At 59.6% G+C, this 222919-nt stretch carries 232 protein-coding genes, 3 tRNA genes and 4 pseudogenes (2 of these 239 only partly in view); 113 read left to right on the plus strand and 126 right to left on the minus strand.

Going from position 1 to position 222919, the window contains the following annotated elements; genetic code table 11:
• The 5 genes from F8N96_RS03580 to F8N96_RS03600 all read right to left on the minus strand — a co-directional run.
• Positions 1-627 carry the start of a 4Fe-4S binding protein gene (locus F8N96_RS03580; RefSeq protein ID WP_150796595.1) on the minus strand. The gene continues 753 nt to the left of window position 1, outside the view, so only the first 627 of its 1380 coding nucleotides appear in the window; it begins with the start codon at positions 625-627; its stop codon lies beyond the left edge, outside the window.
• On the minus strand, positions 615-1469 hold the full coding sequence (locus tag F8N96_RS03585; RefSeq protein ID WP_150796596.1) for an FTR1 family iron permease: 855 nt from the start codon (positions 1467-1469) through the stop codon (positions 615-617). Before F8N96_RS03585 ends, F8N96_RS03580 begins: the two co-directional genes overlap by 13 nt.
• A 22-nt stretch (positions 1470-1491) precedes the next feature.
• A complete protein-coding gene (locus F8N96_RS03590) occupies positions 1492-1824 on the minus strand; it encodes a cupredoxin domain-containing protein (RefSeq protein ID WP_150796597.1) in 333 nt (110 codons plus the stop codon).
• Positions 1825-2355 carry an iron transporter gene (locus F8N96_RS03595; RefSeq protein WP_150796598.1) on the minus strand — a complete coding sequence of 177 codons (531 nt, stop codon included), beginning with the start codon at positions 2353-2355 and terminating at the stop codon, positions 1825-1827.
• 93 nt (positions 2356-2448) lie between these two features.
• Positions 2449-2796: a hypothetical protein gene (locus tag F8N96_RS03600; protein ID WP_150796599.1), complete on the minus strand. Its 348-nt coding sequence runs from the start codon at positions 2794-2796 to the stop codon at positions 2449-2451.
• Between the two features lie 161 nt (positions 2797-2957).
• Between F8N96_RS03600 and F8N96_RS03605 the strand changes: the two genes are divergently transcribed.
• Both F8N96_RS03605 and F8N96_RS03610 read left to right on the plus strand, forming a co-directional pair.
• Complete coding sequence (locus tag F8N96_RS03605; protein ID WP_150796600.1) at positions 2958-3179, plus strand: DUF3079 domain-containing protein; 222 nt, start codon at positions 2958-2960, stop codon at positions 3177-3179.
• A gap of 204 nt (positions 3180-3383) precedes the next feature.
• Positions 3384-3457, plus strand: a tRNA-Cys gene (locus F8N96_RS03610).
• Between the two features lie 250 nt (positions 3458-3707).
• Here the strand turns inward: F8N96_RS03610 and F8N96_RS03615 are convergent.
• Together F8N96_RS03615 and F8N96_RS03620 are read right to left on the minus strand one after the other, a co-directional pair.
• Complete coding sequence (locus F8N96_RS03615; protein WP_150796601.1) at positions 3708-3998, minus strand: type II toxin-antitoxin system RelE/ParE family toxin; 291 nt, start codon at positions 3996-3998, stop codon at positions 3708-3710.
• Positions 3991-4236 (minus strand): type II toxin-antitoxin system ParD family antitoxin, encoded by a 246-nt coding sequence (locus F8N96_RS03620; RefSeq protein WP_150796602.1) that lies wholly within the window; start codon positions 4234-4236, stop codon positions 3991-3993. The genes F8N96_RS03615 and F8N96_RS03620 overlap by 8 nt, the downstream gene beginning before the upstream one ends.
• Positions 4237-4901: 665 nt before the next feature.
• Here F8N96_RS03620 and F8N96_RS03625 point away from each other — a divergent pair.
• Positions 4902-4988, plus strand: a tRNA-Leu gene (locus F8N96_RS03625).
• An 81-nt stretch (positions 4989-5069) separates the two neighbouring features.
• Here the strand turns inward: F8N96_RS03625 and xerC are convergent.
• From xerC to F8N96_RS03645, 5 genes are read right to left on the minus strand one after another with little or no spacing between them, the layout of a single operon-like run.
• Positions 5070-6101 carry a tyrosine recombinase XerC gene (xerC, locus tag F8N96_RS03630; protein ID WP_150796603.1) on the minus strand — a complete coding sequence of 344 codons (1032 nt, stop codon included), beginning with the start codon at positions 6099-6101 and terminating at the stop codon, positions 5070-5072.
• 1 nt (position 6102) lies between these two features.
• Positions 6103-6309 (minus strand): DUF4224 domain-containing protein, encoded by a 207-nt coding sequence (locus tag F8N96_RS03635; RefSeq protein WP_150796604.1) that lies wholly within the window; start codon positions 6307-6309, stop codon positions 6103-6105.
• 36 nt (positions 6310-6345) lie between these two features.
• Complete coding sequence (locus tag F8N96_RS03640; RefSeq protein WP_150796605.1) at positions 6346-6840, minus strand: hypothetical protein; 495 nt, start codon at positions 6838-6840, stop codon at positions 6346-6348.
• A 51-nt stretch (positions 6841-6891) separates the two neighbouring features.
• Positions 6892-7017 (minus strand): DHHA1 domain-containing protein, encoded by a 126-nt coding sequence (locus tag F8N96_RS35265; protein WP_224794071.1) that lies wholly within the window; start codon positions 7015-7017, stop codon positions 6892-6894.
• A gap of 3 nt (positions 7018-7020) precedes the next feature.
• On the minus strand, positions 7021-7818 hold the full coding sequence (locus F8N96_RS03645; RefSeq protein ID WP_224794072.1) for a phosphohydrolase: 798 nt from the start codon (positions 7816-7818) through the stop codon (positions 7021-7023).
• A 102-nt stretch (positions 7819-7920) separates the two neighbouring features.
• On the opposite strand from F8N96_RS03645, the gene F8N96_RS03650 reads away from it, so the two are divergent.
• Entirely contained in the window at positions 7921-8400 is a 480-nt protein-coding gene (locus F8N96_RS03650) for a hypothetical protein (protein ID WP_150796606.1), read from the plus strand.
• A gap of 61 nt (positions 8401-8461) precedes the next feature.
• Here F8N96_RS03650 and F8N96_RS03655 read toward each other — a convergent pair whose 3' ends face one another.
• Both F8N96_RS03655 and F8N96_RS03660 read right to left on the minus strand, forming a co-directional pair.
• Positions 8462-8911, minus strand: coding sequence for a hypothetical protein (locus F8N96_RS03655; RefSeq protein ID WP_150796607.1), 450 nt, complete (start codon positions 8909-8911; stop codon positions 8462-8464).
• Positions 8911-9237 carry a DUF4406 domain-containing protein gene (locus F8N96_RS03660; protein ID WP_150796608.1) on the minus strand — a complete coding sequence of 109 codons (327 nt, stop codon included), beginning with the start codon at positions 9235-9237 and terminating at the stop codon, positions 8911-8913. The genes F8N96_RS03655 and F8N96_RS03660 overlap by 1 nt, the downstream gene beginning before the upstream one ends.
• Positions 9238-9292: 55 nt before the next feature.
• On the opposite strand from F8N96_RS03660, the gene F8N96_RS03665 reads away from it, so the two are divergent.
• Entirely contained in the window at positions 9293-9532 is a 240-nt protein-coding gene (locus tag F8N96_RS03665; protein WP_150796609.1) for a hypothetical protein, read from the plus strand.
• Between the two features lie 52 nt (positions 9533-9584).
• Here F8N96_RS03665 and F8N96_RS03670 read toward each other — a convergent pair whose 3' ends face one another.
• Entirely contained in the window at positions 9585-9863 is a 279-nt protein-coding gene (locus F8N96_RS03670; protein WP_150796610.1) for a hypothetical protein, read from the minus strand.
• 268 nt (positions 9864-10131) lie between these two features.
• A complete protein-coding gene (locus tag F8N96_RS35270) occupies positions 10132-10308 on the minus strand; it encodes a hypothetical protein (RefSeq protein WP_224794073.1) in 177 nt (58 codons plus the stop codon).
• Positions 10309-10592: 284 nt separating this feature from the next.
• On the opposite strand from F8N96_RS35270, the gene F8N96_RS03685 reads away from it, so the two are divergent.
• Positions 10593-11084, plus strand: coding sequence for an SLATT domain-containing protein (locus F8N96_RS03685; RefSeq protein ID WP_150796612.1), 492 nt, complete (start codon positions 10593-10595; stop codon positions 11082-11084).
• 33 nt (positions 11085-11117) lie between these two features.
• Here the strand turns inward: F8N96_RS03685 and F8N96_RS03690 are convergent, their stop codons facing one another.
• Together F8N96_RS03690 and F8N96_RS03695 are read right to left on the minus strand one after the other, a co-directional pair.
• The gene (locus F8N96_RS03690; protein WP_150796613.1) at positions 11118-11933 is read right to left on the minus strand and encodes a YfdQ family protein; all 816 of its coding nucleotides are present in this window, start codon (positions 11931-11933) and stop codon (positions 11118-11120) included.
• Positions 11934-11970: 37 nt separating this feature from the next.
• A complete protein-coding gene (locus F8N96_RS03695; protein ID WP_150748789.1) occupies positions 11971-12318 on the minus strand; it encodes a hypothetical protein in 348 nt (115 codons plus the stop codon).
• A 120-nt stretch (positions 12319-12438) separates the two neighbouring features.
• On the opposite strand from F8N96_RS03695, the gene F8N96_RS03700 reads away from it, so the two are divergent.
• Entirely contained in the window at positions 12439-13287 is an 849-nt protein-coding gene (locus F8N96_RS03700) for a hypothetical protein (RefSeq protein ID WP_150796614.1), read from the plus strand.
• A 102-nt stretch (positions 13288-13389) separates the two neighbouring features.
• Here F8N96_RS03700 and F8N96_RS35750 read toward each other — a convergent pair whose 3' ends face one another.
• The 6 genes from F8N96_RS35750 to csrA all read right to left on the minus strand — a co-directional run bounded on the left by F8N96_RS35750 (position 13390) and on the right by csrA (position 16041).
• Positions 13390-13584, minus strand: a complete 195-nt coding sequence (locus F8N96_RS35750) for a hypothetical protein (protein WP_318187363.1) — start codon at positions 13582-13584, stop codon at positions 13390-13392.
• A 157-nt stretch (positions 13585-13741) separates the two neighbouring features.
• Positions 13742-14203, minus strand: a complete 462-nt coding sequence (locus F8N96_RS03710) for a hypothetical protein (protein ID WP_150796615.1) — start codon at positions 14201-14203, stop codon at positions 13742-13744.
• Positions 14200-14433 carry a hypothetical protein gene (locus tag F8N96_RS03715; RefSeq protein ID WP_150796616.1) on the minus strand — a complete coding sequence of 78 codons (234 nt, stop codon included), beginning with the start codon at positions 14431-14433 and terminating at the stop codon, positions 14200-14202. Before F8N96_RS03715 ends, F8N96_RS03710 begins: the two co-directional genes overlap by 4 nt.
• Positions 14430-14792 carry a hypothetical protein gene (locus F8N96_RS03720; protein ID WP_150796617.1) on the minus strand — a complete coding sequence of 121 codons (363 nt, stop codon included), beginning with the start codon at positions 14790-14792 and terminating at the stop codon, positions 14430-14432. Before F8N96_RS03720 ends, F8N96_RS03715 begins: the two co-directional genes overlap by 4 nt.
• Before the next feature lie 699 nt (positions 14793-15491).
• Positions 15492-15686: a hypothetical protein gene (locus F8N96_RS03725; RefSeq protein ID WP_150796618.1), complete on the minus strand. Its 195-nt coding sequence runs from the start codon at positions 15684-15686 to the stop codon at positions 15492-15494.
• Between the two features lie 169 nt (positions 15687-15855).
• A complete protein-coding gene (csrA, locus tag F8N96_RS03730; RefSeq protein WP_150796619.1) occupies positions 15856-16041 on the minus strand; it encodes a carbon storage regulator CsrA in 186 nt (61 codons plus the stop codon).
• A gap of 134 nt (positions 16042-16175) precedes the next feature.
• Between csrA and F8N96_RS03735 the strand changes: the two genes are divergently transcribed.
• On the plus strand, positions 16176-16964 hold the full coding sequence (locus tag F8N96_RS03735; protein WP_150796620.1) for a hypothetical protein: 789 nt from the start codon (positions 16176-16178) through the stop codon (positions 16962-16964).
• 459 nt (positions 16965-17423) lie between these two features.
• On the opposite strand, the gene F8N96_RS03740 is transcribed toward F8N96_RS03735, so the two are convergent.
• The 8 genes from F8N96_RS03740 to F8N96_RS03770 all read right to left on the minus strand — a co-directional run bounded on the left by F8N96_RS03740 (position 17424) and on the right by F8N96_RS03770 (position 22158).
• Complete coding sequence (locus F8N96_RS03740; protein WP_150796621.1) at positions 17424-17909, minus strand: hypothetical protein; 486 nt, start codon at positions 17907-17909, stop codon at positions 17424-17426.
• 78 nt (positions 17910-17987) lie between these two features.
• Positions 17988-18245, minus strand: coding sequence for a DUF1654 domain-containing protein (locus F8N96_RS03745; RefSeq protein WP_150796622.1), 258 nt, complete (start codon positions 18243-18245; stop codon positions 17988-17990).
• Between the two features lie 422 nt (positions 18246-18667).
• Positions 18668-19798, minus strand: coding sequence for a helix-turn-helix domain-containing protein (locus F8N96_RS03750; RefSeq protein ID WP_150796623.1), 1131 nt, complete (start codon positions 19796-19798; stop codon positions 18668-18670).
• 2 nt (positions 19799-19800) lie between these two features.
• Positions 19801-20424 (minus strand): hypothetical protein, encoded by a 624-nt coding sequence (locus tag F8N96_RS03755; RefSeq protein WP_150796624.1) that lies wholly within the window; start codon positions 20422-20424, stop codon positions 19801-19803.
• Positions 20425-20581: 157 nt separating this feature from the next.
• Positions 20582-20737, minus strand: coding sequence for a hypothetical protein (locus tag F8N96_RS35000; RefSeq protein ID WP_191635328.1), 156 nt, complete (start codon positions 20735-20737; stop codon positions 20582-20584).
• A gap of 72 nt (positions 20738-20809) precedes the next feature.
• Entirely contained in the window at positions 20810-21061 is a 252-nt protein-coding gene (locus tag F8N96_RS03760) for a hypothetical protein (RefSeq protein ID WP_150796625.1), read from the minus strand.
• A gap of 38 nt (positions 21062-21099) precedes the next feature.
• Entirely contained in the window at positions 21100-21288 is a 189-nt protein-coding gene (locus F8N96_RS03765; protein WP_150796626.1) for a hypothetical protein, read from the minus strand.
• A 132-nt stretch (positions 21289-21420) separates the two neighbouring features.
• Positions 21421-22158, minus strand: coding sequence for a helix-turn-helix transcriptional regulator (locus F8N96_RS03770; protein ID WP_150796627.1), 738 nt, complete (start codon positions 22156-22158; stop codon positions 21421-21423).
• A gap of 107 nt (positions 22159-22265) precedes the next feature.
• On the opposite strand from F8N96_RS03770, the gene F8N96_RS03775 reads away from it, so the two are divergent.
• From F8N96_RS03775 to F8N96_RS03995, 45 genes are all read left to right on the plus strand, one after another.
• A complete protein-coding gene (locus F8N96_RS03775; RefSeq protein ID WP_150796628.1) occupies positions 22266-22472 on the plus strand; it encodes a Cro/CI family transcriptional regulator in 207 nt (68 codons plus the stop codon).
• A gap of 36 nt (positions 22473-22508) precedes the next feature.
• A complete protein-coding gene (locus F8N96_RS03780) occupies positions 22509-22853 on the plus strand; it encodes a hypothetical protein (RefSeq protein WP_150796629.1) in 345 nt (114 codons plus the stop codon).
• Positions 22854-23301: 448 nt separating this feature from the next.
• Positions 23302-23724, plus strand: a complete 423-nt coding sequence (locus tag F8N96_RS03790) for a phage regulatory CII family protein (RefSeq protein ID WP_150796631.1) — start codon at positions 23302-23304, stop codon at positions 23722-23724.
• Between the two features lie 20 nt (positions 23725-23744).
• Complete coding sequence (locus F8N96_RS03795) at positions 23745-24170, plus strand: hypothetical protein (RefSeq protein WP_150796632.1); 426 nt, start codon at positions 23745-23747, stop codon at positions 24168-24170.
• Positions 24157-24477, plus strand: a complete 321-nt coding sequence (locus F8N96_RS03800; RefSeq protein ID WP_150796633.1) for a hypothetical protein — start codon at positions 24157-24159, stop codon at positions 24475-24477. Before F8N96_RS03795 ends, F8N96_RS03800 begins: the two co-directional genes overlap by 14 nt.
• Before the next feature lie 68 nt (positions 24478-24545).
• Positions 24546-25250: a phage antirepressor KilAC domain-containing protein gene (locus F8N96_RS03805; RefSeq protein ID WP_150796634.1), complete on the plus strand. Its 705-nt coding sequence runs from the start codon at positions 24546-24548 to the stop codon at positions 25248-25250.
• The gene (locus tag F8N96_RS03810; RefSeq protein WP_150796635.1) at positions 25250-25999 is read left to right on the plus strand and encodes a DnaT-like ssDNA-binding domain-containing protein; all 750 of its coding nucleotides are present in this window, start codon (positions 25250-25252) and stop codon (positions 25997-25999) included. The genes F8N96_RS03805 and F8N96_RS03810 overlap by 1 nt, the downstream gene beginning before the upstream one ends.
• On the plus strand, positions 25996-26676 hold the full coding sequence (locus tag F8N96_RS03815) for a replication protein P (RefSeq protein ID WP_150796636.1): 681 nt from the start codon (positions 25996-25998) through the stop codon (positions 26674-26676). Before F8N96_RS03810 ends, F8N96_RS03815 begins: the two co-directional genes overlap by 4 nt.
• Before the next feature lie 192 nt (positions 26677-26868).
• Entirely contained in the window at positions 26869-27171 is a 303-nt protein-coding gene (locus F8N96_RS03825) for a nuclease domain-containing protein (protein ID WP_150796638.1), read from the plus strand.
• 112 nt (positions 27172-27283) lie between these two features.
• The gene (locus F8N96_RS03830) at positions 27284-27712 is read left to right on the plus strand and encodes a VRR-NUC domain-containing protein (RefSeq protein ID WP_150796639.1); all 429 of its coding nucleotides are present in this window, start codon (positions 27284-27286) and stop codon (positions 27710-27712) included.
• On the plus strand, positions 27709-28989 hold the full coding sequence (locus tag F8N96_RS03835; protein ID WP_150796640.1) for a tyrosine-type recombinase/integrase: 1281 nt from the start codon (positions 27709-27711) through the stop codon (positions 28987-28989). The genes F8N96_RS03830 and F8N96_RS03835 overlap by 4 nt, the downstream gene beginning before the upstream one ends.
• 19 nt (positions 28990-29008) lie before the next feature.
• Complete coding sequence (locus F8N96_RS03840; protein WP_191635329.1) at positions 29009-29209, plus strand: hypothetical protein; 201 nt, start codon at positions 29009-29011, stop codon at positions 29207-29209.
• Positions 29206-29526: a hypothetical protein gene (locus tag F8N96_RS03845; RefSeq protein WP_150796642.1), complete on the plus strand. Its 321-nt coding sequence runs from the start codon at positions 29206-29208 to the stop codon at positions 29524-29526. Before F8N96_RS03840 ends, F8N96_RS03845 begins: the two co-directional genes overlap by 4 nt.
• A gap of 3 nt (positions 29527-29529) precedes the next feature.
• The gene (locus F8N96_RS03850) at positions 29530-30216 is read left to right on the plus strand and encodes a hypothetical protein (RefSeq protein WP_150796643.1); all 687 of its coding nucleotides are present in this window, start codon (positions 29530-29532) and stop codon (positions 30214-30216) included.
• A gap of 485 nt (positions 30217-30701) precedes the next feature.
• Positions 30702-31034 (plus strand): phage holin, lambda family, encoded by a 333-nt coding sequence (locus tag F8N96_RS03855; protein ID WP_150796644.1) that lies wholly within the window; start codon positions 30702-30704, stop codon positions 31032-31034.
• Positions 31035-31037: 3 nt separating this feature from the next.
• Positions 31038-31232 carry a hypothetical protein gene (locus tag F8N96_RS03860; protein ID WP_150796645.1) on the plus strand — a complete coding sequence of 65 codons (195 nt, stop codon included), beginning with the start codon at positions 31038-31040 and terminating at the stop codon, positions 31230-31232.
• Positions 31233-32088: 856 nt separating this feature from the next.
• The gene (locus F8N96_RS03865) at positions 32089-32412 is read left to right on the plus strand and encodes an HNH endonuclease (protein ID WP_150796646.1); all 324 of its coding nucleotides are present in this window, start codon (positions 32089-32091) and stop codon (positions 32410-32412) included.
• 168 nt (positions 32413-32580) lie between these two features.
• Complete coding sequence (locus F8N96_RS03870; protein ID WP_150796647.1) at positions 32581-33075, plus strand: terminase small subunit; 495 nt, start codon at positions 32581-32583, stop codon at positions 33073-33075.
• Positions 33076-34764 (plus strand): terminase large subunit, encoded by a 1689-nt coding sequence (locus F8N96_RS03875; protein ID WP_150796648.1) that lies wholly within the window; start codon positions 33076-33078, stop codon positions 34762-34764.
• Complete coding sequence (locus F8N96_RS35005; RefSeq protein ID WP_191625229.1) at positions 34761-34922, plus strand: hypothetical protein; 162 nt, start codon at positions 34761-34763, stop codon at positions 34920-34922. Before F8N96_RS03875 ends, F8N96_RS35005 begins: the two co-directional genes overlap by 4 nt.
• Positions 34915-36216: a phage portal protein gene (locus tag F8N96_RS03880; RefSeq protein WP_150796649.1), complete on the plus strand. Its 1302-nt coding sequence runs from the start codon at positions 34915-34917 to the stop codon at positions 36214-36216. The genes F8N96_RS35005 and F8N96_RS03880 overlap by 8 nt, the downstream gene beginning before the upstream one ends.
• A gap of 2 nt (positions 36217-36218) precedes the next feature.
• Positions 36219-37082 carry a head maturation protease, ClpP-related gene (locus F8N96_RS03885; protein ID WP_150796650.1) on the plus strand — a complete coding sequence of 288 codons (864 nt, stop codon included), beginning with the start codon at positions 36219-36221 and terminating at the stop codon, positions 37080-37082.
• 69 nt (positions 37083-37151) lie between these two features.
• Positions 37152-38345 (plus strand): phage major capsid protein, encoded by a 1194-nt coding sequence (locus F8N96_RS03890; RefSeq protein ID WP_150796651.1) that lies wholly within the window; start codon positions 37152-37154, stop codon positions 38343-38345.
• A 60-nt stretch (positions 38346-38405) separates the two neighbouring features.
• Positions 38406-38729 (plus strand): hypothetical protein, encoded by a 324-nt coding sequence (locus tag F8N96_RS03895; RefSeq protein ID WP_150796652.1) that lies wholly within the window; start codon positions 38406-38408, stop codon positions 38727-38729.
• A 1-nt stretch (position 38730) separates the two neighbouring features.
• Positions 38731-39072 (plus strand): head-tail connector protein, encoded by a 342-nt coding sequence (locus tag F8N96_RS03900; protein WP_150796653.1) that lies wholly within the window; start codon positions 38731-38733, stop codon positions 39070-39072.
• Positions 39073-39450: a phage head closure protein gene (locus tag F8N96_RS03905; protein WP_150796654.1), complete on the plus strand. Its 378-nt coding sequence runs from the start codon at positions 39073-39075 to the stop codon at positions 39448-39450.
• Positions 39443-39964 (plus strand): hypothetical protein, encoded by a 522-nt coding sequence (locus F8N96_RS03910; protein WP_150796655.1) that lies wholly within the window; start codon positions 39443-39445, stop codon positions 39962-39964. Before F8N96_RS03905 ends, F8N96_RS03910 begins: the two co-directional genes overlap by 8 nt.
• A gap of 24 nt (positions 39965-39988) precedes the next feature.
• Positions 39989-40597 (plus strand): hypothetical protein, encoded by a 609-nt coding sequence (locus tag F8N96_RS03915; protein ID WP_150796656.1) that lies wholly within the window; start codon positions 39989-39991, stop codon positions 40595-40597.
• Positions 40594-40830, plus strand: coding sequence for a DUF2635 domain-containing protein (locus F8N96_RS03920; RefSeq protein ID WP_150796657.1), 237 nt, complete (start codon positions 40594-40596; stop codon positions 40828-40830). The genes F8N96_RS03915 and F8N96_RS03920 overlap by 4 nt, the downstream gene beginning before the upstream one ends.
• Entirely contained in the window at positions 40830-42314 is a 1485-nt protein-coding gene (locus F8N96_RS03925; RefSeq protein WP_150796658.1) for a phage tail sheath subtilisin-like domain-containing protein, read from the plus strand. Before F8N96_RS03920 ends, F8N96_RS03925 begins: the two co-directional genes overlap by 1 nt.
• Before the next feature lie 54 nt (positions 42315-42368).
• Positions 42369-42716, plus strand: a complete 348-nt coding sequence (locus tag F8N96_RS03930) for a phage tail tube protein (RefSeq protein ID WP_150796659.1) — start codon at positions 42369-42371, stop codon at positions 42714-42716.
• Positions 42713-43024, plus strand: coding sequence for a phage tail assembly protein (locus F8N96_RS03935; protein WP_150796660.1), 312 nt, complete (start codon positions 42713-42715; stop codon positions 43022-43024). The genes F8N96_RS03930 and F8N96_RS03935 overlap by 4 nt, the downstream gene beginning before the upstream one ends.
• A gap of 5 nt (positions 43025-43029) precedes the next feature.
• The gene (locus tag F8N96_RS35675) at positions 43030-43152 is read left to right on the plus strand and encodes a hypothetical protein (RefSeq protein ID WP_263596448.1); all 123 of its coding nucleotides are present in this window, start codon (positions 43030-43032) and stop codon (positions 43150-43152) included.
• A gap of 5 nt (positions 43153-43157) precedes the next feature.
• On the plus strand, positions 43158-45077 hold the full coding sequence (locus F8N96_RS03940; protein WP_150796661.1) for a phage tail tape measure protein: 1920 nt from the start codon (positions 43158-43160) through the stop codon (positions 45075-45077).
• The gene (locus F8N96_RS03945; protein WP_150796662.1) at positions 45077-46333 is read left to right on the plus strand and encodes a DNA circularization protein; all 1257 of its coding nucleotides are present in this window, start codon (positions 45077-45079) and stop codon (positions 46331-46333) included. Before F8N96_RS03940 ends, F8N96_RS03945 begins: the two co-directional genes overlap by 1 nt.
• A gap of 2 nt (positions 46334-46335) precedes the next feature.
• The gene (locus F8N96_RS03950) at positions 46336-47445 is read left to right on the plus strand and encodes a phage baseplate assembly protein (RefSeq protein WP_150796663.1); all 1110 of its coding nucleotides are present in this window, start codon (positions 46336-46338) and stop codon (positions 47443-47445) included.
• Entirely contained in the window at positions 47442-47945 is a 504-nt protein-coding gene (locus tag F8N96_RS03955; RefSeq protein ID WP_150796664.1) for a phage baseplate assembly protein V, read from the plus strand. Before F8N96_RS03950 ends, F8N96_RS03955 begins: the two co-directional genes overlap by 4 nt.
• Positions 47942-48328, plus strand: a complete 387-nt coding sequence (locus F8N96_RS03960; RefSeq protein WP_150796665.1) for a phage GP46 family protein — start codon at positions 47942-47944, stop codon at positions 48326-48328. The genes F8N96_RS03955 and F8N96_RS03960 overlap by 4 nt, the downstream gene beginning before the upstream one ends.
• Positions 48318-49361 carry a baseplate J/gp47 family protein gene (locus tag F8N96_RS03965; protein WP_150796666.1) on the plus strand — a complete coding sequence of 348 codons (1044 nt, stop codon included), beginning with the start codon at positions 48318-48320 and terminating at the stop codon, positions 49359-49361. The genes F8N96_RS03960 and F8N96_RS03965 overlap by 11 nt, the downstream gene beginning before the upstream one ends.
• Positions 49352-49996, plus strand: coding sequence for a putative phage tail protein (locus F8N96_RS03970; protein WP_150796667.1), 645 nt, complete (start codon positions 49352-49354; stop codon positions 49994-49996). The genes F8N96_RS03965 and F8N96_RS03970 overlap by 10 nt, the downstream gene beginning before the upstream one ends.
• A gap of 2 nt (positions 49997-49998) precedes the next feature.
• Positions 49999-50754, plus strand: a complete 756-nt coding sequence (locus tag F8N96_RS35280) for a hypothetical protein (RefSeq protein WP_224794074.1) — start codon at positions 49999-50001, stop codon at positions 50752-50754.
• Positions 50754-51236, plus strand: a complete 483-nt coding sequence (locus F8N96_RS03980; RefSeq protein ID WP_150796668.1) for a phage tail assembly chaperone — start codon at positions 50754-50756, stop codon at positions 51234-51236. The genes F8N96_RS35280 and F8N96_RS03980 overlap by 1 nt, the downstream gene beginning before the upstream one ends.
• 75 nt (positions 51237-51311) lie before the next feature.
• Positions 51312-52886, plus strand: coding sequence for a glycerophosphodiester phosphodiesterase (locus F8N96_RS03985; RefSeq protein ID WP_150796669.1), 1575 nt, complete (start codon positions 51312-51314; stop codon positions 52884-52886).
• Complete coding sequence (locus F8N96_RS03990; RefSeq protein WP_150796670.1) at positions 52883-53659, plus strand: hypothetical protein; 777 nt, start codon at positions 52883-52885, stop codon at positions 53657-53659. Before F8N96_RS03985 ends, F8N96_RS03990 begins: the two co-directional genes overlap by 4 nt.
• Before the next feature lie 2 nt (positions 53660-53661).
• The gene (locus tag F8N96_RS03995) at positions 53662-54441 is read left to right on the plus strand and encodes a hypothetical protein (RefSeq protein WP_150796671.1); all 780 of its coding nucleotides are present in this window, start codon (positions 53662-53664) and stop codon (positions 54439-54441) included.
• A 412-nt stretch (positions 54442-54853) separates the two neighbouring features.
• Here the strand turns inward: F8N96_RS03995 and F8N96_RS04000 are convergent, their stop codons facing one another.
• A complete protein-coding gene (locus F8N96_RS04000; protein WP_150796672.1) occupies positions 54854-55237 on the minus strand; it encodes a hypothetical protein in 384 nt (127 codons plus the stop codon).
• Positions 55238-55455: 218 nt separating this feature from the next.
• Here F8N96_RS04000 and F8N96_RS04005 point away from each other — a divergent pair, with 218 nt between their 5' ends.
• On the plus strand, positions 55456-56076 hold the full coding sequence (locus F8N96_RS04005) for a glycoside hydrolase family 19 protein (protein ID WP_150796673.1): 621 nt from the start codon (positions 55456-55458) through the stop codon (positions 56074-56076).
• Positions 56073-56579 (plus strand): DUF2514 domain-containing protein, encoded by a 507-nt coding sequence (locus tag F8N96_RS04010; RefSeq protein ID WP_150796674.1) that lies wholly within the window; start codon positions 56073-56075, stop codon positions 56577-56579. Before F8N96_RS04005 ends, F8N96_RS04010 begins: the two co-directional genes overlap by 4 nt.
• Here the strand turns inward: F8N96_RS04010 and F8N96_RS04015 are convergent, their stop codons facing one another.
• Positions 56580-57179 carry a hypothetical protein gene (locus F8N96_RS04015; protein ID WP_150796675.1) on the minus strand — a complete coding sequence of 200 codons (600 nt, stop codon included), beginning with the start codon at positions 57177-57179 and terminating at the stop codon, positions 56580-56582.
• Positions 57180-57605: 426 nt separating this feature from the next.
• Here F8N96_RS04015 and F8N96_RS04020 point away from each other — a divergent pair.
• Positions 57606-57755, plus strand: a pseudogene (locus F8N96_RS04020) (cell wall hydrolase); the annotation flags it as partial.
• 62 nt (positions 57756-57817) lie between these two features.
• Here F8N96_RS04020 and F8N96_RS04025 read toward each other — a convergent pair.
• From F8N96_RS04025 to F8N96_RS04045, 5 genes are all read right to left on the minus strand, one after another.
• Entirely contained in the window at positions 57818-58144 is a 327-nt protein-coding gene (locus tag F8N96_RS04025; RefSeq protein ID WP_150796676.1) for a hypothetical protein, read from the minus strand.
• A 9-nt stretch (positions 58145-58153) separates the two neighbouring features.
• Positions 58154-58849, minus strand: coding sequence for an SOS response-associated peptidase (locus F8N96_RS04030; RefSeq protein ID WP_150796677.1), 696 nt, complete (start codon positions 58847-58849; stop codon positions 58154-58156).
• A gap of 23 nt (positions 58850-58872) precedes the next feature.
• Entirely contained in the window at positions 58873-59247 is a 375-nt protein-coding gene (locus tag F8N96_RS04035) for a hypothetical protein (RefSeq protein ID WP_150796678.1), read from the minus strand.
• Positions 59248-59513: 266 nt separating this feature from the next.
• Complete coding sequence (locus F8N96_RS04040; protein WP_150796679.1) at positions 59514-59723, minus strand: hypothetical protein; 210 nt, start codon at positions 59721-59723, stop codon at positions 59514-59516.
• Between the two features lie 368 nt (positions 59724-60091).
• The gene (locus F8N96_RS04045) at positions 60092-60847 is read right to left on the minus strand and encodes a DUF2971 domain-containing protein (RefSeq protein WP_150796680.1); all 756 of its coding nucleotides are present in this window, start codon (positions 60845-60847) and stop codon (positions 60092-60094) included.
• Between the two features lie 515 nt (positions 60848-61362).
• Between F8N96_RS04045 and F8N96_RS04050 the strand changes: the two genes are divergently transcribed.
• Positions 61363-61498 (plus strand) — tRNA-Leu (locus F8N96_RS04050).
• 646 nt (positions 61499-62144) lie between these two features.
• Here F8N96_RS04050 and F8N96_RS04055 read toward each other — a convergent pair.
• From F8N96_RS04055 to F8N96_RS04065, 3 genes are all read right to left on the minus strand, one after another.
• Positions 62145-62612, minus strand: a complete 468-nt coding sequence (locus tag F8N96_RS04055) for an NUDIX hydrolase (protein WP_150796681.1) — start codon at positions 62610-62612, stop codon at positions 62145-62147.
• Positions 62613-63032: 420 nt separating this feature from the next.
• Positions 63033-63701: a glutathione S-transferase family protein gene (locus F8N96_RS04060; RefSeq protein WP_150796682.1), complete on the minus strand. Its 669-nt coding sequence runs from the start codon at positions 63699-63701 to the stop codon at positions 63033-63035.
• Positions 63702-63825: 124 nt separating this feature from the next.
• Positions 63826-65604, minus strand: a complete 1779-nt coding sequence (locus F8N96_RS04065) for an acyl-CoA dehydrogenase C-terminal domain-containing protein (RefSeq protein ID WP_150796683.1) — start codon at positions 65602-65604, stop codon at positions 63826-63828.
• A 357-nt stretch (positions 65605-65961) separates the two neighbouring features.
• Between F8N96_RS04065 and F8N96_RS04070 the strand changes: the two genes are divergently transcribed.
• From F8N96_RS04070 to F8N96_RS04100, 7 genes are all read left to right on the plus strand, one after another.
• Entirely contained in the window at positions 65962-67617 is a 1656-nt protein-coding gene (locus F8N96_RS04070; protein ID WP_150796684.1) for a 3-(methylthio)propionyl-CoA ligase, read from the plus strand.
• A gap of 160 nt (positions 67618-67777) precedes the next feature.
• Positions 67778-70447: a helix-turn-helix transcriptional regulator gene (locus tag F8N96_RS04075; protein ID WP_150796685.1), complete on the plus strand. Its 2670-nt coding sequence runs from the start codon at positions 67778-67780 to the stop codon at positions 70445-70447.
• A 226-nt stretch (positions 70448-70673) separates the two neighbouring features.
• Positions 70674-71837: a thiolase C-terminal domain-containing protein gene (locus F8N96_RS04080; RefSeq protein WP_150796686.1), complete on the plus strand. Its 1164-nt coding sequence runs from the start codon at positions 70674-70676 to the stop codon at positions 71835-71837.
• A 64-nt stretch (positions 71838-71901) separates the two neighbouring features.
• A complete protein-coding gene (locus F8N96_RS04085; RefSeq protein WP_150796687.1) occupies positions 71902-73731 on the plus strand; it encodes a DUF1302 domain-containing protein in 1830 nt (609 codons plus the stop codon).
• A 32-nt stretch (positions 73732-73763) separates the two neighbouring features.
• Positions 73764-75125 carry a DUF1329 domain-containing protein gene (locus F8N96_RS04090; RefSeq protein ID WP_150796688.1) on the plus strand — a complete coding sequence of 454 codons (1362 nt, stop codon included), beginning with the start codon at positions 73764-73766 and terminating at the stop codon, positions 75123-75125.
• A 75-nt stretch (positions 75126-75200) separates the two neighbouring features.
• On the plus strand, positions 75201-76277 hold the full coding sequence (locus tag F8N96_RS04095) for a WD40/YVTN/BNR-like repeat-containing protein (RefSeq protein WP_150796689.1): 1077 nt from the start codon (positions 75201-75203) through the stop codon (positions 76275-76277).
• Between the two features lie 36 nt (positions 76278-76313).
• On the plus strand, positions 76314-78749 hold the full coding sequence (locus tag F8N96_RS04100) for an efflux RND transporter permease subunit (protein ID WP_150796690.1): 2436 nt from the start codon (positions 76314-76316) through the stop codon (positions 78747-78749).
• Between the two features lie 94 nt (positions 78750-78843).
• Here F8N96_RS04100 and F8N96_RS04105 read toward each other — a convergent pair whose 3' ends face one another.
• The 20 genes and pseudogenes from F8N96_RS04105 to F8N96_RS04200 form a co-directional block, all read right to left on the minus strand.
• A complete protein-coding gene (locus F8N96_RS04105; RefSeq protein WP_150796691.1) occupies positions 78844-80112 on the minus strand; it encodes an anaerobic sulfatase maturase in 1269 nt (422 codons plus the stop codon).
• 101 nt (positions 80113-80213) lie between these two features.
• The gene (locus F8N96_RS04110; RefSeq protein ID WP_150796692.1) at positions 80214-81047 is read right to left on the minus strand and encodes an SDR family NAD(P)-dependent oxidoreductase; all 834 of its coding nucleotides are present in this window, start codon (positions 81045-81047) and stop codon (positions 80214-80216) included.
• Positions 81048-81092: 45 nt separating this feature from the next.
• Complete coding sequence (locus F8N96_RS04115) at positions 81093-82499, minus strand: SRPBCC family protein (RefSeq protein ID WP_150796693.1); 1407 nt, start codon at positions 82497-82499, stop codon at positions 81093-81095.
• Between the two features lie 84 nt (positions 82500-82583).
• Positions 82584-84947 carry an arylsulfatase gene (locus F8N96_RS04120; protein WP_150796694.1) on the minus strand — a complete coding sequence of 788 codons (2364 nt, stop codon included), beginning with the start codon at positions 84945-84947 and terminating at the stop codon, positions 82584-82586.
• 160 nt (positions 84948-85107) lie between these two features.
• The gene (locus tag F8N96_RS04125) at positions 85108-85584 is read right to left on the minus strand and encodes a 2,4'-dihydroxyacetophenone dioxygenase family protein (RefSeq protein WP_150796695.1); all 477 of its coding nucleotides are present in this window, start codon (positions 85582-85584) and stop codon (positions 85108-85110) included.
• A gap of 768 nt (positions 85585-86352) precedes the next feature.
• Entirely contained in the window at positions 86353-86796 is a 444-nt protein-coding gene (locus F8N96_RS04130) for a hypothetical protein (RefSeq protein ID WP_224789632.1), read from the minus strand.
• A gap of 14 nt (positions 86797-86810) precedes the next feature.
• Complete coding sequence (locus F8N96_RS04135; protein ID WP_150796696.1) at positions 86811-87002, minus strand: hypothetical protein; 192 nt, start codon at positions 87000-87002, stop codon at positions 86811-86813.
• 269 nt (positions 87003-87271) lie between these two features.
• Complete coding sequence (locus F8N96_RS04140; RefSeq protein ID WP_150796697.1) at positions 87272-87700, minus strand: hypothetical protein; 429 nt, start codon at positions 87698-87700, stop codon at positions 87272-87274.
• A gap of 156 nt (positions 87701-87856) precedes the next feature.
• The gene (locus F8N96_RS04145) at positions 87857-88141 is read right to left on the minus strand and encodes a hypothetical protein (RefSeq protein ID WP_150796698.1); all 285 of its coding nucleotides are present in this window, start codon (positions 88139-88141) and stop codon (positions 87857-87859) included.
• 309 nt (positions 88142-88450) lie between these two features.
• On the minus strand, positions 88451-88681 hold the full coding sequence (locus F8N96_RS04150; RefSeq protein ID WP_007946177.1) for a hypothetical protein: 231 nt from the start codon (positions 88679-88681) through the stop codon (positions 88451-88453).
• A 199-nt stretch (positions 88682-88880) separates the two neighbouring features.
• Positions 88881-89918 carry a DNA topoisomerase IB gene (locus F8N96_RS04155; RefSeq protein WP_150796699.1) on the minus strand — a complete coding sequence of 346 codons (1038 nt, stop codon included), beginning with the start codon at positions 89916-89918 and terminating at the stop codon, positions 88881-88883.
• A gap of 84 nt (positions 89919-90002) precedes the next feature.
• A complete protein-coding gene (modC, locus tag F8N96_RS04160; protein ID WP_150796700.1) occupies positions 90003-91082 on the minus strand; it encodes a molybdenum ABC transporter ATP-binding protein in 1080 nt (359 codons plus the stop codon).
• Positions 91083-91085: 3 nt separating this feature from the next.
• Positions 91086-91766, minus strand: coding sequence for a molybdate ABC transporter permease subunit (gene modB, locus F8N96_RS04165; protein ID WP_150796701.1), 681 nt, complete (start codon positions 91764-91766; stop codon positions 91086-91088).
• Positions 91767-92534 (minus strand): molybdate ABC transporter substrate-binding protein, encoded by a 768-nt coding sequence (gene modA / locus F8N96_RS04170; RefSeq protein ID WP_150796702.1) that lies wholly within the window; start codon positions 92532-92534, stop codon positions 91767-91769.
• Positions 92535-93777: 1243 nt separating this feature from the next.
• Positions 93778-94842, minus strand: a complete 1065-nt coding sequence (locus tag F8N96_RS04180) for an NAD(P)H-dependent flavin oxidoreductase (protein ID WP_150796704.1) — start codon at positions 94840-94842, stop codon at positions 93778-93780.
• 114 nt (positions 94843-94956) lie between these two features.
• Positions 94957-96021, minus strand: a complete 1065-nt coding sequence (ada, locus tag F8N96_RS04185; protein WP_150796705.1) for a bifunctional DNA-binding transcriptional regulator/O6-methylguanine-DNA methyltransferase Ada — start codon at positions 96019-96021, stop codon at positions 94957-94959.
• Positions 96022-96108: 87 nt separating this feature from the next.
• Positions 96109-96789: a DNA oxidative demethylase AlkB gene (alkB, locus tag F8N96_RS04190; RefSeq protein ID WP_150796706.1), complete on the minus strand. Its 681-nt coding sequence runs from the start codon at positions 96787-96789 to the stop codon at positions 96109-96111.
• A 44-nt stretch (positions 96790-96833) separates the two neighbouring features.
• Positions 96834-96953 (minus strand): annotated as a pseudogene (locus F8N96_RS04195) (2OG-Fe(II) oxygenase); the annotation flags it as partial.
• A 90-nt stretch (positions 96954-97043) separates the two neighbouring features.
• Complete coding sequence (locus F8N96_RS35010; protein WP_191630773.1) at positions 97044-97220, minus strand: hypothetical protein; 177 nt, start codon at positions 97218-97220, stop codon at positions 97044-97046.
• Positions 97221-97249: 29 nt separating this feature from the next.
• On the minus strand, positions 97250-97552 hold the full coding sequence (locus tag F8N96_RS04200; protein WP_008065357.1) for a DUF1883 domain-containing protein: 303 nt from the start codon (positions 97550-97552) through the stop codon (positions 97250-97252).
• 210 nt (positions 97553-97762) lie between these two features.
• Between F8N96_RS04200 and F8N96_RS04205 the strand changes: the two genes are divergently transcribed.
• Positions 97763-98119, plus strand: coding sequence for a hypothetical protein (locus F8N96_RS04205; protein WP_150766251.1), 357 nt, complete (start codon positions 97763-97765; stop codon positions 98117-98119).
• Between the two features lie 160 nt (positions 98120-98279).
• A complete protein-coding gene (locus F8N96_RS04210) occupies positions 98280-98510 on the plus strand; it encodes a hypothetical protein (protein WP_150796873.1) in 231 nt (76 codons plus the stop codon).
• An 11-nt stretch (positions 98511-98521) separates the two neighbouring features.
• Here F8N96_RS04210 and F8N96_RS04215 read toward each other — a convergent pair whose 3' ends face one another.
• Both F8N96_RS04215 and F8N96_RS04220 read right to left on the minus strand, forming a co-directional pair.
• Positions 98522-98803, minus strand: a complete 282-nt coding sequence (locus tag F8N96_RS04215; RefSeq protein ID WP_150796707.1) for a hypothetical protein — start codon at positions 98801-98803, stop codon at positions 98522-98524.
• 138 nt (positions 98804-98941) lie between these two features.
• Positions 98942-99130: a hypothetical protein gene (locus F8N96_RS04220; protein WP_150766254.1), complete on the minus strand. Its 189-nt coding sequence runs from the start codon at positions 99128-99130 to the stop codon at positions 98942-98944.
• Positions 99131-99421: 291 nt separating this feature from the next.
• Between F8N96_RS04220 and galU the strand changes: the two genes are divergently transcribed.
• Both galU and gorA read left to right on the plus strand, forming a co-directional pair.
• Entirely contained in the window at positions 99422-100261 is an 840-nt protein-coding gene (gene galU / locus F8N96_RS04225) for a UTP--glucose-1-phosphate uridylyltransferase GalU (protein WP_064678069.1), read from the plus strand.
• A 129-nt stretch (positions 100262-100390) separates the two neighbouring features.
• Entirely contained in the window at positions 100391-101749 is a 1359-nt protein-coding gene (gorA, locus tag F8N96_RS04230; RefSeq protein WP_150796708.1) for a glutathione-disulfide reductase, read from the plus strand.
• Here the strand turns inward: gorA and F8N96_RS04235 are convergent.
• Positions 101746-102762 (minus strand): DNA-binding protein, encoded by a 1017-nt coding sequence (locus F8N96_RS04235; protein ID WP_150796709.1) that lies wholly within the window; start codon positions 102760-102762, stop codon positions 101746-101748. The two genes, gorA and F8N96_RS04235, sit on opposite strands and share 4 nt — an antisense overlap.
• Positions 102763-103152: 390 nt before the next feature.
• Between F8N96_RS04235 and F8N96_RS04240 the strand changes: the two genes are divergently transcribed.
• From F8N96_RS04240 to ahpF, 3 genes are all read left to right on the plus strand, one after another.
• Positions 103153-104091: a site-specific integrase gene (locus F8N96_RS04240; RefSeq protein ID WP_150796710.1), complete on the plus strand. Its 939-nt coding sequence runs from the start codon at positions 103153-103155 to the stop codon at positions 104089-104091.
• 197 nt (positions 104092-104288) lie between these two features.
• Positions 104289-104852, plus strand: coding sequence for an alkyl hydroperoxide reductase subunit C (ahpC, locus tag F8N96_RS04245; protein WP_007975937.1), 564 nt, complete (start codon positions 104289-104291; stop codon positions 104850-104852).
• Between the two features lie 126 nt (positions 104853-104978).
• On the plus strand, positions 104979-106541 hold the full coding sequence (gene ahpF, locus F8N96_RS04250) for an alkyl hydroperoxide reductase subunit F (RefSeq protein ID WP_150796711.1): 1563 nt from the start codon (positions 104979-104981) through the stop codon (positions 106539-106541).
• A gap of 199 nt (positions 106542-106740) precedes the next feature.
• Here ahpF and gloA read toward each other — a convergent pair whose 3' ends face one another.
• Positions 106741-107262, minus strand: a complete 522-nt coding sequence (gene gloA, locus F8N96_RS04255; protein ID WP_150796712.1) for a lactoylglutathione lyase — start codon at positions 107260-107262, stop codon at positions 106741-106743.
• Between the two features lie 138 nt (positions 107263-107400).
• On the opposite strand from gloA, the gene F8N96_RS04260 reads away from it, so the two are divergent.
• The gene (locus F8N96_RS04260) at positions 107401-107925 is read left to right on the plus strand and encodes a DUF4946 domain-containing protein (protein ID WP_150796713.1); all 525 of its coding nucleotides are present in this window, start codon (positions 107401-107403) and stop codon (positions 107923-107925) included.
• Between the two features lie 232 nt (positions 107926-108157).
• Here the strand turns inward: F8N96_RS04260 and F8N96_RS04265 are convergent, their stop codons facing one another.
• Entirely contained in the window at positions 108158-108523 is a 366-nt protein-coding gene (locus F8N96_RS04265; protein ID WP_064678062.1) for a histone-like nucleoid-structuring protein, MvaT/MvaU family, read from the minus strand.
• Between the two features lie 234 nt (positions 108524-108757).
• On the minus strand, positions 108758-110293 hold the full coding sequence (locus tag F8N96_RS04270) for an EAL domain-containing protein (RefSeq protein ID WP_150796714.1): 1536 nt from the start codon (positions 110291-110293) through the stop codon (positions 108758-108760).
• Between the two features lie 485 nt (positions 110294-110778).
• On the opposite strand from F8N96_RS04270, the gene hppD reads away from it, so the two are divergent.
• Positions 110779-111855 carry a 4-hydroxyphenylpyruvate dioxygenase gene (gene hppD / locus F8N96_RS04275; protein WP_150796715.1) on the plus strand — a complete coding sequence of 359 codons (1077 nt, stop codon included), beginning with the start codon at positions 110779-110781 and terminating at the stop codon, positions 111853-111855.
• 97 nt (positions 111856-111952) lie between these two features.
• On the opposite strand, the gene rarD is transcribed toward hppD, so the two are convergent.
• Together rarD and F8N96_RS04285 are read right to left on the minus strand one after the other, a co-directional pair.
• The gene (gene rarD, locus F8N96_RS04280) at positions 111953-112840 is read right to left on the minus strand and encodes an EamA family transporter RarD (protein ID WP_150796716.1); all 888 of its coding nucleotides are present in this window, start codon (positions 112838-112840) and stop codon (positions 111953-111955) included.
• 179 nt (positions 112841-113019) lie between these two features.
• Positions 113020-114033 (minus strand): aldo/keto reductase, encoded by a 1014-nt coding sequence (locus tag F8N96_RS04285; RefSeq protein ID WP_150796717.1) that lies wholly within the window; start codon positions 114031-114033, stop codon positions 113020-113022.
• A gap of 304 nt (positions 114034-114337) precedes the next feature.
• Here F8N96_RS04285 and F8N96_RS04290 point away from each other — a divergent pair, with 304 nt between their 5' ends.
• The 3 genes from F8N96_RS04290 (at position 114338) to F8N96_RS35015 (ending at position 118002) form a co-directional block, all read left to right on the plus strand.
• Positions 114338-115459 carry a sugar diacid recognition domain-containing protein gene (locus F8N96_RS04290; RefSeq protein WP_150796718.1) on the plus strand — a complete coding sequence of 374 codons (1122 nt, stop codon included), beginning with the start codon at positions 114338-114340 and terminating at the stop codon, positions 115457-115459.
• Between the two features lie 374 nt (positions 115460-115833).
• Positions 115834-116976: a glycerate kinase gene (locus F8N96_RS04295; protein WP_150796719.1), complete on the plus strand. Its 1143-nt coding sequence runs from the start codon at positions 115834-115836 to the stop codon at positions 116974-116976.
• Between the two features lie 279 nt (positions 116977-117255).
• Positions 117256-118002, plus strand: a complete 747-nt coding sequence (locus F8N96_RS35015; protein WP_191635336.1) for a hypothetical protein — start codon at positions 117256-117258, stop codon at positions 118000-118002.
• Positions 118003-118047: 45 nt separating this feature from the next.
• Here F8N96_RS35015 and F8N96_RS04300 read toward each other — a convergent pair.
• The 3 genes and pseudogenes from F8N96_RS04300 to F8N96_RS04310 all read right to left on the minus strand — a co-directional run.
• A pseudogene (locus F8N96_RS04300) lies at positions 118048-118335 on the minus strand (RHS repeat-associated core domain-containing protein); the annotation flags it as partial.
• Between the two features lie 750 nt (positions 118336-119085).
• A complete protein-coding gene (locus F8N96_RS04305; protein WP_150796720.1) occupies positions 119086-119814 on the minus strand; it encodes a response regulator transcription factor in 729 nt (242 codons plus the stop codon).
• A gap of 51 nt (positions 119815-119865) precedes the next feature.
• On the minus strand, positions 119866-120150 hold the full coding sequence (locus F8N96_RS04310; RefSeq protein ID WP_150796721.1) for a LuxR family transcriptional regulator: 285 nt from the start codon (positions 120148-120150) through the stop codon (positions 119866-119868).
• Positions 120151-120627: 477 nt separating this feature from the next.
• On the opposite strand from F8N96_RS04310, the gene F8N96_RS04315 reads away from it, so the two are divergent.
• Positions 120628-121815 carry a pyridoxal phosphate-dependent aminotransferase gene (locus tag F8N96_RS04315; RefSeq protein WP_150796722.1) on the plus strand — a complete coding sequence of 396 codons (1188 nt, stop codon included), beginning with the start codon at positions 120628-120630 and terminating at the stop codon, positions 121813-121815.
• Positions 121816-121959: 144 nt separating this feature from the next.
• On the opposite strand, the gene F8N96_RS04320 is transcribed toward F8N96_RS04315, so the two are convergent.
• From F8N96_RS04320 to F8N96_RS04355, 8 genes are all read right to left on the minus strand, one after another.
• On the minus strand, positions 121960-122937 hold the full coding sequence (locus F8N96_RS04320) for an NAD(P)-dependent oxidoreductase (RefSeq protein ID WP_150796723.1): 978 nt from the start codon (positions 122935-122937) through the stop codon (positions 121960-121962).
• 21 nt (positions 122938-122958) lie between these two features.
• Positions 122959-124257 (minus strand): MFS transporter, encoded by a 1299-nt coding sequence (locus tag F8N96_RS04325; protein ID WP_150796724.1) that lies wholly within the window; start codon positions 124255-124257, stop codon positions 122959-122961.
• A 45-nt stretch (positions 124258-124302) separates the two neighbouring features.
• Complete coding sequence (locus F8N96_RS04330) at positions 124303-125385, minus strand: sugar kinase (protein ID WP_150796725.1); 1083 nt, start codon at positions 125383-125385, stop codon at positions 124303-124305.
• On the minus strand, positions 125378-126160 hold the full coding sequence (locus tag F8N96_RS04335; RefSeq protein WP_150796726.1) for a sugar phosphate isomerase/epimerase family protein: 783 nt from the start codon (positions 126158-126160) through the stop codon (positions 125378-125380). The genes F8N96_RS04330 and F8N96_RS04335 overlap by 8 nt, the downstream gene beginning before the upstream one ends.
• A gap of 156 nt (positions 126161-126316) precedes the next feature.
• On the minus strand, positions 126317-127339 hold the full coding sequence (locus tag F8N96_RS04340) for a LacI family DNA-binding transcriptional regulator (protein WP_150796727.1): 1023 nt from the start codon (positions 127337-127339) through the stop codon (positions 126317-126319).
• A 239-nt stretch (positions 127340-127578) separates the two neighbouring features.
• On the minus strand, positions 127579-128187 hold the full coding sequence (locus tag F8N96_RS04345) for a LysE family translocator (protein WP_150796728.1): 609 nt from the start codon (positions 128185-128187) through the stop codon (positions 127579-127581).
• A gap of 21 nt (positions 128188-128208) precedes the next feature.
• Positions 128209-129078, minus strand: coding sequence for an AraC family transcriptional regulator (locus F8N96_RS04350; RefSeq protein ID WP_150796729.1), 870 nt, complete (start codon positions 129076-129078; stop codon positions 128209-128211).
• A 76-nt stretch (positions 129079-129154) separates the two neighbouring features.
• Positions 129155-129796, minus strand: coding sequence for a DUF1345 domain-containing protein (locus F8N96_RS04355; protein WP_150796730.1), 642 nt, complete (start codon positions 129794-129796; stop codon positions 129155-129157).
• Positions 129797-130044: 248 nt separating this feature from the next.
• Between F8N96_RS04355 and F8N96_RS04360 the strand changes: the two genes are divergently transcribed.
• Complete coding sequence (locus tag F8N96_RS04360) at positions 130045-131697, plus strand: fibronectin type III domain-containing protein (protein WP_150796731.1); 1653 nt, start codon at positions 130045-130047, stop codon at positions 131695-131697.
• Here the strand turns inward: F8N96_RS04360 and F8N96_RS04365 are convergent.
• The gene (locus F8N96_RS04365) at positions 131692-134805 is read right to left on the minus strand and encodes an efflux RND transporter permease subunit (RefSeq protein WP_150796732.1); all 3114 of its coding nucleotides are present in this window, start codon (positions 134803-134805) and stop codon (positions 131692-131694) included. The genes F8N96_RS04360 and F8N96_RS04365 overlap by 6 nt on opposite strands.
• A 15-nt stretch (positions 134806-134820) precedes the next feature.
• Positions 134821-135978 carry an efflux RND transporter periplasmic adaptor subunit gene (locus F8N96_RS04370; RefSeq protein ID WP_150796733.1) on the minus strand — a complete coding sequence of 386 codons (1158 nt, stop codon included), beginning with the start codon at positions 135976-135978 and terminating at the stop codon, positions 134821-134823.
• Between the two features lie 293 nt (positions 135979-136271).
• Here F8N96_RS04370 and F8N96_RS04375 point away from each other — a divergent pair, with 293 nt between their 5' ends.
• From F8N96_RS04375 to F8N96_RS04390, 4 genes are all read left to right on the plus strand, one after another.
• Positions 136272-136973, plus strand: coding sequence for a response regulator transcription factor (locus F8N96_RS04375; protein ID WP_150796734.1), 702 nt, complete (start codon positions 136272-136274; stop codon positions 136971-136973).
• 4 nt (positions 136974-136977) lie between these two features.
• The gene (locus F8N96_RS04380) at positions 136978-138279 is read left to right on the plus strand and encodes an ATP-binding protein (protein WP_150796735.1); all 1302 of its coding nucleotides are present in this window, start codon (positions 136978-136980) and stop codon (positions 138277-138279) included.
• Between the two features lie 339 nt (positions 138280-138618).
• A complete protein-coding gene (locus tag F8N96_RS04385) occupies positions 138619-139839 on the plus strand; it encodes a putative DNA modification/repair radical SAM protein (protein ID WP_150796736.1) in 1221 nt (406 codons plus the stop codon).
• Positions 139836-140678, plus strand: a complete 843-nt coding sequence (locus tag F8N96_RS04390) for a TIGR03915 family putative DNA repair protein (protein ID WP_150796737.1) — start codon at positions 139836-139838, stop codon at positions 140676-140678. Before F8N96_RS04385 ends, F8N96_RS04390 begins: the two co-directional genes overlap by 4 nt.
• A gap of 54 nt (positions 140679-140732) precedes the next feature.
• Here the strand turns inward: F8N96_RS04390 and F8N96_RS04395 are convergent, their stop codons facing one another.
• From F8N96_RS04395 to F8N96_RS04415, 5 genes are all read right to left on the minus strand, one after another.
• Positions 140733-141752, minus strand: a complete 1020-nt coding sequence (locus F8N96_RS04395; protein ID WP_150796738.1) for a branched-chain amino acid aminotransferase — start codon at positions 141750-141752, stop codon at positions 140733-140735.
• Positions 141753-141995: 243 nt separating this feature from the next.
• A complete protein-coding gene (lpdA, locus tag F8N96_RS04400; RefSeq protein WP_150796739.1) occupies positions 141996-143378 on the minus strand; it encodes a dihydrolipoyl dehydrogenase in 1383 nt (460 codons plus the stop codon).
• 3 nt (positions 143379-143381) lie between these two features.
• Positions 143382-144656 carry a dihydrolipoamide acetyltransferase family protein gene (locus tag F8N96_RS04405; RefSeq protein ID WP_150796740.1) on the minus strand — a complete coding sequence of 425 codons (1275 nt, stop codon included), beginning with the start codon at positions 144654-144656 and terminating at the stop codon, positions 143382-143384.
• Complete coding sequence (locus F8N96_RS04410; protein ID WP_150796741.1) at positions 144657-145715, minus strand: alpha-ketoacid dehydrogenase subunit beta; 1059 nt, start codon at positions 145713-145715, stop codon at positions 144657-144659.
• 1 nt (position 145716) lies between these two features.
• A complete protein-coding gene (locus F8N96_RS04415; RefSeq protein ID WP_150796742.1) occupies positions 145717-146952 on the minus strand; it encodes a 3-methyl-2-oxobutanoate dehydrogenase (2-methylpropanoyl-transferring) subunit alpha in 1236 nt (411 codons plus the stop codon).
• Between the two features lie 186 nt (positions 146953-147138).
• On the opposite strand from F8N96_RS04415, the gene bkdR reads away from it, so the two are divergent.
• Positions 147139-147627, plus strand: a complete 489-nt coding sequence (bkdR, locus tag F8N96_RS04420; RefSeq protein ID WP_007915088.1) for a Bkd operon transcriptional regulator BkdR — start codon at positions 147139-147141, stop codon at positions 147625-147627.
• Between the two features lie 268 nt (positions 147628-147895).
• Here the strand turns inward: bkdR and F8N96_RS04425 are convergent, their stop codons facing one another.
• Positions 147896-148759, minus strand: coding sequence for an MBL fold metallo-hydrolase (locus F8N96_RS04425; protein ID WP_150796743.1), 864 nt, complete (start codon positions 148757-148759; stop codon positions 147896-147898).
• Between the two features lie 164 nt (positions 148760-148923).
• On the opposite strand from F8N96_RS04425, the gene F8N96_RS04430 reads away from it, so the two are divergent.
• The 4 genes from F8N96_RS04430 to nahK all read left to right on the plus strand — a co-directional run bounded on the left by F8N96_RS04430 (position 148924) and on the right by nahK (position 155101).
• Positions 148924-149730, plus strand: a complete 807-nt coding sequence (locus F8N96_RS04430) for a sulfite exporter TauE/SafE family protein (RefSeq protein ID WP_150796744.1) — start codon at positions 148924-148926, stop codon at positions 149728-149730.
• Between the two features lie 209 nt (positions 149731-149939).
• Positions 149940-151124: a porin gene (locus F8N96_RS04435; protein WP_150796745.1), complete on the plus strand. Its 1185-nt coding sequence runs from the start codon at positions 149940-149942 to the stop codon at positions 151122-151124.
• A 250-nt stretch (positions 151125-151374) separates the two neighbouring features.
• Positions 151375-152538 (plus strand): nitric oxide-sensing protein NosP, encoded by a 1164-nt coding sequence (gene nosP / locus F8N96_RS04445; protein WP_150796746.1) that lies wholly within the window; start codon positions 151375-151377, stop codon positions 152536-152538.
• Positions 152507-155101: a hybrid sensor histidine kinase/response regulator NahK/ErcS' gene (gene nahK / locus F8N96_RS04450; protein ID WP_150796874.1), complete on the plus strand. Its 2595-nt coding sequence runs from the start codon at positions 152507-152509 to the stop codon at positions 155099-155101. The genes nosP and nahK overlap by 32 nt, the downstream gene beginning before the upstream one ends.
• Positions 155102-155260: 159 nt before the next feature.
• Here nahK and F8N96_RS04455 read toward each other — a convergent pair whose 3' ends face one another.
• The 6 genes from F8N96_RS04455 to F8N96_RS04485 all read right to left on the minus strand — a co-directional run bounded on the left by F8N96_RS04455 (position 155261) and on the right by F8N96_RS04485 (position 160491).
• A complete protein-coding gene (locus F8N96_RS04455) occupies positions 155261-155926 on the minus strand; it encodes a response regulator transcription factor (protein ID WP_150764813.1) in 666 nt (221 codons plus the stop codon).
• Between the two features lie 56 nt (positions 155927-155982).
• The gene (locus tag F8N96_RS04460) at positions 155983-156540 is read right to left on the minus strand and encodes a PQQ-dependent catabolism-associated CXXCW motif protein (RefSeq protein ID WP_150796747.1); all 558 of its coding nucleotides are present in this window, start codon (positions 156538-156540) and stop codon (positions 155983-155985) included.
• Between the two features lie 242 nt (positions 156541-156782).
• Complete coding sequence (locus F8N96_RS04470; RefSeq protein ID WP_150796749.1) at positions 156783-157574, minus strand: ABC transporter permease; 792 nt, start codon at positions 157572-157574, stop codon at positions 156783-156785.
• On the minus strand, positions 157571-158302 hold the full coding sequence (locus tag F8N96_RS04475; RefSeq protein ID WP_150796750.1) for an ABC transporter ATP-binding protein: 732 nt from the start codon (positions 158300-158302) through the stop codon (positions 157571-157573). Before F8N96_RS04475 ends, F8N96_RS04470 begins: the two co-directional genes overlap by 4 nt.
• Positions 158299-159273 (minus strand): YVTN family beta-propeller repeat protein, encoded by a 975-nt coding sequence (locus F8N96_RS04480; protein ID WP_150796751.1) that lies wholly within the window; start codon positions 159271-159273, stop codon positions 158299-158301. Before F8N96_RS04480 ends, F8N96_RS04475 begins: the two co-directional genes overlap by 4 nt.
• Before the next feature lie 33 nt (positions 159274-159306).
• Positions 159307-160491 carry an ABC transporter substrate-binding protein gene (locus tag F8N96_RS04485; protein WP_150796752.1) on the minus strand — a complete coding sequence of 395 codons (1185 nt, stop codon included), beginning with the start codon at positions 160489-160491 and terminating at the stop codon, positions 159307-159309.
• 156 nt (positions 160492-160647) lie between these two features.
• On the opposite strand from F8N96_RS04485, the gene F8N96_RS35680 reads away from it, so the two are divergent.
• The 3 genes from F8N96_RS35680 to F8N96_RS04495 are packed head-to-tail and all read left to right on the plus strand — an operon-like array spanning position 160648 to position 162670.
• On the plus strand, positions 160648-160770 hold the full coding sequence (locus F8N96_RS35680) for a hypothetical protein (RefSeq protein WP_263596449.1): 123 nt from the start codon (positions 160648-160650) through the stop codon (positions 160768-160770).
• A gap of 2 nt (positions 160771-160772) precedes the next feature.
• A complete protein-coding gene (locus F8N96_RS04490; RefSeq protein WP_150796753.1) occupies positions 160773-162035 on the plus strand; it encodes a sensor histidine kinase in 1263 nt (420 codons plus the stop codon).
• Entirely contained in the window at positions 162032-162670 is a 639-nt protein-coding gene (locus F8N96_RS04495; protein WP_150796754.1) for a response regulator transcription factor, read from the plus strand. The genes F8N96_RS04490 and F8N96_RS04495 overlap by 4 nt, the downstream gene beginning before the upstream one ends.
• Before the next feature lie 140 nt (positions 162671-162810).
• On the opposite strand, the gene F8N96_RS04500 is transcribed toward F8N96_RS04495, so the two are convergent.
• Positions 162811-163461, minus strand: coding sequence for a pentapeptide repeat-containing protein (locus tag F8N96_RS04500; protein ID WP_150796755.1), 651 nt, complete (start codon positions 163459-163461; stop codon positions 162811-162813).
• A gap of 136 nt (positions 163462-163597) precedes the next feature.
• On the minus strand, positions 163598-165490 hold the full coding sequence (exaA, locus tag F8N96_RS04505; RefSeq protein ID WP_150796756.1) for a quinoprotein ethanol dehydrogenase: 1893 nt from the start codon (positions 165488-165490) through the stop codon (positions 163598-163600).
• A gap of 253 nt (positions 165491-165743) precedes the next feature.
• Here exaA and pedF point away from each other — a divergent pair, with 253 nt between their 5' ends.
• From pedF to F8N96_RS04565, 12 genes are all read left to right on the plus strand, one after another.
• Positions 165744-166205, plus strand: a complete 462-nt coding sequence (gene pedF, locus F8N96_RS04510; protein ID WP_150796757.1) for a cytochrome c-550 PedF — start codon at positions 165744-165746, stop codon at positions 166203-166205.
• Positions 166206-166208: 3 nt separating this feature from the next.
• Positions 166209-167087: a substrate-binding periplasmic protein gene (locus F8N96_RS04515; RefSeq protein ID WP_150796758.1), complete on the plus strand. Its 879-nt coding sequence runs from the start codon at positions 166209-166211 to the stop codon at positions 167085-167087.
• Positions 167084-167845, plus strand: a complete 762-nt coding sequence (locus tag F8N96_RS04520; RefSeq protein WP_150796759.1) for a quinoprotein dehydrogenase-associated SoxYZ-like carrier — start codon at positions 167084-167086, stop codon at positions 167843-167845. The genes F8N96_RS04515 and F8N96_RS04520 overlap by 4 nt, the downstream gene beginning before the upstream one ends.
• A 16-nt stretch (positions 167846-167861) precedes the next feature.
• Positions 167862-168800 (plus strand): quinoprotein relay system zinc metallohydrolase 1, encoded by a 939-nt coding sequence (locus F8N96_RS04525; protein WP_150796760.1) that lies wholly within the window; start codon positions 167862-167864, stop codon positions 168798-168800.
• 295 nt (positions 168801-169095) lie between these two features.
• Positions 169096-170874: a PQQ-dependent methanol/ethanol family dehydrogenase gene (locus F8N96_RS04530; RefSeq protein WP_150796761.1), complete on the plus strand. Its 1779-nt coding sequence runs from the start codon at positions 169096-169098 to the stop codon at positions 170872-170874.
• Between the two features lie 214 nt (positions 170875-171088).
• Positions 171089-172609: an aldehyde dehydrogenase family protein gene (locus tag F8N96_RS04535; protein WP_150796762.1), complete on the plus strand. Its 1521-nt coding sequence runs from the start codon at positions 171089-171091 to the stop codon at positions 172607-172609.
• 224 nt (positions 172610-172833) lie between these two features.
• Positions 172834-172905 (plus strand): pyrroloquinoline quinone precursor peptide PqqA, encoded by a 72-nt coding sequence (pqqA, locus tag F8N96_RS04540; protein ID WP_003253598.1) that lies wholly within the window; start codon positions 172834-172836, stop codon positions 172903-172905.
• 114 nt (positions 172906-173019) lie between these two features.
• On the plus strand, positions 173020-173772 hold the full coding sequence (gene pqqC, locus F8N96_RS04545) for a pyrroloquinoline-quinone synthase PqqC (protein WP_150796763.1): 753 nt from the start codon (positions 173020-173022) through the stop codon (positions 173770-173772).
• Entirely contained in the window at positions 173769-174041 is a 273-nt protein-coding gene (gene pqqD, locus F8N96_RS04550; RefSeq protein WP_150796764.1) for a pyrroloquinoline quinone biosynthesis peptide chaperone PqqD, read from the plus strand. The genes pqqC and pqqD overlap by 4 nt, the downstream gene beginning before the upstream one ends.
• Complete coding sequence (gene pqqE, locus F8N96_RS04555) at positions 174019-175161, plus strand: pyrroloquinoline quinone biosynthesis protein PqqE (RefSeq protein ID WP_150796765.1); 1143 nt, start codon at positions 174019-174021, stop codon at positions 175159-175161. Before pqqD ends, pqqE begins: the two co-directional genes overlap by 23 nt.
• Before the next feature lie 382 nt (positions 175162-175543).
• Complete coding sequence (ercA, locus tag F8N96_RS04560; protein WP_150796766.1) at positions 175544-176707, plus strand: alcohol dehydrogenase-like regulatory protein ErcA; 1164 nt, start codon at positions 175544-175546, stop codon at positions 176705-176707.
• Positions 176691-178418 carry a NahK/ErcS family hybrid sensor histidine kinase/response regulator gene (locus tag F8N96_RS04565; protein ID WP_150796767.1) on the plus strand — a complete coding sequence of 576 codons (1728 nt, stop codon included), beginning with the start codon at positions 176691-176693 and terminating at the stop codon, positions 178416-178418. Before ercA ends, F8N96_RS04565 begins: the two co-directional genes overlap by 17 nt.
• Here the strand turns inward: F8N96_RS04565 and F8N96_RS04570 are convergent.
• The 9 genes from F8N96_RS04570 to copC all read right to left on the minus strand — a co-directional run bounded on the left by F8N96_RS04570 (position 178415) and on the right by copC (position 187354).
• Positions 178415-179287, minus strand: coding sequence for an aldose 1-epimerase (locus tag F8N96_RS04570; RefSeq protein WP_150796768.1), 873 nt, complete (start codon positions 179285-179287; stop codon positions 178415-178417). The two genes, F8N96_RS04565 and F8N96_RS04570, sit on opposite strands and share 4 nt — an antisense overlap.
• A 340-nt stretch (positions 179288-179627) precedes the next feature.
• On the minus strand, positions 179628-180908 hold the full coding sequence (locus tag F8N96_RS04575; RefSeq protein ID WP_150764836.1) for a TRAP transporter large permease: 1281 nt from the start codon (positions 180906-180908) through the stop codon (positions 179628-179630).
• A complete protein-coding gene (locus tag F8N96_RS04580) occupies positions 180909-181436 on the minus strand; it encodes a TRAP transporter small permease (RefSeq protein ID WP_150796769.1) in 528 nt (175 codons plus the stop codon).
• Between the two features lie 78 nt (positions 181437-181514).
• A complete protein-coding gene (locus tag F8N96_RS04585) occupies positions 181515-182486 on the minus strand; it encodes a TRAP transporter substrate-binding protein (protein ID WP_150796770.1) in 972 nt (323 codons plus the stop codon).
• Positions 182487-182546: 60 nt separating this feature from the next.
• Positions 182547-183440: an SMP-30/gluconolactonase/LRE family protein gene (locus F8N96_RS04590; RefSeq protein ID WP_150796771.1), complete on the minus strand. Its 894-nt coding sequence runs from the start codon at positions 183438-183440 to the stop codon at positions 182547-182549.
• A 46-nt stretch (positions 183441-183486) separates the two neighbouring features.
• The gene (locus tag F8N96_RS04595) at positions 183487-184305 is read right to left on the minus strand and encodes an NAD-dependent epimerase/dehydratase family protein (protein ID WP_150796772.1); all 819 of its coding nucleotides are present in this window, start codon (positions 184303-184305) and stop codon (positions 183487-183489) included.
• A gap of 289 nt (positions 184306-184594) precedes the next feature.
• Positions 184595-185890, minus strand: a complete 1296-nt coding sequence (locus tag F8N96_RS04600; RefSeq protein WP_150796773.1) for an OprD family porin — start codon at positions 185888-185890, stop codon at positions 184595-184597.
• A 246-nt stretch (positions 185891-186136) separates the two neighbouring features.
• Entirely contained in the window at positions 186137-186985 is an 849-nt protein-coding gene (copD, locus tag F8N96_RS04605; RefSeq protein ID WP_150796774.1) for a copper homeostasis membrane protein CopD, read from the minus strand.
• 3 nt (positions 186986-186988) lie between these two features.
• The gene (gene copC, locus F8N96_RS04610) at positions 186989-187354 is read right to left on the minus strand and encodes a copper homeostasis periplasmic binding protein CopC (protein WP_150796775.1); all 366 of its coding nucleotides are present in this window, start codon (positions 187352-187354) and stop codon (positions 186989-186991) included.
• Positions 187355-187499: 145 nt separating this feature from the next.
• Between copC and F8N96_RS04615 the strand changes: the two genes are divergently transcribed.
• Positions 187500-188120 (plus strand): TetR/AcrR family transcriptional regulator, encoded by a 621-nt coding sequence (locus F8N96_RS04615; protein ID WP_150796776.1) that lies wholly within the window; start codon positions 187500-187502, stop codon positions 188118-188120.
• 57 nt (positions 188121-188177) lie between these two features.
• On the opposite strand, the gene F8N96_RS04620 is transcribed toward F8N96_RS04615, so the two are convergent.
• From F8N96_RS04620 to hydA, 4 genes are all read right to left on the minus strand, one after another.
• Positions 188178-189230 carry an RHS repeat-associated core domain-containing protein gene (locus F8N96_RS04620; RefSeq protein ID WP_150796777.1) on the minus strand — a complete coding sequence of 351 codons (1053 nt, stop codon included), beginning with the start codon at positions 189228-189230 and terminating at the stop codon, positions 188178-188180.
• A 261-nt stretch (positions 189231-189491) separates the two neighbouring features.
• Positions 189492-190766 (minus strand): NAD-dependent dihydropyrimidine dehydrogenase subunit PreA, encoded by a 1275-nt coding sequence (preA, locus tag F8N96_RS04625; RefSeq protein WP_150796778.1) that lies wholly within the window; start codon positions 190764-190766, stop codon positions 189492-189494.
• Positions 190767-192134, minus strand: a complete 1368-nt coding sequence (locus F8N96_RS04630; protein WP_150796779.1) for an NAD(P)-dependent oxidoreductase — start codon at positions 192132-192134, stop codon at positions 190767-190769.
• Between the two features lie 169 nt (positions 192135-192303).
• Positions 192304-193743 carry a dihydropyrimidinase gene (hydA, locus tag F8N96_RS04635; RefSeq protein ID WP_150796780.1) on the minus strand — a complete coding sequence of 480 codons (1440 nt, stop codon included), beginning with the start codon at positions 193741-193743 and terminating at the stop codon, positions 192304-192306.
• Between the two features lie 538 nt (positions 193744-194281).
• On the opposite strand from hydA, the gene F8N96_RS04640 reads away from it, so the two are divergent.
• The 4 genes from F8N96_RS04640 to F8N96_RS04655 all read left to right on the plus strand — a co-directional run bounded on the left by F8N96_RS04640 (position 194282) and on the right by F8N96_RS04655 (position 199308).
• Positions 194282-195766, plus strand: a complete 1485-nt coding sequence (locus F8N96_RS04640; protein WP_150796781.1) for an NCS1 family nucleobase:cation symporter-1 — start codon at positions 194282-194284, stop codon at positions 195764-195766.
• A gap of 183 nt (positions 195767-195949) precedes the next feature.
• Positions 195950-197233, plus strand: coding sequence for a Zn-dependent hydrolase (locus F8N96_RS04645; protein ID WP_150796782.1), 1284 nt, complete (start codon positions 195950-195952; stop codon positions 197231-197233).
• 134 nt (positions 197234-197367) lie between these two features.
• Complete coding sequence (locus F8N96_RS04650; RefSeq protein WP_150796783.1) at positions 197368-198864, plus strand: helix-turn-helix transcriptional regulator; 1497 nt, start codon at positions 197368-197370, stop codon at positions 198862-198864.
• Between the two features lie 192 nt (positions 198865-199056).
• Positions 199057-199308, plus strand: coding sequence for a DUF1652 domain-containing protein (locus tag F8N96_RS04655; protein WP_150796784.1), 252 nt, complete (start codon positions 199057-199059; stop codon positions 199306-199308).
• Between the two features lie 439 nt (positions 199309-199747).
• Here the strand turns inward: F8N96_RS04655 and F8N96_RS04660 are convergent, their stop codons facing one another.
• The 7 genes from F8N96_RS04660 to F8N96_RS04690 form a co-directional block, all read right to left on the minus strand.
• Positions 199748-200863 (minus strand): Gfo/Idh/MocA family protein, encoded by a 1116-nt coding sequence (locus tag F8N96_RS04660; RefSeq protein ID WP_150796785.1) that lies wholly within the window; start codon positions 200861-200863, stop codon positions 199748-199750.
• Between the two features lie 200 nt (positions 200864-201063).
• On the minus strand, positions 201064-201831 hold the full coding sequence (locus tag F8N96_RS04665) for an SDR family oxidoreductase (protein WP_150796786.1): 768 nt from the start codon (positions 201829-201831) through the stop codon (positions 201064-201066).
• 112 nt (positions 201832-201943) lie between these two features.
• Positions 201944-203011: a phosphotransferase family protein gene (locus F8N96_RS04670; protein WP_150796787.1), complete on the minus strand. Its 1068-nt coding sequence runs from the start codon at positions 203009-203011 to the stop codon at positions 201944-201946.
• A 145-nt stretch (positions 203012-203156) separates the two neighbouring features.
• Positions 203157-204122, minus strand: coding sequence for a 2-hydroxyacid dehydrogenase (locus tag F8N96_RS04675; RefSeq protein ID WP_150796788.1), 966 nt, complete (start codon positions 204120-204122; stop codon positions 203157-203159).
• A gap of 211 nt (positions 204123-204333) precedes the next feature.
• Positions 204334-204771, minus strand: coding sequence for a hypothetical protein (locus F8N96_RS04680; RefSeq protein ID WP_150796789.1), 438 nt, complete (start codon positions 204769-204771; stop codon positions 204334-204336).
• Between the two features lie 101 nt (positions 204772-204872).
• On the minus strand, positions 204873-205394 hold the full coding sequence (locus F8N96_RS04685; protein ID WP_150796790.1) for a DUF4822 domain-containing protein: 522 nt from the start codon (positions 205392-205394) through the stop codon (positions 204873-204875).
• Positions 205395-205655: 261 nt separating this feature from the next.
• Entirely contained in the window at positions 205656-206039 is a 384-nt protein-coding gene (locus F8N96_RS04690; RefSeq protein ID WP_150796791.1) for a tautomerase family protein, read from the minus strand.
• A gap of 302 nt (positions 206040-206341) precedes the next feature.
• On the opposite strand from F8N96_RS04690, the gene F8N96_RS04695 reads away from it, so the two are divergent.
• On the plus strand, positions 206342-207622 hold the full coding sequence (locus F8N96_RS04695) for a serine/threonine transporter (protein WP_150796792.1): 1281 nt from the start codon (positions 206342-206344) through the stop codon (positions 207620-207622).
• Between the two features lie 230 nt (positions 207623-207852).
• Here the strand turns inward: F8N96_RS04695 and acnB are convergent, their stop codons facing one another.
• Positions 207853-210453, minus strand: a complete 2601-nt coding sequence (acnB, locus tag F8N96_RS04700) for a bifunctional aconitate hydratase 2/2-methylisocitrate dehydratase (protein WP_150796875.1) — start codon at positions 210451-210453, stop codon at positions 207853-207855.
• 564 nt (positions 210454-211017) lie between these two features.
• Between acnB and F8N96_RS04705 the strand changes: the two genes are divergently transcribed.
• Positions 211018-211488, plus strand: coding sequence for a DUF1289 domain-containing protein (locus F8N96_RS04705; RefSeq protein WP_128871074.1), 471 nt, complete (start codon positions 211018-211020; stop codon positions 211486-211488).
• A gap of 124 nt (positions 211489-211612) precedes the next feature.
• Here F8N96_RS04705 and F8N96_RS04710 read toward each other — a convergent pair whose 3' ends face one another.
• Positions 211613-212476 carry a universal stress protein gene (locus F8N96_RS04710; RefSeq protein WP_150796793.1) on the minus strand — a complete coding sequence of 288 codons (864 nt, stop codon included), beginning with the start codon at positions 212474-212476 and terminating at the stop codon, positions 211613-211615.
• A 159-nt stretch (positions 212477-212635) separates the two neighbouring features.
• Here F8N96_RS04710 and F8N96_RS04715 point away from each other — a divergent pair, with 159 nt between their 5' ends.
• Positions 212636-213253, plus strand: coding sequence for a tRNA-(ms[2]io[6]A)-hydroxylase (locus F8N96_RS04715; RefSeq protein WP_150796794.1), 618 nt, complete (start codon positions 212636-212638; stop codon positions 213251-213253).
• Positions 213254-213346: 93 nt separating this feature from the next.
• Here the strand turns inward: F8N96_RS04715 and F8N96_RS04720 are convergent, their stop codons facing one another.
• From F8N96_RS04720 to F8N96_RS04740, 5 genes are all read right to left on the minus strand, one after another.
• A complete protein-coding gene (locus F8N96_RS04720) occupies positions 213347-214840 on the minus strand; it encodes a trypsin-like serine peptidase (RefSeq protein ID WP_191635332.1) in 1494 nt (497 codons plus the stop codon).
• A 184-nt stretch (positions 214841-215024) separates the two neighbouring features.
• Positions 215025-215513, minus strand: coding sequence for a GFA family protein (locus tag F8N96_RS04725; protein ID WP_150796796.1), 489 nt, complete (start codon positions 215511-215513; stop codon positions 215025-215027).
• A gap of 83 nt (positions 215514-215596) precedes the next feature.
• The gene (locus F8N96_RS04730; RefSeq protein WP_150796876.1) at positions 215597-216214 is read right to left on the minus strand and encodes a DNA-3-methyladenine glycosylase family protein; all 618 of its coding nucleotides are present in this window, start codon (positions 216212-216214) and stop codon (positions 215597-215599) included.
• 45 nt (positions 216215-216259) lie between these two features.
• Complete coding sequence (locus F8N96_RS04735; protein ID WP_150796797.1) at positions 216260-217342, minus strand: bifunctional transcriptional activator/DNA repair enzyme AdaA; 1083 nt, start codon at positions 217340-217342, stop codon at positions 216260-216262.
• A gap of 104 nt (positions 217343-217446) precedes the next feature.
• A complete protein-coding gene (locus F8N96_RS04740; RefSeq protein ID WP_150796798.1) occupies positions 217447-218067 on the minus strand; it encodes a LysE family translocator in 621 nt (206 codons plus the stop codon).
• Between the two features lie 168 nt (positions 218068-218235).
• On the opposite strand from F8N96_RS04740, the gene F8N96_RS04745 reads away from it, so the two are divergent.
• Positions 218236-218823, plus strand: coding sequence for a LysE family translocator (locus F8N96_RS04745; RefSeq protein WP_150796799.1), 588 nt, complete (start codon positions 218236-218238; stop codon positions 218821-218823).
• A gap of 26 nt (positions 218824-218849) precedes the next feature.
• Here the strand turns inward: F8N96_RS04745 and F8N96_RS04750 are convergent, their stop codons facing one another.
• Positions 218850-219683: an AraC family transcriptional regulator gene (locus F8N96_RS04750; RefSeq protein WP_150796800.1), complete on the minus strand. Its 834-nt coding sequence runs from the start codon at positions 219681-219683 to the stop codon at positions 218850-218852.
• A gap of 34 nt (positions 219684-219717) precedes the next feature.
• Positions 219718-219854 (minus strand): annotated as a pseudogene (locus F8N96_RS04755) (VOC family protein); the annotation flags it as partial.
• Between the two features lie 1326 nt (positions 219855-221180).
• Between F8N96_RS04755 and F8N96_RS04765 the strand changes: the two are divergent.
• Both F8N96_RS04765 and F8N96_RS04770 read left to right on the plus strand, forming a co-directional pair.
• The gene (locus tag F8N96_RS04765; RefSeq protein ID WP_150767677.1) at positions 221181-221636 is read left to right on the plus strand and encodes a (2Fe-2S)-binding protein; all 456 of its coding nucleotides are present in this window, start codon (positions 221181-221183) and stop codon (positions 221634-221636) included.
• 25 nt (positions 221637-221661) lie between these two features.
• A protein-coding gene (locus F8N96_RS04770; RefSeq protein ID WP_150796801.1) for a xanthine dehydrogenase family protein molybdopterin-binding subunit crosses the window boundary here: on the plus strand, positions 221662-222919 show its 5' portion. 911 nt of this gene lie beyond the right edge of the window; 1258 of the gene's 2169 nt are visible here — the first part of the coding sequence; it begins with the start codon at positions 221662-221664; the stop codon falls past the right edge of the window.

The following is a 222919-nucleotide window of genomic DNA, read 5'->3' on the forward strand; positions in this document are numbered from 1 at the left end:
GCAGTTGGGTGGCGGAAGGCGCGGCGCGGCATTTGCCAGCCAGCGTTGCTCATCGACCTGAAAGTGCACGGGTGCCAGCCGGGCGAGCAGGGCGAAGACGCCGCTGACCGGGCACAGGTAGCGACACCAGACCCGCTTGCCCCGGACGAACAACAACCCGACGACGATGGCCGCGACGGTCGAACCGCCAAGAATCAGCAACGCCGCCTGGGCATAGTCATAGACGCTGATCAACTGGCCGTAGACAGTCGTCAGGCAGAAGCCCAGGGTTGGCCAGCCGCCCCAGCGCAACCAGCGTGGCACGCCCAAACCTGTGCCGTATCGGCTGGCCCATTCGCTGAGTGAACCTTCCGGGCACAGAACGCCACACCAGAGTCGGCCGAACAGCACCATCGACAGCAGTACGAACGGCCACCAGATGCCCCAGAACAAAAACTGCGCGAACAAGGTCAGGTTGTCGAGCAGTCGTGCCTGGCTGTCCGGCAGCGGCAGCAGCGTCGGGATCACCAACAGCATGGCGTAAAACACTACGACGACCCACTGCACGGCACGAATGGCCGACGCATGGCGCCGCATCCCGTCACCCAGGCGCTGCAGCCATCGATTAAGGCTGTTCAGTTCAGGCATGGGACTTTTCCCGCAGGCCGTAGGCGTAGCCAGCCGCCGATCGCCAGCCAATAACCTGTCCAGACCAGCAAGGTCATGCCACTGGGTGTCGCTCTATAACCGGTAAAACCGGCGAGAAAACCACCGATGCCACGGCTGTCGCCGAGCCATGCGCTGCTGTCCCAAAGAGCCTCGCCAATGCTGCGGTACATCCACTCCGGCAGGTCCAGGGCTTGCAGTTGGCCGCCGATGCGCTCGGTGCCGCTGACCAGCAATGCCGCACCGAGCATCAGCAGGATGACTTCGCTGATGGCAAAGAAGCGTTGCCATGAAATGAACCGGCGACTGCCGTGCAGCAGGGCAATGGTCAGTGCCGACAGCACCAGGCCCGAGACGCCGCCAACGGCAAACCAACCCAGTTGCAAACCTTGCAACCGGGCACCGGCGCCATAGAGAAATACCACGGTCTCGCTGCCTTCGCGACTGACTGCAAGCATTGCCAGCAGCAACAGCCCCCAACCGCCTCCCCGGGCCAGATGGCGATCGGCATGCCGTTGCAAGTCGTGCCTGAGACTGCGCCCATGACGATGCATCCAGCCCACCATCTGCACAATCAGAAAGCTGGCCACCAGCGCCAATGAAGCCTGAAACCATTCATTGGCGGGACCGCTCATGGCCTCGCCGGCCAATAGAATCAGGAGCGCCAGCAGGCCCGAGAGCAGCAACCCCAGCACCACCCCGGCCCACAGGTATTTGCCCAGCCGATTGCCCTGGCCCTGCTGACTGGCCCAGGCCTGGAGAATGCCGATCACCAGCAACGCCTCGACGCTTTCGCGCCAGACGATGAACATTGATTGATTCATGACAACTCCGAGTGCTGACAGGTTACTTTGCGAGGATGCCGCCCTCGGGCAACTGCGGGTTGAACTCGTCGAAGAAGGGGTAATGTCCAGGTCTGAGGGGATGAATGACGACAAAGGTCGTTACCCCCGGCGACAGGACTTTTTCAACCCGTAACGGCGTACTCTCAAACTCCGCGGGGCCCTGGCCGATGTTCTTCAGGAGGATCTTGAAGCGCTGTCCGGCCGGCACCTCCAGCAGGGCGGGGGTGAAGTGGCCGTCGCGCAGGCTCAGTTCATAGCTGGGCAGTTCAGCCTGGACGCCCAATGGCACCATGGCCACGGCAAGCAGCAGCCAGCTGATTCGCCGGCGCTTCATTCAATAGCCGCCTTTCTTGCCGATACCGGCATAGATGAACTCGTAGTGCAGTTCGCAGCGCTCGAACCAGGGGGCAACTCCGGTTTCCTTATCCGTGTGACGGCCGAGCGACCCATGGCCACCAGGTGGCAGGACGGTAAAGGTCAGCTGATATTTGCCGGGGCCCTGCAGCTTTACATTGTCGCCATAGTGCGGGCCGTCATTGGCGACCATGGCGTGGAAATCGCCTTTGAGTTCCGGCGCGCCGCCTTGTTTTTTCAGGTTGAAAGAGACGTTGAGGTAGGGCACGAAACTGCCTTCCTGAAAGCCCTGGCGATTGTCGGCAGTGGCCCGGATATCGGCTTCCAGATGCACATCGGAATCCGCAGTGGCGCGCATCATGCCAGCGGGCGCCATCTCGATCGGTTGCAAATACACCGCACCCACTTCCAGCCCCGGACACAGCTGTGGTTCCCCGATCGGGTATTCCTTGGCCTGAGCCAGTGGTGCAAGCAAGAGTAAGGCGAGTGACAGTGAAAAAGTGCTGCGCATGATGTTTTCCCGGGCAATGGCGATCAGGAACCCGAGTCTAGGAAGGTTTCTTGCGAACAATAATGATTATTATCAAGTTTGCAGCGATTTGGCTTATGGCGCGTTACGTTTGCGAAATCGCTCGGCACGATCGACGCTGTCATTCATCTGTGCAGCCGCGTGAATCGTCAGCGGATGCTGGGTGAAGCCGGGGCGGGGTGAAATGTAGGCGGCCATTTCCCGGGCGATAGCCAGTTGCCGATCCGAACTGTGTGTCAGCAGGGCAATGACCAGGTTTTCCAGGGCAATCACCCGGACACGCAGGTGAACCAATTCGGCATTGGTCAATTCCGGTGGAGTGGTAAAGGCCTCGGCATCGAGTGATTGCTCTGCGCCTTTATCTTCCCAGGTCGACAATTGGATTGGGGGTTGTTCTTTAGGGGAAGGGTTTTTATCCGGCATGAAGGCATCTCCAGGTCATTTTATGTGGCTACCGAAAGTCTAGCCTCAAGACTGCCATCGGGTGCGCGCGCTCAATGTCGGCTCTTGATCCTTATCAAGGTCACCGTTGCGCGAACGATGTACGTTGGCGGAACACCCTGGATGTAAACCGAGGGATCGACATGGCCAAGCCTTTTCCCATCAGCCCCAAGCACCCCCAGCGCATTTGCTGGGGCTGCGACCGGTATTGCCCAGCCAGTTCACTGGCTTGCGGCAATGGCTCCGACCGCACGATGCATCCAGCCGAAATGATCGGAGACGACTGGTATCTGCACGGCGACTGGGGCATAGACCCGTTGATTGCCGTAGTGCAAATAGCGGAAGATCCCAAACCGCAGGGCTGAACGGGCGTCTGAAAAACACCCAATCCGCTCGCCAGAATTTTTTTTGAAATCAAGGGGTTGCCAGCCTCGGGAAATCAGTACATAATTCACGCCATCGAAAGCACTGACCGCTCAAAAAGCTCAATGTTTTCAAGGAGTTAGATCGAGATCTTGCTCCAAGTTTGTACGCGTTTGGTGTTGTGCCACATGACATCAGATGTTTGAGGCCGAGTAGCAAAATGGTTATGCAGTGGATTGCAAATCCACCTACGCCGGTTCGATTCCGACCTCGGCCTCCACTATTGAAAGCCCCGTAGATCAACGATCTACGGGGTTTTTTTATGTCTGCAGGATAGTGAAGTGTTCCGCAATTTTCGTGGAGTTCCGCATCTATCCACTATCCCCTCATGAGTTAAAAGGGGTGAAAATTGCCTAAGAAGTAGCTGCTTTTGAAGCAGATGCGGCAACGGGAAGACGTCAAGGTCGGTCGCTTCGTATTGTCAGGGGTATGTGCAGGAGCTGATAGGTGCGGCTCCTGGGTAGTGAACATCAAAAACTCCGCTGTGCATCCATTCGATCGTGCAAAACCCGGATGATTGCAATTCCGTAAGCCGTCACTCGAAAGTAAATCATGTGCCGCTCAACACTGCAGCGGCGATAACCAGGTCGTATAGCGTCGCAAGCCGGGGCAGTTTTGGGGTGCTGGGCCAGTTCCGCAAACCCCGCGGTCAAAATGTCGATGTAGCGGTTGGCCTGATCAACACTCCACTGTCGGGCGGTATAACTCCAGATAGCCTCGAGGTCACCCTCGGCGGCGGGTGTAAGACGGTACTCAGCCATGCGCGGTCAACATTCGTTGCTTGAATGCAGAAGGATCGAATGGTCGAGGTTTCCCGCTGGTCTCACCTTCCCGAAGCGCAGCACGGACAGTCTCAAGCTCAGCGCTGCGCTCTTGTTCACGACGGATCAGATCGCGAATGTACTCACTGTCGTTGGTGTAATGGCCAGCTTCAATCTGTGCCTTGATCCAGCCGTCTTGCTGGTCGGTCACAGTGATGGTTTTTCGCACAGTTCCCATGATTGAACCCTTTAAAAAATGGTGGACAGAATAAAAGTTATCATACTATTGGTGCTGTTTGGCGTCATTGCTTGTCTTCGTCGTCCTTTTTTTCTCTGATTGCAAGCAAGACTTCGCAGCGATTGATAAGCAGCGAGTATGCCAACCATGCAGGCAGGAAACTCAATGTTCCCGTTGACTCAGAACAGCGACCTCAATCCCCTCCGCCTGGCTGCTCATCGCAAAAGATCTGGTCGCTAATGCAGCTGAGCTTGGGTGTTGAGATCGTGCTCAACACAAGGATTTTCCACCCGCTGGGTGGGTGAATACAGTTCAGCAACCTGAATCGAGGGCTATGAATTACGCGGTCTGCAGGTCGTTGAAAATCAGTAGCTTGCGGAACATTTGTTATGCTAAGCTGTTGATCTACTTAGCTTTGTAGCGTGGATCGCAAATCCACCTACGCCGGTTCGATTCCGACCTCGGCCTCCACTTTAAACAAGCTCCGTAGATCTATGATTTACTGAGCTTTTTTATTTGCAGTGTCCGGCAAGATTTAGTCTTGAAATGGGCATCTGCGAACTTGCTTCACCGGGGCGGGATGTATATATTTCCACCTCTGCTGCACAAGCGTCAGAGCTGCCAGCTTGTTATTGGCACTGTTCAGACCGCTTCACCGCGCTACCGCCCGAATGGCGAAACTGGTAGACGCATGGGACTTAAAATCCCCCGCTCGTAAGGGCGTGCCGGTTCGATTCCGGCTTCGGGCACCATTTAAAATCAAGGGTTTGCGGGCGAAAGCTGATGCAAACCCTTGTTCATTTCTGGTCCGCAATTCTAGAGTTGGTCCGCAATCACTTAGTTGGCGAGACTTTTTTCCCCTTCCGGTTGCGGATGTACTGCTCGGTCATTACGACGGTCGTATGCCCAAGTTGATCTCTGGCCTGCAAAATGTCGCCGCTTGATTCGGCCTTGTCCGTACCAGCTTTAGCTCGTAAGTCACGCATTTGAAACTCGGACTTAGCAACCCCGGCTGCTTCCCTGGCCAAGTCAAATCTCCCCCGCAACATTGCCACCGACATTGGTGTGCCATCCTCAGTGACGATCAGCCGCGTCGAGCGGACCTTGTGTTCTGACTTTTGGGACATGATTCGATCAATCAAAACCTTCAACTCTCCCGTGATTTCAATCCGCCGCTTGGCGTTTGTCTTGCCCTGCAGCACCCATATTTGTCCTTCTCGGACGTCCCGCTCATCCAGCAATCGAGTGTCAGTCACACGCTGTCCAGTCAAGTAGGCAAGGTCCATAGCGTCCCGGAGACCAGCATCGGCCTTTTCGTACACGCGCCTGAACAGTGCGTCCTCGATGTAAATATCTCGTCCCGTTTCCTTGTTTCCCTTGATGCCGGCGCATGGATTGGCAAGCGCCGTGTAGCCTACATCCCGAGCGAAGTTCCAGATTGCACTGAGCAGTGCCTTCTCGCGGTTGGCCCGAACGGGTGCAGCCTTGCGCCAGGTGAGGTACTGACGGACGTGCAGCGGCTGTATTGTCTCCAGCGGCGCCGGTGGGTCGTCAAAAAATGCCATCAGGTTTTTCAATTCCCTGACGTTGTCCTTCTGCGTGGCTGGTTTCTTCGTGGGTACGACGTCGACAAGGTACTTCTCGGCCACGTAACGGAAGGTGATGACCTTGGCCACTAGGTCGGTGGCGGTACGATCGCGTTCTAGTTTCGCGTACTCCATGATCGCCAGGCCGTAGTCGCTGCCTAGCGGGATCTCTTTGCGGTCCTTGCCGCCGGTATCGTAGTAGTAGAAAACCCGGCCGCTGGCTTTCTTGCGCTCTCGCAACCGGGCTATTGAGCCCGGTTTACTTGGTCGTCGTCCCATATCATCCAGCCTTGCGTGGTGTCCATACGGTTTTTTCTACTTCAAAGATACCGACTGCGGTCACGGCCATGGTCGTCACGCTTGGCCAACCATTCACCTTAATGGTGTGTCTGACGCCATTCTTCTTCAGATTTAGGATCTGACCTGCCTTGGTCCGCGCGCCGGTTAACTCGCAAACCTCATCGTGAGATAGAAACTGGATGCTCAAGAGCTACTCCGTGCCGCGCGTGGCGGCATAAGGTGGTTATAGGGCGAACTTGGCGAGCGCGGTATCTGCGATCTTCATCGCCGCCAGGGCTTCGTTCACATAGGCTGGGTCGAACCCACCAGCGAGGTGGATGGTTCCTTGGCAGGCCCGAAGGTTTTCGCGGGTGAGTTTCAGAGCGGCAATCAGGTCTTCGCGTGCAGCGGCTTCGCCCTTGGCGATATTCCAGAAGCGTTGAAGCCAATAATCGGGCGGTGGCTGGTTCCGGTTTTGAGCGCCGAACACCATGGCCCCGACGATCGAATCGCACAGGTCGCGTTTGTAGGCGTTGTCGCCGTCGATGCTCAGGCCGCGTCGACGCAGCGTGGAAAGCACCTCATTGAGGTCCAGGTCCTTATCCTTGAGGACAATGTCGAGCTCCGGCTTTTCGGGGGTGTAAATGGCCAGGCAGAGTTTGGCACCGGGCGGCAAGCTGGCACTGATACTCTCCAGTGCAGCGCTTGCGGTTTCGTGGAATCGGTTTAGTGCGGACATGCTTATTCCTCGCCCGCCGGTTTGCCGGTAGGCTGTCTAGGTAAGATGTGCTTACAAGGTCAATTCGTGGCCGAATGGCACACGAAATCCGGATGCATTGCGGTGTCCACCGCCGCCGTACTGGCTGGCGACTTCCGAAACATCCATACCTTCGTCGGTGCTGCGCAGACTGAACACTCGTCAGGTTGGCGTATCCCAATAGCAGGCAGCGAAGGGTTCGCCTTGCGCCATGAGGGCGCCTGCATCACTGGTCAAGGTGTAGGGCAGGCTGGCGACAGGTACGTCATACCCGCCGATCACTAGGCGCCGCTTAGTCACGCTGACCAGCTCTGCAATGTCTTTGTGATGCTTGCGCTCAATTGCTGCGCCATCGGACCGGAGCGATTCGACATCATCCGCCATCAGCTTGTCCCAAACGTCGAAGTCATAGGGATAGCTGAACAGGTTCGCCTGGATCTCGCGAGTGCCCTCAAGCTTAAACAGCCATAGGTCACGGTCCTCAATGTGCCGCAGCAACTGAGGCGGCTCTTGGTCAGGGAAGTAGTGGTCCCACGCGAGCATCGCACCGCTTCGGTTCATATCGAAGCAGCAGGCTATGGCTGGGCCGTTTTGCGAGTGAGCCATGGTGTGCGCCGTTTTCCAGCCAAGCAACGGGGACCCGTCATCGTGCCGGGTGTCTTCTTCGATGCCGGTGTGGAATGGCTCAAAGCGGGCCAGGTCTTCAGCAGCGCTTTTATGGTGGTCGAGCACGATGATACTGTTCGCCTTGTTCGCGAGCGCAGCCAGAACATCGTACTTGTAGCTGAAGTCCACCAGGATTACATCCTTTCCGGTAACGTCTGGCGGCTCCTGTCCATACACGCCGGCCACGAACTCTACGTCATGGCCAAGGGCTTTACGGACGACCCAGGCAGCACCAAATCCGTCAGCGCAGTTGCCGTGATAGATGCACATCGTTTTATGTTGAGCTACAGACATGTGAATTCCTCGCCCGCCGTTCACCGGCAGAATGGTAGATAGAAGAGGGATTTTGCTGAGGGGTGTGCTATTTTTTAGTAAATGGAATGAGGAAGTAAGCGAATGTCGGGAATTCGATATAGGGATGTTTCTGATGACTATAAAGTCAGGTATGCCGAGTACGTTGAATTAGACGGTGTCCTAGTGCAGGAGATCCTTGATGTTCCATACGACCCAGCTAAGCGCGAGAGTTTGGTTTCTCGTCATCGAACGGGTCAGATAAGTGCGCTAGTTATCAAACGTGGATTTTGCTGGGCAGAAGATTACTCTGGGGGGTTCACAACCCACATAATTTTGCAGCCAAGCAATCTGCTGGAATCTCCTTTCCTGATTCGCGGAGGTGATTATTCGAGAGGACTTTGCTCTGAGTTTGACAAAGTTTTAGCGAGGATTGCGTACGCTTTTGACGTCACAGGATCAAAACGAGAAGCGTCTTTGAATGTTTTTTTTGGTTCGCGCGTGCCAGTCGATTATTACGGCACTTACGACTACAGCAAGTATCCAAGAGGATACTCGCCCAGCGTTGCATTCTACGGTGAATAGCCAATCCCCAGACATATGCTTCCTTTGCCGCTATAGCGGCTGACTTTGAAGGGGGAGGGAGTTAAAGCTGGTGGGTGATACTTGCGTGGGTGCGGGCGGCGTGCATCTCGACTTCAGTTGCTTTGCGACCTGACACCCACATGCCATCGGGATGGCGCTGGAAGGTCCAGCCGTAGTGGACGTTCGCCTCGTCGATCATGATGGCGAACTTGACTTCGCCCGTGCCAGACACCGTCGAGATTTGTTCAGCGAGACAGCGAGTGCACTTGCCACAAGCAGTGCCTAAAGCAATTGCCCCCTTGCAAACTGAGTCGCCGAGGTGGTTGGCGGTCAGATTATCGAGCCTCTGGTCCGCTTCGTTCAGGCGCAGCTGCAGGGCGTCACGCTCGGCGGTAACGCGGTCGAAGTCCGAGGCCGGCGCATAGACCTTCATGGCCGGGTACAGCTGCAAAATCTGCGGGGTGGCTTTCACCGGGTAGCTGATGTGCCCGTAACGCTTCACTTCGCTCATCATGCAATCTCCATCGATACCAGATCATGGGCATTCACAACCGTCATACCGAGGCGTTCAGCGATCAGCACTTCGAGGCGGGCGCCCTTTGAATGCTCCCAGCCCGGGAGCGTGGCCACCGTGTCGCAGTACATCAGGGCGGCGATGTCGCGGCGCATACAGTCGTTCCAGGAACCGCCATCAAGGTTTAGCTCGGCGGGGTTGGTTACGGTGTGGCCGTCGGCGCGCAGGTTGGCGGTCGTTGCGGCGAAGGCGGGGAAGTTGAGGCCCGGTAGTCCGGTCATCGGACCGCTGAGGTAAATCGACTTGCGGTTTAGTGTTGGCATGGGGCACCTCACTGAGATCGGCTACATTTGAGCGATCAGCAAATAGGAGAAGTTTATGACTTGCTTGATTTGCAATGAGCCTGCTTTGGCAATTGATGCTGATGACGATTACCTGGAAAGAGCCTGCTCGAAATGCGGATACTATCGAATCACCGGTGCGGCGCTTGTGCTGATGAAAGCCCATAGTTGGCGCTTCGACGTGGAACTGGCTCGGAAGTGGATCGGAGAACACCAGGGCTCCGGAGTAATTCCGACAATGGATTCTCACCAGGCAGCTCGTCTGGTCGACGTCTAACGCGTGGCAACACGGGGCAGTCCAGTTATTGGCCCGCGGAGGTAGATGCGCTTCATGCGGTCACCGCGTCATGCCCTGGGCAGCCATTGCCGGTGAAGTCGAAACCTTTGCAGGGCGGACCGAATGGAAGAACCTCTTTGCCCTGGGCCAGCACCTCGATCAGATGATCTTTCGCTTCATCGGCGGTGCACTCACGGCCCCCTTCGAAGCGGAACATACCTTTAAGCTGGCGTTTGCTGAAGTCCCGTAGCGCGCCGCGCACGCTCAGATGAATGTGGAAGGTTCGACCGTTAGGACCGAATGGATCTTCCGGCCTGTTTTCTGTGGGCACGGGGCGTCCTTCGCCGGGTCATGCCCGGGCGGTGGTGGGTGGAGAGGGATCAGCTACAGTTGAGAAATTAACTAAAATTGGAGAGCGGTATGGAGTGCTTGGTCTGCGGGGTCGATGCTTTAAAAGTTGAGTCAGATCTTGATGGAAAAGAACTGAGCTGCCCGGATTGTGGCCACTTCGGCGTTTCGGGGAGTCTGCTTTCAGTTCAGTACGACCGTCGATTCGATGTTTCGCAGACGAGGTGGTGGTTTGAGCGCCAGCGGCGTGCTCATCCCCAGCGGATTCCGGTCATCACAAGTGCTTTTGTTTTCTGGGCTGTCTGATCAGGCTGCAAGCGCTGGTAAAGCTCGATGATGTCGGCGGCGCGGGCACCAAACACTTCATCGTCGGTCTTCACCAAGCCCACCTGTGTGACGATGAGGCCGGTCCGGATTTCGTGTTCCATGCGCGCCAGTGCTCCATCCGCCGAGGCCGGCGAACGGGTCGATTGCTGTGGTCATTGTGATACCTCGCCGGAGCGGTGCGGCTGTTTTAAAGTCGACTATTCAATACGGAGGTAACAGCTATCGATTGGCGTGCCGTCTTTGTTTATAGCGGTGCGACTTCGTACATCGCGTCGGGGTGGAAATTGTTCCCCAATCCTTATAAGGATTGGACAGGACAATGGCTTGGGACTAGCGTTCAATTGCCGGCGTTAAAACGGCTCTTATCTGTGGGTATGGAGGGGGCATGACGAATATCGATCTGTTGAATAAATGGCGCAGGCGTATTCGCTGCCTAAAAGCTGCACATTTTGAAGCCTCCAATCATTTTGGAACACTCAATGCTTGGGTGGGAGGTCTTTTGATCTGCTTCTCAGCCTCCGCCACCATGGTTGCTTATATTGGAGCTAAGCTCCATCCAGATAAAACTCCAGATCTGTTCTATGTCGGACTTGCCATCATTGGAATGGTGACTACCGTGCTGGCGGGGATGCAGACATATTTTCGATTCTCTGAACGGGTTGAGCGCCATCGCACAGTTGGAGTAAATTTAGCTCGACTTGAGCTTTTTTCCGAAAAGATAGAGCTCGGCGCTGTAGACGGGGTGGTGGCTGTAGAAGAACTTGAGAAAATAATGGGTGAATGGATAAAAATAACAATTGGTGCTCCGCTCCTTTCGAAACGCATCTATGCGAAACACTGTGGCACCTTGGAGGTATGTAGCAGCGATGAGAAATGAAAGAAAGGTGACCGGTTACCCGGCCTTGCGTGATTAATTCGGATCGAAAGCGCCCAGAGCCAGGGCGGCGGCGTCACCGATCTTGTCCTGAAGCACCGACTTGAATTCCTGCGCGATCTCTTCGCGCTGGACCTCTTCACCAACCCAGCGCAGTTTCAGTGCCGGCTGTGCACCGCTGGTGATGACCGAAATGCGCAGGATGATCTCGCGCAGCTGCAGCCCTTCGAACGGTACTACCGAGAAGATCAGCGAAGTCGGCAGCGTTTCTTTGCTGGTCGCCTCGATGGAGTCCATGGCGCTGCGGCTGGCCCGTGTTTCGCTGACGGCGTGATCGCTTTCGGAAGATGCCTTCACCGTGATGGTGCGCACCGCTGCAACGGCTTTTACCAGAATGATGTTCTGGTTGTCTTCGCCTACGGCCGACAGCGTGCTGTGCCAGTCCTCGATCCAATCGCTCATGTCTTTCTGCGACATGGCCCGGCCACTGATTGCCTGCACCGCCTGGTAACCGGCTGTTGCCTTCAGCTTGAGCAGGGCCCGATCATCAGCATGTCCAGGGGCCGCTTCGGTGCCGATGTTGAACAGTACCGAGCAGCTCATCTCGTCTTGATTGATGAAGCCCTTAGCATCCACGACCGCCCGGTCGGTGACGTACTTGCCGAAGTCCAGCAGGGAGTTGGTAGAGAAGGTGCCACGGAAGCGGCTGCGGAATGCTCCGTAGGTTTCCAGATTGACCACCTTTGCGCCTTCAGGAATCACGACAGTAGGCATGTCGGTATCGAGCGCTTTGGCCGTGGCAACCAGCGCAGTATCGGTGATCAGTTGAATTGCTTCTTTAGTCAGGGACATTCGTCAGGTCTCTATGGGGAAGGGGGGCTGCGGGGGATCAAGTGCGGCGCGGGATGGGCGCCTCGTCCCGGGTGAACATTTGGTCGTGCTTCTCAGCAAACAGCGAGATCTTGCCGCCGCTGCCGACATGCATCGGCGTGTCCAGGCTGGTGTTCTCGCTGCGGGTGCCGCGTTTGGTCGGCACCTTGTAGTCGAGCTTGTGTTTGATCTTCACCTGGCTGGATTCGCCGATCTGGCTGAAGTCTAGGGTGATCACCAGCTTGCCTACCTTGCCGTGATCCACAACGCCGGCGGCGACTTCGGAAAGGGCGTGGCCGATCTGGCTGGCGAATGCGCCGCCGTTCAGCTCTTCAAGGAACTCTGCGGTGTCTGTTGCTATTGGCATAGTGTTTACCTCGGGTAGGCGCCGGCCTCCGTGACCGGATGCGACATAGTGGCAATTTGGGATTGGAAAATGCTTGTACGGTGACTATCATTCGCTCGCCATTTTCAAGAGTTGACTCGAATGTATATGCTGGTAATCATAGCCTTGGTCGCCGCCTTGGTTTTTGTAAGTGCTTTTGCTATCTATTTCTTTTTTCTAACTAAAAAGAAAATTGCTAGCGAAGAGCATGGGGTGGAACCATTCAGTCCATACTTGATTGGGATGTCGGCAGTCACGTTTGCAATGGTGATACTGTTTTTGTTTTATTTTTTTGTCGATGATGAATTTTCAATAAGAAATAACCTTGGTCAGGTAGGTGATTTTGTTGGTGGATTAACGAATCCAGTTTTAAGCTTTGTAGGTTTGATTGTGCTGTTGAGAACTACCTTGATTCAAACAAGTGAGGCTCGCAAAACCACTAAGTTTATGTCTCACCAGCAGTTTGAGAGTACATTTTTCCAGCTGCTTGATAGGCTGGATACATACTGCGAGGTTCATCTTCGCATTCCTAGCGATGAAAAGGATCTTACCGTTGCTAAAAAGTTGGGGGTGTCGCTGTACGCAAAAAAAAATGAATTCGATGATTTGACAACTCGACTCCAGATAGAGAAAGTTGCTGATCATGTGAGTAAAATTTATGCTCGTGATATTCATATAGCTTTTGTAAGTCGAGCTATAAGGGTTTTGAGATTTATTAATAATTCAACGTTGCCGCTGAAATGGCAAACATCTTATGCAGGGCTTTTTATAGATACTCTCTATCCGCATGAACGGATTATGTTGGCAAATTTTTGTTTCCATAATCAAAAATTTCCACGAAAACTAATAAGGAAGTGGAAGATTGTCGACTCATTAAAAACGCACTGCTTTGCTGCTGATGTGGTTGAGCGATACTATAAACGGTTACCTGCTCCAAGTGCTAGGAAGTAACATTGGGTATTATGCAAGAGTTTTCCCGGTAACGATTTCGTCACCACGGTTCGTGCCAGCTCGGCCATACTCTGATCATGAAACGCTCGCGACACCTCTTCATCAATTAGAAAAGGTGTCGTGACACTTGAGCATCTGCGCCGCCGATTCGAAGTCCGCGGCGATCACATTGCGCAGAAGATTTTGATACACGTCCTGCTGGTTGTTGAAGCCGTGTTCTTTCATCAGGCGCTTGAGGTCCGGCAGGAACACGCCGGCGACCTTCAACAGTGAACCGGCCGAATTCTTTCTTGGCATCTTCCTCTGCCTTCTTGGCCCGCTTTTTCTTCTGCGTCACCGACTCTGCCATCGGCTCCTGCTGTTCCTCGGCCATGGCCTGCCTCTTCAACTCCGTGGGCCGGTAGATCCAGCCATGTCTGTCGTCGGCGCTGCCGCACCTGGTTGCTGAGGCGCTTCATGCTGCGATCTTAACCTGATGCCAGGCGCCCGCGGCATAGAACAGCTTCGCGGCGACCGCCTCTTCAAGCGATACCTCCGCAGGAACAGCGATCCATCCAGACGCAACCAGGTGGTTTGTGTTGCAGCTGTTTCGCAGCTCCAGGTAGTAATGCTCGATGGCATCCGTCAGGCGCTCGACTTTGTAGATGCCCCCCGGCGATATCTCGACCGACTTGACGTACTCAACGCCGCGCTCGTCTCGACACATGGCGCTGAGATAGATCGTCCAGCGGTAGGAGAAGTCGAACAGCGCGTTGGCAATCGCCAGGCTCCGGATCTGCCGGCAGCTCTTCCAGTTCGCCATGATCTGGGCGCCGCTTGGGTCGATGTTCACGACCGCGACATGATTGGTCCGGAGCAATGACCGGCAGCTTCGTTCGGCGCGGGCGAAACCGTTGTTTGCTTTGCGCTTGCTCATAGCTCCTCCGTGATCCGCCGCAGCGCGATGCGTTCTGCCCGGGTAGGCGAAGGCCGGCGCCGCTTGAGGACGGTGTCGGGGTCGATCTTGTCGGAGCGCACCGGCGGGATAGCGCGCTCGTAGCCAGGCGCTATCGACGCTTGACCGCCGGCCTTAAAGAAGTTGGCTTTCTTTCGTTCGATGTCAGCCGTTGCAGCAGCGCGCGGATCTGGAAGTGGGCCACCGATCATGGCCGTGCTCCGCAGTAGGCGAGCACGACGAGCGCCACAGCGCAGACAGCTGTCCAGCGGAAGAGGGATCGACCGAAGCGACTGGTAGTCACCCGGACCCCTTCGAAGAAGTCAGCGTTCTTCTCCAGCTGCTTCGCGTAATCGCATGCCATGCTGTGACCGTCACGGTCACCGCGGGAGATGCCGGTGGCGCGTTCGATCACGTCGAACTTGTTATTGCCCAGCGGAACAACGTTAAAGCGTGGTGCTCGCACCGGCTCTTCGCGTCCGATCATCTGGAACATCTCCGAGGTGGACATTGAAACGCGAGCCCGCAACAACTGCAGGACCGCTTGTTTTTGGCGAATGGTCTGGTTCATGACGATTCCTTATGGTGGGTTGCGGTTATTCGTCAGCACTCGAGCCTTCTGCTGGTTACCGTTGGGCGCAGGGAAGAGTGCTGACGAATAAAGGCAGGCGTAAAAAAGCCCGATCGAAACCGGGCTTTTATTTGCGTCACGAAGGCCACCCTACGTGACGTGGTCTGCGGAGCCATGAGGGCCGCGCAGGTAGCTGAAGTTCACATGGCCGTATCCTCTGCTTGTTGGGGTTGGTTCAATTCCATGATTCCGTTCCACTCCATCAACTCAAGCCGCTTCTGGCGTGTGCCCACGCGTACCCGGTGAGAGGGATGCCCTGGCTGTCGGTGATGTTTGCGTGTTCTTGCCGGCCTCCGCTCCATTCAGGGTACGGTTATCCTGAAGGTCCGCCGTGTTCAGGTGCGTGATTCAGTTGGTGAGATGACCGGAGCAGGCGCTTGCCAGCTTTCAGGCAGTGAAGAGCAGAAAAGCGATGGCTCAGCCGCGCGCCTTGGTAGGAGGTCATTTCGGCATTTCGGATATTGGCGGCCAGTGAGTGATCCTGGTGTGGCAGGTATCGCCGTCCACATACTCCCACTTGTCGCGCTCACGACTCTTTCGAATGGCCATGAACGGGTGAATAGCTGGACTTTCCTGCGCGACAGACGAGTACCTATTTGTTCGGCTTTGGCAGGCCGTCTTCGACCCTGATCCAGCCACTCATGACCGAACCCTCACTGCAATTCGCTTGCCCTTCATGGTCGTCGCCAACTGGGCGGGGAGATTGGCGACCAAGAACTCGCGATCCCGGCCGATGAGCTCGTTGAACGGTAAACCGAAACCGACGATGGCCACCTTGCGGTTTATGTCTTTGACTTGCTCATCGAGCAGGGATTTAAACGGAGCGGTGCTCATGCTGCCTCCTTGCGCCCGGAGATTTTATTGTTCAGGCACTTGCAATAGTAGTTGAACTATTTGATGGCGATATGCCATTTGTGCATCATGCTTGATCTGGCGCTGGACCATTGCTGATTGGGCCGCTTTACGTCCGGCAGAGACGTGGCGCTAGTTGTTCTTGGTGGAATCAGGCGGCTTCAGTTCCGCGTTTTTCTGCCTGAATGCGCTGGTAGATCTCTTCGCGGTGCACTACGACCTGCTCTGGGGCAGCGATTCCCAGCTTTACTTGCCGGCCCTGGATGCTCAGCACGGTCACGCTGATGTTGTCGTTGATGCGGATGGATTCGCCTGGCTTACGGGTAAGTATCAACATGGTCCTGCTCCTTGTTTGGTTTCCCGATACGCCTTGCTTCCAGGGCGCATTGGTGAAGCTGTCTATGCGAGAGGGTGGTAGTGGCGTTATGCCGCTGCTAATCTCGGCTCTAGTCGAAATCAGAGGCGAATGCCATGGATGCGAAGAACCTTGCCGTACTGATGCAACTCAAGGAGCTGATGAGTAGTAAGGATGTCGATGAGTTGAGAAGTACCGAAAAATCAGTGTCGACGGTCGAAAGCAGGGTCCCGCCTCAGGCGCCAAACGACAGAAAAATAAACCGAACTGGCTCACCCGGTCGACTTGATGAGCGTGCGATCTACAGAGGGGTTTATGTAGGTCGTACTCATTACAAAGCTTTGGTTGAGGCTGTCTCTTCAACCGGCACAGCGAACATCCTGCAAAAGCTAGAGGCGCTAGCCTTCTATCTGGAAAAAGCTCCTGACGATATGGGCGCACTCAAGGCATTTGACCGGCTTTCCGTGGCAAGCACGGAACCTGCAAGATCAGAACCAAGGAAGAGGCCAACAGCAAAGCCATCGAAGTTATGCTCTGATATTCAAATCAGAGCCGAGTGCTGTAAGTGCCACAATGTGTATGCAGTAAGCTTCAACAGCGTTCCGCCGAGCTGGGAGTGCAAAAGCTGCATAAGACTTGAAAAGCTTTCCAGGCAAAACGAGGCTCAGGCTCTGGTCGATCGCCAGTACGCTAGCGGCACAGACAACAAGGTCAGGAAAATCGAGATGAGAATCAAGTCTCTAAAAGCAATCCTAGATTCAGGAAATATTGAAAATCCTAGAGGCTTGATGATTCAGATTAGCCAACTCGAAAAACTACTAAAACTCGAGAAGGCTCACGCCATATCAGGATTTCGAAAAATCCGCGCCCATCAGGTCCACGGCAGCTACGGCTCATCTAAGTAAAACGCTTTCCATAAAGACCTGCCTAGGGCGTTATGGAGAGCGTCCGGCCCACGCTTGGCGGGCCGGTAATCTCTTTCTCGGGGGATCTGAGATCCCAACAGCGGACCGCGGTGTAGTCCATAGAATGGCATCGCACCCGTCATCACTCTTTAATCAAGGACCATCTACGCTGCTGGTCACGGGGTGAGGCGCCCCTGTACCGAACTTAAAGGCGTTCGGCTCGCTGCCTTGACTCTGAGGCCGGTGTTTATCCGGCGAAGGTGAAGCTGTGTGACTAAAGAACGGCAGGCCTCTCGACCCTTCCCCACCTGGCCCCTGATTGGGTGCCGGTTGCGATGGGTGAACAATACCAATGGCATTATTTGTAGTCAATACCAATGGTAATATTATTTCGCTCTGTCGTAAAAAAGCCCGCGCTTGGCGGGCCTCAGGATTGGAGGGGGAAAGTGGGGGAAACAGCTATAAGGCATCGATTTCCGCAATTAATCGATTTAGAGAGGCTTCATAAGCAGTTTTCTCCGCGCTTTCCTCAAGGCCGTCATGTGGGCTGCTGAGCCAGTCTATATAGCCTGACCAAGATCCGTAAAAAGCTGCGAGGGCAGGCTTGAGCTCGGGACGCTTGGATATCTCTTCCTTGTAGTAGTCTCGACCCTTTGGCTTGTTTTCATCGACGCAAGCCTGCGTGGATCGATAAGCAGCCTTCAAAGCTCTTTCGTATTTCGAGCTGGTCGGGCCGTTGTTTCGGCCAACCAAAAAAGCCTCGTTATAGGTGCTGGTGCTGTCAATTCTGCAAGCAGCCTTCAAGCCCTCCATTCGATCCAAAAAACTGAGCTCGACCTTTGCTGTCCCTGCTTCAGCAATGCCGCCAAGAAGCACATAGGCAAGGTAGCGGCTATACGGTATTTCATGGTTTCCATCCGTTGAGGAGAGCCCGAACTTTACCATTCGTGGCGTACCGCCACCATTGGCGCGGGGAGCGGTAAAAAAGCCCGCACATCAGCGGGGCTTCATTCCTCGCCATGATCAATCTTCGTCAGGCGTCACCCACGATATCTCGACGCTGCCGTCATCCAAGAAGTCGAGGGTGACGTTATCCGCCTCGCCAAACTCCTCCAATACGCCTTCCCAGTATTCCGGCGCCTCTTCAGGAAGCCGAGTCAGGATTGCGGACTTTGCCTTTTGGGCGCTGGGCGAGTTGATGATCTTCAGTACCCGCAGCCCCACAAGCTCATAAGGGGAGGGCGGTTTAGGAAGGGTGGGTGCTTTCTTTGCCTTCGCCATGATCATTCTCGAATTAACTGTATAAATGAACAGTATTTTATCCGAGGGTAAAAGGCAAGGCGGGGAGAGTACTTTGTACTCCACTGGGCCGCGGACGGAACAAAACCCCCACGGAGGGGGCTTAAGTACCTATGAAAGGAGCAATGCAGCGCAACGCACCAAGCGTGGGCGTAGAAACGAGAAAGCCCGCACGGGCGGGCTCTCTGTAACAGCTTGCACTTACACAGGGGCGCTGATCCGTCAGCTGAACCCAGTGTAGACGGGGTCTGCGGCGGCGCAAGGCAGATACGAAAAACCCGGCGCTGGGCCGGGCTTTCTGTAAACGTAGCCAAATCCCTTTGGCTGGACTGCATTGTGCCGAGTAGGTGTGACGAAGGTGTGACAGGGTAGATACGATCAACCCAGCGCTGGTTCGGACTTTTCTATTTGCGCAGCTGAAACGAAATGACGTTATTAGGTGCTTCTTCGGTAGGCAGGAAATACGATTCCGGCTTCGCTGACATTTCGGCAAGACGACCGGCGGGTAGCGGTATTAGTCTGGCAATGTCATCTTTGGAAAACTTTCCCTTAGCTTCCAAAAAATCGATCATGTCGCTGATGAGTTTGCTAGTTTCCTTGGGCGTTTCTTTATCAAGCGGCTCGCTTTTTCTACCACCTGGAAGGACTGCAAGCTGTTTAAATACGTATATGCTTTGATTTTCAGTTATAAGCCCTAACGATCTTGCTCTCACCGCCAGAGCAGCTATGGAAATGCCCCATCGTCTTTTAAGGTGAATCAATGCTTCAAGAGAACACGAAGTGAACTCCTGCAATATTGACTGCCGAGGGCAGAGAAAAGCGCCAGCAAAAAAATTTGCCTGATCTTCTTTCAGTTGAACGAGTTCATCGTCTTCATGGTCTTCATCGGAGACAGCTGTATGCATTATTAGATGACCTAGCTCATGTGCCAGATTGAATCTATGGCGTGCGTTGCTGTTTTGCTTTTCAGTAATGATATAAGCCAAATTTCCACGCCAATTAGAAAATGCTTGAGTTTGGCGATCCATGGACAACTGAGCTACAAAAATTCCGTTGCTTTCCAGCAGCCTGGTCATGTTGCTAATTGGACCCGCCCCTAGCTTCCAGAATTTCCTAGCCTCGAGTGCGATTTTCTCAATATCGTCCCAAGAAAGCTCTGTGAAGTCTTCCGCTGGTGATTTGTAGATATTTGCGCCTGGGTAATTTATGTCAGCTAGCAACGCTTGAGAAAACTCAGCAAACCATGACTCTTGCACTACTGCCTTAGTACGTGATTTTTTTGCAGTTGTCTTAAAGCTTCTGAAGTGTGATGGGGTAGTGATTTCTTGGATGGGCTTCGATATAGAGTAAAAAAAATCTATACTGACCTCTAGCACCTTAGAAATTTTAGAAACATTTTCATACGTGGGTGTCTTGGTTCCTTTCTCGAAAATCGATACAGCCTGCCTAGTAACTCCAATACGATCAGAGAGTGCGGCCATTGTAAATCCGGCTGCCTGTCGGGCTTCAGTTAGTCGTGTAGGGTTGAATTTCATAGTTAACGAGCTTTTTTACTTTGTTCAAATTCTTTCGTAAGTTGTTCGAAAAGATTGTCGAGGTTGTCTTCAATTTTTTCTTCGCGAACTTCTTCAAACTTGGGTAGGGGGATCTGACGTGTATAGAGTGATACTTTGCAGTTGGCGTCGGGAATAACCAAGCTCATAAACTCTAGATTCGATTTAGAACCATGCAGCAATTGCCCGCAAACAATATCACTTTCATTGTCATCATAAGACTCAGAAAACAAATCCATATTTGGACTGGATAGGACTCTGTTGTACAACGAGCTTTTCAACATCTTTGTTCTTGAGCTATTGACGTTGTGAGCTGTCAGTACGAGACGCCCAGAGCGCAGCACAATATGTTTAGAGGAGCCATTTCTGTTGCTTTCCATTCTTGCGGATATGCCTGATTCGGGTGCAGACCCGGGCACAGCAGAAAGAAAATGATCCACGCAAGCCCTTTTGATATGGCCGGAGGCCGCCATCGCGTTCGTTCCAAGGACAGCATTACCGCGAATAATTTCCGACGAAGCTCTGTAGCCAAGAGCTATGGCTTTTGAAATCGCTGCCATCTTATCGAAGGAAAGGTCGGTATCAATAACTTGCGGTAGGCTCGGCATGGTTAGGCACCTGGTTGACATAGGTCGTGTCAACCATTTTGCCTAAAACATCAAAAATGTCAACCGTTATGTTGGCAATGCAGTCTATTGAAGTGCCTTGGGTTTGCCTCTCACAACTATTCCCGCCTTCACCTTAGCCCTGCCAGCATTGCCCAAGCTACCCATAGAGCCCGTTCAACACCACTAACTCGATGGTGGCAATCGCCACGCAAAGTGCAATAAAGCCAGGCGAGAACACCCGCTTGCGGTTAGATGCGTTTGAGCCCATCCATAACGCATCAACTAGGTCGTTGAGGGCCGAGAGAAAATCCATCAGTCATCCACCTTCGCGCGGACGTCGCGCTTAAGGTTTTGCTTCAGATTGTTGAGCTCCATGATCGCCCTCCTAAATATCCCCGCCTGGCCATCTATTCATCTCTTTATCGTGAACAATCCTCCCGGCCTTCACCTCATCCGCAAGCGCCGCCAGCCGATCTGCATTCTCATAGAGCTTCGCAATCAGCTTCAGGACAGCTGCCACCTCGACATCCCGGCAGTCCTTGGTGATTCTCAGTACTTCGTCTGCGGCCTGCTCAAGGCTGAATCCAAGCGCCTTAAGTTCGCGGCGTAGGTCTTGGTTGGGTTTGGTGAGGGGCATGGTGATCTCCTACAATTCCCGCCGTGCCAGTCCGGCATTTAGCCTGCCGCAGCGATTCTCAGCTCTATCGAGACCTGAAGAAGCTTATGCGCCTGGATCGAGACATCCACTGCCAAGCTCTCACTTCCGGCGTCTGCAAGCATTGAGGCCAAATCAAACAGCTTGCCCACCTCGATCTCGATGGTGCTGACGGTCTCCGCTATCTGGTATTTAAGTGAGTGCGCCATGCATAAGTCCTCGTTCCAGATCGGCTGGGACTCCCGTGTGCCAGGCAGGCAGTTCGCCGTAGCTCTAATGGTTCTCCGGAGAACAGTTACGGCGTTAACCATTACCTTGGCGGGAAAATCCCCGCTGCGGGACTACCCAACACCGCCGCCACGCCAGATCACGCGCCCAAGGATCGGCATGGTGTGAATTGAGCTGTCTGACACTGGTTCGTCCGGGTTCGCGGCCTTGTCGGGGCTGTCGCTCCTAATCACCCATGTCCCGGAGAGCTGCTGAATGAGTCGCTTAATGCTGTTCCCGCCATCCGGGCGTCGGATCACATATACCTGCTTGTCCCTTGGCTCTGTCTCTGACGTGTCAAACAGCACGACATCACCCTCAAAGATGTACGGCTCCATGCTGTCGCCATGTGCATACATGACGAATAGATTCTCAGGCTTCGCATTCATGCGCTTCAGCCAATCCCGCTTGAATACCAGGCCTTCAGTCAGTTGGACGTGTTCGTTTAGGTAGCCGTCGCCACAGGAGCCTTTGGCTCTGAACTGGGGAATGAGAGCGTAATCTTTTTCGCTAGGAGAGCCGAGGTCGCGAGGCTCTCTGTCTACGGCCTGGGCAATTTTTTCCATTTCTTCTGCCAGGCGCTCACTGAATTCAGAGACATCGACCTGAAGAATTTTGGCAAAAGAGGCGGCCACAGATGCATTCAATGGGTTTACTCCATTGAGGTAGTGGCTGACCGAGCTTTGGTTCATATCCAGCGCGTGCGCCAGTTTTTCCTGAGTCAATCCGAGATCGGATTTCTTTGAGTTAAAGATTGCCTTCAATCGGAGGCATTCGTCTTTTTTGTCTTGCGGTAGGGGCTTCTTGCTCATGCCGCGATCTTATTCCCATCGGTAATATTCAAACAAATGCCATTGGCATTGCACAAGAGAAATGCCAAAGGTAATATTCTGCTTATGAGCAACCATGGAGAAGAGCCATGAGCAGAGTCCACATCAAAGAATTCGCGAGAAAGCGCGGCCAAACCAAAGCAGCAGAGCTGCTCGGGCTAACTCAGGGCGCCCTCAACAAAGCGCTGCGTGTAGGTCGTGACATTTATGTCACCGAGACCTCTGACGGTTCTTTCTTTGCCGAAGAGGTCCGCCCCTTTCCCAGCCAGGCCCAATTTAAAAAAGCTGCCGCCTAACCCAGCCCCGTCACCACCGACCCCGGAAGTGAACCAATGGCCTACGACAACAAGACGCATCGCAACACTCACCAGCTGAAGTCGCGCCTGAATGACGACGCCTACGCCGCTATCAAGGCGGAAGCGCTGGCGCGTGAGATTCAGCCGGGCGCCTTGGTTCGCGATCTCACTTTGGCGGCTTTGCGATTCAAAGAGGATTACGGCTACTTCCCTTTGATCGATGACAACGAGCTAGACGGCTTTCCGGCGCTGGGTGAACTGGCCCGCGAAATGAAAATTCAGCCAAACGCATTAGTTCGCGACCTCATTCGTGCGGCCTTGAAAGCCAAGCGAGAGCAGGGCGCTATTCCCCAGGTCAACGACAAGAAACTCAGCGCCTGATTAGGCCATGGAGGAGGCACCAATGCCTGCAATACCGGAAGTAGGGCAGTACACGCAGGACGAGAAGGACGAGCTTGAGCGGTGGGCTGACGAGGTTGGGATCGGCATGGACCAGCTGGCCGACCGGATCTTGCAGATAACAGAGCAGCGCGTAGTCGAGCGGCGAAGTGCTGCTCGCCTTGCAGCAGACAAAGCAACCTCGCGAAGCCGCCTAGCTGCTCATTGCGCACAAGGGGCGCAGACAGAAAACGTGGTTTCCATTTTTCCCGTGAGGTAACGGTCCGGCCCCTAATAAGGGGCCACACAAGGGATTGGGCCAAGCGGGGTTGGCACCTAATTAGGGGCCAAGAAGAAAAGAAGGTCATGGGTTCATCCCTGATCAGTTGATGAACGAATGATCGCCTTGTTGGCATAACGCCACCACGGAAACAGAGACGAGGTTTTACGAATGGACAAGTTCTTGCGGGCCTGCCACGACGCGGTCAAGGACAACGAGGCGAAGTCGCTGAGCGCCAAGATGGGTGTTCCGCATGTGAGCCTGCTCCAGCGCGCAAACCCGGACAACGACGCTCACCACCTGACTATTGAGCATCTGTACGGAATCTTGCTGCACACCGGCGACAAAGGTCCGCTGGCGGCCTTGGCTAACGAATTCGGTTTTGACTTGGTGGCGCGTGAGCGTCCTGCTCCGAAACCGCTGCTGACTGCGCTGGGTCACCTGTCAGCAGAGTGCGGCGACGTGGGTCGATTGATCTTCGACGCCACTGCGGACAATCACATCAGTCAGCACGAAAAAGCCCAGGGCGATAAAGCCATCCAAGAAGCCATCGACGCGCTGCACGTGCTGCGCGAATCGCTGAAGGCTGCCTGAGTTTCAACAGGAGAAATACCATGCTTGAACCGAGTATTCGTCAAATCGCAATCCAAGCCATTGCATCGCAAGTGTCCGGCACGCCGGCTGAGGCTGCCATACAAATCCTGGAAGGGATTGCAGTTATCGACTTCCCTGGCAAGCCATTCGTGATCTGGCCAGCCGGCCTTCCTCCCGCAGAGCAGATCGTGGCGCTTGAGCTTGAGCTAAAGCGAATCCGCCACGCCAATCAGAGTGCGGCGGATTATTGGGCTATGCGCGAGTCGCATCCTCGGGTGGATTCAGGCGCACGCCTCGAACATCAAGATACTCAAAGTCGTCCAGAAGCTTCTGGTACGCCTGCTGCGGAAGTCGAAGATCAGTCAACTCCCGATGAAGCAACAGAAGAAGCTGCTCTTCATCCAGCGCAAAAGCCTGCTCAGGGAGCCAGTGATGCTTCTCAATGAGGTGGAGCTGGGCGGGGATAAACCCATCAAGGGCTTGCCAGTGAGTGGCGTACTGCTGCCGGTACTTCTCGCAAAAACAGAAGAGCAAGTATCCGGGGTAGGCCTTGTAAGCAGCCTCTCTGTAGTCCCGGTCGGTGACGCTGGTTCCCTCTGGAAGTGCTTTGTGAACCACGGCGTCAATGCGATCTCGCCATTCGCTCTCGTAGTTAATTTTCTTCGTCGTGAAGCTCATATGTCCGGCCTCCGAGGCCTTTTCGTGTGGAAGCCAGAAGCTACCACGGATGCGCCGGACTCTTACACCGCCTGAATCGCAGGCACAAAAAAGCCGGTGGCTAGACCGGCTTCTTTAAAACGTACAACAGTTGAGGGGTCATTATGAACACGATTGCCGCTCCAAGCAATACGGTCACCATGTCGAGCCGAGAGATCTCCGATCTCACTGGCAAGCAGCACAAGGACGTCATCCGTGACATCCGCGTGATGCGCAAGGCGCTGGCAGATGATGGCGCAGATCTGCGCCATCTCCAGGAGTTCAAGGATGGGCGGGGGTACACCGCCGAATTCCATCTTGATCGCGTCCTGACTGAAACCCTGCTGACCGGCTACAGCATCCCGCTCCGCCATCGTGTCGTGACACGTTTGGGCGAGTTGGAAAACGTGTCACGACAGGCTGTCACGATTCCTCAATCCCTTCCCGAAGCACTCCGCTTTGCCGCCGATCTGGCCGACAAGAACGGTGAGCTCCAGCGCCTGATTTCAGACCAGGCTCCAAAGGTCGCTGCCATCAAGCGACTCGCCGCCGCAGGTGGAGCGATCTGCATCACCGATGCCGCCAAGCAGCTTGGTATGGCCCCGGCGCGCTTGTTTGCGTGGCTTGAGCAGCACCGCTGGATATTCCGACGCCACGGGGGGAAACGCTGGGTTGCCTATCAGCCACGCATCACCACCGGTCACATGACTCACAAGGTCACCGCTTTAAAGCCAGACCCGGAAACAGGGATTGAACGGGCAGCATTCGACCCGATGGTTACCCCGAAGGGCCTTACACGTCTCGCTGAACTACTGCAGGAGGCCGCGTAATGGCCGGCGACTGGATCAAATTTGAACTCACCACCCTGGACAAGCCTGAGGTCTGCCAGATTGCGGACTTGGCCGATATCGACCCCGACGCAGTCGTCGGCAAGCTGATGCGTGTGTGGGGTTGGTTCGACCAGCAAACCGAAAGCGGTAACGCTCCGAGCGTTAGTAAAAAGTTACTAGATCGTCTCGTCGGCGTTGTCGGTTTCTGCGAACACATGAAGTCGGTCGCTTGGATGATCGAACTTGACGGCGTGATCAGTCTTCCGCATTTCGAGCGCCATAACGGGAAGACCGCTAAAAACAGGCTCCTCACGGCAAAACGGGTGGCAAATCACAAGGCGAGTAACGGCAAAAGTAACGCTGCGAGCGTTAGCAGTGCGTTACCTAAAGAAGATGTAGAGAAGAATAAAAGACCTCTCTCTGCGCAGGCGCCCGTCGATCCTCGCATGCCCAGCGAAATGACCCTCGACTGGGTGCCGGATGAAACGCTTTTGAAAACCTACGCCTTGCACCGCGGGTTGTCGCTTGACCTGTTCACCGAGGAAGTCCGCGTCGCTTTCACCGGTCACTACGAACCACAGCACCAGGTGAACACCCAGTCTGAATGGGTGGGCATGTTGGTGAAGTGGGTCGCCAACGACAAAGCCCGGGCAGCAGCTTCGAATGTGAAGCCGTTCAAGCCGAAACCAGCCCCGGCATCCGACTTCGATGATGACGACACCGAATGGCAGAACGGGGTGAAGCCATGAAGAACGTCTCCGTGATTTCCCAGGGGCTCTGGAACAAAGCCCAGGCCGGCGAGTTCTTCGCCGCCGATGCGGCCCCGGTCGCGAGTGAAGCCAACAGCACGCTGGTGTCGGCCATCAATGATCTGTTCAAGGAACTGCGGTCCATACGCTCCGCGTGGCGCCAAGCCTGGCCAGACAAAGAAACCTACCAAGCATCGAAGCGGCAGTGGTTTCAGGCGTTCCTCGAGGAAGGCATCTGCACTCAAGGCCAGATCAATTTCGGCATGACCCAGGTTCGAAAGCAGCCTGGTGATTTCATCCCAAGTCCGGGCAAATTCATCGAGTGGTGCAAGCCGACGCCTGAAATGTTGGGCTTGCCGTCACTTGCAGTCGCTCATCGGGAAGCATGCCGTAACGCACATCCGGGGATGGCAGGGCAGGGCAAGTGGTCGCACGACGCGGTCTGGCACACCGCCAAGGAGTGTGGATTCGAAAGCCTGAACAAGCTGGACACAGTGCTCAGCCTCAAACTGTTCGAGCGGAACTACACCATCACGATACGTCGTTTGCTGGCGGGTCTGCCGCTCCAGGCGATGCCCAAGGCCCTGCCAGCTCGCGCCGAAGCCAAGGTTACGCCAGAGGTTGGAAGGGGCGCACTGGCCCAAATGCGCGCCAAGTTGGGAGGTGCACGTGCCTAATCCACATCTCGCCCCAGCTGATCCAGCCGAGTACCGCTTTGCCGTGCACTGCTGCGGTTACAAGTGGGACCTGACCGACAAGCCCGATCGGGCAGTGGCGCTTTTCGAACACTCATCTGCCGCCCTGAAATTCGGACAGATGATGTGGCCGAGTACCTACGAAGTTATCGATCGCACGACTGGAGAGCGGGTATGCGCGTGACCTCGAAGAAGCTTCGTGCCTCGGCCAACGGCCAGGAATGCACCGTGCGCATGCCGGGCACCTGCAATCACAACCCAGCTACGACTGTGCTCGCGCACCTGCCGTGCGGCCAGAAGGGCATGGGCATGAAGGGCTTCGACACTGTCGCCGTTTACGCCTGCAGCGCCTGCCATGACGCCATTGACGGCCGCGGCGCTGGCGACGTGGATTGGCAGGACATGCTTCGCGCAGTCGCTGAAACACATGAGGCCTTGATTCGGGCCGGGATACTTACCGTTAAGGGGGCTGCATGAACGACATTTTGATCCACCTATGGCTTGGCTTCATGCTGATTGTGGCCGCCGGCGTTTGGTGCGGCATTCGCCGCTACGGGCGCCGGATCAAGATTGCTCAAGGTGACCGCAAATGAAGGCGGCCGAGATGAAGCTGTTCAAGCAGAAGCCGGCGCGCGCCAAGTCAGTCGACCGAGAAGGCCAAGAGCAGGCCGCGTTGCTGTCCGAGATCGAGCTGCGTTATCCGCAAGTGTTCGAACTGATCTACCACGTTCCCAATGGCGGTCACCGTCACAAGCTGGTAGCTATGAAGCTGAAGCAGCAGGGTGTGAAGGCGGGCATTCCTGACCTGGTCCTGCCAATGGCTCGCGGGGGCTACTTCGGCCTCTACATCGAATTCAAAGCCACCATCGATCCTGCGGCTGTATCGGCCAGCCAGGCGGCCTGTATTCGGCGCCTGAATGAGCAGGGCTATCTCGCGGTCGTCTGTCGAGGGCACTTCGACGCGATGGAGCAGATCCGCGCCTACCTTCGTCTCGTTCCCACCGTGGTGGCCGCATGAGCCAGACACTGCTGACCACCTTCACCGACACCGAGATCCGGCGCCAGGCCGGAAACGCGGATGTCCGCGACATGCGTGATGCGCGCTACCCCGGCGTGTATTTCCGGTTTCACCAGAACCGGGACCGCGGGACGTGGCACCTGGTGGTGGGCAAGAAGTGGGAAAAGATCGCCGGCTTCCCGGAGCTGCCGGTGAAAGGGCTGATCAACGCTTTGCCGAAGATCCGCGAGCGCCTGGCCGCTGATCCGAAGGCGTCGGTCGCTGCCGGCACCTTGCAGACTGTTGGCCAGCTGCTGGACTGGTTCATGGTCCGTCAATCAACGGAGCGAAGCCTGTCGTCGAAACGCCGAGCCACCACCACCTCCATCATCACCTGCCACCTCAAGCCACGCCTGTGTGATCTGCTGGTGGACGAGGTCGACCGGTCCGCCTTGGACAAGATGGTGATGTGGCCGATGCAGGCTGAAATGTCGCTGTCCTACGTCCGGCTGATGTGGGGTGTGCTGGTGGTCGCCTTCCGCCAGGCCGAGAAACTGCGCCTGATCGCCAAGAACCCAATCGCCGGGTTCAAGTTCACCGACTTCACCAAGGCCCGCATTCTGCCGAAGCCTTCCCGGCTGCGTGCCGTCCAGCTGGAAGAGGTGATCGGGCAACTGGCTGACAACTTCGACCAGCACCCGCAGGACTGCATGCTGGCCCTGATGATGCTCTGCCACGGTACCCGCGCCGGAGAAACGCGCCAGGCTCGCTGGGTGCATCTGACCCTGGGTGAGCACGGCGAGTGGTTCATCCCCGCCGAGAACACCAAGACCCGCTGCGAGCATCGCCTGCCACTCACCCATCAAGTGTGCGCGCTGCTGGAGCGGTACCGGGATTGGCAATCGGCCAAGGGCTACAAGGGCGCCTACATGTTCCCGGCGCGCAACCGTGGGCCGATCAGCGACAGCCAGGCCTGTGCCGTGTTCACCCGGCTGGGCAAGGGCGAGTGGACCAGTCACGACCTGCGCAAAGTGGCCCGGACCGGCTGGACTGACCTGGGCGTCGACTTCCTTATTGGCGAGATGCTGGTGAACCACACGCTGACCCGCAACGTGCAGACCTACATCCACACCTCGGCTGAGCTGCTCAAGCGCGAGGCCCTGAACAAGTGGCACGAGTGGTTAGACGGGAAAGGCTTCGGCCTTGTTCACCGCTCGACCATGGCTAGAAACGAAAATTCGCAGAATGCCGCCGAGGCCTTGAACGGCACGGCCTCTAGCCAAATCACGAATCCATAAAAGGCGAGGTTTAAAAATGATGATTCTGCTCGAAAAGCACACAGGCCTCGCCGTGAATCCTGACGATGTCACGTCGATGTGCTACAGCCCGAGTCTGAATGGTGGCAAGTGGTTGATCATCACCACCCGCAATGGCCAGGACCTATCGGTGAAGCACAGTCCGTTTAATGGCGGCACCAATGTGTACGAACTGCATGCTCAACTGCTGGAGGCTCTATGAAGAAGAGTCACGGCCCGGCCTTCCGCGCCGCCCAGCTCGATTTAGCTAGGTGCTCTGTTTGCAAGGGAAAAGCGGTGGTCAAGCAGGTCTTCCACGAGATGGCTTGCATTCAATGCAACGCCTCTGGCTGGGTTACTGCCGAAACCGGCGAGGCGTTGCCGCTTGAAGTGCTGGTGACGCAGTTGAGCATCCGTCTGCAGGCCGCCGAGCAGCAGATCGAACAATTGAAGCGTGGCCCGTTGATGTCGGGCCCGGCCGCTCAATACGAACAGAACAACCGCCGCGGTACCGGCGGATCGAACTTCACAGGGGATTGAGCGATGGGCATCTATAAAGACGTGATGGGCACCCTGGTGCGCGTACTGGCCGCCGACAACATCGACAACAGCACCAAGCAGTCATGGCAGAAGCTGATCGATGCCGACCGTCGTCAGGGCGGTACCGGCAGTACCATCTCCGTGCGGGATAAGTTCGATTACGACTGCTGCTTGCACGCGCTGCTGCACAGTCATCTGGCCCCAGCTCAGTGGGATGTTTTAGTCGCAAAGTACTCGACCCATAAAGCCAACAAAGTCGATTCAATCGGCCGGCTGATCAGTCGGATTCAATCGCCAGCGCCTCAGCTGTTCATTTATAAGGCGGTGACTGCCTGGGCAATCCCTAAGTTGAAGGGCGTGCAGGTTGCCCCGCGCGGCGGCCATGAAGTGGTGTGCCGCAGCCTTCGGGACGACCTGGAGCACGCTGCTGTCGGCAAGATGATTGCTTCTGGCTGGAAGACCGAAGTGAAGGTCGAGCGCGGACAATACGTGAAGAGATCCACCGACATGATCGTGCTGCCGGCCGAGTTCTATGACATGAACACCTGGGATCTCGAGGGCAAGCCTGAGTCGACTCGTCGCCGCTGGAAGACTGGGATTGCGCGCTGCCTTGAGCGGCTTGAGGAGCAGGCAGTGGTGCATGCGACCGAAATATTCGACCGGGAAGAAATCTTCATAGATGCCGCTTGACCGTAGTGGCGCTTTGATCGTAAATTAACCCCATCATGTCAATCTTGCGCGTTATGAGAGGCGACAAACAAAGCCCAGCCACCGAGTTGGGCTTTGTTTTGTGACGAGATAACTCATTTCAGAAAGGCAGCTATGAACCTTTGGTATTTATTTGGTGGATTGTTTGTTCTCATTTTAGTGGGACCTCATTTGGTGAGAGCTGGTGAGGCATTACCCCAAATCGCTCAGAACGCAATTGCTTTAGTCTTATTTCTCCCGGTTCTTCTCCTCATGGGGTGGGCCGTTTGGTTTCTGTTTACCGGACAAGTTGATCCTTCATTTAATAACGACTACATCAAGCGTTAAATCTGACAGCAATGATTCATTTTATAAGCCTCGCCACTGTGCGGGGCTTTTTCGTTTTCGGCTTCACCACACCCATTGCTCCGAGCTGGGAGTGCTGTTGGAGCCGAACCTATATCGCTCCCCGCAAGGGAGGACGCCGGATGCCACATATGCCAGATAAGAACCCGGAAACCTGGCTCCTGATCACCGCCTGGCTCAGTCAGCACGCCCCGATGTTCTACGCTGCGGCGCTGTCGTGTTGGATCGCTTTCTTGCGCGTCATCTATGGCGGCGGCGGACGGCGACAGGCCCTGCTCGAGTCCTGCCTGTGTGGTGCGATCACGGCCGGCGCATTCCCGCTGCTCGAATACTTCAACCTCCCATCGAGCCTTGCAGCTGCCGTTGGCGCTGTTATCGGCACCATGGGCGTGAAGAAGGTTGCCGCACTGGCCGACCGATTCACTGACATCAAATTGCCCAAGCGGCAGGAGTGACCCATGCAACTGATCGACAACTGGAAACAAGCACTGAGCATGACCAGCGTTCAGGCTGGTGGCGCCATTGCAGCATTGAGTCTGGCTGAGCAGTTGATGCCCCAGCTACAGGCCGTACTGCCACCAATCGCTTATGGCGTGCTGGGCTTGGTAGTGATGATTGCTCGCCTGATCGTCCAGAAGAAACTGACCAGGTAACCGAATCCGCGACACGTTTCTCGAACCAGCCTGGGTAAGCAGAAGCTGATCAAATCATCTTGGAAGTTGCTGAAGGGTAGGTATGCCGCATTTGAGTGCGGCACGGGAAGGCGGTTACTTTGGTGGATAGGTAATCTTGGCGCTGACTAGCAACTGGTTATTGATCGTGACCTTGCAGTCGCGTGCCGCCTCCACCTTACTATCTGTTGACGCTAGTGGTATGCATTGTAAGAAGACGGTTTTATTTTCGTAAGGGACAGTGACCCCTGTTGTGGCTTGGCTTATCGGCACTTGCAAGAATCGCCGATTCCATGGACTGAAATATACTTCCGGTTCGCCGTCACTCAAAAATCCAGATGCTGCAGATGCACATAGGGAGCCTTCCATTCGCTCGCCATCGATTATGTTTGCGTCGGTGTAACAAGCGACTCTTCCACGTTCTGCAGCAATCTCTACGGGGCCCTTGTTGGTCCACGTTGCCTTGGGCGTTGCAGCGCAACCAAATAGAGTTACTGCTGCGAACGTGCAGGCTACGAGAGATCGGATATGTGTGCGAGGCATGAAATTCAGCTTCCTTACTATTCAAAAGACGCGCATCAATACCGGCAATTCGTAATTATTTCAAGTATCAGAGTGAACCTACGACAGCCACGCAACCCGACTGGGATGCAATCGAACGTGCCTACCGGAAAGGTTGGTTTCAGTTCGCGCTTTAGGCGAGTCGCACGGCGTAAACCACGCGACCATCCTCATCAAGCTGCTAGATACGTGTGCCGACCAGGTATACGCCCAGATCAAGCGCAGTCAGAACAAGTAGTCCGCGCCACGTTGCTCGAATGGACAAGGGGGTTCAAATATGTCGCGACTCAAAACTCTGCCGCCTCGCATCAAACAACTCGAAGGCAGGTCTTTCGCTTTGCCAGTTGGAGCGGAAGGTGAAGCAGGCTGGGGGGCGGGGCGAGGTGGTCGCCCTTGGCGGCGTAAGCGCGCCGGTATCCTCTTGCGTGATGAGTACACATGTCAGGCTTGTGGCTTGGTAACGCTTCAGCTGGAGGTGGATCACATCGTGAACCGCGCTCGTGGCGGGCTGGACGATGAAGCGAACCTTCAATCTCTCTGCGTTCCCTGCCACAAACTCAAGACCGTCGCCGAGGCTGCCGCTGGAGCGGGGAGAGCGTGAAGTTCCGAGGCCCTGTCCGCCATTGAGAATCATTTTCGATTGCGCGTGTGGCACGCCAGTGCCCCGTCCCCGAGGGGAGGGGGCGGGTCAAAACCGTGGCAGGTCTAGCCTCGGCCACCACTCGCCCCCGCACGGACAGATTTTTTCCCCCACACAGGTTTTTTGTTAATGGCGTTAACAACCAAGCAGCGTGCTTTCGTCGACGCTGTGAGGGGAGGTGCGTCCAACAAAGACGCAGCTATCGCCGCCGGATACGCGGCCTCCAGCGCATCGGTCGCCGGTTCACGTTTGGCCAAACACCCGAACGTCCTCGCTGCATTGGCGTCTTCGCCCATTAACAAAAATGCTAACGCGGTCGCCAAGCCAGCGAAGGCGAAATCGCCGACCCAGGATCTCGATGAGAGCGGTGAAGAATCCACTTTCGACTTTTCCAAGGCGATGACATTCACCGATCCCAAAGCATTTCTAATCGCGACCATGAACGACTACGACGCGGACGCGAAGCTTCGGGTCGACGCTGCGAAAGCGCTTATGCCGTTCATCCATCCGCGCAAAGGCGAGGGCGGCAAAAAGGAAGAAAAGGAAAACGCAGCGAAGACAGCATCCAAAGGCAAGTTTGGCGCGGCACGACCACCCCCTACTCATTTGCGATCGGTGAAATAATTGAACGAACCCACCTGGGACACTGCGTGCCCAGATTGGGAATCGCGGATCATCAACCGACAATCGTTAGTACCGTTCCCGCCGCTGTTTCCGGATGAGGCGGCTGCGTGCATGCAGGTTCTGAACGACCTGCGGATTGTCGACGCACCAGGTAGCCCCTTAATTGGGGAATCTTGCGCGCCGTGGATCAGTGACTTGGCGGGTGCGATTTTCGGTGCGTACAACTCCAATACTGGTGAGCGGCTGATCCAGGAGTTCTTTCTGCTCATCAGCAAGAAGAACGCAAAAAGCACCATCGCGGCCGCGATTATGCTCACCGTGCTGATCCGGAACTGGCGCCAGTCAGCCGAGTTCATCATCCTGGCGCCGACGATCGAGGTTGCGAACAACGCGTACGCTCCCGCGCGTGACATGGTCAAACACGACGAAGAGCTTTCGGCGCTGTTGCATGTGCAAGACCACGTTCGGACGATCACACACCGCGAATCCGGCGCCACGCTAAAAGTGGTCGCTGCCGATCAAAACACGGTCGGCGGTAAGAAGGCCGCCGTCGTCCTGGTCGACGAGCTGCACCTGTTTGGCAAGAACCCGCATGCGGCGAATATGCTTCGCGAAGCAACCGGTGGTCTCGCGTCACGACCCGAAGGTTTCGTGATCTACCTCACGACCCAGTCTGATCAGCCCCCGGCCGGCGTGTTTCGCGAGAAGCTGCAGTACGCCCGAGGTGTTCGTGACGGCACGATTATCGATCCAAACTTCTTGCCCGTGATTTATGAGTTCCCGCAGAAAATCCTCGACGCGGATGACCATCGCAAACCCGAGAATTTCTACATTACAAACCCAAACATGGGGTACTCGGTCAGCGAAAAATTTCTGATCCGTGAAATGAAAAAGGCTCAAGAGGCCGGAGAGTCAGAGGTTCTGGGCTTCATGTCCAAACATCTCAATGTCGAGATCGGTCTCGCATTGCGCTCAGACCGCTGGGCTGGAGCCGATTACTGGGCTGGCGCATCAGAAAAGAAGCTCACCCTCAATGATCTGATAACTAGGTGCGACGTCATTGACGTCGGTATTGATGGCGGGGGGCTGGATGACTTGCTCGGCTTTGCCGCTGTTGGCCGGGATAAACAAACGCGCGACTGGTTGATATGGACACACGCATGGGCTCACCCCTCGGTGTTGGAGCGAAGAAAAGCTGAAGCCCCTCGCTTCCATGACTTTGAAAAAGACGGTGACCTGACCCTGTCGAAGCGAATCGGCGATGATGTTCTCGAGGTTGCTGACCTGGTTGAGCAGTTAGAAGAGTCGGGCCTACTGGACAAGGTGGGAGTCGACCCGGTCGGGATCGGCGCGATTTACGACGCGATGATCGAGCGCGAAATTCCACCGGAAAAAATCGTTGCCATCAGTCAAGGCTGGAAGCTGGGAGGGGCGATCAAGACTGCGGAACGCAAATTGGCTGAAGGCGGCATGAAGCACGGCGGACAACCCATGATGGCTTGGTGCGTCAGCAACGCAAAGGTCGAGCCGCGCGCGAACTCCATCCTGATCACCAAGCAAGCCAGTGGCTCGGCCAAGATCGATCCCTTGATGGCCCTATTCAACGCGGTGACCTTGATTTCTCTGAACCCTGAAGGACGGGGCAACGACGACTTCATGGCAGCCATTCGGAATCCGATCATCGTATGAACCCATTACACGTTTTCATTTTGACCGCCCTGTGCGGGTTCGGCCTGGCAGTTGCGGCTGTCTACATTCTGGCGGGTCTTGGCTGGTCTTTGCTGGCGGGCGCCGTCGCTCTGTTTCTCATCGCGGGCTTTGTGCGCAAGGGGCTGACAGGTGACTAAATCCTTATCGGCCGTAATCGGTCGCGCCGCCCGAAAACCCAGCGCTTCTATGGGGGATTGGTTCGGAAAATCGATCAAGTTGAGCGACGGCGGCTTCTGGGGGCAGTTCCTCGGCGGCCAGTCAAGCTCCGGTAAAACGGTGACCGTTGATAACGCCATGCAGTTGTCAGCGGTCTGGTCATGCGTGCGGATCATTTCCACCTCAGTTGCTGGGCTGCCTTTAGGGGTTTACCGCCGGGAGCTGGACGGCGGCAGAAGTGACGCGCGCGACTTTCCGATTTACGACGTCATCCACACCAGCCCGAATGAGGACATGACTGCATTTCAGTTCTGGCAAGCGATGGTTGCTGCCATGTTGCTGCGCGGCAATGCCTTCGCAGAAATCATGCGGATTGGCGGACGAATCATTGCGCTGGATTTTCTGTTGCCGTCACGGGTCGACCTTGAGCTCGATAGCGATGGCCGGGTCGAGTACTGGTACCGACCGAAAAAAGGTGCGCGGCGAAAGATCGAACGTCAAGACATGCTGCACATTCCGGCCTTCAGCTTGGACGGCCGGGTCGGGCTGTCAGCCATTCGCTACGGCGCGGACGTGTTCGGCGCAGCGATGTCCGCGGACGATGCCGCCAATGGGACTTTTAAGAATGGTCTGTTGCCCGCGGTGGCCTTCAAGGTCGACCGAGTACTGAAGCCCGAACAGCGTGAAGAATTCCGTGACTATGTGAAGCAGGTATCGGGCGCGTTGAACGCCGGCCGCTCGCCTGTGCTCGAGCAGGGCATCACGCCAGAGTCGATCGGCATCAATCCAGTCGACGCTCAGTTATTGGAATCTAGGGCTTACAGCATCGAAGAGGTTTGTCGTTGGTTTGGCGTCCCGCCTTGGATGGTCGGAAAGACAGACGCCGGTAGCAATTGGGGGACTGGTCTTGAACAGCAGATGATTGCGTTCCTCACATTCAGCATCAGTTCGATCACCAGCCAGATCCAGCAGTGCGTAAACAAGCGCCTTCTGACAGCGGTTGAGCGCCGAACCTTTTACGCTGAGTTCGCCCTTGAAGCCTTTCTCAAAGCCGACAGCGCCGCGCGGGCTTCGCTTTACAGCACGATGGTGCAGAACGGCATCTATACCCGGGACGACTGCCGGGTTAAAGAGAACCTGCCCCGCAAAGGCGGCAATGCCGCGGTACTCACCGTACAAACCAACCTCACCCCAATTGATCAATTGGGGAAAACCACCGATGGGCAGGCCGCGCAGGCTGCTTTGAAAAACTGGCTTGGCCAAAATCAGGAGTAACCATGGCGCTGAATATTAAAGCCAGCGGCTTCCGCTGCGAGCTGAGCCCTCGTGCGCTCGAAATGTGGAATCCGGACATACGTGCCGCCATGGAAGCCGGAACCGACACCATTACCATGTACGGGATCATCGGCGAGGACTGGTGGGGAGAGGGCGTCACAGTGAAGCGGGTGGACGCCGCTTTGCGTGCCATCGGCGACAAACCCGTCACCGTGTACATCAACTCGCCCGGCGGCGACATGTTTGAAGGCATCGCAATCTACAACCGGCTGCGCGAGCATTCCCAGGAGGTCACGACTAAGGTGTTGGGCTTGGCTGCCTCGGCGGCGTCCGTGATCGCCATGGCCGGCGAAAAGCGCGAAGTTGCCAAAACTGCCTTTTTGATGATCCACAATTGCTGGACCTACTTTGCTGGGAATCGACACGCGATCCGTGAGCTGGCCGACACCATGGAAGAGTTCGACCGCGCCATGATCGGGCTGTATGCCGACACCAGCGGACAGGCCGAGAAGACCGTCGAAGCGATGCTGGATGCGGAAACCTACATGGGCGGCGCGACCGCCATGGAGAAAGGTTTCGCCACCGGCCTCATTTCCGCCGATGAGGTGAAGGAAGCTACGGATCAGGAGCAGAGCCAGGCGCACGCCGCGCGCCGCCTGGACGCCGCCCTCGCCAAGTCCGGCATGCCCCGTACCGAAAGACGCAAACTGCTTTCCGAAATCAAGACCGGTACGCCTAGCGCTGCCGGTGGCGACAAGCCTCGCGCTGTCGTGCCGGGTACGCTTCGCGCTGCCCTTGATATATCCGCGTTTGAAGAAACCGCAACCCAGGCGTCAGCGTTACGGGGTCTCATCCCTGTTCGATAAACGACTGTCTCAGCAGCCCGATTACTAACCGCCCGCGTGGCGGTTTTTTCATTTCTGAAGGAACACAAAATGCCAGATCTTTCCCAAATCGAAGCATCCCAGAAACAAACCCAGGCGGATCTGAAAGCTGTTGGTGATCAGATCAAAACCTATGCCGAGCGCACCGAGAAGGAAATCAAAGCCTCCGGTGAGATGCAGGCGGAAACCCGCGGCAAGGTGGACGAGCTCCTGCTTAAGCAAGGCGAGCTGCAAGCCCGTGTGCAAGAGGCCGAACAGAAGCTGGTCAATGCTGGCAAACAACATGATCCGGAAGTTCAGCAATCCGCTGGTCAGCTGGTGTCAGCCAAGATGCAAGAGGAGGGAGTCAGCAGCTCGTTCCGTGGTTCCCGCCGGGTCGAGGTGCCTCGGGCTGCGCTGACCTCGGGCCCGGCCTCGGGTGGCGCTCTGGTACCGGCTGAGCGCATCGGCGTCATTCTCGCGCCGCAGCGTCGACTGACTATTCGCGATCTGGTCGCCCCAGGTACCACGGGCTCCAACGCCGTCGAGTACGTGCGTGAGACGGGCTTCACCAACAACGCCGCGATTGTCGGCGAGGGGTTGGCTAAGCCTTACAGCGAACTGACCTTCGGCCTGGAAAACGCGAACGTTCGTACGATTGCGCACTTGTTCAAAGGTAGCCGCCAGATCCTCGATGACGCAGCCGCGTTGCAAAGCTACATCGACGCCCGGGCACGTTACGGCTTGCTGCTTGCTGAAGAAGCTCAGCTGCTTTATGGCAACGGAACTGGGAACAATCTGCACGGCATTATTCCGCAGGCTCAAGCATATCTTTCGCCAGCTGGCATTACCGTTGAAGCCGAGCAACGCATTGATCGCATCCGTCTGGCGCTGCTCCAGGCAACACTGGCCGAGTTCCCATCTACCGGCATCGTGCTCAACCCGATCGACTGGGCCGCGATCGAACTACTCAAGGACGGCGAGAACCGCTACATCATTGGCAAGCCGCAAGAAGGCACGTCGCCGCGACTGTGGAATCTGCCTGTGGTTGAAACGCAGGCCATTGTCCAGAACCAGTTTCTGACAGGCGCGTTTAGCCTGGCTGCACAGATTTTCGATCGTATGGGCATCGAAGTGTTGATCTCTACTGAGAACGACAAAGACTTCGAAAACAACATGGTCACCATCCGTGCTGAGGAACGTCTGGCGTTTGCGGTGTATCGACCTGAAGCGTTCGTGACCGGTCCCTTGATCGCCACGCCTTAAATTTCACCACTTTAAGAAGAGTCGCCATTAGGCGGCTCTTTCTCTTTTGGAGGCATAAAAATGGCTCGCGTGAACCAGGAAAAGTCGGAAAAAACCCCTATTGGCGGAGACGGAAACTCTGGTGTTACCTCGGTGGATCAGAACGTCACTCCTATCAATACGGACGCTGAGGCTGTAACGATTTTTTCCCCAGTTGTTGATTCTTCGCCGCTAAGCCTCGCAGCAGTTGACGCTGACAATCAGTTAGTGATTTACCCGATCCGCAGCTACCTAGACGGGAAAGAAATCCGACAAGCCGGCGGCGCGGGATATGCCTCCCCCAAACATGAGGCATTGCTGCTGATTGCCAAGGGGCTTGCGACTGACCAAAAACCGGGCGCCTAACATGACGGTAATTTCTCTCGATACCGCCATACAGCACCTTCGGGCGGAAGACGATGACGCCGAGTATGTGTCGACCTTGCTCGAGGCAGCCGAAGACGTTGCGGTCCAGTTTTTGAATCGTAGGTTTTACGCTGACACCTCTAGCTTGGACGCAGCTATATCAGCCGGGGACGCTGGTCTTTCACCAATTTTAATCACTGGTTCAATCCGATCGGCATGTTTGCTGATTCTCGGAAATCTCTATAGCAACCGTGAAGATTCTTTGGTGGGTGATGATTTTAGCAGTATGCCAGCAGGGTCTCGGACCCTACTGACTCCGTACCGAATCGGGTGGGGCATCTAAATGGCTGGCTCTGCAAACAAGCTTCGTGAGCCGCATAGCGGTGAGTTGAATCGGCGAATCACAATTCGAATCAGGGCAGATGTTCCTGCTCAGGATATGGGCTTGGTTCCGGTATTCACTGAATCAAAAAATCGCTGGGCAAAGATCGAGCCTGTTGGGACAGCGATTTATGCCAATAGCGTTCAGACAGAAAACAAGCTCACTCATCGCATCACTCTGCGCTACCACCCTGGAATCACAGACGCTCATGAAGTCGTTCATGGTCAGACATTGTACCGAGTGAAACGCAGCGCTGATCTGAATGGCGCGCACAGATTTACAGTTCTTGAAGTCGAGGATTTGGGTCAACTTAAGAACGGAGTGGGAATCTATGTCTAACTCTGCTTCGATTGACGGTTATCTACACGTCGAGGGCTTCGACAGTTTCGAGCGCGACGCCTTCGACAAGCGCAAGATCCGTGCGGGTATGCGCAAAGTTGGTCTGCTGATCACGCAGCGCGCACAGATGAACCTGGTGCTGGGTAAAGGCCAGGATGGCTATCCGGTTAACCGAACGGGCGTCACGGTTGAATCGGTAAGTTTTAAGGTTTCCCGCTCGGGTTTCTTGGTCCGTATCTCCCCGACCAAAACCGCAGCAATGGAAGAGTTTTACCCGGCCTACCTGCACTATGGGGTGAAGAAGGGTAGAAAGCTTGGAAAGCTCGCACCTGGAAAGGGGAAGGGCAAATCTAACCGCCGAGCCATTGGCGCGAGGGCTGCCGCGCTCGCTGAGCGTGCCGCCGGAGAATGGCGAATCAAACCTCGCGACAACTACATGGCCGACGCTCTGCAGGACTCCTCATCGCAAGTTCAATCGATTCTCTCTGCCGCGTTCGCTGCTGCCCTGAGCTGATCGCTGACCCCTCCGGACACCTCTATGAAACTGAAACCGATCGTTGCTCACTTGCGAGCGACGTGCCCGTCGTTTACCGGCCGAGTTTCCGGCGGCATCGACTGGGATGCAGTCGTCGAAAGTGCACAGCTGGCTCTACCTGCTGCTTACGTCATTGCAACTGCCGACGCCGCAAGCCCGAGCAAAGCGCAGAACGCGGTGATCCAGGACATCACTGATCAATTCAATGTAGTAATTGTTCTGGATGCCTCCGACGAGCGAGGGCAGGCGGACAACGACATTTTGCACGACCTGCGCGCCGAGCTCTGGCGGGCGTTGGTCGGCTGGACACCTTCCGCTGAGTACGACCCCATTGAATATGGCAAGGGCGCGCTGCTGCATATCAGTCGTGCCCGAGTGGTTTACCAGTTCACCTTCTTTTCCGAATTCCAGCTTGGTCGCAATCGCAGCGATGAGCCTGCCGAAACTTGGCAAGAGTTCGAACTCGACGGTTTGCCCGGTTTCACCGGTGTCGATTTCAGCATGGACTGTATAGATCCGGCTGACCCCAACCTGCAGCGTCCTGGCCCCGATGGTCGGGTCGAGGCGACTTTCTCCGTTGAACTACCGCAACCCACTGAGGACTCTCCATGAGCCGCATGACTGTGTACCCGGCCGCGGGCCGAGTGGTGCCCGACCCTGAAGCCGGCGGCGACTTGCCCGTCGAGGGACGTGAAGTCCCGCGAGACGCGTACTGGCTGCGCCGCCTGCGTGACCGGGACGTCACTACCGACGCGCCTGAGCAGGAGGTCACCCCTGAGGCGCCAAAGCAGGTGAAGGCCGCCACTAAAAACCCAGCTTCGGCCACCCTTGGGAGCGCTGAATAATGCCTATCAGCTTTAACAACATCCCGTCGGATCTGCGCGTGCCGTTGTTCTACGCCGAGGTCGACAATTCGCAGGCCAACAGCGCCGGTTCGAGCATGCCACGACTCATCGTGGCGCAGGTCAACGATGACGCCACGGCGCCGGAGATTGGCCAGCTGACCCTGGTATCGAGCCTGGGCCTGGCCAAGAGCATCGGTGGCGTCGGCTCAATGCTGGCTCAGATGTACGAGACCTGGCGCCGCAGCGATCCGGCCGGCGAAGTCTGGTGCCTGCCGATCCTGGGCGACGGCGAAAAGGCAACTGGTACCGTCACCATTACCGGCGCAGCCACCGAGGGGGGCGAGCTGAACCTGTACCTGGGTGGCCGCCGTGTGCGGGCTACCGTGACCAAGGGTGCGACCCCGACGGCGGTGGCCACCGCGTTGGCGGCGGCGGTGAATGCCGCCGGGCTGTCGGTGACGGCCGCGGCCGTGGCCGGCGTGGTGACGCTGACCTGCAAATGGTCCGGCGTGAGCGGTAACGACCTGATGCTGCAGCTCAATCGCCTGGGTCGTAACAACGGCGAGGACACTCCGGCCGGCCTGACCGTGGTACTGGCGGCGATGAGTGGCGGCGTAGGTGCGCCAGATGTGGCCGTGGCGTTGGCCAGCCTGGGCGACGAGCCGTTCGAGTTCATCTGCGCGCCGTGGGCTGATGCCACTTCGCTGGATGCCTGGAAAGCCTTTATGGACGACTCTAGCGGGCGCTGGAGTTGGGCCAAGCAACTTTACGGACATGTCTACACCGCCAAGCGTGGCACCCTCGGTGAACTGGTGGCGTTGGGCGCGGCGCGTAACGACCAACACGCGACGATTCATGGCTTTGAAACGAGCTGTCCCGATCCAGTGTGGAACGTGGCAGCGGCCTATGCGGCGCGCACCGCAGTATTCATCTCGGCGGATCCGGCGCGGCCCACCCAAAGCGGCGATCTGAGCGGAGTGATTCCGGCTCCGGCCGGCGAGCGCTTCACCTTGACCGAGCGTCAGTCGTTGCTGAACCGCGGCATTGCCACGGCCTACTTCGGAGGCGGTGCGCAGCGCATTGAGCGGGCGATCACCAGCTACCAGTTGAACGCCTATGACCAGCCGGATGACTCCTATCTGGACAGCGAGCCGCTGCACCAGTCGGCCTATGTCATCGGCTACCTCAAGTCGCGGGTGACCAGCAAGTACGGCCGCCACAAGCTGGCCAATGACGGCACGCGCTTTGGTGCGGGTCAGGCCATCGTCACGCCGAACGTGATACGCGCCGAGCTGATCGCCGGCTATTACGCGCTGGAGCTGCTGGGCATTGTGGAAAACGCCGAAGCCTTTGCGGCCAACCTGGTCGTGGAACGCTCCAGCACCAACCCGAACCGGATCAACGTGCTGTATCCGCCGGACCTGGTCAATCAGCTGCGGATCTTCGCTCTGCAGTATCAGTTCCGCCTGCAATACGCCATCTGACTTCACCACCGTCCATAGCCCGCCGCGTGCGGGCTTTTTTGTAGGAGAGAGGCCATGGGCCAGAAAGTTGCGGGCACCGTCTACATCAAGGCAGACGGCGTTCAGTTCACTGTCACCGGCGGCGTGGAAGTGCCGCTGAGTGACGTCAAGCGCGAGTCGGTGGCGCCGGGTTTTTTCAAGGAAGAAGACCTGGTGGCGTATGTGAAGGCCACCGTGGTCGATTCGCCGGACCTGCCGATCAAGCAAATCATGGCGGCCACTGATCAGACGGTCACCGTCGAGTTCAAGAACGGCCGGGTCTACGTGCTGGCGGGCGGCTTCGTGGTTGGCGAGCCGAGTTCCAAGGGTGATGACGGCACCATCGACATCCAGTGGGATGGCAGCAAAGGGGGTTACCAATGAGCGAAGTGAAGCCCTACATTCTGTCCGCGCCGATTCAAGCGCATGACCAGGAAGTGTTGGAAGTGACCCTGCGCCGGCCGACGGTGGCCGAGGTGCGCGCGATCAAAGCGCTGCCGTACAAGATCGACAAAAACGAGGACGTCACCCTCGACATGGAGGCGTCGGCCAAATACATCGCTGTCTGTGCCGGGATTCCGGCGCCGTCGGTGAACCAGCTGGACCTCCACGATCTGAACAATTTGGCCTGGGCGGTTTCGGGTTTTTTCATGACTGCGGCCTCGGCGAAGACGGCGAAGTCGCCGACCTGATTGCCGTGGCCTATGACCTGGCTTTCTTCTGGAAGGTCGGGCCCGAGCAGATGATGGCGCTGCCGCTGGATACGTTCGCCGAGTCGCTGGCGAACGCCCAGCGCATTAATCAAGTTCAGCAGGGGTAGGTGCTATGGCTGATAAGTTTCAACTCAAGGCGCTGATCACCGGCGTCGACAAGCTGTCACCGACCCTGGCGGGTATCCGCAAAAACGTCGCCAGCTTTCGCAAGGGGCTGGAGCGCACCGGTCTGGGCAAGATCGGCTTTAGCGACGTGGTCACCGGCGGGGCCTTGGCGGCACCGTTTGTTGCCGGGGCCGCAGCGGCGATTCAATACGAGTCGGCCATGGCCGATGTGAAGAAGGTGGTCAACTTCGACACCCCTGCGCAGTTCAAGCAGATGGGTGAGGACATCGGCCGCATGTCTGACCGGCTGCCGATGGCGGCGAATGACATTGCCAAAATCGTCGCCGCCGGTGGCCAGTCGGGCATTGCACGCGAGGAGTTGCTGGGCTTTGCCGAGGCCGCGGTAAAAATGGGCATTGCCTTCGATCAGACCGCCGATCAGTCGGGTGACATGATGGCGAAGTGGCGGACCTCGTTCAAACTGACCCAGGGCGGTGTGGAGACCCTGGCCGACAAGATCAACTACCTGGGCAACACCGGCCCGGCCAACACCAAGCAGATTTCCGACATCGTCACGCGGATCGGTCCGCTGGGTGAAATTGCCGGCTTGGCGTCCGGGCAGATCGCCGCGCTTGGCGCGACCATGGCCGGCGTTGGCGTTGAGCAGGATGTGGCCGCGACCGGTATTAAAAACTTCATGTTAGCCATGACCAAGGGTTCGGCGGCTACCAAGGGCCAGGCGCTGGCTTTCAAAGCCTTGCGCCTGGATTCGAAGGCGGTCGCCAAGTCGATGCAGACCGATGCGCAGGGGGCGGTGCTTGGCATTCTCGACCGGATCAAGATGGTCGACAAGGACAAGCAGGCGGGGCTGCTCTCCGAGTTGTTTGGGACCGAGTCGATCACCGCCATTGCGCCGCTGTTGACCAACCTCGATCTGCTCAAAGGCAACCTGCAAAAGGTCGGGGACGCGCAGAAATACGCCGGCTCGATGGATAAGGAGTACGCCTCGCGGGCGGCCACCACGGCCAACAACTTGCAGCTCTTGCGCAACGCCGCGGCCAGTGTGGCGCGGGCGGTCGGCACGGCGCTCCTGCCGGGGATCAACGGGGTGGTGGACAGCCTGCGCCCGATGATTTCGCAAGCGGCCGAGTTGATCCAGGCCAACCCGCAATTGGTCAAGGGCTTGGCCATTGCTGGCGGCGCCTTCACCGCGTTGCGGGTGGCGGTGTACGCCGCGACCGTGGCCACCCGGTTGCTCGGGGTGGCGTTTGCCGCCACGCCGGTTGGCATCATTGCCGTGGCGATTGCAGCCGCGGCCGGGTTGATCGTCGCCAATTGGGAAACGGTCGGGCCATTCTTCACCGAGCTGTGGGAGCTGATCAAGGCGCTAGCGACCCCATTCATGGAGTTCATGAAAACCGTGTTTGATTGGTCGCCGCTGGGAATGCTGATCAAGCACTGGTCGCCGATCACCACCTTTTTCAAAGGATTGTGGGAGGGCGTCAAACCATACCTTGAGCCGATCATGAGTTTCTTCGGGATGGAGGAGGGCGGCGCGGGGATCACCGCCAAGGTGGCGGGCTATGCCGAGGAGCAACGCCAGCGCAATGCCGGCCCTGGTGGCGGTACCGGCGCGTTCCTGCAGGCCAATGCGGTGAGCATTGCCAAGGGCCAGCAGACCCAACGCAACCTGACCCAGACCGGCCTAGACCCGGGCCAGCTGCTGCGTCAGCCGTCCCTTCCGGCCCCGGGCGCGCTGCTCCAGCAAGGCGCGGCGAATAACCGGACGCAGTTGGAAGGCGGACTGGTGGTGCGTTTTGAGAATGCCCCGCCCGGCATGCGCGCCGATCCGGGGACCAGCAATCAGTCGAGTCTGTCGATCATGCCGAAGGTGGGCTACCGCTCGCTGGCAGGGAGTAATCCGTAATGAGTGAATGGCGCGACCGCAAACAAGCCGCTTCCTTTCGAGGGGTGCCGTTCTTGGTGGACAGCGACAGCGTGCCTGTCGGGCGGCGGACCCAGCTGCATGAATTCCCGCGGCGCAATCAACCCTTTGTCGAAGACCTCGGGCGGCGCACCCGGCAGTACAAGTTCAGCGGTTTTGTCGCCGGCGATGACTTCCTGGCGCAACGTGACCGGCTGCTGACGGCGCTGGACACGCTCGGCGCGGGTGAGTTGGTGCACCCGTGGTTCGGTCGCCTGACCGTCACCGCCGGCGAATGCGAGCTGTCGCATGCGCGCAATGAGCTGGGCATGGCGCGGTTTGACCTGGTGTTTATCGACGGCATGCTGGAGTTTCCGGTGCAGTCGCCGAACACCCGCCGGGCGCTGGCGGCCCAGGCCCCAAGCCTGCTGGGTTCGATCAAGGACCGCTTCAACACCGCCATGGCGCCGGTGGATCTGGCGCGGCAACGTGTCAGTGCCGTGCGTTCGGCGGTGTCGGGGGCGCTGGGCTTTGCCCTGAAGTTCCTCAGTCCGGGTAGCGCCCTGGGCAGCGATATCGGCGGCCTGGTGTCCTCGCTGATGAATGGCCCGGGGGCGTTCGCCGACAGCCTGCTGTCCGGGATCAGCGGCCTGGAGCGTTCGTTCGGCGGCTACGGCTCCAGCGGGGCGTTTAACGCGAGCCGCAGCAAGGCCGTGGAGTTGTCCGCGCTGCAGGCGGCGCCGGTACCGGCGGACCCGGAGGTGGCGACGATTCAGAGCGCGGTGATTGGCCTGGTGCAGGATGCGGCGCTGCTGGATGTGCTGCTGGACATGGCCGAGGTGCCGGTCGCGGTCAGTCAGGGGGTCAGTGCGCCGGCGGCGGTGGACGTGCAACTGGCGCAGCAAGGGGCCACGGTCGTGGCCGGTACCGAGGTCGAGACGGCGGTGCCGGTAGCCGATGACGTGCTGGCGGTGCGTGACGCGATCAGCGAGGCGATGTGGTCGGTGGCGGGGGAAAGCCCGCCGGACCACTTCGGCGCGCTGAGCGAGGCGCGGGTGGCCTTGGATCGGCACTTGACCGAGGTAGCCCGCAGCGGGGTCGGGCTGCGCGGGTATGCCCCGGCTGAAACCGTGTCGGCCCTGGTGCTGGCGCATGCGCTGTATGGCGATGCGCGGCGCAGTGACGAGATCGTTGCGCGCAACCGTGTACGCCACCCGGGCTTTGTGCCCGCCACCCAACTTCAAGTCGCGAAAACCTAACCATGGATGAGCTGAACAACGTCACCCTGAGCGTGGGTGGGCACGACTACGCCGGCTGGAAAAGCGTCAGCATCGGCGCCGGCCTGGAACGCCAGGCGCGGGACTTCACCCTGGGCGTGACCTGGCGCTGGCCGGGCAGCGCCGAGGTGCCGGTGCGGATCGCCCAGGGCGAAGCGGTGGAGGTGCGCATTGGCCCGGATCTGCTGTTGACCGGGTATGTGTTCAGCACGCCGATTCGTTACGACAGCGAGTCGGTGACCCTGAGCATTGTCGGGCGCTCGCGCACCGCGGACCTGGTCGACTGCGCCGCGGTCAATCAGCCCGGGCAATGGCGCGGGCAAAGCGTGCAAACGATCATCGCGGCGATTGCCGGCGAGTACGGGATCAAGGTGGTCAATGAGGCCGCGGTGACCCTGGGCCTGGAGGACCACACGCTGGAGCCGGGCGAGACCGCGTTTGACAGCATCGACCGGCTGTTGACCCTGTCGCGGCTGTTCAGCACCGACGACGGCCATGGCCGCCTGGTGATTGCCCGCCCCGGCAGTGCCGGCCGGGCGGTCGATCCCCTGGAGTTGGGGAAAAATGTGCTGTCGGGGGATACCGCGCTGGACTTCTCCGGGGTGTTTTCCGAATACGTCAGCAAGGGCCAGCGCAGCGGCAGCGACGCCAGTTTTGGCGCCGCGGCCAGCGAGGTCGAAGCGCGCCTGAGCGACCCCCGCCTGGCCCGGCGGCGGGTCAAGATCATTCAGCAATCCGGGCAACTCACCCCGGCGTTGGCCCGCGAGCGGGTCGAGTGGGAGCGGGCCACGGCGGTCGGCAAGGCCTTGACCGTGAACTACGTGGTGCAGGGCTGGCGGCAAAGCAACGGCGCGCTGTGGCGGCACAACATGCTGGTGCGGGTGATCGATCCGTTGATCGGCCTGGACCGCGACATGCTGATCAGTGAAATCAGTTACGAACTGGGCGAGCAGGGCACCACGGCGAAAATCAGCGTGGCGCCGCCGGAGGCCTTCCTGCCGGAGCCGAACGACGCGCAGGCCAAACGCAAGCTGAAGAAAGGCAAAAAGAGCGACAACTTCGAATACCTCATTCCGGCGGACTACCAACCATGAGAAATATTTTGGCGCGCGGCCTGGTGGCCCTGGGCAACTCGGCGAACAAGTTGCAAAGCCTGCAGCTGCGGCTGCTGGCCGGTGAGGTCAAAGACAACGTGGAGCACCTGGAGCCGTATGGCTTCACGGCCTGCCCCCTGGAAGGGGCCGAGGCGTTGGCGGGCTTCATCGGCGGCGACCGCAGCCACGCGGTGGTGATCGTGGTGGCGGATCGGCGCTTTCGCCTGCAGGGGCTGCAGTCGGGCGAGGTGGCGCTGTACACCGACGAAGGCGACCGCCTGCACTTCAAGCGCGGGCGGATCATCGACATCGAAACCGTGACCTTGAACGTCAAGGCGTCGGCCTCGGTGAACTTCGATACGCCACTGATCACCAGCACCGGGCGCATCGAGTCGGCCGGCGATCAGGTCGCGGCCGGGGTCAGTCAGATCAATCACCCGCATGACGGGGTGAAACAGGGCACCGAGCAAAGCGGGCCGCCGGTCGGGGGTGAGGCATGAGCCGTGAAGCGCTGCTGCGCCGGGCGGTGACCATCAGCCTGTTCACCTGGCGCCGGGCCGGGCCGGATGACCCGGTGGACGACAGCGACCGCAAGGGCTGGTGGGGCGACTGCGCGCCGTCGGTGGCGGGTGACCAGATCGGTTCGCGGCTGTGGCTGCTGGCGCGGCGCACGTTAGTCGCGGACACGTTCAAGGACGCCCAGGCCTATGCCGAAGAGGCCTTGGCCTGGCTGCTCGATGACCAGATGGTCACGGCCGTGACGGTCACCGTTGAGCGCCAAGGCAACGACCGGATGAACCTGCGGGTGACGCTGACCGAGCCGAGCGGCGAAACGCTGAAACTGAATTTTGCAGACACCTGGGAGCTGATCAATGGCGTATGACATTCCGACGCTACCGGCGCTGATCCAGCGCACCGAAGCCGATTTTGAGCGCAATGCCCCGGACGCCTTGCGCCGCGCCGATGCCAAGGTGGCGGCGCGGGCGCTGAGCGGCACCGCCTACGAGCTGTACGGCTATCAAGCCTGGATCGCCCGCCAGTCCAACCCGGCTCAGTGCGATGAAGCCATGTTGCTGAACTGGGCCGACTGGCGCCTGGAGGGCGGGCGCAACCCGGCCGTGGCGGCCACGGGTCCGGCGGTGGTCAGCGGCTCCAGCGGCGCCCTGGTCGATGCCGGCCAGGTCTATCGCTCCGACGATGGTCGGCGTTACGTGGTGGCGCAGGCCGTTACCCTAGTGGCGGGGGCCGCCACGCTGCTGGTGATCGCCGAAGACGTCGGCACTCTGGGCAACCTCGAGGCCGGCAACCTGACCGCGGTGACGCCGGTGTTGGGCGTGAATGCCACCGCCGTCATCGGCCCCGATGGCATCGTTGGCGGCACGGAACAGGAGGAGGTGGAAGCGCTGCGGGCCCGGGTGCAGGCGGCGTTTAAAAACCCGAGCAAGGTCGGCAACGGCGCCGACTTTGTCGAGTGGGCCTTGGAAGTGCCGGGCGTCACTCGGGCGTGGGCGCTGCCGCGCTGGATGGGCCCGGGCACCTTTGGCCTGGCGTTCGTGCGCGATGGCGATCCCGACCTGATTCCGACCCCGGCCCAGGTGGCCGAGGTGCAAGCCCACCTGGAGCAAAAACGCCCGGTCACCGTCGAGGTGTATGCCCTGGCGCCCGAGCCGCGGCCGATTGATTTCAGTCTGCACCTGGTGCCCGATGGCACGCCGTTGCGCACGGCGGTCACGCAAGCGTTGCGTGGGCTGATCCTGGACGCCGGCGGCCCAAGCCAAACCCTGAAAATCTCCCATGTGCGGGCGACCATCAGCAACACCCCGGGCGAAACCGATCACGTCTTGAGTGTGCCGGCGGCGGATGTCGTGCTGGGTGCGAATCAAGTGGCGGTACCGGGGGTGATGACATGGCTTTGACCGAGACGGACTACGCGCAGCAACTGCGCCAACTGTTACCGCCGGGCCCGGCGTTTGACCTGGAGCTGCAGCCGAACTGGGCGCAGATCGTCGCGGCGCTGGCCCCGGAGCTGGCCCGGGTCGATGGCAACGGCGAGGCGCTGTTGCTGGAGGTGAATCCGGCCACGGCCACGCTGTTGCTGCCGTATTGGGAGGGCTATCTGGGCCTGCCCGATGTGTGCACGGTGCCCGGTTCGCAAACCCTGGAGGAGCGCCGCCAGGCGGTGATCGACAAGCTGACCGCCACCGGCGCGCCGCAACTGAGTTATTACCGCAAGCTCGGCAGCCAGCTGGATCTGCCGCTGCAGATTGAGGAGTTTCGCCCGGCCCGGGTCGGCTCGACCAGTGTCGGCGATTTCCTCTACGGCGCTGGCTGGCCCTGGAGCTGGATCGCCTCGGTGCCGGCTGACGCCTTTGGCACCGAGGCCGCCGCCAGCCTGGATTGTCGGCTGCAGCGCGACGCGCCGGAATATACCGACGTGGTGCTGGGCTTTGGCCAGGACGTGGTGGCCGGGATTGCCGCCCAGGTGGACCAACTGTTTAACGCCATTCACTACGTGATTCCCGCGTCAGTGGCCGGCCTCGAGGAGCTATAGCAATGCAACGAATTTCCAGCTGGACCGATCTGGTCGCGGCCCTGGGCCTGTTTCGTTACGGCAGCGTGACGGGCGGGGTCGCCCCCACCCCGCTCAAGGCGGAATGGCTGAACATGGTCCAAGAAGAGTTGGCCAACGCCATCCTGGCTTACCTGCCGGCGCTGGATGCCAACGACCCGACGCAACTGCTGCAGGCGATTCAGGCCTCGGGCGGCGACTATGCGTTGAAGGCCACCACCTTGGCCGGCTACAACATTGGCGATGCCTACACCAAAAACCAGACCGACTTTTTGCTCTCGAGCAAGGCCAACAACGCCATCACCCTGGCCGGCTACGGCATTGGCGATGCCTATACCCAAACGGCCACCAACACGCTGCTGGCGGGCAAAGCCAATAACGCCACCACGCTGGGCGGCTATGGCATCAGCGATGCCTATACCAAGGCCACCATCGACGCGGCGTTGGCCGGGCTGTGGAACGATGCCAACGCCACCCCCAAGGCGATTGTCGCGCAGGCCTCGGCCGAGGCCGGTGGGGTCGGCACCTATGCGCTGCTGATGGTCGGCGGCAGCGCCTCGTCCAGTTACGAGCCGTTGTATCAAGGCACCTTGGTGGCCGGCAGTCAGTGTTTGTTCACCAACGCGGGCGGGGCCAGCAGCAGTGGGACGCCGGCGGGGACCTGGAAGTTAATGGGCACGCTGTACAACCACGACGCGATTAACCCGGACTCGGCCACGCTCTGCTTGAGGGTTTCCTAATGTTGACGGTAAAAAGCGCGCGCGCGCCGCAGTGGAATAACGCCGAGCACACCTCGTTAAACCTTTGGGTGACGTTCGCCGAGACCGCCGAAACCTTGGGTGAAATGCTGTTCACCGCCTCGCCGGCGGATAATGAAGGCTATGGCCGCGAGCTGTTTGCGCGGGCCGTGGCGCTGGATTTCGGGCCGGTGTTAGCGCCCGCGACCGAGGCGTTGGCGGGGGCGGCGTTGCGTACGCGTTCTGGGCTGAATGCCACAGCAACCGCCACCATTAGCGCGCTGCAAGTCACGCTCGCCACGTTGCAGGATGCGCAGCGGTTGAACCTGGCCACTGAGGCGGAAGCGGCGGCGCTGCCGCTCAAGCAGGCCGAGTTAGATGCCTGGTGCGCCTATCGGATCTACCTGTCGCGGATCGACACCCAGCCCGGCTTTCCGGCCGCCGTGGAGTGGCCGACGGCGCCGGCGGAACCTGCCCTGGATTAAGTCGGCGCCCTGGTCCCCTGAGTCGTATTTCCCTGACCTGCTGCGGCGGGTTTTTTGTTGTCTGGAGAACCATGCATGACTGATATTTCCGCGTTGGAGGCCTATGCCGGCCAACTGTCGGAGGCGGCCACGCTGGCCAATGCCTCGGCGCAAACGCAGCGACAGATTGTTAACGGGGATGCGCTGACCGATGTGCTGACCGAGTCCGGTCCGGTCCCGACCCTGGCCAAACAGGCGGTGCTGGCTCAGGCCAAAGTCACCGCGTCGCTGACGGAAGTGGCGTCGCAGATGGCGGGTGCGATGACCTATGCAACCACGGCCGCCGGTTTGGCCGGTACCGGCAATGACGGCTATTTCAGTACGCCGTCAGCGGATGATGGCGAGTACCTGGTGCTGTACAAAAACGAAAACGGGACTGCCGGGTACGTTAACACCTATCCCAGCGCGGCGTTGGTGCGGGCGCGCTTTCGCGATGGCCGAGGCCCGGCGTACGCCAAGCATGGCGATAACTATGGGTATAACCGCTGGCTGGCCTATGACGATGGTTCTTTTGGCACCCATGAGGCGTACTTGGGGCCTGACGGTGTAAGGCTCTCGACCTTTGACCTTGAGAGTGATGAATCAAACGCTCTGGCGGTCCGCGACGCCTATGGCTACTACTCGGTCCGGGTGAAAGCCGGCAGCGATGCGCTGCCACAATTCCCCGGCTTCCAGGTGCTTGAAGACGTCGCCAAGGGCATGGAAGGGGTGGCTATCGAGAAAGCCAGCAAAGTCCTGGCGGTCCGCGATGCCAACGGCTACTACGCCATGAGCCTGACGCCCGAAAGCTTCGCGGCCAAGGGTGCGGGTGTGAACGAAGCCGGTGCCGGCGAGGAACAGGTCAAGACGGCCATGAACCTCATTCGGGATACGCGCAGTCGCAGCGGGCTTCGCAAAATGCAGGTCGCCGCTCACCGTGGGTTCATTAGTCAGGCCCCGCAAAATACGCTGATGGCGTTCAGCACGGCCCTGCAGCGCGGTGCTGACGTGCTGGAACTGGACGTCAAGTTCAGCAGCGACGATGTGGCCTACGTGTTTCACGACCTGACGGTCGATGCGTTGACCAGCGGCACAGGCAGCTTTCGTTCATTAACCGCGGCGCAGATCGATGCGCTGACCTTCAAGCAATTGAGCGGCACGATTTTCGAGCAGGGCGTGAGAATTCCGCGCTTTAGCGAGTATCTGCAATGGGCGCGTGAAGAGTCCGCCTACAGCCTGGTCGAACTCAAGGATTTGCCCACGATCGCGCACGCCGACACGCTCCTACAGCTGATCGATGACGCTCAGATGCTTGAGCTGACGACCATTGCGAGCATCAATTTCAGTGAGCTGGCCTATGTGCGCAGCCGCTATACCGATGTGCCTCTGAGCTGGCTGGTCAGCGCGACGGATTACGTCAGCAAGGTGTTGACGGCCGCGCCGCTGGCGCCGGCGGAGCTGTCCGCCGATGCACCGTCACTTCAGGCGAACCCGGGCATCGTGCGCAGCGCGAAAGCGGCTGGTCTGGGCATAAGCGCGTGGGGGGTTAACACCCTGGCGGCGGCCAAGCGCCTGGAGCGCTTGGGTGTCAATTCAATTATTTCCGATGTCAGTTTGAGGGTTGATTCATGAGCGTAAGCCTGGGCCATGCGTGGCAGGGATGGACGAAGACTTCGGGCGTGACGATTACCGATGAGTCGGCGCGCTGTTCGGCGGGGTTGGGCGGCACGGCCAGCCTGACCAGGCGCGTGCCGGTGCGTGCCGGCGAGTCCCTGGTGTTCAGCCTGTTGTGCCGGCGGATCTCGGTGGTCCTGGCGGAGACGGCGACCGCCTGGCAAGGGCCGGTGATTGTGTACTACCCCTATGAGGGTTGTCCGGAGGGTCAGGTGATGCGCGCGCACACCACCGTCATTCGACCGAGCCTGCAAGAGTATCGGCTGCCCTTTACGGTGCCGGAAACCGCTGGGGCGGAAGCCTTCGTCGAGCTGGTGGTCGGAAGCTTTGAGTCCTCAGCGGCCGAGTTGGAGTTTCTGCGGCCGCTGCTGGAGATCAAGTCTGCGGTGCTGGGTAGCGCTCGGCAGGTGGCGGCGGGGCGCCTGAAATGGTCGGCCGCCGACAGCAGCTTTCATCTGGATGCGCTCTCGCCCTCGGCCGGCCTGGTGGTGGAGAGTTATGCGGCCGGGGTGATCACCCTAGTGGCCGAGAAGCTGGCCACCGCCCCCCTTATTTTCGTCCAGCCTGAGGCGTCGGCGACATCCCGCCATGTCCTGGCCAAGGCTGGCCAATTTGATCGCAGCACCGGCCGGTTCGTTATCGAGCTGGTTTCGCTCTTGGATGCCTCGCTTGTGAATGTTCAAGCGATTTCCGGGATCGAGTTAATTATCAATGTAAGTATCGAGGTGTAACTGTGACGACTTTTATCAGCAAAAATGCAGACTTCAGTGGCGGCCGCCTGGTGGACTATGATTGCCCTATTCTCGACGCGGGCGTGTGCGCTTGGCTGGGGGGCGGCCTGAGCGACGCGGTTCGCAACTTCGGTACGGGGCCTGCTCTGACCGTGGTGGGTTCGCCAACGCCGATCGACGACCTGTTCTTGCGGGTCAGTGGCGCCGCCTATCTGCAAACCGGGCAGCTGCGCACGGCGGAAAGCACGGTGGTGGTGGTGTATCGAAACGTTGACGCTGCCGCGACTGGCGTGAATCGTCCATCGATCGTGAGTAACGATACGGGGACTGCCGCCCTGCGCAATGGTCTGTCGTTGTACTCGGGGCCGAGCGAAGGTTATGCCGGTGCGGCTTCAATCAGCCATGTGAGTCAGCCGGCAAACACGCTTGCGACGCTGGCCCAGACATTGACAGTCGGCGCTCGAAACGTCTTGGCACCTCAGTTCTTTGTGGCTGAAGAAGCGCGCCAGGTATCCGGACTGTCCAAGCTGACGATCAGTACCCTGACCAGTCCTACGGAAACCAAGACGCTCTCCTTGGGCGGTTCTTCGACGCCGCCTATGGACATTAGCCAGGGCGCTTACCGTATCGGCGCATCCTACCGAACTGACGGTACTGCATTAATCGGCGCCGTCGATGTGGCATTTGTGGCCATCATTCCGCGGCTGTTGTCGGCTGCTGAGAAACAGACGCTGTACAATTCGGTGAAGCGTCGCTTCGGTGCTTTTGGAATAACGATTTAGTATTTCAAATAATATTATCCACTGCTCCACGTTAAGACATTAAGAGTCATCCGGGGTGTATCAATTTTGTTCTCATTTCCGATCGTTCAGTTCGCTTGAAATTATAAGTGGGGTTGTTTGGGGAAAATGGTGATTGATGCAGCTATATTTGCTCTGTCGAAATCAAGTGTCCCGTTTTTTGGGGGTGGTCCCGCTCTCAGTATCGAAGAGGCGAAGCCGGCCTCTTTTACTGCGCTTTCAATTAATAGGTTTCCAGGGCCCTCGAATAAAACTACATGTACGCCGGTGTTACTTCCGCTGCTGAAAAACATCGCCTTGTCTACTTCTACATCAATTCCTGCTAGTAGGAATGGGTGCATAATTTGAGAGGAATAATCAACTACTTCTGGGTCTTGTCGAGCGACTTTTATAACTATGGAGGCTCGATCTCGCAGAGGTTCAAGTTTTTAACTAGCTCTCTGGAGATTGTGCTATCGAGTTTTCTAGGTCCTAAGGCTGCCTCTGTTTTTAGTCGTTCATTTTTCTCCGCTTCAAGTTTGATCGAAAGCTCAATATTTTGTTTTATGAGCGATTCTGCTTTTAAATTCGCATGGGCTGCTGCTCGATTAGCCTCTGCACTCATTTGATTCGCATTGGCTATGGCTTGATCAGCGAATCTGTCTTGAACGGAGGATGCCATGTATGTCAGTACGCCGGCGCATGCAGATAGTAGGGCGGCTGTAATGGCTACGACTGAGGCACAGGTGTAAATAGCGTTCGCCATTTCAAGAGTGATGTTTGTCATGGATTTATTCATTATGTATTCGATGTTTATCGTATTATGCTTTTTTGGGCTTTCTGGTTTTGTTCTATGGTTTGGATTTTCAAAAAATGGTTTTGCTCGTAAGGCATTGCAAAAACTCAAGGAGGTTAAGAAAAATCATTAGGATGGCAAAATACTATCAAGGCGGACTTGAGAGGAATAGCTTGTCGGGTTTGTCACAGAAATCAGAGTAAAGTTAGCTGGAGAAAATAATGCCAATCACCAAGCAGCAGCTTCTGCAAATCCTCCCGAACGCCCGCCCAGTCGCGGGCGTTTTTGTTCCTGCCCTAAACAGGGCTATGGCCCGTTTTAAAATCGATAGCCGAGTGCGTCAGGCAGCCTTCATTGCTCAGATCGGTCACGAATCTGGCGAGTTGCGCCGACTGATGGAAAACCTGAACTACAGCGCCGAGGCCCTGATGAAAACATGGCCTTCGCGATTCGATGCGAGTCTGGCTGGGATGTATGCACGTAAGCCGGAGCGGATCGCCTCGGTGGTCTACGGTTCGCAGCTGGGCAACACCCAAGTCGGTGACGGCTGGCGGTATCGAGGCCGGGGTCTGATTCAGTTGACCGGACGGAGCAACTACCGCGCCGCCGGCGAAGCGCTGGGGCTGCCACTTGTGGTTGAGCCCGAGCTGCTTGAGCAGCCGGAATATGCCGCGCTGTCGGCCGCCTGGTACTGGTCCGCCAACAAACTAAATGATCTGGCCGATGCTGGCCGCTTTCAGGATATTGGCAGTCTGATAAACACGGGAAAGCTCGGTCGAGTGCCGCATGGATCTGCTGGGCGCAGGGCTTTCTATGATCTTGGCCTGAAGGTGCTGTCGTGAGTGGAGCTCGAGCAACGGTTATAGCCATCGCTTTTGTCTTGGTGCTCGCTGCTATTTATAGCAGTTACCGTCACGGTAAGAGCGTGGCTGATGCAGTCTGGCGGGCGCAATGGGCAGAGCAGCGCGAGTTTCATGCAATGATGCGTCAGCGGGCTGAATCGGGAGCCCGGTGTGAAGAGCAGCGCCGGCAAATAGCGATAGACGAGGTAAGGGCACATGCCAAAGAACAGAACCAGATTGCGGCCACTGATGCTGCTGGTTCCGATGCTGCTGCTATGCGCGTGCGGGATGCAGCCGACAGACTTGCAGCCACTCCCAGTAACTGCCCCGGTGATTCCGGGGTTGCCCGACGAGGCGAAGCAGCCGCCCGCGCCGCAATGGTGCTTTCCGACATGTTCAAACGGGCTGATGCACGAGCGGGAGAATTGGCTAAGGCCTATGACCGTGCCCGAATAGCTGGACTGGCATGCGAGTTTGCCTACCAGTCCGTTAGAATTGAATAATTACTTGGCTGTGTTGAAAAATTTTTGTTCGACTGACTCTAGAAAAGTCCTGTAAAAATCCCATCCTATTTCGGCTAGGTTGGTAGGATGTTGATTATCTATTAGTTGATCTAAATGGGTCGACGGCGGTTCATACATCACTCCCCTGTTTTTTACTGGAACAGCTACTGGGTGAGGGGGGATTTCAACAACCAAAACAGGGTCTCCCTCGTAAATCATCTCTCCATTTGGTCCCCAGCTAATGCTCTTGATAAAATGCGTTTGCCCTGGTTTTGGATCTATCGTTCTAAGCTGAGTCGTGTGGGGTTTGATGTCAGTAAAATCTTGAATGGAGTGATTGTCTGCATTTCTTGCTTGCTGTAAGTAACTAAGAAGCAAGTCATCAGATCTTAATCTGTTATACTTTGCTTGCCAGGGTTCAAATTTATTTCGGACTAAAGCACAAGCGGCTTCTGTTTTTTTCCACAATTTTTCAATGCAAAATAAATAAGTTCTCCAGCTGGAATCAAATTCTGCAAAAGTCTTAGCTGATTTCATAGAATCAATGGCACGGCGTGCAGCGGCTAGCTCAGCTTTGGGATGCTTTAATGGATCGCTCATTCACAACTCTCCTTGGATGAATGTAGTCCTTGAGCGTAGCTTGGCGATCGCCTAAAGGAAACTTATTTATTGAGGTTCCTCTTCGCACAAGGAAGGGTATTCCTACCAGAGGACTACTACCACGTCCGCTACACTGACCGATCAGTTGAGTACGGGACGAAAATGAGCGTGGTTGATGCGAAGCACGCGTTCTACTGCCTGCGGAAATTCGGTAATGGCCCACTGTGGAGGGCCTTGACCTCCAACGACAAATTATCCTTGGGGCAATGACGGGCATCTTCACGCCAAAATATGCCTCTAAATGCCATCCACACGTGTTAGCCAAATCCATTTTCCAGCCCTAGAGCCCAAGAGTCAGGTGGCTTGAGGGCTTTTTTCATTTATGCTAGAGCACAATCGTGGTGTGGTGTTGGAGTCTGCGGGTATGACCAGGTGATGGCCGGCAAGGTGTCAGATCCTACCGGTGGCGCGACCCATTACTACGCGACTACCATGTCGAAGCCGCCTGTCTGGGCGAAGGGCGCCAAGCAGACGTTGAAACTCGGCCATCACGTCCTCTTCAAGGAAGTGCAATAAGTGCCACGGCATGGAGAGTGGTGGACGTTACACTGGCGAATCTGTTCAAAGATCGGTGCGGATTAGTTCTGTCCAGTATCATATTCGGCATCCGGCAGATCCTTGTTGCGCTCAAGTAATCCCCAAATCTCTTCACCCGATGAGTCCTGGAATCGCACGGCACCCGTTCTGATCAGTATTTTTCTCAGCTCATTTTCTTCAAACCCAGCAACGTGATACTGGATAGTTTTAAAAGTTCGAAGTCTCCACTTGCTGCCATTGAGCAAACGCTTGAGGGCTGTTTCAGTCCTGTACTCAAGTAGGAACTGGCGACGGTGTGCCCATAGTGTGACAGCCGTTCCTATTGCACCTCCTATAGCTGATGCAATCAGTGTGGCGGGAATATCCATGTAATCACCTTATATGGTTTTGTTTTTTAACAACGGTTCAATCAATTCGGCCCCTTGGTTCCGCACGTTTCCTATGGCGCAATCGACTTTAAACCACTCGAAAGCTTCGGTTGACTCACCTTGGAGCAACACCATTTGCTCGGCACGTTCCTTGGGTGTAGCCGGGTCCAGCCATTCCCGGGCCAGTTCCGGCGATAACACCACCGGCCTCCGGTCGTGGATGTCCACCATGCCGCCGGCGCTATCGGCGGTGATGATCACAAAACCATCGTGCTCACTTGGCTCATGTTCGGCATTTGGGTACTGACCGATGGCCGCGCAGAGGATTGGTGACCGGTCACGCCGACGGATCAGGTAGGGCTGCTTCTTCGGCCCGCCTTCATCGACCCATTCAAACCAGTTGTTGATGGCGATGATTGCCCGGTGCGGCCAGATCGCCCGAAAGAATGGACCGTGGGCGACTTTCTCTACCCGGGCGTTGATCGGCGCGGCGCGGTCCTTGGCCCAATGCGGCCGCCATCCCCAGCGCACCATATCGGCATGCAGGTATTCGCCTTCCTGATGAAAGATGGCGAGCTGAGTCGTGGGCGCGGTGTTGTAGCGCTCGAACCGGTGGTCGCCGGTGTTATTGATCAGCGGGTTGGCCATGCTCAGCGCCGCGACAAAGTCGTGGATGCCATCGTATTGGGAAAGTCGTCCGCACATGGTAGGAGCCTTCTATTCTGTAATCAGCGTGGCGGCAATTGGGTGAATGGATCGGCGCCGGTCAGAGCGTGGATCTTTGCGCAGAGCTCGCTGATCACCTTGTCTTTCGACATCAGCTCCCAGCTTGTTTTTGTCTGGATATCCGTCGCCCGCCAATGAGCATTTGATGCATCCGTTCGGGCGTGGTTCAATTCGGCGCGCAAGTGGTCCCGCTCCCTGGATACATCCGCATGCATTTCCACCAGGCCAAAGATGTCTTCTCGGGCTTTACGTAGCTGCAGGGTCAGCTCCTGCACTTCGTTTTCGAGCATTCGTAAATAGTGGCGACAGGTTTCCAGCTCCGTCGGGCAGCCAAGCCAGTCGGAGGTGTCTTCGATTTCGAGCGGGTCCACGGTCATGCCTTATCGATACTGTAGGGATATACAGTAATCGAGGCAAAAGGTTTGGGCGATGGTGAAGCGACGAGTTGTATGGTTTTGGAGTGACGAACGGTAGGCAGGACGCCTAAGGAAGGAACAAAGCCTGTACCAATTTTTGTACCATTGACCGTGTAAAGCAGGTGAAAACCGGGTACGCCTGAGTAGGCAAGTGCCCGGATTCATTGACTATCGTTACTTTGCCTTACCCCTTTAGAATCGCGGTGTAATTCTGCTCCAGTGCAAAATCACTCCGGAGCCATAAGTACCGCGAGTGTCAGCTTGATGAACTCTTCGTTCTTATCGATCGTGTCCAGGGCGCCGCGCACGTTGTCAGCGACGTCGGCAGCGCCGCGCTGCTCGACCCAAAGGGTGAGTTCCATGATGGCGGCTTCCAGGGCGAGCTGGTTTTCGTTGATCTTGAACAGAAGTGAGGGGAGCAGGTCCGAATTTGGCATCACGATTCCTATCGAAAAGGTCAGCTTAGCATCTTGGAAGCATGGTGCTGGCGGAGTGGGATTGAGTTCGGCAGGACGCCGGGTGATCGCCGCACACCCCGCGTATGGTGCGGTTGGATCCGGGCTTCCAGCTCTAGGATTTTCTGCTGTTCCGGCATAAGCGCTTTGCTCTGCTGGCTCGCCTAAATGGGTGTCCGGTTTCAATAGGTCACTGCACACACGAGCTGAAAGCCACGCCTAGCAAAGTTTTGAGCTGGTTTTTCACACTTCTGCTGTATAACTTTGGTAAGCAATAGCGCCTGACACTCCCGTGAAAGGCGCGCGCATTGAATTTAATTGAGCAGAGCAGCGACTGAATCGCTTTTTGCTCAGAATATAGGTTTCTCATCGAGATCAGACTGCTTTATTTCTGCATGAAGCCCATATTTCTGGGCGACCGACCTCACTAAATCTGCGTACCAATGTTGTACGAGCGGGCTAATGTGAACTCGCTCAACCAGCTGATTCAGGTCGACTCTAAAGCTCTTACCTGCCTCTGAGTTACGGACGTCGTGAGCAGAAAAGCGTTCTTCTTGTCCGGTGCTTGGATTGACTCTCTTGTGAGAGGGGGGGCTACTGTGAATTGCGCGGAGTTCCCGTTCGTGACTGAACGACTCTCGCTTGCTCATGAATGGGGAAAACGAATTACTAAGGTCCAGATTGTCGTTTTTGTAGCAGATGTACTTAACCTCGCCGATGTAGACGTCGTCGGGCAATGCTTCCCTGAGCCTCTGATACGTGCTTTGGATCGCGACACCATTCCCAGATGAGGCATAAAGCTGCCACATTGCGGCCGACTCGACTTCGTTCATATGCCAGCAGCTGATTGACATCCATTCAGAAGTCCAGCGCTGCATATATGTATCGGCATCTAGCGAGTCCCAAAGGCGGTCTCCAAATCCTGCAAGCGTTACGACCGCAGTATCGATCCCTTGAAACTCGCGGCCGATCCGCCTGGCTTCCGCCTTCCGCAATTCGTGCGCTTTGACTGAGATGGAGCCTTCGAAGGGGTCTCCCAGGAGGTCGGCGCGCGAGAAAAATAGGTTGCGCGACTCAAGAAGTGCGACAAACTTGGTGAAGTCCATGAACCTCCAGATCTTCACTTGGCGGTTCTGGGGTAGTTGGAACAGTGGGTGCTTTTCTGGCTCTCTCATCTAATGCGCCTAATTCTAAAATTTGCGTAAAGATATCCTATTGAAACTCGGAATTTTTCCCTATGGCTCGGAATACGCATAGTAGCTGCGTGAAGCCGCTGATACTGCGTTGGTCAGAATGGCACGACGGGTTCGGTAGGCAGAGCGTCGGAGGAGAGCTGTGCGCAAAACCTCAGCTGCAGGCCACGGTTTACCGTTTGCATAAGCACTAAAAAGCGGATGTTTTGCCACCCTTGAAATGGGCTGTATCCGTTTTAAATCAATAGGTTAGGTCGATACAGTCCCCAGCATGGGGTGCTAGGAGTCGAGAGGGCGTATAAGATCCGTTTGAGTATGCAAAATCGGCATAACCTCCATCATAAGAACCAGTTAGATAAATTCCATTTTTCAGCATGGATGAAGGGTTTTTCCGGGCCGCAATCATTTGCAGGTATGCGGAAACATTGGCTCGGATGGCAGTCTTCCGGTCACGATTGCGGACCGGAAAAACTATCAGAAGGTGCGGCCTGATTGATTTCCCCTCGGGACTTAAAATCCCCCGCTCGTAAGGGCGTGCCGGTTCGATTCCGGCTTCGGGCACCATGAATATCAAAGGCTTACGCTTAGCGGCGTAGGCCTTTTTTGTTGGGTGGATGGTTTTCGTGTCTATACGGTGTCTGTTAGACGGACACGCGGAGAAACATGCACCAAGGGTTCCACTTTGGGACACGGCGAGGCACGGAACCGATCCAATTGCAAGCCCACTGGTGATTCCGATTGCAACCCGCCACCTGTCAAGGCGTGATTGACATTGACACCTAGCGCCTTCGCGGGGGGGGTGGATAGCATTCCCTGTTCTCTCGCTTGCGTTCAGATCAGGCAGGATGTTGTAACGGCGTGGTGACCGCTGAAGGCGGTTACACGCCATTGATGGAAAGCCCAATCTGCTCAATAAGCCCGACAGTAGAAGGAAGCTTAGCTCTCATTTTCCATTGCTCCATCCACTGGCTGCTTTTGGCCCAGGCTGTGTGAAAACGTCAGCGCCTAATCGAACAGGGCGTTTCTATGTGAAATCCGTAAATGTTTGGTTGGTTGGCAGAACTGGATTTTGCGAACTGGCGTAATTTTCGCCTCATTTCCGAACGTCGCAAAGGCTCAGCTACGTTTTCACACAGCCTGGGCCGATTTTAGCCTGTGACGGAAGGCAGAAATCGGCCAGAAGCAGCCGCTCGAAAGCCGCCTGAGAACATCAAGTCGGAGCTTCGGATGATGTGTTTCTGCTTTGATCATGAGCCAATACATAACCTTGCGCTGTTAGCCTGGCAGTCAGGAACCGTAAAGCTCGACGGAAGACCGGATGACAGTCGGCATACGGCAAATTATCGAGAGGTGCCCACAAAAAGCTGAAGGAATGGCCATGGTCATCAAGCGTGAGATGAGTCCATCGCTCCGGCAAGGGTGCCTGCGTGAAACACAGTTGAAATGACCATATCTGGTCGAGATGCCCGGCGTCCCAGCAGCCCATATCGCTGACAACCGAGGCGGCTGCAATGCCTGATTCTTCGCTTAATTCACGCAGAGCGGTCTGAGCTGGAGTTTCACCTTTCTCGATTGTCCCTTTGACCAGTTGTACGCCTGCTATTGGATGGCGGAACAGAAGGATGTGTGCACCAGGAATACTGGAGAGGATGACGGGGCAAGCCTTGTTCGGTGACATGGCGACTTCCTTATCGGCAATGAAACACACATCTTACGACCTTATCCTTTGCGTGAGCGGCCAGATGTTCAGATGTTCGTATGGCTGTGGATTCAACCGGTCGCCGATAGCTGCTGTTCTATCAGCATATCCTATGACTTCTCATGCGTTTACGATTGGACGATCACATGGAGCGAGATACTCAAGTTGAATTGCCGGCTTTGCCTCGCAACAAGCAAGAGTGCAGAAGCGACAGGCCAGGGGTGGCAGCCAGTAATAAAATCACGGAGAACGTTATTATTGTTTTCATTCCTTCTACCTGCTTGCGAGTAGTGTTGTAGTTTTGGTCGCCCAGCGCGCTGACCGTTGCAATGCGAACATAACAGGGGTTGGGCATTTAGAACCTACCCACGGTGGGGGGAGTGGTTCCTGACGAGTGCATCATGTACCTACCAACGGGGAGTGAGTATCAGGCACACCCTGATCTTTTGCTGCTTGGTACTGCGCAGCCAAGGCCTTCTCATAACCGGTTCGCTGTTGTAATCGAGTCCAGTACTGTTGAACCCGTTCCGGAAACTGCTCACCCAGACCAATGAACTCTGCCAGCATCAGTGCATAGCCCACTGAAATGTCTGCACCGGTAAATCGCTCCTGGCAGAGGTAGGAGCGCCCAGCAAGGGCCCTGTCTATCGCCTTGAGCCTGCCAAGGAACCAGCGCGTATAGTCTTGAGCTACCTGTGGGATACGGCGCGACGGTGTTTCAAAACTGGCGTACCGCAGAATAAGCGATTGCGGAAAGGTGAGCGTCGATTCGCCAAAGTGCAACCAGTTCAGATAAAGCCCGAAGTCTGGTTCTTCAACTGAAACCTGCAGCCCATCGGTGTTGTGACGCACGGCAAGGTATTCACAAATGGCGGACGACTCCGTCATGAGCAACTGACCATCAAACATCGCCGGGACCGTTCCCAGTGGATTGATCACCAAAAACTCCCGCGCATGAACGCGCGGCGGGAAAGGCAGCATTCTCAGTTCATAAGCAACCTGCAACTCTTCAAGCATCCACAAGGGTCGAAACGAACGTGCACTCATGCAGTGATATAGGACGATCATCTTTACGCAGCCTCCGGTTAGTCGGTGACTCTGAATTGCTGATACTTTGTTGGCGTGGACTATGGCGGTGTTGCTCAAAAGGGCGTGTCTTCAATTTGATGACACGCCTTATTTTTTAAGCCACTTAGAATTGCCCGGCCTTCAGCAGATACAGGCTTTCGCTGCCGGTCTTTACCGACGCGCTCAACGAATAAATACGCGGCAGCAGGCGGGCGAAATAGAACCGCGCCGTGCCCAACTTGCTGGCGTAGAAATCGTCCTGCGTTTCTTTGCCCAAAGCTGCCTTGGCCATCAGGGCCCACATGTAGGCGTAGGCCACGTAACCGAAGGTTTGCAGGTACTCGACCGAGGCGGCGCCGATTTCGTTCGGGTTGTTTTTCGCCCGGTCCAGCAGCCATGCGGTCAACTCGTCGAGGGTGGTCACCGCGTCGTTCAGCGGCTGGGTGAACTCGGCGAGGTCTGGGCTGGCGGTCGCGGTGAAATGGCGGATTTCGTCGGCGAACAGGGTGTAGAACGCCCCGCCCGTGCCGACGATCTTGCGGCCGACCAGGTCCAGCGCCTGAATGCCGTTGGTGCCTTCGTAGATCTGGGTGATGCGCACGTCGCGAATCAGTTGTTCCTGACCCCACTCACGGATGTAGCCGTGGCCGCCGAACACCTGCTGGCCGTGCACCGTGGTTTCCAGGCCGAGGTCGGTGAGGAACGCCTTGGCCACCGGGGTCAGCAAGGCCACCAGGTCTTCCGCGCGCTTTCGGGTGGTGGGGTCTTCGCTGAACTTGGCGGTGTCCAGTTGCATCGCCACGTAGGTCGAGAAGGCTCGGCCGCCTTCGTTGGAGGCTTTCATGGTCAGCAGCATGCGCCGCACGTCCGGGTGGACGATGATCGGGTCGGCGACCTTGTCCTGATTCTGCGCGCCGTTCGGCGACCGGCTTTGCAGACGGTCGCGGGCGTACTCCACGGCGTTCTGGTAGGAGCGTTCGCCGCTGGCCAGGCCCTGGATGCCGACGCCCAGGCGCTCGTAATTCATCATGGTGAACATCGCCGCCAAACCCTTGTTCGGCTCGCCGACCAGGTAACCCACGGCCTCGTCGAAGTTCATCACGCAGGTCGCGGACGCCTGGATGCCCATTTTGTGTTCGATCGAACCGCAGTTGGCCGGGTTACGCGTGCCGAGGCTGCCATCGGCATTGACCATGAACTTGGGCACCAGGAACAGCGAAATGCCTTTCGGCCCGGCCGGTGCATCCGGCAGCTTGGCCAGCACCAGGTGGATGATGTTCTCGGTCAGGTCGTGTTCGCCGCCGGTAATGAAGATCTTGGTGCCGCTGACCTTGTAGGAACCGTCGGCCTGAGGCTCGGCCTTGGTGCGGATGATCCCCAGGTCGGTCCCGGCGTGCGGCTCGGTCAGGCACATCGAACCGGCCCAGACCCCGGCGTACATGTTCGGCAGGTAGGCGGCTTTCAGCTCGTCACTGGCGTGGGCGTTGATCGACAGGCAAGCGCCGGCGGTCAGCATCGGGTACAGGCCGAACGACAGGCTGGCGGAGTTGACCATTTCCTCGACCTGGGCCGAGACCGCCTTGGGCATGCCCATGCCGCCGTAGGCCGGATCGCCACCGACACCGACCCAGCCGCCTTCGGCGTAAGTCTGATAGGCCTGGGGGAAACCGGCCGGCGTGCTGACGGCACCGTCCGCCCAATGGCAACCTTCTTCGTCAGCCGCACGGCTCAGCGGCGCGATGCTTTTGCTGGTGACCTTGCCGGCTTCTTCAAGAATGGCTTCGACGGTTTCGGCATCGACGGTCTCGGCCAGCGCCGGCAGTATGGCCCAGAGCCTGGCGATCTCGAATACTTCATTGAGGACGAAGCGCATATCGCGCAGGGGGGCTTGGTATTCGGCCATGTGCATACCTCGTTGTTATACAAATGGCACAGCATTCGGCGTTCGTCCGGTGCTACCTCTCAAGGGAAATACCTTTTGTGATTTTTCCACAAGCAGACCATGACCGCCGACCATATCTGCGCCGTAGGGTGGTGATTGAGTGCTGGCCCCATAGTGGACGACCTTGCAATAAATACCCCCCTCTTGGAGAGGGGGCTGATTCCAGCCATGACCGATTGCGTCTCCCCCCTCGTCACTGGGGGTAAATGCAAACCTGCAAGTGCCTATGCTTGCCCGGTCCACAAACGGTGCGGTTTCGGCGGACACTTCACGCCGTCCGGCTGCGCTCAAACAATAATATGAAAGGAGCACGAAGCCATGCTGGGCTTGATGCAAGATCAACCACTGCTGATTTCATCGGTTCTTGAGCATGCGCTCAGGTCGCATCCACAGAGCGAAATTGCCTCACGCACGGTCGAAGGGCCGATGCACCACTGTTCCTATGCGGATATTGGCCGGCGTGCCAAGCAATTGGCCAATGCCCTGACGACGCTTGGCGTACAACCAGGCGAGCGGATCGGTACCCTGGCCTGGAACGGATACCGGCACATGGAGATGTATTTCGGCGTGTCGGGCATGGGCGCCGTTCTGCATACCATCAACCCGCGCCTGTTCCCCGAACAGGTCGAATTCATCGCCAACCACGCCGCAGACCAGTATTTGTTTTTCGACCTGTCGTTCGCCTCGCTGGTCGAGCAGATTGCGCCACGAATGAAGACTGTCAAGGCGTTCATCGCCATGACCGATCGCACAGGGATGCCGGCTATCGACGTGCCAAACCTGCTGTGCTACGAGGACCTGATCGAAAGCCAGAGTAGTGAGTTCTGCTGGCCAATCCTTGATGAAAAGACCGCCTCGGCACTGTGCTACACCTCAGGCACCACGGGTAATCCAAAGGGCGTGCTGTATTCGCATCGGTCCTCAATTTTGCACTCGCTGGCACTGTGTACACAGGACGGCTTTGGTCTCTCGATAGCGGACTCGGCACTGTTGGTCGTGCCGATGTTCCACGTCAACGCTTGGGGCATGCCTTATGCCGGGGCCATGAGCGGCGCCAAGATGGTTCTGCCAGGGCCAGCTCTGGATGGCGAGAGTATCTATGAAATGATGCGTACCGAGCAGGTGACTCTGGCACTGGGCGTGCCAACGGTGTGGATGATGTTACAGCAGCACGTCGAGGCCCGTGGTTTGGACCCCGCGACCGACCTCTGCCTGAACCGCGTCGTAATCGGCGGGTCGGCGGTACCAAGAACCCAGATCGAGACCTTCGAACTCCGTTTCGGCGCGCGGGTGATGCAAGCCTGGGGTATGACTGAGATGTCGCCGCTCGGTACCGTCTGCAACCTGCTACCCAAACATCGCGTTGCGAAGCTCGACGAGTTGTTGGATCTACAGGTGAAGCAGGGTCGGGCGATGTTCGGTGTCTCCATGAAGATCGTCAATGAAGAGGGCGTCGAGTTACCCCGTGACGGCAAGGCCTCCGGTCATCTGCTGGTCAAGGGACCCTGGATCGCCAGCGAGTATTTCCGGGGCGAGGGCGGGCCAATCCTCGATGACGCCGGTTGGCTCGATACCGGTGATATTGCCACTATCGATCCGGATGGCTACATGCAGATCACCGATCGTGCCAAGGATGTCATCAAGTCCGGCGGCGAGTGGATCTCCTCGATTGACCTGGAAAATGCCGCCGTTGGTCATCCGGCAGTGGCGGAGGCGGCTGTTATAGGTATCCCTCACGCCAAGTGGCAGGAGCGACCGCTACTGGTCGTGGTGCTGAAACCCGGCAAGGCCGCCAGCAAGGAAGAGCTGCTGGGCTTCCTTGAAACACGGGTGGCAAAATGGTGGTTGCCCGAAGATGTAGCTTACGTAACCGAGCTGCCGCACACGGCAACCGGAAAACTGCAAAAAATGAAATTGCGCGAGCAGTTCCGGGACTATCGTTTAGCAGAGGAGCGTTCAGCAGGAGCGACGTAGTCGTCGTGCTTGCGACCGACTACATTGGATAAAGCGGAAAATGCTTATGCTTCTTTGCATGACCTGTGCAAGAACACTATGAGTAGGCATTGATGCCAGTAGCCATCGCTTCCCCGTCTCTGTCGCGCAGTGGATTGGGCTGCAGAGAGGAATTGCCATTATGGATCGCATAGAGCCCGAGCTAGTCCTCAAGACCACCCCGCCTCGAAGCCCGAAAACAGCCCAGGTGCGTGAGCGACTGAGCATTGGCAGCCCAGAGCTTTCGGAGAAGGTGGCGATCGCGGTCCATGCCCCGGCCGGATTCGGCAAGACGTTCCTGCTGACCCAGTGGCGCAAGGAGTTCCTCTCGCGGGGGGCGGTGGTGGCCTGGTTGATGCTGGATAGCCATGACGATGGCACCCGTTTTGTCCAGGGGTTGGCGGCGGCCATGGCCATCGGCAGCGGCCGGCAGTCTTTCGCTGGCTCTCTTGAGCGCATGCCCGGCCGTGGCCGTGATGAGCTGGAAGGACTGACGGAATGGTTGGCCGAAGTGGCCGATCTTGGCAGCGAAACCGTGTTGATGCTCGACGAAGCGGATGCACTGCCCGAGGTAACCATTCGTCATTCTCTGGCCTACCTGCTGCACAATGCCCCGGCCAATTTACGCATCGTCATGGCGTCGCGCAAACGCCTTGGCCTGCAGGTGGCTGATCTTCTTGCACGAGGTTTGTACGTCGCGATATCGGCCGATGTGCTGCGTTTTCGTACTGAGGAAACTGTGACGATACTCAGCAAACGTTTTGGTGCACGCATCGACTCCGACCATTGCGTACGCTTGCATGAAGTCACGGAAGGCTGGCCGCTTGGCTTGCAGTTGGCAATTGCTGCGATCGAAAAGAGTCCCAACCTGATCGCTGCCGTCGAGCAACTGTCGGCCTGCTCGGGCGACATTCAGCGTTATTTCGTTGATAGTCTGGTTGCCCGTCTGTCTGGCGAACAGGTCGACTTTCTGACTTGCATTGCCATGTTGGAGATGGTTCATCCTTCACTCTGCGTTGCGCTCACTGGCAATGAGCTAGCGGGTGAAATGTTGTACTGGCTTTGCGGCTCAACGCCAATATTCGTCGAAAGTGTCGACAGCGAGTGGGTGCGTATTCATCCCCTGGCCAGGCAGTTCCTCCTCGGACGTTTTTCCGATTTGTCCTTGGTACAGCGCCAGGCCTTTCATGAGCGTGCCGCGAGTTGGCTGGAGGAACACGCGTTGTTCGAAGAAGCGGCGCGGCAATACCTGTTGGCGGGGCGTACCAGCCAGGCTTACGAGATGATCGAACAATGCCTGTACGAGATCATGCTGCGTGGCCAGTTCAGCCGTGTGCTGGAGTGGATCGAGCAGATTCCACCGCAGGAAGTGGAGTCCCGCCCGCGCATGTGTCTGGCGGCTGCATGGTCGCTGGCGATGAGCGAACGGCATATCGAGGCAGCCAGGCTTATTGCCCGTATCCAGCAGGACCCGACCGCCGATGAGGAAACGCACTGCGAAGCTGCAGCGATAGCGGCCGCTGCGGCCTATTTTGCCGACCGACCTGACGACACGCTGGCCATCATCGGTCCTTGGCTGGACGCACCGCCAGCCGGTTCGATCAAGCTGCAAGCCATTGTCGCCAACCAGGCTGCCCGGTTGACGCTGCTTCAGGGACAGCCGGAGAAAGCCCGGCGCATCTTGCAGCGGGCGCCCTATTACGCATGGACCCCCGGCCTCGATGGGATTCGCGGGTTCGGCGAGTGGGTCGCGGGCATGAGCTACTTATGCGAGGGGCGTATCTTGCAGGCGGTAACAACGCTGCGAAACAGCCTGCTGCGTGCCGAGCAGGACATGGGTCGGCGCAGCCCGATGGCAGTGGGCCTGGCGACTGGCCTGGCCACTGCGCTGCTTGAACACGGCGAAATTGGAGAAGCCGCGACAGTATTGGCTAACCGGCTGGATGTACTCGAGCGACTGGCTTCACCGGATGCAATCGTGATGGGTTTTCTGACCGCGGCCCGCCTGGCCGTATTACAGGGCCAGGCGCACCGTGGCGATGACCTGCTGGACGCCTTGTTCGCCCTCGGCGAAGACCGTGGCATTGTCCGTTTCTGCCTGGTGGCGCTGGGTGAGCAGATTCGAATGCACGCTCTGCAAGGCCGGGTCGATACCTGTCAGGCACTGTGGCGACGTTTGGACGAGTCAGTCCCCGACATTGCCCGTGAACAACGCGGTTTGCTCGGGCCGGAGCTTGGTTTGGTGGTCGGACTGGCCAGTGCCTACGTCGCTCTCGTGCAGCGCGACTGGCAGGCCTTGCTCGATGCACTGGCCACCGTTAACAAGACTGCCGAGCGCCTGCGGCGTGGTCGTGAGATCGTTCAGATCAAACTGCTCAAGGCACTGGCACTCAGAGAGTCAGGAGGGGACGGACTTTCCTGCTTGTTGGAGGCCATCAGTCTGGCCGAGGAATATGGCCTGCAGCGCATTGTTCAAGACACCCATCCCGAACTGGTCAAGTGGTCGCAAAAGATCACAAGCGAAACGACCAGGCCGGCCGTGGAGGTCCCGCTTCACGCCGCTCCGATAGTGCGCCCGCAGGCCCCACCAAGCTCTGTTTCACCCAGCCGCCTGCTCACACCCAAGGAGCGAGAAGTCTTGCAGCTGCTCGCACGCAACCTGTCGAACAAGCAGATTGCCCAGGCGTTGAATGTTGGTGAAGAAACCGTGAAGTGGCACTTGAAAAACCTCTTCGGAAAATTCCAGGCAGGCACTCGCAAGCATGTCGTGGATCGCGCCTACATGTTGGGTATTCTCGAGTTGACTGGCTAACGCCAGGCCTTTGGCCTTTCTGCCAACCCCCCCCTCTAACAGCCCCCCTGTCTCAATCCACGCTCCCCCCCTGACGATGGGGGTGGCTAGCGGTCATTGACGCAATAGTCTGAGCTCCAGGTTGAGGTTTCGCTCCTGAGTCGGGTTAGCCCGGTGGGTGTAGCGATGCGTCCAGACATTGAACAAAAAGACTTGCCGGCGCGTGCCGGCTATGAGGAGCAGGCTTATGAGTCAAAGAGTGCTGATTGCGGGGGTGGGCATGGCCCCGTTCGTCCCGTTGAGCGCTCGCGATAGCGCCGCTTCTCTCGCCGGCCGGGCGATCCGCTCGGCGCTTGAGGATGCGCGCATCGACTTCGATCTGGTCGACCAGGTGTTCTCTTCTTGCGTGTACAGCGAGGCTGGCAGCGCAGAGCAAGTACTGGCGCAAATGGGCCTGACCGGTATTCCGATCTTCTCCATTAGCGATGGCTGTGTATCGGCCACCAGTGCATTCCAACTGGCCTGCAATAGCGTGCAGTCCGGTGAGGTCGAATGCGCACTCGCGCTGGGTTTTGAGCGCATGCCTGCAGGTATCTCCAATCGAGCCTTCTTCGGCCTGGACGAAAGCCCGGCGCAGGAGTGGGACCGTCTCGGTTACAGAAACAATCCACTGGCCTTTCTTGAGCGCCGCCAGCATCCGGCCGCGTTGTTCGCCGCCCAGACAAGCTGGTTGTTGACCCGAATGGGTGTAGCCGAAAGTAGCTTCGAGCGGGTGATGAGTCAGGCCAGGGTTCAGGCACGCTGCAATCCCTTTGCCGTAATGAATCGTTCGTCAGACAGCGATGGATGGCTCGCGCCCTATCTCTGCCCACCGGCATGCGGGGCGGCGGCGGTCCTGCTGTGTACCCCGGCGTTCATCGCGCGTTATGGCGCCCGTGGTGGAGTCGCGGTTCTGGCCAGTGTACGTGGCAGTGACACCGCCTCCGAACTGGAGTCCGGCCATGTGCTTGATGTGCTGGGGCGCGCCGCGACTCGCCGCGTTGCCCAGCAAGCCTACGAGCACTCCGGACTGGGTGCCGACGAAATCGAAGTGGTCGAGTTGCACGATCAGAGTGTCGGCGACTTCATGGTGAACAGCGCCGCTTTGGGTTTGTGCGAGGAAGACCAGATCGACACATTCGTGCGCGAACGTCGCAACGCCCGAGGTGCACAGGTTGCCGTCTGCCCCTCGGGCGGTCTGTTGGGGCGTGGACATGCGCCCGGTGCAACAGGGCTGGCACAGATTGCCGAGCTGGTCTGGCAACTGCGTGGTACGGCCCCGGCCGGCCAAGTCATGGGTGCCCGGACGGCACTGGCACACAGTGCGGCGCTAGGCCGCTCGGTATCGGTAACCATTCTGCAGCGCACCTGAAGACAGAGCCCTGTCAATGCAATGCATGACTTTTCGTGAACCCTAGAGAAGGTGAGCCCGTTCGATGATCAACAACAATAAAATCTGCCATGCAAACCTCCGTCGAGGGCTTCTGGCTTCAGCGATCCTGGCCGGGTTGGGCATCGCACCCGTGCAAGCCCTGGAAATCGCTACCGGGAATGAAGACCTGTCGGTGCGTTTCGACAACACCTTCAAGTTCAATTATGCCCAGCGGGTCGAAAGCCCTAACAGCAAGTTGGCCAATTCGTGGAACAACAACGACGGAGACCGTAACTTCTCCTCGGGCAGTGCGGTGTCTCAGCGCCTGGATGTGCTCTCGGAGCTGGACGTGGTTTACAAGGAAAAGGCCGGCTTTCGCGTCAGCGCCAACACGTGGTACGACCACGCCTACGACGATGTCGGCAGCGACAATGCAGCAACCAACCAGCTCAACCACGGGGTACCGGACTCGCGCCACGTGAGCGGCTACGTCGATCGCTACTACAACGGCCCATCGGCCGAGATTCTCGATGCCTTTGTCTTCGGCAGCACCGAAGTCGGCGAAGAGTCGATGCTCAGCGCCAAGCTCGGCAAGCACACCCAGTATTGGGGCGAAAGCATCCTGGCCTTTGCCCACGGCAACAGTTACGGCCAGTCCGGCCTGGACATTACCAAGGCGCTGACGGTACCGGGCACCGAAGCCAAGGAGTTGTTCATTCCGCGCAATCAGCTGTCTACCAGCTTCACGTTTAACCCGGAACTCACGCTCGCTGCACAGTACTTTCTCGACTGGGATGCCTCGCGCCTGCCGGAGTCGGGCACGTATCTGGGCTTCAACGACGGCATCCAGAGCGGCGGGCATAACCTGTCGCTGATTGGCGGAGTCAACCCGTTTTTTGGTGCGCCCGGGCCGATCGGTGCCAACCAGTTTTTGCGCCTGAGCAATGGCCATACCTTCACTCCGGACAAGCACGGCGACTTCGGCTTGATGGCCAAGTGGAGCCCGGAATGGCTGGACGGCACCCTCGGTCTCTACTACCGCAACACCTCCGATATTTTGCCGAACCTGGCGCTGCAGCCGACGGCCGTCGGCCCTGCGCAACTGATCTCCGGCAACATCGGCAGCTACAACCAGTTCTATGTGGATGACATCGATATCTACGGGATCAGCCTGTCCAAGAGCATCGCCGGGGTCAGCGTCGGGTTCGACCTGAACTACCGCGAGAACATGCCGCTGGCCAGCGTGGCGGGGACCGTCAGCCCGGTCGCTGCAGCCGCTGGGTTACCCGGTTTCATCGGCAGCTTCAACGGCGACAACGGGGTGGCTCGCGGCAACACCGTGCACGCGGTGCTCAATGGCCTGACCACTTTCGCCGATACGCCGGTCTGGGACAGCGCCTCGCTGCTGGTCGAACTTGGTTACAGCCGCTGGCTGGACGTGACTGACAACAAACAGCTGTTCAAGGGCGAGGACTGGTACCACGGCACCGACAAGGTCACCAAGGACAACTACATCGTTGGCGTCAACTTCAACCCGACCTGGTACCAGGTGTTCCCTGGCATCGATATGTACATGCCGATGACCTACAACGTCGGCCTCAATGGCAACTCCGCCGTCCAGTTGGGCGGTAACGAGGACGCCGGCAGCTACTCGGTCGGCATCGGCATGGATGTGCGCAGCCAGTACCGCTTCGACCTGAAGTACGTGGACAACTTCGGTCCGTTCGATACCTGTGACTCCGCCGGCAGCGCTGGCAATCCGGGAGACGGCGCAGCACCGGGCGCCAACGGGCAGTACAACTGCGCCGTTGGTCAAACCACCGCCTTCGGCGGAACCCCATCGCAGCTCAAGGATCGCGGCATGGTCACTTTCACCTTCAAAACGACTATCTGATCGAACCGTTGCTTAGCAACAGGAGATATTCCATGAAATTCGTCAAATCAGTACTGGCCACCACCCTGGCGCTGGCCATCGCCGGCGGCGCCCATGCCGCCGTATCCCCGGACCAGGCCGCCAGGCTCGGTACCACGCTGACCGGTGTCGGTGCCGAAAAGGCCGGCAACGCCGACGGCAGTATTCCAGCCTACAGCGGAGGCCTGACCAGTGCGCCAGCCAGCTTTCAGAAGGGCAGCTCCTTCCGTCCCGACCCATTCGAGGCTGAAAAGCCGAAGATGGTCATCAATGGCAAGAATGCCGCTGAATTCACCGGCAAGTTGACGGCAACGACCCAGGAATTGCTCAAGCGTTACCCGTCCTTTCGCGTTGATGTTTTCCCAACCCATCGTACTGTGGGTTTGCCGCAACGACTGCTGGACAACACTGCCAAAAACGCCGTGGGGACCAAAGCGCTCGAGGGCGGCGTAGCCCTGGAGAACGCACTGCCGGGCGTGCCTTTCCCGATTCCCAACGATGGCAATGAAGCCATGTGGAATCACTTGTTGCGCTACCAGGGTTTTGCCCTCAACTCCAAGTACGATTCGTGGAACGTCGACGGTTCCGGTCACGCCACCCTGGCCACCACCGGCAACGCCTATCTCGAATACCCGCTCTACGATCCGGCCCGTACGGAGCCTGCGAAAGAGAGTGATCTGTTCTTCAAGACCAAGCTCTATTACCAGGGCCCGGCCCGTCGCGCCGGTGAGGCGATTTTGCTCAACGACGCGGTCAACCCGCTGAAGCAACCGCGCCGCGGCTGGCAATACTTGCCAGGGCAACGGCGCGTGAAACTGGCACCGGATATTGCCTATGACACGCCAAACCCGGGTTCGGCCGGAGCCTCGACCTATGACGATGCGTGGGTGTTCAACGGTGCACTGGACCGCTACGACTTCAAGCTGGTTGGCAAGAAGGAAATGGTCGTTCCTTACAACACCTACAAGTTGAACTATCACAAGGAAGCCGCCGACATCACCACGCCGAACCACGTCAACCCGGATCTGGTGCGTTGGGAGCTGCACCGTGTGTGGGTGGTCGAAGCGACCTTGAAACCGGGCAAGCGCCACATCTACAGCAAACGCACCTTCTACCTCGACGAAGACAGCTGGATTGCCCTGGCCTCCGATGAATATGACGCCAGCGGAAAACTCTACCGCGGCTCCTTCGCGCATATGGCTTACAGCTATGACGTGCAGGCACCGAACTCGGATAACCACATGATCTACGACTTCGTCTCGGGTGGTTACAACATCACAGGCATCTATGGTCCATACGGTGGCATCAAGTACATCGAAGCGCTCTCCAAGGCCCAATGGGCACCGGAGTCGCTGGCCGGCGCGGGTATCCGTTAACCGAACGCCATAGCGGCACTTTCCATCGGGAAGCGGTAGAGCTTCCCGATGGCTTTTTTTCTCCGGGAAACAGCTATGAATATCTCCAATTGGATAAAGCTCATTGCACTGGGTTCGGTGCTGGTACTGCCCTGTGCCGGAGCTGTCGTAGCGGCGGATTTTACCGATACGCTCGACAAACCGGCGATCCAGACGGAAAAAGCCCTGCAAGGCAATTTCACGGGGCTGACGGCTGCCGGCGAACGCCTGGTTGCGGTAGGCCAACGGGGCCATATTTTTTACTCTGACGATGTCGGTATGCGCTGGCAGCAGGCACAAGTACCGGTCAGCTCCGACCTGGTTGCCGTGCATTTTCCAACGCCGCTCCAAGGCTGGGCCGTCGGCCACGACGGGGTAGTGTTGCATAGCCGGGACGCTGGCCAAACCTGGAGCCGCCAGTTTGATGGACGTCAAGTCGGCCCGGTCATGCTCGCGTATTACCAGCAGCTGGCCGCCGCGCAGCCCGAGGACAGCGAATTGCCAATGCGGGTCGCCGAGGCCCGACGCATGATCGAGGAGGGCGCCGATAAACCGTTCCTCGATGTGTGGTTCGAGAGCGACCGCGTCGGTTACATCGTCGGTGCCTTCAACCTGATCTTCCGCACCGACGACGGGGGGCAAACCTGGACTCCCTGGCTCGATCGTACGGATAACCCGAGTGCGCTGAACCTCTATGCATTGCGTCCGGTCGGCAATGAGTTATTCATCGTCGGTGAACAAGGACTGATGCTCAAGCTCGACCCGGCAGCGGGGCGTTTCAAGGCTATTGCCACACCGTACAACGGCACTTTCTTCGGTATCACCGGCAAGCCCGGTGCCGTGCTGGTCTTCGGCCTGCGTGGTAATGCGTATCGCAGCGTCGATGGCGGTACTAGTTGGAGCAGAGTCGAGCTCGGCCTGCCTTTGAGCATCACCGCCAGTTCCGTCACAGCCGACGGGCGAATGGTTCTGCTCAGCCAGTCCGGCCATGTGCTGCTCAGCGATGACGACGGCGCCAGTTTCAAACTGCAGCCACAAAACGGCCTGGCGCCGGTGGCCGCGGCCACTGTATCGAGTTCCGGTTCGCTGGTGCTCGTAGGCGCGCGCGGCCTGCGTCAGCTGCCCCTCGAATAAGCCCACTTGCGTATAACAAAAGAGACAAGAACAGATATGGGTACCTACGAACTCGATACGATGCCGGTGGTCAAGGAGCTCAAGGGCTTTGATGCGCGCTCCGGCAACCTGCTCGAACGCCTGATCTTCAATAACCGCCTGCTGGTCGTGCTGACCTGCCTGGTCGTGACCGTCCTGCTGGGATATTTTGCGGCCACCCGGCTGACGCTGACGGCGAGCTTCGAAAAGATGCTGCCGCAGAGCCAGCCATTCATCAAAAACTACCTGGACAATCGCCAGTCCCTGCGCGGGTTGGGTAATGCCGTGCGGGTGGTGGTGGAGAGCAGCGAAGGCGACATCTACGACCCGCAGTACCTTGAGGTGCTCAAGCAGGTCAACGACACCTTGTTTATTACCCCTGGCGTGGACCGGGCCTGGATGAAGTCGCTGTGGACTCCGGCGGTGCGCTGGACCGAAGTGACCGAGGAGGGTTTCCAGGGCGGGCCGGTGATGCCGGACGCCTATGACGGCTCGGCCAAGGGTGTCGAACAACTGCGGCAAAACATTACCCGCTCGGGCATCGTCGGCAGCCTGGTGGGTAACAACTTCAAGTCGAGCATGATCTTCGTGCCGTTGCTGGAGAAGGACCCGGTCTCTGGCGAAGCCATCGACTACCATGCCTTCTCGCGCATGCTCGAAGAGCAGCTGCGCAATAAGTTTGAGTTCAAGGGAGATAGCGCCGCACACAGTGCCGGCGAAGAGGGCAAAGGGCCAATCAAGATCCGCGTAATCGGTTTCGCCAAGCTGGTCGGTGACCTGATCGACGGCCTGGTGCAGGTGATGATGTTCTTCGGCGCGGCAGCGCTGATTGCCACCGCCATCATCTTCTTCTTCACTCGCTGCGTGCGCAGCACGACATTGGTAATCCTCTGTTCGGTGATCGCCGTGGCCTGGCAGCTGGGCCTGGTCACGTTGCTGGGCTATGCACTCGATCCGTTCTCGATCCTGGTGCCGTTTCTGGTCTTTGCCATTGGCGTGTCCCATGGCGCACAGAAGATGAACGGCATCATGCAGGACGTCGGGCGTGGCACCCATCAACTGGTGGCTGCGCGCTACACCTTCCGCCGTTTGTTTTTGGCCGGGCTGACGGCACTGCTGGCCGATGCGGTTGGTTTCGCCGTGCTGATGCTGATCGACATCCCGGTGATCCAGGACCTCGCGGTTACCGCCAGCATTGGCGTCGCGGTGTTGATCTTCACCAACCTGGTGTTGTTGCCGGTGCTGCTGTCCTATTGCGGCGTCAGCCGCAAGGCGGCCGCACGCACGCTGCGCCAGGAAAACAAGGAACTGCAAGGCAAGGGCCTGGGCAATCTCTGGAGTTTCCTCGATCGCTTCACCGAACGCCGCTGGGCAACCGGGGCGGTGGTGGTGGCGGGCCTGCTGGCAGCGGGCGGTTTTATGGTCAGCACCCAGTTGAAGATTGGTGACCTCGACCCTGGCGCGCCCGAGCTGCGTTCGGACTCACGCTATAACCGCGACAATGCCTACATCACCGCCAATTACTCGCTCTCCAGCGATCAGTTCGCCGTGATGATCAAAACCGCCAGCGAAGGCTGTCTGAAATACGAAACCCTGGTCGAGGCCGATCGTCTCGGTTGGTTGTTGCAGCAGCAACCGGGCGTGCAAACCACAGTGTCGCTGGTTAATGCGGTGCGGCAAATCACGGCGGGCTCTTACGAGGGCAACCCGAAGATGCTGACCATCGCGCGCAATCAAGACGTCTTGAACTACGGCGCGCAACAGGCCTCGGTCAATAACCCTGAGCTGTTCAACAACGATTGCTCGATGATGCCAGTGGTGGCCTATCTGGCCGATCACAAGGCCGAAACCCTCGACCATGTAGTCAAGGTCGCCGAGGCCTTCGCTCGTGAGCACAGCAACGATGAGCGTCAATTCATGCTGGCTGCCGGCAGCGCGGGGATTGAGGCGGCGACCAACATCGTCGTGCGCGAAGCCAATCGCACTATGTTGTTCTACGTCTATGGTGCAGTGATCGTGCTCTGTTTCATCACCTTCCGCAGCTGGCGCGCCGTGGTGGTGGCCGTGGTGCCGTTGATGCTGACGTCCATACTCTGCGAGGCTTTGATGGTCTGGCTGGGCATGGGCGTGAAGGTCGCGACCCTGCCAGTGATCGCCTTGGGCGTGGGCATCGGTGTCGACTACGCGCTGTACCTGCTCAGTGTGCAGCTGGCTCAACAGCGTGCCGGTCTGTCCTTGACCGAGGCCTACAAGAACTCGGTCGCTTTTACCGGCAAAGTCGTGGCCCTGGTGGGCATTACCCTGGCGGCGGGCGTCATCACCTGGGCCTGGTCGCCGATCAAGTTCCAGGCCGATATGGGCATCCTGCTGACCTTCATGTTCATCTGGAACATGATCGGTGCACTGGTACTGATACCGGCGCTGTCGCACTTCCTGCTCAGAAAAGCCAACTGATCCAACGCAAAAAAAAGCCCGGCATGCATTGCGCTGCCGGGCTTTTTTTTGCGACTGTTGTTTCGTCCTGAATAAGGTTTACACCTGCGGCGTTTTAGCGATCAAGCGGGACGATGAGCGGGCCGTTGAAGGCCTGCATGATCAGCGATGCCGGCTGGCCGTGGCTGATCAACTGGGCCATGGCATTCATGTATGGGGTCAAATGGCGGAAGTATTTCTTGTAGCTTGGGCACAGGTAGTTCAACCCGGGCTCGCCATTGGGCGCGGTCACGAATCGGTTCTTCGGGCACTCGCCATGGCAGGCGAAACGATAGTCGCATTGCAGGCACATGGCCGGGAGTGTTGCTTCCTTGGCCGCACCGAACGCTTGCTGGGCCGGGGAGGCGAGCAGGGTGGCGGGATCGTCAGTCTGGACATTGCCCAGGCGATATTCCGGATACATGAAGTGATCGCATGAATACACGCTGCCGTCATGTTCGACGATCGCGGCTTTGCCGCAGCGCGGGCTGAACAGGCACACCGACGGCGCCAACTGACACCAGGAGGCCAGCGCCCACTCGAAGTTCATCACATGGATCTCACCCACGTCCTGGCGGACCCACTCGTTGAAAATGGTGATGAGGAAATCGCCATAGCTGTCGGGCTCGACACTTTGCGAGGTCACAACAGACACTTCGGGCACGGCATGCAAACGCAGTTCCGGTGGTGTAGCGAAGCTCAGGCCCTGTTTGATTTCAGGAGCGCCGGGCTGGCGTTCCACCACCGGGTTGAACTGAATGTGCTGGACCCCCTCGGCCTTGAGAAAGTGATAAATCTCTAAGGGATACTTCGCCACGTCGCGGGCTACGGTAACCAGTACATTGAATTCCACGCCATGCTGTTTGAGCAAGCCGAGGCCGCGCATGACATCGTCAAAACTGGAGCGGCCGCGTTTGTCTGGCCGATAGAGGTCATGGACCTGACGCGGGCCGTCGAGGCTGAGGCCGACCATGAAGTGTTCGCGGGCGAGGAAGGCGCACCAGTCGTGATCGAGCAGGGTGCCATTGGTCTGCAGGGTATTGCGAATGATCTTGCCATTGGCGAACTGACGCTGGTAAGCGACTGCCCGCTGGAAAAACTCAAGCCCCAACAGCGTCGGCTCACCACCTTGCCAGGTAAATTCCACTTCGGGGCTGGTCTGCGCCTCGATGTAACGCTGCACGTAAGCGCGCAGCACCTCATCGGGCATGCTGAAGCGTTCGCGGGGTGGGAATAGCTGTTCTTTTTCCAGATAGAAGCAATAAGTGCAATCGAGGTTGCAGATCGGCCCGACCGGCTTGGCCATGAGGTGCAAGCCTTGAATTGGGGCGTCGATAGTCAACATAAAGGGGTCCTCGGGCGGTACCGACCGGTTTCGGTCAGGCTCACAGTCTAGAGGACGCTCGATAATGCGGTGCCCCCCGTGGTCGGGGGGGCAGCCAAGGGTCACAAATAGCCGATTTTGCGCGCATCGTTTAGAACGATCCGGCGCATCAGTCCAAGGGAAATACGCTTGATGTTGAAAATCAGTTTGGCGAATGGCCCGATCAGCAACAGGTCCTGACCTTTTTGTACGGCGCGCACCATACCCTCCGCTACCAGTTCGGGGGCGCAGCCCTTGGCCAGGTAGTAGGCTTGCAGGCGATCGAGCTGGGCATCGCTGACCGATGGCGAGATGTTGCTTCGCGACTGGGTGATGGGCGTGTTGATGATGCCGGGGCAAACAGTCGTGACGCCGACCTGAGTCCCGGCCAGCTCCATCTTCAGTACTTCGTTGAAGCCGAACACCGCATGTTTCGACGCTGCATAGGCCGCCATGGTCGGTGACGGATAAATACCGGCCGCCGACGCCACGTTGAGTACATGACGTGCACCACCGGCCTGGATCATCGGCGGGATGAAGTGATAGCAACCGTGCACCACGCCCATCAGGTTGATATCCATGACGCGTTGCCAGTGGGTCAGATCGCTCTTGAGGAACTGGCCGAGATAGCCGATGCCAGCGTTATTGATCAGCACATCAAGGGTGCCCAGTGTGAAATGCACATGTTCGGCAAACGCCTGCATCGCACTCTCGTTCGAAACATCCAGAACCTGGGTCATGCAGGATGCGCCGAGGGCCGAAATCTCCTGCTCGACGATTTTCAGCGCCTGAGGATTGATATCAGTGGCGATGATGTAAGCGCCACGCCGTGCAAACGCCAGCACCGTTGCCCGACCAATGCCTGAGCCGGCACCGGTGATGAGGACTTTCTTGTTTTTCAGTTCGGGTATGGCCATGTGAACCTCCAGCGTAATTGGGTGGAATGAGTCGGGGCGCGGGCCTCAGCAGCGTTCGATATAAGGTTTCAGGCGCTTGACCAGCATGGTGCCGAGCATCCGTTGGAGCAGGGCGCGCAACAGATGCCCGGTGCCGGGCAACTTCGGTCGAAAGCGAATGCGCCAAATCAGTTCAGTCGCCTGGCCCAGTTCGCGTAACAGAATTTCGCCCTGGTGGCAGACGAAGGGCGAGCCTTGGGTCACTCGGTAACGCAAGTGGTGCGGTGGCTGCCAGCCGATCACTTGCTCGACCACGTTCCCGCCGGGGCCGTTCATCAAGCGTTCGCTACCGTAGCCATTGCGCTCGTCTATGCCGGCACGTCGCACGGTAATCGGCTTGAAGCCGCTCCACTGGGCCATGCCCTCGTGGTCGCTGATGTGAGCCCAGACTTTTTTCACCGAGGCTTCGATGCGCACGCATTGTTCAATACAGTGAGTATCAGGCGCTGGTCGGCGATCCAGCGGCAGCGGCTCGAAACCCCAGTCACGATCAGCCTTGCCGGGTTTGAGCCAAAGCACCTCATAGGAAAAGCCTTGGGAATCGTTGAGGTAAACCACTCCGGCATTGAGTATCGGAATATGTACGGGACGACAGTTCGGCTGTGCGCCGGCGGCGCAGGCGCGGCGGTAAACCGTCATCAGATCCTGTTTGTTGTGTGCTCCAAAGGCGATGTTGAGGATGCCCTGGTCGCTGAGTCGATAGCCTTCGGGCCAGGACTTACCTAACGGGTCCAGGTACTGCACGACTTCCAGCAGCACGTCGCCGGCGAGAAACAGAAGGCTTTTCCGGTTCGCCCCGGTCAAGCCCCAGAGCGCCTCGTGTTGAGGGCTGTGCAGGGAAGTTTCGGTTTCGGCCAGGCCCATGCCATTGCTCAGGAAGTCGCAGGTTGATTGCAGGTCAGGCACCGACATGGTCACCGAACGGATTGCAGCGGGGCAGTCACGCCCCGGCTTGACCTGGCCGACCAACGGGTCTGCTTCCATGATTTCGACATAAACGCCATCGGGGTTGCGAACGCAGGCCCGGCGCTGGCCTGGCTGGCCCTGCACAATGGACAGCGGTTGCGAGCCGAGTCGGGCGAGGCGGATCAGCGTCTCATCGAAATCGCCCACCCACAAACCAATGCGGGTGTAGCCGATATCGCAGGGACGGAAGTCGGTTGGCATCGGGCGCGCCATTGGCTGCTCGAACTGGAACAATTCAAGTTGCGCCCAAGGGTTGCTGCCCACTAGCCACCAGCAGGTCGAGGCAGCCTTGGGCAAACCTTGTACCCGTGAGGGCAGGGGGCCACGCATCATCCATCGGCTACCTCCGGCCGGCAGCAGGCCAAGGCCTTCGCGGAACCAGCGCTCGGTCAAGCGCAGGTCGACGACGGACAGGGCAATCTGATTGAGTGGAGGTACGAAACGCATGTCGGTATCCGTCGCTCAGGAGGTTTGGGTTACGAAACTGTCTTGTAAAAGCCGTCCCGGGAAGTCTGGGACGGCTGTGGTCGGTCAGGGCATGTAGGCGACGTGCACATCGTTGATCTTGCCGTTAAAGGCAAACGGTGCGCGGTCAAAGTAGTCGAGGGTAACCGGCGAGCCAAGGTCCTCGGCCACATCGAAAGTCTCGCTCGCGGTAAAGAGTATCGGTGGGGTGAAAGGCGTGACGCCCTTGGCCACTTCCTGTCCATTGAGGCGCAGGCTGAGATTGGCCGGCGAGCCAGGCTTGGACGCGGTCATGGTGGTGAGCACCTCTATACTGATTTTTCCGGCCGGCACTCTCTGCTCCGAACGCAACTTGACCCGGGCGACGGCCAGCGCGTTGTATTCATAACCCAGGTAGCCATCATCGAGATACAGGCTCACACCGCCACCAATTCCGCCCAGGGCGTACAGTACGCCGCTGGCGTTGGCAGGTACGACAGCCTCTACCACAACCTTGTTGTTCTGGTTGCGCAGGTTGGGTGCAGTCAACTCCGGCATGCGCTTGGTGCGGTCGCTGAAATGCCATTCATGCTGGCTAGTGGCGATGCGCGCTGTCGGATCGAGGAACGGATAGAGGCCCGCACCAATCGGGTAGACATGGTTGGCCTTGGCCTGGACATCGAACTCGGCCTTCAACTCGGCGAGTTTCTCCGGGTGGCTGGCGGCCACATCAGTGGCTTGCGAGTAATCGTGGCTAAGATCGTAAAGCGCCCACTGGTCGTTCGCAGGATTCCAACCCATGAACTGGGCAAAGCCTTGAACCCAGGGTTTGCGTGGCCCGAATACCGATGCCATCCAGCCGTCCTTGTAGATGCCACGACTGCCGAGCACTTCGAAATACTGCGCCGGCTTCTTCGACTTCAGCTCGGCATCGTTGAAGGTATAACGCATGCTGATGCCGTCTAGCGGGTCCTGGATGATGCCATTGACTTCTTTTGGCGCGGTGATGCCCAGCACGTCGTAGACCGTCGGGGCGATGTCGTTGACATGATGGAACTGGCTGCGAACCTTGGTATCGACCTTGATTTGCTTGGGCCAGGACACTGCCAGCGGGGTGCGGGTACCACCGAAGTAGCCGGCCACCAGTTTGGTCCCGGGGAACGGCCCCGAGCCGGCCCAGGCCCAGGCGGCGTTGTACATACCTTCCAGCTTCGCTCCGCCCAACGCCGATAGGCCACCGTACAGGTCATTGAGGGTTTTCAACTGCTGTTCCTTGGGCACCGGAATGCCATTCTGTGCCAGCAGTTCGCTGATCGTGCCCTCCATGCCTTCGGCTGACGCGCCGTTGTCGCCGAATACATAGAAGATCAGGGTGTTGTCGCGTTTGCCCTCGCGTTCCAGTTCGTCGAGGATCTTTCCGGCCTGGGTATCGGCATGCTCCATGAAGCCTGCATAGACTTCCATCAAGCGTGCCTGGTATTGCTGTTGTTCCGCGGACAGGCTGTTCCATGCCGGCAGTTCCGCCGGACGCGGCGTGAGCTTGGCGTCCTGGGGAATGAAGCCCATCTCCTTCTGGCGGGCGAAGGTCTGCTCACGATAGGCATCCCAGCCGCCAGCGAACTGGCCCTTGTACTTGTCCGCCCATTCGGCATTCACCTGGTGCGGGCCATGCACCGCACCGGGGGTCCAGTAGAGGAAAAAGGGTTTGTCTGGCGCATAGGTCTGCTGATCCTGCAGCCAGTTCACCGCCTGATTCGCCAGGTCTTCGCTCAGGTGATACTTCGGATCGCGCGGTGGCTCGATTGGTGTGGTGTCGCGGTACAGTCTGGGTTCGTACTGGGACGTTTCGCCCGCCAGGAAGCCATAAAAATGTTCGAAACCATAGCTGGTCGGCCAGGTGTCGAAGGGACCGGCAGCCGTAGTGTCGAGCGGCGGGGTGTTGTGCCATTTACCGAAAGCGGCGGTGCTGTAGCCATACTGCTTGAGCACCTCGGCCATGGTTGCTGAACTCTTCGGGATTTCCCCGGTATAGCCATCCCAGTCAGTCGCCAGTTCGGCAATCACGCCGTTGCCAACCCGGTGGTGATTACGCCCGGTCAACAGCGCGGCGCGAGTCGCCGAGCTGATCGCCGTGGTATGAAAGGCGTTGTAGCGCACACCGCTGTCAGCGACCCGGCTCAGGGTCGGCGTGTGGATGGCGCCACCGACGGTGTCCGACTGCGCGAAGCCGGCATCGTCGAGCATGATCACCAGAATGTTCGGTGCGTCTGCAGGTAAATGCGATTGCTGCTGGCGCTTCTGGTGTCTGGACGCTTGCAGCGTAGGCTTGGCGTCACTGGCCGAAGGCGTAGGCGGGAAGGGCAGTGTGTCCTGTGCGGCGGCGATCGAGCTGGTCAGCAGCATGCACAGCTTCAGTGCGAAGTGCCCGGAGCGTGGCATCTTCTGGGACATAGGTGTCTCCATCCGTTGTTGTTTTTCTGAAGAGGTTTACGCTGCTGCCGGTTGGGAGGCTGGGCCTGTATCAATCCGATACCTGCCAAGGCAGCGTGAAGCCTGCGTGGATTGCAATTCATTGCGATCCCTTCGTGGGGAGGGGATCGCAAGGGCTGGGTCATATCGAGAAGCTGGTGATGTCCTTGGCTTCGATACCGTTGGCTTCACAGAAGGCTCGGTACCGCTCAACACCGGTTTTCCAGTTTTCGATGGCGCAGACGTTGTTGTTCTCGTCGAAATACACCAGGTCGCCCATGGTGATGTTCAGAGTGATGATTTCGTCACCATGCTCGGTGAGGGCAATCGGGGTGTGGCTGGTGGCAGCGGTTTCGAACACCACGCCACCGGGTGTGGCGATCCAGTCGTGCTCGAGGTACTTCCAGCTGCCTTTGATGGTGTAGACGATTACCGTGCCAGAGTGGTGATGCTTGAGCAGCTTGGTGCCGGCCGGGGCCTTGAGCAGGGTGATGGTTTCACCGCGAACCGGGTCGCACTTGAAGTATTTGATGAAGACATTATCGTCATAAGGCGTGAAAGGGACCCACGGCAGGTCGTTATCGTTTATGACGGCAGTATCGATGTTCTCGTACAACATGGTGGTGCTCCTCTGGACTGCCAATAGCGGCAAGGTGAAAACTCTGAGGGCCATCCTGAAGATGTCGAGCAGCTTTTACCCCCCCGGCGGCGAGGGGGGAGCGTCGGTGATGTGAGAAAGTCTATATCACGCTCGTTGGCGTATTAGTGGTGATAAGAATGCGTGCGCAACGGCATCGAGAGGGATCCTGAGAAGACACGCTTCGCTCCCGCTTAATCTTGTAAATCTTCCCGTCGAAAGCTAAATGAGTGCAGGGCAGGGAATGGCTGCTTTTGGCCGACTCTGTTGAAAAAGTCGGCTTCGGTTTCCACGGCAGAAACGTACGTGTCTGAGATTGAAATCCGTGTTTTGCGCAGAAGGTTCAGGGATCAGATTTGACGTAGCAGCGTGCAAAAAAAGCGTTCTCACGATCGATGCATGGGTAGTCAGGCCGGGTCGATTTTTTCAACACAATCGGCCGTGTGCGGCCAGTCGCAGCTCACCGCAAAGCCGCGTATTTTGCTGCCTTAGCAGTTATTACCAAGGGATTAGAAATCCCCCGCTCGTAAGGGCGTGCCGGTTCGATTCCGACTTTGGGCACATACATATCAAGGGCTTGCGTGAGAATTCACATGCAGACCCTTCGTGTTTTTGTTCCGCAATTTTTGACATGTTCCGCAATTCACTTCGTTGACGAGACTTTTCCATTGGAAGAATCGGTGAACCAATAGTGCTGGGCAGGGGACGAACGGTGGGTGCCTGTCGCTCGCTGGAATGAACTGCCAACGGTCACTTACAGGCAATGGCGACAGCCTTCTCGGCGCGCTTGAGTTGCTGTTTGACGTCGGCCGGTATTCGCTGCTCTTTCAGGCGTTGCTCGAGAAACAGCTGATCGCCCCGGGATTTCACCTCGGCATCCGAAGCAGCGACCTGCGCTTGAACCGTGGCGGCGTGCGCCTCGATGACCGCCTCGACCTCTTGCTCGTTTTTGGCGGTATCGAGCGCGCGAACCAGCTTGCCGACCTCTGCCTTCTCGGCCTCGGCATAACCGTCGACCGAGAGTCCTGCGGCCAGCGCCCGCGCCTGGATTTCCAGGGCTTTCACACGCTGCCGGGCAATCTTGCATTGCTCATCCCGCTCAGGGTTCTCGTTGGCTTCCCAGGTGCTTAATCCAAAAGTCACGGCACCAATAATCGCCAAGGTGGCGGCGGCACCCAGTAATTTGCCTTTCACATTGCGCAACCTCTTTATTGATCGCCAGATTTGCGGCGATCGCTCCCTGAAGGATTGCCGACATTCAGCAGCCTTCTCTCCACCAAGACGTTTTGCAGGGCCTGCCGGGCATCGGGATCCAGTTGATGCTCTCGCTCCTTGAGTTCGAGCAGGATCGGGCTGGACCAGGCACGATAGGTTTTTTCGGCAGCAGGAATGGAGGTCATCTATCTCTCCTTGATTGGACGCTGTTTAGAAAGGAAGACGCTTGATGCGCTAGGAATCCTAGTTGAGGAAGCTGATTGTTGCCAACAAATTGACACGATAGCGCACCCTTGCTGACGGCGACGCTATAGCGCTAATAATCAAATAATATAGTGCGCAGTTTTGATTTATCTAACCTTAAGCGCTGCGGTGCCAAAACAGGCAGAGCAGTGAGGTGTGGCTGGTCGATCAAACGAAAAAGACCACCAATAACAAGTTCAGTGTGCGTTAGTCACTGTTTCTGTTTCCAGTCGCCACCGCCGTTTTCGCAGTCGACCTTCGATTGCCCGATGTGGTCAGCCGCGTAGTAATAAGTAATGATCCGGGCATCTTTCGGGATGTTCAGTGATTTGCTGTTCTTGTCCTTGCTGACGGACTGAGGGTTGGCCAGGGATTCGGGCGTCACGGTGCCCTGGCACGTGGCCTGGTACAGGTCGTCGCACTGCGCCACTTTTTTCTTGGTGCTGGTCAGCATCTCCTTGCTCTCGTTGCTGCAGGACCAGTCGATGGCGTCCACCGGCATGCCTTTGTATTCATAGCAGGTGTGGGTCTCGACCACGGGCACGGAAGGGCTCTGGGATCGGGTCAGGACGTCGCACCCCTGGGCCATCGTCAGGGTAGGGCTCAGGCAGGCAAGCACAAGCACAAGTCTACTGTTCATCAGGATTTCCTCTCCAGTAGCGCCCTGCCTACAAGGTCAGGGACCTATACCTTTCGAACCATGACGAACAGCCTTGTTCCATCCGGTTATCCGTTGAGCGCTTCGCAGGGGGGCGGCCGGGCGAAATGAATGCAACCCGGCCGCCTGACCGCTTAGTTAAACGAATGGTTGGCCGGTAAAACCCCGAGGCAAGCGTTGCCGTCCGGCCATGGCGGCGAGCCGCTCGGTCCAGGCCGCGCGCCAGTCGTTGGCAGTGGGGGTGACTTTGGGTTTGCGTGAGGCGCGGCGAGCAGCATTGCGCTGGTCTTTGCGTGCTTGCTTGAACGCGTCGGTGTTGCGACAGCTTCTGCATTTCACGCGGTTCAGTTCGCGGGTCGAGGTGAGATTGCTGCCTTTGTGACCGCAGGCCAGATGCCCGCCGATTTTGAAGTGGGTGACCATCAGACGTCTCCTTCGCGACGTGTGATCGTTTGACCTCCCGCAGGTGACGACGTTCGGCGACCGGGCTGCGGGCAAAAAAAAGGCTCGCGTGCGGGCGGGCCAAGGGTGCTTCAAAAGGAGTGAGGCCACTGTAGAGGGTGAAGTGTGAAAGCGATGTGAAAGGAAACATCAGGCAAAAAAACCCCGACGCGAGGTCGGGTTGACGGGTGTAGCGCAAAGCGCTCAGGCAAGGACGCATACGGTAACTGGTCGTTGCCGTTCATGCGTCCTGAATCAGGCCGTGCTCTCGAATCCGGTGTCCAGGTCGAATCATCTGAACCGCGGCAGAGGCGGGTCGACAGGTTTGAGCGAAGACAGCGTGTTGCGGATCAGTGGCGTGTCCTTCTCGATGTCATTCAGGCGATCACGAATTCTGAGCGCCGTAGGGTGCCCGCCCTGATGATCGACCCAGTCGGCGATTTCCTTGCACGCCGCAGCCAGGCGAGCCTGACGGGAGTCAAGCAGGGTGAGCAGGGTGGTGATGGACTCTTTCTCGGACATGGCAAACACCTCCGTTGAAGAAACCTTGTCAGTGGCAGCAAAAAGCCCGCTGGGCGCGAGCTTTCAACCGATTGGGTGGCTGATCCTTCAGCTTTTTTCAGTATAGACCCGGACTGTCCAGAACAAGCATAGAAGCCATTTGCGATCATGCAAAAAATCAACGCTCAGTTCGTCGGTTGAAGCGCCGGTGCGCCGCACGTCAGGGGTTGTCGGCGGCGGCGATCATTTTCTCGAGAAAAGTCGCCAGTCCGGCTTCCTCGGCCCTGAGTCCTTTGCGTGTTCGCGGGCGCGGCAACTCGGCCAGGGCCCCCAGGAGAAACCCGTCGAGCACCGCCGGGTGGATGTAGCACTTGCGGCAGACCGCCGGGGTGTTTCCCAGTTGCCGGGCGACGTTCTTCACCATCTCCACCACGTGGCGCTTGGCGTCCGACTCCGGCTCCCATTGCAACCGGCGCAATACCGACAACGCCAGGACGCTGCCAGCCCAGGTGCGGTAATCCTTGGCGGTGAAGTCGGCGCCGGTCAGGGTTTGCAGGTAGGCGTTGACGTCGGAAGAGCTGATGCTGTGCCGCTCGCCATGCTCATCCAGATACTGGAACAGGTTTTGCCCGGGGATTTCCTGGCAGCGCTTGATGATCCGCGCCAGACGCCGGTCTTTCACGGTGATCTGGTGTTCGACGCCGCTTTTACCGCGGAACTGGAACAGGATCGCACTGCCATTGACCTCGACGTGACGGCTGCGCAGGGTGGTCAGGCCGTAGGAGCGGTTATCCCGCGCGTACTGCGTATTGCCGACCCGGATCAAGGTCGCATCGAGCAAGGTAATGACCGTGGCCATGACTTTGTCCCGGCTGAAACCCGGTGCTGCCAGCAACGTTTCCAGCTGCCGGCGCAGCTTGGGCAAGGCGCGTCCGAAGTCGCGCAGGCGCGAGTATTTGTCGGCATCGCGCACTTCCCGCCAGCGCGGGTGATAACGGTATTGCTTGCGACCCCGGGCATCGCGCCCGGTGGCTTGCAGGTGGCCGCGCGGGTCGGCGCAGATCCACACATCGGTGTAGGCCGGGGGCACGGCGAGGGCGTTGATGCGCTGGATTTCGTCCGGGTCGGTGATGCGCTGGCCCGCGGGATCGAAGTAGCAGAACTTGCCGCGCAGTTTCTTGCGGGTGATGCCGGGCAGGGTGTCATCGACGTAATGCAAATCAGGCGGCAGCACGCCGGGCGATACTATATCGGACATGGCGGTAGTCCTTGCAACGAATCAGGGGCCGTTATTGCGATTGACCGCAGGCCTTTGCAGTGGTGCCAGCCAGTTTTAGCCAGGCTATGCCAGCACGGCCACCGCCTTGATCTGGGCCCAGAGTTGCTGGCCGGGGTGCACGCTCAGCTGGTCCCTGGAGTAGCGGGTGATTCGCGCCAGCAGCGGCGTGCCGGCGGCGTCCAGGCGGATCAGCACGTGAGCGGCATTGTCGGCGCCCATCTCACTGATCACGGTGACCGGCAGGCGATTGAGGATGCTGCTCTGCTCGATGCTGTGCAGGCTCAAGCTGACATCCCGCGCCTGGACTTTGCAGCGCAGCGCCTGGCCAGCGTCCATCGGCGTGTGCGCCACGCGAATGTTCAGGGCGGTGCCTGGCAACTGCAGGGTCAGGAGTTGATAGTCGCGATCATAGGCACTGACATGCCCCTCGATCACCACGCCCGCGTCATCGCCCAGCGCCAGGGGCAGGTCGAGCCGGGCCAGGGTTTCGCCGATCGGCCCGCTGGCCAGCGCCTTGCCGTTACTGAGCAGGACGATGTGATCGGCCAACCGCGCGACTTCGTCCTGGGAGTGGCTGACGTACAGCACCGGGATATCCAGTTCATCGTGCAGCCTTTGCAGGTAGGGCAAGATTTCGCCCTTGCGCTGGCTGTCGAGCGCCGCCAGCGGTTCGTCCATCAGCAGCAGTTTCGGGCTGGTGAGCAGGGCGCGGGCGATGCCGACCCGTTGCCGTTCACCGCCCGACAGGTGCTGCGGATGGCGATCCAGCAGATGGCCGATCCCGAGCAGTTCGGTGGCGTGGGTCATATCGACCCGGCGTTGCTGTTTCGGGATTCGCTTGAGGCCGAATTCCAGGTTGGCCAGCACCGACAGATGGGGAAACAGGCTGGCTTCCTGGAAGACATAACCCAGTGCGCGCTTGTGCGGCGGGACGAAAACCTGCTGGTCGCTGTCCTGCCAGACTTCATCGTTGACCTGGACAAATCCCTGTTCGGCCCGTTCCAGGCCGGCAATGCAGCGCAGGCAAGTGGTCTTGCCCGAGCCGGAGTGACCGTAAAGCGCGGTGACGCCACGACCGGGCAATTGCAGGTCGACATTCAGGGCGAACCCCGAATACTTCAATTTCAGGCGCATATGAATCATCGATCAGCTCCAGCCCGCTTTGGTTTTGCGGCTGGAGTAGAGCGCCAGCAACACGGCAAACGAGAACACCAGCATCGCCCCGGCCAGCCAATGGGCCTGGGCGTATTCCATGGCCTCGACGTGGTCGTAGATCTGCACCGACACTACCCGGGTCTTGTCGGGAATATTGCCGCCGATCATCAGCACCACGCCGAACTCGCCGACGGTGTGGGCGAAACCGAGGATGGCCGCCGTGATGAAACCCGGCCGGGCCAGGGGCAGGATCACACTGAAAAAAGTGTCCCAGGGATTGGCGCGCAAGGTCGCGGCCACTTCCAGGGGGCGGGTGCCGATGGCGGAAAATGCGTTTTGCAGCGGCTGGACCACGAATGGCATCGAGTACAGCACCGAGCCGATCACCAGCCCTGCAAAACTGAAGGTGAGCGTGCCGAGCCCCAGGGATTGGGTGAACTGGCCGACAAACCCGTGGGGGCCGAGCGCAAGCAACAAATAAAAGCCAATGACCGTAGGCGGCAGCACCAGGGGCAGGGCGACGATCGCCCCGACCGGGCCGCGCAGCCAGGATCGGGTGCGCGACAGCCACAGCGCAATCGGCGTGCCGATGATCAGCAAAATGACCGTGGTCAGGGACGCCAGTTTCAGGGTCAGCCAGATGGCGGAAAAGTCGGCACTCGATAGGGTCATTTAGAGTTGATAACCGTAGGACTTGATGATGGCGGCGGCTTTCGGCCCTTTGAGGTAGTCAACCAGCGCCTTGGCGGCCGGGTTGTCCTTGCCTTTGGTGAGGATCACCGCGTCTTGTTTGATCGGGTCGTGCATCTCGGCCGGAACGATCCAGGCCGAACCGCCGGTGACTTTGCCGTCTTTATAGATCTGCGACAAGGCCACGAAGCCCAGTTCGGCATTGCCGGTGGAGACGAACTGATAGGCCTGGGTGATGTTCTGGCCTTCGACGATCTTGGCTTTGACCTTGTCGGTCAGGCCCAGCTTGGCCAGCACCTGGGTCGCGGCCAGGCCATAAGGCGCGGCTTTCGGGTTGGCGATGGACAGATGCTGATACTGGTTGTCGCTGAGCACTTTGCCTTGGGCGTCGACATAGCCTTCTTTGGCCGACCACAGCGCCAGGGTGCCGATGGCATAGGTGAAGCGCGAGCCTTTGACCGTGTCACCTTCTTTTTCCAGTTTCTCAGGGGTAGTGTCGTCCGCCGAGAGGAACACTTCGAACGGCGCGCCATTCTTGATCTGGGTGTAGAACTGGCCGGTTGCACCAAAGGAGGTGACCAGTTTGTGCCCGGTGTCTTTCTCGAAATCAGCCGCGATGGCCTGAATCGGCGCCGTGAAGTTGGCCGCGACGGCGACCTGGACTTCGTCCGCCTGGGCAGGACCCAAGGCAAACACAGCGATCAGGCTTGCAAGGCAGGTGGGGGCAAAACGTGAGGCACGAATGGTCATGAAACGGCTCCGTGGTTGGCAAGTGCGGCGAGGGTAAGCGCTATATAAATGAATATATAGCGATTTGCCTGGAAACGGAACGTTGCAAGAATGGCTTGTGTAGGAGCTGGCTAGCCGCACCGCAGCGAAGGCGGCCTCAAGCCATGCAGTGCCCATGCAGACGTCTTCGCCAGCAAGCCGGCTCCTTACAGGGGGTTGGCGTAGACCACCATTCATATGTACGCAGGTGATCCCTGTAGGAGCTGGCTTGCCAGCGAAGGCGGCCTCAAGCCATGCAGCGCCCATGCAGACGCCTTCGCCAGCAAGCCGGCTCCTACAGGGGGTTGGCGTAGACCACCATTCATATGTACGCAGGTGATCCCTGTAGGAGCTGGCTTGCCAGCGAAGGCGGCCTCAAGCCATGCAGCGCCCATGCAGACGCCTTCGCCAGCAAGCCGGCTCCTACAGGGGGTTGGCGTAGACCACCATTCATATGTACGCAGGTGATCCCTGTAGGAGCTGGCTTGCCAGCGAAGGCGGCCTCAAGCCATGCAGCGCCCATGCAGACGCCTTCGCCAGCAAGCCGGCTCCTACAGGGGGTTGGCGTAGACCACCATTCATATGTACGCAGGTGATCCCTGTAGGAGCTGGCTTGCCAGCGAAGGCGGCCTCAAGCCATGCAGCGCCCATGCAGACGCCTTCGCCAGCAAGCCGGCTCCTACAGGGGGTTGGCGTAGACCACCATTCATATGTACGCAGGCGATCCGTGTAGGAGCTGGCTTGCCAGCGAAGGCGGCCTCAAGCCTTGCAGTGCCCATGCAGACGCCTTCGCCAGCAAGCCGGCTCCTACAGGGGGTTGGCTAGACCACCATTCATATGTACGCAGGCGATCCGTGTAGGAGCTGGCTTGCCAGCGAAGGCGGCCTCAAGCCTTGCAGTGCCCATGCAGGCGTCTTCGCCAGCAAGCCGGCTCCTACAGGGGGGTTGGCGTAGACCACCATTCATATGTACGCAGGTGATCCGTGTAGGAGCTGGCTTGCCAGCGAAGGCGGCCTCAAGCCTTGCAGTGCCCATGCAGGCGTCTTCGCCAGCAAGCCGGCTCCTACAGGGGGGTTGGCGTAGACCACCATTCATATGTACGCAGGTGATCCCTGTAGGAGCTGGCTTGCCAGCGAAGGCGGCCTCAAGCCATGCAGCACCCATGCAGACGCCTTCGCCAGCAAGCCGGCTCCTACAGCCGCATCGGAGAATCGGGGAAAGGTTTTTAGCGGTTAATCAATCTTGCCAGTCCTTCATCCGCCAGCTTGCGGGTCAACTGCGCCGTGGTGAGTTCAACCCCCAAGGTAAACGCCTGCCCGGCCCACAGGTTGCTGAAGTCCGCTTCCCCCTTGGCCCGCAACGGCATCAGCGCGCCACCTGCCAGCGGGAAGGCCGGCGCTTTATCGCTCATCGGTCCGAGTTCGCGCATGACCCGATTGAGAATGCCCCGTGCCGGGCGACCGGTGAAAATATTGGTCACGGCGGTCTCGCTCGCCCTGGCCGTGCGCAGGGCCTTATGGTGGGAGGCACTGACCTTGGCCTCTGGCGTGAACAAATACGCGGTGCCCACTTGCACCGCCGACGCTCCCAGCACAAACGCCGCCGCGACGCCCCGCGCATCGGTTATGCCGCCAGCGGCGATGACCGGCACTTTCACGGCATCGACGATTTGCGGCACCAGGGCGAAGAGGCCGACCTGGCTGCTCAGGTCGTCGCTGAGGAACATCCCGCGATGACCGCCCGCTTCATACCCCATGGCGATGATCGCATCGCAACCTTGCTGCTCGAGCCAGAGGGCTTCTTCGACGGTGGTGGCCGAAGACAGCACTTTGGCCCCGGTCGCTTTCACTCGATCCAGCAAGGATTTTTCCGGCAGGCCGAAGTGAAAACTCACGACTTCGGGCCGCAGCGCTTCGATCACTTCGCAGGCCGCGTGATCGAACGGCGCGCGGTTGGACACCGGTGTCGGCGCGTCAAAGTCTGCGCCCAGTTCGCGGTAGTAAGGCGCCAGCAGATTTTTCCAGTCCCGGGCGCGTTGCTCATCGGCCGCCGGTGGCTGATGGCAGAAGAAGTTGACGTTGATCGGTCGCTGGCTGTGCTGGCGAATCGTCTTCAGTTCTTCGCGCAACTGCTCGACGCTCAGCATGGCGGCGGGCATCGAGCCCAGTCCGCCGGCATTGCTTGCCGCGATCACCATGGCCGAGGTCGTGGCGCCCGCCATGGGCGCCTGGATGATCGGCAGTTCGATCCCGAGCAGATCAAGAATGCGGGTATCTGGCCATTGGCTCATTGCAGGACTCTCCGACGTGACTACAGGGCAGGGGCGTTAAAACCGCCTGGGGAGGAGGGCGCGCGCGTAGGAGCTGTCGCGCGAAACGAGGCTGCGATCTTTTGATCTGTTGATCTACAGCCCTTCCCGCTCCAGCAACTGCCGCTTGCGCTCCACCCCCCAGCGGTACCCCGACAAATTACCATCACTGCGCACCACGCGGTGGCACGGAATCGCCACCGCCAGGCTGTTCGCGCCACAGGCTTGAGCCACCGCGCGCACGGCTTTCGGCGCGCCGATGCGCTGGGCGATATCGGCGTAGCTGGCGGTGCTGCCGGCCGGAATCTCCCGCAGCGCTTGCCACACCCGTTCCTGAAACGCCGTGCCACGAACATCCAGCGGCAAGTCCAGGCCGATGGCCGGGGCTTCGATAAAACCGACGACCTTGGCAATCAACTGCTCGAACTCGTGATCGGCACCAATCAGGTTAGCCCGCCGAAACTTGTCTTGCAGGTCGCAGACCAGTTGGTGCGGATCATCGCCGAGCAGGATCGCGCACACCCCCCGTGCACTCTGCGCCACCAGGATCGCGCCCAGGGAACACTGGCCGACGGCAAACCGAATGTCGTTGTTCTGACCGGCTGCGCGGTAATCGCCCGGTGTCATGCCCAGCAACTGATCCGCCGCTTCGTAAAACCGACTGTTGGAGTTGAAGCCGGCGTCATACAGCGCGTCGGTCACCGAGCCGCCATCGGTCAAGCGCTCACGGACCTTGCGGGAACGATGGGCCGTGGCATAACCCTTGGGTGTCAGCCCGGTCACGGTCTTGAACACCCGATGGAAGTGAAAGCTGCTCAGGCCCGCAGCCTGGGCTAGTTCTCCCAGTGCGGGCAGGTGTTCGGCGGTTTCGATCTGGCGGCAAGCGGCGGCCACCGTCAGGGCATGTTGTGCGGCGACCTCGCTCTGATCCTTGGCCAGCCGTTTGCTCGGACGGTAACCCGCCGCCTCGGCTTGTGCGGCGGTGTCGAAGAATTCGACATTCTGCGGTTTCGGCAAGCGTGCCAGGCTGCTGGGGCGACAGTAGATGCCGGTGGTTTTCACCGCATAGACAAACTGCCCGTCGGCGCGCGGATCACGCGCGACGACAGCGGCCCAGCGTGGGTCATGTTCGGTGGCGATTGTTGTCGAGTGACTGGTCATGGCGTCATATCCGTGGGTCCGTTCAATCCAGATTAACCAGCCGCCGGGGTGGCGGCACTCCGGGTCTTGCGGTCGAATTCGAGGTCGTCATCCGGCGGTGCGAAAGGTGAAGTTGATGCGTTGTTCACCCAGGCGCGAATGCTGGCCGTCCTTGATCGGCAACACCCCGTGATAACGCAGGCGATCGACGCCGCCCCAGACCACGATGTCGCCATGCAACAACGGCACTCGCTGGCTTTTGTCACTGCGCTCGAAGCCGCCGAACAGGAACATCGCCGGCAACCCCAGCGACACCGAAACAATCGGCGCTGCCAGGCTGGCTTCGTCCTTGTCCTGGTGCAATGACATCTTCGCGCCGGGGGCATAGCGATTGATCAGGCAGGCATCAGGCACGAACCCGGCAAACCCTGCTTCCCGCGCCGCCGCCTGGGCCAGTTCGAAAAACGCCGCGGGCATCGTTGGCCAGGGTCGGCCTGTTTGCGGGTCATGGCGGGTGTAGCGGTAGCCGCTGCGGTCAGTGGTCCAGCCCCATGTGCCGCAACTGCTCATGGCCGCCGACATGGTGAAGCCGCCCGGCGTGACCATCTGGCGCAACGGCGCAGCGGCCAGCACTGTTTCCAGTGCGGGCAGCAACCGGTCCAGCCAGGGCAGGGCAAAGCCCCTCAGGACGAAAGACTGCTCGCCAATCTGCTCGCGCCGGGGCTGCTGCTCGGGTTCGGCGTCGGCAAACAGGTCGAAAGTGCTCGGGGACATGGGCTCATGAGGCATCGTGAAAGATGATTCCCAGGGTATGGCGTTTTCCGCTGTGCAGCGTACAGATCCTGATGCAAGCAGTTGTAATCCTGCGGCCCGTATTGCAGCAACAACGGGGTCGGGCGTTCCTGACCGGCGGCATGGCAGCGTTCGAGAAACGCTTGGTGCGTGTCGGGGAACGAGGGTTGGGGTCGCCAGTCTAGGGAGCGCTGCCGGCGCGATCACTCCGGTGCTTGCGGTCAAACTCCAGGTGCGCGCTCCGGATGCCCTTACAGCGCCTTGCTGACGCTGATGTCGCTGATGACGTCTTCCGTCTGGCCATGAATGACGTCCAGCGCGGCTTTGGCTTCTGCTTCAGTGCCGTTTTCAAGCTGGGCGAATTCGAAGCGGCGTTCGCCGTTGAGTTTGTATTTGATGACGTACTTGGTCGTTTGAGCCACGGTCATACCTTCTTGTCTGTGTGTGGTCGCGTCACTCAGCTCAGTTTCGAGCTGGAGCGGCGGATGATCTTGATCGAGTGAGTCAGGGTCGGTTTGCGGGTCACGCTGATCGGCCGGCGGTTGACCGTGTCGATGGTGATGTTCCAGAAACCGGTGCTCGGTGCAGTAATACGCGCCGGGAAGGTGTCGAACGCACCGCCGTGGTAAGTGTGACGGCCGCCATTCTTGAAGCTGCGGAAATTGGCGTCGTTCATCAAGCGGATGTTGCAGGTTTGCGAGCACTGAATGACGACGATGTCGTCCTCGTTGAGGTGCTCGCGCTGGTGGATAAATTTCATGGCGCCTCCAGAAGGGCTTTTTCTACAAAATCAAAACGATAGCATGGGCGATTGGTGCAGTTTATCAGCCCGAACAGGTTATTATCCGGTCGTCGGGGTGCGCTTTGACAATTAAAAACAGTTATTCGCGATTCCATGCGCGATAAACGCAACGAGCCTCGGAGAAAAACCGCATTTATGCTGTCGGAGGCTCTTTATCGGAGATTTAACATGAAATGGGGTATATGGATCCTGCCGGTGGTAGTGGCGATGAGTGGTTGTGCGAGTGTCTCGGATATCAGTCAGACGCTGCCTACCATGAGTGTGATTTCAGGCAAGAAACCCCATGAATACGCGCAGTGCCTGACCGGGAAGCTGGCCGACAGCCGTGGCGCCCTGCAGGTCGAGCCGCAGAAGGATGGCGTACGGGTGATCGTGCCACAGAAGCTCTCCTCGGGCCCGGCGGCGGTATTCGACATCGAAGAACGCTCCAGCGGCAGCAGCATCAAGCTCCACGAACGCATCTCCAATGTGCCAGTGCGCCCCCAGGATGTACGCGATGCCGCTACCGCGTGCATTTCCGGCTGACAGACTCAAGGGCGCCACGTTTTATGTAGGAGCGAGCTTGCTCGCGATGGTCGTTAACGATAACGCGTGTTGCCTGGCTAAACGCGGCGCTCTTGAATCCATCGCGAGCAAGCTCGCTCCTACAAAGGGCAGGACCGTATTGTCATTTCTGGAGTCGAGCATGAAGCGAGAGCAGGTACGCAAGTGCCACGCAGAGGGTCAGATCTCTGCCACCCACGTGATCCAGAACCCGGCGAGCCCGGAGGAATGGATCGTGTTTTTCAAGAAAAGTGCCGGGCGCAGTTTTTTCCTGGTGGATGACAACGACGAAGTCGAATCCTTCACATGTCTCGATGACCTGATCGAGACCGTGCGCGGCCTGGGGATCAAGTTCGCCGAAATTCACATGTAGGGGCGGGCGCCTTACTTGCAGACCACCACGACACTGCGATTCTTGTAATTGCCGACATCCACGCCCAGGGTCTTGTCGCTTTCCTTGGGCGCAGGTGTGCCGTCCGTCCCGACGATGTTGTAGCCGGTGCCGGCGCAGGAGGCGTCAGCCTTTTCGTAGCAGGTAGCCCAGGAATTGGCCTCCCCGGAGCAATCGATCATCAAGCCCTGTTCGCCGTTGTGCAGGTAAGTCGTTTCGGAAGTGGCGCAGCCGCTCAGGGCCAGTGCCACGATCAGTGGCAAAAATTTATTCATGTCGTTGTCGTCGTCAGGATGAAGGGGCTGAGCCTGTGACAGCGCTGGCATCAAAAGGTTATAGCGAATGGCCACTTTGTTGCAGGCAATCACAAAAAAGCCCTGCGCGAGCAGGGCTTGGGTCGAGTCGGGTGCTTCTCAGGACTTGTTCTCTGCGCGACGCTTCGGGGCTGGGTGTTCGAGCTCCAATACGGATGCTACTTCAATCGCCAATGCCTCGGTCGGGAAAGGCCCGGCAATATTCTCGCCGCTGGTACTGCCTACCCACCACTGGCCGTCTTTCGCCTGATTGATCAGGAACCCGTTGACACTTTTTGCTTCCGACATCTATCTGTCTCGTTGGCTGGTTCAATCGCGCAATGATAGCGCAAATTGCACTCAGCGGGTGCTGATGGGCGTATGGTGGTGCGGTTGCCTGTCCGGTCGATGGCCGTGCAAGTCTGCCAGTCTCTGCTATTTATAGATGGCGGCGGAAGATCCGTAGACGTTATGCGGAACTATCCGCGTGAATATTTCTCTATGATGGCATCGGTTAGCCAGTGCGGGGCATTGTAAGGTGCGCGCCGCCTGACTTAGACTGCGCCGAAACTCGAACACACAGCCCTTTCAAGGACTTATATGATCAAGAAATGCTTGTTCCCAGCAGCCGGTTACGGCACTCGCTTCCTCCCAGCGACCAAAGCCATGCCCAAAGAAATGCTGCCGGTGGTAAACAAGCCACTGATCCAGTACGGCGTCGAAGAAGCACTGGACGCCGGTTTGACCGAAATCTCCATCGTCACCGGTCGCGGTAAACGCGCCCTGGAAGACCACTTCGACATCAGCTACGAGCTGGAAAACCAGATCAAGGGCACCGACAAGGAAAAATACCTGGTCGGCATCCGCAAGCTGCTCGACAACTGCTCGTTCTCCTACACCCGCCAGACCGAAATGAAAGGCCTGGGCCATGCGATCCTGACCGGCCGCCCACTGATCGGCGACGAACCGTTCGCCGTGGTCCTGGCGGATGACTTGTGCGTCAACCTCGACGGTGACGGCGTACTGACCCAGATGGTCAAGCTGTACAAGCAGTTCCGCTGCTCGATCGTTGCCATCCAGGAAGTCGATCCGCAGGAAACCCACAAGTACGGCGTGATCGCCGGCGAGATGATCCGCGACGACATCTACCGCGTGCACAGCATGGTCGAGAAGCCAAAGCCGGAAGACGCGCCGTCGAACCTGGCGATCATCGGTCGCTACATCCTGACCCCGGACATCTTCGACCTGATCGAACAGACCGAGCCAGGCAAGGGCGGTGAAATCCAGATCACCGACGCCCTGATGAAGCAGGCGCAAAACGGCTGCGTGATGGCCTACAAGTTCAAGGGCAAGCGTTTCGACTGCGGTGGCGCCGAAGGCTACATCGACGCGACCAACTTCTGCTTCGAGAACTTCTACAAGACGGGCAAGGCTTACTGATAGCCTGACTGGGTTGTATTGAAAAGCCACCTTTGCGGGTGGCTTTTTCTTTTTCCGGCCCCACATCCTGTGCAGCGCTTGCCCAACGGACGTCTGCAGGTATGCTGGTAGCCTGCCGAGGAGAAAGAAATGGCCTACGATTTTGACCTTTATGTGATTGGCGCCGGTTCCGGCGGTGTGCGGGCTGCGCGGTTTGCGGCGGGTTTTGGCGCGAAAGTGGCCGTGGCCGAGAGCCGCTATCTGGGTGGTACGTGCGTGAACGTCGGTTGCGTGCCGAAGAAGTTGCTGGTCTACGGCGCGCACTTTGCCGAAGACTTCGAGCAGTCTTCCGGTTTTGGCTGGACCCCGGGCGAGGCGAAGTTCGATTGGGCGACGCTGATCGCCAACAAGGATCGCGAGATCAATCGCCTGAATGGCATCTATCGCAACCTGCTGGTCAACAGTGGCGTGACCTTGCATGAAGGTCACGCCAAGATCGTCGACCCGCATACGGTCGAGTTCAATGGCGAACGCTTCACCGCCAACAACATTCTGATTGCCACTGGCGGCTGGCCGCAGATTCCGGAGATTCCGGGGCATGAGCACGCGATCAGTTCCAACCAGGCGTTTTTCCTCAAGGAGCTGCCCAAGCGCGTGCTGGTGGTGGGTGGCGGTTACATTGCCGTCGAGTTCGCCGGGATTTTCCACGGCCTGGGCGCCGACACCACCTTGCTCTATCGCGGTGAGCTGTTCCTGCGTGGCTTCGACGGTGCGGTGCGCAAGCACCTGCAGGAAGAGCTGACCAAGCGCGGCATGGGTCTGCAATTCAATGCCGACATCGAGCGCATCGACAAGCAGGCCGATGGCAGCTTGAAAGTCACACTCAAGGACGGTCGCGAGCTGGAAGCCGATTGCGTGTTCTACGCCACCGGCCGGCGCCCGATGCTGGACAACCTTGGGTTGGAAAACACCGGGGTCAAGCTCGACAAGAAAGGCTTCGTCGAGGTCGATGAGCAATATCAGACCGCCGAGCCGTCGATCCTGGCCCTGGGCGATGTCATCGGTCGGGTTCAGCTGACGCCGGTCGCCCTGGCCGAAGGCATGGCGGTGGCGCGACGCCTGTTCAAGCCTGAGCAATATCGCCCGGTGGATTACAAGATGATCCCGACGGCGGTGTTCAGCCTGCCGAACATCGGCACCGTCGGTTTGACCGAGGAGGAGGCCCGGGAGGCCGGGCACGAGGTGGTGATCTTCGAAAGCCGTTTCCGGCCGATGAAGCTGACCCTGACCGAATGCCAGGAGCGCACGCTGATGAAGCTGGTGGTGGACGGCAAGACCGACAAGGTGCTGGGTTGCCACATGGTCGGTCCGGATGCCGGTGAAATCGTCCAAGGCCTGGCGATTGCCTTGAAGGCCGGCGCGACCAAGCGTGACTTCGACGAAACCATCGGCGTGCACCCGACGGCCGCCGAAGAGTTCGTCACCATGCGGTCGCCGGTCGCCGGTTAATCGTCCTTCTGCTGTTCTGCTGCGTCGGGCGCTGTCGCAACGACGGCCGCCAGGCGCAGTTGCTCCAGCTGCGACTGGGCCTGCGTCAACTCAGCTTCCAGTGATTTGTTGGCCTGGGCGTGTTCCTCGACACTCTGTTTGAGTGACTGACTTTCCAGCAGGGCAGTGCGCAAGCGTTCCTGGAGGAGGGTGCGCTCGCTGTCGATGCGATTGGCCTGTTCCAGCAACTGGTCCTGGCGATGGTGGGTTTGCTTGAGCTGTTCCTGCAGGAGGCTCAACTCGCGCAGCGTTCCTCGGTTCTCCGTCAGCAGGCGCTCATTGTCACGGTGCAGCTGGGTGATTTCATCCTGACGCACCAGTGCGCTTTGCTGGGCCTGGCGCAATTCCATCTGAATCTGCTGCACCTGGCCTTCATGACGGCTTTGCTCCTGCTCGCGCTGCTCTTTGACGGCGTTGCGGTAGTGCTCCAGCGCATCGCGCGAATGCAGGTGTTTCTCTTCAAGGGAGCGGATCTGCTCGTCCTTGTCTTGCAGGCGTAATTCGAAATCAGCCAATGCCTGGTTCAGTCCGGCGTTGCGGGTTTGCTCGCCTTGCAACAGGGCGCGGGTGCTTTCCAGTGCTTCGGATTCCTGGGTGTAGGCCAGGCTTTGAATTTCGTATTGCTGCTGCAACAGCGTGTTGGCTTTCCGGGCTTCGGTCAGTTGAGTGTCAAGCTCTGTGCGCTGTTGCTCGAACTGCGCGCGTGCCTGATCGATCGGTTCCTGGGCCTGCTCCCTCAGGCGCTGCGCCAGGTGCGAGACCAGTGCTGCGAGCTCGTCGTCGAGGGGTTCGGAAGAAGACTCGGCCGGTTCGGTGCCGTCATCCAGTTCTTTCAGATAACGGTGGATGGTGGTTTTCGAACCGGTGTTGCCCATTTCGATCCGGACCGCATCGATGCTCGGGTTTTCGCCGCGGGCGAGGATTGCCAATCGGGCCGTTTGGACCACTGCTTTGTTGATGCCGCCACGGGCCATGTGCTCTCCTACGATTTCGTAATGTGGTACGTACCACTTAATACACATTGTACCACGCCTGGTGGAAAGTTAAATATGCGTATGTTTATGACCCGGGATATACTGGTGTTACCCCGTGTGAGAGCGTTTCCAAGATGTTCATCGCTCTATTTCCGTACGCAAACCCCTGTAGGAGCTGGCTTGCCAGCGAAAGCGGTGTGTCAGTCGACCCATTTTTGACTGGACGGACGCCTTCGCTGGCAAGCCAGCTCCTACAGGGGGCGGTGTCAATTTCGGGATTGGCGTACAAAACCCGAGAGCGCCGGGGGCATTCAGGCAGCACGCGTTATCGTTCACGTCCATCGTCGGAGCGCCGCCCGGAGCAAGCTCGCTCCTACAGAGGTTATGTTCATGAGTGAGCTGGATCGTTATCTGCAAGCCGCCACCCGCGACAACACCCGTCGCAGCTACCGGGCGGCCATCGAGCACTTCGAAGGCAGTTGGGGCGGATTTCTGCCGGCAACGGCCGATAGCATCGCGCGCTACCTGGTGGCGTATGCCGGTGAGCTGTCGATCAACACCCTGAAGCTGCGCTTGTCGGCCCTGGCGCAATGGCACAACAGTCAGGGTTTTGCCGATCCGACCAAAGCGCCGGTGGTGCGCAAAGTATTTAAAGGCATTCGCGCGCTGCATCCGGCGCAGGAGAAGCAGGCCGAGCCATTGCAACTGCAGCACCTCGAGCAGGCAGTGGCCTGGCTGGAGCAAGAGGCGCAAACCGCGAAATCTGCAAACAATCAACCGGTGCTGCTGCGGGCAAAGCGCGACACAGCGCTGATCCTGCTGGGCTTCTGGCGTGGCTTTCGCAGCGATGAGTTGTGTCGCCTGCAGATCGAGCACGTGCAAGCGAGCGCCGGTGCCGGCATCACGCTGTACCTGCCGCGCAGCAAGAGCGACCGGGAAAACCTCGGCAAGACCTATCAGACACCGGCTTTGCAGCGGTTGTGTCCGGTGCAGGCGTACATCGACTGGATCAGCACGGCGGCGTTGGTTCGTGGCCCGGTGTTTCGCGGGATCGACCGTTGGGGCCACTTGAGCGAGGAGGGATTGCACGCCAACAGCGTGATCCCGTTATTGCGCCAGGCGCTGGAGCGCGCGGGGATTCCCGCGGAACACTACACCAGCCATTCCCTGCGCCGCGGCTTCGCCACCTGGGCGCATCAGAGCGGATGGGATTTGAAATCGTTGATGAGCTACGTCGGCTGGAAGGACATGAAGTCGGCCATGCGCTACGTTGACGCCAACCCGTTTCCGGTGATGCCGCGGATCGTTGAAAAGCCCGTGATCTCCTAGCAGCATTCTCAATCCATTGCCCCGTAGCGCTGTGGGAACCCATTGAGAAAAGTCCCTAGGAGCGTTTTCTTCTATTAATACTGTTCGCTAATAGCGAAAACCAATCAGCAGCATGAGGTTTGCCAATGAGCCATCGGGAGATTGAATAGGTAGGATTCATTCCATCAACTTATTCAACCCCTGACGGAGAGTCATCGATGCCTATCATCAACAGCCAAGTTAAACCGTTCAAAGCTGACGCCTTCAAAAATGGCGACTTCGTAAAAGTGTCGGACGCTGACCTGAAAGGCAAATGGTCTGTCGTATTCTTCTACCCAGCCGACTTCACCTTCGTTTGCCCGACCGAACTGGAAGACCTGGCCGACAACTACGACGCGTTCCAGAAGCTGGGCGTCGAGATCTACAGCGTTTCCACCGATACCCACTTTGCCCATGCTGCCTGGCACAACACTTCGCCAGCCATCGGCAAAATCCAGTACACCATGATCGGTGACCCGACCCACGCCATCTCCCGCAACTTCGACGTGCTGATCGAAGAAGCCGGTCTGGCTGACCGCGGCACCTTCGTGATCAACCCTGAAGGCCAGATCAAAATCGTCGAGCTGAACGACGGTGGCGTAGGCCGTGACGCTTCCGAGTTGCTGCGCAAAATCAAGGCTGCTCAATACGTCGCTGCTCACCCGGGCCAGGTTTGCCCAGCCAAGTGGAAAGAAGGCGAGGCCACGCTGGCTCCGTCCCTGGACCTGGTCGGCAAGATCTAAGTCTGTGACACGCTTGATCAGGGCGGCACTCCGCACCTCCTGAGTACGCTGCACCGCCCAATAAAAACGCCCGGGCGAGATTCGCTCGGGCGTTTTTTTTACACACTGAAAAAGGAAATCGCCCGTATGTTGGACGCCAATCTTAAAACCCAGTTGAAGTCATACCTGGAACGGGTCACCCAACCGATCGAGATCGTTGCCTCCCTCGACGACGGTGCGAAATCCAGGGAAATGCTCGAACTCTTGAAAGACGTTGCCAGTCTTTCCAGCCAGATTACCTTGCTCGACAACGGTGATGATGCACGCAAACCATCGTTCTCGATCAATCGCCCGGGTGCCGATATCAGCCTGCGTTTTGCCGGCATCCCCATGGGCCACGAATTCACTTCCCTGGTGCTGGCCTTGCTGCAAGTCGGCGGCCACCCATCGAAGGCCAGTGTCGAGGTGATCGAACAGATCCGTTCGCTCAAGGGCGAGTTCAACTTCGAGACTTACTTCTCGCTGTCCTGCCAGAACTGCCCGGACGTGGTCCAGGCCCTGAACCTGATGGCCGTGTTGAACCCCGGCATCCGCCACGTCGCCATCGACGGCGCGCTGTTCCAGGCCGAAGTCGACGAGCGCCAGATCATGGCCGTGCCCAGTGTCTACCTCAACGGCGTGAACTTCGGCCAGGGTCGCATGGGCCTGGAAGAAATCCTCGCCAGGATCGACACCAGCGGCATCGAGCGCCAGGCCGAGAAAATCAGCGCCAAACAAGCCTTTGACGTACTGGTGGTCGGCGGTGGCCCGGCTGGTGCTTCGGCAGCGATCTACGCCGCCCGTAAAGGCATTCGCACCGGTGTCGCGGCCGAGCGTTTTGGTGGGCAGGTGCTGGACACCATGGCCATCGAGAACTTCATCTCGGTACAGGAAACCGAAGGGCCGAAACTGGCCGTGGCCCTGGAAGAACACGTCAAGCAGTACGACGTCGACATCATGAACCTGCAACGGGCCGACAAGCTGGTGCCGGGCAAGAACGGCGAGCTGAACGAAGTCCACTTCGCCAGCGGCGCGACATTGAAAGCCAGGACCGTGATCCTCGCGACCGGTGCACGCTGGCGTGAAATGAACGTCCCCGGTGAGCAGCAATACCGCAACAAGGGCGTGGCGTACTGCCCGCACTGTGACGGTCCGCTGTTCAAAGGCAAGCGGGTGGCGGTGATCGGCGGCGGTAACTCCGGCGTCGAAGCGGCCATCGACCTGGCCGGCATCGTGTCCCATGTGACGCTGCTCGAATTCGACGTGCAACTGCGCGCCGACGCGGTCCTGCAGCGCAAGTTGCACAGCCTGCCGAACGTCACCGTGATAACCAGTGCGCAAACCACCGAAGTGACCGGCGACGGGCAGAAGGTCAATGGCCTGCGCTATAAGGATCGTCAGTCGGACGAGCTGCGGACGGTGGAGCTGGAAGGGATCTTCGTGCAGATCGGTCTGCTGCCCAACACCGATTGGCTCAAAGGTACCATCGAGTTGTCGCCGCGTGGCGAGATCATCGTCGATGCCCGGGGCGAGACGTCGGTGCCGGGGGTGTTTGCGGCCGGTGATGTGACGACTGTGCCATACAAGCAGATCGTGATTGCGGTGGGCGAGGGGGCAAAGGCTTCCCTGAGCGCGTTCGATCACTTGATCCGGACGTCAGCCCCGGCATAAAAGCCGGCGCTGAAAACATAAAAAACCCATGAGCGATCATGGGTTTTTTGTGCGCGCCGTTGCACGCTTTACGGATCGTTCCCACGCTCTGCGTGGGAATGCAGCCCGGGACGCTCCGCGTCCCAAAAGCGTGACGCAGAGCGTCACTGAAGACGTTACCACGCAGAGCGTGGGAACGATCAGTGGCAGCGAGCTTTCTTTACAGCGGGGCGGGCTGGATGATTTCGACCCAATAGGCATCCGGATCCTTGATGAACGCCAGGCTCTTCATACGGCCGTCGTTCAGGCGTTTCTGGAAATCGCAGCCCAGGGCCTCGAAGCGCTCGCAGGCGGCGACGATGTCGGGCACCGAGATGCAGATGTGGCCGAAACCGCGCGGGTCGGTGTTGCCGTTGTGGTAGGCAAAATCCGCGTCGTTTTCGGTGCCGTGGTTGTGGGTCAGTTCGAGAATGCCGGGGATCGACTTCATCCACTCGGTGCGCGCCGCGGCGTCGGCCGGGATCTGTTCCTTAGCGACCAGCGCCAGGAAGTACAGGCTGAATTCGGCTTCCGGGAAGTCGCGTTTTTCCACCAGCGAAAAACCGAGGATCCGGGTGTAGAAGTCCAGGGACTTGGTGATGTCCTTGACCCGCAGCATGGTGTGGTTGAAGACGAACTTGTGGGTCGCGGTGTCAGGCTGGGCGGTCACGCCGGGGAAGGTGTTCAATTCGTGCAGGCTCATGGGCCCTCCGGACAATAAGTGGGGCTAGCGAATGGTGACCATGATACGCAAGGGCACGGGCATCACCAAACTTCGGCTATTGCCTGGGCGACGTGCGAGGCTCAGACTTTACGGATCAACCCCTGAGTATTCATTGTAATGATTCGATTCTGCCCATCGATGTTCGTTTTGCTGAGTGTGTTCTGGGCTGCGACCACCGCTCACGCCGATGCGCCAGTCGTGACCTGGCCTGCCGGCTGGCAAGTCGAAGCCGTCCCGCAAGATCCAGCCAATGCCCAGGTGTCGCGCCAGCGTGCGGTGAAAACCGATCAAGGCGGCACACCGGTGATGGTGATGGAATTGACCATGACCCAGGTGCAAAGCGGCCACCAGGTGAATCTGCAGGGTGTATTGCTGGAGATGCGCAAGTCGGTGCAGAAAGACTTCTTCCAAGGCGGCTATCAAAGTGTCTGCAACAAGATTCACCCCACTCGCTTGAGCCGCCTGGAGGCGCTGGAAACTACCTGCACCATCACCCAGAACGGTCGTCATGTGCTGTCTCAAACTTTGGTGGCCGCCGTGGATGCCGATAAGGCCTATGTTTTTTCCTCCGCGGGGCAGGCGGACGCTTATAAGGCAAGTCAGGGTGAAATAGACGCTGCCCGTAACAGTTTGAAACTTTAGTTGAAGATTTCAATGCACTGCAGGGTGTTAGTACTTATCGACATTTTTAGATAGCCGATGGGACTAAGCACACTGTAGGAGCGAGCTTGCTCCGGGCGGCGTTCCGACGATGGATTCCAGAACACCGCGTACTATCCAGCAAACACGCGTTATCGTTGGCGACCATCGCGAGCAAGCTTGCTCCTACAACAGCATGGCCTGCATTGCAGGGCTTTTTTATTACCGCGAGTACTTAACCACGCAGCCAGGAATCCACGGTATCAACACCGTATTGTTCCTTCCAGGCTTTCAGGCCGCGGTGGTTGCCGCCCTTGGTTTCGATCAGTTCACCGGTGTGCGGATTCTGATAGACCTTGACCACGCGAGCGCGGCGGGTTTTCGGTGCTGCGGCCTGTTGCAGACCGGATTTTCCCGGGTTCGGATCGAGAATGGCGATGACGTCGCGCAGGCTTTTGCCATAGTTTTTCATCAGCCCCTGGAGCTTTTCTTCGAATTCGATTTCTTTCTTGAGCCCGGCATCGTTCTTCAGGGCTTCCAACTGCTTGAGCTGTTCCTGAAGGGCCTTTTCAGCTGCACGAAATTCAGCGAGTCTGGACAATATCTTTACTCCAATAGTGTATTTGGCTGATACCAACCGCAAACAAGGCTATAAGCCAAGCGCCTTGTAGCGACTCGGTGATAATGGCTCACCTGCCAATCTTTGCGCAGGCATGAAAAATTGTAGTAGTTAATGGGCCAAGAGTAAATCCTGTCTGGTTTTTCATGTAACTACACTAGCCTGTTGATTCAAGTCGGTGCACCGCCGCTCTATCTCGTCGCTTTTAGCGGCTAGTTAATGGTGACTTAATGCTTTAATGAACTCTGCACCGGGCATTGGCCGGCCAAACAGATAACCTTGCAGGAAGTTCACGCCGTGGGCGGTCAGGTAATCACTTTGCTCTGCGGTTTCCACGCCCTCGGCGACGATGGCCAGATCGAGCTTGGCCGAGAGTTCGATAATGGTGTCGAGTATGTGCCGGGAGAGGGCGTCGACCCCGATCATGGCGACAAAACTCTGGTCGATTTTCAGGAAGTCCACGTTGAATTGACGCAGATAACCCAGGCTCGAGTGGCCGGTGCCAAAGTCGTCGATCGCGATCATCACGCCGAGCCCGTGCAGCTGTTCGAACAATTGATGGGTCATGGCCGTGGGCTCGATCAGTTCGCGCTCGGTCAATTCCAGCACCAGGCTGATCGAGCCCGGTGCGAAAGCCTTGATGAACTCGCGACACTCCTCGATCAGATCCAGGTTCCTGCAATGACTGGCGGTGATGTTGATGCCGATGTGGAACGGCGCTTTGAACGACGCGGACAGGGGCGCCAGCAACGCGGCGGTCTGTTGCATCAATGCGCGGGTCATCGGCACGATCAGCCCGGAGTACTCGGCAAACGGGATGAACAGGTCCGGGCGCACCAGGCCTTCCTTCGGGTGATTCCAGCGCATCAGTACTTCGCAGCCGGACCACTGCTTGCTATCGCCATGGACCACCGGCTGAAAGTAGGGAATGAACTCCGCGGCTTCCATCGCGCGCTGCATTTCACGGCTGGGCGACAGGGTGCGCTTTTGCACAAAATGCCCGATCGAGCCGGACACCGCGCCGAAAAAGAGCAGCAAGCTGAACAGTGGCGGATACTCGCTTTTCATATAGCGCCAGGTTTCGCCCTCGGGGAAACCGGCTGCCACGGTAAAAGCATATCGCGAGGAAGTCAGCACGCTTTGCGCCACCGCAAAGTGGGGCAGGGCACCGTCATGGAAGCGGCCATCGGCGGACAACCAATTCGGGCCAACTTGCAATACCAGCAAGGTCTTGCGATCGATCAGGCGCAGTACATTACTCAGATGATAACCGTCCAGGTTGCTCATGGCCCCCTGTTTGCCTGCGCTGAGTCGATACACCAGCACCGCGCTATCCGGCGTGACCAGGTTGCCCTTCATCAACGACAAGCGGCCTTTGCTGTAGTCGCCGGCAGCGAGCTTTTGCTGATAGTCGCCAAACAGGGAACTGCAATAAAGGGTGTTGTCCCACACCAGGCTGGTCGAGCGTACGAAGGGGCGGCGGGTGACCTGTTCGCGCAGGGCCAGATTGACATCCAGGCAGCTTTGGCCCGCCAACGGCAGCAATTCGCGCGCGGCCTCGGCGGTGTTGTCGAACATCAGTTCGAACTGGCGCACGGCTTCTTCCGCCGTCAGCCGGGTACTTTGTTGCAGTGTGCGTTCGGCCTGCATATGGAGAATGGCGCCCCCCAGCAAGACCGGGAGTAAACCGCTCAAAACGGTCACGGCAATCCTGATGCCGCGTTTGCGGCGGCTTTTGACGTTCAGTGGCATTCGTGGAACCTGTTACGGTGAAAGAGGGCTCTCAAATGCAGGCAGGACGACAATAAGCCTCCCCAAAAGAGTTCAGGTAGCCGGCATGATAGATCGACTTGGGGGCTTTTGCCGATCAACGGTAGTCCAGGCTCGTGACTGATTTGAAACAAGCCAATGCCGCTGGCGGGGATTTTTCTGTGCAACAAACCCCTTGCGCGCGCAGGGAAAAAGGGGATTTGATACAGAAGGCGGACAAAATGATTTACGCTGTGTAGAATCGGGTTACGCATATAAGAATAATCGTCTTCTGGCAGCAGAAGCCTCGCCCGTCATAGCCTTGGGTCGACAATGAAGATATTTGGGTTTCAATTGATCTACGGTGACTTCCTCGCCCGCAGCGTTCGGGGAATCTCCTGCGCGCCTCCCGCCAGTCTCAGCATTGCCAGCAACTAACGATCCGTTACTTTCAGCTGTTGATTCTAAAAGCATGATGAGGCGCCAAAATGGCAGATTTATACGAAAACCCAATGGGCCTGATGGGCTTTGAATTCATCGAATTCGCATCGCCAACCCCCAACACCCTGGAGCCGATCTTCCAGATCATGGGCTTCACCAAGGTCGCGACCCATCGCTCCAAGGACGTGCACCTGTATCGCCAGGGCGCGATCAACCTGATCCTCAACAACGAACCCAACAGCGTTGCATCCTACTTCGCGGCCGAACACGGTCCATCGGTGTGCGGCATGGCGTTCCGGGTCAAGGATTCGCAGAAGGCCTACAAGCGTGCCCTGGAACTCGGCGCCCAGCCGATCCACATCGAGACCGGCCCGATGGAGCTGCACCTGCCGGCGATCAAAGGCATCGGCGGTGCGCCGCTGTACCTGATCGACCGTTTTGGCGAAGGCAGCTCGATCTACGACATCGACTTCGTGTTCATCGAAGGCGTTGACCGCAACCCGGTCGGGGCCGGCCTGAAGATCATCGATCACCTGACCCACAACGTTTATCGCGGGCGCATGGCCTATTGGGCCAACTTCTACGAGAAGCTGTTCAACTTCCGCGAGATCCGCTACTTCGACATCAAGGGCGAGTACACCGGCCTGACCTCCAAGGCGATGACCGCGCCGGACGGCATGATCCGCATCCCGTTGAACGAAGAGTCGTCCAAGGGCGCCGGGCAGATCGAAGAGTTCCTGATGCAGTTCAACGGCGAGGGCATCCAGCACGTGGCCTTCCTCAGCGAGGACCTGCTCAAGACCTGGGATCACTTGAAAAGCATCGGCATGCGCTTCATGACCGCGCCGCCGGAAACCTACTACGAGATGCTTGAAGGCCGTTTGCCGAATCACGGCGAGCCGGTCGACGAACTGCAGGCGCGGGGCATTTTGCTGGACGGTTCGTCGGAGTCGGGCGACAAGCGTTTGCTGCTGCAGATCTTCTCGGAAACCCTGATGGGCCCGGTGTTCTTCGAGTTCATCCAGCGCAAAGGCGACGATGGCTTCGGTGAAGGCAACTTCAAGGCACTGTTCGAATCGATCGAGCGTGATCAGGTTCGTCGGGGTGTGCTTTCCACCGACTAAACCGCTAGCGCCATAAAACCACGCCCAATGTAGGAGCGAGGCTTGCCCGCGAAGCTTTTAGCGTCTTCAATGACGCCTTCGCGGGCAAGCTCCGCTCCTACATTGGTTTGCGGCGTTGCCGAACGAGGTGCTTGAACCCTTCAAACACCAGCACCACCACCGCCATCCAGATCGGAATGTAGGTCAGCCATTCCCCGGGCTTGATGCTTTCCCCCAGCAACAACGCCACCCCGAGCAACAGCACCGGTTCGACATAGCTCAACAAACCGAACAGGCTGAACGGCAGCAAGCGGCTGGCGATGATGTAGACCACCAGCGCCGAGGCACTGATCACCCCGAGCAACGGGATCAGCAGCGACAGCCATGGATGTTGCTCGAACACGCCGAAGCCTTGTGCGCCGCTTTGCACGAACCACAGCGCCACCGGCAGCATCAAGGCCATGTCCATCCACAAGCCGCCGAGGTTGTCGGTCGCCAGGCGCTTGCGCAGGATGAAGTACAGCGGATAACCGACGACGACCAGCAAGGTCGCCCAGGAAAAACCGCCGACCTGATACAGCTCGTTGAGCACGCCGAGGGACGCGAAGAATACCGCCACCTTTTGCAGGTAGGACAGACGCTCGCCATAGGCGACCCGCCCGGTCAGGACCATGGACAGCGGCAACAGGAAATAGCCCAGGGACACATCGAGGCTATAGCCGTTGAGCGGAGCCCACATGAACAGCCAGAGTTGCAGGCCGAGCAGCGTTGCCGAAAGGACCATGCCGGCGAGCAATTGTGGTTGGCTGACCAGCCGCCGAAACAGGGCGATCACCCGTTTCCATTCGCCGGAGACCACCATGAACACGGTCATGCAGGGCAGTGTCAGCAGCATGCGCCAGCCGAAGATTTCCACGCCGCTCAGGGGGGAGAGCAGCGAGGTGAAGTAATACATGACGGCAAACAGCACCGAGGCCGAGACCGATAAAGCGATACCTTTAGACAAACTGCCCTCGCGAGGTTGAACGTGAAACGGGCCGCAGAGGATACGTGGTTTTCGAGCCGAATATTGACCGATCAATCAACACCGGCCCGATCAGTGTAGGCGCGAGGCTTGCCCGCGAAGAACGATGATGCGGTGGGCCTGCAAAACCGTGCCGCATGTTTCGCGGGCAAGCCTCGCTCCTACAAGGGCAGGGGTTTGCGGCCGGACACGAAATGGCTCACATCATTGAACCCCGGCGTCGACGCATGCCCCGGCGTCACCAGCGAATCAATGAACGCTTCATCCTCAGCCGTGATCTTCACGGCCTGGGCTTTGGTGTAGGCGTCCCATTGCTCCTCGGTCCGCGGGCCGACAATCGCCGACGTCACCGCGCTGTTGTTCAATACCCAGGCAATCGCGAACTCGACAATACCCACCCCACGGTTCTGGGTGTACGCGTGGATCTGCTGCGCAATACGCAGGGACTCAACCCGCCACTCGGTTTCCAGAATGCGTTTATCCGCACGTCCGGCACGGCTATTGGCGTCAGGCTGCACATCCGGCGCGTACTTGCCGCTGAGCACCCCGCGCGCCAACGGACTGTAAGGCACCACGCCCAGGCTATAGGTCTGCGCAGCAGTGATCTGCTCGGTTTCGGCCTGGCGGTTGACGATGTTGTACAGCGGCTGACTGATCACCGGCCGGTCGACGCCCAGTGTGTCCGCCACGCGAATCACCTCGGCAATGCGCCAGCCGCGGTAGTTCGACAAACCCCAGTAGCGGATCTTGCCCTGGCGAATCAGGTCGCCGATGGCCGACACCGTGACCTCCAGCGGCGTGTTGTGATCCTCGCGGTGCAGGTAATAAATGTCCAGGTAGTCGGTGCCCAGGCGCGTCAGGCTGGCGTCGATGCCGTTGAACATATGCTTGCGACTCAGCCCGCTGCGGTTCGGCACACCGTCCACCGGGCCGAAACCGATCTTGGTCGCCAGCACCCATTCGTGGCGATTGCCGGCAATCGCTTCGCCGACGATTTCCTCGGAGCGGCCGTGGGTGTAGACGTCGGCAGTGTCGATGAAATTGATGCCCTGGTCCCAGGCCTTGTCGATGATTCGCAGGGAATCCTCGGTGCTGGTCTGTTCGCCGAACATCATGGTGCCCAGGGTCAGGGTCGACACCTGCAGACCCGAGTGCCCCAGCGTGCGGTAGCTCATGACGAAATCCTTTTACCAGTGGGAAAGGCTCAATCAAATACCAGAACAACCGCCGGGGGCAAACACAATAATCAAACAACGCAGATCAAACTGTAGGAGCTGGCTTGCCAGCGATAGCGGTGTGTCTGGCGACATCTTTATCGACTGTGAAGACGCCTTCGCCGGCAAGCCGGCTCCTACAGGGGGGGCGCAGATACGACATCGTAGGCAGATGCGCTTTATTATGATTTTTCGCGAAGCGAGGGTAACGTTGATCGCCGGGTGAATCTCGCCCAGCCCCCTCTCGCTTTCAAGGATCACCCCTATGTTCGAACTCGATCACGACCTGGCGCAGGACATCGTCGACCGGGCGATGGCCATCCTGCCGTACAACGTCAACGTCATGGACAGCCAGGGGCTGATCCTCGGCAGCGGCGAACCGGAGCGGGTCAACACCCGGCATGAAGGCGCGCAACTGGTGCTGGCCAATGCACGGGTGGTGGAGATCGACGCCCAGACCGCGATCCATCTCAAAGGCGTGCAGCCGGGCATCAACCTGCCGCTGCTGCTCGACCAGCGCCTGATCGGCGTGCTCGGCATCACCGGCGAACCGGAGCAGTTGCGCACCTACGCCGAACTGGTGCGCATGACTGCCGAGATGCTGGTGGCCCAGCGTAATCAACAGGCCGAGCAACAGTGGCGACGCCAGCGGTGTGATGACCTGCTGGCGTTGCTGCTCAGCGACGCCGGTGATTCACCGCGGCTGATCGACGAAGCACAACAATTGGGGCTCAAGCCACGGATGAACCGGGTGCCGTATCTGTTTGAACTGGGGATGGAGCAGGGGCCGGGGCAAACCGTCGAAGCGCTCAGCGCCTGGCTGACCTCGCGCCACCCGGACAGTTGGTGCATCGGCTCGGCCAAGTCCTCGTTGCTGTGGTGCCGACCGGCCAGCCAGGCCGTCGAGCACGAACGCCTGCTGGAAAAGCTCGACGGTCTGGGCTGGAACATCCTGCGCATCGCGGTGGGCGAGCAGGCCGACGGGTTGTCGGGGCTGCGTCGTTGCAATCGGCAGGTCGGGGACTTGCTGGCCTATGGGCGCGACATAGTGCCCCGAAACCGTTTGCTGACGTTGAACCGCTATCGACTGCCGGTGATGCTCTGGCGCCATCGTAACGACGACGCCCTGGACGAACTGCTCAAGCCCCTGCGCAAAGTCATCGCCAAGGACGGCAACGGTCAACTGCTGGCGACCTTGCGCAGCTGGTGCGACCACGATGGCCAGAGCCAGGCCTGTGCTGAAGCACTGGGCATCCACCGCAACAGCCTGCGCTACCGGATGGAACGCATTGCCGAACTCAGCGGCGTCGATCCCTTGCGCCTGGACGGCATGCTCGCGCTGTATCTCGGCGTTCAACTATTGCCAGACACCGACGCAAAACCATAAACGACACATTCCCTGTAGGAGCGAGCTTGCTCGCGATGGACGTGAACGTTAACGCGTGTTTCCTAGTGGGTCGCGTCAGCTTCAAGACCATCGCGAGCAAGCTCGCTCCTACATGGAGGCTGCGTTGCACAAAAAATCTGTGCTTCACCACAGAACTCTGTAGGAGCGAGCTTGCTCGCGATGGACGTGAACGATAACGCGTGTTTCCTGATGGGTCGCGTCAGCTTCAAGACCATCGCGAGCAAGCTCACTCCTACATGGAGGCACGGGTTTTGTGACAATGAACAATGAACCCGATCGTAATTTGTGCCGCGGACTGGCGTCATTGTTGATGCCAACTGGCAGCATGAGGGCATTGGACCAGGAGAATTCCCATGAAAATCGTCATCGCCCCCGATTCGTTCAAAGACAGCCTCAGCGCGCAAGGCGTGGCCGATGCCATTGCCCTCGGCCTGGCAGAGGTCTGGCCCGATGCGCAACTGATCAAATGCCCGATGGCCGACGGCGGGGAGGGGACGATTGAATCGGTTCTGGCGGCTTGTGATGGCCAACTGCGCCGGACCGAGGTCCGCGGCCCACTGGGCGCAACGGTCAATGCCACTTGGGGCTGGTTGCCCGACAGCCACACCGCGATCATCGAAATGGCCGAAGCCAGCGGTCTGCAGTTGGTGCCGCTCAACCAGCGCGACGCCTGCATCAGCAGCACCTTCGGCACCGGCCAATTAATCCGCGCCGCACTCGATGCCGGCGCGCAACGGGTGATCTTGGCCATTGGCGGCAGCGCCACTAATGACGGCGGCGCCGGGGCGATGCAAGCCTTGGGTGTGAAGCTGCTCGACGCACAGGGCAAGGCACTCGAGCCCGGTGGTTTGGCGCTCCGGCACCTGGCCTGCATCGAACTGGGCGACATCGACCCCCGTCTGGCAACAGTGCGCTTCGACATCGCCGCCGACGTCGACAATCCGCTGTGCGGCCCCCACGGCGCCTCAGCCATTTTCGGCCCGCAAAAAGGCGCCTCGCCCGAGCAGGTCCAGCAACTGGATCACGCCTTAGGACACTTCGCCGAGCACTGCGCCCAAGCCCTGAACAAAGACGTGCGCGACGAACCGGGCAGTGGCGCGGCAGGCGGCCTGGGGTTTGCCGCCAAGGCCTTTCTCGACGCGCAATTTCAAGCCGGCGTTGAAGTGGTGGCCGAACTGGTCGGCCTGGCCGAAGCGGTAAAGAATGCCGGCCTGGTGATCACCGGCGAGGGTCGTTTCGATGCCCAGACCCTGCGCGGCAAAACGCCGTTTGGTGTCGCACGCATTGCTCGCGAACACGGCGTGCCGGTCATCGTCATCGCCGGTACCTTGGGTGAGGACTATCAAGCGCTGTATGCCCACGGCATCGATGCCGCGTTTGCCTTGGCGAGCGGGCCGATGACACTGGCGCAAGCCTGCAGCGAAGCGCCGCGCCTGTTGCATGACCGGGCGAGCGATATCGCGCGGGTCTGGCGGATGGCCGCACGCAAGGTCTGACTCTTCCTTGGCAAGGCGACTACTCCGGCGGGCCTGCGGGGCGTGGAGCGCCACCCCTCTTGTGGCGCCTTGGGCCATAGTGCCCTAAAAAAAAGCCGAAAATATGCAGGTACCTGTCAACTTTGACAGTTACGCGGTTTCATAAAAAAAGCTTTACTGCTCCCACGCGCAGAACGACGGGAAGCGTTTGGGTAGTGCCCGCAGTATTCGGTCTGCTTTTCGAACTGAAGCGCCACGGAACGTCCAGGGCGCCTGATGGTGAATACGGAGAGCGACAACATGACAGGTTCAGACAAAAAAGAGCAGAAGCTTGCGTCAAACGAATTCGCATCAGGCGGGGCGGCGCCACTGCTGGTCCAGGACCCGGACGTTTCTGCTTTTGTAATAAAGGATGATCCCCTGGGATTGATCCCTCGGGCAAAGCTCGATACAGATCAAAAAACAACGATAGCAACATGGGACGGAAGTCTTCCCACCAACCCCGCAAGAACTGAATATTTCAGGTTGCAGGTAGCCCGTGCGGGCAGTAATGAATGGACCTTGCTGCAAGAACATCCCTATGTAGGTCGTGCTAACCTGCTGACCCAGGTCAACGCCAATGGCGTGACCGAAACCAGCGAGTGGTATGACAAGGCTGGCGAGCAGGACGAGCAAGGCCATTGGCTCTGCCCGGCCGACCCGCAGGGATTCGTGCGCAACCTCAAGAGCAAAACCGTCACCCCGGCCCAATCCAAATATGGCAAGGCCCCGACCCTGGAAACCAGCTATCGCTATACAGCAGAGTTGGGCCTGGCAAATGCCGGCCCCTGGTTGGCGATGGCGGATGAGACGCTGATGCAGGTCGGTATTGGACAGGCCAAGACACTGCAAGTGGCGGCCTACAAATACATCAATGAACCGAACAATCCTCTTGAGCATGGGCGCAAGCTTCAGGACACCGTAACCCTGGACGGTAACCCCCTGACTTACCGGAGAGCTCTTCGCCGTTTTAGCTACCGTTTTCGATGTTCGACGAAACGGTCCTGATATGAATTTCCAAAACCTGCCCAGCCCAAGCACATGCCCTGTCGGATCCGTAAAGTTGACAGGATCACCACCGCAATAGGCGTAAGTGTTTATCCCCCCCTCTCCGAATGGACTTCGATCATCTGGAGCGTAAAACCGCATCAACCCCGGATTAAACGCCCGATACCCATTCCCCAGCAAATACCAGCCAACATGCGCTTCACGCACTTCCCCGTTGTACCCCAAAACCCCCATCCCACCCGCCGAGTGTCCATACGGCGAATAAGCAATTTCCCGACTATCGTCAAGGCCGACTTCGCACAGCACGCTGTTCTTGTCGTCCCCGCCCAGCATCAGAACTTTGGGCGAGCACCTTCCTGGCGCTCGGCGAGCACGACTCCTTGCGCACGCACAACAGTAAGAAGGTCGTCATCGCCCTGGAGCCGGTTCTTCAACTCTCCATTCTGGTAATAACGCTTCTCGCTGCTGCCACCGGAGCTGCTGCCATCCAGCGTATCCAGCGGGTCGTAGTGATAGTCATTAAGTGTCTGGGTTGTAGTCGTAACGGGTAATCGTAGTATTTCTTATGGCCCACCTCGTCTGCAGGATTTATACCCAGAGAAGACGGGGGCCGCCTTTGACTATCGGTTTCGGGATAGAAAATGGGCGCTTGATCCATCACTTGCTGGCCAGACACCGGGAAGAAAGCCGTCCGTTAACCTGTCGTCGGGATTTGACTCCGAAATTGGCTCACTTCCAAGCAGCACGTCGTCTAGCCTCTCAGGGAGCACGTCGAGTAGCGTGAAAACTCAACGCGCGCTATCGTCTTTTGATTTTCTCGACAACATGCCATCTTCATCAAACACTGGATATGTCGACCATTCAACTCGAGGGCAAATGCCACTTCCTGAATCAGTACCAGCTCAAAGATCACTTCCTGCCCCGGTTAAACGCGCACCGAAGCCAGTGAAAGCCCAGCCTTCCGCTCAAACAAAACCCCAGCCCACGGAAGCTGAACAGCGGAGAATAAGACAGGAGGGAATGGAGGAAAAAAGAGCAGAAGATAGAAAAAGGGGCGAAAGGTTTCAATGACAGGCTAGGCACCTAAAATTTCAACCCACTCACCCGAGCAAACTCCACCAACCCACCGTCATGGCCAAGTCCCAACTTGTCCATGGCGGTGCGTTTTTGTCGGCTGATGGTTTTTTCGCTGCGGTTGAGCTGGGCGGCGATCTGTCGGCCGGACAGGCCCTGGACGAACAACCGCACCACTTCCAGTTCCCTTTGGGAAAGGCTGGCCAATGGCGTGCAAGCGCCGGAGTAGGGCAAGGCACGGGCATCCAGAATCCCTGCAAATGTCGGGCACAGGTAGCGGCGTCCTTTAGTGACGGTGTGCACGGCCTGTCTCAGTTCGCGCAAGGGGCTGCGTTTGTCAAACAGCCCGATTACGCCATGGTTGAGCAATGCCTGCAGCAGTGAAGGATTACGCAACATGGTCATCACGATCAGAGGCAGGTGGTTGAAGTGCCGCTTGAGGTAACCCATCAATGCCAGGCCGTCAGGAAAATGCCCATAGGGCATTGAGTAATCGCTGATCAACAGATCGCAGGGGGTGCACCGCAAATGGTGGATCAACTCATCGGCGTCCTGCGCCTGGGCAACGATCGAGACCGTGTCGCCGAGGGCCATTTCCGCACCCATCAGCACCACGGGGTGATCGTCGGCAAGGATAATGCGCAGGGCTTTGTTCGAAGGGGGCCTGTGCGATACCGGCGTATCGTCACAGGCATTGGCGCGGGAGGGGTCAAGCCGTTTGCTGTGTTGCAGATTCATGCAGTACCTCAACAGGGTCATTCTCAGGCTGACCGCTGCGGAGGAACCGGTTCAAGGCGTTTGAATCAAACCTTGTTCCAGCGCCATGACCATGGCAATCCAGCGCGATCTCACGCCAAATTTTCGGCGAATGTTACAAAAGTGATAATTCACACCGGCCTCGGTGCAGTCGACAATCTGGGCGATTTCCCAGGACGACTTGCCAATGGCGCTCCATTGCAAGACTTCCTTTTCCCGGGCGGTGAGCTTGATCGCGTGGGGTTGCTTGCACTCCTGTGGCTGGAAACTGACCTGGGCGGGTAGTGGCTGGATTGAGGCTGTAGTGGAGCGGTACATAACTGAATCTCCCATTCATCATCATTGACGGCGTGGGCGCGGCAGAATCTTCCTACTTCGTGAAGGGATGGTTCGCGCGGCCGTCCTTCAGCCACCTGGATCCGGCTGGAGGCACGTTCTCCTTATAGCGCGATTAATCCGCCTTGGAACCTGTCACAAATTACAGGTAGGCGACTTTAATCAGGTCACAGGGAAAGCGCTGTCAGCTAATGCGAACTCTATCTGTAGGAGTATTCGCTTCATTCGTCAGTCGCGCATTTTTAAAGTTAAGTTATTGATTTAAGGTACTTTTGGTAGGGATGGTCAGCAAGTCGACCAGTCGCCCCCCAAAGATTTCCACCGTGAATCACCCGGCATGGGCAACCGCCCGCCATCCGATAAACGGAGTGCCTGCAACCAGCGATTGAAATGCCAGGGTGGCGCGTTTGGTGAATTGAGATAGGGTTGACTCAGGAACCTGCGCGACTGGAGAACTACATGCGCTATTCAGGCTTGACCCAACGCATCGCCGGAGAAGGCGCCGCGGCCTGGCAGATACACAATCGCGCATTGCTATTGCGCGAACAGGGCGTCGATATACTGCTGCTTTCGGTCGGCGACCCGGATTTCGATACCCCGCAACCTATCGTTCTAGCCGCCATAGACAGCTTGTTGGCGGGTGACACCCATTACTCGGAAGTCCGCGGCAACCGTCGGTTACGCGACAGCATCGCCCGTCGCCATCAGCGACAGAGCGGGCAGGCGGTGGATGCCGAGCATGTGATCGTCATGCCCGGTGCCCAGTGTGCGGTGTATTCGGTGGCGCAATGCCTGCTCGATCCGGGGGACGAGGTGATAGTGGCCGAACCGATGTACGTGACTTATGAGGGCGTGTTCGGCGCCATTGGCGCCAAAGTCGTGCCTGTTGCGGTGCGCCCGGAGAACGGCTTCCGGGTCGATCCCGGGGATGTCGCGGCGCTGATCACGCCACGAACCCGGGCCATATTGCTCAACAGTCCGAACAACCCTTCCGGGGCGAGCCTGTCCCTGAAAACCTGGCAGGCACTGGCGTCGTTGTGCATTCGGCATGACGTGTGGCTGATCAGTGACGAGGTGTACAGCGATCTGCTGTACGAGGGCGACCACATCAGCCCGGCCAGCCTGCCGGGCATGGCCGAACGCACCGCGACCATCAACAGCCTGTCCAAATCCCACGCCATGAGTGGCTGGCGGGTGGGCTGGGTGATTGGGCCCAAGCCCTTGGCCGATCACCTGGAGCATCTGTCGTTGTGCATGCTGTTCGGTATTCCGGAGTTCGTGCAGAAGGCGGCGCAACGGGCCCTGCAGGAGGAACTGCCTGAGGTGGCGTTGATGCGCGAGGAGTATCGCCAGCGCCGCGACCTGGTGTGCGCGAGCTTGCACGGCTGCGCGGGCCTGCGCCCGATACGCCCGGATGGCGGGATGTTCGTGATGGTCGACGTGCGCCAGACCGGCCTGTCGGCCCAGCGCTTTGCCGAGCGACTGCTGGACGGTTATGGCGTCTCGGTGCTGGCCGGCGAAGCATTCGGGCCGAGTGCGGCAGGGCATATCCGGATCGGGCTGGTGGTGGACAGGCGCAAGCTGGCCGTTGCGTGTCAGCGGATTGCGTCGTGTGCGTCGCAGCTTCTGGAGGCGCGGCGGGCCTGAAGATTTGAGTTGTCAGTGCTGGCCTTTTCGCTGGCAAGCCAGCTCCTACAGGGGATCTGCGGCGTACACAATATTTGTGTTCGATACAGACCCCCTGTAGGAGCTGGCTTGCCAGCGAAGACTATCTCATAAACGCTGGATCCATCAGACCTTCCACGCTCGCACATTCACCAAATTAGCCGGCCGTTCCCCGGCCAACGCCGCCAGTAGATTATCCACCGCACACCGGGCCATGGCCTCGCGCGTCTCATGGGTCGCCGAGCCGATGTGCGGCGTCGCCACCACATTGTTCAACCGCAACAAAGGCGAGTCCGGGTTCAACGGCTCACGCTCGAACACATCCAGCCCCGCCGCCCGAATCTGCCCGTCGCGCAATGCCTCGATCATGGCCGCTTCATCCACCACCTTGCCTCGAGAGATGTTGATGAAGATCGTTTCAGGCCCCATCAGGGCAAATTCTTGAGCACCAATCAGCCCTTCGGTTGCAGCCGTCAGTGGCAGTGTGAGGCAGACGAAATCAGCCTCCTGCAACAACTCGGGCAGGCTCCTGTACTGCGCATCGAATCGCTGTTCCACCGCCGGTTTCGGCGTTTGGCTGTGGTAGATCACCGGCATGCCAAAGCCGAAATGCCCGCGCTGGGCCAGCGCCTCGCCGATCCGTCCCATGCCGATGATGCCTAGGGTCTTGCCATGCACGTCGGTGCCGAACTGTGCTGGGCCGACATTGCGCGTCCACTCGCCGGCGCGAACCACGTTCGCCAGTTCCACCACGCGCCGGGCAGTGGCCAGGATCAGCGCGAACCCGGTGTCGGCGGTGGTTTCGGTCAACACATCGGGGGTGTTGCTCAGCAGGATCCGTCGTTCGGTCAGGTCATCAATGTCGTAATTGTCGACGCCCACGGAAACGCTGGCGATGGCCTGCAGATGAGGCGCCAGGTCGAGCAGTCCGGCATCCAGTTTCAGGCTCGCGCCGAGCAAGCCATGAGCGCGGGGCAGGGCGGCGCGCAGCCTGGCCAGGCCTTCGCTGTCGAGGGTGTCGATCAGCGTCACCTCGGCCTGCGCTTGCAGGCGAGCCATCAGCGGGGGCGAGAGTTTCTTGTACAGCACAACCTGCTTTTTCATTGTCGTCATCTCAACATCAATTCAAGGGTGAGTAGCCACTGGCCGTTGCACGGCAGCCTGGGTCACGGCCCGGTCACTGGCGCCGGGCTTGAGGCACATCGTCAGCACCACCGACAGCATCAGTGCGCCACTCATCAACAAATAGGACGCGCCGGGCGACCCGGTGGAGCTGTTCAGGTAACCGACCAGATAGGAACCGCCGAACGAACCGAGGGCGCCCATGCTGTTGATCAACGCCATGGCGCCGCCCGCCACGTTGGCCGGAAGGATCTCCGGAACGATGGCGAAAAACGGCCCGTAAGGCGCATACATGCAGGCTCCGGCGATCACCAGCAGCGTGTAGGACCACCAGAAATGTTCGGCACCCAACGCGTAGGAACCGTAGAACGCAATCGAAGCGATCAACAGTGGTGGCCAAACGAAGCGTTTACGTTTCTGCAATTTGTCCGAACCCCAGGACACCAGCAGCATGCCGATGACGGCGGCCAGGTACGGCAGCGCCGAGAGCCAACCCGCTTCGATCATGTCCATTTGCGCACCGGCCTTGAGGATCGACGGCAGCCACAGCACGAAGCCGTAGACGCCAATGCTCCAGCAGAAAAACTGCAAGGCCAGAATGATCACGGTGGGCGAACGGAAGGCTTCGGCGTAGTTCTTCACCGCCTTGATGCCCACTTGTTCGGCGGCCAGGGCGCTTTCCAGGTCGTGTTTTTCCTGGTCGCTGAGCCACTTGGCCTGGGCCGGCCGGTCATCGGCCAGGCGCCACCAGATAAACGCCCAGAGCACCGCCGGCAAGCCTTCGATGATGAACATCCAGCGCCAGCTGTAATGCTGCACCAGATAGCCCGACACCACCGACATCCAGAGCATGGTCACCGGGTTGCCGAGGATCAGGAAGGTATTGGCGCGCGAGCGTTCGGCACGGGTGAACCAGTGGCACAGGTACACCAGCATCGCCGGCATGACCGCGGCTTCGACCACGCCGAGCATGAAGCGGATGACGATCAGCCAGTAGGCGTTGGAGACAATCCCGGTCAAGGTGGCCAGGCTGCCCCAGAGAATCAGGCTGACAAAGATCAGCTTTTTCACGCTGTGTTTCTGCGCGTAGATCGCCCCCGGCACCTGGAAGAAAAAGTAGCCGAGGAAGAACAGGGCGCCGAGCATCGATGACAGGCCCGGTGTGATCATCAGGTCCGCCGCCATGCCGGAGGCGGCGGCGAAGCCGTAGTTGGCGCGATCGAGGTACGCCAGGCTGTAGGTGATGAACACGATGGGCATGATGTACCACCAGCGGCGGGCGGCGAGGGTTGCGGTTTTCATGGTGGTGCTCCTGAGCTTGTTGTTTTTGTCGCAGCAGGTAACGGTTTAAAAATCTTCAGTGACTGGGCGGGCCTCTTCGCGAGCAGGCTCGCTCCCACAGGAATTGGGTGAAATCTGCAGATCTCCTGTGGGACATGGACGGTGTGAACGCTGCAAATCTCCAGTGGGAGCGAGCCTGCTCGCGAAGGCGGCCTCGAATTCGACGGACATTTCGGAACGAGTAGGCAACCCCTCCATATCCCCCCGACTCTGCACCGCCCGGCTGCCAATCCAGTTGGCGCGCTTCACGGCATCGGCAAAGCTGTGGTTGTCCAGAAGGGCGCTGATCATGCCGACGGCAAACCCGTCGCCGGCACCGACCGTATCGACCACGGTTTGCACCGGTACGCCGGCGACAAATCCCTGATCCTGATGGGTGCGGTAGTACGCCCCATGCGGTCCGAGCTTGATCGCCACGGCTTCGGCACCCTGGCCCAGGTAAAACGCCGCGATGTCGGCGGGATCCTCGAAACCGGTCAGCAGCCGGCCTTCGCTCAACCCCGGCAGCACCCAATGGGCCAGGGCGGCGAGGCGGTTGATTTCAGTGATCATCTGTTGCGAACTGGCCCACAGGCTCGGGCGCAGGTTCGGGTCGAAGGACACGCTGCGCCCGGCCTCGCGCATGCGGGTCATCAATTCGAAGGACATTTCCCGCGCCGTGGCAGACAGCGCCGGGGGAATGCCGGTGGCGTGCAAATGTCGGGCCTTGAGCAATTCGGGCACGATCGACGCTGGCGACAGATGACTCGCCGCCGAACCGCGCCGGAAGTACTCGACCACCGGATCGCCACCGTCATCGGTGCGCGACTTGAGCTGAAAACCGGTCGGGTGGGCGCAGTCGATGGCGACGTTGCTGCAGTCCAGGCCTTCCTTCTCCAGGGTGTCGATCACGAAGCGCCCCAGGGAATCGGCACCGACCCGGCTCAACCACGCCACCTTGAACCCGAGCCGCGACAGGCCGATGGCGACGTTGTTGTCGGCGCCGGCAATGCGTTTGTGGAAATGACCGACCTCGGCCAGCTCGCCGTGCTGTTCGGCGACGAACATCGCCATGGTTTCGCCAAACGAGAGAATATCGAACTCAGACATGCGCATTCTCCAGGCGGGGTTGACCGAGGCGGGCGAGTGCGGCGACGTGTTCGGTGGTGAGCTGCAGCAGGTCCTCGCCTTGCAGCGGATATTCCGCCGCCCGCATCACGCCTTGGGTCATGTGCCGCAGCAGTTGTTCCCACAGGTGCAGGTCACTGGCGGTGGGTGGCAGGGCGACCAGTTTGCCATCGGCGCGGCGCGATACGGCTTTGCAATGCACATAGCCGACGTGGCGACCGAGCAGCCGCGCGGCGTTGGCGGCCGGCTGGTCCTGCCAGTGCCAGTTGCCTATGTCGAAGGTCATCTTGATCGGCACGTGGTGTTGCTCGACGGCGGCGAAAAAGCGTTGGAAGGGTTCGATGCGCCCACCGTGCAAGGTCTGGTCGTTTTCCACCAGCAGTTGCACGGTGCTTTTGCCAAGGACTTGATTCAGGGCCTGGAGGTCGCAGGTGTCGGTGAAGTAGCCCAGGGAAACCTTGAGCCATCTGGCGCCGAACGCATGGGCGCGTTGCAGGGCGGTGATCAGCTCCGGATTGGGTTTCGACTGGCCTGCGAGCCACAGTTCCATTGGCGAGGAATACACACTTTCCAGACCTTGGGCTTGAGCGGCGTTGGCCAGGTGAGCGGGGTCTTCGTCGGTCAGCAATTCTTCGCGCCATTCGATGCGCGTGGCGCCAGCGGTGGCCAGGATGTCGATGAAGGAGCCTTGTCCGCGCTGGCGTACCAGGTCGGCGCCGTAGCTGGACAGGCTGATGGAGACGGGTGGTTTATTCATTGTTATTGACCTCTGAAACCGGTTTCATTTTTGTTCGAAAAAAGGGTGTTAGATTGAATTCGGTGGTGATTGTTCTGGCGTCTTCGCTGGCAAGCCAGCTCCTACACACAGGCACCGCAGTACCCTGTAGGAGCTGGCTTGCCAGCGAAGGCGTCGTCACGTTGAAACACTTGTAGAACCCCGCACAATCAACCGCGCCGAAAAATCCACCGTCCGCACCGGCCCGTCATCCCCGCGCAAACGCTTGAGCAAACACTCAAACGCACTCGCACCGATCTCGGCCGTCGGCTGGGCGAGGGCGGTGATGCCGCTGCCCACCAACGGATACCAATCCAGATCATCGAGGGCGATCAGGCCGACATCCTCGAACAGCTTGCACTGCAATTCCCGCAAGGCATGGGTGCTGGCCAGCGCGGCAATACCGTTTGCACAGAACAGTGCTTTCGGGCCGGGACCTGGCGAATCAAGAAAGGTTTTCAGCTGGGCAGTCAGTTCGCTGCCGGTTTCGATGAGGGTGCCGCGAAGCGCCGGGCGCTGGGCAATCTGCGCCTTGAAACTGCTCACCCGCTCGATCCGCGAACTGGTGCCGTCATAGGGTTCGGTGACCAGCAGCACATCGCGATAACCTTGTGCTTCCAGGTGGGTGAGGGCCATCTCGACTGCCGCCGGGTTGTCCAGCCCGACCAGATCGCTGTCGAGCTGCTCGACCTTGCGGTCCACCAGCACCAGCGGCATTTCCCGGTGCAGTTCGCGCAATTCATCGCGATGGTGGCCGAGGGTGTTCACGATCAGGCCTTCGATGTTGTAGGAGCGCAGCAGGGCCAGGTGCTGGCGTTCCTGCTCGTCATCGCGGTCGGTGTTGCACACCACCAGGCTGTAGCCGTGTCGACGGCAGGCGGTTTCCACCCCGTGCATCACGGCAATCGAATAAGGGTTTCGGATATCGGCCACCAGCATGCCGATCAGGCGGGTGCGGCCGCGTTTCAGGCCGCGGGCCATCTGGTTCGGGCGGTAGCCCAGTTCGGCGATTGCCTGCTCGATGCGCAAGGCAATCGCATCGGAGAGCAGGGCGCGGTCATCGCCGATGAAGCGGGACACGCTAGCCTTGGAGACCTTGGCGTGTTCGGCCACGTCGAGCATGGTCACGCGGCTGCGCTGGGCGGCGGAGAAATCGTTCACGGTCTGAAACCTTATTATTGGATTTATAGGGTTTGTGCTGTGTGAGACAGCACTGAAACCGGTTTCAGGAGACACCAAAAACGAATCTGCCGTCAAGTGCCTGATTGATCGAGGAGCAAAAAATGCCGACGGGTGGCAGTCAGCGGTGTAGTGGCCGTGCAGACGCCTTCGCCGGCAAGCCGGCTCCTACAGGGTTTGGCGTTGACCCTGTAGGAGCTGGCTTGCCAGCGAAAGCTCCCTCAGGCCAACACAGTCAGCCAGGCCGATCCCAGCAATAGCAGGGCCATGCAGCGGTTGAAACGCTGCATCGCTCGCGGCGAGCGCAACCACCGCGTCGAGCCCGCGCCGAGCAATGCCCAGACGCCGAGGCACGGCAGGGATATCAGGAAAAAAGCCAGGGACAAATACACCACATGACCAAGGCGCTGCTCGCCACTCCCGGCGAACACACTGACAACAGCCAGCGCCATCATCCAGGTTTTCGGATTGATCAATTGCAGGCTGGCTGCGCCCACCAGCCCCAGGCGGGCAGCAGACTCTTGAGTGACAAGGGTCTCGGCGGGAGCGCTGAAAATCTGCCACGCCAAAAAACTCAGCCAGGCCACGCCTGTCCACTGCATTGCGGTTTGCACGAGGGGTAGCGTGGTCAGCGATGAACCGGCACCGGTGCCGATCAGCAGCACAATGGTCGCGGCGCTGGCACAGGCACCGAAGATGATCGGCACGGTAGCCGCCAATCCATATCGGGCGCTGTTGCTCAACACCAGGATGTTGGTCGGGCCGGGGGTGATCGACGCCACGAAAGCAAATAGCAGGAATGGCAAAAACGTCGGGAAAGAAGACAACATTGCGGGCAACTCCGGTGAAGATCATTGAACCCGATCTTCACGCTCCCGAGCTTGGCTGTCTGGAAGATTTGAGCAGCGCTTACGGTACAGCGCGGGCGTCAGGCCGTAGGCGCGCATGAACCAGCGTCCCAGATGACTCTGGTCGGCAAACCCCAGCGCCATGGCCACCGTCGCCGGTTGTTCGCCACGGGCCAGCATCCGACGGGCCGTGGCCAGGCGCAATTGCACCAGATAAGCGTGAGGGGCCATGCCGTAGGCGGCCTTGAAGGCGCGGGTCAGGCGGAATCGATCGACGCCCGTTGCGGCGGCCAATTGGTCGAGACCGATGTCGTATTGCGCATTGGCGTGCAAGTACTCCCGCGCCTTCTTCGCCACCGACGGCAGGCGCGGATCGTCGCCATAACCAGCCCGCCAGTGCAAATGGCGGGTGAGACGTTCGAGCAAACCGTCGAGAGCGGTCTGGCGCACGATTTTGAGTTCACCCTGATGCAGTGCTTGAAACGCCAGGCTGGTGGCGTGGGCCAGCCGCACATCGGTGGTCAGGGTATTGGCGAAACTCAACTGACCGTTATCGGGAGCATTGTCGAATACCGCACTGAGTTCCCGAGTGAGCCACTGCGGGTCGAGGTACAGCATGCGGTAGGTGAAACCGTCCTCGGTCGGCGCTTCGCCATCGTGGATGTCGCCCGGTTCGAGCAGAAACACCTTGCCCGGCGTACTTTGATGCCTGGCCCGCCGACAGTTGAACTGCTGGACCCCTTGCTCGGTGACGCCCACCAGATAGCTGTCATGCCAGTGCGGGTCGTAGGCGTGGCCCTCGAAATGCGCACGCAGCGTCTCGATGCCGGTGTCGGCGTCCTGGGCCAGGTCGATCCAGTTGTGAGGGGGCATGCTGCACCTGTGGGACGGATTGCCGGCCTATTTAGCGCCCGAATCGTGGTGGCTGCCTAGAACGTTTGTGCACGAGTCAGTTGAACAGGCTTGCCGCGATGTTGATCGAGAAGCCGAGAATGGCGGTATTGAAAAGGAAGCCGATCAACGACTGCGCCAGCACGATCTTGCGCAAATCCCGTGTTGCTACACCGACATCCGAGGTCTGCACGGCGACACCGATGGTGAACGAGAAGTACAGGAAGTCCCAGTAATTGGGCGTTGTCAGGCCCTCAGCAAAACGCAGCGCCGGGTCCTTGCCGTCCCAGGTGTAGAACAGCCGAGCATAATGCACGCTGAAAATGACCCCGATCAGCAGCCAGGACCCGATCACGGTCAACGCGGTAAAGCCGTAGTGCAGCAACTTGCGGGTGGTTTCCAGGTCCTTGCTGCCGGCGAGCTCCAGGGTGATGGTCGCCAGGCTGGCAATCGCGGCGATGCACACCACGAACAGCACCAGCCCGGCGTTTTCATCCTCGACTTCGGCGATGCGCTTCACGTCCGGGGCTTTGGCGCGCACGGTGAGCCAAAGCATCAGGATCAGGTACGTCCAGACCCCGGCATTCCAGCCGAAAAGGATTTTGCTGATGATCGAATCGGCGGGAGCGAGAATGCCCACCGCAATGCCGAGCGTGGCCGCGGCGGACAGGCGTGGGTGGGTGCGGGCGAGGTAGGGCATGTGAACTCACGGCAAGCAGGATTGCTCCCACCATAGCCCAGGTATCCGGGCTTTTGTAGGCGCTGCCGCAGGCTGCGATCTTTTGATCAAATGAGGAGTGATGCCGGGCATTAGCATAAAAATAGCGCCGCGCCACTAACAGTTCTGTTAGTGGCGTTGCCGGCGCGAACGACTTTAATGCAAACATCGCCACCTTCGGTGGCAATGTTTCAGGATGAACACAAGTGAAAAGACATTCTCTATTATCAATGTCCCACTCTCCCGGGTCGGCACGACTCAGTCCACCTGCAGGTCTGGTCGTGACGAGCACTTCAGAGTCGTCCGTAAAAATCAGCTGGGGCTATGGTGCTGGCGGAGGGCAAACCGGAACCCGGGTGAAATGGGGGCGCGAACGGTCGGAGGACAACTTCATCGACCAAATAGATTTGCAGTTACCTCAAAACAAATTCGAGATCACCGGGCTTGCTCCCGGGACCCGATATTACATCCACGTCTATGGTTTCAACACCGAGGAAGTGTCGTCTCCCATGTGGGTGGAGGCAGCGACCAGCCTGGCTACTTCTCTGCCTGCCGCCCCGACGAATCTGAACGCTGTGCCAACCAGGGATAGCATGGCATTGACGTGGTCCGGTCCCGCCAATGTGACTTGCTACAAGATCGGTTACGGCATTGCGCCCAGCGGTCCGGCGACTGATACCACTTCGCTTGACCCTGCCTGTACGATCGTTGGGCTTCTGTCCAATACCAACTATTATTTTGATGTTCGCTCATCCAACAGCAACGGTGATTCGGCTCCAGCACGTATCGTTAAACAGACGTTGCAGGTGCCCGCGCCGCCAACAGATTTGCGCGCTACCCCAGGCATCACCGGCATGGGGCTGACATGGTCTGCGTCCCCGGGGGCTATCGAATATGTCATCCACTATCGTGTCGAGCCTGGCGGTGCCCCTCAGACCTTGGTGACGAGCAACTCTAACCATGAGTTGACAGGCCTGAGTAAAAATACGTCGTACTTTATCGAAGTGAGTGCCGCCAATACCAATGGCGACTCCTTGCCCGCAACCATCACGGAAAAGACCCTGGACGGCCCCCCCATACCCTCCCATCCAGGTGTTTTGCACCTGATCGTCACCTACGACAGGGTGGCAGTCAGTTGGGCGGGAACCCCCAAGGAACCCGGCTATGAATTGACCTATGGCCTGGAAGATAAATATCCCGAAGTCATCGACACGCTGACCACTGAACATTTAACGGCAGGCATCAGATATCTTGTCCCGGACACTCGATACTTCATTGAAGTTCGTGCCTTCAATGCAAGTGGCCGCTCGGAACCCTCACGCGCCTCGACCACGATCGGTCCCGACAAGACGCAACCGCGCAACCTGCGCACGCCTGGCCGAACCTTCTCTGAGGCGTGGGTGAAATGGGACAGGCCTGAGGATCACTCCTATTTGATTGACTATGAAATCACCTGCCCGGGTCGAGAACCGGTACGAACCACGGCGCTCGAATTCATCGCCACGGGGTTGACCCCCGAGAAGGAATATCTGTTCAAAGTCCAGCCCCGCAGACCTGAAGGGCCCGTCCCGGCATTACCGGCGTCGATCCGTGTAATGACCCATGATCAAGTGCCCCCCACATCGCCGCGAGGGCTGCAGTCCATGGCACTGACAGAGGGAAATGCAAGGCTGAGCTGGCATCTCTCTGATGACAATGTAGGTGTGACCGGTTATGAAATCCGCCGCAATGGGGGGGCCTGGGAACCGGTGAGCGAAGACAGCCGAACCCGCCACCCAGTCACCGGTTTGACACATGGCATCGCCGAAATATTCGAGGTGCGTGCCAGGGATGCGGCTGGAAATTGTTCTATCCCGGCTTCAATCACTTTATCGGGATCATGATCCGGATTCGTGGTGTTGTGATGGGCGCTTGCGCACCCGCTTCATCACCACCACGAAAAACACCGGTACAAACACCACCGCCAACGTCGCGGTGATCATCCCGCCGATCACCCCGGTGCCGATGGCTTGCTGGCTCGCCGAACTGGCACCGGTGGCAAGCGCCAGCGGCACCACGCCGAGGATGAACGCGAGGGACGTCATGACGATCGGCCGCAGGCGCAGGCGGGCCGCCTGGAGCGTGGCGTCGATCAGGTCGTGGCCTTCGTCGTACAGGCTCTTGGCGAACTCGATGATCAGGATTGCGTTTTTTGCCGACAAACCGATGATGGTGATCAGTCCGACCTTGAAGAACACGTCGTTGGGCATCCCGCGCAGGGTCACGGCCAGGACCGCACCGAGCACGCCGAGCGGCACCACCAGCAACACCGAGGTCGGGATCGACCAGCTTTCGTACAACGCCGCCAGGCACAGGAACACAATCAACAGCGACAACCCGAGCAGGATCGGCGCCTGGCTGCCGGACAGGCGTTCCTGCAGCGACAGGCCGGTCCATTCCTGACCCAGGCCTGCGGGCCCTTGCGCCACCAGCCGTTCGATTTCGGCCATGGCTTCGCCAGTGCTGTGGCCGGGCTTGGGTTCGCCGGAAATGCTGATCGCCGGGTAGCCGTTGTAACGGGTCAACTGCGCCGGGCCCTGGGTCCAATTGGCCTGGACAAAGGCCGACAACGGCACCATGTTCCCGCTGCTGTTGCGTACATGGATCTTCAGCAGATCGGCGACCTGGCTACGTTGATCGCCTTCGGCCTGGACCACCACCCGCTGCATCCGCCCCTGATTGGGGAAGTCGTTGATGTAGGCCGACCCGACGGCGGTGGACAGCACGCTGCCAATGTCGGCAAACGAGACGCCCAGCGCATTCGCCTGTTTACGGTCCACGATCAGTTGCACTTGCGGCGCTTCGGCCAGGGCGCTTTCGCGCACGTTCATCAGGATCGGGCTCTTCTCGGCTGCCGCCAGCAACTCGGTGCGCGCCTGCATCAGCGTGGCATGGCCGAGGCCGCCACGGTCCTGCAAACGGAACTCGAAACCACTGGAGGTGCCGAGGCCATCCACCGGCGGCGGCAGGACGGCGAAGGCCACGGCGTCCTTGATCTGGCTCAAGGCGATGTTGGCCCGGTCGGCAATGGCGCTGGCCGAGTCATCGCTGCCACGCTCGGACCAGTCCTTCAACGTCGTGAACGCCAACGCCGCGTTCTGGCCGCTGCCGGAAAAGCTGAAGCCGAGAATCACCGTGCTGTCGCCAACACCCGGTTCAGTGGCGTTGTGCGCTTCGATCTGTTCGACCACCTGCACCGTACGGTTCTTGCTCGCCCCCGGTGGCAGTTGCACGTCGGTGATGGTGTAACCCTGATCTTCTACTGGCAGGAATGAAGAGGGCAGGCGACTGAAGCAAATGCCCAGGCCGATCAACAGCACGCCGTAGATCAGCAGGTAACGACCCGTACGTTTCAACGCGTAGGCCACCCAGCCCTGATAGCGCAGGGTCAGCTGTTCGAAGCGTCGGTTGAACCAGCCGAAGAACCCGCGTTTGTCATGATGCTCGCCTTTGGCGATGGGCTTGAGCAAGGTGGCGCAGAGCGCCGGGGTCAAGGTCAGCGCGAGGAACGCGGAGAACAGGATCGAGGTGGCCATCGACAAGGAGAACTGCCGGTAGATCACCCCGACCGAGCCCTGCATGAACGCCATCGGAATGAACACCGCCACCAGCACCAGGGTGATGCCGATGATCGCCCCGGTGATCTGCCGCATCGCCTTGCGCGTCGCCTCCTTGGGCGACAGGCCTTCAGTGACCATGATCCGTTCGACGTTCTCCACCACTACGATCGCGTCGTCCACCAGGATGCCGATGGCCAGGACCATGCCGAACATGGTCAACACGTTGATCGAGAACCCCAGGGCCAGCATGGTGGCGAAGGTGCCCATCAGCGCCACCGGCACCACCAGGGTCGGAATCAGCGTGTAGCGGATATTCTGCAGGAACAGGAACATCACCGCGAACACCAGCACCATCGCTTCGACGAGGGTATAGACCACCTTGGTGATCGAGACCTTGACGAAGGGCGAGGTGTCGTACGGGATCTTGTATTCGACGTTGGCCGGAAAGTAACGCGCCAGTTCATCCATCTTTGCCCGCACCAGGGTCGCGGTGCTCAGGGCGTTGGCGCCGGGGGCCAATTGCACGCTGACCGCGGTGGATGGCTTGCCGTTCAGGCGGGTGCCGAACTGGTATTCCTGGCTGCCGATCTCGACCCGCGCCACATCGCCGATGCGCACGGTGGAACCGTCGGGATTGGCCTTGAGCACGATGTCGGCGAACTCTTCCGGGGTCGACAACTGACCTTTGACCAGGATGGTCGCGGTGATTTCCTGGGTAGCGCGGGTCGGCAGATCGCCGATGCTGCCGGCCGAGACCTGGGCGTTTTGCGCGACGATGGCGGCGTTGACGTCGGCCGGGGTCAGGTTGAATCCGATGAGTTTGCGCGGGTCGATCCAGATCCGCATCGCCCGTTCCGCGCCGTACAGCTGGGCCTTGCCGACGCCGTCCAGGCGCTTGATCTCGTTCATCACGTTGCGCGCCAGGTAATCGCTGAGCGCCACCTCGTCGAGCTTGCCGTCGCTGGAGGTCAGGGTGATCAGCAACAGGAACCCGGCGGAGACTTTTTCCACCTGCAGACCCTGCTGGGTCACCGCTTGCGGCAGGCGCGACTCGATGACTTTCAGGCGGTTCTGCACATCGACCTGGGCCATTTCCGGGTGGGTGCCCGGCTGGAAGGTGGCCTTGATCGTGGCGCTGCCGAGGCTGCTTTGCGACTCGAAATACAGCAGATGATCGGCGCCGTTGAGCTCTTCCTCGATCAGGCTGACCACGCTTTCGTCCACGGTCTGCGCCGACGCGCCCGGGTACACGGCATAGATTTCGATCTGCGGCGGGGCGACGTCGGGGTACTGCGCCACCGGCAACTGGGTGATGGCCAAACCACCGGCCAGCAGGATAAACAGGGCGACCACCCAGGCGAACACCGGGCGATCGATAAAGAACTGCGGCATAAAAAAGCGTCCTGCTTACTGACCAGAAGCCTGGGCAAGGGGAAGAGGGGAGTCGTCTATCTGCACTTTCTCGCCGGGGCGCGCGTGTTGCAGGCCTTCGACGACGATGCGGTCGCCGGCCTTGAGGCCGCCGGTGACGATCCAGCGATCGTTCTGCACCGGGCCCAGTTCCACCGGCTGTTGGCCGACCCGTTGTTCGGCGTCGAGCAACAGCACCTGGGCGATACCGGCGCTGTCACGCTGGATGGCCCGTTGCGGCACGCTGATGCCCTGCTGATTGACCGCTTGTTCCAGGCGCACGCGCACGAAGCTGCCGGGCAGCAAGTCCAGATCCGGATTGGGGAACTCGCTGCGCAGGATGATCTGGCCGGTGCCCGGGTCGACCGTGATGTCGGTGAACAGCAACTTGCCCGGCAGCGGATAGAGGCTGCCATCGTCCTGGATCAACGTGGCCTTGACCTGGCCCTGGCCGACCTGCTGCAACTGACCGGAGCGGAAGGCGCGGCGCAGGTCGTTGAGTTCACGGGTCGACTGGGTGAGGTCGGCGTGAATCGGGTTCAGCTGTTGGATCAAGGCCAGTGGCGTGGTTTCGTTCTGCCCGACCAGGGCGCCTTCGGTGACCAGCGCCCGGCCGATGCGCCCGGAAATCGGCGCGGTGACGGTGGCGTAGCCCAGGTTCAGTTTCGCCCGCTGCACGGCGGCCTGGTTGGCGGCGACGTCGGCCGCGGTCTGGCGCACGGCCGCCCGGGCGTTGTCGTAGTCCTGGCCGCTGATGGCATTGCCTTCGATCAACTGGGCGTAGCGCTGCTCTTGCAAGCGCGCCTGGAAGGCATTGGCCTCGGCCTTGCGCAATGCGGCCTCGGCGCTGTCCAGGTCTGCCTTGAGCGGTGCCGGGTCGATGCGAAACAGCACATCGCCCTGTTTCACATCGCTGCCTTCACGGAACGTCCGTTGCAGCACCACGCCGGCCACCCGGGCGCGGACTTCGGCGATGCGCGGCGCGGCAATGCGCCCGCTCAGCTCGCTGCTGATCGACAGCGGCCGGGCTGAGAGGGTCTCGATGCGAACCGTGGCCAGTGGCGCCTGCTCTTCGGCAGTCGGGGCCTTGTCGCAAGCGCTCAGCGTCAAGGCCAGTGCGATCAGGCTGAGCCTGGCAAGCAGGTTGTTTGACATGTAATAACCCCAATAATGACCCCGCCATCCTACGGGGAGGCGGGGAAGGTAGCGGTTAAGCTTTGTAGGTGCTGTGTGAAATTGTGTAAGGGTTTTACTCAGGTGTGGGTGAGGGCGTATATCCTTGGCGACTTGATTACTTTTGTGCCTGATAGACCGCTTTCGCGAGCAGGCTCGCTCCCACATTGGATTGGGGCGTTCACAGAGTCTGTGTCCACATAGATCCCCTGTGGGAGCGAGCCTGCTCGCGAAAGCGGTCTATCAGGCGCCCCAGCACCTTCCGGAACACCCCCATGCCCAACATCCTCCTGGTCGAAGACGACACCGCCCTCGCCGAACTGATCGCCAGCTACCTGGAACGCAACGGCTATTGCGTCAGCGTGATCGGCCGCGGCGATCACGTGCGCGAACGGGCCCGGGTCGATCCGCCGGACCTGGTGATCCTCGACCTGATGCTGCCGGGGCTGGACGGCCTGCAAGTCTGTCGTTTGCTGCGCGCCGATTCGGCCACGCTGCCGATCCTGATGCTCACCGCTCGCGACGACAGTCACGACCAGGTGCTGGGCCTGGAGATGGGCGCCGACGACTACGTCACCAAACCCTGCGAACCGCGGGTGTTGCTGGCCCGGGTGCGGACGTTGCTGCGGCGCAGCAGCCTCGGCGAACCGCAGACCGCCAACGACCGCATCCTCATCGGCAACCTGTGCATCGACCTGTCCGAACGCACCGTGACCTGGCGCGGGCAACCGGTCGAACTGTCCAGCGGCGAATACAACCTGCTGGTGGTGCTGGCCCGGCATGCCGGCGAAGTGCTCAGCCGCGACCAGATCCTGCAACGCCTGCGCGGCATCGAGTTCAACGGCACCGATCGCTCGGTGGACGTGGCGATTTCCAAGTTGCGGCGCAAGTTCGGCGATTACGCCGGCGAGGCGCGCAAGATCAAGACGGTCTGGGGCAAGGGCTACCTGTTCAGCCGTTCCGAGTGGGAATGCTGAGCCGATGTTCAGGATCCTGTTTCGCCTGTACCTGGTGACCATCGTCTCGTTCAGCGCGGCGATCTACTTGGTGCCGGACCTGGTGATCAAGGTCTTTCACGAGCGTTTCCTCACGTACAACCTCGACTATTCCCGAGGCCTGCAGACCCTCATCGTCAAACAGTTCCATTCCGTGCCCCCGGCGCAATGGCCGGCCCTGGCGGCGGAAATGGACAGGGAGTTCCAACCGCTGCACATCGTGCTGAGCGGCAACGACGACGCCGACTTCACCCCCGATGAACGGCAACGTCTGCAGCGCGGCGAGAACGTCGTGCGCATTGGCGACTGGGGCTGGCGCACCCTGGCGGTGTCGCCGCTGAACGAGCGCACGGTGGTGAAAATGGTGGTGCCGCCGGACCCGACGGACGTCAGTTTGCTGTACTGGAGCATCAACGTGCTGATCGGCGCGACCATGCTCGCCTGCCTGCTGCTGTGGCTGCGCCCGCACTGGCGCGACCTGGAGCGCCTCAAGGGCACGGCGGAACGCTTCGGCAAGGGCCAGTTGAGCGAACGCACACGAATTGCCTCCAGCTCCAACATCGGCAGCCTGGCCAACGTGTTCGACACCATGGCCGGCGACATCGAGAACCTGCTCAACCAGCAGCGGGACTTGCTCAATGCCGTCTCCCACGAGTTGCGCACGCCCCTGACGCGCCTGGATTTCGGTTTGGCCCTGGCGCTGTCGGATGACCTGCCGGCCGCCAGCCGCGAGCGCCTGCAAGGTCTGGTGGCACACATCCGCGAACTCGATGAGCTGGTGCTGGAGTTGCTGTCCTACAGCCGCCTGCAAAATCCGGCACGGCTGCCAGAGCGGGTCGACGTCTCGCTGGATGAATTCATCGACAGCGTCCTTGGTAGCGTCGACGAAGAGCTGGAATCGCCGAACATCGTCATCGATGTATTGCTCCACGGCCAGCTCGAACGCTTCAGCCTCGACCCGCGCCTGACCGCCCGCGCCATTCAGAACCTGCTGCGCAACGCCATGCGCTACTGCGAAAAACGGATTCAGATCGGTGTACAGGTTGGCCCCAAGGGCTGTGAGATCTGGGTCGACGACGATGGCATCGGTATTCCCGACGATGAACGCGAGCGGATTTTCGAGCCGTTTTATCGCCTGGATCGCAGCCGGGATCGCGCCACGGGCGGTTTTGGCCTGGGATTGGCGATCAGTCGCCGGGCGCTGGAGGCTCAGGGTGGAACCCTGACCGTCGAGGCATCGCCGCTGGGCGGGGCGCGGTTCAGGTTGTGGTTGCCGACGCCTGCCTGATCCTCTCGCTTGATGCGGCGTTCATCAGGCCGCCTTCGCCGGCAAGCCGGTCTCCCACATTGGATCTTCGCCTGACTCGGGATGTGTGTACGCCCCGGTCCCCTGTAGGAGCCAGGCTTGCCGGCGAAGAACGATACGCGGTATTGCTGATACTCCGCGGTGCCCCGTTCGCGGGCAAGCCTCGCTCCTACAGGTGAAGAGGCCCTGTCAATCGACATCAATGCCGGATGTCCGACCTGAAGGGCGTCGACTCAACCACCCGACCAAGGGTTTGTCGATGGCTTGTGCCTGAGCGATCAACGCTATACTGTATATCCAAACAGTATAGGGCCTGCCCCCATGGAACTCATCGACAAGCTCGGCATTCTCGCCGACGCTGCCAAATACGACGCCTCCTGCGCCAGCAGCGGCGCGCCGAAGCGCAGCTCCGAGGGCAAAAGCGGCCTGGGCTCGACCGATGGCATGGGCATCTGCCACAGCTATACCCCGGACGGGCGCTGCGTCTCGTTGCTGAAGATCCTGCTGACCAACTTCTGTCTCTACGACTGCCAATACTGCGTCAACCGGCGTTCCAGCGACGTGCCTCGCGCCCGGTTTACCCCGGAAGAAGTGGTCACGCTGACCATGGACTTCTACCGGCGCAATTGCGTCAGTGGGCTGTTTCTCAGCTCCGGGATCATTCGCTCGGCGGACTACACCATGGAGCAGTTGACTCGCGTGGCCAGGTTGTTGCGTGAAGACCACGAGTTTCGCGGTTACATCCACCTCAAGACCATTCCCGAAGCCGACCCTGCGCTGATTGAGGAAGCGGGGCGTTATGCCGATCGATTGAGCGTCAACATCGAGTTGCCCACCGATGCCAGCCTGCAGACCCTGGCCCCGGAAAAACACCTGGGCTCGATCAGGCTGGCGATGCAGACGATCTACACCGGTGAGCAAACCGTGCTCAACGAACCGCGCGCACCGAAATTCGCCCCCGCCGGGCAGAGCACGCAGATGATCGTCGGTGCCGACGACACCGACGACAGCACCATTCTTCACAGCGCCCAGGCGTTGTACGGCAACTACCGTTTGCGTCGGGTCTATTACTCGGCGTTCAGTCCGATCCCCAACAGCCCGAAGAGCGTGCCGCTGGCCGCGCCGCCGCTGATGCGCGAGCACCGTTTGTATCAGGCCGATTTCCTGCTGCGCAGTTACGGCTTCACGGCGGGCGAATTGTTCCAGGGGCCTGGACATCTGGCACTCGACATCGACCCGAAACTGGCCTGGGCGCTGGAGCACCGTGAGGTGTTTCCGCTGGACCTGAACCGAGCCGAGGCGTCATTGATCTCGCGAGTTCCCGGGATTGGCCTGCGCACCACCGAACGGCTGGTTGAACTGCGGCGTCAGCGGCGGATTCGCTACGAAGACCTGGCCCGTATGCGCTGCGTGCTGGCCAAGGCCAAGCCGTTCATCATCACCAGCGATTACCACCCGCAGCAGGCTGAAGTGACGAGCCACTTGCTGTATCAGCAACTGCGGGACCGGCCGCAACCGCAGCAAATGGGATTGTGGGGATGATCAGCCTCGATTGCGACGACCTGTTCGACACCTGGCGTACACAGGCGCGTTGGCTGCTCAGCCATGGTGTCGACCCCAGCCTGGTGAGCTGGGCCAATGAAGGCGTGGCCGACCTGTTTGCCAGCGATAATGAACTGCCCGAAACCCAAGGGCCTTATCAGGCGCGTGTCCCGAGAGCGCTATTGGACACGCTGGAGCGCGCCGCCCGCTATCGCGGCGATCAGCGCTGGAGTCTGCTGTACGAAGTATTGTGGCGGGTCAGTCATGGTGATCGCACCGCGATGCTGGCAGGGGACCCTCTTGGCAGTGAATTTCAGAGAAGAATCAAGCAGATACAACACGAAGCTCATCATCTACATGCATTCGTTCGTTTCGTCGCGTTACCGGAAAGCGACGGCCCGCACTACGTCGCCTGGCACGAACCGGCCCATGACATCTTGCACAGTGCCAGTGAGCATTTCATCGGTCGGATGGGCCGGCACCGCTGGCTGATTGCGACGCCTCGGGACGGGGTTTATTACGATGGCGAGCAGTTGATCCACCATCGGCAATGCCCGCTCGAATGGCAGCAACTGGCGCAAAATGCCGAGGATCCGCACAGCGACATGTGGTTGACGTACTACAGCCACATCTTCAACCCGGCGCGGCTGAACCCGAAAGTCATGCAGGGGCATTTACCGGCACGCTTCTGGAAAAACCTGCCCGAGGGAGCGCTGATACCGGGATTGATCACCCAGGCGCGGACCGGCAAGCAGCAGGACGGTCAGGCCATTGGCATCAAGGGCAGGGGTGGCAAGCGAATCGCTGCGCGAGTCATCGGGCGTGACCTCGACGCGTAAAAAAGCCCCCCATCGCCAATGCGATGGAGGGCTTCGATACAACGGGAGGTCAGGTCAAACCTTGACGATCCAGCCTGCTGGCGCCTCGACGTCGCCGGTCTGCACGCCCGTCAGCTCTTTGTAGAGCTTCTGAGTGATCGGGCCGACGTCGGTTTCGCTGTGGAACACGTGCAGCTTGTCGTTGTAGCTGATGCCGCCGATCGGCGTGATCACCGCGGCAGTCCCGCAGGCGCCGGCTTCCTTGAAGTCGGACAGCTTGTCGATGAACACGTCGCCTTCGATCACTTCCAGGCCCAGACGGGATTTGGCCAGTTCGATCAACGACAGGCGGGTGATGCCTGGCAGCACCGACGGCGAGTTCGGGGTCACGAACTTGTTGTCGTGGGTGATCCCGAAGAAGTTGGCCGAACCAACTTCCTCGATTTTGGTGTGGGTCATCGGGTCCAGGTAGATGCAGTCGGCAAAATGCGCCTTCTTGGCCTGGGAGCCCGGCATCAGGCTGGCGGCGTAGTTGCCACCGACCTTGGCCGCACCGGTGCCTTGTGGGGCTGCGCGGTCGTAGCTGGAGATCAGGAAATTGTGCGGGGTCAGGCCGCCCTTGAAGTAGGCGCCGACCGGGATGCAGAAGATCGAGAAGATGAACTCGGGGGCGGTACGCACGCCGATGTTGTCACCCACGCCGATCACGAAGGGACGCAGGTACAGCGCGCCGCCGGTGCCGTAAGGCGGGATGAAACGCTCGTTGGCGCGGACCACGTCCTTGCAGGCTTCGATGAACTGCTCGGTGGACACCTGCGGCATCAGCAGGCGCGCGCAACTGCGCTGCATGCGCGCGGCGTTCTGGTCCGGGCGGAACAGGTTGATCGAGCCGTCCTTGCAACGGTAGGCCTTCAGGCCTTCGAAGCATTGCTGGCCATAGTGAAGGGCAGTGGAGCCTTCGCTGATGTGCAGCACGTTGTCTTCGGTCAGGGTGCCTGTGTCCCACTCGCCATTACGCCAGTGCGACAAATAGCGCTTGTCGGTCTTGATGTAGTCAAAACCCAGCTTGTCCCAATTGATGCTTTCGTTACCCATGACACCCTCTATCGCTTAACAACCGCCGAAACGGTTCAAGGCTTCTGACGTTTTTCTGGATGGGGACAACAATACTTCATTCCGGGCTCTTTTCGCAGCCCGGAATGCGATCTCTCTCGCACTGATCGTTCCCACGCTCTGCGCGGGAATGCCTCAATGGACGCTCTGCGTCCGCTTCTGGGACGCGGAGCGTCCCGGGCTGCATTCCCACGCGGAGCGTGGGGGACGATCCTGCGTCGGGTGTTAGAGGTGCAGCGCATGCCCCAACGCCCGCAACGCCGCTTCCTGCACCGCTTCGCCAAGCGTTGGATGCGCATGGATCGTCCCGGCGATGTCTTCCAGCCGCGCACCCATTTCCAGGCTCTGGCCGAATGCGGTCGACAACTCCGAAACACCCACACCCACCGCCTGCCAGCCGACAATCACATGATTGTCACGCCGCGCCACGACCCGCACGAAGCCGCTTTTCGATTCCAGGGTCATCGCCCGACCGTTGGCTGCAAACGGGAAACTCGACACAATGCAGTCCAGCCCCACAGCCTTGGCTTCGTCCGGCGTCTTGCCGACCACCACCAGCTCCGGGTCGGTGAAGCACACGGCAGCAATGGCGGTCGGGTTGAACTCGCGGGATTTACCGCTGATCAGCTCGGCCACCATCTCGCCCTGGGCCATGGCCCGGTGCGCGAGCATCGGTTCGCCGCTCAGGTCGCCGATGGCGTACACGTTGCGCATGCTGGTCTGGCAGCGGTTGTCGATCTTGATCGCCGAACCGTTCATGTCCAGCTGCAGCGCTTCGAGATTCCAGCCCTGGGTATTGGGTTTGCGACCGACGGCTACCAGCACCTGATCGGATTCCAGGTTCAAGGTCTCACCGTTTGGGTCAAGGACTTGCAATGTATTACCAGCAGAATCAAAGCCTTGGACGCTATGCTTCAAGTAAAGCTTCACGCCGAGTCTTTTCAGTTCGTCATGCACGGGTTGGGTCAGTTCGGCGTCGTAGGCTGGCAGGATGCGGTCTTGAGCTTCGACCACGCTGACGTCTGCGCCGAGCTTGCGATAGGCGATTCCCAGCTCCAGACCGATGTAACCGCCGCCGACCACGATCAGCCGTTTCGGCACGGAGGTCGGCGCCAGGGCTTCGGTGGAGGAGATAATCGGCCCGCCAATCGACAGCATCGGCAGGTTCACGCTTTTCGAGCCGGTGGCCAGCACCAGGTGCTCGCACTGAATGCGCGTGTCGCCGACGTCGACCGTCTTGCCGTCGATGACCTTGGCCCAACCTTGGATCACCTGAATCTTGTGCTTCTTCAGCAGCGCCGAAACGCCAGTGGTCAGGCGATCAACGATGCCGTCCTTCCATTCGACGCTCTTGCCGATGTCGAGGGTGGGCGCCGATACGCTGATGCCCAGCGCCGAGTGCTGGCTGTGGTGTTGCGTCTGGTGAAACTGCTCGGCGACATGGATCAGCGCCTTGGACGGAATGCAGCCGATGTTCAGGCAAGTACCGCCTAACGATTCACCTTCCACCAGAATGGTCGGGATGCCCAGCTGGCCGGCACGGATCGCCGTCACATAACCGCCAGGGCCACCACCAATGATCAGCAGCGTGGTGTTCAAATTCTGCATGTCTTACTCCACAAACAAGGTGGCGGGTTGTTCGAGCAAGCCACGAACCGCCTGGATGAATTGCGCCGCGTCCATGCCGTCGACCACGCGGTGATCGAAGGAGCTGGAAAGGTTCATCATCTTGCGAATCACGATCTGGCCTTTGACCACCATCGGGCGCTCGACGATTTTGTTCACGCCGACGATCGCCACTTCTGGCAGGTTCAGCACCGGGGTGCTGACGATGCCGCCCAACGCGCCGAGGCTGGTCAGGGTGATGCTCGAGCCGGACAGTTCATCGCGGCTGGCCTTGCCGGTGCGCGCAGCGGTGGCCAGGCGCGAGATTTCCGTGGCGCTGTCCCACAGGCTACGGGCTTCGGCGTGCCGCACCACCGGCACCATCAAGCCAATGTCGGCCTGGGTGGCGATGCCCACGTGCACCGCGCCGAGGCGGGTGATGACCTGGGCTTCGTCGTCGTAACGGGCGTTGATCTGCGGGAAATCGCGCAGGGCGACGACCAGGGCGCGGACCAGGAACGGCAGCAACGTCAGCTTGCCGCGGGTCGCACCGTGTTTCTCGTTCAGGTGCGCGCGCAGTTCTTCCACGGCGGTGACGTCGATTTCCTCGACATAGCTGAAATGAGCGGCGCGCTGGGTGGCATCCTGCATGCGCTGGGCGATCTTGCGGCGCATGCCGATGACTGGGATCTGTTCTTCATCGTTTCGCTGGGCGTAAGCGGCCGCCACGGACGACTGGGGCTGCTGACCCTGGGCCAGATACGTCTCAAGGTCTTCGTGCAACACGCGGCCAGCAGGGCCGGTGCCACGCACCAGACGTAACTCGATGCCCAGGTCCAGTGCATGTTTGCGTACGGCCGGGGAGGCCAGCGGGCGCTCATTGGCCTCGCGAGCCACCATCGGGCCCTGGCAAACGGCGGCTGGACGTGCTGCCGCAACCGGTTTGCTCTCGGTCACAGCTGCAGTCTTCGGCGCTACGACCGGCACTTCTTTCACGGCAGCAACCGCCGGCTGAGCCGACTCTTTGACGTTGCCCGCGCCTTCGACTTCAATGCTGATCAGGATGCTGCCCACCGCCATGACTTCGCCAGGCTGTCCACCCAGCGCAATCACCTTGCCATGCACCGGGGACGGGATGTCGACCATCGCCTTGTCGGTCATGACATCGGCCAGCACCTGATCCTCGACAACCATGTCGCCGACCTTGACGTGCCATACCGACAATTCAACTTCTGCAATGCCTTCACCAATGTCCGGCATTTTAATAACGTGCGTGCCCATTCAGACCTCCATGACCCGTTTCAACGCCGCGCCCACTCGGGACGGCCCAGGGAAATACGCCCACTCTTGCGCGTGCGGGTAGGGGGTGTCCCAGCCGGTGACGCGCTCGATTGGCGCTTCCAGGTAGTGGAAGCAGTGTTCCTGCACCAGGGCGACCAGTTCGGCACCGAAACCGCAGGTGCGGGTCGCTTCGTGAACGATGACGCAGCGTCCGGTTTTCTTCACCGACTTGACGATGGTGTCCAGGTCCAGCGGCCACAGGCTGCGCAGGTCGATGACTTCCGCGTCGATGCCGGTTTCTTCGGCGGCGACTTGTGACACGTAGACGGTGGTGCCGTACGTCAGGATAGTGACCGCCTTGCCCGGACGGGTGATGGCGGCAACGTCCAGCGGCACGGTGTAGTAACCGTCCGGCACTTGGGCGGCCGGGTGTTTCGACCACGGGGTCACCGGGCGGTCGTGGTGACCGTCGAACGGGCCGTTGTACAGGCGTTTGGGCTCGAGGAAGATCACCGGATCATCGTTTTCGATGGAGGCGATCAGCAGGCCCTTGGCGTCGTAAGGGTTGGACGGCATGACCGTGCGCAGGCCGCAAACCTGGGTGAACATCGCTTCGATGCTCTGGCTGTGGGTCTGGCCGCCGTAGATGCCGCCGCCGCAGGGCATGCGCAGGGTCATCGGTGCGGTGAACTCGCCGGCCGAGCGATAGCGCAGGCGGGCGGCTTCGGAAATGATCTGGTCCGAAGCCGGGTAGACGTAGTCGGCGAACTGGATTTCGGCCACCGGCCGCAAACCGTAGGCGCCCATGCCCACGGCGACGCCGACGATGCCGCTTTCGGAGATCGGCGCGTCGAACACCCGTGAGGTGCCGTACTTGGTCTGCAGGCCTTCGGTGCAACGGAACACGCCGCCGAAGTAGCCCACGTCCTGGCCGAATACGACGACGTTGTCATCACGCTCAAGCATCACATCCATGGCCGAGCGCAGGGCCTGGATCATGGTCATGGTGGTCGTGGTCATGGCGGTATCCAGCTTGAGGGTAGAGGTGTGATCGTTCATGTCAGATCCCCAGCTCTTGACGCTGGCGCTTCAAGTGCTCCGGCATCTCTTTATAGACGTCTTCGAACATGGTCGCGGCGCTCGGGATCTGGCCACCGGCGAGGGTGCCGTACTGCTCGGCCTGTTTCTGCGCGGCGATCACTTCGGCTTCCAGTTCGGCGCTGACGGCGAGGTGTTCCTCTTCGGACCACTGGCCGATTTTCACCAGGTGCTGCTTCAGGCGCGCAATCGGGTCGCCCAACGGGAAATAGCTCCAGTCGTCGGCAGGACGGTATTTGGACGGATCATCGGAGGTGGAGTGCGGGCCGGCGCGGTAGGTGACCCATTCGATCATGGTCGGGCCCAGGTTGCGCCGGGCGCGTTCGGCAGCCCAGGCAGAAGCCGCGTAGACCGCGACGAAGTCGTTGCCATCGACCCGCAGGGAGGCAATGCCACAGCCGACGCCACGACCGGCAAAGGTAGTGGCTTCACCACCGGCAATTGCCTGGAACGTGGAAATCGCCCACTGGTTGTTGACCACGTTGAGGATCACCGGCGCCCGATAGACGTGGGCGAAGGTTAGGGCGGTGTGGAAGTCCGATTCGGCGGTGGCGCCGTCGCCGATCCAGGCCGAGGCGATCTTGGTGTCGCCCTTGATCGCCGAGGCCATGCCCCAGCCCACGCCTTGGATGAACTGGGTGGCGAGGTTGCCGGAAATGGTGAAGAAACCGGCGTCCTTGACCGAATACATGATCGGCAACTGGCGGCCCTTGAGCGGATCGCGCTCGTTGGACAGCAATTGGCAGATCAGGTCAACCAGCGGCACGTCCCGCGCCATCAGGATGCTTTGCTGACGGTAGGTCGGGAAGCACATGTCGTCGATGTTCAACGCCAGGGCCTGGCCGCTGCCGATGGCTTCTTCGCCGAGGCTTTGCATGTAGAACGACATTTTTTTCTGACGCTGGGCGACCACCATGCGGTTGTCATAGATCCGCGTCTTGAGCATGGCGCGCATGCCTTTACGCAGGATCTCCGACGGCACGCCTTCAGCCCATTCGCCGAGGGCGTTGCCCTGGTCGTCGAGCACGCGGATCAGGCCCTTGGCCAGGTCGGCGGTTTCGGCGGGTTCGACATCGATCGGGGGTTTGCGCGCCAGCCCGGCATCGGTCAGACGCAGGTAGGAGAAGTCGGTTTTGCACCCTGGACGGCCCGAAGGTTCCGGAACGTGCAGGCGCAGCGGTTCGTACGCTTGGTTCATGGCTTCTACGCTCGATTTTGTGAAATTCTTGTAGTGAGCTGACCTTCATTCTCCTGTAGGAGAATTCTTGTCCTACAACAATCATAGGCCGGGGCAAGGAGAATATTTCTCTGTCTTTCGTTGCACTTGCAGTCATTTGAGGATAAAAAATCTGCATAAACATAAAATCACAGGTGTTTTTGTCTCATGCGCAAATTGGACCGTACCGATATCGGCATTTTGAACAGCCTGCAGGAGAATGCGCGGATCACCAACGCCGACCTCGCACGCTCGGTCAACCTGTCGCCGACACCCTGCTTCAACCGGGTCAAGGCGATGGAAGAACTGGGGCTGATTCGCGAACAGGTCACCCTGCTGGATGCCGATCTGCTGGGACTGCACGTGAATGTGTTCATTCATGTCAGCCTGGAGAAACAGGTGGAGGAGGCGCTGCAGCATTTCGAAGAGGCGATCTCGGATCGCCCGGAAGTCATGGAGTGCTACCTGATGGCCGGCGACCCGGACTATTTGATTCGGGTGCTGGTGCCGACCATTCAGTCGCTTGAGCGCTTCATGATGGACTTTCTGACCAAGGTGCCGGGGGTGGCCAACATCCGGTCGAGCTTTGCGCTCAAGCAGGTGCGCTACAAGACGGCGCTGCCGTTGCCGGCGAATGGGTTGACGCTGGGTAATTGACCTATAAACCGCCGGGTATGCAACACCGCAGACCCTTGTAGGAGCTGGCTTGCCAGCGAAGACGGCCTCAAGCCTTGCAGCACCCCTGAAGACGCCTTCGCCGGCAAGCCGGCTCCTACAGGGGGGTGGCGTTGATCACCATTCCTCTGTACGCGGGTGATACGTGTAGGAGCTGGCTTGTCGGATCGCCGCACCGCAGCGAAGACGGCCTCAAGCCTTGCGGCGCGCATGAAGACGCCTTCGCCGGCAAGCCGGCTCCTACAGGGGGTCAGAGTTTGTTCAGGGGGATTTTCAGGTAGGTGACGCCGTTGTCTTCCGGCGGCGGCAAATTCCCCGCCCGCACATTCACCTGGATCGCCGGCAGCAATAGCGTCGGCATGCCCAACCCGGCGTCGCGCCGGTTGCGCATGGCGACGAACGCGGCTTCATCGATGCCGTCGTGGATGTGGATATTGCTTTTGCGTTGTTCGCCTACCGTGGCCATGCACCGGGGTTCACGCCCCCCGGCAGGGTAATCGTGGCAAACGTAAAGACTAACGCCAGCGGGGAAGGCCAGCAGTTTGCGGATCGACGCGAACATCTGGCTGGCATCACCGCCAGGGAAGTCGCAACGGGCGGTGCCTACGTCCGGCATGAACAGCGTGTCCCCCACCAGAATCTGCTCGCCATCGACCAGATAGGCCATGTCCGCCGGGGTATGGCCGGGCACATGCAGGGCCGTGGCCTTGAGGTTGCCGATCATGAATGACTCGCCCGGTGCGAACAGGTGATCGAACTGCGAACCGTCGACGGCAAATTCCGCCTCCAGATTGAACAAGGACTTGAATACGTCCTGCACCTTACCGATGGACTCACCGATCGCAATCTTGCCGCCCAGTTGCCGGCGCAGATAGGGCGCGGCGGACAGGTGATCGGCGTGGGCGTGGGTTTCCAGCAACCATTGCACCTGCAATTGATGCTGGCGGACGAAGGCGATGAGCCTGTCGGCCTGAGTCGTCGCGGTGCGCCCGGCGGCGGGGTCGTAGTCGAGCACCGGATCGACGATCGCGCATTGACCGCCGTCGGCTTCGTAGATGACGTAGCTGTAGGTGGACGAAGCGGGGTCGAGGAAGGCTTCAATCAAGGCGGACATGGTGGCTTATTTTTGGAGGGACAGACCATGAGGGTAGTTTCATTTCCCCTGGGTTGACCACCTCCGTATTAATTCTGTTAATGAAAAAACTGGTATGGGCTCTATCCTGTCACCCAATCGATACCGGGCGTTCCCGGCTTTTTTTCGCGGATCATGAGTGCGTTATGTTGCTGGCAGGTTTTTTTGGCGTGGTGATGGGCCTGGTGCTTGGATTGACCGGTGCCGGTGGCGGGATTCTTGCTGTGCCGGCCCTGGTGCTGGGGCTGGGGCTGACCATGACCCAGGCGGCACCGGTCGCGCTGTTTGCGGTGGGCAGTGCGGCGGCGGTCGGCGCCATCGACGGCTTGCGTCACGGGCTGGTGCGCTATCGCGCGGCGCTGTTGATCGCCTTGCTCGGGGCGATTTTTTCGCCGGTGGGCATCTTCTTCGCCCATCAGTTGCCGGAAAAAATCCTGATGATCCTGTTCAGCCTGCTGATGGTCATGGTCGCCTGGCGCATGCTGCGCCGTGAGCGCCGGGAGCCAGGGCCGAGCGACCATGGCCACGCCAACTGGGGCCAGAAGAACTGCATGCTGGATCAACAGACCGGGCGCTTTTCCTGGACCGCCAAATGCACCGCGACCCTGGCGGCGCTCGGTGCGGTGACCGGGGTCGTCTCCGGGCTGCTGGGGGTGGGCGGCGGATTCCTGATCGTCCCGGCCTTCAAGCAACTGACCGACGTGCAGATGCGCGGGATCGTCGCCACCTCCCTGATGGTGATCAGCCTGATCTCGGCGATCGGCGTCATCGGTGCGTTTCACGCCGGGGTTCGAATCGACGGTGTGGGCGTGGTGTTCATTGTCGCCAGCATCGTCGGCATGGTCATTGGCCGCAGGCTTTGCGCGCGCGTCCCGGCCCGGCTCCTGCAGATCGGCTTCGCCAGCATCTGCGTGATGGTCGCCGCCTACATGCTCTACAGAGCGGGCGCCTAGCAGGTACCGGTTCCTGTGGATGCCAGTAGCATCCACAGGTGTACACCCTAAGTGGCGAGCCTTGCCAGCGCGCGGTCTTACATCGAATTCGCCGCGCTCTACCCGCCAGTCCAAAGCAGCTCAAAACCGGCGCCAAGGCAGCGTATGACGCCGCCGGTCCACTTTCGATAATCGCCTCCGACATCAAGTCCCCCGTCGCGGAGCGCGCCATGCACAACAATAAGAACTTCAAGCATCGTTACTTGCCTGCCTTTTTCGCCAGCCTGTCGACCCTCGGTTTGAGTTCCATGGCCGAGGCCGAGATCATGCTGTACGACAAGGACCAGACCACGTTTTCCACCGACGGCTACGTCAACGCCTTCTACGTCAACAGCGATGTCGACCGCGCCGGCGAGCAGTACGACCGTCGGCAGTCGCGGGTCAAGATGGGCTTTCTGCCCAACTACCTGGGCTTCAACATGGGCAAGCAGGTCGATGACCTCAAGCTCGGCGCCCGTGCCTCGTTCTGGGTCACGATCAACGACAGCGAAACCAACGGCACCGACACCGCCATCGACGTGCGGCAGTTCTACGGCACGGTGGCCAACCCGCAATGGGGCGAAGTGCTGATCGGCAAGGACTTCGGCCTGTTCGCCCGTTCCAACATATTGCTCGATGAATTGCTCGCCGGTTATGGCCAGGTCAGCGATACCCTGGGGCTGGTGGATGGTGGCGGGGTGTCGTTCGGCAACATCGGCACCGGTTATCCGTATCCGTTCCCCACTTCGCAGATCACCTACCGCACGCCGGTGATGGACGGCCTGCGGGTGGCGGTGGGGATCATGGACCCGGTGGACACCAACGACAGCAGCCCGACGGGCAAGGCGTACCAGGAAAACCCGCGCACCGAGAGCGAGATCACCTATCAGTTCGACCTCGCCGGGGCCAAGATTTATAGCTGGGTCAACGGCAGCTACCAGACGTCGGACAATACCGATTCGAGCGTTGAATCGATTACCTCCAAAGGCGTCGGCTATGGCGTGCAGGCGAAGATGGGCGGGTTGTCGCTGACCGGTTCCGGGTTCCAGGCCAAGGGTATCAATCCGTTTTTCACCAACAACGCCGGCGAGCCGACGTTGCGCAATGTCGACAGCGACGGCTACCTGCTGCAAGGCTCCTACAAGCTGGGCAAGAACCGCCTGGCCTTGTCCTATGGCAAGACCGAGGACGACGGCAACGGCGTGGTCGGTAGCGGCGCGGATTACGAGACCCGCGGGGTTGCGCTGTTCCATGACGTCAACGACAACCTCAAGTTGGTGGCCGAGTACAACCAGTTTGAAATCAACGGGCATGACAGCAGTGCGCAGAATGAAGACACCGATACCTTTGCGGTGGGGGCGGTGTTGACCTGGTAATTCCGGAACCGGCATCACGCAGGTCCCCTGTAGGAGCTGGCTTGCCAGCGAAGACGGTGTGTCAGTCAACAAAGATGTTGAATGTTAAGCCGCCTTCGCTGGCAAGCCAGCTCCTACAGGGGATCTGCAGTGTTTTGCAGATCCGGTCTCATCCCATCGAACCGCCAGACCGCTACCCAAGTAGCATAGGTCGCCCCCCGCAGCCTTCGTACACTCACCCCTCATACACACGCACCTGCGGGAGGCGACGATGCAGCAGGTCCAGAGTGAAGGTGTGGTCAGTGCCATGTCCCAGGCCACCGATGCCGGGCAGGCGGCCCAAGAGCTGGCGCGGCAGTTGTTGCATCCCCATCTGGGCTTCGTGCTGTTCTTCTGCTCCGCCGAGTACGACTTGCAGGCGCTGGGCCATGCCTTGGAGCAAAGCTTCGGCGGCATTCGCCTGGTGGGCTGCACCAGCGCCGGGGAAATCACCCCCCTGGGCTACGGTCGCAACTGCGTGACCGCGGTGGGCTTCGATCATCGGCATTTTTCCATCGACGCCGAACTGATCTGCGAGATGGAGCGTTTCAGCCTGATCGACGCCCAGCAGATGGTCGAGCGCCTGGTCAGTGGCTGTCGCAGCAACACCCTGGCGCCGATCAAGGGCAACAGCTTTGCCCTGACCCTGCTCGATGGCCTGTCCAGCCGCGAAGAAATGGTCCTCGCCGCCTTGAGCGCGGCCTTGGGCGACATCCCGCATTTCGGCGGTTCGGCCGGTGATGACAACTACCTGACCCACACCCACGTCTATTTCAATGGCGAGTTTCACAGCGGCGCGGCGGTGGTGGTGCTGGTCAATACCTGGCTGGATTTCGAGGTGTTCACTACTCACCACATCCTGCCCCGGGCGGAAAAACTGGTGGTCACCGGGGCCGACAGCGCCACGCGCCGGGTGTTCGAGCTCAATGCCGAACCCGCCGCCGAGGAGTACGCCCGGCACATCGGCGTGCCGGTGGCCGAACTCGATCACCGGGTCTTCGCCGCGCACCCGTTGGCGGTGCGGATCAACGACCAGTATTACGTGCGGGCGATCCAGCAGGTGCATCCGGACCTGAGCCTGAGTTTCTACTGCGCGGTGGAAAACGGCATCGTTCTCACGGTCATGACCCCGGGCCCGATGCTGCCCAATCTGCAACAGCTGTTCGAAGGCTTGCAGGAACGCCTTGGCGAGCTGTTGCTGACCATTGGCTGCGACTGTTTTCTCAGGCGCCTGGAGCTGGAAGACGGCGGGCACCTGGAACAGATCGGCGGCTTTCTGCGCGACCAGCGGGTGATGGGTTTCAACACCTACGGAGAACAGTTCAATGGCATGCATATCAACCAGACCTTCACCGGGGTTGCCATTGCCCGAGACCGGTCCCCTGGACGCCGCTGAGCTGCAGGCGCAAATCGCCAGCCTGCAGCATGACAACCACAAGTTGCAGCGGATCAACAGTGCGCTGATCGAGCGCATCGAGTCCGGCATCACCCGCGGCAACGACCCCTACGCGGCGTTCCAGCATTCGGTGGTGCTGGCCGAACAGGTACGCGAGCGCACCGATGCCCTGAACCAGGCCATGGCCGAACTCAAGTCGGGCAATCACTTGCTCAGCGAAGCGCGCCTGCGGGCTGAAACCGCGCACCGGCATTTGATCGATGCCATCGAGAGTATTTCCGACGCCTTTGTGCTGTTCGATGCCGAGCAGCGGATCGTCCTGTTCAACAGCCGCTTCAAGGCGTTCTGGGGCAACAGCCGGGTGCGGATCAACGCCGGCATGCGCCTGGCCGAGGTCAAGCGGCTGATGAGTGTCACCGGGCTGTTCACCGAAGAACCCCGGGGCCATGCCGATGAAAACCTGCTCTATCGCCTGCAGGACGGCCGTTGGCTGCAAGTCAGCGAGCGGCCGACCCAGGAAGGCGGGCGGGTGATCCTGTTCACCGACATTACCGACGTCAAACTCAGCGAGACCGTGCGCCGCGAACAAGCCGTGGCGCAAAAATCCCATCTGCTGCAACGGGCGGTCGACAACCTGTCCCAGGGCGTGGCCATGGTCAACGCCGAAGGCATCCTGGAACTGTGGAACCGGCGTTTTCTCGAGCTGAGCGGCCTGGCCCCGGTGGCGGCCCATCGACCGTTCGCCGAGGTGATCGCCGACAGCGAGCTGAACCTGCTGACCCCGGCCAGTCGCGATGGCAACGGACGGCCGGTACAGGAATGCGAGCAGCGCCTCGATGATGGCCGGGTCCTGGAGATCCGCACCCATCCGTTGCCCACCGGCGGTTTCGTCAACACCTTCACCGACATCACCGAGCGTTACCAGCATGCCGAAGCCCTCAGTGAAAGCGAGCGCTGGATCCGCCTGATCACCGACCACGTGCCGGCGTTGATCGCTTACCTCAATGCCGACCTGGTGTACGAGTTCACCAACAAGGTCTACGAAGAATGGTATTGCTGGCCCCGGGGCGTGATGCTCGGCCAGAGCCTGCGCGAAGTGCACAGCGAGCAGCATTACCAACGCCTGGAATCCTACGTGGCCCGGGCGCTGGCCGGTGAGAGCGTGACCTTCGAGTTTGCCGAAATCAACATCAATAATCAGGAGCGCTACATGCTGCGCTCCTACGTGCCCAATCGCCTGGCCAGCGGCGAAGTGGTGGGGATCTTCGTGCTGATCCGCGACATCACCGAACGCCGGCGCACCGCCGAGGCCTTGCACCAGGCCTATCAGAATCTGGAGCTACGGGTGCGCGAACGCACGGCGGAATTGACCACCCTCAATGATCAGTTGCTGCGGGAAATCGACGAGCGTCGGCGGGTGGAATCACGCCTGCGCGAGGCCAAGCTCGACGCCGAACAGGCCAACCTGTCGAAGACCAAGTTTCTGGCTGCCGTCAGCCACGACCTGCTGCAACCGTTGAATGCCGCGCGGCTGTTTACCAGTGCGCTGCTGGAACGCCGCGAACCGGTGGCCAACGCGGTGCTGGTGCGCAATGTCAGCAATTCCCTGGAAGACGTGGAAAACCTGCTGGGTACCCTGGTGGATATTTCCAAGCTGGATGCCGGGGTGATCAAGGCCGACATTGCGCCGTTCGCCCTGAGCGAGCTGCTGGACAACCTCGCGGCCGAATACACCCAGGTCGCCCGCAGTGAAGGTCTGGAGTTGCATTTCATCGGGTGTTCGGCGCTGGTGCGCAGCGACATTCAACTGCTGGCGCGGATCCTGCGCAATCTGCTGAGCAATGCCATTCGCTACACCTACAGTGGTCGGGTGGTGCTCGGTTGCCGGCGTCATCACCAACGGCTGTCGATCCAGGTGTGGGACAGCGGAATGGGCATTGCTGAAAACCGCCTGGAGGAGATTTTCCAGGAGTTCAAGCGCGGTGATGTGCAGCGGCCCGATCAGGATCGCGGCCTCGGCTTGGGGCTGGCGATTGTCGAGAAGATTGCCGGGATCCTCGGGCACCGGATTCACGTGCGTTCGTGGCCGGGCAAGGGCTCGATGTTCTCGGTCGAGGTGCCGTTGAGCGCCACGGCCCCCAAGGCGCTGCCGAGCCTGCTGATGAGCGAGCCGATGCTGGAGCGTTTGCGCGGGGCGCGGGTATGGGTGTTGGACAACGACGCGGCCATTTGCGCCGGCATGCGTACGTTGCTGGAAGGCTGGGGTTGCCTGGTGGTGACGGCGCTGTCGGAGCAGGATCTGGCGCGCCAGGTGGACAACTATCACGCCGAAGCGGATTTGCTGATTGCCGACTATCACCTGGATGATGACAAGAACGGCGTCGATGCCGTGGCCCGGATCAACGCCCGGCGTGGTTCAGCGATTCCGGCGATGATGATCACCGCCAACTACAGCAACGAACTCAAGCAGCAGATCCGCGAACTGGGGCATACCCTGATGCACAAGCCGGTGCGGCCGATGAAGCTCAAGACGGCGATGAGTCATTTGCTCGGTAGGCCTTGAGTCTTCTGATGTTGATCGTTCCCACGCTCTGCGTGGGAATGCAGCCCGGGATGCTCCGCGTCCCAAAAGCGGACGCAGAGCGTCCGGTGAGGCATTCCCACGCAGAGCGTGGGAATGATCAGGGTGGGGTCGCAGAGCGTGGGAATGATCAGTTTGGGTCTAGCGCCGCAGATACGACCCGAAATCAATATCCCCGGCACTCAGGATCGCCTGCACCCGGTTATGCACATTGAGTTTGCGCAGGATCGCCGAGACATGGGCCTTGACCGTGGTTTCGGCGATTTCCAGGGTGTAGGCGATCTGTTTGTTCGACTCGCCCTTGGTCATGCGCTCCAGCACCAGCAACTGCTTGCGGGTCAGGGCCTGCAGCAGTTCCGGCGGGAAGCTCGGGGTATCGTTCATCCGGCGATGGGTGCCGCTTTTCTGCGTGCGGATGATGTCCGGTGGCAAGTACACATTGCCGTTGAGAATCTGCTGGATGGCCTCGGTCATCTGCGCCCGTGGCGAGGATTTGGTGATGAACCCCACCGCGCCATAGGTGATGGCCTGCAGCACGATCTGTTTGTCCTGCTCGGCGGAGACGATCACCACCGGAATGGTCGGCGCCTCGTTGCGCAGGTTGATCAGGCCGTTGAGTCCGTGCATGCCGGGCATGTTCAGGTCGAGCAGGATCAGGTCCAGGTCGTCATGCTCCAGGGTCAGGGCCAGGGCGCTGTCGAGGTCGGCGGTTTCCATCACCTCGCTGCCCGGAAAACCATCGCTGACGACGTTATGAATGGCTTCGCGAAACAGCGGGTGATCGTCGGCAATCAGAATTTTGTACATGGCCTTTCACCTCATTATTTTGATTATGGTGTGGCAACAACACGCAAGCGTAAAGATCAGGGAAAGGGCTCGGGTTGGGCCGGGGTCACGGGCAGGTTCGCCGCTTGCCAGGCATCCAGGCCGTCGCGGTACCAATACAGTGTCTTATAGCCCATGGCGGCGGCACGCTTGACCGCGTTCCAGCTCAGCCAGCAATCGGAGCGGCAGTAGAAGACCAGCGGTCGCGCCAGGTCACCGGCGGTCAATGTGTTCAGGTTACGCGCAAAATAGGCTTGCCAGGCGGGTGGCAGATCACCGTCACCGGTGTTGGCCAGCCAATGGCTGCCGGGCAGGTTCTCATGGGGCTGATCTTCGATGAAACGGCCTTGCAGCCATTGGCGGCGGTAGACGTCGATCAGCAGCGGGCGCGGCGTTTGGCTGAGCAGGGTTTGCAGGGCGGGCGTGTCGATGATGGACCCATCCTGCAGTCGATTCGGGGTCGGGCTGCGGTAGAGACCGATGCGATAGCTGTCGGCGGAGAACAGCGGCGTGTCGGCCTGGGCGACGCCCAGCAACAGGCTCAGCGACAGCGCAGCGAGAGAAGGGCGTAGCAGACAGGGTCGGGCACGCGGCATGGGGTTCGATCCTTATAGTTATGAACCTATTACATGCCAGTGGCGGTGCGAATGGAATGCGACGATAGACAGGTCAAGCAGTACTAAAGTAGTAATTTTCAGGCTGAAGCGGATGATCGTTCCCACGCTTCGCGTGGGAACGCAGTCCGGGACGCTCCGCGTCCCAGAGTGGACGCGGAGCGTCCGGTGAGGCATTCCCACGCGGAGCGTGGGAACGATCGAGCACCGGGGGATTTGTGGTGTCAGGTGGATTTGCGCAGGGCGGCGTGTTGCGGGTTGAAGGTGAGTACGGCGAGCAGGGCGAACACCAGCGTCAGCCCCACGCATACCGCCAGCGCCAATGGATTGAAGCGCTCGTACAAGGCAAACCGCACCAGCTCCACCGCATGGCTGAACGGGTTCAACGCGCACAACCAGTACAACCACTCGCTGGAATCGCGCATCTTCCACAGCGGATACAGCGCCGACGACAGGAAAAACAGCGGGAAGATCACGAAGTTCATCACCCCGGCAAAGTTCTCCAGCTGGCGGATGGCATTGGACAGCAGCAAACCCAGCGCGCTGAGCATCAACGCCACCAGCAACAGCGCCGGCAAAGCGATCAACAGCCCCATGGCCGGTGGCTGCACGCCGTACACCCAGGCGATCGCCAGAAAGGCATACACCTGCAACAGCGAAATCAATGCAGTGGCCAACAGCTTGCTGCATAGCAGGAAGGTGCGGGGCAGGGGGCTGGTCAGCAGTACGCGCATGCTGCCCATTTCCCGGTCGTAAACCATCGAAAGTGACCCTTGCATGCCATTGAACAGCAGGATCATGCAGGCCAGGCCAGGGACGATGTAGACCTCGTAGGGAATGTAGGTGTCATAGGGCGCGATGATCGCGATCCCGAGTGCCGCGCGAAAGCCGGCGGCGAACACCAGTAGCCACAGCAGCGGCCGCACCAGTGCGCTGAGGAATCGCGTGCGCTGGAGGACAAAACGCAGCCACTCGCGCAATACGATGCCGCTGAAACACTGCCAGTAGGCATTCATGGCGCGACTCCAGAAGTCGTCAGGCGAGCGAAAGCCGACCCAAGGTCGCCACCATGTTCCAGGCTCAGGGCATCGGCCTGCCCGCTGGCCACCAGCCGGCCCTGATGGAGAATCAGCAAGTCGTCGCTGGCGTGCACTTCATCGAGCAAATGGGTGGTCCAGAGCACGCTGAGGTGCTGCTCGCGGCACAGGCTGCGGATGTGCCGGTTGAGCGCCAGGCGGCTGGCCGGGTCGAGGCCGACGCTGGCTTCGTCGAGCAGCAGCAGGCGCGGTTCATGCAGCAAGGCCCGGGCGATTTCCACCCGGCGCCGATGGCCGCCATTGAGTTCGCGCACCCGCTCGCGACGGCGTTCGGTCAGGGCCTGCCGGGCCAGTTCGGCGTCGACTCGCAGGCCGGTCTGACGCCGCGACATCCCATGCAGCGCGGCGTGATAACGCAGGTTCTGCTCGACGCTGAGGTCCAGGTCCAGGGTGCTTTGCTGGAACACTACGCCCAGTTGCCTGAGCGCCGGGCGCGGCGCGTTGCGCAAGGAACAACCGCCGACCCGGATGTCGCCACGCTGCACTTCATAGAGCCGGGTGAGCAGGGCGATCAGCGTTGACTTGCCCGCGCCGTTGGGTCCCAGCAGCGCCGCAAATCGCCCGGGTGCCAGGCTGAAACTGACTTGGCGCAACGCCTCCCGCGCGCCATAGGCAAAACTCAGGTCGCTGACGTCCAGGGCGTTCATGGCGTCACCACCACGCCCCACGGATAACGCCCGACCTTGACCGACTTGACCACCTTGAGGCTGTCGACATCGATCACCGACACATCGCCGCTGACCCCATTGGTGGCCAGCAGTTGCTTTTGGTCCGGGGTAAACGCCATCTGCCAGACTCGTCGCCCGACCAACAGATAATCAAGAATCTCGAAGGTCTTGGCATCGATCACCGCGACATGGTTGGCGGGGCCAAGGGCGACGAATCCGTACTTGCCGTCGGCGCTGAGCTTGATGCCCACCGGCTGGACTTTATCCGGGTGCACGCCCTTGATCTGGAAAGTCAGCGTCTTGAGGACCTGGCGGCTCGCAACGTCGAGAATCGTCACCGTGCCGCCGATCTCCGCCGAGGCCCAGAGCCTGGAGCCATCGGGCGTGAACTCGACGAAGCGCGGCCGCTGGTCCACCAGGGTGCTGTCCGCCAGGGTCTGGGTGGCGGTGTCGATCCAGTGCAGCATGTTGGTGGTTTCGCTGGTGTTCACCGCCCACTTGCCGTCCGGGCTGACGGCCATGCCTTCGGGTTCGACGCCGACGCTGATCTGGCTCAGCACCTTGGAGGTTTCGGTGTCGATCACCGTCACCAGCGCGTCGTCTTCGTTGGAGACATACAGCCAGCGATTGTTCGGGTGCAGGGCGAACTGCTCGGGGTCTTTGCCCGAGGGCAGCTCCTTGATGATCTTGCGCGTGGCGACGTCCATCACCTGAACCCGGTCCGAGTCGCTGGCGCAGATGTACAGCAGCTTGTTGTCGTGGGACAGCAGCAAACCGCGCGGACGCTGGCCGACAGTCAGGGTGTCGGTGACTTGCAGGGTCTGCAGGTCGATCAGGCTCAGGCTGTTGTCTTTTTCGTTGGACACCCAGGCGGTCGTGGCGGCGGCGTGCCCGGCGGCGAGCAGCAGGGCCCCGGAAAGCAGGGAACGGCAAAGCAGGGAGCGGCGCATGGCGGATTCCTTATTGTTGTTGTGATTGGAGGATCAGGGAAAGCGGCAGCTGACCTCGGGCTTGTCATACCCAAGGCTGTCCATTTCATTGAAGGGATGCAGGAAACCGTCTTGTGGCGAGGTGCTGACCAGCGCCCGGGGTTGCACGATGGGGATCGGCTGGCGCAACTGGCCGTTCCACGGGCGATAACTGAGCTTGCGACCCTTGAAGCCGTCCAGCGGCAATTGATCGCTGATCTCCAGTTGGCGGATCGCCACCGGATCGACCTGGCGCAATTTGCTCACCGCGCTGGCGATGCTGCGCACGGCGATCCAGGCGGCGAAATCGCGGTCGTTCATCCAGCGCCCGGCCAGGGCTTCGAAACGTTTCTGCAACTGCGCGGCGCCGTAGGTTTCCACGGTCTTGTGCCAGCCCACCGGGGTCAGGCCCTGGGTGCCGGCAACCGGCCGCGGATACCAGGTCTGGTAGGGCACGTATTCGCCGAAGTCGCCGCGCTCATCGGCCACCAGCACCACGTCGTACTCGGCGGTCTGGGTGAACAGCGGCATGTCGGCCTGGGCGCTGCGGCGTTGGTCGTTGTCGAAGCTCCAGGCTTTTTCCGCCACCAGTTTGAGGCCGAAGCGCTTGGCGGCGCGCCGCAGGGCGGCGGCATAGGCCTGGTCGTCCGGGGTCGGGCCGACGATCAGCAGCGCCCGTTGCCATTTGCGCACCACCAGAAATTGCGCCAGGGCATCGGCCAGCATCGCCCGGCTCGGCAGGCTGTGCAGCACGTTCAGCAGGCAGTCGGTGGTGCGCAGGCTGTCGTCGGGGCTGCCGGCGTTGAACAGCAGGCTGTCGGGCAGGGCTGCACTGAGTTGGCGCAGGCTCGCGGCCGGAGCATTCACCACGAACAGGCGCAGGCCTTGCGCGTGCTGGGCTTTGGCCGCGTCGAGCAGGGCTTGCGGGTTGTCGACGTTGGCGCTGGCCAGGCGGTAGCTGTGGTTGAGAAAACGCCCGGTGCTGTTGCTGTCGGTAATCGCCAGTTCGGCGCCACGCAGCCCGGCATCGACCGGCTCGGGAATGACGTTCGACAACAGCGGGCCCGGGTCCGGGCGATAGCCCAGATAGCCGATCTGCACCTGTAACGGCGCGTCCGCGGCCTGGCTTTGGGTGGCCAGCCCGGCAGCGCAGGCAATCGCCAGCAGGTAGATCAGGGCGTAAGGGGCAAGCTGGCGCATAAGGCACTCCTTTACAGGTAGCGCCAGCATAGGAACCCTTGGGCAGGGATGAAATATGCAGAAAGTACCAGTCAGCCAGTACCAAGGTAGTAACTCGCCCCGGGCGGCGCGGTTTTAGCATGGCAACAACGGCCATCACCCTGGAGGCGATCGATCATGCGAATTCTCAAAGCACTGCTGTTGCCGTTGCTGCTGATTCTGACCCTGATCGGTGTCGACAAGCTTCACGGCCCGCGCCCGGCGCCGTTGCTGGTGATGCCCGCGACACCGGGGCGCTAACCGTGTCTGCCCTGTGGCGGATCAACCTGTGGGTGTGCGGATTTTTCGCCCTGGTGACCCTGGCGTGCATGGGCTTGCTGGTGCACCAGGCGCTGGCGGACGTGGAGCGTGAGCTGCAGTCGGCCGAAGCGGTGGTTGAATACTTGAGCGAAACCGCCGGGCGTGACCCCGCCAGCCTGCAGCCAAGGCTGACCGGCAGTTTGCGTCACGTGCGGGTGCGCTGGCTGGAGCCGGGCGAACAGGCACGGCTGCCGGTGCAGGACGGGCTGGATGCCTGGCTCGGGCGGCTGTTATTCGCCCAGGCCCGGCACAGTGCGCAGGTGCTGGATCTGCAGGATGGGCGGCGGGTACAGATCGCGGTCGATCCCCGGGATGAAATCGATGAGGTCTGGGACTCGCTGCAACAGCTGCTGAGCCTGTGTGGCCTGGCGTTGTTGTTGAGCCTGTTGACCATCCGCTGGGCCGTGCGCCGGGGCATGGGCCTGCTTGATGACTTGCTGCGGGCGTTGCAGCAGGTGTCCGGTGGCCAACTGAACGTGCGGCTGCGCGCCGAAGGCATGCCGGGGGCGCGGCAACTGGCGTTGCATTTCAATCGCATGACCCAAGCGCTGGAGCAGGCGCGCGGCGATAACACCCGGCTGACCCGGACCTTGCTGGCGGTACAGGAGCAGGAACGCACTCATCTGGCGCAAACCCTGCACGATGACCTCGGTCAGTACCTGGCGGGCATTCGCGCCCAGGCCTGTCTGTTGCGGCTGGTGGCGGATCAGCCCCTGGTGGTGGAACGCACGGCGCGCGAACTGGAACACAACTGTGAACACCTGCAACAGGGCTTCCGGGCGCTGGTGCATGACTTGTATCCGGTGGTCTTGCAACACCTGCCATTGGCCGAAGCGTTCGGCTTGCTGGTGGAGCAATGGCCGGGGCGGCAGGGGATCGATTGCCAGTTGCACGTCAGCCCACATTTGCCGACGTTGTCCGGGCCGGACAAGACTCATCTGTACCGCCTGCTGCAGGAGGCGCTGACCAACATCGCCCGTCACGCCGGCGCCAGCCAGGTGCGGGTGCGCCTGCAATATCGCGACGGGCACTTGCGCTTGCTGATTCGCGACAACGGTCGCGGCGCACAACAGCCCCAGCGGCCGGGCGTCGGTTTGTATTCGATGTTCGAGCGCGCCCGCAGCCTGGGCGGCGAGCTGCGGATCATCAGCCATCCCGGTGCCGGTTGGGCACTGGCCTTGAGCATGCCTTTGGAGGCGTCATGAATATTCTGCTGGTCGATGACCATGCGGTGGTCCGTCAGGGCTATGCCAGTCTGTTGCGGGCGTTGCTGCCGGCGATGGACGTCCGTGAGGCGGCCACGGGTGAGGAGGCGTTGGCGCGGGTTCAAGAAGCCGTGCCGAACCTGGTGATCATGGATTTTGGCCTCCCGGGGATCAGTGGCCTGGAAACGACCCGCCGATTGCGCCAGCGCCTGCCGCAATTGCGGGTGCTGTTTTTCAGCATGCACGATGAGTTGCCGCTGGTGCGTCAGGCGCTGGACGCCGGTGCGTCGGGTTACCTGACCAAAAGCTCGGCGCCCGAGGTATTGATCGAGGCTGTGCGACGGATCCTGGCGGGGCACGCCTATATCGAACAGCCGCTGGCCACTCAACTGGCGTGCCATCCGCAACAGGACGCCAGCGATCCGCGGTTGCAGAGCATGACCCAGCGCGAGCTGGAGATTTTCGTGATGCTCGCCAAGGGGACGCCAGCACGGGTGATTGCCGAGCAGTTGAGCATCAGCAGCAAGACGGTTTCCAATCACCTGACGTTGCTCAAGAGCAAGTTGCAGGTGACCTCCCATGCCGAACTGGTGCATCTGGGGATTGATATGGGGGTGGTGCGTGTGGCGAATTGATAGAAATCACATGTCCCTGTAGGAGCTGGCTTGCCAGCGAAGACGGTCTTTCTGCTTGCAAAGATGTTGTCTGAACAATCGCCTTCGCTGGCAAGCCAGCTCCTACATGGGTCTGCGTTGTATCGAACGGGTCGGTGGAGTCATTTGTTCCACGTGGTCGGGCACCCCGTACACCCCTCCATGTTCGCATCCTGAAAGTTCGCATAATGCTGGCGCGACCCGCTGAGGTTGGCCTGCTCCAGATTGCTCTCACCAAACTTGGCTTCCTGCAGATTGGCATCACCCAGGTTGGCACCTTTGAGATCGGCCTTGCTCAGCCAGGTCATTTCCAGGTCCGCAGCGCGCAAATCGGCGTTGTGCAACTTGGCGCCGGAGAGGCGGGCGAACTGCAGGTAGGCGCCGCTGAGGTTGGCGTCCTGGAACTGCGCACCCTGGGCAAACAGCCCCCAACCCTGGATCGCCATCAGCGTCGCGCCGGTGAAATCGGCCAGGCGCAGGTTGCTTTGTTGCAGGCTGGCACGGGTCAGGTTGGCGCCTTGCAGTTGGGCTTTTTCCAGGTTGGCGAGGTCGAGGCGGGCGTGGCGCAGGTCGGCATCGCGCAGGTCGGCGCCGCTGAGGTTCATGTTGCGCAGGTCCTGATTGCTCAGGTTAGCGCCTTTGAGATTGGCGCCGGGGCATTGGCTGTGGGCGGCGATGGTGCAGCCGTTGATGATCAGTGGGGTGTCTTCGCCGGTGTCGTTGGCGAATGCCGGGAGGGTGGTCAGCAACAGCACAAGAGGCAGGTATTTCATGGCGGGTTCTCGTCGTGTAGGTGGGCGCTTTCGCTGTAGGAGCCAGGCTTGCCGGCGAACGGGACGCCGCAGTGCAACAGATACACCGCGGCGTCCCGTTCGCCGGCAAGCCTGGCTCCTACAGCGAAGGGGGGTATCAGCGTTTCGCAGATTGCTGATCCCAACTCGGGATCTTGAACACCCAGAACGACCCGCCCTGAGCCACTGGCTTGGTCAGTTCGGCCATGTCGCCGCCCCACAACGGCACCGCGCCGCCGTAACCGACGGTCACCCCCACGTACTGCTCGCCATCCTGTTCCCAAGTGATCGGCGGCGAGACGATGCCGCTGCCGGTCTGGAACTTCCACAGCTCGGCACCGGTTTTCGCGTCGAAGGCCTTGAGGAAACCGTCGCCGGTACCGGTGAACACCAGGTTGCCCTTGGTCGCGAGTACGCCGGCCCACAGTGGCAACGCTTCCTTGTGTTCCCAGACTACCTTGCCCGTGGTCGGGTTCATGGCCCGCAGGCTGCCGACGTGATCGTCGTACATGCGCTTGATGCGAAAGCCCATGCCCAGATAGGCCGAACCTTTCTTGTAGTTGACCTCCTCGGTCCAGTACTCCTCCTTCCACTGGTTGCCCGGAATGTAAAACAGCCCGGTGTCCTGGCTGTACGCCATGGGGTTCCAGTTCTTGCCACCCAGGAACGGCGGCGACACTTCCACGGATTTGCCCTTGGATTCGCCCGGCAACGGTTTGGCCGGACGCTGGCCAGGATTCTCCACCGGCTTGCCGGTCTTGAGATCGATGTGGCTGGCCCAGGTGATGTTGTCGACGAAGGGGAAGGCGTTCTGCAGTTTGCCGTTGTTGCGATCGACCACGTAGAAGAAGCCGTTGCGGTCCGCGTGACCGGTGGCCTTGACCGTCTTGCCGTCCTTGTCCTTGTAGTCGAACAGCACCAGCTCGTTGTTGCCGGAGAAATCCCAGGCGTCGTTCGGCGTGTGCTGGTAGAACCATTTCACCTCGCCGGTGCTCGGGTCGACGCCGACCTGGCCCGAGGTGTAGAGGCTGTCGTAGTCGTGCGGGTTGCCGTCCTTGGACGTGCGCGCCCAGGTATTCCACGGGCCGGGGTTGCCGGCGCCGACGATGATGGTGTTGGTCTCCGGATCGAAACTGGCGCTCTGCCAAGGGGCGCCGCCGCCGTGGCTCCAGGCTTCGACCTTGCCGGTTTCGGTGGTCGGATCATCCGGCCAGGACGGCGCCTTGACATCACCGGTGGTGGTGCTGTCCTTGCCGTTCAAGCGGCCCATGTGACCTTCGACGAAAGGTCGCATCCAGACTTCTTCGCCGGTGTCCGGGTCGCGGGCAAAGAGCTGCCCGACCACGCCGAACTCGTCGCCGGAGCTGCCATGGATCAGCAGCACCTTGCCGCTGGTCTTGTCCTTGATCAGCACCGGGGCGCCGGTCATGGTGTAGCCGGCGGCGTGGTCGCCGAACTTCTTGTTCCACACCACTTTGCCGGTGTTCTTGTCCAGGGCGACCAGCCGCGCGTCGAGGGTGCCGAAATAGATCTTGTCGCCATAGATGGCGGCCCCGCGATTGACCACGTCGCAGCACGGACGAATGTTGTCCGGCAGGCGATGGTTGTAGGTCCACAGGCGCTTGCCGGTCTTGGCGTCCAAGGCGAATACCCGGGAATAGGAACCGGTGACGTACACCACGCCGTCGCTGACGATCGCCTGGGACTCCTGGCCGCGCTGCTTCTCGTCGCCGAACGAATAGGACCAGGCCGGCGTCAGCTTGAACACGTTCTTGTCGTTGACCTGGGCCAGCGGGCTCCAGCGCTGGGCGTTGGTGCCCATGCCGTATTGCAGCACGTCCTTGGTGGTCAGGTGATCGTTGGCAATGTCTTCCCAGGTCACGTTGCGGGTGGGGGCCGCGGGGGTGGTTGCGGCGTAGCTGGCAGTGCCCAGGGACAAGGTGCCCACCAGCAAAAATGCCTGCACGGCAAGGGTCAGCGGGGAAAGGGCGGGTAACGATCTTATTGTCATGGTTGCAGTTCCCAGTGAGGTTTTGGCCTGCACAGGGTGGTGCGCCCGGTGGGTTGCCGGATACGGAAAAAGTCCCGCCGTGGCCGGGAAAACTTCCCATGGGGCACCTGAATTGGGCGTGCGCCACAAGCCCTACTACCAAGGTATCGGGCGGCGGACACCAAAGCAGCATGGGACTGGCGCAATGCCCTTCCTAAGATGGGTGCCATAGCCTCTTCAAAGAGGTTTTGCGTGCAATCTCGAGGGCATAACAATGACTACAAAACGCAACGCCTTGCTTGTTGCCGGACTGCTGGCCGGTTTCATCAGTGCAGGTTCCGCCTGGGCCCACGGCAACGTGGTACCCCAGGCCGTCGCAACCCAGGGCCTGACCCCGATCAAGGACGCCGGGGTGCAGGTCGATGCCGATGGCTGGGCGGCGGTGAACCCGTACCGCACCACCGCGGAACATGACAAGGCGGTGGAAATCGGTTCTTCGGCCTACAACCAGAACTGTGCGGCCTGCCATGGCCTGGAAGCCAAGTCCGGCGGCATCGCGCCCGACCTGCGCATGCTCGATGTCGGCGAGGCCGGAGATGAATGGTTCGTCGAACGGGTCCGCCACGGCGCCGTGCGCGATGGCCGGGTGTACATGCCGAAGATGGCCGACTACCTGAGCCAGGAAGCCTTGTGGGCGGTACGCACTTACCTGGATAGCGTTCACGTCGAGGAATGACCCATGCGCCTGCTCGCTGTGTTGATCAGCGCTGTGTTGCTGTGCTGCCAGGTCGCGCAGGCGCAGATTCGCACCTATGACGAAATGATCGCCGCCGGGGAGCTGAAAGTGGCGGTCTACAAGGACTTCGCCCCCTACAGTTTCGAAGACGCCGGCCAGCCGCGCGGGGTCGACGTCGAACTCGCCCAGGCCTTGGCCCGGGCGCTTGGCGTGCGCCTGGCGCTGATCTGGGCCCCGGCCGGCGAGAAGCTCGACGACGACCTGCGCGACTACATCTGGCGCGCCAGCCAGTTGCACGACCTGCAACTGGCCGACCTGATGATGCGCGTGCCCTACGATCAGGACTACGCCCGTAAACGCAACGAGCTGGGCGAACTGGAGAACGGTCATGTGGTGATGTTCGGGCCGTACCAGAACGAACAATGGCAGGTCGCCTATGACCGCCGGCGGCTGGACAAGGTGGGCAGCGTCGCCGTGTTCGAGCACCACCCGATCGGCGTCGAAGTCGACAGCGTGCCGTCGTTCTACCTGACTTCGGTGTTCAACGGCATGCTCGCCGGCAAGACTCATCATTACCCTGGCGTGCGCCAGGCGTTCGCCGCGATGAAGGCCGGTGAAGTCGATGCGGTGATGGCCATGCGCGGCGAGATCGACTGGCAGGTTCACCAGGCGGCGGACCCGCAGGTGGCGCTGGCGGAAAACGCCTACCCGAACATGGGCAAGCAACGCTGGGAGATCGGCATGGCGGTGCATGAAAGCAACCGGCAGTTGGCTTACGCCGTGGAGGAAGCTCTGGAAGCCTTGATTCGCGACGGCTCGGTCAACGCCATTTATGGCCATTACGGCCTGCGCTATGACGTGCCCGGGATGTACCAACAGTGAACTGGCGAGCGGGTTGTCTGCTGGCCTGCTGGCTGTCGATGGCCGCGCACGCGGTGGACATCGCGCCGGGCAAGGATCCGGTGCCCTCGGTGATGTGGGCCTTCTATCACAAGCAGATGCTCGGCGACGCGCCGTTCGTGTTTGACGATCGGGTCAAGCTGCTTGCGCCGCCGTTCGCCGAAGACGCCCGGCAAGTACCGCTGGAAATCGACGCCCGGGCCTTCAAGGGCGAGGTGGTGAAAATCCTCGCCTGGGCCGAGCTCAATCCCTTGCCGAAAATCGTCGATTTCCAACCGCTTGAGCGTGTGTTGCCATGGCTGTCGCTGCGCATCCGCATCGAACAGGCCACGCCGTTGCGTGCGGCAGTGCTGACCCGCGATGGCCTGTGGCATGTCGGCTCGACCCTGATCGATGCCGCGGGCGGCGGGTGCACGGCGCCGAGCGTGGTGCGCACTCAGCCGGGTTGGGAGGAGCACATCGGCGAAGTGCTTGGCGGGCGTTACCCCCGTGGCGAGTTCAGCCGTTTGCGTTTGCAAGTGGCGCACCCGATGGACAATGGCATGGTCAGCGGCATTCCCGAATTCTTCATCAACCAGGCTGAATTGCGCGACGGCAATGATCAGCTGCTGGCCCGTCTCGAGTTGTTTCCCGCCGTCAGCGAAAACCCCAACCTGGCCTTCGATATCGAAGGGGCAGGGCAGACGCGCCTGTTGCTGCGCGACAACAGCGGCAATCAATTCGATGCGGCCATACCCTGACCCCAAGGAGCGCGTCATGCGCTGGATGCTGCTGTTGTTCATGAGCCTGAGCCTGCCGGCCCTGGCCGACCTCGACTATTCACTCAAGCCGCGGCAGATCGCCGAAGACACCTGGTTGCTGGAAGGCAGCACCGACAATTTTGCCAAGGCCAACGGCGGCAACATCGTCAATACCGCGTTCATCGTCACCGAGCCCGGAGTGCTGGTGATCGACACCGGGCCATCGAAGCGTTACGGCGAGGCGATGCGCAAGGCCATTGCCGCGATCACGGACAAACCGGTGATTCAGGTGCTGTTGACTCATCATCACCCGGACCATGTGCTGGGCAACCAGGCCTTCAGTGACGTGCCGATCGGCGCGTTGGCCGGCACCACTGAGCTGTTGCGGCAGCAGGGCGATGCAATGGCCGAGAACATGTATCGACTGGTGGGCGACTGGATGCGCGGCACCGAGGTGGTATTGCCGACCCAGGCGCTGACGCCCGGGGTGCAAAGTTTTGGGAATCACGATCTGCACCTGCTGAGCCTGGGTGGGCACACCGGCGCGGATCTGGCTATTCTCGACCGGAAAACCGGCGTGCTGTTTGCCGGGGATCTGGTGTTTTATCAACGGGCGCTGACCACGCCCAACAGTCCGGGACTTGCTGTCTGGCTGTCGGACATTGCGACCCTGCAAGGGTTGCCCTGGACGCTGATCGTGCCGGGGCATGGCCCGGTGGCCACGGACATGAAGCCCTTCGAGCAGATGCGAGATTACCTGGGTTGGCTCGATCAACTGATGCGCGACGGTGCCGCCAACGGCAGCGACATGGCCGAGATGATCCGCAGCCCGATTCCCGAACGGTTTGCCGGGATCAGCCTGAGCCGGTATGAGCTGATCCGCAGTGTCAGTCATCTCTACCCACGCTATGAACGCACGCAGATGACCCGGTTGGACTCAGGCACAAACAAATGACCAACACTGACCCCCTGTAACGATCGTTCCCACGCTCTGCGTGGGAATGCAGCCCGGGACGCTCTGCGTCCCAAGAGCCGAACGCGGAGCGTCCGTTGAGGCATTCCCACGCAGAGCGTGGGAATGATCAGTCACCTGTCTGGCACAAAATCCATTGCAATCCCCTGCGACCCGCTACTAAGGAACTAGCAATCTCAGCACTGCGGGCAATTGTTGCCAGGACGGTAGCGGCCAAGAATCTGCACCAGACCGGGAAAATTTCCCGGGTATAACAAAAACCGCAGAGGAAGCCGTCATGACCCAACCCGCACGTCGCCAACCCTTAGTCCTCAGCGCGCTGCTCAGTGCCATGCTGTTGTCCGGCCCGGCCTTGGCCGCCGTCACCGACCAGGACATTCTCCAGGACCCCAAGAACCCGGAGCAGATCGTCACCAACGGTCTGGGCGTCCAGGGTCAGCGCTACAGCCCGCTGGACACCCTCAACGTCAATAACGTGAAGGACTTGCGGCCGGTCTGGGCATTCTCGTTCGGTGGCGAAAAACAACGCGGCCAGCAAGCACAGCCGATGATCAAGGACGGCGTGATGTACCTGACCGGCTCCTATTCCCGGGTGTTCGCGGTGGATGCGCGCACCGGCAAGAAACTCTGGCAATACGACGCGCGCCTGCCCGATGACATCCGTCCGTGCTGCGACGTGATCAACCGGGGTGTCGCGCTGTACGGCGACCTGGTGTTCTTCGGCACCCTCGACGCCAAGCTCGTGGCCTTGAACAAGGACACAGGCAAAGTCGTCTGGAGCAAGAAAGTCGCCGACCACAAGGAAGGCTATTCGATCAGCGCCGCGCCGTTGGTGATCAACGGCAAACTGATTACCGGGGTAGCCGGTGGCGAGTTCGGGGTGGTCGGCAAGATGGAAGCCTACGACCCGAAAAACGGTGACCTGCTGTGGAGCCGTCCAACCGTCGAAGGCCACATGGGTTACGTCTACAAGGACGGCAAGGCGGTAGAGAACGGCATCTCCGGTGGTGAAGCAGGCAAGACCTGGCCCGGCGACCTGTGGAAGACCGGCGGCGCGGCCCCTTGGCTCGGCGGTTACTACGACCCGGAAACCAATCTGTTGCTGTTCGGTACCGGCAACCCGGCCCCGTGGAACTCGCACCTGCGTCCCGGCGACAACCTCTACTCGTCGTCGCGCCTGGCGCTCAACCCGGACGACGGCACCATCAAGTGGCACTTCCAGAGCACGCCCCACGATGGTTGGGACTATGACGGGGTAAACGAGCTGGTGTCGTTCAACTACAGCGAAGGCGGCAAAGAAATCAAAGCCGCCGCCACGGCTGACCGTAACGGCTTCTTCTACGTACTGGACCGCACCAACGGCAAATTCATCCGCGGCTTCCCGTTCGTGGACAAGATCACCTGGGCCACCGGCCTCGATAAAGAGGGCCGGCCGATCTACAACGAAGCCAGCCGTCCGGGTGCGCCAGGCACTGAGGCCAAAGGTGGTTCGGTGTTCGTCGCCCCGGCGTTCCTCGGTGCGAAAAACTGGATGCCGATGGCGTACAACAAGGACACCGGGCTGTTCTACGTGCCGTCCAACGAGTGGGGCATGGACATCTGGAACGAAGGCATCGCCTACAAGAAAGGCGCGGCGTTCCTCGGTGCCGGGTTCACCATCAAGCCGTTGAATGAAGACTACATCGGCGTGCTGCGGGCCATAGACCCGAAAACCGGCAAGGAAGTCTGGCGCCACAAGAACTTCGCGCCGCTGTGGGGCGGGGTGCTGACCACCAAGGGCAACCTGGTGTTCACCGGTACGCCGGAAGGTTTCCTGCAGGCGTTCAATGCCAGGACCGGGGAAAAAGTCTGGGAATTCCAGACCGGTTCCGGCGTGCTCGGCTCCCCTGTGACCTGGGAAATGGACGGCGAACAGTACGTCTCGGTGCTCTCGGGCTGGGGCGGCGCCGTGCCGCTGTGGGGCGGCGAAGTGGCCAAACGGATCAAGGATTTCAACCAGGGCGGGATGCTCTGGACCTTCAAGTTGCCGAAAGACCTGGTCGTGGCCAAACACTAACCCTGAACCCACCGCATAACCTGTAGGAGCTGGCTTGCCAGCGAAGGCGGTGTATCTGACACACCGAGCCGCTCCCTTCGCCAGCAAGCCGGCTCCTACTACCAAATAACGAGAATCCCCCTGCCAACGGCGCATTCGTCTGGCACGCGGGGCTCTCTACTATCGTTCCATCGCCTGTTTGTCCAACAGGCATCGACCCAGACAGAGGCCCACCATGATCTACGCACAACCCGGAACACCAGGCGCCGTCGTGACGTTCAAGGCGCGCTACGGCAACTTCATCGGCGGCGAATTCGTCGCGCCGGTCAATGGCGAGTATTTCACCAATTCTTCGCCTGTTACCGGTGAAGTGATCGCCGAATTCCCTCGTTCCAGCGCCGCCGACATCGAAAAAGCCCTCGACGCAGCGCATGCCGCCGCCGATGCCTGGGGCAAGACCTCGGCGCAGGACCGCTCGCTGGTGCTGCTGAAAATCGCCGACCGCATCGAGCAGAACCTGGAAATCCTCGCGGTCACCGAAACCTGGGACAACGGCAAGGCCGTGCGCGAAACCCTCAACGCCGACGTGCCCCTGGCCGCCGACCATTTCCGCTACTTCGCCGGTTGCATCCGCGCCCAGGAAGGCGGCGCCGCCGAGATCAACGAGCTGACCACGGCCTATCACTTCCACGAGCCGTTGGGCGTGGTCGGCCAGATCATCCCGTGGAACTTCCCGCTGCTGATGGCTGCCTGGAAACTCGCGCCGGCCCTCGCCGCCGGTAACTGCGTGGTACTCAAACCTGCCGAACAGACCCCGCTGTCGATCATGGTCTTCGCCGAACTGATCGCTGACCTGCTGCCGGCCGGCGTGCTGAACATCGTCCAGGGTTTCGGTCGCGAAGCCGGTGAAGCGCTGGCCACCAGCAAGCGCATTGCCAAGATCGCCTTCACCGGTTCGACCCCGATCGGCGCGCACATCATGAAGTGCGCGGCCGAGAACATCATTCCGAGCACTGTCGAACTGGGCGGCAAGTCGCCGAACATCTTCTTCGAAGACATCATGAACGCCGAACCGCAGTTCATCGAGAAGGCCGCCGAAGGCCTGGTGCTGGCATTCTTCAATCAGGGCGAGGTCTGCACCTGTCCATCGCGAGCGCTGGTGCAGGAGTCGATCTACGACGACTTCATGAAAGTGGTGATGAAGAAGATCGTCAAGATCAAGCGCGGCAACCCGCTGGACACTGAAACCATGGTCGGCGCCCAGGCGTCGGAGCAGCAATACGACAAGATCCTCTCGTACCTGAAGATCGCTCAGGAGGAGGGCGCCGAGCTGCTCACCGGCGGCGCGGCCGAGCATCTTGAGGGGGATTTGTCGACGGGTTATTACATCCAGCCGACCCTGCTCAAGGGCCACAACAAGATGCGCGTGTTCCAGGAAGAAATCTTCGGCCCGGTGGTGGGTATCACCACCTTCAAGGACGAAGCCGAAGCCTTGGCCATTGCCAACGACAGCGAGTTCGGCCTCGGTGCCGGCCTGTGGACCCGCGACATCAACCGTGCCTACCGCATGGGCCGGGCGATCAAGGCCGGTCGCGTATGGACCAACTGCTATCACCTGTACCCGGCGCATGCGGCGTTCGGCGGCTACAAGAAGTCCGGTGTCGGCCGTGAGAATCACAAGATGATGCTCGACCATTATCAGCAGACCAAAAACCTGCTGGTGAGCTACGACATCAATCCGCTGGGATTCTTTTGATTCGACACGAAACCGTGTGATGGCTTTCGCGGGCAAGCCTCGCTCCTACAGGTATAGGTGATCTGTAGGAGCGAGGCTTGCCCGCGAATGGCCGTGTCTGACACCCCGCTACACCCCCTACCAACGCACGCCGCCACCTCCTTCGAAAGTAGCATTCGGTCGCCCCGCACCCCGTGCATTAATGGCCTTACCGGAATCGTCCGGCACAAGAAGAGGATTGACCCATGTGGACTAAACCCGCGTTTACCGATCTGCGCATTGGCTTCGAAGTGACGATGTATTTCGCCAACCGCTGATTGTCCGCCCGGCCAGCCGTGGCGTTGGCCGGGCCTGCCCCGGCCGAGCGGGCTTAGCTGGAGCGGCGGGGGATAGAGGCCAGGTCAGACACCGCAGAACCCCGGAGAACCGCAATGACCGACACCCCGATGACCCCCACCGAATTCGAACAGGCCCTGCGCGCCAAAGGCGCCTACTACCATATCCACCACCCCTTCCACCAAGCCATGTACGCCGGCCGCGCCAGCCGCGAGCAGATCCAGGGCTGGGTCGCCAATCGTTTCTATTACCAGGTAAACATCCCGCTCAAGGATGCCGCGATCCTCGCCAACTGCCCGGACCGCGAGGTACGCCGCGAGTGGCTGCAACGGATTCTCGACCACGACGGCGTCCCTGGCAGCGAAGGCGGCATCGAAGCCTGGCTACGCCTGGGCGAAGCCGTGGGCCTCGATCGCGAACAAATCCTCTCCCAGGAGTTGGTGTTGCCGGGCGTACGCTTCGCCGTGGACGCCTACGTCAATTTCGCCCGCCGCGCCTGCTGGCAGGAAGCGGCCAGCAGTTCCCTGACCGAACTGTTCGCGCCACAGATCCATCAATCCCGACTCGACGCCTGGCCGACCCATTACCCATGGATCGATGCCGCCGGCTACGACTATTTCCGCACGCGCTTAAGCCAGGCGCGGCGCGATGTCGAGCATGGTTTGCGCATTACCTTGGCGCACTACGTGACCTTTGAGGGTCAGCAACGCATGCTGGAGATTCTGCAATTCAAGTTCGACGTGCTGTGGAGCATGCTCGACGCCATGAGCATGGCCTACGAGCTGGAGCGTCCGCCGTATCACACCGTCACCACCGAAAACGTCTGGCACCGGGGGATCGCCCTGTGAGCCCGATCAAACGCGACCAGGCGCCGTCCCTGCGCCAGGGTTTTCGCCTGCAATGGGAACCGCGCCAGGACGGCCACGTGCTGCTGTACCCCGAAGGCATGATCAAGCTCAACGTCAGCGCCGGGCAGATCCTCGACCTGCTGGATGGCCGGCGCAGCGTGGCGGCGATCATCGATCTGTTGTCGGCGAGTTTCCCCGGCGTGCCGGGGATCGACGAGGACGTGCTGGCGTTCCTGGAGGTGGCCCATGCGCAATTCTGGATCGAATGACTCGCCGCCCGGGCCGCCGCTGTGGTTGCTGGCGGAGCTGACCTATCGTTGCCCGCTGCAATGCCCGTACTGTTCCAACCCGTTGGACTTTGCCAAATCAGGTGAAGAACTGAGCACCGAAGAATGGATTCGGGTGTTCCGCGAGGCCCGGGACATGGGCGCCGCGCAACTGGGCTTTTCCGGCGGCGAGCCGTTGGTGCGGCAAGACCTGGCCGAGTTGATCAAGGCCGCCCGGGACATGGGCTACTATACCAATCTGATCACCTCCGGCATCGGCCTGACCGAGCAAAAAGTGCGCGACTTCAAGGTCGCCGGGCTGGACCATATCCAGATCAGCTTCCAGGCCGCCGACGAAGCGGTGAACAACATGCTCGCCGGCTCGCGCAAGGCGTTCGCCCAGAAGCTGGCGATGGCCCGGGCGGTGAAAGCCCAGGGCTATCCGATGGTGCTGAACTTTGTCACCCATCGACACAACATCGATGAGATCGCGAAGATCATCGACCTGTGCCTGGAGCTGGAGGCGGATTTCGTCGAGTTGGCCACCTGCCAGTTCTACGGTTGGGCCGAACTCAACCGCGTCGGCCTGTTGCCGACCCGCGAGCAACTGCAGCGAGCCGAGCGCATCACCAATGAGTACCGCGAGCGTCTGGAGGCCCAGGGGCATCCGTGCAAGCTGATTTTCGTCACCCCGGATTATTACGAAGAACGCCCCAAGACCTGCATGAACGGCTGGGCCAACCTGTTTCTCGACATCACCCCGGACGGCACGGCGCTGCCTTGCCACAGTGCGCGGCAGTTGCCGGTGCAGTTTCCCAACGTGCGCGAGCACAGTATCGAGCACATCTGGACCGATTCGTTTGGGTTCAACCGTTTTCGCGGCGATGACTGGATGAAGGAGCCATGCCGCTCCTGCGACGAAAAGCACAAGGACCTGGGCGGTTGCCGCTGCCAGGCGTTCATGCTGACCGGCGATGCGGAAAATGCCGACCCGGTGTGCAGCAAGTCGCTGCACCATGGGGTGATCCTCAAGGCCCGGGAGGAGGCCAATGCGCCGGGGCAGGGTATGGAGCACCTGACATTGCGCAATGAAAAGGCTTCGCGGCTGATCTATCGCGGATGAATTTTCGGCTGGCGACGGTACACGATGCTGTAGGAGCCGGCTTGCTGGCGAACGAGACAGCGCGGTGTGTCAGATACGCCGCTTTCGCTGCGGTGCGGCGATCCGACAAGCCAGCTCCTACAGGGGCTGTGCCATACCCGCAATCTGTAGGAGCCGGCTTGCTGGCGAACGAGACAGCGCGGTGTGTCAGGTACGCCGCTTTCGCTGGCAAGCCAGCTCCTACAGGGGTTGTGCCATATCCGCAATCTGTAGGAGCCGGCTTGCTGGCGAAGGGCAGACGACGCGGTTTGAGAGATGGCGCTACCCCATTGGTCTGATTGCATTCACCGCCGGATGCGTTAGTGTGGCTTTACCTTCCAAAACAAAAAAAACAGGCTTTCCAATGAGCCAGAGTCTCAGCCAGCTGCGTAAATTCGTTTCACCTGAAATCATCTTTGGTGCCGGTTGCCGGCACAACGTCGGCAACTACGCCAAGACCTTCGGTGCCCGCAAGGTGCTGGTGGTCAGCGATCCCGGGGTGATTGCCGCCGGATGGGTGGCCGATGTCGAGGCCAGCCTGCAAGCCCAGGGCATCGACTACTTCCTGTACAGCGACGTGTCGCCCAACCCGCGGGTCGAAGAAGTCATGCTCGGCGCCGAGCTGTACCGGGAGAACCACTGCGATGTGATCGTCGCCGTCGGCGGCGGCAGCCCGATGGATTGCGGCAAGGGCATCGGCATCGTCGTCGCCCATGGGCGCAGCATCCTCGAGTTCGAGGGGGTGGACACCATCCGCGTGCCCAGCCCGCCGCTGATCCTGATTCCGACCACCGCCGGCACTTCGGCGGACGTCTCGCAATTCGTGATCATTTCCAATCAGCAGGAACGGATGAAATTCTCCATCGTCAGCAAGGCCGTGGTGCCGGACGTGTCGCTGATCGACCCGGAAACCACCCTGAGCATGGACCCGTTCCTGTCGGCCTGTACCGGTATCGACGCCCTGGTGCATGCCATCGAGGCCTTCGTTTCTACCGGTCACGGACCCTTGACCGATCCCCATGCGCTGGAAGCCATGCGCCTGATCAACGGCAACCTGGTGCAGATGATCGCCAACCCCAACGACATCGCGCTGCGCGAGAAGATCATGCTCGGCAGCATGCAGGCCGGGCTGGCGTTCTCCAACGCGATCCTCGGTGCGGTGCACGCGATGTCCCACAGCCTCGGTGGCTTTCTCGACCTGCCGCACGGCCTGTGCAACGCGGTACTGGTGGAACACGTGGTGGCCTTCAACTACAACTCGGCGCCGGACCGCTTCAAGGTGATCGCCGAGACCTTCGGCATTGACTGCCGTGGCCTCAATCACCGGCAGATCTGCGGGCGCCTGGTGGAGCACCTGATCGCCCTCAAGCATGCGATCGGCTTCCATGAAACCCTCGGCTTGCATGGGGTCAGCGTGGCGGACATTCCGTTCCTGTCGCAGCACGCCATGCACGACCCGTGCATCCTCACCAACCCGCGCGAGTCGAGCCAGCGTGATGTCGAGGTCGTCTATGGCGAAGCCCTCTGACGAGCAACAACGGGCGCTGGCAGGACTGCTCGGGTTAGGCAGCCATTCGGCGCGCAAGAGTCATTACCCGGAACTGGCCGCGCGCCTGGACGAGCTGGAAGCCGAGCGCAATCGCTACAAGTGGCTGTTCGAAAACGCGGTGCACGGGATCTTCCAGGCCAGCCTGCTCGAAGGCATGCGCGCCGCCAACCCGGCGTTGGCGCGGATGCTCGGGTATCAGAATCCGCAGGAGGTATTGTTCTCGCTGGCGGACCTGGCCAGCAACCTGTTTGTCGGCGGAGCGCGGGAGCTGGAAAACATCGGCGAAATTCTCAGGCACCAAGGCAGCCTGAATGGTTACGAAACCCAGTTGCGGCGCAAGGACGGCAGCCGTCTCGACGTGCTGATGAACCTGCTGCTCAAACCCGATCAGGAAGAATTGGTCGAAGGTTTTGTCGCCGATATCACCGAACGCAAACTCGCCCAGCAGCGCCTGCAACAGCTCAATGACCAACTGGAGCAGCGGGTCACGGCGCGCACCGACGAATTGCTCGAAGCCAACCGTAACCTGCAGCAGCAAATCACCCAGCGCAAACAGATCGCCGAAGCCTTGCGCGATGCCCGGGACGCGGCCGAGGCCGCCAATCGCAGCAAGGACAAATACCTCGCTGCCGCCAGTCATGACCTGCTGCAACCCCTCAACGCCGCGCGCTTGCTGATTTCGACCTTGCGCGAGCGCCAACTGCCCGAGGTCGAACAGGTGCTGGTGGAGCGTACGCACCAGGCCCTGGAAGGGGCCGAAGATTTGCTCACCGATCTGCTCGACATTTCCCGGCTCGATCAGGCCGCGGTCAAACCGGACGTTGCCCTGTACCGCCTTGATGAATTGCTCGGGCCGCTGGTGTCGGAATTCCGCTCGGTGGCCGAAGCCGCCGGATTGAACCTGCGCGTGCACATGGGCGACTACGCCATCAATACCGACTTGCGGCTGATGACGCGGATCTTGCGCAACTTTCTCAGCAACGCCTGCCGTTACACCGACGCGGGCAGCATCCTGCTGGGGGCCCGGCGGCGCGGTGCAATGCTGCGCCTGGAAGTCTGGGACACCGGGCGGGGGATTGCCGCGGACCGGCTGGATTCGATCTTCCTCGAGTTCAACCAGCTGGATGTCGGCCGTGCCGCCGATCGCAAGGGCGTAGGCCTGGGGTTGGCGATTGTCGAGCGCATCGCGAAAATTCTCGACTACAGGATCCAGGTGCATTCACGGCCGGGGCGTGGATCGATGTTCAGCATCGAGGTGCCGATTTCCCATGAGGTCCCGTTGCCGATCAGTCAGGCCGCGCCCCAGCCGGGCACCGGCAACCCATTGCCGGGACGGCGATTGCTGGTGCTGGACAATGAAGTCAGCATCCTCGAAAGCATGAGCGCGCTACTCGGGCAGTGGGGCTGCGAAGTGGTGATCGCCACCGATGAAGCCTCCGCGCTGACGGCTTTGCAGGGCCAGGCACCGGAACTGATCCTGGCCGACTACCACCTCGATCACGGGGTGGTGGGCTGTGAGGTGGTCCGGCATTTGCGTCAGCATTTCGGCCAGGCGATCCCAGCGGTCATCATCACCGCGGACCGCACCGACCAGTGTCGCAGCGCCTTGCAAAAGCTCGAGGCTCCGCTGCTGAACAAACCGGTTAAACCCGGCAAGTTGCGCGCGGTGCTGAGTCAGATGTTGGGCTAGCCGAGTTCGCGATACTGCAGGTTGAACCCCAGCTCGGTGGACTGGCCTTGCTCGAGCAACACCAGTCCAGGCCGCCCCGGCAGGTGATGAGCATTGACCGGGTGACTCACCGGTTCGATGCAGAAAAATTGCAGGTCCACCGGGCAGTAGAGCAGGTAGTAATTGCTGCCTGTGGCCTGGCATTGCAATTCATAACCGAGGTCCGGTTGCTGGATCAGGCACTGACCGTCCCACTCGCAGAAACCGTTGTCGACCAGGGTGTCGGGCAAGCCTTTGAGTTGCTGGAAATCCCATTCGGCGGGCACCGACGTCAATTTTGTCGGTAGTTTTACCGCGTCGCATAACCAGACTTGTCGAGCCTGTGCCTGCAATCGAGTGCCCGCCGTGCGCGGCAAGTAGGGATGAAACCCCAGGCCATGCCAGGCGGCGAGTTCGGCCAGGTGGGTGACGTGCAAACCGATGCTCAGCTTGCCCTCGCTCAGGTGGAAACGTTGCCTGGCGCGGTAAGCGAAGGGCGTGGTGCTGTCGAGTTGCAGGACCACTTCATCCTGAGTGTGCGACACCACCTGCCACGGCTGTTGCCAGGCGCTGCCGTGGATCGGCAGGGGATCGGTGAGGCTGTTGGGCGTCAGTGCCAGCCAGCCGTCCGGGCGGTCGAAACCCCCTTCGGAAATACGGTTTGACCATGGCACCAGGGGAAAGCCACCGAGCTTGCCCGGCAGGCCGGCGTTCAGCGCATGGGCGTCGCTGCGGCGCAGTAGCGGTTGGCCGGTGCTGCGCACGGTCCAGTTGACGATGCTGCCGCCGAGTTCGGGGGCGAGGGTGAGGTGGGTGATGTCGTCGTTGAGTTCGAGGAGTGTTGGCGTCATGTTGCCCCGCGATATGAATGAGTACCTGTAGGAGCCAGGCTTGCCGGCGAAGGCGATCTCAAATGCGCCTTCGCCTGTAGGAGCCAGGCTTGCCGGCGAAGACGATCTCAAATGCGCCTTCGTTTGTAGGAGCCAGGCTTGCCGGCGAAGGCGATCTCAAATGCGCCTTCGCCTGTAGGAGCCAGGCTTGCCGGCGAAGGCGATCTCAAATGCGCCTTCGCCTGTAGGAGCCAGGCTTGCCGGCGAAGGCGTATTCAAAGACGCCTTCGCCGGCAAGCCTGGCTCCTACAGGTAACGCGTTTACAGTTGCGAATGTTTTGCCAGGGCCGGGACCCGCGTTCTACAACACCAAATGCGGCAACCACAGCGACAGCGCCGGAATGTAGGTCACGGCCATCAGCACCAGGAACAGCACACCATAGAACGGCAGCAGCGCCTTCACGGTCTTCTCGATACTGACTTTACCCACCGCCGACCCCACAAACAGCACCGCGCCCACCGGCGGCGTTATCAAACCAATGCCAAGGTTCACCAGCATGATCATGCCGAACTGCACCGGGTCCACACCAATGCCCAGGATCACCGGCATCAAAATCGGTGTCAGGATCAGGATCAGCGGCGCCATGTCCATCACCGTGCCAAGCAACAGCAGCATGACGTTGATGCACATCAGGATCACATAGCGATTGTCCGACAGGGTCAGGAACATCGTGGTGATCTTCGACGGGATCTGCATCAGGGTCATGATGTAGCCGAAGCTGGCGGCAAAACCGATCAGGATCATCACGATCGAGATCGTGCGTACCGTGCGGTGCATCAGTTTCGGCAGCTCGCTCCACTTGTAGTCGCGGTAGATGAACATGGTGACGAAGAACGACCACAACACCGCAATGGCCGCCGATTCAGTCGCGGTGAAGATCCCCGAAAGAATGCCGCCGAGGATGATCACCATGGCCATCAGGCCCCACATCGCTTCGCCGCAGATCTTCAGCGCCTGCCGCATGGGAATGACTTCGCCCTTGGGGTAGTTGCGCTTTTTGGCGAAGATCAGGCACAGCACCATCAGGCAGGCGCTCATCAACAGGCCCGGGACCACGCCGGCCATGAACAGCGAGGCGATCGACACCGTGCCGCCGGCCGCCAGCGAGTAGAGCACCGAGTTGTGGCTGGGCGGGGTCAACAGCGCTTGCACCGAGCCGCTGACGGTGACCGCCGTGGCGAATTCCCGGGGATAGCCGCGCCGTTCCATCTCTGGAATCAGCACCGAGCCCACCGACGCGGTATCCGCCACCGAGGAACCGGAGATCGCCCCGAAGAAGGTCGAGGCCATGATGTTGACCAGCGACAATCCGCCACGCACAAATCCGACCAGCACCCCGGCAAACGCCACCAGCCGCCGGGACATGCCGCCCTCGGCCATGATCGCGCCCGCCAGGACGAAAAACGGGATCGCCAGCAGCGAGAACTTGTTGACGCCACCGGCGACCTGAATCATCAGGGCCTGGAACGGAATGTCGATCCACCAGGCGCCGATCAGGGCGGAAAGGCCCAGGGCATAGGCGACCGGCATGCCGATCAGTATCAAAGCGATAAAACTGCCCAGCAGAATCAGAGCGTCCATTCAGGCGGCACCTTCGCTTTCTTCAACCAGGTCGAAACGCACGACCCGACGGTTGCTCTGATCACCGAGCAAGAGTTTTTCCAGGACAAAGATCAGCGTCAGCAGACCGCCGACGGGGATCGGCATGTAAGTGATGCCGACTCGCAGGGTGGGCAGGGCGCTCATGAACTGGTTCCAGGTGGAGATGCACAGCTTGGTGCCCCAGACCGTCATGAACAGGCAGATCGTTGCCATCAGCAGTTGCGAGACGATGCTCATGGTCTTGCGCAGTTGCGGCGTCATGCGATCCGTCAGCATGGCCACGGCCATGTGCGCGCCGGCGCGATAGCTGGCGGCGGCACCGATGAAGGTGAAGACCATCATCAGCAGAATGGCGGTGGGCTCCGGCCAGCTCGAGCCCGTGCCCAGGATGTAGCGGGCAAACACGCCCCAGGGAATGATCAGGGAAATGGCCAGGACCGACATCCCCGCGACCCAGATGCAGGTCATGTAAATCCTGTCGTTGATACGCAGCAGCAGATTCTTCATCGGGTTCCACCGTAACCGGGCGCGCGCTGACCTACACCAACGTCAGCGGCGCCGGGCCTTTCATGAATGCAGGGAGGGTTACTGGACGGCTTCGATGCGCTTGATAAGATCGGCGTAGGGTGCGCCGTATTTTTCCCGGACCGAGGCGGTGGCCTCATAGAAAGGTTTCTTGTCGACGGTGATGAATTCGACGCCGGCCGCCTTGAGTTTCTCTTCGCTGCTGGCGGATTTTGCGTCCCACAACGTGCGTTCCTGGGCCTGTGCCGCCTTGGCGGTTTTCTTCACCAGCACTTGTTGCTCGGGGGTGAGTTTGTCCCAGGTGATTTTCGACATCACGATCGGCTCGGGCAGGATCAGGTGCCCGGTCAGGCTGTAGAACTTGGCGTTCTGGTAGTGGTTATGTTCGAGCAGGGTCGGCGGGTTGTTTTCCGCGCCGTCGATCACCCCGGTCTGCAACGCACTGAAGATCTCGCCGGTGTCCATCGCAATGCCGTTGCCGCCCATGGCGTTGATGGTTTCGATGAACATCGGGTTGCCTTGCACGCGGATCTTCATGCCCTTGAGGTCGGCCAGGCTGCGCACCGGTTTCTTGGTGTAGATGTTGCGCGTGCCGCCGTCCATCCAGGCCAGGGCGACCAGGTTGAATTCGGAATTGGTGATCTTCGCCAGGATCTCGTCGCCGACTTCACCGTCGATGACTTTACGCATGTGCGCCTGGTCGCGGAATACAAACGGCATGTTGAACACGTTCACGTCCGGCACCACCGGCCCGACGATGCCCAGGCTCACCCGGGCCATCTGGATGGCGCCCACCTGGGCCTGTTCCACCACTTCTTTTTCCGAGCCGAGCACGCCGCCGGCGAACATCTTGAACGTCAACTTGCCGCCACTGTCGGCCACCAGGGTCTTGCCCAGTTGTTCTTCCGCCACCACGGTCGGGTAACCGGCGGGGTGGATGTCGGCGAATTTGATTTCCAGCGCCTGGACGGCACTGCTGAGGGTGAAGGCGAGGGGGAGTGCAGCGGCGAGCAAGGTGCGTTTGAAGTCCATGGGTTGTCTCTCCAGTCTTGTTATTGTTGTATTCATGGCGCAGCGGTGCAGCACAAGCGGTTACGGCAAAGGGTTGAACTCAGGTTCCGGCAAACCTTTCACACCGGGATCGAGGGCGAATACACCACCGGCCAGTGACTGTTCGTCCTGGTCGTCACCGGGGCGGATCGAGGTCACGAACAGCGTGTCCAGTCGACTGCCGCCGAAGGCGCACATGGTGGGTTTTTTCACCGGGACCGCGAGGGAGCGGTCCAGTCGGCCATCGGGGGTGAAACGATGGATCAGCCCGGCGTCGTTGGCGCAGATCCAGTAGCAGCCTTCGGCATCCACCGCGGCGCCGTCGGGACGTCCGGGAAACTGATGCATGTCGACGAACAACCGGCGATTGGACGGCATGCCGTTGTCGATGTCGTAATCGAAGGCCCAGATCTGCTGGACCAGCGGATGGGAGTCCGACAGGTACATCGTGCGTCCATCCGGGCTGAAGCCCAAACCGTTGGGCACGATGAACCCGCCGAGTTGCGCCTCCAGCGGCCCCGGTTGCCCGGCGCTGTAGCGATAAAGCGCGCCCTCGGCGGCGTTGGCGCCCATGTTCAGCACCATGCTGCCCGCCCAGAAGCGCCCCTGGCGATCGCAACGACCGTCGTTGAGGCGCATGTCGGGGCGGGCGTGATTCACATCGGCCAGCAATACGCTGTCGAGGCTGCCGTCGTTATGCGGGTGCAGCTCAAAGAAGCCGCTTTCCATCCCGGCCACCCAGCGTCCTTTGCTTTGACGCGCGATGCAGGCAAGCATTTGCGGGGTGGTCCAGGTATCGACATGACCGCTGTCGGCGCTCCAGCGTTGCAGACGCCCAGCGGGAATATCGACCCAGTACAGGGCGTTTTCCTCAGCGACCCACACCGGGCTTTCGCCGACCGCGTTACGGGCATCGACAATCAATTCAGCGTGCATGGCGACTCATTCCCTTGGGCTTTGTGTGGAGGGGATCGGTGCGGTGTCAGTCGCCGAACGGGCCGGCCGCGCAGAAGGCGCCACCCTGATAGACCCGCGCCGGATCATCGGCGGCCGGCATCGGCTGGGCTTCGACCTTGTCGCGGAACACTTCGGAGCTGTCCTTGGGTGCATAGCCCAGGGCGGTCGCGAAGCGATTATCCCACCAGATATCCTTGTTATCGGACATGCCATACACCACGGTGTGGCCGACGCCCGGGGTGAGCAACGCACGTTCGAGCAATTGCGTGAGGTCGCCGAAGCTCAGCCAGGTGCTCATCATCCGGCGGTTTTGCGGTTCCGGGAACGAGGAGCCAATGCGGATGCTGACGGTCTCGATGCCATATCGATCGAAGTAGAACGTGGCCATGTCTTCGCCATAGGACTTGGACAAGCCGTAGTAGCTGTCCGGGCGACGCGGGGAGTGGGCATCGATGACCTGGTCCTGCTTGTAGAAGCCGATCACATGGTTGGAGCTGGCGAAGATCACGCGCTTGACGCCATGTCGGCGCGCCGCTTCGTAGATGTGGAACACGCCGCAGATGTTGGCGCCGAGGATTTCTTCGAACGAGCGCTCTACCGACACACCGCCGAAGTGCAGGATGGCGTCCACGCCTTCGACCAGTCGATGCACGGCTTGCTTGTCGGACAGGTCGCAGGTGACGACTTCTTCGCGATCATCGATGGCCGGGGCGATGTCGGCGATGTCCGACAGGCGAATCACGTTGGCATAAGGCCGCAGCGTTTCGCGCAGCACTTTACCGAGGCCGCCGGCGGCACCGGTCAGCAGCAGGCGATTGAAAGGGGCATTGGACGTTGTGGTCATGGCAAGTTCCTGGACGCAAAATCATTGTTGTAGGTTGTCGTACGACTATGCTGGAGTATCGTTAGGGTTTCCGGGTTTTGTCAACGCAACGTTGGTTGAAATTGACGGAGGGCTGTCACCTCCCGACAAACGCAGAACCTGTAACCCACTGTAGGAGCGAGCTTGCTCGCGATGGACGTTAACGATAACGCGCCTTCTCTGGATAAACGCGCCGCCCTTGAGTCCATCGCGAGCAAGCTTGCTCCTACAGAAAGGCGTCCGCCCTCGGGTTCGTCTCAGCCCGAAAGCCTTACAACAACGAAAGCGGATAGCTGATAAAAATCCGGTTTTCATCGAATTCGTTGGTACTGAAATCCCGGCGGATGGTCGCGTTGCGCCATTTGACGTTGAGGTTCTTCAGTACGCCGCTCTGCACGGTGTAGGCCAACTCCGATTCGCGACCCCATTCCTTGCCGTCGGTGATCGCGCCGGTGTGCACGTTATCGCCGCTGATGTAGCGGTTCATCATCGTCAAGCCCGGAATGCCGACGGCAACGAAGTTGTAGTCGTGGCGCAGCTGCCAGGATTTTTCCTTGGCGTTGTCGTAGCTCGAGTTGTAGCTATCGTTGGCCAGGGTGCCGCCGCTGGTGCCGTTGACCCGCATCCAGACATCGTCGCCGCTGAGCTTTTGCAGGCCGACATAAAAAGTGTTGCCGCCGTATTTGGCCGAGAGCATGGCGAACGCGGTTTTGTTGTCGAGGTCGCCGGCCAGGGCGCTGCCGTCTTCCTTGCCGATGAAGTAACCGAGGTTGGCGCCCAGGGTCCAGTCGCCGATGGGCTGGCTGTGGCTCAGGTTGAAATACTGCTGCTGATAGATGTCGCTGAGCTCCGCGTACCAGACCCCGACCTGGGTGCGCTTTTCATTGAACGCATATTCACCGCCGCCGAAGTTGAACCGGTCGGAGGTAAAGGCAGCCTTGCCGTTCATGAACATGTCTTCCATGCTCGCGTCGTTGCGCGGGCTGTTGGCGCGGAACTGACCGCCGTAGAGCGTCAGGCCGCTGATCTCGGTGGACGTCACCTGGCCACCGCGGAAGGTCTGCGGCAGGGAGCGGCCGTCGTCGGAACGCAGGATCGGCAACACCGGCATCCATTCGCCGACCTTCACTTCGGTTTTCGAGATTTTGCCTTTCACCGCCACACCCAGCCGCCCGAAATTGTCCGCAGGACGGCCGTCGTCATGGATCGGCAACAACTGCGTGCCGCCGGTGCCTTTACCGCCGTCAAGCTTTTGCGAGTACATACCCAGTACGTCTACGCCAAAACCGACTGGCCCTGGAGTGAACCCGGACTTCGCGTCGAGGATAAAACTTTGCGTCCACTCTTCAGCCTTGCCCTGGGCGTTGGCCGGGTTGGTGAAGTTGCGATTGAAATAGGCGTTGCGCAGGTTCAACGTGGCCTTGGCATCATCGACGAAGCCCTCGGCGTTGGCGGTCAGGGGCAGTGCGAAAGCCAGGCTGCTGAAGCTGATGAGGCCCAGGGTATGACGGCGTGCGAAGGCAGGACGAGGGGTGCTGACGGAGAAATTGCGGACGAGCTTGCTCACTGTGACGCTCCCGTTTACTTTTTTGTTTTTATTGTTGTCATACGTCGTCGTACAACATGGGGGCGATTATTTGCGAGGATTCCGGAGATTGTCAATTAGAAGTTATACGATGACTCAAAGACTTTGGTCGTATGTCGATGAACCCTGTAGGAGCTGGCTTGCCAGCGAAAGCGTCCGTTCAGTCGATAACTATGTCGGCTGATACACCGCCTTCGCTGGCAAGCCAGCTCCTACAGGGGGGGTATTTCAGCTCATGATCATTGGCGGCAGGGTCCCCAGCAGCGATACCGCCGCCACCGCCCCAATCCCCAGCAACCATTCCAGGATCACACTCGTTTTCAGAGTTGACAGCCGCTGTTCGCAATCCTTGATCCGCAGTCGGTTGAACAGCGCCAGTCCCGCCATGGCGATGACCAGCACCACCTTGATCAGCAAAATCAGCGCGAAACCCGACAGCAGTGGCGTAGGCCAGAATTGCCCGGTCAGGACCCGCACATTGATCAGCCCCGTGATCACCAGCCCCGCCACCAACGCATAACCGACACCGCTGAAACGTTGCAATATCGCTTTGATGGAGTGTGTGTCTGGTCGCAGGAAGATAATCACCAACACCATCAACCCCCCGAGCCAGGCGCCGACGCAGGTCAGATGGATGATCTGGTTGAGGATCAGCAACCGGCCTTCGTTGCCGTCGAGCATGGCGCCATGGCCCACCGGGGCCAATGTCGCCAGCAACAGGCCACTCAAGACGATTCGCCAGGGGAGGTTGTCGCGCAGCGGCGTCAGCAGCAACAGCAGATTGAGCAACAAATGCCAGCGCCAGACCTGGCCGAAAAACGTCTTGCCCAACACCAGTCCCAGGGTCGACGGATCGAATGCCGCCGCCCAGGAGCCGGCCATGCTGGCGGTGATCAGCAGCAACCAGGCGACGCCGCTGAGCAACGCCGCCCCGGCAAGCCACCGACTGACCCGCGCCAGAGGCCGATCCAGCGCGGTTTCACGGCCCAATAGCAAAGGCTTGAATACCCAGGCCCCAAACAGCATCAACACCACGGTGAAATGCAGGAAACGGCACAGCACCATCGCACTGATCATGAATTACTGGCCAACCTTGAAGCTGTAGGCGCCTTCGCTTTTGTGGGTATCGACCGACACCGCATGCCACTCGACTTTGTACGCACCGGCTGCCAATGGCGCCGCCGGGGTCACGACCAGGGTCTTTTTATCGCTGCCTTCGGTGGCCAGGCTTTTCACCGGGACTGTGGCGCCGTCCTTGCTGATGCTGACTTTGGTAAAGGTCGCTTCCACGCCTTCGGAAAACACCAGGCGCAGTTCCGTCGGTGCGCTCACGGTGCTGTCCGCAGCCGGAGTCTGGCTTTTCAAATGGGCATGGGCCAACACCGACGAGGCGGCGAACAGTGAGCCGAGGAGGGCGGCGGTGGTCAGGGCGTTCTTGAGCAGCATCGTGGATACCTCAGAGGCAGGTTCGAAGAGTCGGGCAGTTTACCTGCATGAGCATGAAACCGGGCGTAGGAAGATTCGTTTTCCCCTGTCGCCCCGAAGTAGAGCGGATGCTAGTCTTGGCCAATGCTGTTGTCAGGGAGCCCTCATGGGCAATCACAAGATCGAGATTCGCCGCAGTAACATCGAGAAAATTCTGCTTGGGGCCGAGAAAGTCTTCGCCGAAAAAGGCTTCGGCAGCACCGCCATGGCCGACATCGCCGCCGAGGTGCAACTGCCGCGTTCCAACCTGCATTACTACTTCAGCACCAAGGGCGAGCTGTACAGCGCCGTGCTGTTCGACCTGCTCGAAGTCTGGAAGCAGGACGCCCTGTGCTTCGAGATGTTCGACGACCCACGGGTCGTGCTCAGCAGCTACATCCGCGCCAAGATGAACCATTCCCGCAGCCGTCCGTACGGCTCCAAAGTCTGGGCCAACGAAATCATCCATGGCGCCCCGACCCTGGGCGAGAAACTGGATGCGAGCCTGTACGACTGGGCCAAGATGAAAGAAGCGAAAATCCGCCAGTGGGTGGAGGACAAACGCATTTTGCCGGTGGAGCCTTCGAGCTTGTTGTATATGATTTGGGCGTCGACTCAGCATTATGCGGATTTTGATCATCAGGTGAATATTTTGAATGATCATCAGCCGTTGTCGGACATGCAGTTCGAGCGGGCAGTGCAGACGGTGACGGGGGTGATATTGCGGGGGATTGGGTTGGAGCCGTAGTTCGGGGCTGAATTATTACGTCTCCCGAACCATGGCCCGACAATCGATATACCCTGCTTAAGAAGGGCTATTGTTATCTATCTTTCTAATGTTGTATCGTTTAATTTCCATCTCTGTTCTTCGGAGGGATTGCTTTGCTTTTATAATTGTTAATGCAGGTGTTGTTCTCTCTGATTGGTTTGCTGCTTTGGTATATTTTTTTGCTTTTTCTAATAGTTCGTGGCTGGTCACTGGTGTGTAGTTGGTGTTGCTGTTTTTGTATTTGTCATATCTGACTGCGTCGTCTAGCAAATCCTGGTAGCGCCCATCTTTTGGAAGACTGTTTTGACGCGGATTTATTTGAGTGTCGGGAAGTTTATACGGATATAAAACATCCTGAGAAGCTAGAGTTGAAGTGCTGGGTCTTGGTTGAGGGGCGCTAGCAGTGACTGAAGTGGATAACCTAGTTGGATTACGCGCTGTATGCCTAGGTCGACTAATTCCCGTAGATGAGAGGTCTAATGCTTTTAGATTCTGTTTCCAAGGTTGGAATATTTTTGGTTTTATGGAATTCCATAGTTGGAATAGTTGATTGACCCGGACGTTGCCAGTTGGATCTTTAAAATTGATGGGGTCTCCTTCACAATAGGTATAACAATTAATCCCTCCTTCGCCAAACGGGCTCAACTCGTCCGGGCTGTTGAAGCGCATCAACACAGGGTTAAATGCCCGCGTACCATGGCCCAATAAATAGTGCCCCGTAATCTCCTCGGGGCATTCACCATTAAACCCTAGCAAACGGCTCAGACCACTTTCTGCCGGGTGATGGCCGTAGGCGGTATAGGCCAGTTGCTGCGGGTTGGTTTCCGCAAGGGTATGCAGTACCGAATGGGCTTGATCGGTTGCTAAAAGCTTGGTTTCGGTAACGCCAGCTGTACTTTGTTGCTGCGCCAGCGGCTGGGCTTCATGGCGGAAGATGGTTCGTTGCGTCTGCTCTCCCAGCTCGGTAGTCAGATGGTCTTCCTGGTAAAAGCGCTGGGTGCTGGCGCGTTCCAGAAGTCCCACGCCCGTGAGGCGATCCAGTGGGTCGTATTGATAGCGGCACAGGATCTTCAATGATGAAGTTGACATGGTGCGGTCCTTCGCTGGCGAATTGGTTGGGTGTCAGATTCGTAGATATTGCGGCTGTCGTCTACTAGCAGAACTGCTAGGTCGGCGGGCTTGAGCAGGGATTGGATTGGAGCCTTGAGAATTTCGGTGGGGCTGCTGGCCTCTTCGCGGGCAAGCCTCGCTCCTACAGGGATTTATGTCGTACACAAATCCTGTGTACGCCAAAGAACCCTGTAGGAGCGAGGCTTGCCCGCGATGGCGTTAGTTCAGGCGCCGTTGACTTCAGGGGGCAACATGATAGGGATTCCTCGGATCATGATCCCAATCCAGAAACGGCTTGCCGTTCTCCATCGGCACCATCTCGATGCAATCCTGCACCGGGCAGGTGATCTGGCACAGGTTGCAGCCCACGCACTCCTCATCGATCACTTCATACCTGTGCGTGCCGTCCGCCTGTTTGAGGCTGGCCACCGCCTGGTGCGAAGTGTCTTCGCAGGCGATATGACAGCGGCCGCAGCCGATGCAGGCTTGCTGGTCAATCTTCGCGATCACCTGATAGTTGATATCGAGGTACTTCCAGTCCGTGGTGTTGCTCACCGCGCGTCCCGAAAAATCGGCGACGCTGGCATAACCCTGACTGTCCATCCAGCGTGACAAGCCATCCTTCATCTCGTCGACTATCCGGAAACCATGCAGCATCGCCGCCGTGCACACTTGCACCGCGCCGCTGCCCAGGGCGATGAATTCCGCCGCGTCGCGCCAGCTGCCAATCCCGCCGATGCCGCAGATTGGAAGGCCCTGGGTCTGTGGGTCGCGGGCGATTTCGGCGACCATGTTCAGCGCGATCGGCTTGACCGCCGACCCGCAATAACCGCCGTGGGTGCTCTGGCTGCCGACGGCAGGGTTGGCGACCATGCGTTCCAGGTTGACGCTGGTGATCGAGTTGATGGTGTTGATCAGCGACACCGCATCGGCGCCGCCACGATGGGCCGCGCGGGCGGCGACGCGGATGTCGGTGATGTTCGGCGTGAGTTTGACGATCACCGGCAGCGAGCAATAAGTCTTGCACCAGCGGGTGACCTGCTCGACATACTCCGGCACCTGGCCGACCGCCGCGCCCATGCCCCGTTCCGGCATGCCATGGGGGCAACCGAAGTTCAGCTCGATGCCGTCGGCGCCGGTGGCTTCCACCAGCGGCAGGATGAATTTCCATGACTCTTCGACACAGGGCACCATCAGCGAGACGATCAGTGCGCGGTCCGGCCAGTCTTTTTTGACCTGGGTGATTTCCCGCAGGTTGATTTCCAGCGTGCGATCGGTGATCAGTTCGATGTTGTTGAAACCCATCACTTCACGGTTGGGGCCGAAGTGTGCCGAGTACCGCGACGACACGTTGACCGCCGCCGGGTCTTCTCCCAGGGTTTTCCAGACCACGCCGCCCCAGCCCGCCTCGAAGGCGCGGACCACGTTGTAGGCCTTGTCGGTCGGCGGCGCGGAGGCCAGCCAGAACGGGTTGGGGGCTTTGATGCCGGCGAAGACAATCGAGAGATCGGCCATTTACGCAGCCTCCACGTTGAGCTTGAGTTGGGCGTTGATGGCTTCGGCGGCCAGTTTGCCGTGCTGCACGGCCTGCACGGTGAGGTCCTGATCGAGGCTGGTGCAATCGCCGCCGGCATACACCCCGGGGATGCTGGTGCGCAGCTGTTCGTCGACCAGGATGCGCTCGCCCTGGCGCTTGAGTTCACGGGCCAGCGGATCGGCGAGGGCGCTGGCGTCGAAGGCCTGGCCGATGGCTTTGAAAATGGCGTCGGCGGCCAGCTCGAAGGTTTCCCCGGTGGTTTGCAGGCGACCTTCCACCAGGTGGGTGCGGGCGAAGCGCATGCCGCGCACTTGGCCCTGGTCGTCGAGCAAGACTTCTTCCGGTTGTGCCCATGTCAACAAGCGCACCTGATTGGCCTTGGCGATGTCCTGTTCGTGGCCGGTGGCGCCCATGTCCTCGACACCGCGGCGATACACCAGGTTGACGTCGCGAGCACCGAGACGGGCCATTTGCACGGCCATGTCGATGGCGGTGTTGCCGGCACCGAGGACGATGCAGCGATCCGCGAGGGGCAGCAGGCTCAGGTCATCGGCCTGGCGCAGTTCGCGGATGTAGTCGGTGGCGGCGAGCAGACCGGGTGCTTCTTCGTGAGGTAACCCCAGTTGCTTGCTGGCCGCCAACCCGAGCCCGAGGAACACCGCGTCGAATTGTTGGTGCAGGTCGCTCAAGGCCAGGTTCTCTCCCAGTTTTTGCCCGTGACGGATGTCGATGCCACCGATCTGCAGCAGGAATTCCAGCTCCTTCTGCGCGTAATCGTCCACCAGTTTGTACTTGGCGATCCCGTATTCATTGAGGCCACCTGCCTTTTCCCGGGCCTCGAATATCACCACGTCATGGCCGTGCATGGCGCTGCGGTGAGCGCAGGACAAGCCGGCGGGGCCGGCACCGACCACGGCGATGCGCTTGCCCGTGGCCGCGGCGCGCTGGAACGGGTGTGCGCTGAAGTGCGCGTTGTCCACCGCATAACGTTGCAACAAGCCGATCAGCACCGGCGCGCATTCCTCGGCGTTGTTGCGCACACAGGCTTGCTGGCAGAGGATTTCCGTCGGGCACACCCGCGCGCAACTGCCGCCGAGGATATTGGCCGAGAGTATTTTCTGCGCGGCCCCCTGCACGTTTTCCTGGTGGATGTTGCGGATGAACGAGGGAATGTCGATGTCGCTCGGACAGGCATTCACGCAGGGCGCGTCGTAGCAATACAGGCAGCGCGAGGCTTCCAGATGGGCCTGGCGGTCGTTGAGTGGCGGTGCCAGGTCGGTGAAATGGCCGGCGAGGGCGGACGCATTCTCTTGGGGATGCGGGAGGTGGTTCAGGGTTTTGATCACGGTGTTGGCCTCACGGTTATTTGAGGTATTGCCTCTGGTGGGCTGATCGTTCCCACGCTCTGCGTGGGAATGCCTCAGGGGACGCTCCGCGTTCCAATGGGACGCAGAGCGTCCCGGGCTGCATTCCCACGCAGAGCGTGGGAACGATCAGAACAATCAGGCCTGGATTTCAGCGTTTAACCGCAACCGGCCGATTCAACTCAGCCCGCTTGCTCAGCAAATCAAACACCGCCGGATACGCCGGCCGTTCGACATACCGTCCAGCACCACGCTCGGCCCGCAAGTCGCCGTCGGCCCAGACCACCCGGCCTTGGCTGATGGTATGACTCGGCACACCGCGCACGGTCTTGCCTTCGAAGATGTTGAAGTCGACCTGCTGGTGATGCGTCTTCGCCGAAATCGTGCGCGTACCATGGGGATCCCACAGCACCAGATCGGCATCGGCACCGACGCGAATCGCACCCTTGCGCGGGTAGAGATTGAAGATTTTCGCGGTGTTGGTGGAGGTCAGTGCCACGAAGTGCTGCATCGACAAACGCCCGCTGTTCACCCCTTCGTCCCAGAGCACCGCCATGCGGTCTTCGATCCCGGCGGTGCCGTTGGGGATCTTGCTGAAGTCATCACGGCCGGCGGCTTTTTGCTCGGCGCAGAAGCAGCAGTGGTCGGTGGCGGTGGTGTGCAGGTTGCCCGATTGCAAGCCGTGCCACAGCGCTTCCTGGTGCCCGCGGGGACGGAAGGGCGGGCTCATCACGTAACCGGCCGCGGTCTGCCAGTCCGGGTGTTGATAGACGCTGTCGTCCAGCAGCAGATGCCCGGCCAGCACCTCGCCATAGACTTGCTGGCCCTTGCTGCGGGCGTAGGTGATTTCGTCGAGGGCCTCCTTGGTCGAGACGTGCACCAGGTATAAGGGGGTGCCCAGGGTTTCGGCGATACGGATCGCCCGGCTCGCCGCTTCGCCTTCTACCTGCGAAGGCCTCGACAGCGGATGCGCTTCAGGGCCGGTCATGCCCTGGGCCATCAGCTTGCGTTGCAGGTGATAGACCAGTTCGCCGTTTTCCGCGTGCACGGTCGGCACGGCGCCCAGCTCCAGGCAGCGCTCGAAGCTCGCCACCAGGGTGTCGTCGGCGGCCATGATCGCGTTCTTGTAGGCCATGAAATGCTTGAAGCTGTTGACGCCATGCTGGCTGACCAGTTCGGCCATTTCTTCGCGAACCTGCTCGCTCCACCAGGTGATGGCGACATGGAAGCCGTAATCCGATGCCGACTTCTCGGCCCAGCCGCGCCACTGATGGAACGCTTCCATCAGCGACTGCTGCGGATTGGGAATCACGAAATCGATGATCGACGTGGTGCCACCGGCAAGTCCCGCCGCGGTGCCGCTGAAAAAATCCTCGCTGGCCACAGTGCCCATGAAGGGCAGTTGCATGTGCGTATGCGGGTCGATGCCGCCGGGCATCAGGTACTGGCCGCTGCCGTCGAGCACTTCGGCACCTGCGGGAACATCGAGATTGTCACCGATGGCCTTGATCACGCCGTCGGCGCAATAGACGTCGGCACGATAACTTTCATCATGGGTAATAAGGGTGGCGCCACGGATCAACAGAGACATTCCGAGTTCCTCGCAGGCAATGACCGACTGGTGTCGGTTCTAACTGTTTTATATGAAGCGGACACCAACAGGTGTATTCCTGTCAGTGCTGTCAAGAATAGACGCTAGCTGCAGTTTGGGGATTGGGCAAGAATATTTTTATAAGCTTATGTATTTTTTAACGTGTTGATATTGAAAGATAAAATAACAAATTTACTGAAATGGTGAGGCACCTCACCATTTTGACGCACTTGACAGGTTCTGAAAATGAACGAGATTTCTATGTGAAATCAGCCGCTTGAAGGATGGTCTATGGTTGATGCGCACCCGTGAAAAAAACGGGTGCACCAGATTGAGTCCTGACTGTTTGCACGACTTGTCAGACAGTGGCATGACAAGTAAGCGGGAATTCATATTCTGATAATTAAAACTGATGTACATCAGTTATTTACAAAGTTTTTATGGAACTGCCCGATGCGCAGACGGGGTGCCCGGCACGGTTATTGAAGCCACCAGCCCCTGATGAGCAAAAAATAATTCAAAGAACAGTGGAGCGGCCATGCAACAGATCAGATCGCAAGTGACCGAGCGCGACGGCTTGTTCGAGCTCGAAGCCGGCAGCGATGTCCTCGACAGTCCCCGTTATAACCACGACATGGCGCCGACCAAGGTTCGCGAGCGAACCTGGAACAAATGGCATATCACTGCCCTGTGGGTCGGCATGGCGATCTGCGTGCCGACCTACACCCTCGGCGGGGTCCTCACCGCGTACTTCGGCCTGAGCGTGGGCGAAGCGCTGTTGGCGATTCTGTTTGCCAATATCATCGTGCTGATCCCGCTGACGCTCAACGCCTTTCCCGGTACCAAATACGGCATTCCATTTCCGGTGTTGCTGCGCTCGTCCTTCGGCATCCTCGGCTCCAACATTCCCTGCCTGATCCGCGCGCTGGTGGCCTGCGGCTGGTTCGGCATCCAGACGATGTTCGGCGGGCTGGCGATCCACCTGTTTCTGGGCTCGGTGTTCGAGGGCTGGAAGTCACTGGGCGGCACCGGCGAAGTGATCGGCTTCATGGTGTTCTGGGTGCTGAACCTGTGGGTGGTGATTCGTGGCGCCGAATCGATCAAATGGCTGGAAACCCTGTCGGCGCCGCTGTTGGTGCTGGTCGGTGTCGGGCTGCTGGTGTGGGCAATGCCGAATGTGTCGATGACCGAGTTGCTGGCGATCCCGCCCAAGCGTCCGGAAGGGGCCAGTGTGGCCAGTTACTTCGCCGCCGGGCTGACCGCCATGGTCGGGTTCTGGGCCACCTTGTCCCTGAACATCCCGGACTTCAGCCGCTATGCGAAAAGCCAGAAGGACCAGATTGTCGGGCAGATCATCGGCTTGCCCCTGACCATGTTCCTGTTCGCCTCCCTCGGAGTGGTGATGACAGCCGCGTCCGTGAAACTGGTGGGCGTCACCGTCTCCGATCCCGTCACCCTGATCGGTCATATCCAGAGCCCGGTGTGGGTCGCACTGGCCATGGCGCTGATCATCATCGCCACGCTGTCGACCAATACCGCGGCCAACATCGTTTCGCCGACCAACGACTTCCAGAACATCGCGCCCAAGGTCATCAACCGGACCAAGGCGGTGATGCTTACCGGACTGGTCGGGCTGGTGCTGATGGGGCATGAACTGCTGAAAAAGCTTGGGCTGATTGTTTCCGATCTGGGTCTGGAAACGGTCTATTCCAACTGGTTGCTGGGCTACTCCAGTTTGTTGGGGCCGATCGCCGGGATCATGGTGGTGGACTATTTCCTGATCAAGAAGCAGCAACTGGATCTGGCCGGGCTGTATCGCGATGACGTTTACCCTGCGTGGAACTGGTTCGGGTTTATCGCCTTCGGTGTGCCGGTGGTGTTGACGTTGTTGTCGCTTGGCAGTGATGCGTTCAGTTGGTTTTACAGCTATGGCTGGTTTACCGGGTCGGCACTGGGCGGGTTGATTTATTACGGGTTGAGTGCGATGCGGCCGAGTCCCACTGCAGTGAAATCTGCGGTGTGAGCACTGGCCCCTTCGCTGGCAAGCCAGCTCCTACAGTTGACCGGGGTTTACACATTATTTGTGTACGACACCAATCCCCTGTAGGAGCTGGCTTGTCGGATCGCCGCACCGCAGCGAAGGCGGCCTCATAAACAACAACGAACTGCCTGAAGAAACTTATAACAACTGCCTGAGGAGATCATCATGAACGCAGCCGTAGACGTTCTGCAGTCCACCCATCAGCACATCAACCGCGATCGCCTGTGGCAGTCGCTCATGGAACTGGCCCAACTCGGCGCCACGGTCAAGGGCGGTGTCTGCCGCCTGGCCCTGACCGACCTCGACCGCCAGGCCCGGGATATTTTCGTGCGCTGGTGCGAGGAGGCCGGGTGCACCGTCAGCATCGACGCGGTGGGCAACATCTTCGCCCGCCGCCCCGGGCGCAATCCGGACTTGCCCCCGGTCATGACCGGCAGCCACATCGACACCCAGCCCACCGGCGGCAAGTTCGATGGCTGCTTCGGTGTGCTGGCCGGCGTCGAAGTCCTGCGCACCCTCAACGACCTGGGTGTGGAAACCGAAGCACCGCTGGAAGTGGTGGTGTGGACCAACGAAGAAGGCTCGCGCTTCGCCCCCTGCATGATGGGTTCCGGGGTGTTCGCGGAAAAATTCACCCTTGAAGAAACCCTGGCCAAGGTCGACGCTGAAGGTGTCACAGTCGGCGAAGCGCTGAATGCCATCGGCTACGCCGGTCCGCGCAAGGTCAGCGGTCACGCGGTCGGTGCCTACTTCGAAGCGCACATCGAGCAAGGCCCGATCCTTGAAGACGAACACAAGACCATTGGCGTCGTCATGGGCGCCCTCGGGCAGAAATGGTTCGACCTGAAACTGCGCGGTGTCGAAGCGCACGCCGGCCCGACTCCGATGCACTTGCGCAAGGATGCCCTGGTCGGCGCTTCGATCATCGTCGGCGCCGTCAACCGCGCCGCACTGGGCCATCAGCCCCACGCCTGCGGCACCGTCGGTTGCCTGCAAGCCTACCCCGGTTCACGCAACGTCATCCCCGGTGAAGTGCGCATGACCCTGGACTTCCGTCATCTGGAACCGGCACGCCTGGATTCGATGATCGCCGAGGTCCGCGAGGTGATCGAAACCACCTGCCAGACCCACGGCCTGACCTTCGAACTGACGCCCACTGCCGATTTCCCACCCTTGTATTTTGATAAGGGTTGCGTCGAAGCGGTACGCGGTGCCGCCCAGGGGCTGGGCCTGTCGCACATGGACATCGTGAGCGGGGCAGGGCACGACGCAATTTTCCTCGCCGAACTCGGCCCGGCGGGGATGATCTTCGTGCCTTGCGAAGGCGGCATCAGCCACAACGAAATCGAGAACGCCGCGCCGGATGACCTGGCGGCCGGGTGTGCGGTGTTGTTGCGCGCGATGCTGGCAGCGTCCGCCGCCATTGCATCTGGAAAACTGGCGACCTGAAGCGCAAAAGATCGCAGGCTACATTGACCTTATGCCCGGCATGCCCATGAACAGCCTCTGCACGATCAGGCTCGCCAGCGGTCGTAATCTTCACAGGCCGCACGTAAACGCGCCGTCACAGCCGTGGAGATGCAATGAGCCAGGACGTCCTGACCACCGAAACCAATCGTCGGCAGTTGCAGCAGATCATCGCGGGGCTGTCCGACGGGGTGATTCTGCTGGAGCTCGACCAGACCATTCTCTGGGCCAACGAGGCTGCGCTGGCCATGCACGGTGTCAGCCGGATGGGTGACCTGGGGGGCGATGCCAGGGAGTATGCCAGGCGTTTCGCCTTGCGCTATCGCAATCATCATCCGGTCCCGGCCGACCATTACCCGATCAGCCGCGTGGCTCGCGGCGAGACCTTTAGCGACGTCCTGGTCGAGGTGATGCCGACTGGCGACGAAGAGCGCTCCTGGGTGCACAACGTGCGCAGCATGGTGCTGACCGACAATGCTGGCGAACCGGAGTCGTTGGTGTTGATCATGGACGATGTCACCGAGTGGGCCAGTGCCGAGCAGCGTTTCGAAAAGACCTTCAACGCCAATCCGGCTCCCGCAGTGATCTGTCGTCTCAGCGATTTGCGCTACATCAAAGTCAACCCCGGCTTCCTCGAGATGACCGGCTATGCCCGTGATCAGGTTATCGGCACCACGACCTATGAACTGGACGTGCTGGATGGGGCCGAAAACAAGGACCTGGCCAAACAGCGGTTGCGCGAAGGAGCGACCATTCCGCAAATGTCGGCGGAACTGCAATTATCCGACGGTGGTTGCAAACAGGTCATCGTTGCCGGCCAACCCCTTGAACTCAACGACGAAGCCTGCATGCTGTTTTCTTTTGTCGACATGGAGCCGCGGCACAAGGCCGAAATCGCCCTGCGTCAGAGTGAGGAGCGTTTCGCCAAGGCGTTTCGCCTGACCCCCGTGCCGATCCTGGTGTGTGGCGCCCATGATCAGGTGGTGATGGACGTCAATAAAGCCTTTCTCGAAACCTTCGCGTTTCCCGGTGAAGAGGTTTTCGGCAAGACCATTGCGCAGATCGATTTCATCCATGACAAAGGCGCACGCACCCGGCTGTTTGCAACACTGGAAAAAACCGCAAGCCTGGATCGCATTGATGTTCGTGTCCGTAGAAAAGACGGCGAATTGATCGATTGCGCGGTGTCGGCCGATACCGTGGCCATTCAAGATCGTCTTTGCTACCTGGTGGTATTGATGGACGTCACCGAGCGTAAACGCACGGAGCTTGAACTGGTGTCAGCCATCGAAGAGGTGATGAAGGATGCCTCCTGGTTCAGCCGCACGCTGATCGAGAAGCTCGCCAACGTCAAGAACGTCAGTTCGCCGTCACTGCCCAGCGTCTCCTTCACTGACCTGACGGCCCGGGAGCGCGATGTGCTCGGCCTGATCTGTGAAGGCCTGGCCGACAAGGAAATCGCGGCGCGGCTGAAACTGGCGACCAACACGGTGCGCAATCATGTGTCGACGGTGTATTCCAAGCTGGATGTGCACAGTCGCAGCGAGGCGATTGTCTGGGCCCGCGAGCGTGGGTTGTTCTCTGGCGAGTGGCGGCCCAAGGGGCATCGTTAAGGTGCAAATGCACTAGTTGTGACGGTGCAAATGGATGTTCTGGCCAGGGGTGGCAGTTCATAGGCTGTAAGGGTGCGATACGAGTCTGCGGAGGGTTATCGCGTCCCCTTTGGAACAATCAAGGAACAGCCACATGGACCATCAACAGTTCAAGGGTGCGGTCTCTTTTGCGCCGCTGCACGGTGAGTCGCGATGATTCAGCTGACGCAATTGCGCGCGCAACTTGAGCGCAGCTTTTCGCCATTGGCCTGCGAATGCACTATGTCAGGCGATAATTCGCTGACGGTGAAACTTTATCATCCGGTGTCGGGGCAGGTGGACCTGGTGGTCAGCGGGTTGAACGCCGCGACGCTGCGCACGCCTGAGGCGGTTGGCGCCTTGATCGAAGAGTTACGCTATGAGCTGGAGAGCAACGGCCTGCATCGTTCTGACCCGGTACTATAGGAGCTACTTTGAGGAGCTACCTGGTTTACAGGCGCTGGACTGGCGTTGGCGGGAGACTGGGCTATAAGGAATACGAGAGTATTTTTTCTGTGACCGGTCCGCAGGATGGCGGTGGAGGTCTTGTGTTGCGCAAATGTGTCGATCACTTACCGCGGGTCAGCCTATGAAAATCCTTGGGAAACGCATTGTTGCGCCACTGTCGTTGGCATTCTTTACCGCGATTCTGGGGGGCTGTGCCAGTCCGCCACCACCCCCTCCCGCCGCACCGCCGCCACCCCCTGAACGCACTTGCCAGACCTCGGAGAACACCGAGGTACAAGGCGATATGAGGGCTGAGGGGCAGGTGACCCGTCACACGACGCTCACTCGGTGCATCACGCAGTAAGCACCCCCTGTGTGTGCGAAACCGCCAGTGGCACTGTGTCACTGGCGGTTTCGCTCAGACCTCCTCGATCCTGACCCACCGCGACTCCTGTGCGGCCAGTCGCATGGCCGTCGCCAGGCGTTCGACTTGCCACGCCTGTTCGAAATCCGTGCCCCCTTGGGTTATACCCGCCAGCGCCATCACCAAATCATGCACTTCCAGTGTCTTGAGTTCGTTGTAACCCAGTTGGTGCCCCGCGGCCGGGCTGAACGCTGCGTAACCGGGCAGGCTCGGCCCCGCCAGCAATGTCTGGAACCCATCCTGTCCGGCTCGGAACAGACGGAGTTCATTCAAGCGTTCCTGATCGAATGCCAAGGTGCCTTTTGTGCCGCTGATTTCGAAGCTCAGGTGGTTCTTGTAACCGTGCTTGAGCCAGCTGCTGCTGAACGTGCCTCGGGCACCGCTGGCAAACCGCAGCAAGGCGTGGACCTGATCATCGACCGCGATGGTGCGCTGTTCCTGGCTGCCCGGCGCGGCGGGGCGTTGCCCGTGCACGGTCTGGGTGTCGGCGCACACCGACTCGACATCGCCCACCAGATACCGGGCCATGGCCAGCAAGTGACTGCCCAGGTCCGCCAGCGCGCCGCCGGCATGCCCGGCGTCGCAACGCCAGGACCAGGGTGAGGCCGGATCGGCCATGAAGTCTTCGCTGAACTCACCCTGGAAACTGATGATGTGCCCCAGCTCGCCGTTTTCGATCAGCTCCCGCGCCAGGCCGATGATCGGGTTGTGCTGATAGTTGTAACCCACCCGCGTGACCACGCCCGCGGCTTTGGCCGCCAGGCGCATGGCATCGGCCTGTTGCAGGTTCACCGCCAGTGGTTTTTCGCAGTACACCGGTTTGCCAGCGGCGAGGGCGGCCATGGCCATGGGATAGTGCAGGTGATTGGGCGTGGTGATGGCGATCAGGTCGACCTTGGGATCGTCGATCAATTGCTGCCAGTCGCTGTGGGCCGTCTCGAACCCCCAGGCGTCGGCGCAATGGCGGGCGCGTTGTGGGTCGGCGTCGGCCAGGGCGGCGAGTTTGAGCTTCAGGGGGAGTTCGAATACCGCACTGACATTGCGAAACGCCAAGGCATGGGCGCGGCCCATGAAGCCTGTGCCGATGAGACCGATACCGAGTTCGCGCATAGCCGGGTCCTTTTGGATTGTTGTTTTCAGGATGGCTATTTATGGAATAAATATTCTCTAAATGCAATATATGGAAAAATTATTCATCGCTCGCGAATTTCAGTGCAGGCGCTGCGTCGTATGCACAAAATGAGATCGGTCGGGGCGCACCTACTAAAAAGGCAGCCCTGAGGCTGCCTTTGGTCATGCGCAAAATCGAATCAGGAAAGGAAACCGCCATCCACATTCAGCGACACACCCGTGGTGTAACTCGACGCATCGCTGGCCAGGTAAAGGACGGCCCCGGCCATCTCGCTCGGATCCGCCACACGCTTGAGCGGAATCTGCTGCAACGCGGTGTTCAGGATGGTCTCGTTCTTCACCAGCGCCGAAGCGAACTTGGTATCCGTCAGACCTGGCAGCAGGGCATTGCAGCGAATGCCGAACTGCGCGCATTCCTTGGCAAATACCTTGGTCATGTTGATCACCGCGGCCTTGGTCACCGAATAGATGCCCTGGAAGGCCCCCGGCGAGACGCCGTTGATCGAAGCCACGTTGATGATGCTGCCGCCACCGTTTTCGCGCATCAGCTTGCCGGCTTCCACCGACATGAAGAAGTAGCCGCGGATGTTGACGTCCACGGTTTTCTGAAACGCGCCGAGGTCGGTGTCCAGTACGTTGCAGAATTGCGGGTTGGTCGCGGCGTTGTTGACCAGGATGTCCAGGCGCCCGAACTGTTCCTTGATGCCGGCGAAGACCTGGCTGATCTGGTCCATTTCACCGATATGGCAAGCGATGGCGGTGGCTTTGCCACCGGCAGCGATGATGGCGTCGGCCACGTGCTGGCAGCCGTCGAGTTTGCGGCTCGAAACGATGACGTGGGCGCCTTGCTGGGCCAGCAGCTTGGCGATGGCTTCACCAATGCCGCGGCTGGCACCGGAAACGAATGCGATCTTGCCGTCGAGGTCGAACAACTGGGTCTTGGACATGGGTTTTCCTTGTAAGGGTGGCCTGATGTTTGTAGGAGCCAGGCTTGTCGGCGAAGGCGTACTTGAATTCGCTTCGCCGGCAAGCCTGGCTCCTACGAGTCCTGTGTTGTTATCAGAGGCTGGATTTGTGAATGACCTGCAGACTCATCTGCTCCAGCAGCTTGTTCATGTGAATGAACTGCGCGAAGCGTTTGTCCTGGGTCTGACCATGGAAAAAGCGGTAGTAGATCTGCTGCAAGATGCCGGCCAGGCGGAACAGGCCGTAGGTATAGTAGAAATCGAAATTGTCGATTTCAATGCCTGAACGTTGAGCGTAGTAATCGACGAACTCACGGCGGGTCAGCATGCCCGGGGCGTGGCTCGGCTGGCGGCGCATCAACTGCACCGGTGCCGGGTCGTCGGCTTCGATCCAGTAGGCGAGGGTGTTGCCCAGGTCCATCAACGGGTCACCGAGGGTGGTCAGTTCCCAGTCGAGCACGCCGATGATCTGCATCGGATTGTTGGGGTCGAGGATCACGTTATCGAAGCGGTAATCGTTGTGCACGATGCTCGACTTGGGGTGATCGGCCGGCATTTTGTCGTTGAGCCAGGCCTTGACCGCTTGCCACTGCGGCGCATCCGGTGTCAGGGCTTTATCGTAGCGCTCGCTCCAGCCTTTGATCTGCCGCGCGACGTAACCTTCAGGTTTGCCGAGGTCGCCCAGGCCACAGGCTTTGTAATCGACTTGGTGCAGTTCGACGAACTTGTCGATAAAGCTCTTGCACAGGGCTTCGGTCTTTGCCGAATCCAGGCCCAGTTCCGGCGGCAGTTCGGCGCGCAGGATGATGCCCTTGACCCGTTCCATCACATAGAACTCGGCGCCGATCACCGACTCATCGGTGCAGTGCACATAGGCTTTAGGACAGTACGGGAAGCCGTCCCGGAGCTGGTTGAGGATCCGAAACTCGCGGCCCATGTCGTGGGCAGACTTGGCCTTGTGGCCGAAGGGTGGTCGACGCAGGACGAATTCCTGTTCGGGGTATTCCAGCAAGTAGGTGAGGTTGGACGCACCGCCTGGAAACTGGCTGATGGCAGGCTGGCCACTAAGGCCCGGAATATGAGCCTTGAGGTACGGATCGATCAGGCTGGCATCGAGTTCTTCGCCGGAGCGGATACGGGTGGACTGGTCAGTAAGCGCCATGCTTATCCCTTCTGCTTATTTTGGAGGCCTGAGACTATTGGCTAATCTAATGCGCACAGCCGACGCCCACAATCACGAACAACCCTTATAGGCGAGCGTGTTGCCGGGCAATCATTGCTTTTGATACACCTGTTTGAATGACCGCTTATAGCGCTGCCTTGGTCCGGGATGCCGGCAGATCGATAGGGGTGAGCACCGGCTCTGCGGAAAAGAACGCCACCAGATTGCGGCCCACCAGCTCCACGGTTCCCTGGGTTGCCTCAGGAGACAAACCGGCGACGTGCGGCGTCAGGATCACGTTGGCCAGTGCCTTGAATGCATCCGGCACATGGGGTTCGGCATCGAAGACATCCAGTGCGGCACCGGCAATTCGTCGCTGTTCCAACGCGCTGATCAGATCCGCGGTGACGATGACACTGGCCCGGGCGATGTTGACGACGAAGCCTTTGGGGCCCAGGGCGTCGAGCACTTGTTTGTTGATCAGGTGTTTGGTGCCCAGGCCGCCGGGGGTGGCGACGATCAGAAAGTCCGACGCACGCGCCAGCTCGGTTGGCGTCGAGCAGAAGCTGTAGGGGACGTCGCTGCGATGCTGGCGGTTGTGGTAACTCACCGTCATGTCGAAGCCATGCGCCGCGCGTTTGGCAATGGCCATGCCGACAGCGCCGAGGCCAAGGATGCCCAGGCGTTTGCCTGCCAGGGAAGGGCGCATGATTTTTGGCCATTCGCCGCGGCGCACGGCGGCATCGCAGCGGGGAATGTCGCGCACCAGTGCCAGGAGCATGGCCATGGCGTGGTCGGCGACCGATGACGCGTTGACCCCGGCGCCGTTGGTGACCGTGATGCCCCGGTCGGACGCGGCTTGCAGGTCGACCTGTTCGTAGCCGGCGCCGATCACGCAGATAATCTTGAGATTGGGCAGGGCGGCGATTTCATCGGCATACAGCCCCAAAGGACCGCGAGTCAGCACCGCATCGATCTGGCCACCGTGCCGGGTGATGGCTGCAGCACGTTCGGCGGGCGTCGGGGCCAGAATCAGGTGGAAGCCTTGATGCTCGAGAATCGGCAGGTAATCATTGATGGTTTCAACCAGTACCAGAACGGTTGCGGGCATTACTCTGCTCCTGTGATCGTGACGTGTCGGGCGTGAAAAACATTTTCAGGGTGCTGATTCCCAAGCGGATTGGCAATGGTCGCCAATCGCAGAGACGGTGTTTTTTAGTCTGGACCGCTTCCTGAAAGAAGCAAACTCATGGTTCGGGGCAGACGGAGCCGATGTCACGTCACTGGGCAGCACACTGCAAAGACAGTGTGCTGCCGCAGCGTCACTGGGCGGTTCGCTGCTTTAGTACTCTGTCTCGTTCCGCCAGTGCAATCGCTTTGGCATCATAGGTCGGATAGAACTCGGTCTTGAAACTTCCCCATGCTGTTCTTTCAAATGCAAGATTTACTTCGATCAGGCGGGAGGCCGGGAAGCGTAATGTCACGATTTGGCCAATACCCATCACGGTGTTCCAACTGACGACCTCTACCCCCTCAGGTGGAAAGGCCTCGTAGTATCCTTGCTTTTCAAGTTGGGTCTTCAGTTCAGGCAAAGATCGTGATTGATCGTGCTTTAAAAAGACGGTCAGCATGATGGCATTGTCTGGCGTGGCAACGGCATTTTTTGCCGGGGAGGGCGTAGTGGGTTGCGCGTTGGCAACGGAGAAAGCCGAGGCGATCAGTAGCGTAGATACCAATAATGATTTCAGGGTTTTCTGCATATTGAAACTCCATGTTTTTATAGGTGACAAGATATGTTTAAGCGCCAGCGCTGCGTTGGGGTGATGAATTGAATTGTGGGTGCCGTGCAGCTTGAATGGTATCAGTGGATATCGGTATCGGGCTTGATGGCGGATTTTGTAACTACTGCTCCGGTGTAGGGGGCATGAACGACATAGATGCGTACCGGCGGGTTATTCTCTTTCATGTCACGGGGCACTTCGCGAGAATAGGTGAACTCATTGGTGTTCAACGCTTCCAATCGTCTGGTGATGGCTTTGGTTGGTCCGACATCGGGCACTAAAACGTGGGTTTTTTTATCACCCGTGACAAAAAAGTAACCGCCACCTCCATTCTTGTATTTTGATTCTCCCGTGTCGGTGTAAAAGAACTCATAGCGATTGCGTTCGGGGTCCCATGTCGATATTCCGACCACCCCGGGATAATTCTCTTTTACATCCGTTTGTGGATCGCCCTCTATATAGACCTTGGTGGTCAGCCACCGAGGAGAGGAGGCCATGTCCCGAATATCGGCAGTGGCAGGGGCTTGTTGCGCGAAGCTGCCGAGGGGGCACAACAATGCTGCGGCAAGCAGGAGTGTAGACGTAATATTATTTTTTTGCATACGGATAACTCCATGGTTGATGGGGGAGTCGCGTTATTGATCATTTAGATTCAATGCGTGAAAAATATAAGCTGGAAAGGTGGGTTGTTCAATGGCGGGTAGTTGCTTGTAACAATTCAGACTTCTAGTATTTAAGAAACAGTTTGTCGTACTTGTTTGTCGATGTGTTGTCTGTAGGAGTTTTCCTACGTGTAAATATTGCAAGAGCAGTATCGTTTTTTTCAGTGACCACTCCTAACAGCTAAAACAGGCATGCGCAGATCAGATGGCGTACTGGGCAACTCCGTTGCCGAACGACCAGTTCTCTTTTTTCACTTCTACCAGATTGATGAACACATCTTCCAGTCGAACCGACAGTTGCGCATGCAAACTGTCCACGATGGTTTTATAGAGCAGCTTTTTCTGTTCGACGGTGCGACCTTCGCTCAGCGTGATTTGAATTACCACCAGGTTGTCGGTGCGGTTAATGCCCAGGTATCCGGGATCGAAGATGAAATGATGTTCATCGTGCTCGGCCAGAATCTGGAAATTATCGTTCTCCGGCACGCCAATGGCGCTGTGCATGGCGGCGTAGATCAATTGCCCGACACGTTTGGCGTAACCGGGGTCCTGATGCTTCCTGATGTCGACGCGAACGAGTGGCATGGCGTGACTCCGCATTGAGTGCTGCCGGACGGCAGCGGAATTGAACATACATCAGGTTGAAACCCTGGCGAATGGATAGTTTAGACAATCTATTTTATTCGCAGGCAAGGGCACCACCGATCCCACAGGGGGCAACTTCGCCTGATTGACCGATCCGCACCACCGCTCCTCAGCTAAGTCTTTGCTTCTGTTCATTAATCCCGGACAATCGCGCCCCTGTTTCGGTCAGGGCGCTGCCTGTCGGTTTTTTCCGACTCGTCCTGACCGGGTAGCAAATGACCGGAATGCGGAGATCCCACCGGATGAATGATCAGGCCAATAGCGTCGACGAACGCTATGTAGCGGCGACACCAGCAAGCCTTACCCGCTGGAATCGCCATGACACCACCTGGATGCTGGGCCTGTTTGGCACGGCCATCGGGGCTGGCACACTGTTTTTGCCGATCAATGCAGGGCTGGGCGGCTTCTGGCCGTTGCTGATCCTTGCAGTGTTGGCGTTCCCGATGACGTTTTACGCACACCGCGGCCTGACCCGCTTCGTGCTGTCCGGACGCGAAGGCGCAGACATCACCGAAGTGGTGGAAGAGCACTTCGGGATCAAGGCCGGCGCGCTGATCACCTTGCTCTACTTTTTTGCGATCTTCCCGATCCTGCTGATCTACAGTGTGGCCCTGACCAACACCGTGGGCAGTTTCCTCGAGCATCAACTGCACATCATGCCGCCACCGCGCGCCGTATTGTCGTTGGTGCTGATCCTTGGCCTGCTGGCCGTGGTGCGTTGCGGCGAGCAAGTGATCATCAAGGCCATGAGCCTGATGGTCTATCCGTTCATCGTGGCGCTGCTGTTTCTCGCGGTGTTCCTGATTCCGCACTGGAACGGCGGCATCCTGGCCACCGCGTCCACGCTGCCTGAACCCTCGGCGTTGTTGCACACCTTGTGGCTGGCGATTCCGGTGATGGTGTTTTCGTTCAACCACTCGCCGATCATCTCGGCGTTTGCGGTGGACCAGAAACGTCGTTACGGCGATCACGCCCAGGAGCGCAGTTCGCAGATACTGTCCCGGGCCCACGCCTTGATGGTGGTGATGGTGCTGTTTTTCGTGTTCAGCTGCGTGCTGACCCTGTCGCCGGCGCAACTGGCCGAGGCCAAGGCGCAGAACCTGTCGATCCTGTCCTACCTGGCTAACCACTTCAGCAATCCGACCATCGCCTTTGCGGCGCCGTTGATTGCCTTCGTGGCGATTTCCAAGTCGTTCCTCGGCCACTACATTGGTGCCAGCGAAGGTCTTAAAGGACTGATCGTGAAAAGCGGCAAGCGTCCGGCGCCGAAGACGCTGGACCGTATGACGGCGGCGTTCATGCTGGTGGTCTGCTGGATTGTTGCCACGCTGAACCCGAGCATCCTGGGGATGATTGAAACCCTGGGTGGTCCGGTCATCGCAGCGATTTTGTTCCTGATGCCGATGTATGCGATTCGCAAAGTGCCGGCCATGGCGCGTTATCGCGGGCAGGCTTCCAATGTCTTCGTGACGGCGGTGGGCCTGGTGGCGATTTCGGCGTTGATCTACTCGCTGACTGCCTGAGTTTAAATCACCACTGATGTTGCTGTCTGATCGTTCCCACGCTCCGCGTGGGAACGCCTCAAGGGACGCTCCGCGTTCCAGCTCTCGAAAGGGACGCGGAGCGTCCCGGGCTGCATTCCCACTCAGAGCGTGGGAACGATCGGTGAAAGCAGTGAGTCCCACATTTGCCCAGGCATAAAAAAACGCCGCTCATCTCACGATGGGCGGCGTTTTTTTATTGCGTTGCAGCGTTAGGCTTGAACGACCGGGATGTTGGCGTTCGCAGCAGCCTCACGGAACTCGGCGATCTGGTCGAAGGACAGGTAGCGGTAGACATCGGCCGCCATGCTGTCGATCTTGCCCGCGTATTCCATGTACTCCTCGACGGTCGGCAGGCGACCCAGGATGGACGCAACGGACGCCAACTCGGCCGAAGCCAGGTAAACGTTCGCGCCGTCACCCAGGCGGTTCGGGAAGTTACGGGTCGAAGTAGACACAACAGTCGAATTCGGCTCTACGCGTGCCTGGTTACCCATGCACAGCGAGCAACCCGGCATTTCCATGCGTGCGCCAGCCTTGCCGTAGATGCCGTAGTAGCCTTCTTCGGTCAACTGGTGAGCGTCCATCTTGGTCGGCGGCGACAGCCACAGACGGGTTGGCAGCTGACCCTTGACCTGTTCCAGCAACTTGCCGGCCGCGCGGAAGTGACCGATGTTGGTCATGCACGAACCGATGAACACTTCGTCGATCTTCTCGCCAGCAACGCTGGACAGCAGACGGGCGTCGTCCGGATCGTTCGGCGCGCAGAGCACAGGCTCCTTGATGTCGGCCAGGTCGATTTCGATGACTTCAGCGTATTCGGCGTCAGCGTCGGCAACCATCAACTCAGGGTTGGCGATCCAGGCTTCCATCGCTTGAGCACGACGTTCCAGAGTACGTGCATCGCCGTAGCCTTCGCCGATCATCCAGCGCAGCAGGGTGATGTTGGAGCTCAGGTACTCGGTGATCGACTCTTTCGACAGCTTGATGGTGCAACCGGCAGCCGAACGTTCGGCCGAGGCGTCGGACAGCTCGAAAGCCTGCTCGATGCTCAGGTTGTCCAGGCCTTCGATTTCCAGAATGCGGCCGGAGAAGGCGTTCTTCTTGCCTTTCTTCTCGACGGTCAGCAGGCCAGCCTGAATCGCGAAGTAAGGAATGGCGTGAACCAGGTCACGCAGGGTAACGCCCGGTTGCATCTTGCCTTTGAAGCGCACCAGGATCGATTCCGGCATGTCCAGCGGCATCACGCCGGTGGCAGCAGCGAACGCAACCAGGCCCGAACCGGCCGGGAACGAAATGCCCATCGGGAAACGGGTGTGGGAGTCACCACCGGTGCCAACGGTGTCCGGCAGCAGCATGCGGTTCAGCCAGCTGTGGATGATGCCGTCGCCCGGACGCAGGGAAACGCCGCCGCGGGTCATCATGAAGTCTGGCAGGGTGTGGTGGGTGGTCACGTCGATCGGCTTTGGATAAGCCGCGGTGTGGCAGAACGACTGCATCACCAGGTCGGCGGAGAAGCCCAGGCACGCCAGGTCTTTCAGTTCGTCGCGGGTCATCGGACCGGTGGTGTCCTGGGAACCGACGGTGGTCATCTTCGGTTCGCAGTAGGTGCCTGGACGCACACCGGCTACGCCGCACGCCTTGCCGACCATTTTCTGCGCCAGGGTGAAACCCTTGGTGCTTTCGATCGGGGCATCCGGCTTCTTGAACAGGTCGAACGCTGGCAGGCCCAGTTCGGCGCGAGCCTTGTCGGTCAGGCCACGGCCGATGATCAGCGGAATACGGCCGCCGGCACGGACTTCGTCCAACAGCACCGGGGTCTTCATTTCGAAGGTGGTCAGGACTTCGTCAGTGCCGTGCTTGCAGACTTTGCCAGCATGCGGGTACAGGTCGATGACATCGCCCATGTTCATGTTGGTGACGTCGAATTCGATCGGCAGGGCGCCGGCATCTTCCATGGTGTTGTAGAAGATCGGAGCGATCTTGCTGCCGAAGCAGAAGCCGCCGGCACGCTTGTTCGGCACGTAGGGAACGTCGTCGCCGAAGAACCACAGCACCGAGTTGGTGGCGGATTTACGCGAAGAACCGGTACCGACCACGTCGCCAACGTAGGCGATCGGGAAGCCGGAGTTGCGCATTTCTTCGATCTGCTTCATCGGGCCGATGGAGCCTTGTACGTCCGGCACGATGCCGTCGCGGGCCATTTTCAGCATGGCCAGGGCGTGCAGCGGGATGTCCGGGCGGGACCAGGCATCAGGAGCAGGAGACAGGTCGTCGGTATTGGTTTCGCCGGTGACCTTGAATACGCGCAGGCTGATCTTGTCGGCCAGCACAGGGCGGTTCTTGAACCACTCGCCGTCGGCCCAGGATTGCAGAACGCCTTTGGCGTGAACGTTGCCGTTCTTGGCTCTTTCGGCAACATCGTGGAATGCATCGAACATCAGCAGGGTGTGCTTGAGTTCTTCGGCCGCCACTGGCGCCAGTTCGGCGTCGTCCAGCAGGTTGACCAGGGTCACGATGTTGTAGCCGCCCTGCATGGTGCCGAGCAGTTCAACAGCGCGCTTCTTGTCGATCAGAGGGGAGGTGGCTTCGCCTTTGGCCAGGGCGGAGAGGAAACCGGCCTTGACATAGGCCGCTTCGTCCACGCCAGGCGGAACGCGATTGGTGATCAGGTCAACGAGGAAAGCTTCTTCGCCAGCCGGGGGATTCTTCAGCAGCTCGACCAGGCCTGCAGTTTGTTCGGCGTTAAGCGGCTGGGGAACGATACCCAGTGCTGCGCGCTCTTCGATATGTTTGCGGTAGGCTTCAAGCACAGTTATTACCCTCATCAGTGGTCCCATCTGGGTGTCCGGGACGCTCATCCCGAAATTGCCGTACTCATGCGCTGCGTGGCGTTGTGGGCCACTTAGCCAGAATTACCGACAATTCCTTACAGAAGCTGCTTTCAAAGTTTTACGCCTGCAGAACGGGAGCTGATGAGGGTTGGCGTTGGGCTTTTCCCCGCTGGAAAAACCCTTCGCCAACACCGCTCTGAAGGAACGACTGTGCTCGTGACGCTTTGAAAACAGCTTCTAACGGACATTGGCGCCTTAAAAGGCTGGCTGATTCTACGGGAAAAAAAAATTAAAGGTAAGTGAGGGTCTATTGGACTTTGGTGGCGAGGCGCGTTGTGGGCCTACGTGTGCGAGGCAAGGCGCGGGATGCTGCTAATGGTTGTTCCCTTGGCAAATCCCGCAACGCAGCCTCGGGCACGTAGGCGCGCAACGCGGCCGTCACTAAAGTCCAATAGACCCTCCGCCCTGAATTTTGAGGGGTGATGAATGTTAGACAAAGGGCTAACATGCCCACCTGTTCTGCTTTCCCGTGCTCTCCTGACTATGCCCAATCAGACCATCAAGACCCCCTGCGTCGGCCTTTGCTCCACTGTTTACGGTGATCTGGTGTGCCGTGGCTGCAAGCGATTCCACCATGAAGTGATCAACTGGAATGGTTACAACGAGGAAGAAAAACGCGCCGTGTGGCTGCGGCTCGAGCAATTGCTGTCCCAGGTGATGGCCAGCAAGCTGGAGATTTTCGATCCCCAGCGCCTGCGATGGCAGCTGGAGCAGCGCAAGATCCGTTTTGTGCCGCATCAGTCGCAATATTGCTGGGCTTATCAGTTGATCGCCCGTGGCGCGCGGGTGATCAACAATCTGGAAGCCTACGGGATGGTGTTGATGCCGGAGTTTCGCGACTGGAACCTGCCGGAACTGCGTGATGCCATTGATCGGGAGTTCTTTTTGCTTTCGGAGGCGCATTACCAGCGCTACATTGCACCGGGTTTTCTCAGGGATGCGTTTGGCGGGTAAATCTTAAAAGCTTCGCTGGCAAGCCAGCTCCTACAGGGATCTGTGTCGCTCGCAAATCCCTGTAGGAGCTGGCTTGTCGGATCGCCGCATCGCAGCGAAGGCGGTCTAACCAGCAGCGCAAGCCTCAATGCTGGGTCACAATCTCCTCCAGATGATCCATGATCGTATCCGGCTTCAATACCAGCACGTCACTCTCCACCGCATCCAGCACCACTTCCGCCGTATTCCCGATCAAAGCCCCGGATAACCCGGACCGCGCAACCGTGCCGATCACCGTCACCGACGCACCCAGCTTGTGCACCGTATACGGAATCAACACATCCGCCGGGCCTTCGGCGATGTGCAGGTGCTCGTCATCGATGTCGAACTCGGCCTGGAAGGCCTTGCACTGCTCGCGATAGCGCGCCTCGATGGTTTCGCTGAGTTGCAACGTCGGGTCGGCCGCCGACAGCATCGGCGACGGATGGGCACTGACCACATGCAAATGGGCTTTGGCCAGGCTGGCGATGTCATAACCGTGATCGACGATGCTGGCGTGCAAGGTGCGGTGTTCGCCATCGGTATTGCCGACGTCGATCGCCGCCAGAATGACCCCGCCGGTCCAGGGTTTCGAGGTTTTGACCAGCAGCACCGGGGTTGGACAGTAGCGCAGCAGTTTCCAGTCTGCGGGGGTCAGCAGGGCCTTTTTCAACGGGCTGTCGGGGTAATGCTGTTTGATCACCAGCCCGCAACCTTCCGCCTGCTGCACGTCGACGATGGTTTCATGCAGGCTTTCATTCCAGGCCTGCTCGGTGGTGACGCTGAAACCGTCCTCCAGCAGGGCGGCCTTGAGTACGCCCAGCATGGCGCTGTGGTCATGCTTGCGGTCACAGACCAACAGGTGCAGATGGGCCTGGGTCACACCGGCAATCAATTTGGCCCGCTTGAGCGCCAGGCTTTCCGAGTGTTCGGGTTCGAGGACCACCAGGATGCTGCGGATGGCTTGCATGATCGGGATCTCCAGGAAGGTAAAAATACTGCGTTGGACAACTATAGTTGCTGGCCGGGCATTCGGGACTTGATGCATATCAACGGTCGCGGCTGGTGGTCTGCCGGCAGGCCGGTATAATCGGCGCCCTTCGTTTTGAACCTCTTATCCGTGAGCCCCATGATCCTTCCCGAAATTCACGAGTTCCTCGGCTGCCGCACCCCCGACGGCTGGGTCCAGGCCGCGCTGGCCGATCAGGAAACCCTGCTGATCGATCACAAGAACTGCGAATTCAAGGCCGCCAGCACGGCATTGAGCCTGATTGCCAAGTATCACTCCCATGTCGATCTGATCAACTTGATGTCGCGCCTGGCCCGGGAAGAGCTGGTGCACCACGAACAGGTCATGCGGCTGATGAAGAAGCGCAAGATCGAGCTGCGTCAGCTGTCCGCCGGGCGTTATGCCTCGGGCCTGCGCAAAGTGGTGCGCAGTCACGAACCGGTCAAGCTGGTGGACACCCTGGTGGTCGGCGCGTTTATCGAGGCGCGCAGTTGCGAGCGTTTCGAGGCGCTGGTGCCGCATCTGGATGAAGAGCTGGGCAAATTCTACTTCGGCCTGCTGAAAAGCGAGGCGCGGCATTTTCAGGGGTATCTGAAACTGGCCTACCAGTATGGTGACGCCAAGGACATCGCCCAGGTGATCGACAGGGTTCGCGCCGCCGAGCAGGCGTTGATCGAGTCGCCGGATGTGGAGTTCCGGTTTCATAGTGGCGTGCCAGGCCCCATGGCAGCCGCCTGATTTTCAGGGCAATAAACCCCGTCAGCGCGCTCAGGCTGGCGGGGGATCGATGATCAAGGATTGCTCAAGATGGGCCTGACCCGTTCCGGTCATTCACGGCAACGCCAGCAGATCCGTTCGAGCATTTGAATAGCGGTTACTCAGATCCTGGTTTCTGCTGCACAGCGTTAAAGGCAATTGTCCGGTGTTGAACGTAATACCTGCAAAGGTTTCAACATAGTCATTGACCGGTATTGCATTGCAATCTGTATCCGTGGCCGGACTGGTGTAATAGAGCGTGCCAAAATACATCGGAACCGAATACCGCCATTCAACGTGATAATTGTCGTCGGCGCTCAATGTGATCGTCGGCTCCGGCATTCGCACCGGTGTTCTGTCGAGAAGCTGTGCCGGGATGACCCAGGCACTTTTCATCAACTCTATGCTCGGCCTGTGGTCTGCGGATTCGACGCCTACGATGCAAAGATAATGCATGCCAGGTTCTCGGCTGATCGGCGCCTTGAGCGATGCACCGTTCGCATTGATGACACCGCTGTAGTCATGAGGAGATTGGCAAAGGGCGACATCCCGCGCGGTCTTGAATCGGTAATGGGCTGTACTCAGCGTAAAATCAACGTGTATGACAGGGGGCGAACTGTTGGCCTCCTCAGGCATTGCCACGTATTGGGTTAGCCGGGTCGTGTCGGTCACTTCGAACGTAGTGTAGGGGGCGCACACTGTTGCAGTGCTGTTGAATGCGCCGTTGCTGAAACAACTCGATAGATGATCGACGGGATGGGCGTAGTGGGTGTCGGAAGAGAACACCGGTTGCCCGCGTCTGACCTCACAGGGGGCATTTTCAAAGCATTTTTCGTCACTCTTCGCGCCATAGGTGCTCGTCGCCAAAACACTGAGAATCTGGCCGCTATTGCGGTCTAGCACAGGGCTTCCTGAAGAGCCGGGGCGTATTTCCTTGCAGCGGTTTTTCACGGTGGCAAGGTAGGCGCGAGTGTCCTCGATCAGGGTGCCATCCGTAGGCTCCTGGGCGCAGGCTGCCAGCCGTAGCCCTGACTCCTGCAGGTCACCGGGGATGCCGACAACTAGAACATTCGCAGTAATCCTTGGCCATTCGGATGCCATCCGTAGCGGATTAATTCCATCCGCGAGCAGTGTCGACAGTGTGGCGTCCAACTCCAGGATGGCGAGATCGGCCTGTTGATAGTCCTTCCAGACAGTTCGATTGATTGTGTAGGTTTTGTAGGCGTTTGGCGTGTCGTGGAAATAATTGAATGTTATGGATAATCCATTAGTCGGGTCGGGTTCCTGTTCGTCGAGCACGCAATGAGCGGCGGTGAGTAAATAGGCAGGGCCGAGCGCGTTATTGTGTTCATCACGTGTATCCAGCAGGCTTGCGGTGCAGCTGGGATCGTCATTCCAGAATAGCTGTCCAACGCCATTCCAACGACTGTAGTGAGCGTTCTGATTGTTGAGCAATACCGCATCGGACTCATTGACCAGTCCTTCGCCGAGATCGGCGGCGGCAACGCATGTCGATAAGAATAATGTTCCAGCCAATAGGCAGGATGCCTTTGGGTATTTATTGTTCATAACCATTCCTTTGGTTAATGACAGACATTGAAGTCAGACGGTAAGCGTTATAGGGGTAAAGCCGGTATGCACAGTCCAGACAGTAAAGGCTTGGACCGTGCGCAGCAAGGTTGCAGGCCAGGCGCTGGAGGATGAATGGTTTCGCGCTTTTACAAAGCCCGTACTGCGCTGCTGCCTGGCAGCATCAGCGGCTCAAACCCAGGCGCTCATGCCACTGGGCGATCGACTCCTCGGGATAGGCATCGAACTGCTTGTCTCCAGGACGCAATTCGACTTCTACCCATGGTGCCCTGGAATCGAGCAACAAGTGCGTGTGTTCCGGCGGCACCGGCAGCGGGGTGTCGATGGCTGATGCGAAGGGGTGGATCAATTCCGGCCATTCGGGGCTGAACAACCACAAGCCGGAGCCGCACATTGAGCAGAAATGCCGTTCGGCAGTGCTGCGGTGGGCGCGCTTGGCGCCTTCTGCCTTGAGTCGCGCGTGGTAAATCGCAATGTGTTTGCGGCCTCGCACTTTCAGGCTGGCGGCGTCTCCCGCAATATTGATCGAGTAACCGCCCCCGCCCTGGGTCTTGCGGCAGATTGAGCAGTAGCAGCGCTGGTAGGGGTAGGGGTGGGCGCTGGTCAAACTGAACGACACCGCGCCGCAATGGCAGGAACCTTCGAGCTGCATGGCACCCTCCGACTGGTGTTTGGCTTATCCAGGACAGATTAGCGGTTTGTGGTGAATGTGCCGGCGAAGAACGATAACGCGGTCTACCGGCCAGGCACCCGCCACAAATACCAGGACGCCACCGTCCGAAACGGGCTCCACGCCAGCCCGATCTCAATCATCTGCTTGCGCGTCGGCTGCACCTCCAGCCCCTTGAGCCGCCGATAACCCTCGCGCACGCCAAAGTCATCGGCCGGCAGGATATCCGGCCGTTCCAGACTGTAAATCAGCAACATCTCCACGGTCCAGCGCCCGACCCCGCGCAACGTGATCAAGCGTTCGATCAACACTTCGTCATCCATCGCCAGCGCGGTGGCGTAATCTGGCACCACACCGTCCAGTGTCGCTTGGGCAATGCCCTGAATGGTCGCGATCTTGCTGGCGGAGAACCCGCAATTGCGCAGTGGGTCGAAGTCCGTCGCGACAATCTGTTCAGGTCTGGGGAATGCCTTCCCTGGAAACAAGGCCAGCAGCCGACCGACAATCGCGTCCCCGGCCCGGGCGTGCAATTGCTGGTAAGCAATCGCCCGCACCAGCGATTCATAGGGGTCGCGAGCCGCATGGGGCTGATGCAGGCAGGGGCCGATGGCGGCGATGTGGCGACGCCAGTCATCGTCGATGGACGCCAGAAACCTGGTGGCGGGCAGGTACTGATCGGGCATGGAGGTCAGCTTGTCCTTCCTGATGATGTTCATGAGCGGCGTGGATCAGAACGCCAAGTGTTCGGAGCGCTGCACGGCGGCTTTTTCCAGTCGGAGCAGAAACGCCTTGCGCGGTTGTCCTCCACCATAGCCGGTCAGCGAGCCGTCCGCACCGATCACCCGGTGGCAGGGCAAGACAATCGAAAGGCGGTTGTGCCCGTTCGCCAGGCCCACGGCACGGCTCGCGCCAGGCTTGCCCAGTTTGGCGGCGATGGTGCCGTAGGTGCTGGTCTGGCCGTAAGGTATCTTCGCCAGCTCGGCCCACACCTGGCGGGCGAATTCGCTGCCCGGCAGGTGCAACGGCACGTTGAAGGCGGTCAGTTTGCCGGCGAAATACTGCGCCAGTTCCTCTTCTATCTGGCGCAAATGGCCGTTGTGCCCGGGCGCTACGGCATAACCGTAGCGATGCTGCAATTCTGCGACTTCCCGGGTCAGTGCCGGCCGGTCAAGAAATTCCAGCAACACCAGCCCACGGCGTTCGGCCATGGCGATCATCGGCCCCAGGGGCGTGGTCAGGCGGGTGAACAGCAACGGTTCGCTGTTGATGGCGCGGCCGGGGGTGATGTGGAAGGACTTTTGAAACGCATCGCGGAAACCGCTCAGTGATTCGTAGCCTGAGTCGAATGCCGCGTGATCGATGGAGTCGCCCTGTCTGATCCCGCCCAATGCCATGCCGAGGCGGCGGGTGCGCAGCCAGGCGTGGAAGGTCATGCCGAAATGCTGCTTGAACCAGCGTCGCAGTTTCAGCGGCTCGATGCCTTCGGCGAGCAACTGCGCATCGCTCCAGCGCAGGTCGGGATCGGCATCCACCGCCGCGAGCAGCTTTTGCACCCAATCCGGGGCGATAGCCGCCGCGTCCAGCGGTTTACAGCGCAGGCAGGCGCGGTAGCCGGCCGCCAGGCATTCATCGGCATGGGCGAAGAACTCGACGTTCTCAGGCCTGGGCTTGCGCGCCGTGCAGCCGGGGCGACAGAAGATGCCCGTGGTTTTCACCGCGGTGAAGAACACCCCCTCGTAGGCGGTGTCTCGTTCGAGCATGGCGCGAACCATCTCGGCGTGGGGTGGCAGTAACGTGTTTTGGAGGTTCATGGACTGAGCATAAGGCGCGTCGGCCGGGGCCTCCACCGGAAAATCGACAGAGAATTCCGGCCAGGCGCCGTGGCACCTTCAGTCCCCCAATGAAAGTCGGTTGCTCAGGCCCGCCGTGCCATCAGCAACACCGAAGCCGCCGCCGACAACAATCCCGCACAGCAACGGTTGAATATCCGCTTGCCCCGGGGCTGGGCAAACCAGCGGCGCATGTGCAGGCCCATATAGGCGTAGGCGCCGATCGCAATCCATTCCAGTATCAGGAACAACGCGCCCAACAGCGCAAATTGCGGGGTGATCGCCCGGGTCGGGTCAACGAACTGTGGCAGGAATGCGGTGAAGATCAGGATCGCTTTCGGATTGCCCGCCGCCACCAGAAACTCCTGCCGAGCCAATCTCAGCGTGCCCACGGGAGCCCCCGCGACACTGTCTTGCGTCCCGGGGTCGGCACGCCACAACTGCCAGGCAAGATAAAACAGATAGGCCGCGCCGATGATCTTGATCCCGTAGAACAGCAGCTCCGAGGTTTGTAGCACCACTGCCAGCCCCGCCGACGCGAGGGCGATCATCCCGGCAAACGCCAGCAGCCGGCCGATCCCGGCGACGCATGCCGTGCGGTAGCCGTAGCGAGTCGAATTGCTGACCGACAGCAGGTTGTTCGGGCCAGGCGCCATGTTCAGGGCAAAGCAGGCGGGGAGAAAGAGGGAGAGGGCGGCGAGGTCCATGGCGAGGCTCCTGAAACAAGAGCGATATTTTTATCACAGGCGTGCAAGGCTCGACCCATACAGTGGTGAACGTCAGTCGCGGTACAGGTGAGGGGCGTTTTGTTCAATACAGCCATCGAGCCGCTCTCTACCTTGGGGCCTGGTTCAACTGAATGGAAGTAAGGTGCGATGAGTCTGATTATGTCCATGGCGGCGTTTGCCCTCGCAGCGTCGATCACGCCGGGGCCGGTGAATATCGTGGCGTTGAGCTCGGGGGCGCGTTTCGGCTTTCGGGCCAGTCAGCGGCATGTGGCCGGTGCGACCCTGGGGTTTGTCTTGCTGCTGGTGCTGATGGGGTTGGGGTTGCATGAGCTGTTGCAACGTTGGCCGGCGTTGACGCAAGGGGTGCAATGGGCCGGGGTGGCGTTCCTGTTGTACATGGCCTTCAAGCTCGCCGCCGACAAGGGCCATCTCGAAGCGAAGGCGCCGGGCCGGGCACCGTCGATGCTCTACGGCGCTGTCATGCAATGGCTCAACCCGAAGGCATGGCTGGCTTGCGTAGCCGGCATGGGCGCGTTTGTCGCCGATGGCGAGGCGCGGCTGGTCTGGCAGTTTGCCGCGGTGTACCTGGTGATCTGCTATGTGTCCGTCGGTTGCTGGGCTTATGCCGGGACCTTTTTGCGCGGTTATTTGCACAATCCGGGGGTGATGCGGTTGTTCAACCGGATCATGGCATCGTTGCTGGTGGTGAGTGCCGTTTACCTGCTATTGCCCTAGCTGCAATCAATACAGGGATATATGAGTCAGCCGCGATACTGCCCCGGTGTCGCCGCCAGGTGCTGCTTGAACGCCCGTTGAAAATGCGCCTGGTCGGCAAATCCCGCTTCCAGGGCGACATCGGCGATCAGCTTGCCGCTGCGCAGTCGATCCTGGGCAAACTGAATCCGCCGGTTCACGAGAAACGCATGGGGCGTCATGCCGTAATGGTGCTTGAACGCGCGGATCAGGTAAGACGGCGACAATTGGGCGGCCGTGCAGATGTCTTCGAGCTTGAGCATTTGCGTGCAATTGTCGCGGATGTAGTCGGCGGCCCGTTCCAGCTTGAAATTGGGCTCGCGCAGCGGCGGGTCGACGGGGTTGAGTCGCAGCTGCACCTCAGTAAAAAACTCCACTGCCGCACTGTGTTTATGCAGCACATCGTACTGTTGATCGACCAGCACTTCGTATAACGCCTTGAGACCGTCAAACAGCAGGGTGTCGCGGTTATGGGTGATGGAGAACCGGCGAAACGCCAGGTCGTGGCTGAACCCGAGCTGATGCTGCAAGTCGGTGAGCCAGGGCGTATCGACGTACAGCATCAAGTAGGACCAGGGCTGATTGTCGATGGGATTGCAGGCGTGCACATCGCCGGGATTCATCAGCACCACGGTGCCGGTACTGACCGGAAATTGCGATTGCTCATGGACATAGGTACTGCGCCCGGCGGTGATCGCACCGATGGAAAAGTGCTCGTGGGCATGCCGGGTGTAGCAGACTTCGCGGCCGTCGGCGATGGAACGGGCTTCGATGAAGGGCAGGGCCCCATCGCGCCAGAAACGCGGGGCCTTGTCAGCATCTTTGGCGACGGTGTGCTTCATGTCAGCGTCCTCGGCAGGTCAGCTTCGCAGTGTATTAGCTCTCGCCGTCAAAGGCTCGTTGCAACGCGGCGAGGTCGAGTTTTTTATTTGCAGCATCGCTTCCATGGCGCGTTGGGATTTTTTCGTGTCGGGTTCGTTGATCATCTCCAGCAGGGCCACCGGAACGATCTGCAGCATCGGTTGGGGGCCGTTTGCCATCTTGTCGGCGATATTCAGGTCTCTGGGTCAGTGGGGGGGTGACGGGGGAGGGTTATTGGTTTGGAGTGCATATCCATTTCTGCGGTAACGGCCGCTTATGGTTCCGCCCTTACGGCGGGTCACTTGGAAAAGCGCCAAGTAACCAAGCGCTCTTGCCCCTTTCGTACGGTGCCTCGCTAATGCTCGGCATGCCCTCGCTCCGGTCCTGCTCCGTGGGCCCGCCGCCATCGGCCATCCATGGCCGGGGGCGGCTAACCCGGCATCCATGCCGGGTTGCCCACTGCGCAGAACCTCCACTCGGCCTCCCGATGGCGCGGTGCGTCAAGATCAAAAGCTGCAGGCGAGCTAACGCTCGGCCTGTTGAGTGGTGAAAAGCGAAGCCGTACGCCAATCCTCTGTAGGAGCTGGCTTGCCGGCGAAGGCGTCCGCTCAGTCAAAAAATTTTCCAGCTGACCCACCGCTTTCGCTGGCAAGCCAGCTCCTACAGTTTGAACTGTGTGATGCCCTGCACCAGGTTCGCTGAAGTTGCTGTTGCTGTTGCTGTTGCTGTTGCTGTTGCCGTTGCCGTTGCTTTGGCTTTGGCTTCAGATCTGCCGCCCCTTTCCCAGAGGCCGAACGCAGGCGTTGCGCAGGGGGCACCGCGGCAAGGATGCCGCGGTAGCCGCCCCCGGCCATGGATGGCCGATGGCGGCGGGCCCCCGGAGCAATGCCTTCGTTACGGCATGCCGAGCCTAGGCGAGGCACCGAATGGCGGGGCAAAAGCGTTTGGTTACTTTGCGCTTTTCAAAGTGACCCGCCGTAAGGGCGGAACCCTAAGTCGCCGTGACCGCAGAAACGGATATGTACACCGAAAAAAACCGCCAGCAGCCATACCCCCACAAACGGATATGTACACCGAAAAAAACCGCCAGCAGCCATGCCCCCACAAACGGATATGTACACCGAAAAAAACCGCCAGCAGCCATACCCACACAAACGAATATGTACACCATCAAAAAACCATACCGCTAACCTGAGCCAATACCATTTCGTCCATAAACGCGGCCATCAAGTGACCGGTGGTCGATGAACCTGTCCCGCAGGGAAAATTGCGCTTAGCTGTAGGGATAACCCGAGGCTCCTGCAGGCCCACCGACCTTTGCAGGAGCGAAGCTTGCTCCGGGCGGCGTTCCGACGATGAACGAAAACGCGGTGTGCATTTCTGACGCCTTCGCGAGCAAGCTTCGCTCCTACAAAAACGCGTACGGCGCCGTCATAGAGAGAGCCCTTCAGAACACCGTGAGTCTGAGGACATTCGCCATGCTGACCCTTAACATCAATGGCAAGGATCAGGCGCTGGACGTACCGGCGGACATGCCGCTGCTTTGGGTGCTGCGCGATGTCGCGCACCTGACCGGCACCAAATTCGGTTGTGGCATGGCCCAGTGCGGTGCCTGCACCGTGCACGTCGACGGTGCGCCGTTGCGCGCCTGCGTCACGCCCGCCACGGCCGTGGCCCACGGGCAGAAAATTCTCACCATCGAAGGCCTGTCCACCGACGGCTCGCACCCGGTGCAACGAGCCTGGGCCGAACTCGATGTGGTCCAGTGCGGTTATTGCCAGTCCGGGCAGATCATGTCGGCGGCCGCTTTGCTGGCGAAGATTCCCCAACCCACCGACAGCGACATCGATCAGGCGCTTTCCGGCAACATCTGCCGCTGCGGCACCTACCCAAGAATCCGTGCCGCGGTCAAGCGCGCTGCCGAAATCGGTTGATGCCATGTTGACGGGAGCCTGAGTCATGAACAGCATCAAGCCGTTATCGCGCCGCGGTTTTCTCAAGGGTAGCGCATGGCTGGGTGGCGGCCTGGTGGTGGCGTTTATCATCCCCGGTGCCCATCGCTTTGCCAGCGGCGCCGAAAACCAGGGCATGGTCTTTGCCCCCAACGCCTTTCTGCGGATCGGCAATGACGACAGCGTCACCGTGCTGCTCGGCCATTCGGAAATGGGCCAGGGCATCTGGACAGGCCTGACCATGCTCATCGCTGAAGAACTGGACGCCGACTGGTCGAAAATCCGTGTCGAACATGCACCTGCTTCGGCCGCCGACTATGGTCTGGCAGGGTTTGGCGGGATGCAGATCACGGGTGGGTCGACCTCGACCTGGATGGAGTTCGATCGTTACCGCCAGGCGGGTGCCGCGGCGCGCTTGATGCTGATCGACGCCGCCGCCAGGCGCTTCAACGTCGCGCCATCGCAAATCAGCACCGAGTCGGGCGTGGTCATTGCTGGCGATAAACGCGCCACCTACGGCGAATTGGCCGATGACGCCGGCAAGCTGCCCGTGCCGGACCCGGCTTCAATCAAGTTCAAGGAGGCCAAGGACTGGAAGGTGATCGGCAAGCCCACCAAGCGCCTGGACACGCCGGAGAAAATCACCGGCCGGGCCAAATTCGGCATGGACGTGCAGTTCGACGGCTTGATGACCGCCATGGTCGCTCGTTCTCCGGTATTCGGCGGCAGCGTCAAATCCTTCGAAGGCGCCGAGGCACTGGCGATCCCGGGCGTGCACATAGTGGTGCAGGTGCCCACGGGCGTTGCAGTGATTGCCGATCATTACTGGGCGGCGAAGCTGGGACGCGATGCACTGAAAGTCGACTGGGAGCTGGGGCCGAACACCGGGCTCGACAGTCAGGCACTGCTGGAAAACTTCCGCAAGCTCGCCACCACTCCCGGCGTCTCGGCCAGCACGGCCGGCGACACCGACGGCACGTTGGGCAAAGCGGTGAAGACCGTCGATGTCGAATACAGCGTGCCGTACCTGGCCCACGCGCCGATGGAGCCCCTTAACTGCACGGTCAGAATCACCCAGAACAAATGCGAGATCTGGACCGGCACCCAGTTCCAGACCCTGGATCAAATGATCGCGGGGAAAATCACCGGACTCAAACCTGAACAGGTGGAGATTCATACCCAGTTCCTGGGCGGCGGTTTTGGTCGCCGGGCCAATCCGACCTCGGATTTTGTCGCTGAAGCCGTGGAAGTCGCCAAGGCAGCGG

Source organism: Pseudomonas fluorescens (assembly GCF_902497855.1).
GTDB lineage: Bacteria > Pseudomonadota > Gammaproteobacteria > Pseudomonadales > Pseudomonadaceae > Aquipseudomonas > Aquipseudomonas fluorescens_BI.

Bases quoted from the DNA above. Each gene is read 5' to 3' on its own strand.
- F8N96_RS03585 (WP_150796596.1), bottom strand. From the start codon at position 1,469: ATGAATCAATCAATGTTCATCGTCTGGCGCGAAAGCGTCGAGGCGTTG.
- F8N96_RS03590 (WP_150796597.1), bottom strand. From the start codon at position 1,824: ATGAAGCGCCGGCGAATCAGCTGGCTGCTGCTTGCCGTGGCCATGGTG.
- F8N96_RS03595 (WP_150796598.1), bottom strand. From the start codon at position 2,355: ATGCGCAGCACTTTTTCACTGTCACTCGCCTTACTCTTGCTTGCACCA.
- F8N96_RS03600 (WP_150796599.1), bottom strand. From the start codon at position 2,796: ATGCCGGATAAAAACCCTTCCCCTAAAGAACAACCCCCAATCCAATTG.
- F8N96_RS03605 (WP_150796600.1), top strand. From the start codon at position 2,958: ATGGCCAAGCCTTTTCCCATCAGCCCCAAGCACCCCCAGCGCATTTGC.
- F8N96_RS03615 (WP_150796601.1), bottom strand. From the start codon at position 3,998: ATGGCTGAGTACCGTCTTACACCCGCCGCCGAGGGTGACCTCGAGGCT.
- F8N96_RS03620 (WP_150796602.1), bottom strand. From the start codon at position 4,236: ATGGGAACTGTGCGAAAAACCATCACTGTGACCGACCAGCAAGACGGC.
- xerC (WP_150796603.1), bottom strand. From the start codon at position 6,101: ATGGGACGACGACCAAGTAAACCGGGCTCAATAGCCCGGTTGCGAGAG.
- F8N96_RS03640 (WP_150796605.1), bottom strand. From the start codon at position 6,840: ATGTCCGCACTAAACCGATTCCACGAAACCGCAAGCGCTGCACTGGAG.
- F8N96_RS03645 (WP_224794072.1), bottom strand. From the start codon at position 7,818: ATGTCTGTAGCTCAACATAAAACGATGTGCATCTATCACGGCAACTGC.
- F8N96_RS03650 (WP_150796606.1), top strand. From the start codon at position 7,921: ATGTCGGGAATTCGATATAGGGATGTTTCTGATGACTATAAAGTCAGG.
- F8N96_RS03655 (WP_150796607.1), bottom strand. From the start codon at position 8,911: ATGAGCGAAGTGAAGCGTTACGGGCACATCAGCTACCCGGTGAAAGCC.
- F8N96_RS03660 (WP_150796608.1), bottom strand. From the start codon at position 9,237: ATGCCAACACTAAACCGCAAGTCGATTTACCTCAGCGGTCCGATGACC.
- F8N96_RS03665 (WP_150796609.1), top strand. From the start codon at position 9,293: ATGACTTGCTTGATTTGCAATGAGCCTGCTTTGGCAATTGATGCTGAT.
- F8N96_RS35270 (WP_224794073.1), bottom strand. From the start codon at position 10,308: ATGGAACACGAAATCCGGACCGGCCTCATCGTCACACAGGTGGGCTTG.
- F8N96_RS03685 (WP_150796612.1), top strand. From the start codon at position 10,593: ATGACGAATATCGATCTGTTGAATAAATGGCGCAGGCGTATTCGCTGC.
- F8N96_RS03690 (WP_150796613.1), bottom strand. From the start codon at position 11,933: ATGTCCCTGACTAAAGAAGCAATTCAACTGATCACCGATACTGCGCTG.
- F8N96_RS03695 (WP_150748789.1), bottom strand. From the start codon at position 12,318: ATGCCAATAGCAACAGACACCGCAGAGTTCCTTGAAGAGCTGAACGGC.
- F8N96_RS03700 (WP_150796614.1), top strand. From the start codon at position 12,439: ATGTATATGCTGGTAATCATAGCCTTGGTCGCCGCCTTGGTTTTTGTA.
- F8N96_RS35750 (WP_318187363.1), bottom strand. From the start codon at position 13,584: ATGCCAAGAAAGAATTCGGCCGGTTCACTGTTGAAGGTCGCCGGCGTG.
- F8N96_RS03710 (WP_150796615.1), bottom strand. From the start codon at position 14,203: ATGAGCAAGCGCAAAGCAAACAACGGTTTCGCCCGCGCCGAACGAAGC.
- F8N96_RS03715 (WP_150796616.1), bottom strand. From the start codon at position 14,433: ATGATCGGTGGCCCACTTCCAGATCCGCGCGCTGCTGCAACGGCTGAC.
- F8N96_RS03720 (WP_150796617.1), bottom strand. From the start codon at position 14,792: ATGAACCAGACCATTCGCCAAAAACAAGCGGTCCTGCAGTTGTTGCGG.
- F8N96_RS03725 (WP_150796618.1), bottom strand. From the start codon at position 15,686: ATGAGCACCGCTCCGTTTAAATCCCTGCTCGATGAGCAAGTCAAAGAC.
- csrA (WP_150796619.1), bottom strand. From the start codon at position 16,041: ATGTTGATACTTACCCGTAAGCCAGGCGAATCCATCCGCATCAACGAC.
- F8N96_RS03735 (WP_150796620.1), top strand. From the start codon at position 16,176: ATGGATGCGAAGAACCTTGCCGTACTGATGCAACTCAAGGAGCTGATG.
- F8N96_RS03740 (WP_150796621.1), bottom strand. From the start codon at position 17,909: ATGGTAAAGTTCGGGCTCTCCTCAACGGATGGAAACCATGAAATACCG.
- F8N96_RS03745 (WP_150796622.1), bottom strand. From the start codon at position 18,245: ATGGCGAAGGCAAAGAAAGCACCCACCCTTCCTAAACCGCCCTCCCCT.
- F8N96_RS03750 (WP_150796623.1), bottom strand. From the start codon at position 19,798: ATGAAATTCAACCCTACACGACTAACTGAAGCCCGACAGGCAGCCGGA.
- F8N96_RS03755 (WP_150796624.1), bottom strand. From the start codon at position 20,424: ATGCCGAGCCTACCGCAAGTTATTGATACCGACCTTTCCTTCGATAAG.
- F8N96_RS35000 (WP_191635328.1), bottom strand. From the start codon at position 20,737: ATGGATTTTCTCTCGGCCCTCAACGACCTAGTTGATGCGTTATGGATG.
- F8N96_RS03760 (WP_150796625.1), bottom strand. From the start codon at position 21,061: ATGCCCCTCACCAAACCCAACCAAGACCTACGCCGCGAACTTAAGGCG.
- F8N96_RS03765 (WP_150796626.1), bottom strand. From the start codon at position 21,288: ATGGCGCACTCACTTAAATACCAGATAGCGGAGACCGTCAGCACCATC.
- F8N96_RS03770 (WP_150796627.1), bottom strand. From the start codon at position 22,158: ATGAGCAAGAAGCCCCTACCGCAAGACAAAAAAGACGAATGCCTCCGA.
- F8N96_RS03775 (WP_150796628.1), top strand. From the start codon at position 22,266: ATGAGCAGAGTCCACATCAAAGAATTCGCGAGAAAGCGCGGCCAAACC.
- F8N96_RS03780 (WP_150796629.1), top strand. From the start codon at position 22,509: ATGGCCTACGACAACAAGACGCATCGCAACACTCACCAGCTGAAGTCG.
- F8N96_RS03790 (WP_150796631.1), top strand. From the start codon at position 23,302: ATGGACAAGTTCTTGCGGGCCTGCCACGACGCGGTCAAGGACAACGAG.
- F8N96_RS03795 (WP_150796632.1), top strand. From the start codon at position 23,745: ATGCTTGAACCGAGTATTCGTCAAATCGCAATCCAAGCCATTGCATCG.
- F8N96_RS03800 (WP_150796633.1), top strand. From the start codon at position 24,157: ATGCTTCTCAATGAGGTGGAGCTGGGCGGGGATAAACCCATCAAGGGC.
- F8N96_RS03805 (WP_150796634.1), top strand. From the start codon at position 24,546: ATGAACACGATTGCCGCTCCAAGCAATACGGTCACCATGTCGAGCCGA.
- F8N96_RS03810 (WP_150796635.1), top strand. From the start codon at position 25,250: ATGGCCGGCGACTGGATCAAATTTGAACTCACCACCCTGGACAAGCCT.
- F8N96_RS03815 (WP_150796636.1), top strand. From the start codon at position 25,996: ATGAAGAACGTCTCCGTGATTTCCCAGGGGCTCTGGAACAAAGCCCAG.
- F8N96_RS03825 (WP_150796638.1), top strand. From the start codon at position 26,869: ATGCGCGTGACCTCGAAGAAGCTTCGTGCCTCGGCCAACGGCCAGGAA.
- F8N96_RS03830 (WP_150796639.1), top strand. From the start codon at position 27,284: ATGAAGGCGGCCGAGATGAAGCTGTTCAAGCAGAAGCCGGCGCGCGCC.
- F8N96_RS03835 (WP_150796640.1), top strand. From the start codon at position 27,709: ATGAGCCAGACACTGCTGACCACCTTCACCGACACCGAGATCCGGCGC.
- F8N96_RS03840 (WP_191635329.1), top strand. From the start codon at position 29,009: ATGATTCTGCTCGAAAAGCACACAGGCCTCGCCGTGAATCCTGACGAT.
- F8N96_RS03845 (WP_150796642.1), top strand. From the start codon at position 29,206: ATGAAGAAGAGTCACGGCCCGGCCTTCCGCGCCGCCCAGCTCGATTTA.
- F8N96_RS03850 (WP_150796643.1), top strand. From the start codon at position 29,530: ATGGGCATCTATAAAGACGTGATGGGCACCCTGGTGCGCGTACTGGCC.
- F8N96_RS03855 (WP_150796644.1), top strand. From the start codon at position 30,702: ATGCCACATATGCCAGATAAGAACCCGGAAACCTGGCTCCTGATCACC.
- F8N96_RS03860 (WP_150796645.1), top strand. From the start codon at position 31,038: ATGCAACTGATCGACAACTGGAAACAAGCACTGAGCATGACCAGCGTT.
- F8N96_RS03865 (WP_150796646.1), top strand. From the start codon at position 32,089: ATGTCGCGACTCAAAACTCTGCCGCCTCGCATCAAACAACTCGAAGGC.
- F8N96_RS03870 (WP_150796647.1), top strand. From the start codon at position 32,581: ATGGCGTTAACAACCAAGCAGCGTGCTTTCGTCGACGCTGTGAGGGGA.
- F8N96_RS35005 (WP_191625229.1), top strand. From the start codon at position 34,761: ATGAACCCATTACACGTTTTCATTTTGACCGCCCTGTGCGGGTTCGGC.
- F8N96_RS03885 (WP_150796650.1), top strand. From the start codon at position 36,219: ATGGCGCTGAATATTAAAGCCAGCGGCTTCCGCTGCGAGCTGAGCCCT.
- F8N96_RS03890 (WP_150796651.1), top strand. From the start codon at position 37,152: ATGCCAGATCTTTCCCAAATCGAAGCATCCCAGAAACAAACCCAGGCG.
- F8N96_RS03895 (WP_150796652.1), top strand. From the start codon at position 38,406: ATGGCTCGCGTGAACCAGGAAAAGTCGGAAAAAACCCCTATTGGCGGA.
- F8N96_RS03900 (WP_150796653.1), top strand. From the start codon at position 38,731: ATGACGGTAATTTCTCTCGATACCGCCATACAGCACCTTCGGGCGGAA.
- F8N96_RS03905 (WP_150796654.1), top strand. From the start codon at position 39,073: ATGGCTGGCTCTGCAAACAAGCTTCGTGAGCCGCATAGCGGTGAGTTG.
- F8N96_RS03910 (WP_150796655.1), top strand. From the start codon at position 39,443: ATGTCTAACTCTGCTTCGATTGACGGTTATCTACACGTCGAGGGCTTC.
- F8N96_RS03915 (WP_150796656.1), top strand. From the start codon at position 39,989: ATGAAACTGAAACCGATCGTTGCTCACTTGCGAGCGACGTGCCCGTCG.
- F8N96_RS03920 (WP_150796657.1), top strand. From the start codon at position 40,594: ATGAGCCGCATGACTGTGTACCCGGCCGCGGGCCGAGTGGTGCCCGAC.
- F8N96_RS03925 (WP_150796658.1), top strand. From the start codon at position 40,830: ATGCCTATCAGCTTTAACAACATCCCGTCGGATCTGCGCGTGCCGTTG.
- F8N96_RS03930 (WP_150796659.1), top strand. From the start codon at position 42,369: ATGGGCCAGAAAGTTGCGGGCACCGTCTACATCAAGGCAGACGGCGTT.
- F8N96_RS03935 (WP_150796660.1), top strand. From the start codon at position 42,713: ATGAGCGAAGTGAAGCCCTACATTCTGTCCGCGCCGATTCAAGCGCAT.
- F8N96_RS03940 (WP_150796661.1), top strand. From the start codon at position 43,158: ATGGCTGATAAGTTTCAACTCAAGGCGCTGATCACCGGCGTCGACAAG.
- F8N96_RS03945 (WP_150796662.1), top strand. From the start codon at position 45,077: ATGAGTGAATGGCGCGACCGCAAACAAGCCGCTTCCTTTCGAGGGGTG.
- F8N96_RS03950 (WP_150796663.1), top strand. From the start codon at position 46,336: ATGGATGAGCTGAACAACGTCACCCTGAGCGTGGGTGGGCACGACTAC.
- F8N96_RS03955 (WP_150796664.1), top strand. From the start codon at position 47,442: ATGAGAAATATTTTGGCGCGCGGCCTGGTGGCCCTGGGCAACTCGGCG.
- F8N96_RS03960 (WP_150796665.1), top strand. From the start codon at position 47,942: ATGAGCCGTGAAGCGCTGCTGCGCCGGGCGGTGACCATCAGCCTGTTC.
- F8N96_RS03965 (WP_150796666.1), top strand. From the start codon at position 48,318: ATGGCGTATGACATTCCGACGCTACCGGCGCTGATCCAGCGCACCGAA.
- F8N96_RS03970 (WP_150796667.1), top strand. From the start codon at position 49,352: ATGGCTTTGACCGAGACGGACTACGCGCAGCAACTGCGCCAACTGTTA.
- F8N96_RS35280 (WP_224794074.1), top strand. From the start codon at position 49,999: ATGCAACGAATTTCCAGCTGGACCGATCTGGTCGCGGCCCTGGGCCTG.
- F8N96_RS03980 (WP_150796668.1), top strand. From the start codon at position 50,754: ATGTTGACGGTAAAAAGCGCGCGCGCGCCGCAGTGGAATAACGCCGAG.
- F8N96_RS03985 (WP_150796669.1), top strand. From the start codon at position 51,312: ATGACTGATATTTCCGCGTTGGAGGCCTATGCCGGCCAACTGTCGGAG.
- F8N96_RS03990 (WP_150796670.1), top strand. From the start codon at position 52,883: ATGAGCGTAAGCCTGGGCCATGCGTGGCAGGGATGGACGAAGACTTCG.
- F8N96_RS04000 (WP_150796672.1), bottom strand. From the start codon at position 55,237: ATGAATAAATCCATGACAAACATCACTCTTGAAATGGCGAACGCTATT.
- F8N96_RS04005 (WP_150796673.1), top strand. From the start codon at position 55,456: ATGCCAATCACCAAGCAGCAGCTTCTGCAAATCCTCCCGAACGCCCGC.
- F8N96_RS04015 (WP_150796675.1), bottom strand. From the start codon at position 57,179: ATGAGCGATCCATTAAAGCATCCCAAAGCTGAGCTAGCCGCTGCACGC.
- F8N96_RS04025 (WP_150796676.1), bottom strand. From the start codon at position 58,144: ATGGATATTCCCGCCACACTGATTGCATCAGCTATAGGAGGTGCAATA.
- F8N96_RS04030 (WP_150796677.1), bottom strand. From the start codon at position 58,849: ATGTGCGGACGACTTTCCCAATACGATGGCATCCACGACTTTGTCGCG.
- F8N96_RS04035 (WP_150796678.1), bottom strand. From the start codon at position 59,247: ATGACCGTGGACCCGCTCGAAATCGAAGACACCTCCGACTGGCTTGGC.
- F8N96_RS04040 (WP_150796679.1), bottom strand. From the start codon at position 59,723: ATGCCAAATTCGGACCTGCTCCCCTCACTTCTGTTCAAGATCAACGAA.
- F8N96_RS04045 (WP_150796680.1), bottom strand. From the start codon at position 60,847: ATGGACTTCACCAAGTTTGTCGCACTTCTTGAGTCGCGCAACCTATTT.
- F8N96_RS04055 (WP_150796681.1), bottom strand. From the start codon at position 62,612: ATGTCACCGAACAAGGCTTGCCCCGTCATCCTCTCCAGTATTCCTGGT.
- F8N96_RS04060 (WP_150796682.1), bottom strand. From the start codon at position 63,701: ATGATCGTCCTATATCACTGCATGAGTGCACGTTCGTTTCGACCCTTG.
- F8N96_RS04065 (WP_150796683.1), bottom strand. From the start codon at position 65,604: ATGGCCGAATACCAAGCCCCCCTGCGCGATATGCGCTTCGTCCTCAAT.
- F8N96_RS04070 (WP_150796684.1), top strand. From the start codon at position 65,962: ATGCTGGGCTTGATGCAAGATCAACCACTGCTGATTTCATCGGTTCTT.
- F8N96_RS04075 (WP_150796685.1), top strand. From the start codon at position 67,778: ATGGATCGCATAGAGCCCGAGCTAGTCCTCAAGACCACCCCGCCTCGA.
- F8N96_RS04080 (WP_150796686.1), top strand. From the start codon at position 70,674: ATGAGTCAAAGAGTGCTGATTGCGGGGGTGGGCATGGCCCCGTTCGTC.
- F8N96_RS04085 (WP_150796687.1), top strand. From the start codon at position 71,902: ATGATCAACAACAATAAAATCTGCCATGCAAACCTCCGTCGAGGGCTT.
- F8N96_RS04090 (WP_150796688.1), top strand. From the start codon at position 73,764: ATGAAATTCGTCAAATCAGTACTGGCCACCACCCTGGCGCTGGCCATC.
- F8N96_RS04095 (WP_150796689.1), top strand. From the start codon at position 75,201: ATGAATATCTCCAATTGGATAAAGCTCATTGCACTGGGTTCGGTGCTG.
- F8N96_RS04100 (WP_150796690.1), top strand. From the start codon at position 76,314: ATGGGTACCTACGAACTCGATACGATGCCGGTGGTCAAGGAGCTCAAG.
- F8N96_RS04105 (WP_150796691.1), bottom strand. From the start codon at position 80,112: ATGTTGACTATCGACGCCCCAATTCAAGGCTTGCACCTCATGGCCAAG.
- F8N96_RS04110 (WP_150796692.1), bottom strand. From the start codon at position 81,047: ATGGCCATACCCGAACTGAAAAACAAGAAAGTCCTCATCACCGGTGCC.
- F8N96_RS04115 (WP_150796693.1), bottom strand. From the start codon at position 82,499: ATGCGTTTCGTACCTCCACTCAATCAGATTGCCCTGTCCGTCGTCGAC.
- F8N96_RS04120 (WP_150796694.1), bottom strand. From the start codon at position 84,947: ATGTCCCAGAAGATGCCACGCTCCGGGCACTTCGCACTGAAGCTGTGC.
- F8N96_RS04125 (WP_150796695.1), bottom strand. From the start codon at position 85,584: ATGTTGTACGAGAACATCGATACTGCCGTCATAAACGATAACGACCTG.
- F8N96_RS04135 (WP_150796696.1), bottom strand. From the start codon at position 87,002: ATGACCTCCATTCCTGCTGCCGAAAAAACCTATCGTGCCTGGTCCAGC.
- F8N96_RS04140 (WP_150796697.1), bottom strand. From the start codon at position 87,700: ATGAACAGTAGACTTGTGCTTGTGCTTGCCTGCCTGAGCCCTACCCTG.
- F8N96_RS04145 (WP_150796698.1), bottom strand. From the start codon at position 88,141: ATGGTCACCCACTTCAAAATCGGCGGGCATCTGGCCTGCGGTCACAAA.
- F8N96_RS04150 (WP_007946177.1), bottom strand. From the start codon at position 88,681: ATGTCCGAGAAAGAGTCCATCACCACCCTGCTCACCCTGCTTGACTCC.
- F8N96_RS04155 (WP_150796699.1), bottom strand. From the start codon at position 89,918: ATGTCCGATATAGTATCGCCCGGCGTGCTGCCGCCTGATTTGCATTAC.
- modC (WP_150796700.1), bottom strand. From the start codon at position 91,082: ATGATTCATATGCGCCTGAAATTGAAGTATTCGGGGTTCGCCCTGAAT.
- modB (WP_150796701.1), bottom strand. From the start codon at position 91,766: ATGACCCTATCGAGTGCCGACTTTTCCGCCATCTGGCTGACCCTGAAA.
- modA (WP_150796702.1), bottom strand. From the start codon at position 92,534: ATGACCATTCGTGCCTCACGTTTTGCCCCCACCTGCCTTGCAAGCCTG.
- F8N96_RS04180 (WP_150796704.1), bottom strand. From the start codon at position 94,842: ATGAGCCAATGGCCAGATACCCGCATTCTTGATCTGCTCGGGATCGAA.
- ada (WP_150796705.1), bottom strand. From the start codon at position 96,021: ATGACCAGTCACTCGACAACAATCGCCACCGAACATGACCCACGCTGG.
- alkB (WP_150796706.1), bottom strand. From the start codon at position 96,789: ATGCCTCATGAGCCCATGTCCCCGAGCACTTTCGACCTGTTTGCCGAC.
- F8N96_RS35010 (WP_191630773.1), bottom strand. From the start codon at position 97,220: ATGACCGTGGCTCAAACGACCAAGTACGTCATCAAATACAAACTCAAC.
- F8N96_RS04200 (WP_008065357.1), bottom strand. From the start codon at position 97,552: ATGAAATTTATCCACCAGCGCGAGCACCTCAACGAGGACGACATCGTC.
- F8N96_RS04205 (WP_150766251.1), top strand. From the start codon at position 97,763: ATGAAATGGGGTATATGGATCCTGCCGGTGGTAGTGGCGATGAGTGGT.
- F8N96_RS04210 (WP_150796873.1), top strand. From the start codon at position 98,280: ATGAAGCGAGAGCAGGTACGCAAGTGCCACGCAGAGGGTCAGATCTCT.
- F8N96_RS04215 (WP_150796707.1), bottom strand. From the start codon at position 98,803: ATGAATAAATTTTTGCCACTGATCGTGGCACTGGCCCTGAGCGGCTGC.
- F8N96_RS04220 (WP_150766254.1), bottom strand. From the start codon at position 99,130: ATGTCGGAAGCAAAAAGTGTCAACGGGTTCCTGATCAATCAGGCGAAA.
- galU (WP_064678069.1), top strand. From the start codon at position 99,422: ATGATCAAGAAATGCTTGTTCCCAGCAGCCGGTTACGGCACTCGCTTC.
- gorA (WP_150796708.1), top strand. From the start codon at position 100,391: ATGGCCTACGATTTTGACCTTTATGTGATTGGCGCCGGTTCCGGCGGT.
- F8N96_RS04235 (WP_150796709.1), bottom strand. From the start codon at position 102,762: ATGGCCCGTGGCGGCATCAACAAAGCAGTGGTCCAAACGGCCCGATTG.
- F8N96_RS04240 (WP_150796710.1), top strand. From the start codon at position 103,153: ATGAGTGAGCTGGATCGTTATCTGCAAGCCGCCACCCGCGACAACACC.
- ahpC (WP_007975937.1), top strand. From the start codon at position 104,289: ATGCCTATCATCAACAGCCAAGTTAAACCGTTCAAAGCTGACGCCTTC.
- ahpF (WP_150796711.1), top strand. From the start codon at position 104,979: ATGTTGGACGCCAATCTTAAAACCCAGTTGAAGTCATACCTGGAACGG.
- gloA (WP_150796712.1), bottom strand. From the start codon at position 107,262: ATGAGCCTGCACGAATTGAACACCTTCCCCGGCGTGACCGCCCAGCCT.
- F8N96_RS04260 (WP_150796713.1), top strand. From the start codon at position 107,401: ATGATTCGATTCTGCCCATCGATGTTCGTTTTGCTGAGTGTGTTCTGG.
- F8N96_RS04270 (WP_150796714.1), bottom strand. From the start codon at position 110,293: ATGCCACTGAACGTCAAAAGCCGCCGCAAACGCGGCATCAGGATTGCC.
- hppD (WP_150796715.1), top strand. From the start codon at position 110,779: ATGGCAGATTTATACGAAAACCCAATGGGCCTGATGGGCTTTGAATTC.
- F8N96_RS04285 (WP_150796717.1), bottom strand. From the start codon at position 114,033: ATGAGCTACCGCACGCTGGGGCACTCGGGTCTGCAGGTGTCGACCCTG.
- F8N96_RS04290 (WP_150796718.1), top strand. From the start codon at position 114,338: ATGTTCGAACTCGATCACGACCTGGCGCAGGACATCGTCGACCGGGCG.
- F8N96_RS04295 (WP_150796719.1), top strand. From the start codon at position 115,834: ATGAAAATCGTCATCGCCCCCGATTCGTTCAAAGACAGCCTCAGCGCG.
- F8N96_RS35015 (WP_191635336.1), top strand. From the start codon at position 117,256: ATGACAGGTTCAGACAAAAAAGAGCAGAAGCTTGCGTCAAACGAATTC.
- F8N96_RS04305 (WP_150796720.1), bottom strand. From the start codon at position 119,814: ATGAATCTGCAACACAGCAAACGGCTTGACCCCTCCCGCGCCAATGCC.
- F8N96_RS04310 (WP_150796721.1), bottom strand. From the start codon at position 120,150: ATGTACCGCTCCACTACAGCCTCAATCCAGCCACTACCCGCCCAGGTC.
- F8N96_RS04315 (WP_150796722.1), top strand. From the start codon at position 120,628: ATGCGCTATTCAGGCTTGACCCAACGCATCGCCGGAGAAGGCGCCGCG.
- F8N96_RS04320 (WP_150796723.1), bottom strand. From the start codon at position 122,937: ATGAAAAAGCAGGTTGTGCTGTACAAGAAACTCTCGCCCCCGCTGATG.
- F8N96_RS04325 (WP_150796724.1), bottom strand. From the start codon at position 124,257: ATGAAAACCGCAACCCTCGCCGCCCGCCGCTGGTGGTACATCATGCCC.
- F8N96_RS04330 (WP_150796725.1), bottom strand. From the start codon at position 125,385: ATGTCTGAGTTCGATATTCTCTCGTTTGGCGAAACCATGGCGATGTTC.
- F8N96_RS04335 (WP_150796726.1), bottom strand. From the start codon at position 126,160: ATGAATAAACCACCCGTCTCCATCAGCCTGTCCAGCTACGGCGCCGAC.
- F8N96_RS04345 (WP_150796728.1), bottom strand. From the start codon at position 128,187: ATGTTGTCTTCTTTCCCGACGTTTTTGCCATTCCTGCTATTTGCTTTC.
- F8N96_RS04350 (WP_150796729.1), bottom strand. From the start codon at position 129,078: ATGCCCCCTCACAACTGGATCGACCTGGCCCAGGACGCCGACACCGGC.
- F8N96_RS04355 (WP_150796730.1), bottom strand. From the start codon at position 129,796: ATGCCCTACCTCGCCCGCACCCACCCACGCCTGTCCGCCGCGGCCACG.
- F8N96_RS04360 (WP_150796731.1), top strand. From the start codon at position 130,045: ATGTCCCACTCTCCCGGGTCGGCACGACTCAGTCCACCTGCAGGTCTG.
- F8N96_RS04365 (WP_150796732.1), bottom strand. From the start codon at position 134,805: ATGCCGCAGTTCTTTATCGATCGCCCGGTGTTCGCCTGGGTGGTCGCC.
- F8N96_RS04370 (WP_150796733.1), bottom strand. From the start codon at position 135,978: ATGTCAAACAACCTGCTTGCCAGGCTCAGCCTGATCGCACTGGCCTTG.
- F8N96_RS04375 (WP_150796734.1), top strand. From the start codon at position 136,272: ATGCCCAACATCCTCCTGGTCGAAGACGACACCGCCCTCGCCGAACTG.
- F8N96_RS04380 (WP_150796735.1), top strand. From the start codon at position 136,978: ATGTTCAGGATCCTGTTTCGCCTGTACCTGGTGACCATCGTCTCGTTC.
- F8N96_RS04385 (WP_150796736.1), top strand. From the start codon at position 138,619: ATGGAACTCATCGACAAGCTCGGCATTCTCGCCGACGCTGCCAAATAC.
- F8N96_RS04390 (WP_150796737.1), top strand. From the start codon at position 139,836: ATGATCAGCCTCGATTGCGACGACCTGTTCGACACCTGGCGTACACAG.
- F8N96_RS04395 (WP_150796738.1), bottom strand. From the start codon at position 141,752: ATGGGTAACGAAAGCATCAATTGGGACAAGCTGGGTTTTGACTACATC.
- lpdA (WP_150796739.1), bottom strand. From the start codon at position 143,378: ATGCAGAATTTGAACACCACGCTGCTGATCATTGGTGGTGGCCCTGGC.
- F8N96_RS04405 (WP_150796740.1), bottom strand. From the start codon at position 144,656: ATGGGCACGCACGTTATTAAAATGCCGGACATTGGTGAAGGCATTGCA.
- F8N96_RS04410 (WP_150796741.1), bottom strand. From the start codon at position 145,715: ATGAACGATCACACCTCTACCCTCAAGCTGGATACCGCCATGACCACG.
- F8N96_RS04415 (WP_150796742.1), bottom strand. From the start codon at position 146,952: ATGAACCAAGCGTACGAACCGCTGCGCCTGCACGTTCCGGAACCTTCG.
- bkdR (WP_007915088.1), top strand. From the start codon at position 147,139: ATGCGCAAATTGGACCGTACCGATATCGGCATTTTGAACAGCCTGCAG.
- F8N96_RS04425 (WP_150796743.1), bottom strand. From the start codon at position 148,759: ATGTCCGCCTTGATTGAAGCCTTCCTCGACCCCGCTTCGTCCACCTAC.
- F8N96_RS04430 (WP_150796744.1), top strand. From the start codon at position 148,924: ATGTTGCTGGCAGGTTTTTTTGGCGTGGTGATGGGCCTGGTGCTTGGA.
- F8N96_RS04435 (WP_150796745.1), top strand. From the start codon at position 149,940: ATGCACAACAATAAGAACTTCAAGCATCGTTACTTGCCTGCCTTTTTC.
- nosP (WP_150796746.1), top strand. From the start codon at position 151,375: ATGCAGCAGGTCCAGAGTGAAGGTGTGGTCAGTGCCATGTCCCAGGCC.
- F8N96_RS04455 (WP_150764813.1), bottom strand. From the start codon at position 155,926: ATGTACAAAATTCTGATTGCCGACGATCACCCGCTGTTTCGCGAAGCC.
- F8N96_RS04460 (WP_150796747.1), bottom strand. From the start codon at position 156,540: ATGCCGCGTGCCCGACCCTGTCTGCTACGCCCTTCTCTCGCTGCGCTG.
- F8N96_RS04470 (WP_150796749.1), bottom strand. From the start codon at position 157,574: ATGAATGCCTACTGGCAGTGTTTCAGCGGCATCGTATTGCGCGAGTGG.
- F8N96_RS04475 (WP_150796750.1), bottom strand. From the start codon at position 158,302: ATGAACGCCCTGGACGTCAGCGACCTGAGTTTTGCCTATGGCGCGCGG.
- F8N96_RS04480 (WP_150796751.1), bottom strand. From the start codon at position 159,273: ATGCGCCGCTCCCTGCTTTGCCGTTCCCTGCTTTCCGGGGCCCTGCTG.
- F8N96_RS04485 (WP_150796752.1), bottom strand. From the start codon at position 160,491: ATGCGCCAGCTTGCCCCTTACGCCCTGATCTACCTGCTGGCGATTGCC.
- F8N96_RS35680 (WP_263596449.1), top strand. From the start codon at position 160,648: ATGCGAATTCTCAAAGCACTGCTGTTGCCGTTGCTGCTGATTCTGACC.
- F8N96_RS04495 (WP_150796754.1), top strand. From the start codon at position 162,032: ATGAATATTCTGCTGGTCGATGACCATGCGGTGGTCCGTCAGGGCTAT.
- F8N96_RS04500 (WP_150796755.1), bottom strand. From the start codon at position 163,461: ATGAAATACCTGCCTCTTGTGCTGTTGCTGACCACCCTCCCGGCATTC.
- exaA (WP_150796756.1), bottom strand. From the start codon at position 165,490: ATGACAATAAGATCGTTACCCGCCCTTTCCCCGCTGACCCTTGCCGTG.
- pedF (WP_150796757.1), top strand. From the start codon at position 165,744: ATGACTACAAAACGCAACGCCTTGCTTGTTGCCGGACTGCTGGCCGGT.
- F8N96_RS04515 (WP_150796758.1), top strand. From the start codon at position 166,209: ATGCGCCTGCTCGCTGTGTTGATCAGCGCTGTGTTGCTGTGCTGCCAG.
- F8N96_RS04525 (WP_150796760.1), top strand. From the start codon at position 167,862: ATGCGCTGGATGCTGCTGTTGTTCATGAGCCTGAGCCTGCCGGCCCTG.
- F8N96_RS04530 (WP_150796761.1), top strand. From the start codon at position 169,096: ATGACCCAACCCGCACGTCGCCAACCCTTAGTCCTCAGCGCGCTGCTC.
- F8N96_RS04535 (WP_150796762.1), top strand. From the start codon at position 171,089: ATGATCTACGCACAACCCGGAACACCAGGCGCCGTCGTGACGTTCAAG.
- pqqC (WP_150796763.1), top strand. From the start codon at position 173,020: ATGACCGACACCCCGATGACCCCCACCGAATTCGAACAGGCCCTGCGC.
- pqqE (WP_150796765.1), top strand. From the start codon at position 174,019: ATGCGCAATTCTGGATCGAATGACTCGCCGCCCGGGCCGCCGCTGTGG.
- ercA (WP_150796766.1), top strand. From the start codon at position 175,544: ATGAGCCAGAGTCTCAGCCAGCTGCGTAAATTCGTTTCACCTGAAATC.
- F8N96_RS04565 (WP_150796767.1), top strand. From the start codon at position 176,691: ATGGCGAAGCCCTCTGACGAGCAACAACGGGCGCTGGCAGGACTGCTC.
- F8N96_RS04570 (WP_150796768.1), bottom strand. From the start codon at position 179,287: ATGACGCCAACACTCCTCGAACTCAACGACGACATCACCCACCTCACC.
- F8N96_RS04575 (WP_150764836.1), bottom strand. From the start codon at position 180,908: ATGGACGCTCTGATTCTGCTGGGCAGTTTTATCGCTTTGATACTGATC.
- F8N96_RS04580 (WP_150796769.1), bottom strand. From the start codon at position 181,436: ATGAAGAATCTGCTGCTGCGTATCAACGACAGGATTTACATGACCTGC.
- F8N96_RS04585 (WP_150796770.1), bottom strand. From the start codon at position 182,486: ATGGACTTCAAACGCACCTTGCTCGCCGCTGCACTCCCCCTCGCCTTC.
- F8N96_RS04590 (WP_150796771.1), bottom strand. From the start codon at position 183,440: ATGCACGCTGAATTGATTGTCGATGCCCGTAACGCGGTCGGCGAAAGC.
- F8N96_RS04595 (WP_150796772.1), bottom strand. From the start codon at position 184,305: ATGACCACAACGTCCAATGCCCCTTTCAATCGCCTGCTGCTGACCGGT.
- copD (WP_150796774.1), bottom strand. From the start codon at position 186,985: ATGATCAGTGCGATGGTGCTGTGCCGTTTCCTGCATTTCACCGTGGTG.
- copC (WP_150796775.1), bottom strand. From the start codon at position 187,354: ATGCTGCTCAAGAACGCCCTGACCACCGCCGCCCTCCTCGGCTCACTG.
- F8N96_RS04615 (WP_150796776.1), top strand. From the start codon at position 187,500: ATGGGCAATCACAAGATCGAGATTCGCCGCAGTAACATCGAGAAAATT.
- F8N96_RS04620 (WP_150796777.1), bottom strand. From the start codon at position 189,230: ATGTCAACTTCATCATTGAAGATCCTGTGCCGCTATCAATACGACCCA.
- preA (WP_150796778.1), bottom strand. From the start codon at position 190,766: ATGGCCGATCTCTCGATTGTCTTCGCCGGCATCAAAGCCCCCAACCCG.
- hydA (WP_150796780.1), bottom strand. From the start codon at position 193,743: ATGTCTCTGTTGATCCGTGGCGCCACCCTTATTACCCATGATGAAAGT.
- F8N96_RS04640 (WP_150796781.1), top strand. From the start codon at position 194,282: ATGCAACAGATCAGATCGCAAGTGACCGAGCGCGACGGCTTGTTCGAG.
- F8N96_RS04645 (WP_150796782.1), top strand. From the start codon at position 195,950: ATGAACGCAGCCGTAGACGTTCTGCAGTCCACCCATCAGCACATCAAC.
- F8N96_RS04650 (WP_150796783.1), top strand. From the start codon at position 197,368: ATGAGCCAGGACGTCCTGACCACCGAAACCAATCGTCGGCAGTTGCAG.
- F8N96_RS04655 (WP_150796784.1), top strand. From the start codon at position 199,057: ATGATTCAGCTGACGCAATTGCGCGCGCAACTTGAGCGCAGCTTTTCG.
- F8N96_RS04660 (WP_150796785.1), bottom strand. From the start codon at position 200,863: ATGCGCGAACTCGGTATCGGTCTCATCGGCACAGGCTTCATGGGCCGC.
- F8N96_RS04665 (WP_150796786.1), bottom strand. From the start codon at position 201,831: ATGTCCAAGACCCAGTTGTTCGACCTCGACGGCAAGATCGCATTCGTT.
- F8N96_RS04670 (WP_150796787.1), bottom strand. From the start codon at position 203,011: ATGGCGCTTACTGACCAGTCCACCCGTATCCGCTCCGGCGAAGAACTC.
- F8N96_RS04675 (WP_150796788.1), bottom strand. From the start codon at position 204,122: ATGCCCGCAACCGTTCTGGTACTGGTTGAAACCATCAATGATTACCTG.
- F8N96_RS04680 (WP_150796789.1), bottom strand. From the start codon at position 204,771: ATGCAGAAAACCCTGAAATCATTATTGGTATCTACGCTACTGATCGCC.
- F8N96_RS04685 (WP_150796790.1), bottom strand. From the start codon at position 205,394: ATGCAAAAAAATAATATTACGTCTACACTCCTGCTTGCCGCAGCATTG.
- F8N96_RS04690 (WP_150796791.1), bottom strand. From the start codon at position 206,039: ATGCCACTCGTTCGCGTCGACATCAGGAAGCATCAGGACCCCGGTTAC.
- F8N96_RS04695 (WP_150796792.1), top strand. From the start codon at position 206,342: ATGAATGATCAGGCCAATAGCGTCGACGAACGCTATGTAGCGGCGACA.
- F8N96_RS04705 (WP_128871074.1), top strand. From the start codon at position 211,018: ATGCCCAATCAGACCATCAAGACCCCCTGCGTCGGCCTTTGCTCCACT.
- F8N96_RS04710 (WP_150796793.1), bottom strand. From the start codon at position 212,476: ATGCAAGCCATCCGCAGCATCCTGGTGGTCCTCGAACCCGAACACTCG.
- F8N96_RS04715 (WP_150796794.1), top strand. From the start codon at position 212,636: ATGATCCTTCCCGAAATTCACGAGTTCCTCGGCTGCCGCACCCCCGAC.
- F8N96_RS04720 (WP_191635332.1), bottom strand. From the start codon at position 214,840: ATGAACAATAAATACCCAAAGGCATCCTGCCTATTGGCTGGAACATTA.
- F8N96_RS04725 (WP_150796796.1), bottom strand. From the start codon at position 215,513: ATGCAGCTCGAAGGTTCCTGCCATTGCGGCGCGGTGTCGTTCAGTTTG.
- F8N96_RS04730 (WP_150796876.1), bottom strand. From the start codon at position 216,214: ATGCCCGATCAGTACCTGCCCGCCACCAGGTTTCTGGCGTCCATCGAC.
- F8N96_RS04735 (WP_150796797.1), bottom strand. From the start codon at position 217,342: ATGAACCTCCAAAACACGTTACTGCCACCCCACGCCGAGATGGTTCGC.
- F8N96_RS04740 (WP_150796798.1), bottom strand. From the start codon at position 218,067: ATGGACCTCGCCGCCCTCTCCCTCTTTCTCCCCGCCTGCTTTGCCCTG.
- F8N96_RS04745 (WP_150796799.1), top strand. From the start codon at position 218,236: ATGAGTCTGATTATGTCCATGGCGGCGTTTGCCCTCGCAGCGTCGATC.
- F8N96_RS04750 (WP_150796800.1), bottom strand. From the start codon at position 219,683: ATGAAGCACACCGTCGCCAAAGATGCTGACAAGGCCCCGCGTTTCTGG.
- F8N96_RS04765 (WP_150767677.1), top strand. From the start codon at position 221,181: ATGCTGACCCTTAACATCAATGGCAAGGATCAGGCGCTGGACGTACCG.